The sequence below is a fragment of the Kitasatospora sp. NPDC093550 genome (genome assembly GCF_044764985.1).
Taxonomy (GTDB): domain Bacteria; phylum Actinomycetota; class Actinomycetes; order Streptomycetales; family Streptomycetaceae; genus Kitasatospora.
The window spans coordinates 171,182-398,242 of record NZ_JBIWJF010000004.1 but is presented as its reverse complement, the minus strand read 5'-3'; the positions used below and the strand labels follow the sequence as shown (position 1 = coordinate 398,242).

Genomic DNA, 227,061 nt, shown 5'->3' with positions numbered 1-227,061 from the left:
CGACGCGGGCACGCTGACCCGGGAGCAGCCGTTGCACGAGGAGGGCTGGCGGCTGCTGGCCCTGGCCCTGTGGGCCCGGGACCGCCAGGGGGAGGCCCTGGCCGCCCTGCGCCGGGCCCGCCACGTCCTCGATGAGGAACTCGGCGTCGAACCCGGGCCCGCGCTGCTGGAACTGGAACAGGCCCTGCTGCACCAGCGCCTGGACGTGCTCCACCGGGCGACCGGGGCACCCGCCCCGGCGCGGACGACCGAAGCGCCCGCCGAGCCGGTGCGCGGTCCGGCGGTGACGGTCGACCCCCGGACGCCCACGGTGCTCACGCCCGGTCGGCTCCTGGGCCGCGACGAGGAGCTGTCCCGGCTCGCCGCCGCGGCGGACCGGTCCCGGGGCGGCCGGGCCCAGGTGGTCCTCGTCACCGGCGAGGCCGGCATCGGCAAGTCGAGCCTCCTGGAGGCCGCCGTCCGCCAACTGCCCCACCAGGGCTGGCTGGTCGGCACCGGGAACTGCCCGGAGACCGACGGTGCCCCGCCCGGCCGGGCCTGGTTCGACATGCTGCCGACCCTGGCGCAGGCCTCGCCACCCGGCCCGTACGCCGACGAGCTCGCCCCGCTGCTGGCGCCGGGCACCACGAGCGACGCCGAGGAGCCGGACGGCAGCCCCGCCCGGCGCTTCCGCCTGCACCGGGCGCTGCTGGGCTGGCTCCGTGAGACGGCCGGGCGGCGGCCCCTGGCGATCGTGCTGGACGACCTGCACCGGGGCGACCAGGAGAGCATCGAGCTGTTCCTGCTCTGCGCCGAGCAGCTGCGGGACGTCCCGCTGCTCCTGGTGGGCTCGTACCGCACCGGCGAGGGGGACCTGACCGGGGCGCTGGCCCGCCTGGCCGCCTGCTCGCCCGTCCGGCTGGCCGTGGGCGGACTGTCGGACGCCCAGGCGAAGGAGCTGCTGCGGCGCGGCGCGGCCGGCATGAGCGAGCACGCCGCGGCGGCGCTGGCCGAACGGGCCGGGGGCAACCCCTTCTACCTGCACGAGAGTTCGCTGCTGATGGCCGGTGAGGGCGAGCAGCAGGCGCTGGCCCGCGTGCCGCAGGGGGTCCAGGACGTCCTTCGGCGGCGGCTGGCTCTGCTCGCGCCGACCGTCACGGCCGGGTTGCGGCTGGCGGCCGTGGCCGGACGCGAGGCCGCGGTGGCCCTCCTGGTCCATGCCGCCGACTGCAGTGCGGAGCAGCTCCTCGACGCCCTGGACGCGGGTGTCACCGCCGGACTGCTCACCGAGCCCCGTCCGGGCACGGTCCGCTTCACCCACGCCCTCGTGCGGGACGCCCTGGAGGACGACCTCACCCGGCTGCGGCTGGCCCGGATGCATTCCCGGCTGGGCCGGAGCCTGATCGCGCTCGGCTCGGACGACGTCGCCGCCACGGCCCACCACCTCCTGCAGGCGGCTGCGGTGGTGACCGCCGACGCCGGGCCCGCGGTCCACCACGCCCGGCTGGCGTGCGAGCAGGCGGTGCGCCGCTACGCCCCCCGCAACGCCGAGGCCCTGCTGACAGCGGCCCTCGGCCTCCTCACCGACCATCCGGCCGCCTTCGCCGACCAGGACGCCGCCCTGCTGCGGGTGTCGCTGCTGGGGCAGCTGGTGGACTGTCAGGTCCGGATGGGGGCGGTCGTGCCGGCCCGCGAGGCACAGCAGCAGGCCGTCCGGGTGGCCCGTGCCGAGGGCCGGGACGACCTGCTGGTCGCCGCCTACACGACGTGGACCGAACCGACGCCCTGGCGCGTGCGCGCGTACGCGAGCTTCGACACCGAGGCGGTCGAGGAGCTCGGGACGCTGCTGGAGGGCCCGGCCGTGTCCGACCGGCAGCGGTGCCTGCTCCTCGACCAGCTGGCCGACGCGCTCGACGACATCGACTCCGGCGCCGTGACCGTCTCCCGCCAGGCCGTGGAACTCGCCCGCGAGGTGGGCGACCCCCGGCTGCGGGGCCTGACGCTCACCTCGCTGCTGCGCCGGGTCGACGGCGAACTCGAACCCGCCGCCTACGCGGAGCTCCACCGGGAACTGGCCGAGGTCGCCGCCTCCCAGGACAGCCCCGAGTACGCCTGGATGACGTCCTACATCGCCGCCCGGATCGCCGCCGCCCGCAACGACCCGGCCGAGATGGAGCGGTGCCTGGTCCAGGCGGACGGGATCGCCCGCACCTACGAGCTCCAGGGCGCGTTCGCGGTGGCGAGGCTGCGCGAGCCCATGCTCGCCATGGCCCGGGGTCGTTTCGAGGAGGCCGAGCAGGCGTTGGGGGCGGGGGTGGCGGAGCTGCGCGCCCGGGGAGCGGTGGACCTCGACGGGCTGGCGGCGCTGGCCGTCGGGTGCATCCGGCTGCAGCAGGGCCGGCTGGCCGAGGTGCTGCCGATGCTGCTCGCGGTGTGGGAGCAGTACCAGCCGGTCAACGAGTCCCTCACCGCTCTCGCCCTGCTGGCCGCCGGCCGGCCCGACGAGGCCCGGGAGGTGTTCGGCCGGCGCGCCCCGCTCCGGCGTGACTTCGCCTTCTCCATCCTGACCGGGCTGCGCGGCGTGGCCGCCCTCGCCCTGGGCGACCGGGCGGCGGCCGCCGAGGTCTACCGGGACCTGCTTCCCCTGGAGGCCTTCGCGGGCGGGGCGAGCAGCCTCAGCATCGTCTTCCGGCCCGTCGCGCAGACCCTGGGCGACCTCGCCCGGTTCCTGGACCGCCCCGACCGGGCCCGGTCCCACTACCTGGAGGCCGCGCGGGTGGCGGCCGCCTGGGACTCCCCGCTGTGGGCGGGCGCCGCACGGACGGCCCTGGACGGGCTGCCGCCGGCACCCGCGTAGCGGCAACCGTCACGGTCCGGTCAGTTCGGCCATGAAGGCTGCGGCCAGGTCGAGGAACTCCTCGGGCGAATCGGTCGTCAGCTGCAGGTCCACCAGCACCTCGTCGGTCGCCGACCCGCACATCACCCTGAGGTGGTCACAGATCTGGCGCACCGTCCCACGCTGGTGGATCTCCGAGGGATCCGCCTCCACCGCGGTGACGTCGGGGTTCACCCGGAACACCCGGCGCAGGCCCGCCGGGTCCCGCCCCGCCCGCTCGGCGGCCTCGGCGGCGACCGCCCAGAGACCGTCCAGGTAGGGCACCGGCATCGAGGCCCCGAGCCAGCCGTCCGCCCGCCTGCCGACCCGCGCCAGGGCCGGCGGGGTGAAGCCGCCCAGCAGGACCGGCGGCCTCGGGCCCTGGTGGGGCTTGGGGAGCACGGTGGACTCCGGGATCGTCCACAGCCGGCCGGTGTGGACGACCGGATCACCGGACCACACGGCGTCCAGGACGTCGAGGGTCTCCTCCAGCCGGGCGCCGCGGCCCTGCCAGGGCACCCCGGTGGCCTGGTACTCCTCCCGCATCCAGCCCAGCCCGATGCCCACGTCCAGCCGCCCCCGGCTGATCAGGTCGAGCGTCGTCAGCGCCCGGGCGAGCACCAGGGGCGGCTGCCACAGGGCGTTGAGCGTGCTGCTGCCCAGCCGCACCCGCTCCGTGACCGAGGCCGCCAGGCCCAGGGCGAGCAGCGGGTCGAGGTGGGTGCCGTACCGGACGGGCATCGGCCCCCCGCTCGCGTAGCCGTCGGGGGGTGTGAGCGGCGACAGGAGCCGGTCGCCCACCCAGAGGCTGTGGCAGCCCAGTGCTTCCAGCGCCGTGCACATCGCGGCGCTGCGGTCGGGGTCGGCGAACGGGCCGAACTGGGGCACGGAGAATCCGATGCGCATCGGTGGGAGTTCCTCGGTCGGGACGGCGGGGGTGGAACGGGCGGGGGTGGGACGGGAAGGGGCGGGACGGGAAGGGGCCGTACGGGGACGGCCCATCAGGCGGTCGTGCGCCGACCGCGGATCCGGTCGGTCTCGCGGCGGTACTGCCGCTGCCCGAAGAGCCGCCACAGCACCCGGGCCGGCAGGGGCAGTCGGGTGAGGAACTCCCGGCGCTGCTCGGGCGAGCTGTCCTCCAGGATGGCGCCCAGGGCGATCATCAGCCGGTTCTTGGGCGTCTCGGCGAGGCCCCGCTCGCCGACCGCCTGCCACTGCTTCTCGTTCACGTGGAGCGCGACCAGCGGCATGACCTCCCGCTCCTCCTCGTCGAGATGGGCGCACAACTGCCGGTGGTGCCGGTGCAGGGCCGCGGCGAGCTCGTCACGGTCCTCCGTCAGGGCACGTGCCTCCCACCGCTCCACGAGCCCCTGGACCTCAGCGATCCCGTCGCTGAGCCCGTGGTGCTGTGCCTCCATCGCCAGGACCTGCTCGGCGTCGAGGTCCAGGTGGGGCAGCAACACCGGCCAGAGCACCTCGTCCTCACCGGTGTGGTGGGCGTGCAGGCCGACGGCGTACTGCCGCCAGTGCTCGGCGAGGATCCGGGAACGCTCGGTGTCGCCGGGGCGCACCTCCTGGACGAGTTCGGCCAGCAGGCGTGACTCGCGGCGGAACACCTGGTGGATCATCGCCATTTCGCGGGTGTAGTGGTGGACGGTGGCATCGGGGGAGTTGCTCGAAGTCATGACACCCAGTCTTCGGAGCCCGGTTGCAGGGCACTTGCGCCCGACTTGCCGCGCTGCGGTGGTCGCCCCCGGAGGGCTTTCCCGCCGCGCTCGCCCCGCCGTGACGCCGAGCGCGACGGGAGCGTTCCGTAGGGCACCTCCCGAGGAGGACAGAGCGGATGATTCCGGCAGGTACGGAGGCGAGCGTCGTCCACGTTCCGCTGAAAATCAGCCAGATGACCTGGAGGAGGACGTCATCGCCCGCCCGGGTGGTACGTTCGCACGACTCGTGGCCTCGCATCTGCGACCGTGCCGTGCCCGCCACCGGGTGTGTCGACGCCCCCGGGGGAACTCCTCGGGGGTCCGTCCGGGCCGAGGCCCCAAGAGGGATTCCGACGGGACGGGTGAGGGCGAGCAGGGATGAACATCTCCAGCACCATCGGCGACGCGCTCGCCGGCGCACTGCGCCGGGCCGGGGTCGAGGTGGACGTCTCGGCGCGTCGTCGGGCGGAGTACTCCACCGACGCGTCGCTGTACCGGGTGGTGCCGACGGCGGTCGCGTTTCCGCGCGGGGTGGACGACGTGCTGGCGACGCTGGAGGTCTGCCGGTCGCTCGGCGTCCCGCTGACCGCCCGCGGCGCCGGTACGTCGATCGCCGGAAACGCGGTCGGACCCGGTGTGGTGCTGGACTTCTCCCGCCGGCTGGACCGGGTGCACGAGATCGACCCGGCCGCCCGCACGGCGGTGGTCGACCCCGGAGTCGTCCTCGACGACCTGCAGCGGGCCGCCGCGCCGCACGGGCTGCGCTTCGGCCCCGACCCCTCGACCCACAGCCGCTGCACGATCGGCGGCATGATCGGGAACAACGCCTGCGGGTCCCGCGCGCTCGGCTACGGGCGCACCGCGGACAACGTCGTCGAACTGGACCTCCTGACCGGGACCGGCGAACGGATCACGGCCCGCAAGGGCGCCGACACCGGAGCGTCGCCGACCCTCGCCGCCCTCCACGAGGTGGTGGGGCGGCGGCTGTCCGTGATCCGCACCGAACTCGGGCGCTTCGGCCGCCAGGTGTCCGGCTATTCCCTGGAACACCTGCTGCCCGAGCGGGGGTTCGACGTCGCCGCGGCCCTGGTCGGCACCGAGGGGACCCTGGGCGTGCTGCTGGGTGCCACCGTGCGCCTGGTGCCGGCCCCCGCCGCGACGGCGCTCGCCGTCCTCGGCTATCCGGACATGGCCGCGGCCGCCGACGCGGTACCCGCCCTGCTGCCCGACGCGCCGATCGCCGTCGAGGGCCTGGACGCGCGGATCGTGGACGTGGTGCGCGGCATGCGCGGGTCCGCGGCGGTGCCCGCCCTGCCCCGCGGGGGCGGGTGGCTGTTCGTCGAGGTCGGCGGCGACAGCACGGCGGAGGCCGGGGCGAAGGCGGCCCGGGCCGTGGCGGCGGCCGGGGCGCTGGACGCCCGGGTGGTGACCGATCCGGCGCAGGCCGCGGCCCTGTGGCGGATCCGGGAGGACGGGGCGGGGCTGGCCACCCGCGCCCACCCCGCGCACGCGGGCTGGGAGGACGCCGCCGTACCGCCGGAGCGACTCGGTGCCTACCTGCGCGAGTTCGAGGCGCTGCTGACCGGGCACGGGCTGCGCGGGATACCGTACGGCCACTTCGGCGACGGCTGCGTGCACATCCGCATCGACTTCCCGCTGGAGCGGCCCGGCGGCCCGGCCGTGTTCCGGGGCTTCCTCGAGGACGCGGCGGACCTGGTCGCCCGGCACGGCGGCTCGATGTCGGGGGAGCACGGCGACGGACGGGCCCGCGGCGAGCTGCTCCCGCGGATGTACTCTCCGGCCGCGCTGGAGGCGTTCGCCGCCGTCAAGACCGTGTTCGACCCCGATGACCTGCTCAATCCCGGGGTGATCGTGCGGCCCCGCCCGGTCGACGCGGACCTGCGGCTGCCCGCCGCGCGGCCCGTCCGCGCCGGCCTGGCGTTCTCCTACCACGGTGATCAGGGCGACTTCGGCCGGGCGGTGCACCGCTGCACCGGTGTCGGCAAATGCCGGGCCACCGCGCCCTCCGACACGGTGATGTGCCCGTCCTACCGGGCCACCCGGGACGAGAAGGACTCGACCCGCGGCCGGGCGCGGGTGCTCCAGGAGATGGCCAACGGATCGCTGGTGCACGGCTGGCGGTCCGAGGAGGTGCGCGAGGCGCTGGACCTGTGCCTGGGGTGCAAGGGGTGTTCGTCCGACTGCCCCAGCGGGGTCGACATGGCCACCTACAAGGCCGAGGCGCTCCACCAGCGGTACCGGGGCCGGCTGCGGCCGGCCTCGCACTACTCGCTCGGCCGGCTCCCGCAGTGGGCGCGGCTGGCGTCCTGGGCGCCCGGGCTGGTCAACGGCGCGATGGCCGGGCCGCTCGGCCGCGCGGCGAAGCGGCTGGCCGGCGTGGACCACCGGCGGGAGCTGCCCGCGTTCGCCCCGCGCACCTTCCGGCAGTGGTTCGCCGGCCGCCGGCCCGGCCCGGGAACCCCGGTGCTGCTCTGGGTGGACACGTTCACCGACCACTTCACCCCGCAGGTCGGCATCGCGGCCGTCCGGGTGCTGGAGGACGCCGGCTTCTCGGTGCGGATCCCCGAACGGAAGCTGTGCTGCGGTCTGACCTGGATCTCCACCGGCCAGCTGGACACCGCGCGGCGCGTCCTGCGGCGCAGCGTCGCCGCCCTGGCGCCGCACGTCGCGGCCGGCACGCCCGTCGTGGGCCTGGAGCCCTCGTGCACCGCGGTGTTCCGGGGGGACGCCGCCGAACTGCTGGGCCCGTCCGGTGCGGTGGCGTCGGTGGCCGGGGCCACCCGGACCCTGGCCGAACTCCTGGACGGCGTCGCCGACTGGCAGCCGCCGTCACTCACCGGCACGGAGGTCGTCGCGCAGCCGCACTGCCACCACCACGCCGTGATGGGCTGGTCCGCGGACCGCGCGCTGCTCGAACGGGCGGGGGCCGAGGTCCGGACGGTCGGCGGATGCTGCGGCCTGGCGGGGAACTTCGGCGCCGAACGCGGCCACTACGACACCAGCGTGGCGGTCGCCGAGACCGCGCTGCTGCCCGCGGTGCGGGAGTCCGGAACGGACGCCGTGCTGCTCACCGACGGCTTCTCCTGCCGCACCCAACTCGCCCAGCTCGCCCGCCGGGACGGTGTCCACCTCGCCGAACTGCTCGCGCGGGCGGGCGGGTCGACCCGGATGAGCCGGACGGACCGGAAGGACCGGAAGGACCGGAAGGACCGGACGGAAGCCGAGGGGTGACCGGGACGACGCCCGGACACGCGTGGGGGCGGGGACGTCGCGACGTCCCCGCCCCCACCGCTCGCCACGGTGCCGCTCGCCACGGCGCCCGCCGGCTCAGCCGAGCAGCAGCCCGGCGGCGTACAGCGGCGACAGCCGGCAGCCCCGGCGCCGCTTGGCGTCCCAGGAGCCGGGACCGTAGGCGATGGTCCTGATGCCGTGGGCCGAGGCCAGCGCGGCGGGCTGGTAGTAGAGGTTGGCGAAGTAGGTGAACTCCGACTCCTCCGTACGGTAGTTGGTCCCGGCGATGGCGGCGGTCCACTCCTCGCCGTCGCGGACCATCAGTCCGAAGCCCAGCATGGTGCCGTTCTTGCTCGCGGTGAACACCGTCAGGTCCTCGGGCGCGACGTGCTCGCGCAGCCCGTTCAGGATCCGCTTCTCCCGCTCGATGTCCGAGACCCCGTCGTACTTCTCGGCGAGTTGGCAGCGCAGGTCGAGGATCTCCGGCTCGTCCGCCGCGAGCGGACGGGCGTCGAGTTCGATGCCCCGCTCCTCCAGCATCCGGAGCTCACGGCGGACCTCGACCCGGCGCTTGCTGGGCAGGTGGGTGATGTAGCCGTCCAGGTCCGTCCAGGTGACCTGGAGGTCGCAGGTCTCGGTGAGCTGGAGGAGTTCGAAGCCGGCCGCCCGCAGCTCCTCGATGAACGGGTCCGCGCTCGCCCGGAGGAACAGCAGGCTGACCGAGCGGAGCCCCTGCGCGCGTGCCCAGTCGGTGATCCGGGCGACGAACTCCTTGAGGACGGCCCGGTCCTGGCAGGCCGGGCCCACCGGGAAGCCGGCGTAGTTGGGGTACATCAGCAGCAACGACGGGAACACCTCGGCGTGTTCGACGCCCTCCCACGGGTACGGCCCCTCGGTCGCCAGGCCGATCGCGGCGGTGCCGCCGGACAGCACCTGGTGCGCGTTGAGCCGCAGCCGCGCCCCGGGATCCTCGACGATCGCGGCGCCTATCGCGGTCAGGCACGTGCCGTCCTCGTCCCGCAGGGCGAGGGTGCGCGGACTGCCGGGCAGCCAGTCGTGGCCGAGTCCGATCCACCGCCTGGTCGCGGGAGCCGCCGCGTGCTGTGTGACGAGCTCCCAGTCGTCCGGGAGTTCCTCGGTGACGGCGAGGCGGAACGCCATCGGTCACGACCTTTCGTCAGGACCCAAGTACGCGGCCAGCGGCTTCTGGGCCATGCCGAAACGCATCTTGAAGTCGTCGTTGCGCCGCCCGCCCTCCAGGACCGGCAGACCCAGTTCGAACGCGTAGCGTACCGCCGAGGCGTGCAACAGGTAGTAGGGGCTGAACGGGAGTTCACGCTCGCGGTCGTACCCGGCGGCCCAGGTGTGCAGCTTGCGGTCCTCGGCGAAGAGGATGCCGATCGCCAGCAGCTCGCCGTCGAGCCGGATCTCGTTGATCCGCGCGGCCTTCTGCATCATGCCGAGGAAGTCCACGATCCGCTGCGCGTCGTAGTAGCCGGCCGATCCGAAGCGGGCGGCGCTGATCTCCAGCAGCCGGAAGCGTTCGGCCTCCTCGTGCGCGGTGGCCGTTCGCATCGACATCTCGGCCCCGGCCTCGGCGGCCCGGCGCAGCTGCCGCCGGTACTCGTGGCGGGTGCTGCCGCTGAGGGTGGCGAGGTAGTCGTCCTCGGTGCTGAAGGAGCTCAGGTCCAGGGCGTAGCGCTTGTCGATCGGCGTGCCGGCCAGGCCGGCGGCCTCCAGCGCGGCCGCACTGGGCGAGCCCACCTCGACGTTGACGAACCCGTAGCGCGTCAGGCCGGCCTCGGCCGCGCACCGGCCCATCGCCGCCAGCAGTGCGGCGGCCACCTCCGGGCGGCGCTGCACGGCCACCAGGTGGCTGTCCGGGCAGTGCCACAGGTTGGAGACCAGCGCCGTCTCGCCCGGGGCCAGGCCGAGCGCTCCCAGGGGGTCGGCCTGGACGTGGCACGGGGCGAAGCCGAGCAGTTCGTCCTCGGCGTCGTACACCTCCAGGTAGTACCGGTCCGCGACCGCCTGGACGGGGTAGTGCTCGTAGGCGGCGAGGAACTCCCGGCCGAAGTAGAACGGCGCCCCGGACGCCGACACCAGGGCGTCCAGCCCCGGGCTGAGCTCCTCGGCCGAACGGACGACCCGGACCCGCAGCGCACCTGGCATTGTCTCTCTTCCCCCTCGTTCCTTGCTCACCGTTCCGGCCCCACCGGGCCTCGCCCCGCACCAACGTCCTTCCGCACCCGCGGAGTTCCCCCGCCGGGTCAGCCGAGCAGCGCGGTCCGCAGCCGGTCGACACCGGTCAGCAGGTCGCCCTCGGGCAGCGCGAAGGACAGCCGGACGTGCCCGGGGGCGCCGAACGCCTTCCCGTCCACGACGGCGACCCGGTGCTCGTCCCGCAGCCAGCCGGTCAGGTCCGCACGGGCCCCGGGCGGGGCGTGCTCGGTGAGCCAGCCGCGCAGGTCGGGGAAGACGAAGATGCCGCCGTCCGGCCGGGGGCAGGACACCCCGGGGATCCCGGACAGCCGCTCCAACACCGCCTTCAGGTTGCCCTGCAGGGCCGAGCCCAGGTGCGCCCGCCGGTCGTCGCGGCCGGGCTCGCCGAGGACGGTGAGGGCGATCTGCTGGGCGGCCGAGCCGGTGCCGCCGATGACGTGCGAGGCGTGCGCGGTGGCGGCGTCCAGGACGGGCCCGGCGGCGATCGCCCAGCCGATCCGCAGGCCGGCCAGCGCGTGGCTCTTGGTGAGCCCGTCCACCACGACGCAGTGCTCGGGCAGTTCGGGGCCGAACCCGAGGACGGAGGGGGCGGGACCGTCTCCGACCGGGACTCCCCGGTACACCTGGTCGAAGAGCAGCAGCAGCCCCTGGGCCCGGGCCCAGTCGGAGAGTTCCCGCAGCCGCTCCGCCGGGATCACCGAACCGTCGGGGTTGCGCGGCGAGTTGAGGACCAGCGCGCCGGTGCGTTCGGTCAGCGCGGCCTCCAGCGCCGCCAACGAGGGCGCGCCGACGCCGACTTCACCGGGTACGAGCACCGCCGTGCCGCCCGCGGCCTTGATCAGGGTGGGGTAGCTCGCCCAGTACGGGCCGGGGACGAGGACTTCGCGCCGCTCGCCGAGCGCCCCGGCCAGCACCGAGAGGATGGCGGCCCGGGCGCCGGGCGCCACCAGGACCTGCTCGGGACGGACGGTCGCGGTGCCGCTCGCCGAGGCGTACGCGGCGACGGCCGCGCGCAGGTCCTCCCGCCCCGCCGGGGGCGGGTACGGCTGGTCGCCCCGCGCGGGCAGGGCCGCTGCCGCCGGGTACACCGGGACGCGGACGTCCCCGGTGGACAGCACGGCGACCCCGGCCCCGATCCCGGCGGCGGAGGTGGGGGAGAGGGTGGTCATCGCTCAGTTCCCTTCCGGCAGCACCCGGCCGACCAGCTTGGTCCGGCCCGCCAGCACGTCCCGGACCAGCTCGGCGACCCGGCGGCGGCTGCTGGCCTCGGCGTCGCTGGACAGGAAGGCCCGGTGGCTGCTGACCACCACGCCCGGGTGCTTGAGCACCGGCGCCCAGGCCGCGTCGTCGTGCGGGTTCTCCGGCGAGAACACGTCGAGCCCCGCGCCGCCGATCCAGCCGCCCTCCAGCGCCTCGGTGAGCGCCACCGGGTCGATCAGCCGGCCGCGGGCGGCGTTGATCAGGTAGGCGCCCTCGCGCATGCCGCGCAGCGCGGCGCGGTCGATGATCCGGTCGGTCTCCGGGTTCAGCGGGCAGTGCAGCGTCACCAGGTCGGACTCCGCCAGGAGTTCGGCGAGGGTGTCCACCGCGTGCGCGCCGTAGCCCTCGGCCAGGTCCCGGCCGATGTAGGGGTCGAAGACCAGGGTCCGGCCGTAGTGGACGCCCAGCTTCCGGGCCACCGCGCGGCCGATCCGGCCGAAGCCGACGATGCCCAGGGTCCGGCTGCTGGTGCGGCGCGGCACGCCGCCCGCGTAGATGTCGAAGCGGCCCTCGGAGAGGGTCCGGTGCTGCGGCACGACCGCGCGCTCCAGTGCGAGGGCGAGCGCGGTGGTGTGCGAGGAGACCTCGTCCACGCAGTAGTCCGGCACGTTGAAGCCGAGCAGGCCGCGCTCCTGCAGCAGTTCGGCGTTGAGGTTGTCGACGCCGACGCCCTGCCGGACGACGGCCTTGAGGCCCGGCCCGGCGGCGTCCAGCAGCTCCGGGGTGACCTGGCAGCGGTAGACCACCAGGACCTCGGCACCGGCCACCCGGGCGGCCAGCTCGGGGCCGTCCAACTGGTAGCGCCCGTCGGCGAAGGGGCCGAACAGCAGCTCGGCGGTGTCGCCCAGGACCTCCTTCTCCACCGTGGCGAGCGCCGGGTCGATGGTGTCGCCCGTGCGCAGCCACGCGGGGTCGGTGTAGATCACGCGGGGTGTGGTCATGGCTCGAGCTCCTACTCTTCCAGTGCTTTGCGTACGTCGTCCGGCGTCACCGCGCGCGGATTGTTGCCACCCCGGACGGTGCCGAGCGCCTGCTGCCAGTCCGCCGTCCAGTCCTCGGCGCGCAGTCCCAGGCCGGCCAGCCGGTCCGGGACGCCGCCGCGCTCCAGGAGCCGGCCCAGCAGGGCCTCCAGCGAGTCGCCGGTGCTCCTCGCGCACTCCGCCTGCAGGTCGTCGACCAGGCTGCGGAGCACGGCCGGCCCGTCCGGGTGCAGGCAGTCGCCCTCCGCGGCCGCCGTGTTGTGCCCGATCAGCCAGCGCATGTGCAGGGCGACGGCCAGCCCGTGCGGAATGCCGGCGCGGGCCGTCAGCCCGTACGAGAGCGCGTGGCCGGCGGTGGTCCTGGTGAGGTTGATCGCGGCTCCCGAGAGCGCCGCGCCCAGGGCCAGCCCGTCGTACACCTCCCGGTCGTACGGCGGGGTGCCGCCGACCAGCCGGTCCAGCGCGGGCACCAACGACTCGACGGCCTGCCGGGCGTAGCGGCGGGACTCGGGCGTGGCGCTGACGGCCCAGGAGGACTCGACCGCCTGGCAGAGCGCGTCGGCCCCGGCCGAGGCGCCCACCGGCAGCGGGACGCTCTCGGTGAGCCGCGGATCGACCAGGACGGCGTCGGCCCGGGAGCGGTCCGAGTCCAGCGAGTGCTTGCGGCCGTCGACGTAGATCGTCGCGAACCGGGTGAGTTCGCTGCCGGAGCCGCTGGTGGTCGGCAGCAGCACCAGGCCGAGCCGGTCGCGCTCCAGCAGCGCCGGGTCGCGCAGGTAGTCGAGCGGGCGGCGCGGCTGGGGGGCGAGCACGGCGATCGCCTTGGCCAGGTCCATGCTGCTGCCGCCGCCCACGCCGATCACCAGGTCGGGGCCGAACTCCCGCGCGACGGCCAGTCCTTCCTCGACCGTCGGCAGGGTCGGGTTCGGCCCCGACCCGATGAAGCAGCGGATCCGGTGGTCCCGTTCCAGGGAGCGCACCAGGTCCGCGGCGCCGGACCGTTCGAAGGAGCCCGGGCCGCCGACGACCAGCACCCGGGAAGCCCCCAGGGCCTCCAGGGTCTCCGGCAGCCGGTCGGCCGCGCCCCGGCCGAAGTGTGCGGACGGGTGGCCCGGCAGCCGTACCAGTTCAGACAGCATGGGAGTCCCCGGCCGTCCGCCCGCCGTCGACGAGTCCGTCGACGAGTCCGTCGACGAGCCCGTCGGCGAAGCGGTCGGCGATCTCGTCCGGCGAGACCTTCTCCGAGGCCCGTCCGCCCGCCGCCGCTCCGGGCACGCCGCGCACCGCCAGCAGCGCGGGGCCGGGGGCGTCCAGCAGCCGGCGCAGCGCCGGGCGCAGCTCGGCGACCGAGTCGACCGTCTCCGCCGTGCGGTAGCCGCAGGCCAGGGCGGTGGCCGCGAAGTCTGCGCGGCCCGCCGCCGTGAGCTGGGTGCCGGTCGACTCGTAGCTGCCGTTGTCGAAGACGACGTGCCGCAGGTTCTCGGGCCGGTAGTGGCCGGTGGTGGCCATGGAGCCCAGGTGCATCAGCGCCGCGCCGTCGCCGTCCAGCACCACGAACCGGCGCTCGGGCCTGGCCATCGCCGCGCCCAGCGCGACACTGCCGACGTGGCCCATCGAGCCCTGCATGTAGAAGTTGCCCGGCCGGTCGCCCTGGTTGAACAGCTCGCGGGACAGGAAGCCCGTGGTGGCCAGCAGGTGCTCGTCCGTCACCTCGGCCAGCACCGCGGAGACCAGGTCGGCGCGGTCCGGCCCTTCGGCACGACCGTGCTCGGTCACGCCCGGGACTCCGCCGATGGCGCCCTTGGGGACCAGCAGGAAGGCCGGGCGGCGCGCCTTGAGCGCGTCGGCGGCCTCGGAGAGCACCTGGTCGAAGGGCACCTGCCCGTCCAGCGTCCAGTGCGGGATCTCCAGGGAGTCCAGCCACGGGTGGGACACCCGCCCCATCCAGTGGTGCTGCTGCTCGCCGGCCCCCGCAGCCGGCCAGCCGCGCAGGCTCATCATCACCAGCACCGGGATCCGGTACGGCAGCACCAGGGAGGTGAGGGGGTTGATCAGGTTGCCGAACCCGGAGTTCTGGCTGAGCACCACGGCCGGATCGCCGCCGAGCCGGGCGCCGGCGGCGATCGCCAGGGCCGCGCCCTCGTTCACCGCCGGGACGTAGCGCAGCCCCTCGGCCCCTTCCTCCAGCAGCCGGATCGGGCCGCCGAAGAAGGAGCACGGGACGCCGGTGACCAGCTTGGTGTCGAGGGTCCTGAGCCCGTCGAGCAGCGCGGTGGCGGAGACGTACTCGCTCATACGGTGCTCTCGAACTTCGCGGTCATGCCCTGGAGTTCGAAGACCTCGCCCATCGGCACGATCTGCTCCTCGACGGCCTGGCCGCGCCCGCCGGCGGCGAGCTCGGCGAGGGTGGCCTTGATCCCCTTGATCGCGCCGCGCAGGCCCTGGTTCGCGTAGATCACCACGCTGAACCCGGCCGCGCGCAGCTCGGACTCGTGGACGGTGTTGTACGTGGTCGGCACGCACACCAGCGGGATGTCGAGGTCCCACTGCGAGGCGAACTCCAGGATCTCCCGGGGCTGGCGGCTCTTGCTGTGGATCAGGACAGCGTCGGCGCCGGCCTTGGCGTAGGTGCGGGCCCGGTCCAGCGCCTCGTCCATGTCCGCGCCCGCGACCAGCGCCTCGGTGCGCGCGATCAGGACGAAGTCCTCGGAGACCTGGGCGCTCTTCCCGGCCTCGATCTTCTCGGCGAAGTCCACGGCCGGGATGAGGTCCTGGGACGCCGCCGCGAAGCTGTTGATCTTCGGGAAGATCTTGTCCTCGATGCAGATGCCGGCGATCCCGCGCCGCTCGTAGTTGGCCACCGCGTGGGCGACGTTGAGCGGGCCGCCGAAGCCGGTGTCGCAGTCGGCGATGACCGGGATGGTGGTGGCCGCGTCCATCGCCTCGGCGGCGTCGAGGAACTGGGTCATGCTCAGCAGGCTCTGGTCGGGCAGCGCGTAGCTCGCGGAGATCTCCAGGCCGGAGGCCCAGATCGCCTCGAAGCCGGCGCGCTCGGCCAGCCGTGCGGTGAGCCCGTTGTGCGCGCCCATGGCCCGGATGAGGCCGTCCTCGGCGAGCAGGGCTCGCAGCCGACGGGACTTGCTCGATCGCTCAGTGCTCACGTGCGGACTCCAGATCTGTTGCGTCGGACTCTTGCGCGTCGGGGTGTGCTGTGCCGGGCTGTGCTGCGTCTGGGTGTGCTGCGCCGGGCTGTGCCGCGTCGGACTTGAACCAGAGCCGGTCCTCGTCGAGGTACCGCTCGATGCCGTCGCCCGGGATGGTGGCGAGCGCGAACCGCACGTCCGTGGTGGTGGCGCCGCCCACGCGCAGCAGCAGCACCCGGGCGGCGGCGCCGTCGGCGTCGCCCGCGGTGTTCGGGTCGGCGGTGAGGGCGGCGAAGGCGATCCGCGTCCCCGGCAGGACGTAGGCGGAGTCGCCGGGCTCCAGCCGCTCGCGGCGCCGCTCGCCCCGGTGCTCCCAGTGGAGCTCCACCGGCTCCTCGCCGAGCACGTAGGCGTACTGGTGCTGGTAGGTGCTCAGCCAGCCGGCCGAGGCGTCGGCGGCCGGAAGGACGTCGACCTCCAGCGCGGTCGTGTGCGGGTGCGCCGGGTCGCCGGCCAGCTGGGTCACCCGGTACGCCGCCCGGCCCTGCTCCGGCAGCTCCCAGGAGCGCGACTCGGCGCGGTACGCGAGGTGCACCCCCGCCTCGGTGCCGATCCGGGTGGGCAGGAGTTCGCGGACGGCCACGCCGAGCGCGTCCGCCAGGGCGGCGGTCTCGTCCCCGGTCGCCGCGGCCTCGCCCGCGCACAGCTGCGCCACGTACGGTGCGGGCAGCTTCGCCCGGCGGGCCAGCTCCTCGGTGGAGAGCAGCCGCGCCTCGGCGAACGACCGCAGCAGCGCGGCCTGTTCGGCGGGCAGGGCCAGCGCCCTGGCCTTCCGGGGGCCGAGCACCGACAGCTCCCGCTGGGCATCGCCCAGCAGGTCGCCGCCGTAGGTGAGGGCCAGGATGTAGGCGGGCTCGGTGGCGGAGCGCGAGGTGAAGGAGTGCGGTGCGAAGGGCAGGCCCCAGACCGAGTCCCCGGTGTTCATCTCGACGCAGTGGGAGACGCCCTCCCAGCGGTAGTAGTAGTTCACCGGCCCGACGAAGTAGGTGAACTGGTACAGCAGGTGGCCCCGGTTCCACTCGACCGCCGGGTTGTCCGGGTCGCTGTCCTCGACCACCCGGAGCATGCTGATCCACTCCGGCCGGTAGGAGGCCACCCGGGACATGGCGGTGTCGCGGTACTCGTAGTACGGGCTGCCGCCCCGGTTGATGGTCCGTCCGCTGGCGACGGAGTCGGCCAGGCGGTGGACCCGCACGCCGTCGGGGCAGTCGTCGTGGATCGGCAGCAGATCGCGTTCGTTGAGCGGCCAGACGGCGGCCGCCTTGCCGATCAGGTCCCAGTCGACCGGACGGCGCCCCGAGGTGAGGTCGGCGAAGGCGCCGGGCGGCAGCCCGAGGTCCTGCTCGGCCGAGGCGTCGTCCCGTTTCAGATCGTTGGCCGCGGACCGCAACAGCCGTGCGGACCGCAGTGAATAGTCACTCTCCGGTAGAGAGCTGTCCAAGGCTTCCCCCTGAGGTGGATCGTCTAGCGCGTGGCCATGAACCGGCCCAACCGCTGCGGTTGCAGGCCGTAACGCCGCTTGAACTCGTCATTGCGCCGGCCGAACTCCACGACCGGCTTCCCGCTGGCCATGCCGTACTCCAGCTCGGCGCCGAACAGCACGTACTGCGGGCTCCAGTTGAGCTCCTCCGGGTACAGGCAGCCGCCCGCCCAGAAGTGCGCCCGCTGCTCGTCCAGCAGGCAGATCGACACCGCCTGCAGCACCCCGTCCAGCTCGATCCGCAGGATCCGGCAGTCCGGACCCAGGGCGCGGATCAGCGCGGACAGTTCCCCGGGCGGGTAGTAGCCCGGGGCGTGCTTGTCGGCGGTCGCCGTGCAGAGCGCCAGCGCCGCGTCGTCGAGGACGTCGGAGCCCTGCTCGAAGGTGATCCGCGCACCGGCCCGCTCCGCCCGGCGCATGTACTGCCGCAGGGAGCGGCGCGAGGCCCGGCCGATGGTGGCGAGGTGGTCGTCGAGGGTCAAACCCCCCGCCGGCATCGGCAGCCGGTAGCGCGGCGTCGTCTCCTGGCCCGGCAGGCCCGCCTCGGCCAGCAGCCCGGCGAGCTCTCCCTGCCACTCGATGTTCACCAAACCGTAGGTGGCGACGTCGAGTTCGTCGGCTAGCGTACCCATGGACGCACACAGGTCGGCAAGCGTTTTCGCGTCGAGGGTGCCGGCCGAGGGCACCATCGTGTCGTAGCAGTGCCAGATGTGCCCGACCAGCATCCGGGTGATCCCGGCGTCGGGGTCGGTCGCGAAGGGGTCGACGGTCTCCTGGAGGGAGAGCACCAGTGCGGCGGACGGTGCACCCGACGCGTCCCTGGCCAGCAGGTAGTACGGGTCGGCCGGCCGGGTCAGCGGGTCGCGCTCGATGGAGCACAGGAAGTCGTAGCCGAAGAAGACGTTGCCCGCGACTCCCAGCCGCTCCCAGTCGGCCCGGCCGATGCCCTGCACGGACCGGAGCACCTCGACGCCCGAACTCGCCTGTGGCAAGCGGTCGGTGGGGTGCAACACGTGGCTCGTGGACGGGCTCATTTGCCGCCCGCCAGCTCGGTGAACGACCCCGTGACGAAGGACGCCTGGTCGGACAGCAGCCACAGGACCGCCTCGGCCACCTCCTCCGGATCGCCGCCGCGCTGCATGGGCAGGTTGCCCTGCAGCCGGTCGACCCGGCCCGGGTCGCCGGCGGTGGCGTGGAAGTCGGTGCGGATGAAGCCGGGGCGCACCGAGTTGACCCGGATCCCCTCGGCCGCGACCTCCAGCGACAGGCCGGTGGTCAGCGTGTCCATCGCGCCCTTGGAGGCGGCGTAGTCCACGTACTCGTTCGCCGAGCCGAGGCGGGCGGCGGCCGAGGAGACGTTGACGATCGCCCCGCCCCGGCCCCCGTGCCGGGTGGACATCCGGCGGACCGCGTGCTTGGCGCAGAGGAAGGCGCTCACCACGTTGGTGGTCAGCACGCGGTGCAGCCGCTCCTCGTCCAGGTCCTCGATCCGGGACTTCTTCTCGGCCACGCCCACGTTGTTCACCAGCCCGGTGAGCGGCCCGAGTTCGGCGTCGACGGTGGCGAACAGCCGCTCCACCTCGGCCTCGCGGGAGACGTCCGCCCGGACGGCGAGGGCCGTGCCGCCGGCCTGGACGATGTCGCGGACCACCTCCTCGGCGGCCGTCCCGTTGTGCAGGTAGTTCACGCAGACGCGGTAGCCGCGCTGCCCGGCGAGGCGCGCCGTCGCTGCGCCGATGCCCCGGCCGGCGCCGGTGATGAGGAGGGCTCCGGGCATCAGTAGTCCCCGTTCGAGAGCTGGATCATCTTGCTGGACGCCTTGCGCTTGGAGCGCAGGAACCACCGGTTGACGCTGTCGGCCAGCGGTCCCAGCGGGCGGCGGAAGTCCACGATGATGACGACCCGGGGCTCGTCGGCCTCGTTGCGCACCTCGTGCTCGAAGGTGTCGTCGAGGACGATGCTCTCGCCCGCCTTCCAGGTGTAGTACTCCTGGTCCACCCGGATCCGCGGCGGGTTCTCCGCCGGGGTGCTGATGCACAGGTGGTAGCGGAGGATCCCGGCGTACGGTCCGGCGTGCGGGTCGAGGTTGACGCCCGGTTCGAGCACCGAGACCATCGCGCTCACCACGCCCGGGGTCTTCTCCGCGAACTCCAGGAGGGTCGGAGTGTCCTTCCGGGCGGCCTCGTTGGGCACGCCCAGCACGTAGGCGTAGTAGAGCCGCCAGTCCTTGGAGATCTGGGCGGCGCGCACGGGGTCGATGTCCTCGTACCGTCCGAGTTCCCGCTGGCGCAGCAACTCCTCGACCTCGGCGCGGAGTTGGGGGAGCTTGGCCTCCAGGTCGCGGACGGCCGGGAACAGCGGGTACGGCGAGGCGAACCGCGGGCGGCGGTCGCCACCGTAGGACCGCAGGAACATCTTGTTGGCGGCTTTTCTGACGAGGGCGTGATCGGTACTGATCGACTTGGCCATAGTGCTGTCTCCAACAGCGCGCTGCCGTCTTCGGAACGCGCGATAGGCGAAGAGAGAGGCGAAGGGATGAGGACTCCGCGTTGAGTCCTGCATGACGTCCTGCGTGAAGTCCTGCGGGGGAGGAGACTGCGGGGCAGGCCCGTGGGGCAGGCCTGCGTCGAGCGGCCGGCCTCAGGAGCCGGCGGTCTTGGCCGGAGCCCGGCGGAGCCCGACCGACAACAGCGCGCCGACCAGCAGGGCGAGGACGGGCACCAGGAAGGTGGTCCGCACCGCACCGGAGAAGTCGCCCCGGGTCAGGCCGACTTGGAGGAGCGCACCGGTCAGCGCGGTACACAGCAGGCTGCCGCACAGCCGGGTGGTGTTGAACACCCCGGACGCGACACCCGCCAGCTCCGGCGGGACGTCCTGCATGGCGACCGCGACCGACGGTGCGAAACACACTCCCATACCGACACCCATGACGGCCAGGCCCGGCAGCAGCAGGAGCCACGAGGAGTGTGCCGACAGCGCCGGCACCTGTGCGCCCACGCCCGCGGCGAACAGCACCAGGCCGACGATCAGCACGGTCTTCCCGCCGATCGCGTCCACCAGCCGCCCGGACCGCCGCGCCACCACCACCGAGATCAACGGCGGTACGGCGAGCACCAGCCCGGCGCCGAACGGCGACCAGTGGTGCACCGTCTGCAGGTGCAGCGGAACGAGCAGCAGCACCGCGGCCACCGCGCCGGGGATGGCGCCGATCACCACCGACAACAGGGCGAAGTTCCGGTTGCGGACCAGCGCGAACGGGATCAGCGGATCCCGCCCCTGCCGTCTGCGCTGCACCAGCGCGAAGGCCCCGAGCACCACCAGGCCCGCCACCAGGCAGCCGGGCACCGTGACCGGTCCCCACAGCGTGCCCCAGTGGTGCCGCTCGCCCTCGACCAGCGGGTAGACCAGCAGGAAGATCGCGGCGGCCAGCACGACGGACCCCAACAGGTCCAGCCGGGCCCGGCCTTCGCCCCGCAGCGGCGGAACGCTCAGCATCACCAGGACGAAGCCGACGACGCCGACCGGGACGTTGATGACGAAGATGGCCCGCCAGCCGAGCGTGCCGGCCAGCAACCCGCCCACCGTCGGCCCGACGGCGGTCGCGAGGCCCGCGAAGGCACCCCACGTCCCCATCGCCCGGCCCCGTTGCTCGGCCGGGAACACCCGGGTGATCACGGCCATCGCCTGCGCGGCGAGCAGTGCCGCGCCGACACCCTGGAGACCCCGGCCCAGGATGAGCTGGGTGGGCGTCTGCGCCAGTCCGCAGGCCGCCGACGTGACGGTGAAGACGACCAGGCCGATCAGGAGCACGCGTCGCGTTCCGAACAGATCGCCCAGGCGGCCACCGAGGACCAACAGCACCGCGTAGGTGAGCAGGTAACTGTTCGTCACCCAGAGGATCTGGTCGAGCGAGGCCTGTAGGCCCTGCTCGATGGTGTGGAAGGCGATGTTGACGACGGTCGTGTCCAGCAGGACGAGCGCCTGGGTGAAGCAGATCGCCAGCAGGGCGAAGCCCGGGGAGCGCATCTTCTCCCGCCACCCCGGTGAACCGTCCAACGGCGTACGGGCGGCGGCCTGGGTGGCCTCCATGAAGCGGTTTACTCCCCGCTTCCGGTCTCGCCGGCGCGGCGGGCCCGGCCGTAGAAGAAGCCCGGGGCGACCTCCTCGATCGTGCAGTCCCAGCCGAGCGCGGTCAGACGGCGCTCCAGCTCGGCGGGCTCGAAGAAGATCTTCACGATGCGGAACTCACGGCCGTCGGCGAGCGAACGGACGACGGCGTGCTCCGGGTCCACCTGGTCCTCGACCTCGCCGATCCGCTCCAGCGGGGTCACGTCGACGAATTCGACGACACCGCCGGGCTTGAGCGCCTTGGCGACGCGCGCCCAGAAGTCGTCGAAGTACTCGAGCGGAACGTGGGCGAGCCAGTGCGCGAAGAACACTCCGTCGAACTGACGGTGCGGCTGCCAGGTGAAGAGGTCCGCCTGGATGAACTCGACGTCGCCCAGTCCCTTGGCGCGCGCGACCTCGATCATGCTCGCCGAGCCGTCGACCGCGGTGAGGGTGGCGCTGCGCTTCACGAGGTGACGCGTCCAGTAGCCGGTGCCGGGGGCGAGTTCCAGCACGTCACCGCCCAACTCGCCGCTGGCGAGCCGCTCCAGGAGCGCGGGAGAGGCGGCTTCCTGGTAGGGGACGAAGGTGTCGTCGTACTCGACGGCACGCTCGTCGTAGTACTCCTGCTGGATGGCGACAAGATTCTCGATGTTCATGTGCTGACAGCCTCCCCGTTGATCTTGTCATGCAACCTGAGAAACGTAACTTGCTACCGATCGGTAGCATAGGGTGATCCAAATCACATCCGGAACTTCCGGTTCTCCCTCTTTTATCCGTTTGCCCGGGCCGGTCTCCGTCACCAACGGATCTGCTGGCCAATGTTCCTGACGATCCGTGACCGACGGGCGTGGGGATCCCGTGCGGCCGCATGACCGTGCCCCGGCCGACGGGGGTCGGCCGGGGCACGGGGCTGGTGTGCGGCGCGGCGGGGCGACGCGGTCAGGTGGTGTGGTAAGGCGGCGTGCTCAGGCGGGGCAGGGGATGTAGGCCAGGCCGTGGGCGCCGGGTTCGGCGCGCTTGGCGACGGTCAGGCGGGAGACCGGGGTGAAGGTGTCGAGGTCGATGACGTCGACGGTGGAGGAGACGACGGAGGCGACGTAGGCGAGGCGCCCGTCGGGGGAGGAGGTGATGCTCAGGGGGAACAGGCCGATCTCGACGGAGCCCAGGAGCCGGTGGTCGTCCGTGGAGAACACCGAGAGCACGCCCGGGAGTTGGCGGCCGAGCTTGGACTCCGGGTCGGGGGTGGAGCGGATCTCGCCGGCCAGCAGCCTGCCGGTGGAGGTCAGGTGGACCGGCAGCGCGGCGTGCTCGGTCGGCAGGGTGGCGACCACCGAGGCCGACGCGGCGTCGATGACCCGGATGCCGGGGGCGGCGTCGGGCTTCCCGGCGAAGCCGAGGTAGGGCGCGGCGACGTAGGCCCGGGTGTTGTCGGGGGAGGCGGCGAGGCCCTCGCTGCCGGGGACCTCGACCTTGGCGGTCATCGTGCCCCGGCCGAGGTCCACGATCGAGACGAACGGGGCCTCCTTGTTGGTGGCGAAGCCGGTGCGCCCGTCCGGGGAGATGGCGAACCAGTGCGGGCCGGGGGCGTCGGTGTCGATCCGGCCGAGCGAACGGCGGGACACGGTGTCGATGACCACGATGCCGCCGGGGCGGTCCGGGCCGCCCTCCACGCTGACGTAGAGGCGGTTGCGCCCGGCGTCCAACGCCAGCCCGTGCGGGCCGTGTTCGGGGGCGAGGTCGATCACCTCGACGATGCGGCGGGTGTCGGCGTCGATGACGGTCAGCTCGGTGCGCCGGCCGGTGTGGGCGTGGTAGTAGCCCGAGTGGTAGGCGGAGGTGCACCAGAGCAGGCGCTGGGTCGGGTCGAAGCACAACTCGTGCGGCTCGGCGAGGACTTCGACGGTGTCGAGGAGCCGGTCGGTGGCGGCGTCGAAGAAGGAGACGGTCGGGCCGCTCTGGCTGACGACGGCGAGGACGTCACCGGCGAGGCCGGAACGGTCGGTACGGGCGGTGGACACAGGTGCTCCTTGCGAGGGGTTCCGTGCGGACTGCTCCAGTCTCGGCGGCCCGGGGCGGAGAACACCATGCAAGGATTGGCAGGGGATAGTTGACTGATGCGCAAAAGTGCAGTTCAGGAGCCATGGATGGACCTCAACCTGCTGCGGGCCCTGGATGCCCTGCTCCAGGAGAACAGCGTGACCCGGGCCGCTGAGCGGCTCGGCACCTCGCCGGCGGCGGCGAGCCGGATGCTGGCCCGGCTGCGCCGCGCGGTGGGCGACCCGCTGCTGGTGCGGGCCGGGCAGGGGATGGTGCCGACCCCGCGGGCGCTCGAACTCCGCGAGGAGGTGGGCGCGTTGCTGCGCGGCTGCGAGAACGTGCTGCGGCCAGGCGCGGGATTCGCGCCGGTGCACCTGGAACGGACCTTCACCGTGCAGACCAGCGACGTGGTGCTGGTGCGGGTGGCCGGCCCGCTGACCGAGCGGATCCGGGCGGAGGCCCCCGAGGTCGACGTGCTGTTCCTGCCGGAGTCCCTGGAGGGCGGGCCGGCGCTGCGCCAGGGACTGGTGGACGTCGAGGTGGGCGTGCTCGGTCAGCTGGACCCGGAGATCCGTACCCGGCCGCTGCTCCGGGCGCCGCTGGTGGGCGTGGCGCGCAGCGGACACCCGCTGTTCGAGGGGCGGATCACCGCCCGGCGGTTCGCCGCCGTCGACCACATCGGCGTCTCGCGGCGGGGCAAGCGGCTCGGGCCGATCGACGCGGTGCTGGCCGAGCGCGGGCTGCGGCGCCGGGTGGCGGTGGTGGTGCCGAGCCACACGAGTGCGATGCTGCTGGCCCGGGACAGCGACCTGGTCGCGCTCGGGCTGGAGGACTGGCTGCCGGAGACGGTCGCCGCGCTCGGCCTGCGCACCTTCCGGATCCCGCTCGAACTCGACCCGCTGGAGATGGGGATGGCCTGGCACCCGCGCAACTCGGCGGATCCGGGCCACCGTTGGTTCCGCGAGCACCTGGCGGCCGCCGTCCGGCAGGCGCGGGAGGACTGAGCCGGGCGGCGGTGCGGGCCCCGCGTTCCGCACCGCCGCCCGGCCGTCGGGCCCCCGGAGGGGCCGGCGGTCAGCGGCGGAGCGGCCCCTCGCAGGTGTAGTCGGCGGTGCCGGCCTTGCCGTCGGTCCAGATGTCGACCTTGCCGAAGCTGCAGTTCATGTCGTTGAGGTTGTTCGCCCCCGCGACGTCCTTGGTGCGGGTGAGGATGAAGTAGTCCACGGTGTCGGACATGTCCTTGAACACCTTGTCGGGGTTCTTCGCGTCGGAGAGGTTGGCGGTGATCCGGCCGGTGCAGACGAAGCGCATCGGCTTGTTGGCCCAGTCGCCGTTGTTCCCGCAGCTGGGCGTGGCGCCGGTGGCGTCGGCGAACTCGTCCTGGACGTCGGAGGCGTCGGAGAGGTCGAGGGCCGGGTCGGCTATGAAGGAGGTCGACGGGACGTACAGGGCGTCGACGTTCTTGATCTGCGCGTCCAGGAAGGCCGAGTACTCGCCCTGCAGGGCGGCGTCGGCGCCGACGCGGTCGCGCCAGGCGTCGAAGCCGGCCGGGTCGTCGGCGCGTTCGTAGCCGTACATCTCGCGCAGCAGCGACGGGTGCTTCTGCCAGAGGAACTCGAAGAAGGTGCCGGCGTAGTTGTAGAAGTGGAAGGCCGGGGTGTCGGTGTAACGGGCGTGCAGGAGTTGGGCGACGGTCATCCGGGGGATGCCGGCGGCCTCGTCGGCGGCGAGCTTGCGGACCAGCGACTTGCGCACCAGGATGCCCCGGTCGCGGGTGGAGCCGTCGAAGAACTCGGCCGTGCCCTCGTCCATCGCGGTGGTCTTGTCGTCGGCGTACCAGCGCGGGTCGCCGAAGTAACCCGGCACCGCCCAGCGGCCGTTGAGGTAGTGCGTGTACTCGTGGCGGAAGAGCTCCTCGAGGGTGAGCATCGAGTCCTGCGGGACGCGCCGCTGGTAGGTGTAGAAGGTGGCGCCCCGCTCGATGTACATGCCGCCGTTGCTGGTGCTGTAGCCGGTGAGGACCGGCTGGTAGACCTCGTAGTCGGCGCGCGAGGCGTACAGGTGGATGTGCAGGGTGGAGTTGACGTCCCCGGCGAGCGGCTGATCGGTGCCGAGGACCCGGAAGAACTGGGTCTTGACCTGCTTGCTCGCGTAGTACATCTGGTCGACGGTGGCCTTGTCGAGGGCGGTGCGGACCTCGATGGCGCCGTTGTCGTAGCGGTAGGTGAAGGGGAAGAGCTTGGCCTCCAGGTCGGACACGCAGACGCCGTACTGGTGGCAGACGCCGTAGGTGGCGGCCCAGCCGATGGCCTTGACCCACGGGTCGGACCACTCGCCGAAGGCGGCCTTGGTGGTGGTGATCAGCGCGCCGAGGTCGGCGACGGTGGCGTCGTGCAGGGCCGGGATCTGGCCGAAGCGCCCGGCCTCGGCGACGGCGTCGCGGGCGGTCCAGGCGTTCTTGGTGCCCTTGAGGTGGCCCCACGAGGCGTACGCGCGGAAGGCGGCGCGGTAGTCGGCGTCGGCGGCGACGGCGGCGAGGAAGGCCGGGTCCTGGTTGTAGATGCCCAGGTAGTTGAGGTTGAGCGCCTGGAGGACGGCCTTGCCCCAGGCGGGGCTGTCGGCGAGGGTCGTTCCGGGAGCGAGCACGCCGAGGATGCGCCGGGCGAGGCCGAGGTTGTTCTGGCGCAGGCCGTCGGCGCCGGCGGTGATGGCCGCCTCCCGCAGGGTGTTGGCGGCGAGGTCGGTGCGGTCGAAGGCGTGCGCGCTGCCCGCGTACGCCGTGATCGCCTGCTGGACGGCGTGGAGGGTGGCCGGGTCCGCGAGGTTCAGCTCGTGGTGGCTGAAGGCGTGGTAGGCGGTGGCGTGCAGGTACGTCCAGAGCTCGTAGAGGTGCGAGGCGCCGGTGCCGTCGTCGGTGGCGGACAGTTGGGTGATCCGCTGGGCCACCGCCTGGACGTGGGCGTTGTCCATGGTGGTGGTGAACCGGGCGTCCCAGGTCCAGAGGACGGTGTTCAGGCAGCCGTCGGCGGTGACCGCCCGGTCGGTGAGGAAGGCGACCAGCTGGTCGGCGCCGAGGCCGGTGAGTCCGTCGACGGTACAGGGCACGCCCGCGCTGGTGGTGGGCGCGGCGGCGGCGTTGGCGGCGGCCGCGGCGGCGAGCCGGTCGGCGGTGGGCGCGGGCGCGCCGACGTGGTCGGGCAGCAGGCCGGGGATGGGCGTGGTGCCGAGCGAGCCGCCGCCCGGGGCCGGGGCGGGGGCACCGGGCTTGGCGGCGTCGGCGCCGAGGTGGTCGACGTCGTCGTAGGCGGTGCGCTGATCGGGGGTGTCGGTGGGCGTCGGGGCGGTGGTGGGCTTGGCAGCGGAGGTGGTGGCGGCGGGCGTCGTGGCCCTCGGGGCCGTGGGGGTGAGGGCCTGGGCGGTCTGCAGGGTGGGCAGCGTGAGCGTGACGGCCATGGCGGAGGCGAGCAGGACTCGCCTGGCAACGCGGGAAGTTGACACCGGATCTCCTGGAGGGGGAAGTGGCAGGGCGGTGCGAGGCGGCAGTGCCGTGGGGGTGGTCCGGCCCGGGACTGCCGGGGGGAGAGAGGGGGGCGGGCGGTGCGGGGTCGGGGCCGCCCCCGAGTGAGCCGTAACATAGCAATGTGAAATTGCACCTGCCAAGAGGGTGAACGGGGTTGACCCCGGCTCGGCCCGCCGCCGCAGTTCGGGATACCCTGCCGGGGTACGGGAGGGCGGAGCGGATCGGGAGGCGGAGGATGGCGCAGCAGCGGCCGTTCGGCCCGCCGGTGCCGTGGACGCTGCGTCTGCTGCTCCTCGCCGCGCTGCTGTTCGGCGTCCTGACGATGCACACGCTCGGCCATCCGGTCGGCGGGCACGGCGGGCACGGGGATCCGGGGCCGTCCGTGGTCGCCGCCCCGCACGTACCGGAACACCCCGCGATGGCCGCCGAGCCCGTCGGCGTCGCGCCCGTCCCGGCCGAGCCCGCCGTGGCCGAGCCCGCCCTGGCCGCGCCGGTGGCGGTCGAGGCCGTCCGCGCCGCGGCCGCCGACCCGGCCTCCGCCGGCGGGATGGACCCGATGGCGGTCTGCCTCGCCGTCCTCGCCGGCTGGACCCTGGTGCTCCTCGTCGTCGGGCCGCTGCTGCGCCGCAGCGGTGACGCCGCCGCCGGGGTGCGGGCCCGGCTGCTGCGGGCCGTCCGCGCGCTGCCCCCGCCCGGGGGCGGGCGGATACTCCTCACCCGGCTTTCGGTGCTGCGTCAGTAGGCGCGCGCCAGCCGTCCCGTGCCCGCGCGCTGCGAAGCGCCCGCGCCCGCGCTCACGCGCCCGCGTTCAACGCGCCCGCGCTCAGCGCACCCGCACACGGAACGGCCGACGCGACGTCCCGTACGCCCACACCACACCGCACGAGGTGCACTCCGTCATGCGCACACCCACCCGTCGTACCGTCCTCGGCGCCGCACTCGCCGCCGCCGGAACCGGCCTGCTCACCGCCTGCTCGTCCGACGCGATGAAGGGCATGGACCACTCGTCCATGAACCACGGCGCCACCGGTGCCACCGGCGCCGCGGGCGGCCCGGCCGCCGCCCCCGCCCCCTCCGGTCCCCCCGGCTTCCTCGCCCCGAACGGTCCCGAGGTCGCCGCCGCCGAGGCCGCGCGCAGGCCCGGTCCGGAGCGGAAGGTCACGCTCACCGCCACCGAGACCACCCTCGACCTCGGCGGACGCACCGTCCGCAGCTGGGCGTACGGCGACCGGCTGCCCGGCCGGGAGGTCCGCGCCACCGTCGGCGACACGCTCGCCCTCACCCTCGCCAACCACCTCCCGCAGCCCACCTCGCTGCACTGGCACGGCCTTTCGCTGCGCAACGACATGGACGGCGTGCCGGGCCTGACCCAGGCCGCCGTCCGGGCCGGCGCGTCCTTCGACTACCGCTTCGCGCTCGGCCACCCGGGCACCTACTGGTTCCACCCGCACTCCGGCGTCCAGCAGGAGCGCGGGCTGTACGCGCCGCTGATCGTGGAGGACCCGAAGGAACCGCTGCGCTACGACAAGGAGTGGGTCGTCGTCCTGGGCGACTGGCTGGACGGGGTCGACGGCAGCACCCCGGACGCCGTCCTCGCCGAACTCGCCCAGGGCATGGGCGGGGCGGGTTCCATGGACCACTCCGGCCACGACATGGCGGGCATGCCCGGGAGGTCCGCGTCGGGCGGCGCGGCCGGCGGTCCGTCGCGGATGCTGATGGGCGCCACCAGCCCGCTGCTGGGCGGCGACGCCGGGGATGTCGCCCACCCGTTCCACCTGGTCAACGGCCGCCTCGCCACCGCCCCCGAGACCTTCACCGCCAAGCCCGGCGACCGGATCCGGATCCGGCTGATCAACGCGGGCGGCGACACCGCCTACCGGGTCGCGCTCGGCGGCCACGAGCTGACCGTCACCCACACCGACGGCTTCCCGGTCGAGCAGGCCGCCACCCAGGCGCTGCTGCTCGGCATGGGCGAGCGCTACGACGTGCTGGTCACCGCCGAGGACGGCGTCTTCCCGCTGACCGCGCTGGCCGAGGGCAAGAACGCCACCGCGCTGGCCCTGCTGCGCACCGGCGGCGGGGCCGCGCCCGACGCCTCGGTGCGCCCGGCCGAGCTGGACGGCAAGCTGGTCACCGCCGGGCAGCTCAAGGCCGCCCCGAGCGTCCGACTGCCCGCCAAGTCCCCCGACCGCACCGTGCGGTTGGAGCTCACCGGCGGCATGGCCGAGGCCGACTGGGCGTTCAACGGCCGCCCGTACGACCCGGCGCAGCGCTACCCGGTGGCGGCGGGCGAGCGGGTGCGGCTGGAGTTCCGCAACAGCACGAGCATGTGGCACCCCGTCCACCTGCACGGCCACAGCTTCGCGCTGCCGGGCGACGGCCCGCGCAAGGACACCGCGGTCGTGCTGCCGGGCACGACCCTGGCCGTCGACTTCGACGCCGACAACCCGGGGCTGTGGATGGTGCACTGCCACAACGTCTACCACGCGGAGACGGGCATGATGACCGTCCTCGGCTACCGGGCGTAACCCCCGTCCACGCCTCGAGACGCCGGGGCGGGGAGCGTCCTCCCCGCCCCGGCACCCCGTGATCGTCCGCCACGGCACCCGCGCCGACCTGCGGCGTCATGACGTTTTCTTAACGCGGGCCGATGACATCTTCTTAACGCCCGTCGCATAGCCTGTCGCACTGCCGTCGCCCGACGGCGCTTTTACGGGGTCTTTAAACAAGAGGTGCAAGGTGGTTTCGTCGGGTTCGACGGAGACGACGACGGCGGAACCGTCGTCGGCGCGAATACGGCTCCGCAGCTGGCTCCTGGAGGACATGTCCGCGGACAAGTCCGCCGCGAAGGCCGGTGCCGAGGGGGTCGGTGCCGCGGAGGCCGGTGCCGAGGGGGCGCAGCAGGACGGCGCGGCGGCGGGGGACACCGCCGCGCACGGTGCGCACACCGGCCAGCGCTGGTGGCGGGTGATGTGCCTGACCGGCCTGGACTACTTCTCGACGCTCGGCTACCAGCCGGGCATCGCCGCGCTCGCCGCGGGCGTGCTGTCGCCGATCGCCACCATCGTGCTGGTGATCGTCACCCTGCTGGGCGCGCTGCCGGTCTACCGGCGGGTGGCCCAGGAGAGCCCGCGCGGTGAGGGCTCGATCGCGATGCTCGAGCGGCTGCTCTCGTTCTGGAAGGGCAAGCTGTTCGTCCTCGCGCTGCTCGGCTTCGCGGCGACGGACTTCCTGATCACCATCACGCTGTCCGCCGCCGACGCGAGCGCGCACCTGGTGGAGAACCCGCACCTGACCAGCGTGCTCGGCGGCAAGCAGGTGCTGATCACGCTGATCCTCGTGGCGCTGCTCGGCGCGGTCTTCCTCAAGGGCTTCAGCGAGGCGATCGGCCTGGCCGTGGCCCTGGTCGGGGTCTACCTCGCGCTGAACGTGGTCGTCGTGGCCGTCGGCCTGTGGAAGATCATCGAGGCGCCGCACGTCGTCACGGACTGGTCGGACGCGCTGACCGCCCAGCACGGGAACCCGATCATCATGGTCGGCGTGGCCCTGGTGACCTTCCCGAAGCTGGCGCTCGGCCTCTCCGGCTTCGAGACCGGTGTCGCCGTGATGCCGCACATCGAGGGCGACGCCGACGACACCGACGCCAACCCGGCCGGCCGGATCCGCGGCGCCCGCAAGCTGCTCACCACCTCCGCCGTGATCATGAGCTGCTTCCTGATCGCCACCAGCTTCATCACCACGCTGCTCATCCCGGCGGACCAGTTCAAGCCCGGCGGCGACGCCAACGGCCGCGCCCTGGCCTACCTGGCGCACCAGTACCTGGGCGGCGCCTTCGGCAGCGTCTACGACCTCTCCACCATCGCGATCCTCTGGTTCGCCGGCGCCTCCGCGATGGCGGGCATGCTCAACCTGCTGCCCCGCTACCTCCCGCGCTACGGCATGGCCCCGCACTGGGCGCGCGCGGTGCGTCCGATGGTGATGGTGCTGACCCTGATCGGCTTCCTGGTCACCTGGATCTTCGACGCCGACGTCGACGCCCAGGGCGGCGCGTACGCGACCGGTGTGCTGGTGCTGATCAGCTCGGCGGCCATCGCGGTGACCATCGCCGCGTACAAGAAGCGCGAGCGGGGCTGGACCATCGGCTTCGCGGCGATCTCGGCGATCTTCCTCTACACCACGGTGCTGAACTGCATGGAGCGGCCGGACGGTCTGAAGATCGGCGCCTGCTTCATCGCCGGGATCATCCTGGTCTCGCTGCTCTCCCGGCTGCGCCGCGCCTTCGAGCTCCGCGTCACCAACGTCGTCCTGGACGACGTGGCGGAACGCTTCATCAGGGACTACGCGCACCGCCCGCTGCGACTGATCGCCAACGAGCCGAGCCGCCGCGACAACGCCGAGTACCGCGACAAGATCCGCCAGATCCGTGCCGACAACGACATCCCCGGCGAGGACGACCTGGTCTTCGTCGAGGTGACCGTCCGCGACGCCTCCGACTTCGAGGCCGAGCTGACCGTCCGCGGCGAGGTCCTGCACGGGCGCTACCGCGTCCTGACGCTGGAGAGCTCCAGCATCCCCAACGCCATCGCCGCCCTGGCCCTCACCGTCCGGGACCGCACCGGGCAGCGGCCGCACCTGTACTTCGAGTGGACCGAGGGCAACCCCTTCGCCCAGTTCCTGCGGTTCTTCCTGTTCGGACAGGGCGAGGTCGCACCGGTCACCCGCGAGGTGCTGCGCGAGGCCGAGCCCGACCGCTCGCGCCGCCCGCGCGTGCACGTCGGCTGACCCACCGGCCCCGCCCGCCCGACAGGCCCCGACCCCGGCGCCCGCCCCACGGCCCGCCCGCTCCCGGAGAGCGGGCGGGCCGTCGGCGTCCCCGGAGGCTGCGAACCCCCGCCCGCGGGGCGACGCTCCCCTGGCCTCGGGCCGGGAGGCGCGCTCAGCCTCCGCTGGGCGATGCGCGCACCACGGCGCCGCCCACGCCCGGGAGGGGGAGGGCGTGGGCGGCGGGTCGGTGGGGCCGTGGGGCGGGGTCAGGCGGGCAGGTCGAGGACGGTGCCCGGGTGGATGAGGTCCGGGTCCGCGCCGATGGCGGCGCGGTTGAGGGCGTAGAGGGCGGGCCAGCCGCCGGGGACGCGGAGGTTGTCGGCGAGGTCGGCGAGGGTGTCGTCCTCGCGGACGGTCCACCGGCCACCCGCCGTGGACGCCGCCGTGGACGCCGCCGTGGACGCCGCCGCGGGGGCGGGCGGCGGCAGCACGGCGTCGCGTTCGTGGTCGCGGGTGGGCCCGTGGCCGCTGACCGCGCGGGCGCCGCAGACCGGCCAGGGGGAGAGGCCGCGGTGGCCGGCGAGGTGCTCGGCGACGGCGATCTGCTGGTCGCGGGTGGCGAGGTCGGCGCGCGGCGCGTAGCGCAGGCCGCCGTTCTCGCGCCAGGTGGGCTGGTCGAACTGGAGGCCGCCGAAGTAGCCGTTGCCGGTGTTGGTGCGCCAGTCGCCGCTGCTCTCGCAGGCCGCCACTCCGTCCCAGTCGTACCGGTGGCCGTCCGGCCGGCCGGGGTCGGACCCGGTGCCGTGGCCCGGCGGAGCGGCGTGGGCCGCGGGGGCGGAGAGCGTCACGGCGAGGGCGCAGAGCGCGGTGGGGACGAGGCGGCGGAGACGAGCGGTGGGAGGCATCGGCGGCTCTCAGGTTCGGGGACAGGACACGCGCCGTCCGGAGGCGGCGCCCTCCCACCGACGCACGACCGGTGGGGCACGCCGCCGCCGACACGTCCGGCAAGTCACCCGCACGGCCGTCCCGGACCACCCCGCCGGCCCGCGGCCATCCGGCCGTAGGGTCCTCCAGCCACCGCTCTACAGTGGCGGGCGGGACGTTCCGATGAGGAAGGGTACGAACGATGGCGATCGATCAGGGCACCGTACGGGCCGAGTTGGGCGTGATCGGCGGTTCCGGGCTGTACGCGCTGCTGGACGAGGTGACCGAGGTGCGGGTGGACACGCCGTACGGGGAACCGAGCGACGCGCTGTTCGTGGGGGAGGTGGCGGGGCGCCGGGTGGCGTTCCTGCCGCGGCACGGGCGCGGCCACCGCCTGCCGCCGCACCGGATCAACTACCGGGCCAACCTGTGGGCGCTGCACTCGCTGGGCGTGCGGCAGGTGCTCGGGCCGTGCGCGGTGGGCGGGCTGCGGCCGGAGTACGGGCCGGGCACGCTGCTGGTGCCGGACCAGTTCGTCGACCGGACCTCGGGGCGGGTGCAGACCTTCTACGACGGGCTGCCGCTGCCGGACGGCTCCGTCCCCGAGGTGGTGCACGTGTCGATGGCCGACCCGTACTGCCCGGCCGGGCGGCGGGCGGCCCTGGACGCGGCCCGCGACGCCGCCTGGGACCCGGTGGACGGCGGCACCCTGGTGGTGATCGAGGGCCCGCGCTTCTCCACCCGCGCCGAGTCCCGCTGGTTCACCGCCAACGGCTGGTCGGTGGTCGGCATGACCGGGCACCCGGAAGCCGTGCTCGCCCGCGAACTCGGCCTCTGCTACACCTCGTTCGCCCTGGTCACCGACCTCGACGCGGGAGTGGAGACCGGCGACGGCGTCACCCACGCCGAGGTGCTGAAGGTCTTCGCGGGCAACGTCGACCGGCTGCGCACCGTCCTGTTCAAGGCCCTGGAGACCCTCCCCACCGACCGCGACTGCCCCTGCTCGCAAGCCCTCGACGGCCTCCCCACCGGCCTCCCGGGCGTGGCCGCCGGCGGCTGAGGCGGAGGGCCGGAAGGCGGACGGTCGGTCAGGGCTGGTCCGTGCACTGAGGTTCGCCGGTCAGCCGGTGTTCAACTGCCGTTCCCCGCAGGCACGGTCGGGCGTGGCCCGGTCGTGCGGTTCGACTGGGAGCCTCCTGGGCGTTTCCCGGAGCCCAGGAGGCGGCAGTGGCGGCACACCTTCCGACAGACCCTTCGACCCAGCCCTCGTCCCAACCCTCGACGTACTCCTCAGCGCAGCCCTCGGCGCAGCCCTCGCGCAGAACGGTCCTCCGGACGGGGGCGGCGGCCGGCGCGCTCGCCGCGCTGCCCGCGTCCACCCTGCTGTGGACCCGGCCGGCGGTCGCCGGCACGCCCGGCCCGGAGCAGATCCACCTCCAGTGGGGCGACGAGCCGTCCCGGGAGATGACGGTCTCCTGGGCGACGGCGGCGACCGTCAGCCGTCCCCGGGTGCGGATCGGCACCCCGCGCGAGGGCGCCGGCCGCACGGTCGGCGCGCGCAGCCGCAGCTACGTCGACGGGCTCAACAAGGTGGAGACCTTCACCCACCACGCCCGGCTGACCGGCCTGAGGCCCGACACCACGTACGTCTACGAGGTGCTGCACGACGGCGCCGAGCCGGTGCGCGGCACCTTCCGTACGGCGCCCGCGCGCGGCCGGGCCGCATTCCGCTTCAGCAGCTTCGGTGACCTGGGCACCGGCGACAACGTGTTCAAGAAGTCCTCGATCCACGGCGCCGCGGCCGTGCGCCAGGTGGAGCGGTTCGCCCCGCTGTTCCACCTGCTGAACGGGGACCTCGCGTACGCCAACAACAACCCGCAACTCCAGCCGCAGGCCTGGAACGCGTTCATGAACAACCTGTCGAAGTCCGCCGCGAACCGCCCGTGGATGCCCGCCCCCGGCAACCACGAGGTCGAGGCCGGCGGCGGCGACCTCGGCTACGCCTCCTACCTGACCCGCTTCGAGCTGCCCGACAACGGCAGCCGCGACCACTGCGGCAACTGGTACAGCTTCCAGGTCGGTTCGGTGCTGTTCGTCAGCCTGGACGGCAACGACATCGTGGTCGAGGACGACGCCAGCCTCGACCCGGCCACCGGGCAGTCCATCTACATCAGCGACTACAGCGAGGGCGCCCAACTGCGGTGGCTGGAGCGGGTGCTGTCACGTGCCCGGCGCGGCCGCTCGGTGGACTGGATCGTCGCCACCATGCACCAGTTCGCGATGTCCTCCTCCTCCGCCAGCCACGGCGGCGACATGGGCATCCGCGAGAAGCTGCTGCCGCTGCTGGACCGCTACTCCGTCGACCTCGTGCTGGCCGGGCACGACCACGACTACGAGCGGACCCACCCGGTGCGCGGCACCGCGCCGGGCGGCCTGCTCACCCCCGCCGTCGCCGACGACGACCTGCGGCAGATCGACACCTCCCGGGGCACCGTCCACCTGATCCTCGGTGGCGGCGGCACCGCCGGCCACGACGACGTCTACCTGCCCGCCGACGGCGAGGGTGTGCGCGAGGCCTTCGTCCGCACCCAGCGGCTCACCTTCAAGGCCGACCCGGACGCCAAGGAGAAGGCCCACTGGTCGGCCGTCACCGACCCGGACACCACGTACCCCTACGGCGTCGCGGTCTTCGACGTCGACCCGGGCCTGGTGCCCGGCGGCCGCACCACCATCACCGTCAGCTACTACCACTCGGTGCCCGCCACCGCCGCCAACCTCTGCCCGACGCCGGTCCTGTACGACCGCTTCACCCTCTACCGCGACCGCAGCGACGGCTGGGACCGGGACGACGACCAGGGCGAGGACGAGCACGACGAGCGCCGGGAGACCGCCGCCCGCCAGTGACCCCCACCTCCCCGGGGCCCGCCGCGCCCGAAGCACGGCGGGCCCCTTCACGCACCGGTGGCTCGGACGAGAAGGCGGGGAGGGCGGGTAGGTGGCGAGGGTGTCCCGGGGGTCGTCAGCGGAGTGAAGGTCGGTGACGGCCTGGTGCGGGGGTGACCGGGCCGCCGGGGCGGGGGCCGGGCCGTCGGGGACTGGGCTGTTGGTGTGACGCCCGGACGGCCCGGCGCGCGGCCGTCCGGCCGGACGGTTAGCGTCGGCCGCAACACGTCTCCAGCAGCGGGAGGTTCGCAGTGCAACGGTGGATCATCCTGACGGTCGCCAGTGCGGCCGTCACCGGTATCGCCGCGGCCGTCACCGGCATCGCCGCGCCCGGCCCGGCCGCCGACCCGGCCCCGGAGGCCGCCACCACCGTCACCCTCGGTGACGCCACGATCGATCCGAAACTCCCCGGGCGCGTCCGGGTCGACGTCGGCTACCTCTGCTCGGTCGCCACCGAGGCCCGCTCGCTCACCGTCTCCGTCGAGCAGAAGGACCCGCAGGACTCCTCCTCGATCGCGTTCGGCTCCAGCCGCACGGCCGAGGCCGACGTCACCTGCGACGGGACACCGCAGCGGCGCCAGATCGTCGTCCAGTCCAAGACCTTCAACTGGATCCCCGGCGTGGACGCCGTCCTCACCGCCACCGTGGCCAACATCGGCGCCACCCCGCCGGCCGCGGCCGACGCCAAGCGCGCCGCCCTCGCCGCCCCGGCCGCCCCCACTACCCCGGCCGCCCCCAGCGCGACCGCCGGCCCCGCGACCCCCAGCGCGACCGCCGACCCCGCGACCCCCAGCGCGACCGCCGACCTGAGCGCGACCTCCGCCCCCAGCGCCACGTCCTGAGCCGGGGAGCGCCCTACGCCTCGCCACCGGCGAGGCCTTGGCGTCGGTGCCGCCGGCGGGCCCCTGGTAGCCGGGATCCCGCTGGTGAACGGGGCTGCTACGATGCGCTCCCTTGTTCTACATTGCTGTAGAACAGATCCACCGGCGAACGGGGACGCGAGATGACCAAGCCGCTTCGGCTGCCGCAGCAGGATCGGGCGGACTTCGAGACGGAGCTCGGGCGCGCGCTCGGCGCTCCGCAGGTGCGGGCGGCGTTGCGGGACGGCGAGGGCGCGGCGCAGGGGGTGGAGCGGTTGCGGCGGGCGGCGCGGGAGGACGCGGAGTTCGTGCTGGCCGCGGCGGCGCCGGAGTACGAGCGGTACGTGGCGCTGCGGGCGGACGCGGACGCGGCGGCGCGGCTTCCGGTGGACGCGCCGGCGCGGGAGCGGGCTTCGGGGTGGTGGGGGGTGCTGGGGGTGGTGGTGCCGATCACCGCCGGGGTGGCCGCGGCGGTCTTCCTGTCGATGGGCTGGCTGCTGGACCTGGTCGAGGACATGGACGTGTTGGCCGACGCGTTGCTCACGGCCGGGTGGGTGGCCGGGGTGGTGGCGGCGGTGAGCCTGCTGGTCGGTGGGCTGGGGCTGTTGGGTGCGGCGGCCCGGTCGACGGCGGAGCCGGTCGCGCAGGCGGACGGTCCTGGCGAGTTGCCGCGGGCCCGGGAGGCCTGGCGGGCGGCGCTGGCCGAGCGCGGGCTGGTGCCGTACCTGGTGGCGCAGGCGAACACCGGGTCGGCTCAGTGGGGTTGATCGAGCGCCGCTGAGCGGGCGGCGTTCACCAGGAGGTGGGCGGCGTCGAGGGGGATGTCCAGGCGGCGGGCGATCCAGGTGGCGGGCCGGCCGGACTTGGCGAGCATCCAGGCGGAGTACAACTGGCCGAGTTGGGGCGCGTCTTCGGCGAGCAGGAGCGGCCGGACGGCCTCCATCGGGAAGCCTTCGAGGGCGCGGGCGCTGTACTCGCGGCCGTTGGGGCCCATCGGGGGCAGCGGGAGCGGGCGGCGGGCGTCCAGCCACCGGCTGAGCAGTACGGCGCCGACGACGAGGAGGCCGGCGCCGGAGGCGCCGATCAGGATGCCGCCGATGACGGGGCGGTCGTCGTCCTCGGCCAGGCCGAGCGCGATCTCTTCGAGGATGAGCAGGCCGAGCACGGTGAGCAGTACGGCGGCTTCGCCGGGGCGCGGGTGGAGCCGGGACGTCGTCATGCGGAACCTCTTCCTCGGCAGGGTGACCGGGGCGTTCGGGCGGGCGCGGCGATTCACCTTCCGTACAACGGCGGCGGGCGGCCCTGGGCACGCCGTGGCGGGCGTGGCGGTGAACGGCGGGATCGAAGTTGACGTTCCGTCAAAAAGCTTGCGGCTGGCGCGGATTGGTCGGCACTCGGGGCCACTTCGGGTCAGCATAGCCTGAGCATGCCAACTTCGACAGCGTTGTCGAAGGAGCGGGCCCGGTCGCCCCGCCCGGGGCGGTCGGGTGGCCCCGGAGTGACCCGGCGGGGGCGGGGGAGCGAGCCGCCCGCCCCCGCCGGTGGTCCGGGGGTCCGCCGGTCCGGGCTCCGCCGGTCCGGGCTCCGCCGGTGCGCGGCGCTCAGCGGGCGAGGAGTGGCAGCGGCGCGCCCGTGCGGGCGGGGAGTTCGAGGCGGCTGAGGAGTGCGGAGGGGGAGACCTCGACGACGCGGCAGGCGGCGCGGTGGCGGCAGTGGCGGGCGACCGAGCCGTGGCGCAGGCGGTCGAAGCGGCGGCGGCCGGCGGCGCCGAGGACGAGCAGGTCCTCCGGGCCGGTGACGGCGCCGACCAGGGCGGGGCCGGGGTCGGCGTTGACCACCAGCGGGTGGATGACCAGGCCCGACGGGTAACCGCCGTAGGCCTGTTCGAAGGCGACGTCGAGGCGGCGGCGGGCGGCGTGTTCCGGTTCGGGGCGCGGGCGCAGCCCCTCCCGCTCGGCGGTGGTCCAGGCGGCGACGGGCACCAGCACGGCCTGGTGCCGGGCCGCCTCGCCGACGGCGTGGTAGAGGGCGGCCAGACTGCTCAGTGATCCGCTCAGGCCGACGATCACTCGGGTGGTCCCGGTCATGGCCGTTCGCCTCCGTCTCTCCGGATTCGCTCCGGGTCCGCATTCGCTCCGGGGCCGCGTTCGCTCCGGGTCCGCTCCGGTTCTGCCGGCTTCGCTCCGGTCGCGTTCCGGCGGGGTTCTCCGGTTCGGTCCGGGTCCTCCGCCGGCAGGGCTCTCCGGTTCGGTGGGGTCCTCCGGTTCGGTGGGGTCCTCCGGTTCGGTGCTCCTTGCTTCGGATGACTCCAGTGAACCCCGGAACCACCCCGTCCGTACCGCCGCTGACACCACCATGACGCGGGTCACGTCCATCTTGACGGTCCGCTGACGGGCACCGCCCCGAAGGGGTCAGCCCAGCCCCGGGACGAACTGGACCAGCAGGTCGATCGCCTTGATGCCGAGGAACGGCAGGACCAGGCCGCCCAGCCCGTACACCCGCAGGTTGCGCCGCAGCAGATCGGTGGCGGAGGCGGGCTGGTAGCGGACGCCGCGCAGGGCGAGCGGGATCAGCGCGACGATGATCAGCGCGTTGAAGATGATCGCGGAGGCGATGGCCGAGGTGGGGCTGTGCAGGCCCATGATGTTGAGGTGGTGCAGCCCGGGGTAGGCGTTCGCGAACATCGCGGGGATGATCGCGAAGAACTTGGCCACGTCGTTGGTGATCGAGAAGGTGGTCAACGCTCCCCGGGTGATGAGGAGTTGCTTGCCGACCCGGATGATGTCGATCAGCTTGGCCGGGTTGGAGTCGAGGTCGACCATGTTGCCGGCCTCCTTGGCGGCCGGGGTGCCGGAGTTCATCGCCACGCCGACGTCGGCCTGGGCGAGCGCGGGGGCGTCGTTGGTGCCGTCGCCGGTCATCGCGACCATGTTCCCGGCGGCCTGCTCGCGCCGCAGGTGGGCGAGCTTGTCCTCGGGGGTGGCCTCGGCGAGGAAGTCGTCCACCCCCGCCTCCGCGGCGATGGCCCTGGCGGTCAGCGGGTTGTCGCCGGTCACCATCACCGTGCGGATGCCCATCCGCCGCAGCTCGGCGAAGCGTTCGGCGATGCCCTCCTTCACCACGTCCTTGAGCTCGACGACGCCGAGCGCGCGGGCACCGTGCCGGTCGTGGACGGCGACCAGCAGCGGGGTGCCGCCGGCCTCGGCGATCCGGCCCACCAGCGGCTCGGCCTCCGTCGGCAGCCGCCCGCCGGAGTCCACCACCCAGCGGGCGACGGCGCTCGCCGCGCCCTTGCGGATCAGGCAGGCGCTGCCGTCGGGCCAGGTGAGGTCGACGCCGCTCATCCGGCTGTGCGCGGTGAACGGGACGGGCTGCTGCTCGCCGAGTTCACCGGGGGAGCGCGGCGGCACCCAGTACTGACGGCCCGTCAGTTCGACGAGTGACCGGCCCTCCGGGGTCTCGTCCGCGACGGAGGCCAACTGGGCGGCCTCGGCCAGCTGTTCGGTGGTCGCGCCGGGCAGCGGGTGCAGGGCGACGGCCCGGCGGTTGCCGTGGGTGATGGTGCCGGTCTTGTCGAGCAGCAGCACGTCGACGTCCCCGGCGGCCTCCACCGCACGGCCGGAGAGGGCGACCACGTTGCGCTGCACCAGGCGGTCCATCCCGGCGATGCCGATCGCCGAGAGCAGGGCGCCGATCGTGGTCGGGATCAGCGCGACCATCAACGCGACCAGCACGATGGTGGTCTGGGGCGCGTTCGCGTAGATGGCCATCGGCTGGAGCGAGACCACGGACAGCAGGAAGACGATGGTGAGCGAGGCGAGCAGGATGGTGAGCGCGATCTCGTTCGGGGTCTTCTGCCGGTTCGCGCCCTCGACCAGGGAGATCATCCGGTCGACGAAGCTCTGCCCGGGCCGGGAGGTGACCCGGACCACGAGGTGGTCCGAGAGCACCTTCGTGCCGCCGGTGACGCCGGTGCGGTCGCCGCCGGACTCCCGGATGACGGGTGCGGACTCCCCGGTGATCGCCGACTCGTCGACGGTGGCGACCCCCTCGACCACCTCGCCGTCCTGCGGGATCACCTCGCCGGCCGCCACCAGCACGATGTCGTGCAGCAGCAACTGCTCGGCGGGGATGACCTCGTGGCGGTGGTCGCGGGTGCCGACCCGCCAGTGCAGCAGCCGCCGCGCGGTGGTGCCCGCCTGGGCGCGGCGCAGCGAGTCGGCCTGCGCCTTGCCGCGGCTCTCGGCGACGGCCTCGGCGAGGTTGGCGAAGAGCACGGTCAGCCAGAGCCAGAAGGAGATGACCCAGGCGAAGACACCGGGGTGGACGACCGCGCTGACGGTGGTGAGCGCCGAGCCGGTCTCGACCACCAGCATCACCGGGTTGCGCATCATGACCCGCGGGTGGAGCTTGCGGACGGCGGCGGGAAGGGCCTCGGCCAGCTGCCGACGGGTGATGAGCCGGCGGCGGCCGGTGCCGGGGCCGGTCGGGCGGTGGCTCGGACGGTGGCCGGGGCCCTGGCCGGGGCCCTGGTGCGGGCCGTGGGTCGGGCGGTGCTGCGGGGCCTGCCCGACGGGGTGCTCGGGGCCGCGCTCCGGGCGGCGGAACCAGTCGGTTCGGGTGGCGGTGGTGGAGTCCGGTGTGGTGCGGGCCGAACGGCGCATCGTCTCGGGGGACCTTCCGGGCCGCCCGGTCGGGTGGGGCGGCGGTTCGGGAACGGCGGGGACGGCGGACAGCCCACCACCGGATTCCCGGTCGCCATGCCGGTCTTGACGCAGGATTGGCGTCGGACAGACGGTCCTTGACGCTTCCCTGACACGGCGGCCGGGCCGGGCCGCCCCGGCCTCCTCCTGGCGGTTCCGGGCCCCGTTCCCCGGCCGGGTCCGGGCTTCCTGCCGGTACGAACGGGCGTTCGCGGGGCGCGCATCGGCGGAACGGCCCCGTGGATGTCAGGAAGTCGTCAAGGTGCGCCCCCGATGCGTAGGCCGGGCGTCAAGGCCGGGTGCCAACGGCCCGCGGAGGGTCTCCACTGGATGCGGGGCCGCGCCCGGCGGCCCGCCCGAGGACCCGAGGAGCCCGCCGTGACCACCGCCACCGCCGTCATCGACGTCGACCAGCCGCTGGAGCGCACCGTCCGCCTGCTGCCCGTGGCCGGGCGTCGGGACCGCCCCGAGCCGCCGGAACCGGTCGGGCCGGCCGGCCCGGCGGCCGAGGACGACCGCGACCGCCTCCGCACCCGGCCCGCGCACTGCCGCTTCGCGATGCACTACGAGGACTGACCTCGACGACCGGACCCGAGGCCCCGAGGCGACGACCCGGGGACTGACCCCCGGGGCCCGCCCCGAGGCGACGACCCGGGGACTGACCCCCGGGGCCCGCCCCGAGGCGACGACCCACCCCGCACCACCCATCCGTAGGAGCAGCCGCCATGACCCAGCTCACCGCCCCGTCCGTCCCCTCCCCGGCGGTCGTCCCCTCCTCGGTGACCGCCCCCGCCGGGCGCGTCGGCACCGCCCCCGCCGACGCGCTCGGCGCCCCCTGGCCGGCCTCGGCGCGGTCCGGCCGGGGGGCCGAGGTGCTGGTCGGCGGTGTCGGGCTGGCCGAGGCCGCCGAGCGGTTCGGCACACCGCTGTACGTGCTGGACGAGGGCGAGGTGCGGGCCAGGGCGCGGGCGTACCGGCGGGCGCTGCCGCACGCCGAGGTGCTGTACGCGGCCAAGGCCTTCCTGTGCAGCGCGATGGCGGACTGGGTGGCGGACGAGGGTCTGGGCCTGGACGTCTGCTCGGCCGGGGAGTTGTGGCTGGCGGTGGCGGCCGGCTTCCCGGCGCAGCGGATCCTGCTGCACGGCAACGCGAAGTCCCCGGAGGAGCTGCGGCTGGCCCGGCGGCTGCGGGTCGGGCGGATCGTGATCGACGGTCCGGCGGAGATCGCGCGGCTGGCGGCGCTGGTGGCGGCCGACGCGCCGCAGAAGGTGCTGGTCCGGGTCGTCCCGGGGATCGCGGCCGGCCACCACGCGGCGGTCCGGACCGGGGTCGGCGGGCAGAAGTTCGGCTTCCCGATCGAGGGCGGCGAGGCGGCCGACGCGATCGCCCGGGTGCTCGACCAGCCGGGGCTGGAACTCGCCGGTCTGCACTGCCACCTGGGCTCGCAGATCACCGAGGTCGAGCCGTTCCTGCGGGAGGTGGACGCGCTGGTGAGGCTGCTCGCGGAGGTACGGGAGCGGCATGGCGTCGACCTGCCCGAGCTGGACCTCGGCGGCGGCCACGGCATCCGCTACCTGCCGGGGGACGCCGAGCTGGACCTCGCCGAGTTCGCCGTCCGGGTGACCGACCGGCTGGCGGTGCGCTGCGCGGAGGCCGGCCTGGAGGTACCGCGGCTGCTGGTCGAGCCCGGCCGGGCGATCGCCGGGCCGGCGGCGGTGGCGGTGTACCGGGTGCTGTCGGTGAAGCACGCCGCGGACGGCCGCTGCTTCGCCGCGGTGGACGGCGGCATGGGCGACAACCCGCGCCCGGCGCTGTACGGATCGCCGTACGGCGTGCGGCTTGTGGGCCGTCGCTCGGAGGCGGGCGAGGCGCGGACGGACGTGGTCGGCCGCCACTGCGAGGCCGGCGACGTGCTGGTGCGCGACGCCGCCCTGCCCGCCGACCTGCGCCCGGGCGACGTGCTGGCGATGCCCGCGGCCGGCGCGTACCAGCTGTCGATGGCCTCCGGCTACAACCTGGTCGGCCGCCCGGCGGTGGCCGCGGTGCGGGACGGCCGGGCGCGGCTGCTGATCCGGCGGGAGACGGTGGAGGACTTCCGTGCGCGCGAGGTCGGCCGCTGACGGGTCGACAGCGGGCATCGACCGAGGAGCCGACCGAGGAGCCGGCCGAGGCATCGACAAGGACGTCGGCAGAAGAGTCGACAGGGGCGTCGGCAGAAGAGTCGACAGGGGCGTGGATAACGGAACGGTTGCGGAGCCCGTCCTTCCCGCGCGCAGGTCTTGACGGCGCGGGGAGGGCGGGCGTTTGCTGTGTCCCGCTCGTTGGAACCTGTTCGGTTCTGGTTTGTTGTGTGTGTTTGAACGTTCAAAACACCGCGCAAACACCAAGCCGAGCGTCGAACCCTCCGCCCTCCCGCCGTCCCGCGCCGCTCCATCGAGAGGAATGCAATGTCACACCTTTCCCGTCGCGACCTGTTCCGCGCCTCCGGAGCCGGGTTGCTGACCCTCACCGCCGGCGGCGCCCTCGCGGCCTGCGGGGGCTCCGGCTCGGGGAGCGCCCCGGGCGGGGACGCCGACAGCGGCATCGTCACCGTCTGGTCCTGGGCCACCGCCGCCGACGCCCTGCGCGGCGTCGTCCCGGCCTTCGAGAAGGACAACCCCGGCATCAAGGTCGACGTCCAGGACATCGGCGAACCCGCCATCTGGGACAAGATCACCGTCGGCCTGGCGGCCGGCGGGCAGGGCCTCGGCGACGTCCTGCACATCGGCTGCGACTACCTGCCCGGGTACCTGGAGAAGTTCCCCGGCGGCCTCGCCGACCTCTCCGGCTTCGGCGCCGACGCGCACAAGGACGCGTTCGCCAAGGGCCTGTGGCCGGTCGTCACCGGGAAGGACGGCCACGCCTACGCGCTGCCCTGGGAGGTCAACCCGCTCGGGTTCTTCTACCGCAAGGACTACTTCGACAAGGCCGGCATCGACGTCGACTCCCTCACCACCTGGGACGACCTGATCGCCACCGCCGACCGCTTCAAGGCCGCCAACCCCGGCATCGCCCTGATCGGCCTCAACAAGGCCGCCAACCCCACCCCCGACCTGGACTTCGCGCAGTCCCTGATGCAGCTCCAGGGCGCCTTCTACTTCGACCTGCGGGGGAGGATCACCGTCGGCTCGGAGCCGGCCGTGCGCGCCCTGACCGTCGTCAAGCGGCTGGAGGAGGCCGGGCTGATCGGCGACACCCCCGGGGTGCAGAGCTGGCCGCCCGTGATGAAGGCCGGAAAGCTCGCGGTGGCCGCGATGCCCGTCTGGGTCGCGCACTACCTGGAGAAGAAGTTCCCCGACCAGAGCGGCGACTGGCGCCTCGCCAAGCCCCTGGCGGTCACCCCCGGCGGCAAGCGCACCGCCCTGGTCAACTCCACCCACCTGGCCGTCTCCGCCTCCAGCCCGCGCCGCCGCGCCGCCTGGAGGTTCGTCGAGTACGCGCTCACCCGCCCCGCCTCGGTGAACGCCATGTTCAACGCCGGCGGCGTCTTCCCCGCCCTCACCGCGGCCTACAGCGACCCGCTGTACTCCGCGCCGAGCGCCTTCTACGGTGGTCAGCCCGTGCTCAGGACCTTCGCCGACCTCGCCACCGAGGGCGGCGACCCCACCAACTACTCCGGCGACTACGCCCGCGCCCTCAAGCTCGTCAGCGACGCCCAGACCAAGGTCCTGCTCAAGGCCGCCGACCCGGCCGCCGTCCTCCAGGACGCCGCCAAGCAGCTCGCCCAGCAGACCGGGCGCGGCCTCGCATGACCGCCGCCACCCCGCCCGTCCCCCTCGCCGCGGGAACCGCGCGGTCGCGCCGCGCCCCCCGGTGGCGCCGCACCGCCGTGCCGTACCTGCTGCTCGCGCCCGCCCTGCTCACCTTCGGCGTGTTCAAGGCCTACCCGGTCGTCGACTCCCTGCTGCTCTCCTTCACCACCGGCTCCGGTGCCGCCACCCACGGCGCCGGGCTCGCCAACTACCGCCGCCTGCTGGACGATCCACTGTTCTGGACGGCGCTGCGCAACACCGCCGAGATCCTGGTCGTCCAGGTCCCGCTGATGCTCACGCTGGCCGTGCTGACGGCCGTCGGGATCAACTCCGCGCTGGTGCGGTGGCGTTCGGTGTGGCGGCTGGGCGTCTTCATGCCCTCGGTCACCGGACTGGTCGCCACCGGCGTGATCTTCGCCTTCCTGCTCAGGGCCGACGACGGCGCGGTCAACCGGCTGCTGGACGCCGTCGGCCTGCCCACCGCCGACTGGCTGGGGCAGCCGTTCTGGGCCCGGATGGCCGTCGTCCTGGTGCTCACCTGGCACTACACCGGCTACAACGCCGTGATCTACCTCGCCGGACTGCAGTCCATCCCCCGGGAGTTGTACGAGGCGGCGATGGTCGACGGGGCCGGACCGCTGCGCCGCTTCACCGCGATCACGCTGCCCGGCCTGCGCCCGGTGCTGCTCTTCACGCTCGTCCTGTCCACCATCGGCACGCTCCAACTCTTCGACGAGCCGTACGTGTTGACCGGCGGAGGCCCGGACAACGCGACCCTCACCGTCTCCATGTACCTGTACCAGAACGGCTTCCGGTACTTCGACTTCGGCTACGCCTCCGCCATCGCGTACGCGCTCACCCTGCTGGTGTCGGTGCTCGGCGCGGTCCAGATGCGCCTGATGGGAGAGCGGGAGACATGACCCCCACGCGTGTGGACCCCGGGCGCGCGGGGACCGGGCGCCCGGCCCTCCGGAAGCTGCGTGGCTGGCCGCTGACCCTGCTGCTGGCCGGCGTCACCGGGCTGTCCGTCGGCCCCTTCTCCTGGCTGGTGATCGCCGCCACCCGCAAGGACACCGAGATCTTCGACTGGCCGCCCGCGCTGCTGCCCGGCGGGAGCCTCGGCGAGAACCTCGGCCACCTCCAGCACAAGATCGGCCTGCTCCGGGTGGTCGGCAACTCCCTGCTGGTGGCCGGGGTCCAGACCCTCGGCGCTCTGGTGGTGGCACTGCTGGCCGGCTACGCCTTCGCCAAGTTCCGCTTCCGCGGCCGCACCCTGCTGTTCGCGCTGCTGCTGTCCACCCTGGTGGTGCCCGAACAGGTCATGCTGGTGCCGCTGTTCACGATGATGACGGACTTCGGCCTGCTGGACACCTACCAGGCGCTGATCCTGCCGGGGCTGTGCGTGCCCTTCGCCGTCTTCCTGATGCGGCAGTCGCTGAGCAGCCTGCCGGACGAGCTCCTGGACGCCGCCCGGGTCGACGGCGCGGGCGAACTCCGGGTGCTGTTCGGCGTGGTGGTGCCGGTCATGCGACCGGTGCTGGCGGCCCTGTCGATCTTCCTCTTCCTGGGCTCCTGGAACCAGTTCGTCTGGCCGCTGATCGCCCTGCGCAGCCCCGAGATGCACACCCTGCCGGTCGCCCTGGCCACCCTGCAGGGCAACAAGTCCAACACCGACTACGGCGCGATCCTCTCCGGCACCGCGCTGTCCACCCTGCCGATGATGGTCCTCTTCCTGGTCCTGCAGCGGCAGTTCATCTCCGGCCTGCTGGCCGGCGCGACGAAGGGCTAGGCATGACGGAGAGCACGTTCGACATCTGGGAGCCGCACGCCCCCACCCCCGCCGGTGGCCTGCGCCCGCTGCACGCCCAGGGGCTGGACCTGCGGGTGAGCGGCGCCGCCACCGCCCGGGAGCTCGCCGACGGCGTGGTGGAGGTGAGCGCCGAGGGCGCCGGACCGGTCCGGATCGAGTGGCGGGTGCCGTGCGTCGACGCCACCGCCTTCTGGACGCCCGAGCCGCGCGGCACCGCCCGGCTGCCGGCCGCCTGGAGCGCCCCGTGCCGTACCGGCCTGGCCGAGGGCGCGCCGATCGCCGCCCTGGTCGGCACCGGGGACGTCACGCTCTGCGCCTTCGCCGCCGGGCGTCCGGACGTGCTGGCCGGGGCCGGCGTGGTCGAGGAGAGCGGGCAGTTCCGGTTCTGGGCCCAGGCGACCGACCGGCTCACGGTACGGATCGACACCTCGCGCCGGCACTACGCCCGCAGCCTGGCCGACCTGGCCGCCTGGTGGGGCGAGGGCCGCACCGTGCACATCCCCGAGGCGGCCCGCCGTCCCGCCTACTCCACCTGGTACGCGATGCACCAGGACGTCTCGCCCGAGGGCGTCGAGACCCAGGCCGCCCTCGGCAAGGAGCTCGGCCTGGACGTGATCATCGTGGACGACGGCTGGATGACCGCCGACCGCACCCGCGGCTACGCCCACTGCGGCGACTGGGAGCCGGTCTCGCTGCCCGACACCGCCGCCCACGTGCGGCGCGTCCACGACCTCGGGGTGCGCTACCTGCTCTGGTACGCGCTGCCGTTCATCGGCAAGGACAGCGCCGCCCACGAGCGGATCGGCCGCTACGCGCTCGCCGACGCGGCCCACCTGGGCGCGGTCGTGGCCGACCCCCGCTACCCCGCCGTCCGGGAGTTCCTCACCGACCGGCTGGCCCGCGCCGTCGAGGAGTGGGGCATGGACGGCCTCAAGATCGACTTCGTCGACCGGTTCGCCCGGGCCGACGCGCCGCACCCCTCACCCGAGGCGGACTGCGCGAGCGTGGACGAGGGCGTGGAGCGGCTGCTCGCCGCGATCCGCGCGCGGATCACCGCCGCGAACCCGGAGGCGATGGTCGAGCACCGCCAGCCGTACGTGAGCCCGGGCCTGTGGCCGTACGTCACCATGATCCGCGCCACCGACTGCCCGCTCAGCCCGCAGGAGAACCGGCAACGGACCATCGACGTGCGGCTCGCCGCCGGGCCCGTCCCGGTGCACGCCGACATGCTGATGTGGCACCCGGCCGAGCCGCCCGAGCAGGTCGCCTGCCACCTGATCAACGCGCTGTTCTCCGTCCCGCAGGTCTCCGTCGACCTCACCGCGCTGACCGACGGGCAGCGCGAGGCGCTCGCCTTCTGGCTCGGCGTCGTCCGCGAGCACACCGCGACCCTGCAGCTCGGCGAACTGCTGCCGGCCCGCCCCGACCTCGGCTACCCGCTGGTCACCGCGCGCGGTGCCGACACCGTCGCCGTCGCCCGCTACGCGGCCCTGCCGGTGGACGCCTCCGGCGCGGGCTGGCGCACCCTCCTGGTGGCCAACGCCGACGCCGACCCCGGGGTCCGGCTCACCGGCGGCAGCGGGACGGCCGCGCTGACCGTGCAGGACGCCCGAGGGCGTATCGTCCGGCAGGGCGAGGTCGAGCTGGACCGGGCGGACGCGATCCCCGTGCCGCGCGGCGGCCTGCTGACCCTGCGCCGCTGACCGCGCCCCTCGGCCTGACCGCCCAGGGCCGTCGGGGCCCGAGCACGCTTGGAGGACCGGATGACCGAGGGACCGCAGCGAGCCCGCCGCGGCGCCACCACGATCGAGGAAGTCGCCCGCGCGGCCGGAGTCTCCCGGCAGACCGTCTCCAACGCGCTCAACGCCGCGCACCGGGTCCGTCCGGAGACGCTGGAGCGGGTGCGTGCGGCGATCCGCGAACTCGGCTACCAGCCCGACCAGTCGGCCCGCTCACTGCGCAGCGGCGCCCGGCGCACCCTCGGCTACCTCGTCCCGGTGGACGACCCGCTCGACCCCAACCCGCTGATGGCCGGCTTCCTGGAAGCCCTGGTCGACGCGGCCGGGGCCGAGGGGCAGCGGGTGCTGCTGTTCCGGCCCGGGCCGGGCAGCACCGACCCGGTGGCCGCGATCGACGAACTGGTGGCGGCCCGTCAGGTGGACGGACTGGTGCTGGCGGACGTGCTGCGCGAGGACGCCCGGATCGCCCACGTGGCCGGGCTCGGCGTGCCCTTCGTCAGCTTCGGCCGCACCGGCCCGGGCGAGCCGCAGCACTGGGTGGACATCGCCAACGAGGCGGCGATGGCCGAGGTGGTGCGGCACCTCGCGGCGCTCGGCCACCGACGGATCGGCTACCTCGGGGCCGCCGAGGAGCTGCCCTGGATGGCCGCGCGGCGGGCGGGCTTCCTCGCCGAGGCCGGCCGGCTGGGGCTGGCCGCGTCCGCGGTGGCGGTGCCCGGAACGGGGACGGGAACGGGGACGGTCGGGGTGGAGGGGACGGCGCGACCGGCTTCGGCGGTCGGCACCGGGCGGGCCGTGACCGATCCCGAGGTGCCCGCGCCCCCGTCGGCGGTCACCGCCGTACGGGCGCTGCTGCGCGGGCCCGACCGTCCCACCGCCGTCGCCGCGGGCAGCGACCTGCTGGCCCTGGACGCGTACGAGGCGGTGCGGGCGGAGGGGCTGGTGGTCGGGCCGGGCGGCGTGGCCGTCACCGGCTTCCACGACACGCCGCTCTGCCGCCACCTGTACCCGGCCCTGACCTCCGTCCGGCTGCCGCTGCGGGAGATCGCCGCCGCGCTGGTCGGCCGGCTGTTGGGCCAGGTGCGCGGGGAGGGGGCGCCGGACGCGGGCTGGGAGCTGCCGACCGAGCTGGTGGTGCGGGGGAGCAGCGGGTAGCGGTGCGGGGGACCGGTCGGTGCCGGTTGCCGGTTGCCGGTTGCCGGGTGTGCGGTGCCGGGTGCCGGGCGCCCGCCACCGGCCGGTCAGTCCTCCGCCACCGGTACGACGATCAGCTCGCCGACCAGCCGGGCGGCCGCCGCCCGCCGTTCGACGGGCAGGGCGTCGTCGGTGACCAGGACGTCCAGCTGCTCCAGGGCGGCGAAGGAGGCCAGGCCGACCGCGTCCCACTTGGTGTGATCGGCCACCACGACGACCCGACGGGCGGACCGCAGGAAGGCCCGGTTGGTCTCCGCCTCGGCCAGGTTCGGGGTGGTCAGCCCGGCCTCGGGGGAGAGTCCGTGGCAGCCCAGGACCAGCAGGTTGACGTGCAGCGAGCGGATCGCCCGGTCGGCCACCGGCCCGACCAGCGCGTCGGAGGGGGTCCGGACGCCGCCGGTGCGGATCACCGTCGCGCTGGCGGGGCTGCCGTCCTCGCCGGGCTGTTCGAGGAGGTCGGCGGTCCGCAGCGAGTTGGTCACCACGGTGAGGCCCTCGACCGCGCGCAGGTGTCGGGCGACCGCGAAGGCGGTCGTCCCGCCGGCCAGGGCGACGGCCGAGCCGGGCGGCACCAGCGCGGCGGCCGCCCGGGCGATCGCCTCCTTGGCGGGCAGCTCCCAGCGCGCCTTGGTCTCGAACCCGGGCTCGCCGGTGGCCGGCGCCTCGATCCGGACCGCGCCGCCGTGCACCTTGTGCACCAGGCCGCGGCGGGCCAGCGCGTCCAGGTCCCGGCGGACGGTCATGTCGGACACCCCGAGGTCCCGGACCAGCTCGGCCACCCGGACGCCGCCGCGGGCCCGGACCTGCTCCAGGATCAGCACCCGGCGCTGCCCGGCGAGCGGGTGGGCGCGGTCAGCCACCGTCGACCCCCTTCGACCATTTTCCCTGCGCGGTTCTGGTGGATAATGTTTGAGATTGTAGCTTTCTGTTGATTCCAATGGCTCCACTCGGAGGAAGGCCATGCCCGGGACGACCCTGGCCCAGCCCGCCGTCAGGACTGTGACCACCCTCGCGGACGGTCGGCAGCTGATCTACTACGACCGCGGCGCCGCCGCGCCCCGCAACGCCGTCGACCGGCGCCCGCTGGACCCGCAAGCCCCCGGCTCCGAGGTCCGGCTCGACCCGGCCACCGGCGACTGGGTCACCATCGCCGCCCACCGCCAGGCCCGCACCTACCAGCCCCCCGCCGAGGAGTGCCCGCTCTGCCCGTCCCGGGACGGACGGCTCAGCGAGATCCCGGCCGAGGACTACCAGGTGGCGGTCTTCGAGAACCGCTTCCCCTCGCTGGCCGGGCCGCCCGCCGACCCCGCCCGGGAAGCCGACGGCCTGTGGACCACGGGCCCCGGCGCCGGCCGCTGCGAGGTGGTCTGCTTCACCGCCGACCACGACGCCTCCTTCGCCGACCTCACCCCCGAGCGGGCCCGCCTGGTGCTGGACGCCTGGACCGACCGCACCGCCGAACTCGCCGCCCTGCCGGGGGTCCAGCAGGTCTACTGCTTCGAGAACCGGGGCGCCGAGATCGGCGTCACCCTCGCCCACCCGCACGGCCAGGTCTACGCCTTCCCCTTCACCACCCCGCGCACCGCCCGGGCGGCCGCCCGGGCCGCCGAACACCGCGCCGCCACCGGCCGCAACCTCTTCGACGACCTCCTGGCCGCCGAACGCGCCCACGGGGACAGGGTGGTGCTCGCCGGAGCGCACTGGACGGCCTTCGTCCCCTTCGCCGCCCGCTGGCCGTACGAGGTGCACCTCTACCCGCACCGGCGGGTGCCCGACCTGACCGCCCTGGACGAACCGCAGCGCGCCGAGTTCCCGCACCTCTACCTGGAGTTGCTGCGCCGCTTCGACCGGCTCTTCGGCACCGGCCGCACCCCGTACATCTCCGCCTGGCACCAGGCGCCCACCGGGCAGCGGGAAGAACTCGCCCTGCACCTGGAGCTGTTCACCATCCGGCGCACCGCCGACAAGCTCAAGTACCTGGCGGGCGTGGAGTCCGGCATGGACGCCTTCGTCAACGACGTCACCCCCGAGGACGCGGCCCGCCGGCTGCGGGAGGTCGCCCCGTGAACCCGAGTCCCGTGAACCCGAGTCCCGTGAACCCGCTTCCGAGGAACCCCGCCCCCGCCCCCGACTTCGCCGAGCTGTACGGCCGCGCCCCCGAAGGGGAGTGGGCGGCCCCCGGCCGGGTCAACCTGATCGGCGAACACACCGACTACAACCTGGGGTTCGTGCTGCCGATCGCCCTCCCGCAGACCGTCCGGGTCGAGGCGGCCCGTCGGGACGACGGGCTGCTGCGGGTCTGGTCGGCCCAGGGCCGGGGACCGGTCGCCGAGCTGCGCGTCGCCGACCTCGTCCCCGGCTCGGTGCCCGACTGGACCGCCTACCCGGCCGGCGTCGTGTGGGCCCTGCGCGAGGCCGGGCACGAGGTCGGCGGCGCCGACCTCCGGCTGGACAGCGACGTCCCGAGCGGCGCCGGGCTGTCCTCCTCCGCCGCCCTGGAGTGCGCCGTCGCCACCGCCTACGCGGACCTGCACGGGCTGGGCCTCGCCGCGTCCGACCTCGCCCTGCTCGCCCAGCGGGCCGAGAACGCCTTCGTCGGCGTGCCCTGCGGGATCATGGACCAGATGGCCTCGATGTGCTGCCGCCCCGGCGCCGCGCTCTTCCTGGACAGCCGGGACCTGTCGACGCGTCAGGTGCCGGTCGACCTCGCGGGCGCGGGACTCGCCCTGCTGGTCCTGGACACCCGGGTCAAGCACGACCTCGGGGACGGCGCGTACGCCGCCCTGCGGGCCGGCTGCGAACGGGCGGCGGAGCTGCTCGGGCTGCCCGCGCTGCGCTCGCTGCAGCCCGTCGGGCTCGCCGCCGCGCTGGCCGGACTCCCGGCGGAACTGGCCCCGTTGGTGCGCCACGTGGTCACCGAGAACGCGCGGGTGGAGGCGGCCGTCGCCCACCTGGACGCCGGCCGCCTCGCCGCCCTCGGCCCGATCCTCACCGCCGGCCACGCCTCGCTGCGCGACGACTTCCGGATCTCCTGCCCGGAGACCGACCTCGCCGTCGACGCCGCCGTCGCCGCGGGCGCCCTCGGCGCGCGGATGACCGGCGGCGGCTTCGGCGGCTCGGTCATCGCGCTGGTGGACGCGGCCGAGGCCGAGCGCATCGCCGCCGAGGTCACCGCGGCCTTCCGGTCCGCCGGGTACGCCGAGCCGCGCACCCTCACCGCCGTCCCGGCCGAGGGGGCGCGCCGGCTCCGCTGATCAGGGCGTGCTCAGGGGGCGCTCAGGCCCGGTGCGCCGCCGGGCGCTCGGGGGACGCCTCCGCGAGCGCCCGGGTCACCGCCGCCACCCCGGCGCGCAGCCCGTACACCGGGGTGGCCGGCTGCTGGCGCCAGGACTCGTCGAGGCCGCCCGCGTCCACCGTGTCGAAGCCCAGCTCGTCGACCAGGGCCCGGACGACCCGCTTGGCCGCCTCGTCGTCCCCCGCGACCGGCACGGCGAGCCGCTCCGGGTCGCCCGCCGGGCGCGGGCGGTCCAGCAGGTCCTGCGCGTAGGTGCCGTTGAACACCTTCACGACCGGGTGCTTCAGGTGCTGCTCCGTCCACCGGCTCTCGGTGAGCCCGCCGTCCTCGATCGCGTCGATCCGGCCGTCGCGCTCCTTCGGGTAGTAGTTGCCGGTGTCGATCACGGCCACGCCCTCGGCGGCCTCGTCGAACAGCCCGGCGGGCAGGTCCGGCACGTTCTTCAGCGGGACGGTCACCACCACGACCTGCGCGCCGCGCGCCGCCTCGGCGACCGGTACCGCCTTGGCGCCGGTCTCCTCGACCAGCTCCTTCAGGGTCTCCGGCCCGCGCGAGTTGGCGACCGAGACGTCGTGCCCGAGCGCGGTCAGCCGCCGGGTCAGGTTGCCGCCGATGTTGCCCGCGCCGATGATGCCGATCTTCATGGGAAGCCCCTCGTCTGCGAGTCCTGCGAGTGCTGCGGATGCTGCGAGTCCTGCGAATGCCGCAGTCCGGTGGATTCCGCGGATGCTGCGAACTCCGCGGGGTCCGTAACGGGTCGTCGGGCCCGTCGCCTCGGACCAACCACGCGGTGCCCGCCGCGATTCCCGGCTCCAGGGTGGTTCTCCGGGACCAGGGGTGACGGCGGGCCTGGCTCCGTCGTGAAGCGCGCCGCGAGGGTGGGTGCCATGACCACGAACCACACCCCGTCCTCCTCCCCCGGTTCCTCCACCGACCCCTCCTCCGGCTCCCGCGACACCACCGTCCTCGTCACCGGCGGCACCAGCGGCATGGGCCTCGCCACCGCCCGCCGGCTCCTCGACGACGGCACCCGGGTCGTCATCACCGGCCGTGACGACGCCCGACTCGCCCGCGCCGCCCGGCAGCTCGCCGGCGGCGACCGGCTGCTCACCGTGCGCGCCGACGCCTCCGTCCCGGCGGACCTCGCGCGGCTGGCCGCCACCGTCCGCGAGCGGTACGGCAAGCTCGACGGCGTCTTCGCGAACGCGGGCGTCGGCGTGTTCCGGCCGTTGGAGGACGTCACCGAGGCCGACGTCGACCGGCTCGTGGGCACCAACCTCAAGGGCGTCCTCTTCACCGTCCAGCACGCCCTGCCGCTGCTGGAGGCGGCCGGCGGCGGCTCGGTCGTCCTCAACGCCTCCTGGACCCCGCACCGCGGCCTGCCCACCGCGGCCGTCTACGCGGCCACCAAGGCGGCCGTCCTCAGCCTCGCCCGCACCCTCGGCAGCGAACTCGCGGGGCGCCGGATCCGGGTCAACTCCGTCAGCCCCGGCTACATCGTCACCGAGATGTTCCACGCGGCGATCCCGGACCCGGCCGACCACGGGCCGATCCGCGCCCGGGTCCCGCTCGGCCGGCTCGGGACCGCCGAGGACGTCGCGGAGACCGTGGCCTTCCTGCTCTCCGACCGCTCCTCCTACATCACCGGGCAGGACATCGTGGTCGACGGCGGCCTCGTCCCCGCCTTCCCGTCCCTGACCGGCTGACGCCGGTGCCGTGTCGTCGCTGCTCGTCCCCGCTCGTGCCTGGTCCTGCCAGGACCAGGCACGAGCGGGAACAGCCGGGCGAGAATCACCCCGTGAACCAGAGCAGCGCCCTGAGCGAATTCCTCCGTACCCGCCGCGCCCGGCTGCAGCCCGAGGACGTCGACCTCCCCGACTACGGCGGCCGCCGCCGCGTCGCCGGACTGCGCCGCGAGGAACTCGCCCACCTCGCCGGCGTCAGCGTCGACTACTACACCCGCCTCGAACAGGGCCGCGTCGGCAACCCGTCCGAGGCCGTCCTCGACGCCGTCGCCCGCGCCCTGCGCCTGGCCCCCGCCGAGTCCGGCCACCTGCACCGCCTCGCCCGCCCCGCCGCCCGCCCGCGCCGCCCCGCGGTCCGCCAGCAGCCCCGCCCGTCCCTGCTGCACCTGCTCGACCGACTCGACCACACCCCGGCCCTGGTGATGGGCCACCGGATGGACATCCTCGCCTGGAACCGCGCCGCCACCGCCCTCTTCGGCGACTACGCCGCCCTCCCCGCCGAGGAGCGCAACATCGCCCGGATCACCTTCCTCGACCCCGCCTCCCGCGAGCTCTACGCCGACTGGGCCACCTGCGCCCGGGAGAACGTCGCCTTCCTCCACCTGGAAGCCGGCCGCCGTCCCGACGACCGCCTCCTCGCCGAACTCGTCGGCCGGCTCTGCCTCTCCAGCGAGGAGTTCAACGCCTTCTGGGCCGAACACCCGGTCGCCGACAAGACCTCCGGCCGCAAGGTCTTCCACCACCCCGTCGCCGGCACCCTCGACCTCGCCTACGACACCCTGCGCCCCGCCGACGACCCCGGCCAGGCCCTCGTCACCTACACCGCCGACCCGGGCACCCCGTCGGACGACGCCCTGCGGCTGCTGCTGTCCTGGGCGGCCTCCCGCTGAGCCCGGCGGCGGACCGGGCGGAGCGGGTGTGTTGAACGGCCGCCATGACCGGACTGCGGAACCTCATCACCGGGCTGCCCGACGCCTTCGCCGCCGCGCCCCGGCCCGCCCGCGTCGAGGGCTGCCCGTGCTGCACCTCGCCGGCCGGACCGGACGCCCTGCTCCGTACGCCCCGGGAGCGGCTCGGGCCGGAGGAGCTGGCGCACTACGCCGGCGCGGTACTGGACACCGTCGGCTCCCCGGCGGACCTGCGCTACTTCGCGCCCCGCATCCTGCAACTGCTGCTCACCGGCGAACTCGCCTGCCCCGAGCTGGAATCGTTCTGCCTCAAGCTCGCCCGGGCGAGCTGGCAGGACTGGCCCGAGGCCCCGTACCTCCGCCGACTGTTCCACGCGCTCTGGCAGGACGTCCTCGGCGACGGCGAGGAGTGGTGGGACGCCGAGGCCGTCCTCTGCGCCGTCGCCGCCGCCGACCCGGCGACCGTGGAGCCCGCTCTAGCAGAATGGGCTCGCCTCGCGACGCCGACCGCCGTCGAGCGCCTGCACGAGTTCCTCCTCCACAGCGGCACCGAGCCCCGGAACGCGTTCTGGGACCGCCGTGCGCCGGGTTATCGCGCCTTCACCGACTGGCTGTGCGACCCCGTCCTCCTGGCCGCCGTCGAGGAGGCCGTCCACCGCACCGAAAACCCCGCTCATCTCGAACAACTCTTCACCGTCCATGCCGTCTTGGAGACTCAGCGGCACCGTCCGGCGAGGTGACCCCCGCCCGGGCGTCCGTGCCCGTCCGATCCTCCTCCCGACGACCCTCGGCGGGCGAGTCCCCTGAGCGCGCTTTCCCGGGCCGGGGCCGTCCCCCCGGCGGCCGGAGGGCCGGGGGGACGGCGGTGCGCCCGGCCGGTCACTCGAAGCGGCTCGGGTCCCCGGCACCCCGGCGGACGATCTCCGGCCCGCCGCCCGAGAAGTCGACGACCGTCGTCGGCTCGGTGCCGCAGTCGCCCGAATCCACCACCGCGTCCAGCACGTGGTCGAGGCGCTCCTTGATCTCCCATCCCTGGGTCATCGGCTCGTCCTCGCCGGGCAGGACCAGGGTGCTGGAGACCAGCGGCTCACCGAGCTCGGCGAGCAGGGCCCGGGTGACGGCGTGGTCGGGGATCCGCACCCCCACCGTCTTCTTCTTCGGGTGCAGCAGGCGGCGGGGCACCTCCTTGGTCGCCGGGAGGATGAAGGTGTAGCTGCCCGGCGTCGCGGCCTTGACCGCGCGGAACACGTTGTTGTCGAGCTGCACGAACTGCCCCAGCTGCGCGAAGTCCTCGCACATCAGGGTGAAGTGGTGGCGCTCGTCGAGACGCCGGATCGACCGGATCCGGTCGAGGCCCTCCCGGTTGTCGAGCCGACAGCCCAGCGCGAAGCAGGAGTCGGTCGGGTACGCGATGAGGGCCCCGGACCGGAGGCTCTCGGCCACGGTGCCGATGGTGCGCGGCTGCGGGGACTCTGGGTGCACGTCGAAGTACTTCGCCATTGGCCGACCCTAAGGGATTCCGGCGACCGATCGGCGCAGCCGCGACGTCCCGCGCTCTGGCAGGCCGTCGCGGCCCGGGCGTACGGTCGGTCGGTATGGGCTTCGATCAGGCGGCGGTGAACCGGGTCTTCCTCCCCGGGACGTACGCCGGGGGTGTGCCGTACGAGCTGTTCCGCGAGCTGCGGGCCGAGGCGCCGGTGTGGTGGGTGGAGGAGCCGGGCGTCGGCGGCTGGCCGGCCGGGCCGGGCTACTGGGCGGTGCTGCGCCACGCGGACGTGAAGCACGTGCTGCGCAGCCCGCAGGACTTCTCCTCGCACCTGGGCGCCACCCAGATCCGTGACCCCGACCGGCCGGCGGACCTGGCCTTCGCCCGGACGATGATGCTCAACCAGGACCCGCCCGACCACTCCCGGCTGCGCCGGATCGTGGCGGCGGCGTTCACCCCGCGGGCGCTGGCCGAGCTCGCGGGCGCCGTCGACGACCGGGCGCGCGACCTGGTGGCGGCGGTACGGCCGGAGGGCGGCGCGGACTTCGTCCGGCTCGCTGCCGACCTGCCGGTGTGGACGCTGGCCCGGGTCATGGGAGTGCCCGAGCAGGACCGGCAGTTGCTGCTGGACTGGGCGAACCGGGTGATCGGCTACCAGGACGCCGACTACGCCGACGCCACCACGGCCGACCCCGCCACCCTCACCGACCTGGGGCGCGCCGCCCTCGCCCGCCGCCCCACCGCCCGCACCACCCCGGACGGCCGCCCGGTCAACCCCCGCTCCCGGGCCGCACTGGCCGACATGTTCGCCTACGCCCACGGCCTCGCCCGCCAGGCCGAGCCGGCCGGCCTGCTCGCCCGGACGCTGACGGCCGGTCTGACGGCGGAGGAGTTCGAGACCATGTTCTTCCTCTTCGCCGTCGCCGGGAACGAGACCGTCCGCAACGGCCTGCCCGGCGGTCTGCTCACCCTGCTCGACCACCCGGAGCAGTACCGACTCCTGCGCTCCAGGCCGGAGTTGCTGCCCACGGCGGTGGAGGAGATGCTGCGCTACTGGCCGCCGGTGATGGACTTCCGCCGTACCGCCGCCCGGGACGTGGAGTTGGCCGGGCGGACGATCCGCCGGGGCGACAAGGTGGTGGTCTACCACGCCTCCGCCAACCGCGACGAGACGGTCTTCCCCGACCCGGACCGCTTCGACGTCACCCGCAGCCCGAACGACCACCTGAGCTTCGGCGACGGCCCGCACTTCTGCCTCGGCGCCCGACTCGCCCGTCTGCAGATGTCGGCCCTGCTCCACCACGTCGTCACCGAGCTCCCCGACCTGGAACGCGCCCCGGGCCCGCCGCCCGCCCGGCTGGTCTCCAACTTCCAGAACGGGCTGAAGGACCTGCGGATCCGGTGGCGACCGGCGGGCCGGCCGTAGGCGGGTGGGACCGCCGGCTCCGACTCGACGGTCCGCCGCGTTCGGAAGGTGAACACGGGACTGCCTCTTGACGCCGATTCAGCCCGAGAAGAGACTCCCCTCGGTCAGACCTGCGCGTCCGCAGGGCCGATCCGGCCTTCACTTCGCGAACACTGACGAGAGGAAACCCCCGTATGCCTCTGCCTCGCACGGTCCTTCCGAGCCGCGGGCCGTCCCACCCCGGGCGGAGGCGACGCGCGGTGGCGCTGCTCGCCGCTTCCGTCCTCGCGCTCGCCGGGGTGTCCGGACTCACGTCCGCGTCCGGGACCGCGTCCGCCGCGTCCGTCACGTTCGGGGCCGCGTCCGTCGCGGCCGGCGACTACGCGCAGAGCGCCTCCCCGCTCGGCGCCTCACAGGTGCAGATCAGGTTCACACCGACGACGGCGGCCCGCTACGTCGACCTCCACTACCTGGTCAACGGCGCCGGCCAGCAGAACTTCCGGATGACGCTCGACTCCGGCACCTGGACCCGGACCGTCGGTCCGCTCACCGCCGGCACCCTGATCGAGTACTGGTTCACCTACGAGAAGAACGGGCCGCAGTACGACACCCCGCACTTCACCTACACGCAGGGCGGCGGGGGCGGCCCGACGACCGGGTGCCCGGCCCAGTCCGACACCCCGGACCTGGGACCGAACGTGCACGTCTTCGATCCCGGCATGTCCGGCGCCGCCATCCAGGCGGAACTCGACGCCCAGTTCGCCCGGATGAAGGACACCGGCACCGCGCAGTTCTCCGAGGACCGGGTGGCCGACCTGTTCAAGCCCGGCGTGTACAACGTGGAGGACAACGTCGGCTTCTACACCTCGGTCGCGGGTCTGGGGCAGAACCCGGACGACGTGACCATCAACGGTCACGTCACGGTGGACGCCTTCAACGCCTCGGACGCGGGCAACGCCACCCAGAACTTCTGGCGTTCGGCGGAGAACCTGGCCGTCAACCCGTCCGGCGGCAACCGCTGGGCCGTGGCACAGGCGGCACCGCTGCGGCGCGTCGACGTCCACGGCGACCTGCAGCTCTACCCGGCGAGCCACGGCTGGGCGAGCGGCGGCTACGTCGCCGACACCAGGGTGACGGGCCAGGCGTCCTCGTCCTCGCAACAGCAGTGGTACACGCGGGACAGCAGCCTGGGCAGTTGGAACGGCGGTGTGTGGAACATGGTCTTCTCCGGCACCGGCGGCGCGCCGGCGAACACCTTCCCGAACCCCCCGGAGACCACGCTGGCCACCACTCCCGTCTCGCGTGACGTGCCCTACCTCTACGTCGACGGCACCGGCAAGTACCGGGTGTTCCTGCCCTCGCTGCGCACCGACGCCGCGGGCCCCAGTTGGGCGGGCGGGAGCACTCCGGGCAGTTCGCTGGCGATGAACCGGTTCTACGTCGTCAAGGCCGGTGACACCGCCTCGACCATCAACGCGGCGCTCGCCCAGGGGTGCAACCTGTTCGTCACCCCGGGGGTCTACCACCTCGACCGGACGCTCGACGTCACCCGGGCCGACACGGTGGTCCTGGGCATCGGCTACCCGACGTTCGTGCCGGACAAGGGCGTCAACGCGATGCAGGTGGCGGACGTCGACGGCGTCCGGCTCAAGGGCCTGCTGTTCGATGCCGGTACCACCGAGTCGGCCGCGCTGCTGACCGTCGGGGCCTCCCGGACGGGCGCGCGGCACCGGGCCGACCCGACGACGATCCAGGACGTGTTCTTCCGGATCGGCGGCGAGATCGCGGGCCGGGCGACCACGAGCCTGGTCGTCAACAGCAACGACGCGATCATCGACGACATCTGGGCCTGGCGTGCCGACCACGGCAACGCGGGCACGGTCGGCTGGGGCGTCAACACGGCCGACAACGGCCTGATCGTCAACGGAGACGACGTCGAGGCGACGGGCCTGTTCGTCGAGCACTACCAGAAGGTCAACGTCACCTGGAACGGCCAGAACGGCAGGACGGTCTTCTTCCAGAACGAGATGCCGTACGACGTGCCGAACCAGGCCGCCTGGATGAGCCCGACGGGGGTGAACGGCTACGCCGCCTACAAGGTCGGCGACAACGTCACCTCGCACGAGGCCTGGGGCCTGGGCAGCTACTGCTACTTCAACGTCAACCCGTCGGTGAACGGCCACCACGCGTTCGAGGCGCCGGCCACCCCCGGCGTGAGGTTCCACGACGCGTTGACCGTGTCGCTCGGCGGCAAGGGCACGATCACCCATGTCATCAACGACACGGGAGCGGTCACGCCCACGGGCAGCACCGTGCCCAGCAACGTGGTCTCCTACCCCTGACCCGGGGCGCCGGCCGGCCCCCCGCCGGACCGGCCGGCCTTCCGGAACGAGCCGGGGAGCCCGTCGCCCGCCGCCGTGCGCGGGGTCGGCCCTGGGGGCGGGGCGGTCAGCCCGCGCAGTTCGGGCAGAGTCCCCGGTAGGTGACCTCGGCCTGCGCGACGGTGAACCCGAAGCACTGCTCGGCCGGCAGGTCGGCCAGGGGGTCGCCGAGCGGGTGGACGTCGCGGATGGTGCCGCAGCCGGTGCAGATCAGGTGCTGGTGCGGGCGGTGCGCGTTGGGGTCGTAGCGCTTGGCGCGCCCGTCGGTGGAGACCTCGATGACCTCGCCGAGGGTGACCAGCTCGCCGAGGGTGTTGTAGACCGTCGCCCGGGAGATCTCCGGGAGGCGTTCCGCGGCGCGGGCGTGCACCTCGTCCGCGGTCAGGTGCACGTGCTCGCCGTCCAGGACCTCGGCCACGACACGCCGCTGGGAGGTGAGACGCCAGCCGCGCCCGCGCAGCCGCTCCAGCAGGTCACTCATATCGGTTCACCTATTCAGGTCAAGGGGAAGACCGGAGTTTACCAATACACATCCTGGGTCATCCGGATCCCGATCGGATATGGGTTTGGTGTCATTCTTGACTTGGATTCCGTCCATCGTAGGATCGGCTCCGGCGCTAGCCTAGGTAGCAGCACTAGATGCCGTAGGTAGCACAGAAGACACCGTGATCCGCCTTGTGAGGGAAGGGTTCCCATGTCTGACATCCACGATGCAGCCGGCACGGATGCGAATGCGGAGGGCTGCCCGGTGAACCACGGGCGCGCGCCGCACCCCACCCAGGGTGGGGGAAACCGTCAGTGGTGGCCGGAACGGCTCAACCTGAAGATCCTCGCCAAGAACCCCGCGGTGGCCAACCCCCTCGGCGGGGACTTCGACTACGCGGCGGCCTTCAACACCCTCGACCTCCCGGCCGTCAAGCGGGACATCCAGGAGGTGCTCACCACCTCCAAGGACTGGTGGCCGGCCGACTACGGCAACTACGGCCCGTTCATGATCCGGATGGCCTGGCACAGCGCCGGCACCTACCGGATCAGCGACGGCCGCGGCGGCGCCGGCGGCGGCCAGCAGCGCTTCGCCCCGCTGAACAGCTGGCCGGACAACGCCAGCCTGGACAAGGCCCGCCGGCTGCTCTGGCCGGTGAAGAAGAAGTACGGCCGCGCGCTCTCCTGGGCCGACCTGATGATCCTGGCCGGCAACGTCGCACTGGAGGGCATGGGCTTCCGGACCTTCGGCTTCGGCGGCGGCCGGGTGGACGAGTGGGAGCCGGACGAGGACGTCTACTGGGGCCCGGAGACCACCTGGCTGGGCGACGAGCGCTACACCGGCGACCGCGAGCTGGAGAACCCGCTGGCCGCCGTCCAGATGGGCCTGATCTACGTCAACCCCGAGGGCCCCAACGGCAACCCGGACCCGATCGCCGCCGCCCGCGACATCCGCGAGACCTTCTACCGGATGGCGATGAACGACGAGGAGACCGTCGCGCTGATCGCCGGCGGCCACACCTTCGGCAAGACACACGGCGCCGGCCCGGCCGACCACGTCGGCCCGGACCCGGAGGCCGCCCCGATCGAGCAGCAGGGCCTCGGCTGGAAGAGCGGCTTCGGCACCGGCGTGGGCGGCGACGCGATCACCAGCGGCCTGGAGGGCGCCTGGACGCCCACCCCGGTCACCTGGGACAACAGCTTCTTCGAGACGCTGTTCGGCTACGAGTGGGAGCTCACCAAGAGCCCGGCCGGCGCCCACCAGTGGAAGCCGAAGGACGGCGCCGGCGAGGGCACCGTCCCGGACGCGCACGACCCGAGCAAGCGGCACGTGCCGATCATGCTCACCACCGACCTGTCGCTGCGCTTCGACCCGGTGTACGAGCCGATCTCCCGGCGCTTCCTGGAGCACCCGGAGCAGTTCGCCGACGCCTTCGCCCGCGCCTGGTACAAGCTCACCCACCGCGACATGGGCCCGGTCGTCCGCTACCTCGGCCCCGAGGTCCCGTCCGAGAAGCTGCTCTGGCAGGACCCGCTGCCGGAGGTCTCCTACCGGACGATCGAGCCGGCCGACGTGGCCGACCTCAAGCGGCGGATCAACGCGACCGGCCTGTCGGTGGCCGAGCTGGTCTCCACCGCCTGGGCGGCGGCCTCCTCCTTCCGCTCCAGCGACAAGCGCGGCGGCGCCAACGGCGGCCGGATCCGGCTGCAGCCGCAGATCGGCTGGGAGGTCAACGAGCCGGACAAGCTGGCCTCGGTGCTGCGCACCCTGGAGGGCGTGCAGCAGGAGTTCAACGCGCAGGCCGGTGACAAGCAGGTCTCGCTGGCCGACCTGGTGGTGCTGGCCGGCGGCGTCGGCGTCGAGCAGGCGGCCAAGGCGGCCGGCCTCGCCGTCGAGGTGCCGTTCGCGCCCGGCCGGGTGGACGCGCCGCAGGAGCTGACCGACACCGAGTCCTTCGCCGCGCTGGAGCCCAAGGCCGACGGGTTCCGGAACTGGGTCGGCAAGGGCAACCGGCTGCCGGCCGAGTACCTGCTGCTCGACAAGGCGAACCTGCTGGGCCTGAGCGCCCCCGAGCTGACCGTGCTGGTCGGCGGCCTGCGCGTGCTGGGCGCCAACCACGGCCAGTCCGCGCACGGCGTGCTCACCGGGACCCCGGGCGTGCTGACGAACGACTTCTTCGTCAACCTGCTCGACCTGGACACCCGGTGGTCCGCGACCTCGGAGGACTCGCACACCTTCGAGGGCCGGGACGCCTCGGGCAAGGTCCGGTGGACCGGCACCCGGGCCGACCTGGTCTTCGGCTCCAACGCCGAACTCCGGGCCATCGCCGAGGTGTACGCGAGCGACGACGCCAAGGAGACCTTCGTGACGGACTTCGTCGCGGCCTGGGTCAAGGTCATGAACGCGGACCGCTTCGACCTGGTCTGATCCCAGGACCGCGAAGAGCGGCTCGGCGAGCGCGGGAGCCCGGGGGCCTCGACCCCCGGGCTCCCGCCCGCCGTCACGGCAGCTGCGGGGTGGACCCCACGCGGCGCAGGGCCCCGCGTCGCCGCGGGGCCCTGCTGCCTGCCGGCGGGCCGGTCAGTTGTAGGTCGTGGTGACGGTGACGCCGCCGAAGCCCTGCTGGCCGTACAGGCTGAAGTACACCCAGCCGGACGGCGGGTTGGCGATGGTGAGGGTCTCGCCGTTGCCGCCGTTGGCGGACTTGGCCTGGTACGAGCCGGTGGTGGCCCAGCTGCCGCCGTTGTAGTACAGGTCGGCGTTGCCGGTGCCGCCGCCGGTGGTGATGGTCAGCTGCTGCACGCCGGCCGGGAGGTACAGGAAGCTGTAGCTGTAGTTCCCGGTGGTGGCGGCCACGCCGTCGCGGCGGCAGTTCTTGTCGAACTGCCGGGTGTCGGCGGCGGTGCACAGCGGGGCCTGGTTGGCGGGCAGGGAGCCGCAGTTGTCGGCGGCGCACTGCTTGAGCCAGGCGGCGAAGTCGGCGTCGTAGGCGGTGCCGATGGTGTTCTTGAGCAGGGTGCGGGCGCCGTTCCAGTCACCGACGCGGTACTTGGCGAGCAGCGCGTCGACGTCCCGCGGGTGCGACTGGAACATGTAACGGACGGCCAGGTAGCCCCAGTTGTAGATCCGGGTGGAGTCCGCGTTGGCGTAGGTGCTGTCGAAGAGGGTGCTCAGCGCGTAGGTGCCCTTGCCTGCCTGGGCGACCGCGTCGTCGTAGTGGACGCCCCGGTAGCTGTAGGAGACGTACTCGGCGAGGCCCTCGACCCACCAGACGGTCGGGGTGGTCATCCCGGCCTCGAAGTCGCCGTAGAAGTCGTAGCGGCCGTCGAGGTAGTGGGTGTACTCGTGGTTGAGGTTCCAGATCTGGAACTGGGGGCGCAGCCAGGAGGCCTCGTGGGCGATGAAGCGGGCCTGGTTGCCGGCCTTGGCCGGGTCGCCCTCCTCGTACATCCCGCCGTTGTCGACCTCGATCTTGTACATCTCCCAGGCGTAGAGGCTGTAGTTGTAGTAGTCGTCGAAGACGACGACCTCCAGGCTGGTGTTGTTGTCGTTGGCGACCGGCCCGCTGTCCTTGACCAGCTTGTGGAAGAAGGCGTCCTCGTTGACCAGGCTGGTGCAGGTGTCGGCGAGCTGCTGCGCGGTCATGTCCTGCGCACGGATGCGCAGGTTGGCGTTGCAGGTGTGGTCGACGGTGAGCACGAGCGGGACGAGCTTGGCGGGGACGTCGCAGGTGCCGTAGTAGGAGCAGTTGCCGGCGTCCTTCTTCTCCGCGAACCAGAGCAGGTTCATGGTGAGCGGACCGGTCTTGCCGACCAGCGGGTAGCGGTTGACGAGGTCCTTGACGATCGGTCGGCCCTGGGCGCGCAGCGTGTCGTCGGCCACCAGCTTGCCGATCTGGATGCCGATCCGGGTGACCGGGTCGCCGCCGTCGATCCCGGCGCTGTTGCGGGTGACGAAGGACGCCATGGTGGTGGCGAAGGCGGGGTCGGCCTGCAGGGCGGCGACGAAGTCCGGCCGGTCGAAGCCCTGCGAGATGACGGTCTCGGTGTTGGCGACGGCGGTGGCCATCGAGCCGGTCCAGGCGGTGGAGTAGCCGTCGAGCAGGCGCTTGACGACGCCGGTGTAGCGGCCGTTCTCCTGGGCGCTGTCGATCAGGGTGACGGCCTCGGCGAGGGTCTGGCCGTTGGCCTCGGTGACGTCCTTGCTGTGCGGGGCGGCGAAGAAGGCGTCGAGGGCGCCGCGGATCGCGGTCCGCAGGGCGGTGCCGTACGGGCCGACGACGTCCGAGTGGTTCCACTGGACGTAGTAGCCGGCGCGCAGGAAGAGCACCAACTGCCCGACCGAGGTGGAGTCGTCGCCGGGGTAGGCGGCGGAGGCGTCGCGCAGGGCGTTGGCGACGGTCGCCATCTGGGCCTCGTTGAAGGCGCCCCGGGCGTCGGTGCCGGTGAGGGTGAACAGCGAGTTGACGCAGTCGAGTCCGGCGGACTTGACCTGCTGGACCAGCGCGGCACCGGAGTTGCCGGTGAAGGAGGAGACGTCGCAGGCGTTGGCCGCGGCGGAGAGCCGCTTCGCCGTGTTCGGCGCCCCGACGGTGCCGCCCCCCGTCGGGGCGGCGGTCTTGGCCCCGGCGTCCGCGGCGAGCGGGCGGGCGTCCTTGGGGGTGTCGGGGGACTTGGGGACGGGAATCGCGTGCGGCGCGGCCGGCCTGGCCTGGGGAGCCGACGGCGTGTCGGCGGCGTGGGCCTGGGGTGCGAAGAGTCCGAGGGCGAGGAAGAAGGCGGCGCCGAGCGCAGGGAGTCTGCGCGCGTTCGCCTTCGCTATCCGGAAGGGACGCATGGGGTGGGGGCCTCCGGGCCGTGGGGGGGCTCGTGCGGTGTGGGGCGCACGGCTTCCTGATGTGTGACATGTAAAATGGCACACCGCTCGACGCGGAGGGAAGCCCCGGGAGCGGAATTTCGACCGGCTTGACCGAACCGTTGCCGTGCCCCGCCCCGGCCCCACGCCGGATGTGACGAATCAGCAGGAGCCCATGCTTCTCTCCTGCAAGTCATACGCAATAGTGTTGTCCCGGCACGATCAGCTACGTTCAACCCGCCGAAAGGGGCCGTGTCCTGATGGGCACCTACACGCTTCCCGACCTCCCGTACGACTACTCCGCGCTGGAGCGGGCCATGTCGGCCGAGATCCTGGAGCTGCACCACTCCAAGCACCATGCCGCCTACGTCAAGGGCGCCAACGACACCCTGGAGCAGCTCGCCGAGGCGCGCGACAAGGAGCAGTTCGGCGGCCTGGTCGGCCTGCAGAAGACCTTCGCCTTCCACCTGTCCGGCCACGTGCTGCACTCGCTGTTCTGGCAGAACCTCTCGCCGGAGGGCGGCGACCGCCCCGAGGGCGAGCTGGCCGACGCGATCACCGAGCACTTCGGCAGCTTCGAGGCCTTCAAGAAGCAGCTCACCAACGCCACCACCGGCGTCCAGGGCTCCGGTTGGGGCATCCTCTCCTGGGAGCCGCTCGGCCGGCGCCTGATCGTCGAGCAGGTCTACGACCACCACGGCAACGTGGGCCAGAACACCACCCCGCTGCTGGCCTTCGACGCCTGGGAGCACGCCTACTACCTGCAGTACCGCAACGTCCGCCCGGACTACGTCACCCGCCTGTGGGACGTCGTCAACTGGCAGGACGTGTCGGCCCGCTTCGCGGCCGTCCAGGGCGCCTGATCGCGGTCGGGTGAGGGGCGGGCTCCGGACCGGTCGGGCGGTCCGGAGCCCGCCCCCGCTCCGACGCGTGGTCAGGACCGACCGCCGTGAGCGCAACCCGAGCGCGGGGGTTCGCGTCATGAACCTCGGAGGCTGCCCGAGGGGCGGCGGAGCCGACGCAGACAGGCGGGGGAGCGGTCAGTCGATGGACCTCAAAGTGCGCATGCAGGACCTGGCCGGCAGCCGGGTGGCCCTGGCGGTGGCGGCCGTCGCCCTGGCGGCGGGCGCCTGGGGAGTCGCGGCCCTCGCCGGACCGGGCGGCGTCCCCCGGCAGGACATCGCCCAGGGGCAGGGCTCCTCCCCGGACGGCAGCGACGGCAGCAGCGGGGACGGCGCCAAGGGCGGCGACGGCGGCACCCAGCAGGGCGGCATACCCGACGGCATCGCCCACGCCTCCGAGAGCGGCGGCAACGCCGTCAACATCACCATCGACGACGGCCCCGACCCCACCTGGACCCCGAAGGTCCTCGACGTCCTCAAGCGGCACGGCGTGACGGCGACGTTCTGCATGATCGGTCCGCAGGCCAAGGCCCACCCCGACCTGGTCAAGCAGGTCGTCGCGGCCGGCCACCGGCTCTGCGACCACACCGTGGACCACGACACCACCATGGACAAGAAGCCCGTCGCCTACCAGGAGAAGCAGATCCTGGACGCGAAGAAGATGATCGAGGACGCCGCGGGCGGCGCCAAGGTCCTGTACTACCGGGCTCCCGGCGGCTCCTTCACCCCCGACAGCCGGCGCATCGCCGCCGCGAACGGCATGCGGCCGCTCGGCTGGAACGTCGACTCCAAGGACTTCAACAAGCCCGGCACCGCCGCCATCGTCGCCACGGTCAAGAAGGAACTCCACCTCGGCCCGACCATCCTCTTCCACGACGGCGGCGGCGACCGCCAGCAGACCGTCGAAGCCCTCGACCAGGTCCTCACCTGGCTGAAGGCCCAGGGCCGCCCCACCGGCTTCCCCGTCCAGACCACCCCGTGACCCCGCCCCGGAACGGTTCGGGCGCCGTGCCCCACGCATCGGCGGGGCACGGCGCCCGACCTCCGTGTCGCCGGTCAGTCGAAGAAGGCGTCCAGGATCTGCTGGGCGGCCAGGCCCGGGGGGAGGGTGCCGGCGCGGACCAGGGTCTCCAACTCGGGGGCGAGGCGCTGGACCTCGGGGTTCTCGTGCAGGCGGGCGTAGAGCTGGTCGTGGACCATGGCCCAGGTCCACTCCACCTGCTGGTCGCGGCGCTTCGCGGCGAGGGCGCCCGTCGCGTCGAGGACCTTGCGGTGCTGCTGGAGGCGCTCCCAGAGCACGTCGAGGCCGGTGTTCTCGCGGCCGCTGCAGGTCAGCACGGGCGGGGTCCAGGCCGCGTCGGGGGACTGCAACAGCCGCAGGGCGCCCGCGAGTTCGCGGGCGGCCGCGCGGGCGTCGGTCTCGTGCGGGCCGTCGGCCTTGTTGATCGCGATGACGTCGGCGAGTTCCAGGACGCCCTTCTTGATGCCCTGCAGCTGGTCGCCGGTGCGGGCGAGGCTGAGGAGCAGGAAGGTGTCCACCATCCCGGCCACCGCCGTCTCGGACTGGCCGACGCCGACCGTCTCGATGAGCACCACGTCGTACCCGGCGGCCTCCATCACCACCATGGACTCGCGGGTGGCCTTGGCGACCCCGCCCAGCGTTCCGGAGGTGGGGGAGGGGCGGACGAAGGCGTGCGGGTCGACGGCGAGGCGTTCCATCCGGGTCTTGTCGCCCAGGATGGACCCGCCGGTGCGGCTGGAGGTCGGGTCGACGGCGAGCACCGCGACCTTGTGGCCGAGCCCGGTCAGCATGGTGCCGAAGGCGTCGATGAAGGTCGACTTGCCGACCCCGGGCACGCCGGTGATGCCCACCCGGACCGCGCCGCCCGCGTGCGGCAGCAGCCGCTGGAGCAGCTGCTGGGCGAGCACGCGGTGGTCGGGCCGGGTGGACTCGACGAGGGTGACGGCCCGCGCGATCCAGGCGCGTGAGCCGTCCAGGACACCCGTCGCGTAGCTGTCGAGGTCGATCGTCCGCGGAGGCATGACGCTCAGCGGCTCACAGCTCGTGGCCGAGCTCGGCCGCCAACGTCGTCAGCAGGTCGTGCGCGGCGTCCGGGATGACCGTGCCCGGGCCGAACACCGCCGCCGCGCCCGCCGCGTAGAGCGCCTCGAAGTCCTGCGGGGGGATGACCCCGCCGACCACGATGGTGATGTCCTCGCGGCCCGCCGCGGCGAGTTCGGCGCGCAGCGCGGGCACCAGGGTGAGGTGGCCGGCGGCCAGCGAGGAGACGCCGACGATGTGCACGTCCGCCTCGACGGCCTGGCGGGCGACCTCGGCCGGGGTCTGGAAGAGCGGGCCGACGTCCACGGTGAAGCCGAGGTCGGCGAAGGCGGTGGCGATCACCTTCTGGCCGCGGTCGTGGCCGTCCTGGCCCATCTTGGCGACCAGGATGCGCGGGCGGCGGCCCTCGGCGAGCTCGAACCGCTCGACCAGGTCGCGGGTGCGCTGGAGGGAGGCCGACGGGCCCGCTTCGTCTCGGTACACACCGGAGATGGTACGGATCTGGCCGGAGTGGCGGCCGTACACCTTCTCCAGGGCGTCCGAGATCTCGCCGACGGTGGCCTTGGCCCGGGCCGCGTTGACGGCCAGGTGCAGCAGGTTGCCGTCCAGCGAGCCGCCGCGCTGCGGACCGGCCTCGGCGGCCCGGGTGAGCGCGTTCAGCGCGTCCTGGGTGACGGCCTCGTCGCGCTCCTCGCGCAGCCGGCGCAGCTTCTCGATCTGCCGGGCCCGCACCGCGGAGTTGTCGACCTTGAGCACGTCGATCTGCTCGTCGCTCTCCACCCGGTACTTGTTGACGCCGATCACCGGCTGGCGGCCGGAGTCGATGCGCGCCTGGGTGCGGGCGGCGGCCTCCTCGACGCGCATCTTGGGGATGCCGGCGTCGATCGCCTTGGCCATGCCGCCGGCCGCCTCGACCTCCTGGATGTGCTGCCAGGCCCGGGCGGCGAGGTCGTTGGTGAGCTTCTCGACGTACGCCGAGCCGCCCCACGGGTCGATGACCCGGCAGGTGCCCGACTCCTGCTGCAGCAGCAGCTGGGTGTTGCGGGCGATGCGCGCGGAGAAGTCGGTGGGCAGGGCGAGCGCCTCGTCGAGGGCGTTGGTGTGCAGCGACTGGGTGTGGCCCTGGGTGGCGGCCATCGCCTCGACGCAGGTGCGGGTGACGTTGTTGAACACGTCCTGCGCGGTGAGCGACCAGCCGGAGGTCTGCGAATGGGTGCGCAGCGACAGTGACTTGGGGTTCTTCGGGTCGAACTGCTTGACCAGCTTGGCCCAGAGCAGCCGGGCTGCGCGCAGCTTGGCGACCTCCATGAAGAAGTTCATACCGATCGCCCAGAAGAACGACAGCCGGGGCGCGAAGGCGTCCACGTCCAGTCCCACGTCCAGGCCCGCGCGCAGGTACTCCACCCCGTCGGCCAGGGTGTAGGCCAGCTCCAGGTCGGCCGTCGCACCGGCCTCCTGGATGTGGTAGCCGGAGATGGAGATCGAGTTGTACCGGGGCATCTTCTGCGAGGTGTACGCGAAGATGTCCGAGATGATCCGCATCGACGGCTGCGGCGGGTAGATGTACGTGTTGCGGACCATGAACTCCTTGAGGATGTCGTTCTGGATGGTCCCGGCCAGCTTCTCCGGCGGTACGCCCTGCTCCTCGGCGGCGACGATGTACAGCGCCAGCACGGGGAGCACGGCGCCGTTCATGGTCATCGACACCGACATCCGGTCCAGCGGGATGCCGTCGAACAGCTGGCGCATGTCGTAGATCGAGTCGATGGCGACGCCCGCCATGCCGACGTCGCCGGTGACGCGCGGGTGGTCGCTGTCGTAGCCGCGGTGGGTGGGCAGGTCGAAGGCGACCGAGAGGCCCTTCTGGCCGGCCGCGAGGTTGCGGCGGTAGAAGGCGTTGGACTCCTCGGCGGTGGAGAAGCCCGCGTACTGGCGGACGGTCCACGGCTGGTTGACGTACATGGTCGGGTACGGCCCGCGCAGGTACGGGGCGATGCCGGGGTAGGTCTCCAGGAAGTCCAGCCCGGCGAGGTCGGCCGCGGTGTACAGCGGCTTGACGCCGATGCCCTCGGGGGTGTCCCAGACCAGCTCGTCGACGTCCTTGCCGGTGGACTGCCGCCAGGCGGCTCGCCACCGGTCGTCGGTGGCGTCCGGGGCGGAGTCGCCGTCCAGCCCGATTCCGGTGAAGTCGGGGATCATCGGGCCGCCTCGCTCTCGTCGGCGCCGCTCGCGCCGGTGATCAGGTCCAGCAGGGAGGTGAGGACGGCGACCGCGTCCCCGCCCGCGTGGATGAACGCGTCCACTCCGTCGGGCAGTTCGCCGAGCCGTCCGGCCAGCAGCACCCGCCGGGCGCCGGCCGCCTTCAGGGCCTCGGCGACGGGCGCGGCGTGCTCGCCGTACAGGGCGTCGCTGGAGCAGAGGCAGGCGACGGTGGCGCCGGAGGCCCGGAAGGCCTCGGCGAACGCGGCCGGGTCGACGGACTCCAGGGCGGTGGTGGCGATGCCGCCCGCCTGGAACAGGTTGGCCGCGAAGGTGGTGCGCGCGGTGTGCGCGGCGGCGGTGCCGATCGAGGCGAGGAACAGCTTCGGCCGCTCGCCGGTCGCGGCGAGCAGGGCGTCCGAGCGGTCCCGCAGCGCCTCGTACGCCTCGGCGCGGCGCACCCGCGGCAGGCCGCCGGCGAGCGCGGCGGGGGCGGGCTCGCGGACCAGCGGCTGCTCGTCCAGGTGCGGGAACTCGCTGACGCCGGTGACCGGTTCGCGCCGCTTGGCGAGCCTGACGGAGCGCTCGGCCCAGGTCGCGGCGATCCGCTCCCCGACCAGGCCCGAGCCGAGCGCGGTCTGCTGGCCGCCGGCCCGCTCGATCTCCTGGAACCAGGCCCAGGCGGCCCGGGCCAGCTCCTCGCCGAGCTGCTCGACGTACCAGGAGCCGCCGGCCGGGTCGATGACCCGGGCCAGGTGCGACTCCTCCAGCAGGATCGACTGGGTGTTGCGGGCGATCCGGCGGGCGAAGGCGTCCGGCAGGCCGAGTGCGCTGTCGAAGGGCAGCACGGTGACGGCGTCGGCGCCGCCCACCCCGGCGGCCAGGCAGGCCACGGTGGTGCGCAGCATGTTCACCCACGGGTCGCGGGCGGTCATCATCACCCGGGAGGTGACGGCGTGCTGACGCTGCGCCGAGGCCTCCGGGGCCGCCCCGGACGCCTGCGCGACGCGGGCCCAGAGCCGGCGCGCGGCACGGAACTTGGCGATGGTCAGGAACTGGTCGGCGTCCGCGGCGTAGCGGAACTCCAGCTGGCCGAGAGCGGCGTCCACCGACAGCCCGGCCGCGGTGAGCGCGCGCAGGTAGGCCACGCCGGTGGCGAGCGAGCAGGCCAGCTCCTGGGCGGGGGAGGCGCCGGCCTCGTGGTAGGGCAGGGCGTCCACCGTCAGCGCCCGGACGTTCGGGTAGCCGTCGGCGCAGCGGGCGGCCAGCGCGGTGGCCTCGGCGAGCAGCCCGTCGGTGCGGGCGGTGTCGCCGGTGCGGGCCTGCAGGCCCAGCGGGTCGGCGCCGAGGTTGCCGGAGGCGGCGGCGGGGGAGACCTCGCGCTGCGCGTAGAGCTCGAACAACTGCTCGGCGGCGGCGGTGAATTCGGGTCCGGCGTCGAGCGCCACGGCGGCCAGGTCGAGGTACACGCCGGTCAGCGCCTCGGGCAGGGCGTCCACCGGGAGGGCCTCGCCGCCCAGTTCCAGCCAGAGCGAGCCGACACCGTTCTCCAGGTCGGCCAGGACGGCCTCGTTGGCGCGCCGGCGGTCCGGGTCGGCGTGCCGCTGCCGGACGTCCCACCCGGCGACGGCCGAGCCCTGCGGCCGTCCACCGCGGACGAAGGGCGGGAAGCCCGGGTAGCCGGGGTCGACGGCCGTGTCCTCGGCCGTGTACAGCGGGCGTGCGCTGAGCCCGTCCTGGAGCTTGCTGGTGAGTGCCTGCTCGGCCGCGGCGCCGTCCTCGGGCTGGGCACCGGACTTGCGCAGCACGCCCTGGACGAGCTGCTGCCACTGCTCACGGTGCGCGGCCGGGAACTCGGCGGCGAGGGGGAGCCCTTCGGGCGGGACCTTCATGTCCGCAGGTTAGCGCCCGTTCGCATAGCCGCAGGAGGGGAGATCCGTGTGACCTTTCCCTCGATTTGGCGTGTTCTCAGCACTCCGTGCGGCGGGGAGTGCCGCGAGCCGCGGCCACGGCGCCGGCGGCGGTTGAACCCCGGACCGCGCGGCGTCCGTAGTCAACACCGATGGCACGGAACGCGGTCGATGTCCCGTCATGGCCCTGAAACGTCATGATCAGGGGGATTGCGGAACCCCTGCCCTCATCTATTAAGTTACTTCGAAGAAGGCGGGCGGGGCGGCATCCCCCCGTTGCTCGTCCTGCCCGTCTTCGCCGTGCCCCGGCCGACCGAGCCGTCCCCCGGCCCGACCGAGCCGTCCCCCGAGCCCCTCCCAGATCCCCCTCCCCAGATTCCCCCGAAGGAGAGCCGCCGCGATGGGAAAACGCCGCAAGCCCAGCCCCCCGAGCCGGGCCCGCATGGCGGTCCTCACCACGGCCGTGGCGGCCGGCGGCGCGGTCCTCGCCTCCGGCACCGCGCACGCCGAGCCGACGCCCACCCTCGCCTCCGTCAAGGAGCAGGTGGACCAGCTCAACGAGCAGGCCGAGCAGGCCATCGAGCGCTACAACGGCTTCCAGGACAAGCAGCAGAAGCTGCAGGGCGAGGCCAACCGGATCCAGGAGAAGGTCGTCCGCGGCCAGGAGGCGATGAACGAGCTGCGCACCCGGCTCGGCGCGGTCGCCGCCGACCAGTACCGCTCCAACGGCATCGACGCCTCGGTCCAGCTGATGCTCGACTCCGACCCGGCCGGCTACCTGGAGCGGGCGGCGGTGCAGAACCAGGTCTCCGACTCCCAGGCGAACCTGCTCAAGCAGGCCCAGGACGAGCAGCGCAGGCTCGACCAGGACCGCGCCGAGGCCACGGCGACGCTCGCCCAGCTCGACTCGGTCGGCAAGCAGCTGGTGGAGCAGAAGAACGACATCCAGACCAAGCTGGCGCAGGCGCAGGAGATGCTCAACAAACTCAGCGCCGAGGACCGCGCCAGGATCAACGCCCAGCAGTCCGCCGAGAAGGCCAAGGCCGAGGCCAAGCAGGCCGCCGCCGGCGCGGCCGACCGGGCCTCCCGCTCCGCCGACCGCCCCGACCTGAACGCCCCGGTGCCGGCCGCCAGTGGGCGGGCCGCGGCCATCATCGCCTTCGCCCAGGCCCAGCTCGGCAAGCCGTACGGCTGGGGCAAGAACGGCCCCGCCACCTTCGACTGCTCCGGCCTCACCAGCCAGGCGTACCGCGCGGCGGGCGTCACGATCCCGCGGATGTCGCAGGACCAGTGGAACTACGGCCCGCACGTCGACCGCGCCAACCTCCAGCCGGGCGACCTGGTGTTCTTCTACAACGACCTGCACCACGTCGGCCTGTACATCGGCGACGGCAAGATGATCCACGCGCCGCGCACCGGGAAGAACATCGAGGTGCTGCCGATCTCCGCGATGCCGTACATGGGCGCCGTCCGCCCGGCCTGACCGGCACCCGCCCCCGGCGTACGGCCGCTCCGGCGACCCCCGGCCCCGCCCGCTTCCGCCCCGGCCCGCTTCCGCTCCGGCCCGTGTGCGCCCCGGCCCGCTTCCGCTTCGGCGGGGGCGGGCCTTCGCCGTCCGTGCGGGCCGCGTGCCGCGGCTGCCCGCCCGAGGGGCGCCCGCGCTACGGATGCGGGGCGCAGGCCAGCAGGTACGGCAGTAGCGGCAGCGCCAAGGACCCCAGCCCGCAGGCGAGTCGGCACCGCCGCCCACCGCCCGGGCGGGCCAGTCGGCGGACCCGGGCCAGCACCCCGGTGACGGCCACCCCGAGTGTCCCGCCCTCCGGAGCCGCCGCGCCGTTCGGAGCCGCCCCGCCGTCCGGATCCGCCGCGCCGCCTGGAGCCGCCCCGCCGGCGGTCGCCAACGCGTAGAGCGCCGAGGCCAGTTCACCCCGCGACACCCGCGCCAGCGCCGCGTCGTCCGCCGCCATCTCCAGCAGCAGCGCCACCTCCGCACGCCCGGCGCGGGCCAGTGGCAGCGGTCCGAGCAGCAGGGCGAAGGTGTCGGCGGGCAGCCGGAGCAGGTGGTGGCGGCCGCGGATGTGCCCGTGCTCGTGGGCGACGGCCGCGGCGAGCTGCCGGTCGTCCAGCAGCCGCAGCGCCCCGCGCGACAGCACGACCCGGGAGCGGCGCCCGGGCAGGCAGTAGACGGTCGGGTGCGCGTGCTCCAGCACCAGCGCGTCCCAGCGCCCGTCCCGTACGGCGACCACGTCCAGCAGCGACCGGTGCCGGCGCCGGGCCCGTCCGGTGCGCACGCCGACGGCGGTCACCAGGGCGGCGAGCGCCGCACCGGCGGCGGCCAGCAGCCACCAGTCGTGGGTGTGCGGGAGCGCGCCGCCGGCCGGTTCGGTGTGCGGGAGCAGGCCGAGCAGCCCGGCCGGCTCATGGGCGAAGGGCTCCACGGCGTGGTGCGCCGCGAGCAGCAGGGCCACCGTGAACGAGGCCATCAGCGCCAGCCAGAGGGCCGCGCCGGCCGCCGGACGGTTCTGCAGCCGGGTGGCGCCGGCCAGTCGGCGGGGCAGCGCGATGCCGGTCACGGCCAGGTAGAGGCCGAGCAGCGCGAGGGTCACTCCTCGCCCCGGGCCGTGACCTGTTCGAGCGCCGCGAGCAGGGCGGAGGCCTCGTCCCCGGTCATCCGGTCGACGAAGTGGAGCAGCGCGCCGGCCCGGTCGGGGGTGGTCTCCAGCGCCTGGTGCATCAGCCGCGCGGTGTACTCCTCGCGGGTGCAGCTCGGCCGGTACACCCAGGCGCGGCCGACCTTGTCGCGGCGCAGCCAGCCCTTGGTGTGCAGGATGTCGGCGACCGTGGTGACGGTGGTGTAGGCGACGGCCCGCTGCCGCTGCAGGTCGTCCACGACCTCGCGCACCGTGGCCGGCCGGTCCCAGGACCACAGCCGGTCCATGATCTCGGCCTCCAGGTCTCCGAGCCCCCGTAGCACCGTCCTGTCTCCCTCGCCGAACCCGCCGCCGGCGCCCTTCGCCCGCCGGAACGCGGCCCATGGTACGGCGAGTGCCGGGCGCCCGCCCGCGGGTGGCGGAGGCGGGCGCCCGGCGGCTGCGGAGCGGTGCCCGGGTGGTGTCCGAGCGGTGTCATCCGGTGTTCAGGCGGTGAGTGGAGCGTGTGCACACGCTGATCGAAGCGGATCGCCCACCGCCGCGGTCACCGGGGGCGGCGCGCGGCGCCCCAGCCCTCAGGACAGCCGCCGCCCGAGCGGGATCCGGGTCCTGGTGAACAGCGCCGCGAGCAGCCCCGCCAGCACCGGCAGGGCCAGCACCACCAGCAGCAGCTCGCCCCACGGCGCGGTGATCAGGGCGGGCTTGGCCCCGAACCCGCTCGCCCGGGACTTCAGCAGCCCCACCGCCGGCACGAACCCGTTGGCCGCCCCGAGCAGCGCGCCCAGCAGGGCGATCAGCGCGCACTGCAGGCCCGCCATGGTCCGCCGGATCCGCGGCGGCGCGCCGACGGCGGCCAGGGTGGCCTGGTCCTGTCGGGAGTCGGCGGCCGCGAGGCCGGTGGCGATGCCGGCCGCGCCGAGCACGACCAGCCCGGCGAAGCCGCTGAGCGCCAGGGTGAGCGCGTCGCTCTTCGGCTGGTACCCGCGCTCGACCTCCAGCCGGGCGGCCCGGTCCAGCCGGATCGCGGCGGCCTCGGCGCGCTGCTGCGCCTTGCGGTCGGGCGGTGTGGCGGGCAGCCAGACCGAGCCGGTGGCCTGCTCGGAGAGCCCGAGGCGCGGCAGGGCGGAGGGCAGCACCATGCCCTGGGCGAAGTTCGCGGCGGTCGGGTCGTCGACCAGCAGCGCGTCGACCGGGACCTCCTGGACGTCGGGCTTGGGGATCTCGCCCGGCTGGACGGTGCCGCTGCCGCCGCGCAGCACCATGACGGCCTTCCCGTCCGCCCCGACCAGGGCGCGGTCGAAGACCAGCAGCTTCCCGGCGGCCAGCGCCTGCTCGACGGCGGGGTCGTGGATGCCGAACAGGTGGTGCAGCACGGTGGCGTCCCCGGTGGCCAGGTGCGGCGGGGCGCCGAGGCCGCGCGGGTTCACCGGTCCGGTGAGCGGCTTGAGCTGGACGGCGCTGGAGCAGTTGGCGCAGAACCGGTACAGCACCTCGCCGAGGTCGCCGCGCGGGCCAAGCCCGGTGAGCTCCTTCTCCAGGTCGGTGCGCAGCCGGTCGAGTCGGGGGCCTTCGCCGTGGCTGATCAGCTGTACGGCGCCGTACGGGGCCTGCGGCCGGTAGTCGCGCCGGTTCTCGGCGTCGGTGCTGGTGCTGTACACCCCGACGGCGACGGCGCCGGCCACCGCGGCCATCACCGCGGCGACCGCCGGGGCGGTGCGGGAGCGGTGCCGGGCGGAGTCGCGGAGGGCGAGCCGGGGCCCCAGCGGCAGCCGCCCGGCGGCCCGGCCGACGGCGGCGATCAGCATCGGGGTGCAGAGCAGCAGCCCGAGTTCGGCGGTCACCGAGCCGCCGAGCACGGTCAGCGTCCGGGTGTCGAAGCCGCCGACGCCCGGCTGGTCACGCTCGACGGCTCCGGCACCGTACATCGCGACCGCGCCGCCGAGGGCGACCAGCAGCAGGCCGAGCACGCTGACCGGGCGGCTGGGCCCGCGGACGGTGTCCCGGCCGGTGAGCCCGGCGGTGACGCTGCGGCGGGCGGCCTGCAGCGCGGGCAGCGCGGCCGCGAGCAGGGCGGTGACCAGGCCGATCCCGGCGATCGCGAGCAGGTCCAGCGGGGGCAGCGCGAAGTGTCCGAAGCGCGCCCCGCCGACGTGTTCGATCTGCGACCGGAGCAGGGCGACCAGCCCGGTGCCGAGCACCACGCCGACCAGCGCCCCGACCGCGCCGAGGACCAGGCCGCCGCCGAGCACCACCGCGCCGACGTGGGCGCGGCTTCCGCCGGCCGCGCCGAGCAGGGCGAGCTGGCGGCGCGAGCGGCGGGCGCCGACGGCGAAGGCGGGCCCGGCGAGCAGGGCGACCTCCAGCAGTGCCATGCCCGTGACGGTGGCCACCACGGCCCTGGTGCCGGTGCCGGCCGCCTGGTCGCCGAGGCGGTAGGCGTCGCGGTAGTAGGGGACGGCGGCGCGCGGCGGCGGGGCGAGCGCGACCGAGCGCGCGGTGAGCGTGAAGCCGTACGCGTTGAACTCCCGGACCTTGGCCCAGTCGAGTACGGCCCCCGCGGGGAGCCGGACCAGCCAGGCGGCGCGCTGGGTGGACGTCCGTTCGGCGGCGGGCCGGCCGGGCTCCGCGGCGGCCGCCATCGGGTCGAGCAACTCGCCCGGCCGGGCGACGAGTTCGACCCGTCCGAGCTCGTCCGGGTGCTCCACCACGCCGGTGACGGTGAAGGTGGTCCGCTCCAGGCCCTGCACGGTGGTGGTGCCGCCGAGCGCGAGGCCGGCGTGCTCCAGGAAGGCCCGGGTGGCGGCGATCTCGTGCGGGGCCGCCGGGGCGCGGCCCTCGACCAGGTCGATCCGGCCGCGCCAGATCGGGTCGCCGAGGTCGGCCTCGGTGGTGAGGGTGCGGACCACGCCCTCGGGCGAGGTCGCGCCGGTCTCCGGTCCGGGCCGGGCCGGGGTGAGCACGCTGCCGGGCGGCAGCAGGGAGCCGACCAGCGTCACCGGGTCGGTGCTCGCGGCCTTCTGCTGCTCGGCGGTCGGCTGCTGGTCCGGCCGGGAGTCGAGGGCGAAGGCGCCGTCCTCGGCGACCGGGGCCTGCTCGACGGTGCGGCCCGGGTTGAGCGCGGTGACCAGGGCGTCCGCGCCGCCGACCACCCGCTCCACCCGCTCGGCCGGGCTGAGCTGCCCGCTGCGGTGGACCACGTCGGCGCCGGTGACGCCGAGGACGGGCAGCGCGACCATGGCGGCGATCAGGGCGCTGCGGCCCTTGGCGCGCAGGGCGTCACGGCGGGCGATGCGCAGGGCGACCCGCCAGGCTCCGAGTTTCACCGCGTCACCTGCCCCGTCACGCCGGACCGGTGGACGGCCGCCGGGCAGCCGGCGGCGCGGCGGCCGGTGCTCTCCGCGGCGATCGCGCCGTCCCGCAGATGGACGATCCGGTCCGCCCAGGCGGCGTGCGAGGCCTCGTGGGTGACCATCATCGCGGCGGCCCCGGCGTCGCAGCGGGCGCGCAGCACTCCCAGCACGGCCTCGCCGGTGGCGGAGTCGAGCGCGCCGGTCGGCTCGTCGGCGAGCACCAGTCGCCGCTCGCCGATCAGCGCGCGGGCGATGGCGACGCGCTGCTGCTGCCCGCCGGACATGTCGTCGGGGAAGCGGTCGGCGAGTTCGCCGATGCCCAGTTCCTCCAGCGCGGCCAGCGCCTCGCGGCGGGCCCGGCGCCCCGGGACGCCGTCGAGTTCGCGCGGCAGGGCGATGTTCTCGGCGGCGGTCAGCGCCGGGATCAGGTTGTAGTCCTGGAAGACGTAGCCGACGGAGCGCCGCCGCAGGTCGGCGAGCTTGCCGCGGCCGAGGCCGCCGAGCGCGACCCCCTCCACCAGCACCTCGCCGTCGCTGGGCCGGTCCAGCCCGCCGGCCAGGGTCAGCAGGGTGGACTTCCCGGAGCCGGACGGTCCCATGACGGCGACGAACTCGCCCGGGTGGACGTCCAGGTCGATGCCGCGCAGGGCGTGCACCTCGGCGGCGCCGCGCCCGTGCACCCGGGTGACGGCGGCCAGGCGCAGGACGGGCGCGGGTCGGGCCGGATCGGTGTGGGACACACTTCCCCCTCGTGAGCTGCTCAACTGCATATGTCGGTGAACTATATATGCCGGGAGCGGATGATCAAGGCGGGTCGGTCGGGGGCGTGACGGATCGGTCGGCGAGGGGGGCGCCCGCGTCAAAGTTCTACAAAGCTGTCGAAGAAGAGCCGGAAACGTGCCCTGGGCCGTTCGAGTGGGGTCTATGCTTGGGGAGGTTCACGGCTCGGAGCCGTGAACGGAGGCACCTCGTTCGGTGAGGCGTCTTCACGGACACAGGCCACTGACCCGACGACGTCGAGAGACGCCCAGGTTCAGGACAGGTCTTCCCGGCTTAAGGGTTGACCCCAAGTGGCTTCCGGCCGACCGGTCGGACACGCCGTGGAGTGCCAAAGCTCTGACGAGTTGGGGTGTACCGGTCCCGTGCGGGCCGGTGTGCTCCGTGCCGTGTCGAGAAGCGGCGCACCGTCGGTGCGCCCCGGCCGGGAGGAGGCGAGAACCGTGGACTGCAGTAGTCCGGGCCACAGTTGCCCCTGCCCCCGCCTGCTCTCGATCACCTCCGGCACGCGGTAGAACCTCCCCTGCGATTCCACCAGGCGCTCCGTCCCGGCCCGACCGTGCCCGGACGCGAGTGATCTGACGCACCGTCATGCCCGTACGGCCGCCGTCGCCTGGCGCCGCCGTACGGTCCGGTGCCGTGCGCCCGCAGGGGGGTGCCGCCGCGTGCCCCCTGACGCCCCCTCAAGGAAGGGGGCAGGGAGGCCACGCCATGACCGACGTGACGCTGGACCCGAAGGTCCCCTCGATCCCCGCCGCCCGCAACGCCGTTCTCGACGACGCCCACGTGGGCGACATCAAGGGCGCGCTCGGCACCATCCGCCTCGACGACACCACCCCGCGCCACGGCCTCTCGGCCCGGCTGAAGACCCTGCTCGCGATCATCGGCCCCGGGCTGATCGTGATGGTCGGCGACAACGACGCCGGCGCGTTCTCGACGTACGGGCAGGCCGGGCAGAACTACGGCACCCACCTGCTCTGGACGCTGCTGATGCTGGTTCCGGTGCTGTACGTCAACCAGGAGATGGTGCTGCGCCTGGGCGCCGTCACCGGGGTCGGGCACGCGCGGCTGATCCTGGAGCGGTTCGGCAGGTTCTGGGGCGCCTTCAGCGTGATCGACCTGTTCCTGCTGAACGCGCTCACACTGGTGACGGAGTTCATCGGCGTCACCCTCGCGGCCGGCTACCTCGGGCTGCCCAAGGCGGCCGCAGTGGTGCTCGCGGCGGCGATCATCATCGCCTCCGCCTTCACCGGCTCGTTCCGGCGCTTCGAGCGGGTCGCGATCACGCTGTGCGCGGGCTCGCTGCTGCTGGTGCCGGTCTACCTCCTGGTCCACCCGAGGACCTCGCAGCTGGCCCACGACTTCGTGACCCCCACCATGCCCGGCGGCGCCGGGCAGCTCGCCGCCGTGATGCTGGTGATCATCTCCATCGTCGGCACCACCGTCGCCCCCTGGCAGCTGTTCTTCCAGCAGTCGTACGTCATCGACAAGCGGATCACCCCGCGCTTCCTGCGGTACGAGAAGGTCGACCTGTGGATCGGCATCGTCGTGGTCATCCTCGGCGCCGCGGCACTGATCGGCCTCACCGCGGCGGCCTTCGCGGGCACCGACGCCGCCGGAGGGTTCTCCGACGCCGGCGCGGTCGCCCGGGGCATCGAGGCCAAGGCCGGGCACCTCGCGGGCGTGCTCTTCGCGATCGCGCTGCTGGACGCCTCCGTCATCGGCGCGTTCGCCGTCTCGCTGTCCACCGCGTACGCGATCGGCGACGTCTTCGGCATCAAGCACTCGCTGCACCGGGGCGTGAAGGGCGCCAAGGGCTTCTACGCGGTCTACGCCGGCCTGGTGGTCGTGGCCGCCGCGATCACCCTGCTGTCCACCGACTCCACGCAGGGCCTGATGACCCAGTTCGTGCAGGTGCTGGCCGGGGTGCTGCTGCCCTCCGCGACGGTCTTCCTGCTGCTGCTGTGCAACGACCGGGCGGTGCTCGGCCCCTGGGTCAACGGGCCCAGGACCAACGCCTTCACCTCCGCGGTGGTGGGCGTCCTGGTGATGCTCTCGATGATCCTCACCGCGGCCGTCGTCTGGCCGGACATCAGCTCCGGGGCGATCCTGTGGATCATGACCGGTTGCGGCGTCGCGGCCGTCCTGGTCGCCGGGTACTCCTTCACCAGCGGCCGCACCGCCACCAAGGAGGACCCGGTCGACCGCACCGGCCGCGAGAACTGGCGGATGCCCCCGCTGGAGACCCTCGACAAGCCGGTGACGTCCACCACCCGCAAGATCGGCATGGGCGCCCTGCGCGCCTACCTGCTGGTCGCGATGACGATGGTCATCATCAAGGTCGTCCAGACCGCCCTGGGCCACTGACCCGCCGGTGCCCGCCGGTCCGCGCCGGTCCGCCCCAGGGCCCCGCGGCCCCGGGTCATCCGCATCCCCGTGAATCCGTGTCCTCCGTGAAGGAGGTGCCGTCGTGCACACCCTGACCACCGTCGAGTTCCTGGTCCGGCTCGCCACCGGCGTCGCCTGCGGCGCGCTGATCGGCGTCGAACGCCAGTGGCGGGCCCGCATGGCCGGCCTGCGCACCAACGCCCTGGTCGCCGCCGGCGCCACCCTGTTCGTCCTCTACAGCGAGGCGGTCGGCGACGCCGGCAGCCCCACCCGGGTCGCCTCCTACGTGGTCTCCGGCATCGGCTTCCTCGGCGGTGGCGTGATCCTCCGCGACGGCGCCGGCATCCGTGGCCTCAACACCGCCGCCACCCTGTGGTGTTCGGCCGCCGTCGGCGTGCTCGCCGCCTCCGGCAAGCTGGAGTTCGCCGTCCTCGGCACGCTCATGGTGCTCGGCGTCCACCTGGTGCTGCGCCCGGCCGGCCGGCTGCTCGACCGGGCCCCGCAGTCCGGCAGCGACCCGGACTCCACCAGCCGCGCCACCGTCCACCTGGAGTGCGACCGCACGTCCGAGACCCACATCCGGGCGCTGCTGCTCCAGGCCCTGGCCGGCTCCGGCCTCGCCCCCACCGGCCTGCGCGCCCGCCGCACCGAGCAGGGCGACGCCACCAGCCTGCGGGCCACCGTCGCGATCACCGGGCGGGTCGCCCCGGCCCTCGAACAGGTCGTCACCCGGCTGTCCCTGGAGCCGGGTGTCCGCGACCTGCACTGGCACCTCGACGACGAATCGGACGACCCGGGCAGCCCGGCGCTGGCCTGAGGACAGGGGGCCGGGGAGCCGACGTCGGGGAATGGACCGGGGAGTGGACCCCGGGAAGGAGAACGGATGAACCGTCACACCGACAGCCCGGGAGGCCCGATGCCGACGCCCGACCCCGAACACGGACCGCTGGTGCTGATGCTGCTGGTGCTGACCGTGGTCACCGGAGTGGTGGACGCGGTCAGCTACCTCGAACTCGGCCACGTGTTCGTCGCCAACATGACCGGCAACGTGGTGTTCCTCGGCTTCGCCCTGGGCGGCGCGGCCGACCTGTCCGCCACCGCCTCGCTCTCCGCCCTCGGCGCCTTCCTCCTGGGCGCCCTGGCAGGCGGCCACCTCGCCCGCCGCCTGCCCGGGCACCGGGGCCGGCTGCTCACCACCGCCGTCGGCGTCGAGGCGGTGCTCGTCGCGGGGGCCACCCTCCTGTCCGCGGTCGCCGGTCCCAGCTCCGACCCGGTTCGCCCCACCCTGATCGGAGTGCTGGGCTTCGCCATGGGCGGCCAGAACGCGGTGGTCCGCGCGCTGAAAGTGCCCGACCTCACCACCACCGTGCTCACCATGACGATCACCGCCCTCGCCGCCGACCGCACCGGCCACCGCCGTCTCGCGTCCGCGGTCTGGATGTTCGTCGGCGCCCTCCTCGGCGCGGTCCTGGTCCTGCACGCCGACGTCCCCACCGCCCTGGCGCTGGCCCTGGTCCTGCTCCTCGCCGTCGCCGCCCTCACCCACCACGCCGCCAAGGCCACCCCGGCCCCCTCCTGGACCCGCCCGCGCTGACCGGCACACCGGCACGGGCCGGCCCGCCGGTGCGTCAGGCGTCGCTCAGTCCTCGTGGCGGTGCCCGGCGCGGCCGCTCCAGAGCGGTTCGAGGCGGGCCCAGCTGTCGGTCCAGGTGGTCTCGGCGCGGCGGTCGAGCGCGTGGAGGCGCAGCCGGAGCGCGAGGGCCAGGAGGGCGAGCAGGGTGAGGAGGACGCCGAGGCCGGTGCAGGCCGCGGAGACGGCGAGGGCGCCGCGGTCGAGCGGGGGAGGGAAGGCGTTGCCGTCCCGGTCGGTCCAGACCGGGACGCTGCTGCCGGTGACGGTCCCGCGCAGGGCCTGGACGATGCCGGAGCGCGGGGTGCCGTCGGGGGCGGTCCAGGCGGCCGCGACGTCGATCCGGGTGCTGTAGCCGCCGGCGGAGCGGCTGCCGGTGGCGTCGGTGCGGTGCGGGCTGTCGAGGACCACGGCGTCGACCCGGTGCAGCCGTGCCCGGTCCCCGGACACCTGCGGCGCGGTGTGGCGGTAGAGGAGGTACGTGCCGCCCACCGAGAGGGCGACGGCGAGCGCCGCGCCGAGCGCGGCGAGCAGCCAGGCCCGGGCGCGGGCGCGGTCGAGGGGGCGGGCGAGCGGTTCGTGCCGGGCACCGAGGGCCCGCCGCAGCTGACGGCCGGTTCGCCGCGGGAGCGACGCGGGCCTGGCCGGGCGGGGTGTGCTGGACACGTGAGGGCTCCTCAGGGGTGTGGGGACACACGGCGATCGAGCCACCCCATTTCAACCCGCCGGCCACGCCCGCACAAGAGTGGTGCGCCCTCGTAGGACCGCCACGGCCGCCGGCCCTGGCCCCACGGCGTCCCGGCCCACCGCCAGGGCCGCTCGGTCCCGCGGTCGGGACGTTCGGCCCTCGGCAGCCGTGTCCCCACCGGGCAGGATGGGAATCGGCGGCGCCCCCCGTGCCTGGGCGCGGCCGTGGCCCGGTTCGACCGTGGGGGTGCCGGGCCGAGGTACGGGCAGGGGGCGGCCGTGGGGCCGCCCCCTGCTTTGCCGTGCGTCCGTGCTTTGCCGTGCGTCCGTGCTTTCGTGCGTCCGTGCTTTCCCGCGCGTCCGCCGTGCTCGCGCGTCCGTCGCCGGCCCTCAGCGGGTGACGGAGTACCCGTGCGTCCCGGTCCGCCGAACGTCGTCCAGCCCGGGCAGCCAGCTGCCGAGGACCAGGGCGGACGGGTAGAACATCGGCTCCGGCAGCTCGTGCACCGCGAAGCGCTCCCAACCGGCGCAGGCGTGCGGCTCGGTGACCACCGCCTCGGCCACGCTGGGCGGGGCGAGCACGGCGGCGGTCAGCCGCGGCCGGCCGAGTTCGTGGTCGAGGTGGACGGCGAGCACCCGCATCCCGGCGGCCGGCAGCACGATGCCGGTCTCCTCGGCGAGTTCGCGGGCCGCGGTCTGCTCGAAGGACTCGCCGAGGTCCACCTTGCCGCCGGGCAGGCTCCAGGTCGGCGGCTCGCCGGCCGTGGTGCGCCGGCCGATCAGCACCCGGCCGTCCCCGGTGGGCACGATGATCCCGGCGCCGAGCAGCGGTGCGGTCGTCACTTCGCCGTCATCTCCTTCACGGAGCTCACCAGTTGGCGCGCTCGTAGTCCTTGAGGAAGCAGCCGTACAGGTCCTCGCCCCGCTCGCCGCGCACGATCGGGTCGTACACCCGGGCCGCGCCGTCGACCAGGTCGAGCGGGGCGTGGAAGCCCTCGTCGGCCAGGCGCATCTTGTCCGGGTGCGGCCGCTCGTCGGTGATCCAGCCGGTGTCGACGGCGGTCATCAGGATGCCGTCGGTCTGGAACATCTCCTGCGCGCTGGTGCGGGTGAGCATGTTGAGCGCGGCCTTGGCCATGTTGGTGTGCGGGTGGCCGGCGCCCTTGTAGCCGCGGGAGAACACGCCCTCCATCGCGGAGACGTTGACCACGTACTTGCGGCGGGAGGAGGAGGCGGCCATCGCCGGGCGCAGCCGGCTGATCAGGATGAACGGCGCGGTGGAGTTGCAGAGCTGCACCTCCAGCAGCTCCATCGGGCCGACCTCCGAGACGGTCTGCACCCAGCTGTTGGTGTCGGCGAGGTCGGGCACCAGGCCGCCGGCGTCGATCGCGGTGCCGGCCGCGATCCGGGCGGGCGTGGCGGAGCCGGTGACCAGGGCGAGCGAGGTGACGTCCTCGGCGGCCAGCCGCTGCTCCTCGCCGCCCGTCGCCTGGTGGGGGAGGGCGGGGAGGTCGACGCTGCCGCTGCCGAAGCGGCCGATGGTGGTGGCCTGCGGCAGTTCGCCGGCCGGCAGCGGGGCGGACTCGGCGTTGACCAGCTCGCGGTAGGACTCGGCCGGCCGGCGCACGGTCTGCGCGGCGTTGTTGATCAGGATGTCCAGCGGGCCGTCGGCGGCGACCTCGTCGGCGAGGGCCATGACCTGGGCCGGGTCGCGCAGGTCGATGCCGATGATCTTGAGGCGGTGGATCCACTCGGCGCTGTCCGGCATCGCCTTGAAGCGGCGGATCGCGTCGTTGGGGAAGCGGGTGGTGATGGTGGTGTGGGCGCCGTCGCGCAGCAGCATCAGCGCGATGTACATCCCGATCTTGGCCCGGCCGCCGGTGAGCAGCGCGCGCTTGCCGGTGAGGTCGGCGCGGGCGTCCCGGCGGGCGCGGTTCTTGACGGCGCAGTCCTGGCAGAGGTTGTGGTAGAAGGCGTCGACCTCGACGTACCGCTGCTTGCAGGTGTAGCAGGAGCGCGGGCGCTCCAGGATCCCGGCGATCTCGGTGGTGGTGACGGTGGTCAGGCCGAAGGCGCCGGCCGTCTCGTCGTCGATCCGGGTGGGCGCGCCGGTGGCGGTGCGGGCGGTGACCGCGCGGTCGTTGGCGGTCTTGCGGGCCCGGGTCTCCTGGCGGCGGCGCTGCTTGAGCGTGCGGAATATGCCGCCGACGGCCTGCCGGACGGTGATCGCGTCCGGGTGGTCGACGTGCAGCCCGTCGAGCTCGGCGAGCACGTCCAGACAGAGCTTCAGCCGCTCGGGGTCGAGGCCGGGACCGTAGTCGATCTCCTCCTCGCCGCCGTCGACCTGCTCCTGCCGGATGTCCGTCTGCCCGATGCCCACGCCTGCTGCCGCTTCCGTTCGCCACGCCGATTACCGCGTGAATGCTACGGGAGTGGTCCCTACCGGGGCGAAAAGCGGACGTCAGAGAGGTCCTTTGGATGATCCTCCATGTCTACGCGCGGAGTTTTGATCACCGTTTGTGCACAGCCCCAGCAATGCTCCCCGAACTGGCTTTTGCCCCCGTCCTCACGGAGAATCGAACGTTGGGTGCCGGGCGCCCGAGTGCGCCCCGGCGGCATCGCCGCACCGCACCCGAGGTGTAATTTCTCCCAGCCAGAGAGCCCCCCTTCATGCGCTTCCTGAACGACCTCAAGCCCTCGTACGACCTCACGTACGACGACGTCTTCATGGTCCCCAGCCGTTCCGCCGTGGGCTCCCGGCAGGGCGTGGACCTCTCCTCGAACGACGGCACCGGCACCACCATCCCGCTGGTCGTGGCCAACATGACCGCCATCGCCGGCCGCCGGATGGCCGAGACCGTCGCCCGCCGCGGCGGCCTGGTCGCCATCCCGCAGGACATCCCCACCGAGGTCATCGCCGAGGTCATCTCCTGGGTCAAGCGGCGCCACCTGGTCTTCGACACCCCGATCACCCTCGCCCCGGGCGCCACCGTCGCCGAGGCGCTCTCGCTGCTGCCCAAGCGCGCGCACGGCGCCCTCGTGGTCGTGGAGGACGGCAGGCCGGTCGGCGTGGTCAGCGACTCCGACTGCCAGGGCGTGGACCGCTTCACCAGCCTCGCCGACATCATGTCCCGCGACCTGCTGCTGCTGGACGAGGACGTCGAGCCCCGCGACGCCTTCGACAAGCTGGCCGGCGCGCACCGCAAGCTCGCCCCGGTGGTCGACGGCGAGGGCCGCCTGGTCGGCATCCTCACCCGCAAGGCCGCGCTGCGCGCCACCCTGTACACCCCCGCCGTGGACGCGAACGGCAAGCTGCGGATCGCCGCCACGGTCGGCATCAACGGCGACGTCGCGGGCAAGGCCAAGGCCCTGATCGAGGCCGGCGCCGACGTGCTCGTGGTGGACACCGCGCACGGCCACCAGGAGTCCATGATCAGCGCGCTGCGCGCGGTGCGCGGCCTGGACCCGCAGATCCCGATCGTGGCCGGCAACGTGGTCTCCGCCGCCGGTGTCCGCGACCTGGTCGAGGCGGGCGCCGACATCCTCAAGGTCGGTGTCGGCCCGGGCGCCATGTGCACCACCCGGATGATGACCGGCGTCGGCCGGCCGCAGTTCTCCGCCGTCCTGGAGTGCGCCGCCGAGGCGCGCCGGCTCGGCAAGCACGTGTGGGCCGACGGCGGCGTGCGGCACCCGCGCGACGTGGCGATGGCGCTGGCCGCCGGCGCCTCCAACGTCATGATCGGCTCCTGGTTCGCCGGGACCTACGAGTCCCCGGGCGACCTGCAGACCGCCGCCGACGGCCGCCAGTACAAGGAGAGCTTCGGCATGGCCTCCGCCCGTGCCGTCAGCAACCGCACCGCCCAGGACTCCACCTACGACCGGGCCCGCAAGGCGCTGTTCGAGGAGGGCATCTCGCACTCCCGGATGTTCCTCGACCCGGCCCGCCCGGGCGTCGAGGACCTGATCGACTCGATCATCGCGGGCGTGCGCAGCTCCTGCACCTACGCGGGTGCCAGCAGCCTGGAGGAGTTCCACGAGAAGGCGATCGTGGGCATCCAGAGCGCGGCCGGCTACGCCGAGGGCAAGCCGCTGCACTCCAGCTGGGCCTGATCGTCCCTGCCCGCCCCGTCGGGCGTCCCGGCGGATCCACCGGCCGGCCGGTTCCTCGCCTCGGGGAGCCGGCCGGCCGGCGCCGTACCGGGGCCCGGGCTGCCGCCCGCACCGTCGCACGGTTCGCCGCTCGGCCCGTCGTCAGGCTCGCCGAGCGGTCCGACCGGTTGGAGCGTTCCGGCCGGTTCGAGCGGGAGCAGCAGCGCGCGGCCGAGCAGGCCGACCGAACCGTCCAGTACGGCGGCGAAGGCCCGGGCGGCGTTCGGCAGGTGCCGCAGCTCCCAGAGCGCCCCGACGGCGCTCCACGCCTCCTCGCGGGCGGCGCCGACCGACCAGGCGCCGACCAGGTGGGTGAGCGGCTCGGCGTGCTCCAGCAGGTCGGGCCCGGGCATCAACCGCTCCCGGACGGCCCGCTCCACCCCGGCCAGCAGCCCGTTGACCCGGTGGTAGTCCCGCTCGACGTCGGCGGGCTCGCAGCCCCGGCGGCGGCAGGTGTCCACGACGGCCAGCGGCAGGTCGTGCTGGATGTGGGCGTTCATCCCGGCCAGGGCGAACTGCAGCGGGTGCACGCCCGGGTGGGCGCGCAGCGCGAACAGCGGCCGCCAGCAGGCGGGCGGCTCCTGCCCGGCCGCATCGGCGGCGACGGCCCGCAGGTACCGCCCGGCGAACACCACGTCCAGCTCGGCCATGGCCCGTGGGTCGGCGAAGTACCCGACGCCGAGCCGGTCGCGGACCGCCTCGGTGACGTCGAGGTAGAGCCGGTTGAAGACCGCCACCCCGTCGGCCGGGGGCAGCCCCGCCCCGATCTCCCGCAGCCGGACGACCACCTCCTCGACCGTGATCGGGGCCGGGACCGCCGTCGTCGTACGATCCACCGCTGTGCCGGGCATGCGCCACCCTCCGATGTCGATCGTGCACTGATCGCATCATCGTGACAGTGCTACCGAGCCCGCGGCGGGTGCGGCGCGCGGCGAGGTGGGGCGGGCGCGGCGAGGCGGGGTGGCGCTCGGTGATGTGCGCAGGCGCCGGCCGTCAGCCCAGCTCGTACTCCAGGACGAAGGTGTGGGCGCCGGACTCGTCCACGGTCAGGTGGAACTCCCCGGTGATCCCGGCCAGCTCGCCCGCCCCCGTGCCCGGCACCACGCGTATCGTCGTACCGGTGGTGTCCCAGGCCGCGTGCTGCAGCACGAACGAGCCCTTCCGGCCGTCCAGTTCACCCGTGACGTGCTCCACCGCGACGTACGAGGCCGGGGCGCCGGACGGGCCGCCGACGGAGAGCATCCGCACCTCGCTGGTCCCGCTGAGCGCGCCGGTGAAGGTCTTGGCGATCCGGATCCGCCCGAAGGCCGCGCCCTCCCGCTCCTCCGTCTCCACCGGCTCGAACGCCGCCAGCTCGAACGATCCCTCGGCCTTGAACCCCATGGCGCTGTCCCCTCGTCGATCGTCGGTCGCCGGGCACGCGTCGGTCGTGCCCGGTCGTGTCCCGGTCGTGGTCCGGCGGTGGGCTCCCCGTCCACCGTGCACCGAGCCTGGCACACGGCACTGACAATCGAGCCCGAGCCGCCCGAGCCGCCCGAGTCCGCATCGGAGCCCCCGCCCGACAGCCGCCGCAGCCCCGCGGGCCGGGCCCGTCACGGCTCCCAGCGCACCGCCAGCACCGCCGCGTCGTCCGCCAACCCGGCGTCCCCGACCCAGCCGTCGGTGTCCGCCAGCAGCGCGTCCAGCAGGTCCGCCGGGCTCCCGCCGTGCAGGGCGGGCAGCCGCTCCGCCAGCGGGTAGAACCGGCCCTCGCCGTCCCGGGCCTCCGAGACGCCGTCGGTGTGCAGGAGCAGCAGATCGCCGGGTTCCGGGTCGAAGCACCGCGCCCGGTACTCGTCGCCGGTGAGCCCCCGCAGCCCCAGCGGCGGCGCCGGGAACGGCGGCTCCAGCTCGCTCACCCGGCCCGCCCGGCGCAGCAGCGGCGGCGGGTGGCCGCAGTTCACGACCTTCACCGGCCCCCGGTCCGGCGCGACGTCCAGCAGGACGGCGGTGGCGAAGCGGTCCGCGTCCGGCCGGGCGGTGAGCGCCGCGTCCAGTCGCTCGGCCAGCCGCCCGGGATCGGGCTCGGTCCGCGCCGCCTCGCGGAACACCCCGAGGACGTCGGCCGCCGTCTCCACCGCCGGGAGCCCGTGCCCCTGGACGTCCGCCAGCAGGATCCGCACCCCGAACCGGGTCTCCATCACGGCGTAGAGGTCCCCGCCGATCCGGGCCTCGGCCGCCGCCGCGACGTAGCGCACCGCCACCCGCAGCGGCCCGATCCGCTCGGGCGGCGGCCGCAGCAGGGCGCGCTGCGCCGCCTCGGCCACCGTCCGGACCTGGAACAGTTCCCGTTCGCGGGCGGCCACCAGGACCACGCTCGCCGCGCTGGCCAGGGTCGAGGCCAGCACGGTGACCGGCACGCTGATCCGGACGGAGAGCGGCAGCTGCGCGTTGGTCGACTCCAGCAGCCCGACCGCGAGCAGCGCCGCCGCGCCGACCAGCAGCGGCACCCGGGCCTGCCGGGTGGTCGCCCCGGCGAGGACGGGGGCCACCGCGAGCAGCGGCGACAGGGTGGTCCCGGGGCCGAGGGCCAGGGCGGCCACCACGGCGGCGACCAGCAGCAGGAGCGAGCCGTACAGCAGGGTCCGGGTCCGTCGGGGCAGGTGCAGCGGTGGCACCCCGTCCGGGCCGTGGGCGGTCACGCGTCCTCCAGTGGTGCGTCGGCTGGGTCCGACCGGGCCCGGGACGGGGTGCCGCCGGACGGTCGGCGGCCCCCGGCTGAGCGAGGGCCACCGGTCCACTCTCCCCGCACTGCCCCCGGTCAGCACCTCGGCCGGGTCCCGGGCGCCCGCCCCGGCGGGTTCCGGCCCGCGGCCGGAGCCGCCCTCGCGGCCGCCGGCGGGGCCCGCCGTCCCGGCGTCCGGCCCGGGGCCGGCGCGCACTACGCTGGGGCGGGAGATGAGACGCAAGAGCCGCCGCCCGACCTCCCCCCTCCCGCAGCGCCACGGCGTGGCCCCGGTGCACCTCCGGCTGCCGCCGGAGGGCCCCTGGCCGACCGTGCGGGACCACCTGGTCGACCGGCTGCCCGCCGTCCCGGCCGAGCGGATCGACGCGGCGCTGCGCGACGGCGAGATCGTCGGCGAGCACGGCCCGCTCGCCCCGGACGAACCGTTCCGCCCCGGCGCCCACCTGTGGTTCCACCGCGACCTCCCGGCGGAGGTGCCGGTCCCGTTCGAGCTGGTCGTGCTGCACCGCGACGAGCACCTGGTGGTCGTCGACAAGCCGCACTTCCTCGCCACCACCCCGCGCGGCAAGCACGTCACGGAGACCGCGCTCTCCCGGCTGCGGCACACCCTCGACCTGCCCGCGCTCAGCCCCGCGCACCGCCTGGACCGGCTCACCGCGGGCCTGGCCATGTTCGTCGTCCGCCCGGAGGACCGCGGCGCCTACCAGACGCTGTTCCGCGACCGCCTGGTGCGCAAGGAGTACCAGGCGGTCGCCGTGTACGACCCCGAGCTGGACCTGCCGCGCACCGTGCGCAGCCACATCGTCAAGGAGCGCGGGGTGATCGCCGCCCAGGAGATCGACGCGCCGCCGAACAGCGAGAGCCGGATCGACCTGCTGGAGCGCCGCGACGGTCTCGGCCGCTACCGGCTGCGCCCGCTGAGCGGACGCACCCACCAGCTGCGGCTGCACATGAGCGGCCTCGGACTGCCGATCCTCGGCGACCCGGTGTACCCGGTCGTGCTGCCCGAGCCGGCCCCGGACGACTTCCGCCGCCCGCTGCAACTGCTCGCCTCGACGGTCGAGTTCACCGACCCGCTGACCGGCCGCGAACGCCGCTTCGAGAGCCGCCGCACGCTGGCCGCCTGGACCGACCCGCAGGCCTGGTCCGAGGGCCGCCCGGAGGACGCCCGCGCCGGGTCCCAGCCGGATCCCGGCCAGGTCCCAGCCGGGTCCTAGGACGGCCCTCGGACCTAGAGCGAACGTCCCACCCGGTCCCGGTCCCGGCGACCGATCCGCCGCCCGCCCCGGCGGCGCGATGGTTGCGGCATGAACGCAGCACAGCGCACCGCCGCACCCCAGGCCGCACCGCAGTCCGCCGCGCCGAACGCCGACCAGCCGTACACCGCTCCCGTGGCCCTGGTCACCGGCGCCTCCCGGGGCCTCGGTCTGGCCCTGGCCCACGCCCTCGCCGCCGACGGCTGGCAGCTGGTGATCACCGCCCGGGGCGCGGCCGAACTCGCCGCCGCCGAGGCGGACCTGGCCGCCGTCACCAAGGTCGTCGCGCTGCCCGGGAGCATCGTCGACGACGACCACCGCGCCCGCCTGGCCGAGGCCGCCGCGCAGCTCGGCGGCGCGAGCCTGCTGGTCAACAACGCCGGCACGCTCAACGGCGCGCCCGCCCCCGGAGCCGAGCCGCTGCCCCGGCTGGCCGACTACCCGCTGCCGGACCTGCTGGAGACCTTCGAGGTCAACGCGCTCGCCCCGATCGCCCTGACCCAGCTCGTCCTGCCCCAGCTGCGCGGCCACGCCGGCGCGATCCTCAACATCAGCTCCGACGCCGCCGTCGAGGCCTACGTCGGCTGGGGCGGCTACGGCGCCAGCAAGGCCGCGCTCGACCTGGCCACCGCCGTACTCGCCCGGGAGGAACCCGAGTTGCGGGTCTGGGCGGTCGACCCGGGCAGCATGCGCACCCGGATGCTCCAGGAGGCCAGCCCGGGTGAGGACATCTCCGGCGAGCCGCTGCCGGAGGACGTCGCGCCGGTCCTGCTCGGCCTGCTCCGCGGCCACCACGGCGACGGTGACAGTGACGGCGACGGTGACGGCCTCCGCGCCCCGTCCGGCCGCTACCGGGCCGAGGACCTGCCCGCCCCGGTCCCCACCACCCCCGCCGCCGAGCGGGGCGGGCGATGACCACACCGACCGACCTCGGCCTCGACCTCACCGTGCCGGCCGAACTCTCCGCCCGCGCACCGGCGGAGGCGCGCGGCACCGCCCGCGACGGGGTCCGGATGCTGGTCGGCCGGCGCGCCACCGGCGAGGTCGCGCACCACCGTTTCACCGACCTGCCCGGGGTGCTGCGCCCGGGGGACCTGCTGGTGGTCAACAACTCGGCCACCCTCCCCGCCGCGCTGCCCGGTCGGCTGCCCGACGGCACACCCGTCGCACTGCACCTCTCCTCCGCCCAGCCCGACCGGCACGGCACCCACCTGATCGAGCTGCGCCGGGTGGTGCCCGGACAGGCGGCGGCGTACTACCCGCCGCAGGAGTCCCCGGCCCGCCCGGGCCTGCCGGTCGCCCTGCCCGCCGACGGCACGGCGGTGCTGACCCGGGCCTTCACCGCCCGCCTCTGGTACGCCGAACTCGACCTGCCCACGGCGCTGTTGCCCTACCTTGAGCGGCACGGCCGGGCGATCCGGTACGGCTACGTGGACCGCGAGTGGCCCGTCGAGGCCTACCAGACGGTCTTCGCGACCGTTCCCGGCAGCAGTGAAATGCCCAGTGCCGCCCGGCCGTTCAGCGCCGATGTACTGGCCCGGCTGGCCGGCCGGGGCGTGCTCGTCGCCCCGGTCACCCTGCACACCGGGGTGGCCTCCCCGGAGGCGCACGAGGCCCCGTACGCCGAACGCTTCCACGTCCCCGCCGCCACCGCCCGGCTGGCCGGGCACGTCCGGGCCGGCGGCGGCCGGGTGATCGCCGTCGGCACCACCGTGGTCCGCGCCCTGGAGTCCGCCGCCGCGCCGGACGGCACCCTCCAGGAGGCCGACGGCTGGACGGAGTTGGTGATCACCCCCGGGCGCGGCGTTCGTGCCGTCGACGGCCTGCTCACCGGCTGGCACGAGCCCCGCGCCTCCCACCTGCTGATGCTCGCCGCCGTCGCCGGCCGCCCGCTGCTCACCTCCTGCTACCGTGCCGCCGTCGAACACCGTTACCTCTGGCACGAGTTCGGCGACGTCAACCTCCTGCTGCCGGACTGAGCGCCGACCCCGGCCGGTGCTCAGGCCAGCAGGGTGCGGGCGACGTGGTCGGTGTCGAGGTACTCCCGGACGGCGGTGATGAGCCCGTTCTCGACGGTGAAGACGCCCAGGCAGTGGTTCTCGTACGGTCGGCCGTTGGCGGCCGTGCCGACGGTGGTCCACTCGGCGACCGCCTGGGGGCCGTCGGCGAGCACGTGGGTGAGGGTGATGGCGGGCAGGCCGTCGGCGGCGAACAGGGTGCCGACCTGGCCGAGGAAGTCGCCGAAGATCTCCTGCTTGCCGCGCCAGGTGCGGGAGAGGGCGAGCGTGCCGGGGTAGGTCCAGGTGGCGTCCTCCGCGAACAGGGCGATCGCGGCGTCGCGTTCGCCCGCCGCGAGGAGGTTGACGTAGTCGGTGACCACGGTGCGGGCGTCGGGCTGCGGCATGGTGGGGCTCCTCTGGTCCGTCCGGTCGGGGCTGTCCCGCCGTGGCACCAGGTAACCGCCGGGGCGGGCCGCCGGGCCAACAACCGGGCCGGCGGACCGACAACCACGGGTTGTTCACACAGGCGGGGAGGCCCCCGGCGGCAGCTCCAGCTCGAACCAGACCACCTTGCCGTCCGCGGTCCGCCGGCTGCCCCAGCGGTGCGCGAGCTCGTTGACCAGGTGGATGCCCCGGCCGCCCTCGTCCTCGGTCCTGGCACGGCGGATCCGGGGCGCCTGGGCCTCCTGGTCGGCGACCTCGACGGTGAGCACCCGGTTGCAGAACAGCCGTAGCTGGGTCGGGGACCCGGCGTGCACCAGGGCGTTGGTGATCAGCTCGCTGGTGAGCAGTTCGGCCCAGTCGGCCAGCGCGCCGAGCCCCCAGGAGCCCAGCGTCTCGCGGGTGAAGCGACGCGAGTGGGCGACCATCGCGTGGTCGCCGGTGAGCGGCAGGGTGGCGATCCGGTCGGCGCCGTGCGGGCGGACCTGCGCCATGATGACGGCGATGTCGTCCTCGCTGGTGCGGCCGGTGAGGCGGGCCAGGACGGCGTCGCAGGTCTGCTCCAGCGACTGGTGCCGGTCGGCGATCGTGCGGCACAGCAGGTGCAGTCCCTCGTCCAGGTCGCGGCCCCGGCGCTCGACCAGCCCGTCGGTGTAGAGGGTCAGGATGCCCTCCTCGGGGAGGGTGAACTCGGTGCTCTCGAACGGGACTCCGCCGACGCCGAGCGGGGCGCCGGTCGGCAGCTCCACCAGGTGCGCCCGCCCCTCGGTGTCGGCGACCACGGGCGGCAGGTGTCCGGCGCTGGCCGCGGTGCAGCGGCGGTCCACCGGGTCGTACACCACGCAGACGCAGGTGGCGAACTGGCCCTCGCCGACGGCGGTGGTGGCCTCGTCCAGCCGGTACAGCACCCGCGCCGGGTCCAGGTCCAGGGTGATCAACGTGCGGGCCGCCGTCCGGAGTTGTCCCATCGTGGCTGCGGCCCGGATGCCGTGGCCCATCACGTCGCCTACGATCAGGGCGACCCTCCCCGAGGACAGCGGGACCACGTCGAACCAGTCGCCGCCGACCTCGCTGACCACGCTGCTGGGCAGGTAGCGGTAGGCGATCTCCAGGCCGAGGGTGCGGTGCACCTCCTGCGGCAGCAGGCTGCGCTGCAGCATCAGCGCGGTGTCCCGCTCGCGGCGGTAGAGCCGCCCGTTGTCGATCGCGAGCGCGGTGCGGGCGGCCAGCTCCTCGGCGAGCGAGCGGTCCGCCGGGCCGAACGGCAGCGGGTTGCGGGTGCGGACGAACTCCGCGCCGCCCAGCACGTGTCCGCGCGCCACCAGCGGCACCATCAGGTAGGAGTGCACCCCGGCCTCCAGCCCCGGCTGCACCCGGTCGGGGGAGGCGACGATCCGGCGCAGCTCCTCCTCGGTCACGTGCGACACCAGGATGGAGCGCCGGGTGCGCAGGCTCTGCGCGTACAGCTGGGCGGACTGCGCGGTCTCGCCGACCTGGTCGGCGGCGTTGGTCAGGCTGTCGTCCGAGGCGGTGTCACCGACCGCCACCGCCCGCATCAGCACCCGGCCCTCGGGCGGGACGGGCCCGGGCTCCTCGCCACTGAGCACGGCGTCGCGCAGGTCCACGGTGACGAAGTCGGCGAAGCGGGGGAGCACCACGTCCACCAACTCCTGGGCGGTGCGGTGCAGATCGAGCGTGGTGCCGATCCGGTTGCTGGCCTCGTTCAGCAGCGACAGCCGCTGCTGGGCGGCCCAGGCCTCGTCCAGCGCCCGCTGCCGGGCGGCGGCCGCGTCGCGCTCCCGGGTGAACAGCAGCGCGTTGTCGATCGAGACGGCGGCCCGCACCGCCAACTCCCCGGCCAGCGCGACGTCCTCGTCCTCGTACGGGCGCTCGACGAGCGTCCGGTAGAAGCCCGCGACGCCGACCGGGGTGCCGCGCGCGATCAGCGGGACCACCATGAACGAGCGCACGTTCTGCGCCCGGACGGCGGCGGTGCGCACCGGGTCGTCGGCGAACCAGGACATGCCCTGCTCGTCCATCCGCGGCACCAGCACCGGTTTGCGGTGCGCCAGGCTCCACGCGTACGGCGAACCCGGCTGGAAGCGGTGCACGTTGCCGGTGCGGGCGATCGGCTCCATGGTCGAGCCGTGCACCGAGTGGAAGGCCATCCGGCGCAGCAGGGCCGAGCCGTCGGCCGGCGCCCGTACCTCGCGCTCGCCGCGGACCAGCTCCTCCAGCACCTCCACCACCACCGTGTCGGCCAGTCTGGGTGTCGCCACCTCGGCCAACTCCTGGGCGGTCTGGGCGAGATCGAGCGTGGTGCCGATCCTGGTGGAGGCCACGTTGACCAGGGCCAGGCGCTCCTGCGCCGCCTTGGCCTCGCGCAGAGCCTGCTGGCGGGCCAGCACCGTCTGGTGCTGGCGCAGGTACAGCCGGGCGTTGTCGATGGCGACGGCGGCGCGCGAGGCCAGCTCGTCGCCCAGCGTGATGTCGGCCTCGGCGAAGGACTCGCGCTCGCCGCGCCGCGAGTACACCACCATGCCGAGCGTGGTGCCGCGCGCCACCAGCGGGGTGATCCGCACCGAACGCGGCCGGTCGCCGAGGTAGGCCTGGCGGCGGCTCTCGTTGAGCCCCTCGCTCAGCATCGGCAGCTCCCAGGACGGGGTGACCACCGTCCGCCCGGTGCTCAGCGCGCGGGCGTACGGGGAGTCCGGCGGCAGCTCGTACACGGCGTCCACCGGCAGCGCTTCGGACGGGTAGAGCGGGTCGGCGGTGACCAGCGCCAGGCGGCGCACCAGTTGTGCTTCGTCCGGCGCGGGCGGCTCGACGTTCCGGCCGGCCACCAGGGCCTCCAGCGCGAACACCCCGCTGATGTCGGCGACCCGGGGCACCATCGCGTCGGCCAGTTCCCGGGCGGTCTGCCGCAGGTCGAGCGTGGTGCCGATGGAGGCGGTCGCGTCGACCAGCAGGGAGAGCCGTTCCTGGGCGCGGGCCGCCCGGGCGTCGGCCCGGAACCGCTCGGTGATGTCGATGACGGTCGAACTCACCCCGAGCACCCGCCCGCCCGGGTCCTCCAGCCGGAAGTACGAGGCGGACCAGGCGTGGTCGTGCTGCGGGTCGCTCGGGGTGCGGCCGTGCGAGCGGGTGTCCACCACCGGCTCGCCGCTCTCCAGCACCCGGCGCATCACCGCCTCGGCCTCGGCGCCGTTGATCCCGGGCAGCACCTCGGTGAGCCGGTGGCCCAGGTGCTGGTCGGCGGTCAGGCCGTTGACCCGGGCCAACGCCTCGTTCAGCCGGACGAAGCGCAGCTCGGTGTCGTACACCGCCATGCCGACCGGTGACTGGGTGAAGAACCCGTCCAGGACGGCCAGGTCCGCCTGGATCCGGCGCAGCGTGGTCACCTCGGAGGCCACGGCCAGCACCAGCGGTTCACCGCCGGGCCCACGGATCGGGTGGGTGCGGAACTCCAGGTTCACCAGGTGCCCGTCGCGGTGGCGCACCGGGAACACGCCCGTCCAGGACCGGCCCGCGAGGATCCGCTGGAACAGCTGCAGCACCTCGGGGCGCTGCTGGTCGCTGGCCAGCAGCTTGGCCGCCTTCGCTCCGACCGCCTCTTCCACCGGGTGACCGAGCAGTGCCTCCGCGTCACTGCTCCAGTGCAGGATCCGCCCGTCGGCCGCGATCAGCGCCGTCGCGATCGGCACCATCAGCAGGGCGTCCTGCTGCGGCTCCCCCTCGCGCTGTTCGTCGTGGTTCACCATGGCCAGAGAACCGTCCCAGAACCGTCCGGAGATCGTTCCCACCAGCCCTGCCATCTTCGCACGCGGCCCCGGGAGGCCGCTCACCGTGGCAGCGGGCGCCCGGCGGTCGTCGATCCGGCTGCCGGGCGGCCAGGACGGGCGCGTGCACCGTGACCACCGGCGCCCCGCCGGACCTTTCCGTCAGGAGGCCCGGGCCGCGGCCCGGAGCTCCTCCAGGAAGTCCGCCGCGGCGCGGGCGTTGGGCACCGGGAGGGTGAGCGGCAGGCCGGCCGAGCGCGTCCGGATCTCCAGCTCCCCGAGGCCGGACGGACGGGCCGACACCACCTCCGCCCACCGGTAGGCCTCCGTCGCCGCGAGCGGGTGCGCGGGCCGGTGCACCAGCCCGCCGGCCGTCACCGTCAGCCGGCCGCGGGCGAACCGGACGCTGCCCTCGGCGCGCAGCGCCTGGTGGAGGGCGGCCCGGAACCCGGGGGAGAGACGCTCCTCCAGCTCCCGGAACAGCCCGCCCAGCCCGCGCAGCTGCGCCAGCACCACCGGCTCGTCCACGCCGGCCAGCCATATTCGCCCCTGCTCGGACGCTCCGCACCGCCCGCCGGGGGAGTACGCGGTGGCCTCCACCGAGGCCCACGGCAGCAGGCACTCGCCGCCGTCCGCCCCGACCAGCACCAGCCCGCCCTGGTGGACCCGTACGGCCCTCGGCCCGGAGGCCGGCCCGCGCAGCCACCCGAACCCGCTGGCCGCCACCACCGCGACGGCGCCCACCACGGGTGCGGGCCACCACTGGCCGAGCGCCAGGCAGGCCGCCAGGGCGACGACGGCCGCGCAGGCGTCCACCCACGCCAGCACCCACCGGGGCACCGGCCGGAACCGCCGGTGCACCCGTACCACCGGCCCGAGCCGCTCGGCAGGGCCGGCCTGGCAGCCCTGGCCCGTCCGGCCCGTCTGGCCGACTTGGCCGGCCGGACCGGCCGGCCGGGCCCGCGTCGGCGACCACACCACCGCCACGTCGGCCCCCTTTCACTCGGCGATCCCTCGTCGGAACAGCAGCTGCCGGATTCCCAGCATCGACCGTCGGCCGCACCCGGCAACAGTGTCGATCGGCACCTTTTGGCCCGAAACGACCCCGCCATCATCACCCCCCGCCCGAGGCCCACCGCGACCGGGGGTGCCGATGGGCAGGGCTGCGGCCCTCTGGCCGGGGCGAGCACCCGCGCCCCCGCCCCGCGCCCCCGCCCTCGCGCCCCGTCCCGCGCCTCCCACCCCCGCGCCCCGTCCCGTCCTCCCGCCCTGCCTCCCCGCCCCCGGCCGTCGCGAGGCCCCGCCGTCACCCCGCCGAAGCGAAGTCCCGCTGCAGCGTCCGCAGCAGCGCCGTGCCCGCCGGGTCGGCCGAGCGGCGGGTGTTGGCCAGCACCACCACCCCCACCTGCTTGTCCGGGTCGAAGGCCACGAAGGACCGGAACCCGCCCGTGCCCCCGTTGTGCCAGATCTGCAGGTGGCCGCCCTGCTGGGTGTGCAGCCGGTGGCCGAGCCAGCCCAGGTGCATCCAGGCGAACGGATTGACCCGGTGCCTGGTCTCCCGGGTGAGGGTGATCGCGGGCGCCAGCGGTGCGTCCGGCGCGCGGCCGGCGGCCAGCTGGGCCCGCAGGAATATCACGAGGTCGGCGGCGGTCGACCGGAGCCCGCCCATGCCCGGCAGGTCCGCCAGGTCCCAGTACGGCACCGGCCGTCCGCCCGCCGTGTGCCCCTGCGCGAGCCGCTCGGCCTGTCCCGCCCCGGGCCGCACGAGAGTGTCCGCGAGTCCCAGCGGGCCGCAGACCTCGCGCGCCACCAACTCCTCGTACCCCGTGCCGGCCCGGTGCGCGAGGGCCAGGCCGAGCAGCCCCGCTCCGAGGTTGGAGTAGCGGAAGCTGCGCCCGGGCGCGGCCCGCAGCCGCGTCCGGGCGAGCCCGCCCAGCACGTGCTCGGCGGTGCAATGGGCGTACGGGTCCGGGTCGTTGGGCTTGACCAGCGCCTTCGCGACCATCCCGCGGGGCAGCCGGGGGAGCCCCGCGGTGTGGGTGGCCAGGTGCCGCAGCGTGATCGGCTGCCCGCCCCTGCTCGGGACGACGGCCGGACCGCCGCCCGGCGCCCCGGCGAGCACCCCGGCGAGCGGCTCGTCCAGCCGCACCGTGCCGTCGAGCGCCAGCCTGGCGAGCACGAGGGAGGTGAACACCTTGGTGACGGAACCGATTTCGAACACGGTGTCAGGCCCGGGCGGGCCGCCGCCCGCGCGCGTCCTCCCGACACCGCGGATCTCCGTGTCGCCTCCGGCCAGCCCGGCGACCACCGCCCCGACGTGCCGGCCCGCCAGCTGGTCGGCCGTCTGCTGCACGACGCGCGCGAGTTCGTTCATGGCAGCGAGCCTAGGCGCGCCGACCGGCCCGATCCGTCCGCCTCGGAAACGATTCCGCCCGCTCCCGATGCTCCTCCAGGCGTACGCCCGGCTGCGCCCCGCACGGTACGGTCCCGACCCGCGGACCCCCTGCGGCGCGACCGCCCCTACACGGAACCGGGATCACCCCGCCAGCGCTGCCCGCAGCCTGGCCGCGACCTCCGCCGCCCCCGCCTCGTCCGGGTACTTCCCCCGGGGCCAGAAGAACCCGCGCAGCCCGTCCTTCGGATTGCGCGGCACCACGTGGACGTGCAGGTGCGGCACCGACTGGCTGATCCGGTTGTTGGCCGCCACGAAGCTGCCCGCCGCGCCCAGTCCGTGCTCGACGGCCGCGGCCACCCGCTGCACCCGCAGGAAGAACGGCCCCACCTGCTCGGCCGGGAGGTCCCCGAGGGTGCGGTGGTGGGTGCGGGGCACGACCAGGACGTGTCCGGGGAAGAGCGGCCTGCGGTCCAGGAAGGCCACCGCCACCTCGTCGTCCAGCACCCGGTGCGCGGGCTCCTCGCCCGCCACCACCGCACAGAAGACGCAGTCCATCCGTCCATTCAAGCCACCGCCGTCCGCCGCGGCACCCCGGCAAACCGCCCCGGGGCCCGCTTCACCCGACCGGCCGCCGACCGGGTGCGGCCACCCCGCCGCCGGGCGCACGGTGCCGCGGGGGGGCCGACCGGCGGGCGCACCGAGCGCCCCGCCCCGCCGGCGCGCACCGCGCGCCCCACGAGGAGGTGGCCCGGATGTCGGGCACCTTCGAGGACCACGAGGACTCCGGCGGCACGTACCGGTACGGCTCACTCGTACCGGTACAGCAAGGACTCCCGCTCGTTCTGCTCGATCATCTCGATGGTCAGCGACTCGTCCCGCAGGTGCGAGAGCGTGACCTCCGCCGAGGTCGGCTGCTCGTCCTTGGCGAGCCAGTTCTCCGGCTTCCACGCCGAGGAGCGCAGCAGGGCCTTCGGGCAGTGCGCGTACACCTCCTCCACCTCGACCACGATCGCGCTGCGCGGCGGCTTGCCGACGGCGGTCAGCTGCCGCAGCAGCTCCGGGTCGGTGGAGACGCAGGCCCGGCCGTTGACCCGCAGCGTGGTGTCCCGGCCCGGGACGACGAAGAGCAGCCCGACCCGGCCGTTCTCCAGGATGTTGTGGAGGGTGTCCAGCCGCTTGTTGCCGGTGGCGTCCGGTATGGCCAGGGTGTACTCGTCCAGCACCGAGACCAGCCCGGCCGGCCCGCCGCGCGGGGAGACGTCGCAGCGGCCGGCGGCGTCGGAGCTGGCCACGAAGACCAGCGAGGAGCACGCGATCAGCCGCTGCGCGACCTCGTGCAGGCGGTCGACCTGCTTGCGGCGCGCATGGTCGCCGGGCTGCTCGTAGACCTCGCGCAGCTGGTCGGGATCGCTGAGGGCTCCGGCGCCGAGCGCCTCGAACAGGCTGTTCGGCCGGGCCGGACTGGTGCTTGACGGAACGACAGCTTCCGGTGTGGTGGTCATACCGGGAATCTAGCCGAGGCCCCTCGGCGCCCCCGTCGGCCGACCACCCCGGGCCCCCGGCAGAAGACCGGCCGGACCCCTCGCCACCAGCGGTTTTCCGCTCATAATGGGGCCAGGGGCTCCAGCCGTCCGGAGGTGGTGGTCGTGATCGTCAGAATCTGGGCCGGGCAGGTGCTGGCCGGTCGCATCGAGGAATTCTGTGCCCACCTCACCGCCCAGGTGCTCCCCGAGCTGGGGCGGACGGACGGCTGCCTCGGCGGTGAGCTGCTGCGCTCGGTGTCGGACGAGAACGGGCACCGGGTGCTGGTGGTGAGCCGCTGGCGCGACGAGGAGGCCCTGCGCGGGTACGCCGGGCCGATGTGGCGGATCAGGCCGGTGTGGGCGGAGGGCGAGCTGCGCTACCTGGCCCACCCTCCGGAGGTCACCCACTTCCTGCAGATCGGCGCACCCGCCACGCTCTGAGCACCGCGGCCCTCACAGCGGGAGCACACACCGCAGCCCCATACCGGCCGAGCGGCCTCACACCGACAGCGGCACCGGGTGGATCTCGTCCGCCGGGTGCCCGGTCCGGCTGTGGACCCGCTGCACCGCTTCCTTGGACGGTGCGTCGGAGAGGCAGTACACCGTGCCCGACTCCGGGTCCGCCCAGGCGCGCTCGAACTGGACGCCCTCCTCGCCCTGGACCGCCAGGTCCGCCGCGTGGGCCTCCTTGAGCTGCTCGACCGTGATCCCGGCCATCCCGTGGTGGACGTCCATGAACTTCGCCATCGCGCTCGCCTCCGTCGCTTCGCCGCGTCGCCGGCAGGACCCCACCTACCAGCCTCTCCCCGGCCGTCGGCCTCCGCCACCGCGTACCACCCCGCCGCGCATTCCCCGCAAGTCCGTGAAACAGACCACAGCGGATGCCACTCCCTGCGCTTGCGTCGACCGTGGCAGAATGACGGCATCAGCAGTGACGTTCAGCGCACTCCGGGGTCGGTGAAAATCCGAACCGGCGGTTACAGTCCGCGACCCGTCCGCAGCCAGCGGCCGGTTGACCAGGTGAAATTCCTGGACCGACGGTTAAAGTCCGGATGGGAGGCGTGCGCGGGCGGACGAAGAGCAGTACCCGTGGTCCACCGTCATCGGACCGGACCGCGGTGAGGTGAACGCCGGGGGAGCAGTCTCTCCCGGGCCGGGCGAGCGATCTCCCGGCGGCTCGGGCAACCCCGCAGACGGGTGGTGCCGCGGGCCCGCGCACCGGTGCCCGTCCGTGTCATCTCCCCCTGCCGCCCCGGAGTCCGCGCCCCAAGCGCGAGGAGAACCCGGGTGTTCACCGGCATCATCGAAGAGCTCGGCGAGGTCGTGTCGATCGAGGAGATCGGCGACTCCTCGCGAATCCGCCTGCGCGGCCCGGTGGTCTGTGCGGACGCCGGTCACGGTGACTCCATCGCGGTCAACGGCGTCTGCCTGACCGTCGTCGACAGCCCGGAGGAACTGGCCCAGGGCACCGGTGAGTTCAGCGCGGACGTGATGGCCGAGACGCTGCACCGCTCCAGCCTGGGCGAGCTGAAGCCCGGTTCCCGGGTCAACCTGGAGCGCGCCATGGCGCTCGGCGCCCGCCTCGGCGGCCACCTCGTCCAGGGCCACGTCGACGCCACCGGGCGGCTGTTGAGCCGTGAGCCCGGCGAGCGCGACGCCGCCGGCGAACTGCGCTGGGAGGTCCTGCGGTTCTCGCTGCCCGGAACCATCTCCCGCTACCTGGTGGAGAAGGGCTCGATCACGGTCGACGGCGTCAGCCTCACCGTGGTGGAGGCCGCCGCTGACAGCTTCACCGTCAGCCTCATCCCGGCCACCCTCGCGCTGACCACGCTGGGCGCCAAGACCGTCGGCGAGAGCGTCAACCTGGAGGTGGACGTGCTCGCCAAGTACGTGGAGCGCCTCCTGGAGTCCCGCACCCTCCCGAACCTTCCCGGCCTCCCGGGCCTCCCGGGCCTGCCGACCGACGCAGCCGCGGAGGAGTCCAAGTGAGCTGGCTCAGCGGAGAAGCGTTCACCGTCCTCGGTGAACACGTGAAGTGGGCCGACATGATCGGCAACCTGCTCGGTTTCGGCGGCCTCGCGCTCGGCTGGCGCCGCTCGGTGTGGAGCTGGCCGGTCCAGCTGCTGTCCGGAGCGGTGCTGATCACCGCCTACCTCGGGGGCCACGTCCCCGGCCTGATCGGCAAGCAGCTGATCGTGATCGCCACCGCCGCCTGGGGCTGGGCGCAGTGGCGGCGTGGCCGCCGGGACACCGGCACCATCGCCGTACGGTTCGCCCGCTGGCCCGAGCGGCTGGCGCTGGTGGCCGGCACCGCGGCGGGCACGGTCGCGCTCGCCCTGCTGTTCACGTCCTACCCCAGCCTCTCCTGGAGCCCCTGGTCGGACGCCTACATCTTCGTCGGCACGCTGGCCGCGATGGTCGCCCAGGCACGCGGCTGGCTGGAGTTCTGGTTCGCCTGGATCGCCGTGGACGTCGTCGGCGTCCCGCTCGCCTTCAACAGCGGTTACACCTTCTCCGGCCTCACCTACTCCGTCTACTTCGTCCTGGTGCTGCTCGGCCTGCGCTCGTGGTGGCTGAGCACCCGTGAACCGCGCGCCACGTCCGCCACCGTCCCGCAGGGAGCCACGGCATGACCGAGAACCAGTCCGACAAGGGCACCACCGAGGCCGAGCTCGTCCTCGACCCGGTCGAGCGGGCGATCGCCGACATCGCCCTCGGCCGCGCGGTGATCGTGGTCGACGACGAGGACCGCGAGAACGAGGGCGACATCGTCTTCGCCGCCTCCGCCGCCACCCCCGAGCTGATGGCCTTCACCATCCGCTACAGCTCCGGCGTGATCTGCGCCCCGATGACCGGCGAGGAGCTGGACCGGCTCAAGCTCCCGCCGATGACCCAGGTCAACGAGGACCGCAAGGGCACCGCGTACACCGTCTCGGTGGACGCCCGCGAGGGGGTCGACACCGGGATCTCCGCGGCCGACCGCGCCCGCACCGTCCGGCTGCTCTCCTCGCCCGGCACCGAGCCCGGCGACCTCACCCGCCCGGGGCACGTCTTCCCGCTGCGCGCCGTCGAGGGCGGCGTGCTGGTCCGGCCCGGCCACACCGAGGCCGCCGTCGACCTGGCCCGGCTCGCCGGGCTGCCGCCGGCCGGCGCGATCGCCGAGGTGGTCAACGACGACGGCAGCATGGCCCGACTGCCCGAGCTGGTGGTCTTCGCCCGCGAGCACGGCCTCGCGATCATCTCCATCGAGGACCTGATCGCCTACCGCCGCCGCACCGAGCTGCACGTCGACCGGGCCGCCGTGACGGCCCTGCCCACCGTGCACGGCGAGTTCACCGCCGTCGGCTACCAGGGCACCATCGACGGCGTCGAGCACATCGCCCTGGTGGCGGGGGGCCTGGACGCGGACGGACGGCTGCCGGAGGGCGAGGACGTCCTGGTGCGGGTCCACTCCGAATGCCTGACCGGCGACGTCCTCGGCTCGCTGCGCTGCGACTGCGGCCCGCAGCTGGAGGCCTCGCTGCAGCGGGTCGCCGCGGCCGGCCGCGGCGTGGTGCTCTACCTGCGCGGGCACGAGGGCCGGGGGATCGGCCTGGCCCACAAGCTGCGCGCGTACGAGCTGCAGGAGCAGGGGCGCGACACCGTCGACGCCAACCTGGACCTCGGCCTGCCCGCCGACGCCCGGGACTACAGCATCGCCGCGCAGATGCTGGTGGACCTCGGCGTCCGCTCGCTCACCCTGCTCACCAACAACCCGCAGAAGCTGACCGCGCTCACCGAGCACGGCCTCAAGGTCAAGGGGCGTGAAGCGGTCGAGATCGCGCCCGGCGAGCACAACCTGCGCTACCTGCGGACCAAGCGCGACCGGATGGGCCACGACCTGCCCGGTCTCGGCTCCTGACCCCACCCCACCCGTACGAGCGAACGCACGAGAGAACGGACGAAGAACATGAGCGGCCACGGAGCCCCCGAGCTGACCATCGACGGCGCCGCCGACCTCAAGGTCGCCGTCATCGCCGCCCAGTGGCACGACCAGGTGATGAACGGCCTGCTGGACGGCGCCCACCGCGCGCTCAAGGAGCTGGGCATCGCCGAGCCGACCGTGCTGCGCGTCCCCGGCACCTTCGAACTCCCGGTGGCCGCCAAGCGCCTGGCCGAGCGCGGCTACGACGCCGTGGTGGCCCTCGGCGTGGTGATCCGCGGCGGCACCCCGCACTTCGACTACGTCTGCCAGGCCGCCACCGTCGGTCTGACCCAGGTCAGCGTCGACACCGGCGTCCCGGTCGGCTTCGGCGTGCTGACCTGCGACAACGAGGAGCAGGCGCTCGACCGCGCCGGGCTGCCGGGCTCCGCCGAGGACAAGGGCCACGAGGCCGTCACGGCCGCCGTCGCCACCGCCGCGGTGCTGCGCGCCGCGCTCTGACCCCCGGCCCGTACGGTCGCCGCCGCAGTGCCCCAGCGGTCCCGGACCGTGGACGTCCACCGGACTGTCCACGGTCCGGGACCGTTTACCGTCCGTCCGCCCGCACGCCGTAAGGTGGCCCCATCATGGCTTCGAAGACATTCGAGGAGCTCTTCGCCGAGCTCCAGCAGAAGGCCGCCACCGGCGACCCCTCGTCCTCCCGCACCGCGCAGCTCGTCCAGCAGGGCGTCCATGCGATCGGCAAGAAGGTCGTCGAGGAGGCCGCCGAGGTCTGGATGGCCGCCGAGTTCCAGTCGGACGAGCAGACGGCGGAGGAGATCTCGCAGCTCCTCTACCACCTTCAGGTGATGATGGTCGCCCGCGGGCTGACGCTCGACGACGTCTACAAGTACCTCTAAGCCGCTCCCCCCAGCACCCCGCTCCCAACAGGTAAGGAAGCAACCTCCCATGCTGCGCATCGCCGTCCCCAACAAGGGTTCTCTCTCGGGTCCCGCGGCGGAGATGCTCCATGAGGCCGGCTACCGGCAGCGGAAGGATCCCAAGGAGCTCGTCCTCGTCGACCCGGACAACCAGGTCGAGTTCTTCTTCCTCCGCCCGCGCGACATCGCCGTCTACGTCGGCTCCGGCCGCCTGGACGTCGGCATCACCGGCCGCGACCTGCTGCTGGACTCGCACTCCAACGCCGAGGAGGTGCTCGCCCTCGGCTTCGCCGGGTCGACCTTCCGCTTCGCGCGCCCCGAGGGCGTCGAGGTCGAGGACGTCAAGGGCCTGGAGGGCCTGCGGATCGCGACCTCCTACACCGGCCTGGTCGAGCAGCACCTGGCCGACCACGGCGTGAAGGCGACGGTCACCAAGCTGGACGGCGCGGTCGAGACCGCGGTGCAGCTGGGCGTCGCCGACGTGATCGCCGACGTGGTGGAGACCGGCACCAGCCTGCGCAACGCCGGCCTGGAGGTGTTCGGCGAGCCGATCTTGATCTCGGACGCCGTGGTGATCCGCCCCAAGGGCGCCGGCGACGACCCGCAGGTGGAGCAGTTCCTGCGCCGTCTCCAGGGCGTGCTGGTGGCCCGCCGCTACGTGCTGATGGACTACGACATCCGCGCGGAGAACGTCAGCGCCGCCGTGGGCCTCACCCCTGGCCTGGAGTCGCCGACCGTCTCGCCGCTGCACACCGAGGGCTGGGTCGCCGTCCGCGCGATGGTGCTCCGCAAGGAGGCGCAGCGGATCATGGACGACCTGTGGGGCATCGGCGCCCGGGCGATCCTGGTCACCAACATCCACGCCTGCCGCCTCTGACCTGCTCGCACGTCCGCGAGTAAAGGACGGTTCAATGGGGCGGGGACGCCGGCCGGCGTCCCCGCCCCGTCGCGCTTCCTCCGCCGGAACCGGCCGCCGCCACCAGAACCACCCGGAGACCCCACGTGTCCACGCCGTCCGTCGAGTTCCCCGTCACCTGGGCGCCGCGCCGCACCCGCATCGTGCTGCTGCCGGTCTGCGTCCTGCTGGTGGTGCTGTTCGCCGTGCTGGCGGTGCTGCTCCCGGAGAACTGGCAGCTCAACGACCGGATCATGATGGTCGTCAGCGGTGTCGCGTTCGCCGGCGTCGGCCTGATGCTGGCCCGCCCCCGGGTGACCGCCGACGCGGACGGCGTGACGGTGGTGAACTTCGTGCGCAGCCGCCGGCTGGCCTGGGCGGAGATCGTCCGGGTCAACTTCCGCCAGGGCGACCCGTGGGCCACCCTGGACCTCGCCGACGGCACCTCGCTGGCCGCGGTCGGCATCCAGTCCGGGGTCGGCAAGGCCCAGGCCATCGCGGCCGCCCGCACGCTGCGCGACCTCGTCGAGCACCACGCCCACGCCTGACGCACCACGCCCGCGCCTGACGCACCAGGCCCACGCGTGACGCACCACGCCCGGGTCCGACGTCCCCGCCCCGGCGTTGCCGCACCGGCCCGGCGTCCCCGCCGGGCCCCCGAACACTCCTCCGACGCCCGTCCGGGTATGGTCTACGCTGGTAAAAGCAGGGCAAAGGCCGCCCTGCCCCGGAGCGCGCGCCGAGAGCGCCGCCGAAGCGACCGCCCGCACCGACCTGAGGAGTGACACTCCCCCTCGATGGACGATCCGTCCGGTAGTACCTGCGCCGCCTCACTTCCGGCCCCCGGAAGGCAGGCGGCACTGTGATCACCGCCTGGCTGCTGTTGTTCGCAGCCGTTCTCCTGATCCTGGCCAACGGCCTGTTCGTGGCCGCCGAGTTCTCCTTCGTGACCGTCGAGCGCGGGGCGGTGGAACGTTCCGCCGAGGCGGGCGACGCCCAGTCCGGCCGGGTCGCCAGGGCCCTGCGGCACCTCTCCTTCGAGCTCTCCGGGGCCCAGCTCGGCATCACCGTCACCTCGCTGGTGGTCGGCATGCTCGCCGAGCCGGCCCTGTCGACGCTGCTCGCCCCCGTGATGTCCGGCCTCGGCGTGCCCGACGCGGCCGCCCGCGGCGTCGCCGTGATCGTCGGCATGGTGCTGGCCACCGTCGTGCAGATGGTGATCGGCGAGCTGGTGCCGAAGAACTGGGCGATCTCCCGCCCGCTCCAGGTGGCCCGTGCGGTCGCCGCTCCGCACATGGCCTTCTCCTTCGCCTGCCGTCCGCTGATCAGCTTCCTCAACGGCGCCGCCGACCGTACGGTCCGGGCCTTCGGCGTCGAGCCGCAGGAGGAGCTGGGCCACGCCCGGACCCCGGCCGAGCTGGTCTCGCTGGCCCGGCACTCGGCCAGGGCCGGCGCGATAGACGAGGAGTCGGCGACGCTGTTCGTCCGCACCCTGGGCCTGAGCGAGCTGACCGCCGAGTCCGTGATGACCCCGCGCGTCGACGTGGTCGCGCTGCAGCGCGACGCCACCGCCTCCGACGTCCTCAACCTGACCCGGGCCACCGGACTGTCCCGCTTCCCGGTCTACTCCGACAGCCTGGACGAGGTCACCGGCACCGTGACCCTCAAGGACGCCCTCGCCGTCCCGGCCGCCCGCCGCGGCCTGGTGCGGGTCGCCGAGCTGTCCTCGCCGCCGCTGCTGGTGCCCGAGACCCTGTCCGCCGAGGTGCTGCTCGACCGGCTGCGCCGGCTCCAGCCGATGGCGATCGTGGTCGACGAGTACGGCGGAACCGCCGGCGTCGTCACCGTCGAGGACATCGTCGAGGAGATCGTCGGTGAGGTGCAGGACGAGCACGACCCGGAGGACCACCCCGAACTGCTCCCGCTGCCGCCCGTCGACGGCCTGCCGGTCTGGGAGGCCGACGGCCGCGCCCGGATCGACCAGCTGGAGGAGATCGGCCTGAACGCCCCCGACGGCCCGTACGAGACGCTGGCCGGCCTGGTCGCCGATCTGCTCGGCAAGCTCCCCGCGGTGGGCGAGCAGGCGGAGCTGCCCGGCTGGCGGTTCACCGTGACCGGTGTCGACCGCCACCGCACCAGCCAGGTCCGGGTGGAGCGCACCACCGCGCCCGCCTCGTTCCACGAGGACGGGGAGGACGTCCGATGACCGCGCTCCAACTGGCCGTCGCGGTCCTGCTGCTGCTCGGCAACGCCTTCTTCGTCGGCGCCGAGTTCGCCGTCGTGTCCGTGCGCCGCAGCCAGATCGAGCCGCTCGCGGAGGCCGGGCACAAGCGTGCCCGCACCGTGCTGCACGCGCTGTCCAACGTCTCCGCGATGCTGGCCGCCGCCCAGCTCGGCATCACCGTCTGCTCGCTGGGCCTCGGTGCCCTCGCCGAGCCGACCATCGCCTCCCTGCTGGAGGGGCCGTTCCACGCGATCGGCGTCCCGTCCGGCCTGATGCACCCGCTCTCGTACGGGATCTCGCTCGCCGTCGTGGTCTTCCTGCACATGGTGATGGGCGAGATGGTGCCGAAGAACATGGCCATGGCCGGCCCGGAGAAGGCCGCGCTCTGGCTCGGCCCGCCGCTGGACCGGCTGGCCCGCTGGCTCGCCCCGGTGATCCGGCTGCTGAACGCCCTCGCCAACGGCGTGCTGAAGCTGTTCCGGGTCGACGCCAAGGACGAGGTCGAGTCGGTCTTCACCACCGAGCAGCTGATGTACCTGCTGGCCGACTCGCGGGACGCCGGCCTGCTGGACGAGGACCGCCAGGAGCGCCTGGAGGACGCCCTGGAGCTGGGCCGCCGCCCGGTCACCGAGGTGCTGCTCGAGCCCGAGCAGCTGGTCACGGTGGACACCAAGGCGACCGCCGCCGACGTCGAGGAGCTCGCCCTGCGCACCGGCTTCTCGCGCTTCCCGGTCACCGACGGCGACCCGGCCGGCCAGGGTTACCTCGGCTACGTGCACCTCAAGGACATCCTCGACGTGGAGGACCCGTCCGCCCCGATCCCGGCCCGGCTGTGGCGGCCGATCACGGTGCTGCGCGGCGGCCTCCCGCTGGACGACGCCCTCGGCGCGATGCGCCGCGCGGCCTGCCACCTGGCCGCCGTGCTGGACCAGGACGGGCGCACGCTCGGCGTGGTCATGCTGGAGGACGTCCTGGAGGAGCTGATCGGCGAGACCCACGACCCGGACCACCGGGCCACCGCCTAGCGACCCACCGCCTGGCGCCCCGACCGCCTGGCGACCCGACCGTCCGGTCACCCGCCCGTCCGGCAACCGGGGTGATCGCCCCGGCTTTCCCGCTGTCCGGCGTTCCCGCTTCCGCCGACGGCGTGTTCGCCCGGGGCGATTCTGCCCACAGCAGGCAGCCGTTCCCCGCCGGCCGCCCCCGGGGGAGAGTGGTGGGCATGAGACTTCTCCTGCTGGGTGGAACCGGGTTCGTCGGGCGGGTCGTCGCCGAGGAGGCGCTGGCCCGGGGCTGGGACGTGACGGCGCTCAACCGCGGTACGCAGCCCGCCCCCGAGGGCGTCCGGGTGCTGAAGGGCGACCGGACGGCCGAGGACGGGCTCGCGGCGCTCGGGGCGGGGGAGTGGGACGCGGTGGTGGACACCTGGTCCTGGGCCCCGGCGGCGGTGCGCGACAGCGCCCGGGCGCTCCACGGCCGGGTCGGCCACTACGCGTACGTCTCCAGCCGGTCGGTGTACGACTACCCGTCGGTGGGCGGCCCGGGCGAGTCGGCGAACGTGGTCGACTCCTCCCCGGACCTCACCGGCGAGGTGCCCTACGCCGAGGCCAAGCGCGGTGCCGAACTGGCCCTGGAGGCGGAGTTCGGCGGACGGGCCCTGCTGGTCCGCGCCGGGCTGATCCTCGGCCCGCACGAGGACATCGGCCGGCTGCCCTGGTGGCTGAACCGGATCGCCCGGGGCGGCCCGGTGCTCGCCCCCGGGCCGCGCGAGCTGGCGCTGCAGTACATCGACGTCCGCGACCTCGCGGCCTGGACGCTGGACGCGGCGGTGGCCCGCCTCGCCGGCCCGTACAACGTGGTCAGCCCGTCCGGGCACGCCACCATGGGGGAGCTGCTGGAGGCCTGCGTGCGGGCCACCGGCTCGGACGCCGAACTGCGCTGGACGGACCCGGAGCGGATCCTGGCGGCGGGCGTCGAGCCGTGGACCGAGCTGCCGGTCTGGCTGGCACCCGGTGAGCTGTACGCGTTCCTCCACACCGGCTCGGTGGAGCGCGCGATCGGCGCCGGGCTGCACTGCCGTCCGGTCGCCGAGACGGTCGAGGACACCTGGGCCTGGCTGCGGTCGATCGGCGGCGACGCCCCACAGCGCGGCGACCGGATCAGGGCCGGGCTCGACCCCGAGCGGGAGGCCGCGCTGCTCGGGGGCTGAGACCGCGCTGCCGCACGGAAGAGCCGGGGAGCCGGTCAACCGGCCGGGGTCAGCCCCGGCCGTCGATCAGCTCGCCGTACGCCTGGACGAGGTCCGGCAGGCGCAGCGTGGCCAGGTCCTCCCGGCCCGGCGGCTCGCGCAGCAGCGACAGCCGCAGGTCCCGGTAGGCGCAGGACTTCTCGTACAGGGTGCGGATGAACCGCCCGTTGCCCAGTTCGTCGATCCAGCCCTCGCGGACCACGTGGGTGCAGATGCTGGCCAGCTCCTCGGCGGCGTCCTCGTCCCAGCCGTCGCCGTCCCGGCCGGCCAGCGCGGCGCCGATCGCGGTCAGCTCGCCCGGCCGGTAGCTGGGGAAGTCGACCCGGGTGGTGAAGCGGGAGTTGAGGCCGGGGTTCGTGGCGAGCAGCCGGTTCATGCCCTCCGGGTAGCCGGCCAGGATCACCACCAGCCGGTCCCGGTTGTCCTCGGCGCGCTTGAGCAGCACCTGCAGCGCCTCGTCGCCGTAGGCGTCGCCCTTGGTGTAGCCGGAGTTGGAGAGGCTGTACGCCTCGTCGATGAACAGCACGCCGTCCAGTGCGGAGTCGATCAGTTCGTTCGCCTTGACGGCGGTCTGGCCGAGGAACTCGCCCACCAGGTCGGCCCGTTGGGCCTCCACCAGGTGGTCGCCGGAGAGCAGGCCGAGGGCGTGGAAGACCCGGCCGAGGATGCGGGCCACGGTGGTCTTGCCAGTGCCGGAGGGGCCGGAGAAGACGAAGTGGCGTTTGGGCGGCTGGACCGGCAGGCCCTGCGCGGCCCGCAGCCGCGACATTCTCAACTGGGCTGACAAAGCCCGCACTTGGCGCTTGACCGGCTCCATGCCGACCATCAGCGAGAGTTCCGCCAGGGCGGCGTCCAGCCCGCGCTCGTCACCGCCGGCCCGGGGCGCGGGCCCGACGGCGGCCCGGGACTGCGGCTGGCCGCGGACGGGCAGCGGCGGCGCGGCGGGCCCGGTCGGTGCGGTCGGTGCTCCCGAGCCGGAGCGCTCCCCGGCGGCCTGGGGAGCGCCGTCGAACAGGGCACCGTCGAGCAGCGCGCCGTCGGGCAGCGCCTCGGCCGGCCCTCCGTCCACCAGACTGGCGTCCACCGACGGCCCGCCGCCCGCCACTCCGCCGCCCGCCACCCCGCCGCCGGGCACTCCGCCGCCGGGTACTCCGCTGCCGGGCACCCCGGCGTTCGACGCCCCGCCGTTCAGCACCCCGTCGCCGGAGACGGTCGCGCCGTCCCTCCCGTCCCCGTCGCCGAAGTCCTCGCCGCACCCCGGGTCGGCCGGGTACCCCGCGTCGTCCAGGAACCCCGCCTCGACGCCCGGCCCGCCGTCCTCGGCCGTGCCCGAGCGTCCGTCGGCCGGCAGCCCGTCGGCCATCAGCCCGTCCGCCACCAACCCGTCCGCGAGCCCGTCCTCGGCCGAGATGGCGGCCAGCCGGGTGGCGGTGTCCATGAACGCCGGGTCCGCCCGGTGCACCGCCCGGTAGAGCGGCAGCGCCGCCGCGCTGCGCCCGGCTCCCTCGTACGCCCGCGCCAGCCAGTAGCGCAGCTCCTTGCGCTGCGGCTGCTCGGAGCGGCAGCGGGCCAGCGAGGCGGCCAGCGGCGCCTGCGCCTGCGCGCACATGTCGAGCCGCACCCGCGCCATGCCGGCGAACAGCCCGGCCTCGATGCCCAGCAGCGGGTCGTCCAGCAGCCGGTCGGTGTCCCGGATCAGCTGCTCCCAGTCCTTGAGCAGGTAGGAGCGGCAGGCGTACAGAAAGCGGGCGGACGGGTCCTCGCTCGGGGCCGGGCACTGCTCCAGGGCCCGGTCCAGCTCGGCCAGGTGGCGGCCGTCCAGCCAGTGCGAAGCGTGCGCGAGGGCGAGGTCGCGGGCGTCCTCCAGGACGGGCTGCACCCACCAGCCCAGCCAGTACCAGGAGCTGAGCGGCCGTCGGTGCAGCCGCCGTTGCTCGCCGAACCGCTTCTGGTTGCGGTACATCGCGAGCAGTGCCGCCGAGGTGTCGCTGCGCAGCGCGTGCAGGCCGAGCCAGGCGTCGGCCATACCGGGGTCCAGCCGGACGGCCGCCCGGAACTCCTCCTCGGCCCGGGCGTAGGCGCCGGCCGTGTAGGCGTCCATGGCGCGCAGCCAGGCCCGGTCGGCGAGTCGGTCCGGGCCGCCCGCCGTGCTGTCGGAACTGTCCACCGTCGTCACTCACGCCCCCCGCGGTGTGGCCCGGGGCTCGGCCGACGAGTCGCCTTCGCAGGCCTGGCCGGTGGTCGTCGAGCCCCTGCGGCGCATATGCGCCTGCCAGGAATCGTACCGGGGCGGGGCTGATCCGGAAGGGTGCCGCACAGGGTCAAATGCGATCGTGCGAGCGGCCGTTGAGCCCCCGGGGGCCGAAACGGGCGGCGGGGGAACGAGATTCGGAAGGGGACCGGACGGCGCCCCCGGCTCACGGGGGAACAAGCCGGGGACGCCGGGTCCGAGCGGCCGGAAGCTTTCGTTCCGGCAGCTGAGGAGAACCTAGGTCCTGGTGATGTCGCAGGTCAAGGCGGTTGTTGAAGGTTCACCGACGGTGCCCGGTGCGATCCGGCCGGTCACCCCGTCGACCCGCGTCGCGGCGTACGGGCGGCTCGGGTCGGCGGCGAAATGCGCCGATTCGGCCCGGGCCCAGCCCGCCCAGAACTCGGCCAGATCCGGCCCGTCCCGCTCCTCGCCGCGCCGCCGGGCCGCGTCGGCGTCCAGCTCCATCCAGATCACCCGGGCCAGCCAGGGCCGCACCGCCCGGCGCCCCGCGCCGACGCCCTCGACCAGCACCACCGGCGCGGCCGGCACCTCGGTCGTGCCCGCGAAGCGGCGCAGCGTCCAGTCGTACACCCGGTACGCGGCGTCCCGCCCGGCCGCCAGCGGCTCCAGCACCTGCTCGCGCAGCCGCCCGGTCCACCCGAAGAGCTCCTCGTGGGTGGCCAGGTCGTCGAGGTGCACCACCGGAGCCCCGCCGAGCTCCGCCGCCAGCCGCCCGGCGAAGGTGGTCTTGCCGGAGCCCGCGTGCCCGTCCACCGCGACCAGCCGCACCGGCCCGCAGGACGGCGGGAGTGCGCGCAGCTCCGCCGCGAGGGCGCCCAGCCCGTCACGGGGAGTGGGCGGAGCATGGGTGGGGAGGGTTCCGGAAGCAGCCACATCGTCAACCCTACGGTGCCGTATCCCACCACTGCGGACAGTTGATCCGTGCAGGTCGTGACGGCGGGAGCGGATTCGGGCATACTCGCATCGCCACGCATGTGAACGGCCGTTCACCGCAACCCGGTGCCGGTCGGGCGACCTGCCACACCACGCCCCGGACCGAGCCACACCCCCGGTCCGGCGCCCCGAACGAGGAGGCGACCGCCGCCATGACCCCCTCCCCTCTGAAAGCCGTGGAGCGCCAGCTGCCCAGCGAGGAGGCCCGCGAGCTGCTGAGCCTCACCCGGGACCTGGTCCAGCGCGAGCTGCAGCCGCGCGCGGCGGAGGACGAGGCCGCCGGCCGCTTCCCGCGGGAGGTCTTCCGCACCCTCGGGGAGGCGGGCCTGCTCTCCCTCCCGTACGACGAGCGGTACGGCGGCGGCGAGCAGCCCTACGAGGTGTACCTGCAGGTGCTGGAGGAGCTCGCGGCCGGCTGGCTGGCCGTGGGCCTCGGCGTCAGCGTGCACACCCTCTCCTGCCACGCGCTGGCCACCTTCGGCACCGACGAGCAGCGCGACAAGTGGCTGCCCGGCATGCTCTCCGGCGAGCAGCTCGGCGCCTACTGCCTCTCCGAGCCGCAGTCCGGCTCGGACGCGGCCGCCCTGCGCACCCGCGCCGACCTCGACGGCGAGGCCTACGTGGTGAACGGCACCAAGGCCTGGATCACCCACGGCGGGCAGGCCGACTTCTACAGCGCCCTGGTGCGTACCGGCGGCGAGGGCGCCAGGGGCGTCAGCTGCCTGCTGGTCCCGGGCACCCAGCAGGGCCTGTCGGCGGCCCAGCCGGAGCACAAGATGGGCATGCGCTCCTCGCCGACCGCCCAGCTGCACTTCGACGGTGCCCGGGTGCCCCGCGAGCGGCTGATCGGCGAGGAGGGCCAGGGCTTCCAGATCGCGCTCGCCGCGCTGGACTCCGGCCGCCTCGGCATCGCCGCCTGCGCGATCGGCGTCGCCCAGGCCGCGCTCGACCTCGCGGTCGACTACGCCCGCACCCGGCGCCAGTTCGGCCGCCCGATCGCCGAGTTCCAGGGCCTGTCCTTCATGCTCGCCGACATGGCCACCCAGATCGAGGCCGGCCGCGCGCTCTACCTGTCCGCGGCGCGTCTGAAGGACGCGGGCCGGCCGTTCTCCAAGGAGGCGGCGATGGCCAAGCTTTTCTGCACCGACACGGTGATGCGGGTGACCACCGACGCCGTCCAGGTGCTCGGCGGCTACGGCTACACCCAGGACTTCCCGGCGGAGCGCTTCATGCGCGAGGCCAAGGTGCTGCAGATCGTCGAGGGCACCAACCAGATCCAGCGCCTGGTGATCGGCCGCCACCTCACCAAGGGCTGACGCCCGACGGAGGGCCGGTGCCCGCGAGGGCCCGGCGCCTCCCCCCGCAACGGCCTCCGGCCGTCACTCCAGGGTGCGGAGTGACGGCCGGAGGCGTTCCTGTCGGAGCGTCAACTCGCCCGTGCGGAGCGGGCGGTCAGCGAGGTCCGGGCGATCCGGCGGCGCTGCTCCGGGATCGACCGCAGCGCGGCCACCGTCGGGACGACCGGGACGGCGGGGACCGTCGAGTCGATCGCGGCGACCCGCACCGGGCGGTGCGCCACCGCGTGCGAGAACGGCTGGGTGCGCCAGTCCAGCCCGGTCGGGAGCTTGACCAGCGTGCCGAACCCGGCCGGTTCGGCGTCCTCCGGAGCCTCCACCTCCGCCAGGTCGTCCGTGGGCGTGCCCGAACCGGGGCAGATCGCGGGGGCGAAGGGGTTCCAGGCGGTCGGCAGGAGGGCGTGCTGCGGCAGCCGCTCCTCGTCCGCCACCAGGGCGATCGGGCGGCTGCACTCGGGGCAGTTGACCCGGAAGATGTCCCAGGTCTCGGCCTCGCCGGGGTCGGTGCCCGGCGAGTGGTCGACCGCGAGGTCGTCGCGGCCGGTCATATCGTCGGTCTCGTCGGCAGCGAGCGCGCGCTCGTCAGTAGCAGGCATGTGGATCCCCCTAGGATCGGGCCCGGCGTGGTCATCCAGGGCCACAACCAGCACTTCCCTGCGATCCGGACTCATAACCCTGCGGTGGTGTGCACCGTGATGCACCGGGTGTGTCCTTGGCCACACCCGGTGCCACATTCACCCGGCACGTGCCCGTACGGCACCTGCGATCGCTCCCCGTGCCACCTCGTGCGCCCCCCGTGCTCCCGACCGGGTAGGTTTGCCGACTGTGGAGGATCTCGACCAACGCATCGTCCAGCTGCTCCTGGAGGACGGCCGGATGAGCTATACGGACCTGGGCAAGGCGACCGGCCTGTCCACCTCGGCGGTGCACCAGCGCGTGCGCCGCCTCGAACAGCGCGGGGTGATCCGCGGCTACACCGCGATCATCGACCCGGACGCCGTCGACCTGGCACTGACCGCGTTCATCTCGGTCAAGCCGTTCGACCCCAGCGCCCCGGACGACACCCCCGAACGCCTGGCCGGCCTGCCCGAGATCGAGGCCTGCCACAGCGTCGCCGGGGACGAGAACTACATCCTCAAGGTCCGCGTCGGCGCCCCCGGCGACCTGGAGGACCTGCTCGCCCGCATCCGCAGCGCCGCCGGCGTCTCCACCCGCACCACCGTCGTGCTCTCCACGCCGTACGAGGCGCGACCCCCGAAGCTCTGAGGCCGAAGCACCGGGGTGCAGACTTGGCCGCATGACCGAACGCACCCCACGGACCGTCCTGCTGCGCGGCGGCGCCGTCTACAGCCCCGCCGACCCCTTCGCCACCGCGATGCTCGTGGAGGGCGAGCACATCGCCTGGGTCGGCAGCGACGGCGCCGCCGAGGCGTACGCCGCGACGGCCGACGAGATCGTCGAGCTGGACGGCGCCCTGGTCACCCCCGCCTTCGTGGACGCCCACGTGCACGCCACCGCCACCGGCCTGGCGCTCACCGGCCTCGACCTCACCGGCAGCCCCTCGCTGGCCGCCGCCCTGGCGGCCGTCACCGCGTTCGTCGACGCCCGCACCGAGCCGGGCGGGGTACTGATCGGCCACGGCTGGGACGAGACCGGCTGGCCCGAGGGCCGCCCGCCCACGCTCGCCGAACTCGACGCCGCCGCCCGGGGCGCCGCGCTCTACCTCTCCCGCACCGACGTGCACTCCGCGCTCGCCACCACCGCCCTGCGCACCCTGACCGAGGGCCTCGCCGAGCGGCCCGGGTACGACGCCGGGGGCCCGCTCACCAAGGACGCCCACCACGCCGTCCGCCGGACCGCCCTCGCCCACCTGACGCCCGAGCAGCGCCGCCGCGCCCAGCGCGCCGCCCTGGCCCGCGCCGCCGAACTCGGCATCGGCGCCCTGCACGAGTGCGCCGGCCCGGAGATCTCCTCCGAGCAGGACCTGGCCGCCCTGCTGGAGCTCGCCGCCGAAGGCGAGGGCCCCGAGGTCTTCGGCTACTGGGGCGAGCTGGGCGGCGTCGAGACCGCCCGCCGGCTCGGCGCGGTCGGCGCCGGCGGCGACCTCTTCGTCGACGGCGCGCTCGGCTCGCACACCGCCTGTCTGCACACCCCGTACGCCGACGCCGCGCACACCGGCGCCGCCTACCTGACCGCCGAGCAGGTCGCCGACCACGTCGCCGCCTGCACCGAGGCCGGTCTGCAGGCCGGCTTCCACGCCATCGGCGACGCCGCCGTGACGGCCGTGATCGAGGGCGTCCGGGCGGCCGGCGAGCGGGTCGGCGCCGGCCGGGTCAAGGCCCTGCGCCACCGCGTCGAGCACGCCGAGGCCCTGGACGACAAGTCCATCGCGGCCTTCGCCGAGCTCGGCCTCACCGCGTCCGTCCAGCCCGCCTTCGACGCCGCCTGGGGCGGCCCGGAGGGCATGTACGTCCAGCGGTTGGGCGCCGAGCGGGCGGCCGCCCTCAACCCCTTCGCCGCACTGCTGCGGGCGGGTGTCCCGCTGGCCTTCGGCTCGGACGCCCCGGTCACCCCGCTCGACCCCTGGGGCACCGTCCGGGCCGCGGCCTTCCACCGGACCCTGGACCACCGGATCTCGGTCCGGGCGGCCTTCACCGCGCACACCCGCGGCGGCTGGCGGGCGATCGGCCGCGACCAGGACGGCGTGCTGGTGCCCGGTGCGGTCGCCAGCTACGCGATCTGGGCGGCGGCCGAGCTGGTCGTCCAGGCCCCCGACTCCCGGGTGGCCGGCTGGTCCACCGACCCGCGCTCCGGCACCCCCGGCCTGCCCGACCTCACCCCGGGCCACCCCCTGCCGACCTGCCTGCGCACCGTGGTCCGCGGCCGCACCGTGCACCGGCGCTGACCACCCCCCAACCAGCGCGAAAACCGGATGAACCGGCGCCGCACCGGCCCGTAGGTTGATCACCATGACGACCGAACCCCTGGTGCCCGCCGACTTCACCGTCCCGCGCGAGCTGCTCGCCCCGGAATTCCGCCTGGAGCCCCTGGGCGAGCAGCACAACGCCTCCGACCACGCCGCCTGGACCGGCAGCATCGCGCACATCCGGGCCACCCCCGGCTTCGTCGGCCGCGACTGGCCCCCGGTCGACGGCATGTCGCCGGAGCTGAACCTCGCCGATCTGCGCCGCCACGCCGCCGACTTCGCCGCCCGCACCGGCTTCACCTACACCGTCCTGGAGCCGGACCGGGACGAGGTGATCGGCTGCGTGTACATCTACCCGGACCGCCAGGACCCGTCCGTGGTCTCGGTCAGTTCCTGGGTCCGCGCCGACCGCGCCGAGCTGGACGCCCCGCTCCACCGCACCGTCTCCGCCTGGCTCGCCGAGCACTGGCCGCTGGGCCCGGTCCGCTACGCCGAGCGGGCCTGACGAGCGGGCCTGACGAGGCCTGACGAGCGGGTCCGACGAGCGCGGGCCCGCCGGGGCGGCCGAGGGGGTAGCACCCTCACCTCACGCCCCTCCGACGTTCCGGGGTACCTTCTTCGCACAGCGTCCGAACAGCACGACCCAGGAAGATGGTGCGCCGGTGGCCATTCCCGTCACCCAGGAGCGGCCCGGGGCCGCCTCCGAGCCGCAGGAGCCGTCGCCCCGGCCGGGTCGCGGCGCCCGTGCCGTCGCCAAGGTCCGCGCCGGTCTGCCCCGGACCGGCCTGGCGGCGCTGGCCGGTCTGCTGCTCGCCCTCGCCTTCCCCCCGTACGACCTCTGGCCGCTGTCGCTGCTCGGCGTCGCCGCCCTCTCGCTGCTCACCCGGGGCCGCACCTTCCGCCAGGGCCTGTGGACGGGCTTCGCCCTCGGGCTGCCGTTCTTCCTGATGCTGCTCAGCTGGCTGCGAGTGGTCGGCTGGGACGCCACCGTCGGCCTGTCCGTCGTCGAGGCGCTGTTCCTGGCCCTGCTCGGCGGCGGACTGGCCGTCACCTCCCGGCTCCCCGGCTGGCCGCTCTGGGCGGCCTGCCTGTGGATCACCCAGGAGTGGGCCCGCGACCGGCTGCCGCTCGGCGGCTTCCCCTGGGGCCGGCTCGCCTTCGCCAACACCGCCACCCCGTACACCCCGCTGGCCGCGCTCGGCGGCGCGCCGCTGGTGACCTTCGCGGTCGCGCTCTCCGGCACCCTGCTCGCCTGGGCCGCGCTGCGCCTGCGCGGGCCGCGCAAGGCCCCCCGGGCCGCCGCGCTGGCGGCGCTCGGCGCGGTGGCCGCGCTGCTGGCCGGCTACCTCGTCCCGGTGCCCACGGCCGCGGCCGACACCGTGAAGGTCGCCATCGTCCAGGGCAACGTGCCCAACCCGGGCATGGACTTCCTGGGCCGCCCGATGATGGTCCTCAACAACCACGCCTCGGCCACCGAGCGCCTCGCCGCCGACATCGACGCGGGCAAGGTCGAGCGCCCCGACGTGGTGATCTGGCCGGAGAACTCCTCCGACCTCGACCCGTTCAGCGACCCGCTGGCCCGCCGGCGCATCGACGAGGCCGTGCGGGCCATCGGCGTGCCGACCCTGGTCGGCACCCTGGTGGACGGCCCGGACGCGCAGCACGTCCAGAACGAGGGCATCGTCTGGGACCCGCAGACCGGCCCCGGCGCCTCCTACACCAAGCAGCACCCCGTCCCGTTCGGCGAGTACGTGCCCTTCCGCGCCCAGCTGATGAAGGTGATCACCCGCCTCCAGCGGGTCGCCCGGGACTTCTACCCCGGTGACCACAACGGCGTGATGCAGCTCGGCCCGGCCCGGATCGGCGACGTCATCTGCTTCGAGGTGGCGTACGACGAGATCGTCCGCGACACCGTGGACAGCGGCGCCCGCGTCCTGGTCGTCCAGACCAACAACGCGACCTACGCCAAGACCGGCCAGCCCGAGCAGCAGCTCGCGATGAGCCGGCTGCGGGCCGTCGAGCACGGCCGGGCGGTGCTGATCGCCGCCACCAGCGGCATCAGCGCGGTGATCGCCCCGGACGGCACCGTCCAGCAGCGCACCCAGGAGCTGACCGCGGCCGAGCTCTCGGCGACCGTCCCGCTGCGCGACGGCACCACGGTGGCCGACCGGGTCGGCGCCGCCCCGGAGTGGACCCTGGCCATCGGCGGGCTGCTGGCCTGCGGCGTCGCGGTGCTGGTCGGACGCCGTCGGAAGCCCGACGCCGGAACACCTGCCGAGCGGGAACCGTTGGACCAGGTGGTGCCGTAGCCGGCCCGGACCTCCCGTGCGGCGCGCAGAGCACCGCTTGGAGTGGATCCGTACCGTGACGCAGCAAGCTACCCCCACCCGTCCGGCCCCGCGCGGCAGGCTCCGCCGGGTGCTGCCGCTGCTGATCACCGCCTGGCTGGTGCTGGAGATCTGGCTGCTGGTCCTGGTCGGCTCGTGGCTGGGCGGCCTGACCGTCCTGCTGCTGCTGATCGCGGGCGCGCTGATCGGCGGCTCGCTGATCAAGCGGGCCGGGCTGAAGGCGCTGTCGGCGGCGATCGAGCAGAGCAAGAACCCGCAGTCCCAGCAGCCGCAGACCGGCACCAGCATGACGGTGCTGGCGGGCGTCCTGCTGATCGTCCCCGGCTTCCTGTCGGACCTGCTGGCCCTGACCCTGCTGTTCCCGCCCACCCGGGCGCTGTGGCGGGCGGGCGGACGCCGGCTGGCCGACAAGGCGCTGCGCAGCACCGCCGGCGTCGGCGCCGACCCGTTCGCGGACGCCGTGCGGCTGCAGGAGCAGCTGCGCATCCACCGTCCGGACGGCAAGGTGATCCAGGGCGAGGTCGTCGAGCCGGAGGCCGGCCCGCGCGGCCCGCAGGGCCCGGACACCACCTACCGTCCGCCGATCACCGGCTGACCCGGTCGCCGGCCGGTTCCCCGGTCGACAGTCCCCCGGACGGCCGCGAGCCGTCCGGGGAGCCGCAGGCGGCGAACCGGCCCCGCCGAGGCGAACCGACCCGCCGGGAGCCGCCCCCGGACAGCGCCACCCCGGACACCGAGACCCCGGACACCGCGACAACGCGAAAGGGACCCTGGAAACCAGGGTCCCTTTTCGCGTCCTCCCGCTCGGGGCGGGAGCGATGTCAGGCGCTCTTACGGGTGTCCCGCGGGTGCACCGCGAGGTTCATCCCACCGGAGCGGAGCACGGCCAGCCGTTCGGCCAGCACCTCCTCCAGCTCCTCGCGCGTCCGGCGCTCCATCAGCATGTCCCAATGGGTGCGCGTCGGCTTGACCTTCTTCTCCTCCGGCTCGTCGCCGTCGAGAAGCGCTGCCTCCTGGCCACAGAAGCGGCATTCCCAGGTCGCGGGGATCTCCGCCTCGACCGAGAAAGGAACCTCGAATCGGTGTCCGTTCTGACATGCGTACTCGACGGTCTGGCGGGGAGCCAGATCGATACCACGGTCGGTCTCGTAGCTAGTGGCCCCGAGTCGCGTGCCGCGGAGAGCTCGCTCGCTCATGAATCGTGCCTCCCGGGCTTATGGCCCACAGGACTAGTGGTCGCTGTTCTTCGTCGTTCGGTCAACGCTCGGCTTCCGACGAAGATTCCCGTCCCGGGACATGCGTCGTCTGTCGTGCCGCCCCTGTTTGTACCCACCTGCGCCCGATTTGTCACATCTGGCCGGTGATATCACTCCAGGTGTCACCTATTTCACATCGGGCGATCGTGCGGCCTTTCCGTGTCGAGCGTACCGGGACGGGTTCCGACTGCCTCCGGCGGCCCCGGTCCGGGGCCGCCGGGCCGGTCAGGAGATGGGGCGTGAGCGGATCATCGGCTGGTCCTTGGCCAGGTCGACCGGGCGGGCCCGCGGGGCCGGGTCGACCGGCGCGACCACCGGCGGGCGCTCCGGGCGGGGCGGCACGCCGGCGGCCGCCTCGGTGCGGGTGTCGCGGTGCGGCAGCAGGGCGATCACCGCGTCCCGCAGCTGGGCGGGCGCCTCGTCGTCCAGCGGGTCGACGGTGGCGGGCACCTGCAGCCGGAGCGGGGTGCCGTTGCCGATCCGGGCGTAGCCGCGGCCGACCGGGGCGTGCGCGGCGGGCACGATGTCGAGCGGGGCGCCGAGTGCGGCGCGGCCCTCGTCCGGCCCCGCCGGGCCGAGCACGACGCGGGCCCGGGCGGTGGCGCGGACGGTCGGGGTGAGCCGGTCCCGGGCCTCGATGTCGTCGGCGATCACCACGGTGACCCGGGCTGCCCGGCCGTGCCGCAGCGGGAGCTCCAGCAGGTCCTGCGGGTCGGGGCGGCCCTCGGCCTGGGCGAGCTCGCTCAGCTCGGTCGGGTGGTCCAGCAGCAGCCAGAGCGGCCGGGTGACGTCCTCCGGCGGGGCGGAGCCGGCCTGCCGGGCGGCGTTGAGCGCGGTGAGCCGGCGCTCGGTCTCCTGGGCGGCCCACTCCAGTGCGGCCAGCGCGCCGTGCAGGCTGGTCTCCACCGTGTGCACGCCGGGCCGGTTCACCAGGCAGGCGTGCTCCCCGGTGCCCGCGCCGTCGACGACCACCAGGTCGGCGTACGGGAGGGCCTGCAGCGCGATCGAGCGGAGCAGGCTGGAGGTGCCGTAGCCGGTGACGCCGAGGGCCAGCAGGTGGGGTTCGGAGGAGCGCGGGCCGGTGCGCCAGACCACCGGCGGCTGCTGGACGACGGTGCCGCCCTGGGTGACCGGGATGGTCCGGGCGGTGCCGTCCTCGTCGGTGAAGCCCAGCACGATCTCGCCGGGGGCGGCCACGAAGCGCTGGGCGACCACGTCGGTGGGCAGCGGGGCGAGCGCGGCGATCCGCAGCCGGTTGGACTCCTCGTCCCAGTCGAAGCGGTACTCCCGGGCCCGCCCGGCCTTGCCCTGGACGACCTGCTCGATCCGGGCCCGGGCGGCGGGCTCGGTGTCGGTGAAGTACGCGGGGTAGCTCAGCTCCAGCCGGGAGAGCCGGCCCTCGCCGTCGAACTCCCAGGAGCCGAAGGCGTTCTTGTAACCGCCCTCGAAGTGGTACAGCGGGTTGGCGTCGTCGGGGCCGCACAGGTAGGGGGTGAGCGCGGCGTAGAGGGCGCTCAGCTTCACGTCGGCGACGTCCGGGGCGGGCGGGGCGGGCGGCGCCTTGGGGGCCCGGCCGGCCCAGGCGGCGCTGGCCATCAGGGCGATCAGGGCGAACAGCAGGCCGTGCGGCAGCAGGTAGACGCCGACCAGCATCGCGGCGGACAGGAACAGCGTCGGACCGCGGCGTTCCTTCGGGGTGGCGTTCCAGCGGGACTTGGCCCAGCCGACGTGGTGGCGCAGGCCCCGGCCGATGACGGAGAGCGGGGCGAACATGTCGGAGGCGTGGTCCCCGGCGGTCCGGGCGATCTCGCGGCCCTTGCTGAGGTGGCGTTGGAGCGGCATTCCTTGTCTCCCCGGGCGAGTGGGACGGGATGGGACGGAAGGGGTGCGGCGGAGGGGTACGACGGGGCCCGGGGCGGTGGGATCCGCGCCCGGGCCGGTACGGGGGAGTGGCGGCGGCTAGAACCTGATGCCGCTGAGCAGGCTCGCGAGGCTGGCGCCGCCCGCGTTGATGCTCGGGGCGATCGACGAACCGGCGATGTAGAAGCCGAGAAGGGCGCAGACCAGGGCGTGGGAGACCTTTAGTCCGTCCCTGCGGAAGTAGAGAAAGGCGATGGTGCCGAACAGGACGATGCCGGAAATCGAGAGGATCACGTTCCGCTCCTCGGGAGGGGGGACAAGCGAGGGGGTGTTACAGAAAGTGCACTAATCGTGACAAAAAGTAATAGATGATGGAACGGGGCAAATGGGTGGTTCTGCCGTTCCATGCCGTTCCGGTAGCCGGACGGCGGTATGCGAACCGGCCGGGGTGGGGGCGGTCGCCGTGGGGAATCGGTGCGCCGAGGCATTCCCTGACGGCGGGCGGGAAGTTTCCGGGGGGTCCGCGAAGTTCGCTCGGATGGCCGCGCAACCCGCGCGGCCGCGTGTCGTGGCGCGCCCGGGCCGTCATCCGGATCTCGGACACCGGCTGGCCCGCTCCCGCACCGGCCGCTACCGTGCCCTGGGCGCAGCCCGTGACCGCCCGACGACCCGACCGGAAAGGCCGCCCGCCATGACCGACGCCGCCAGCCAGCAGCCCGCCGACGCCCCCGACGCCGAGGTGATCGCGCTCGCCGGGAAGCTCTTCGACGCCGCCCGCGCCGGGGACACCGACACCCTGGCCGCCTACCTGGACGCCGGCGCCCCGGCCGACCTCACCAACGACCGCGGCGACACCCTCGTCATGCTCGCCGCGTACCACGGCCACGCCGCCACCGTGGAGGCGCTGCTGCGGCACGGCGCCGACCCGAACCTCGCCAACGACCGCGGCCAGACCCCGCTGGCCGGCGCCGTCTTCAAGGGCGCCGACGACGTGCTCGCCGCCCTGCTGGCCGGCGGTGCCGACCCGAACGCCGGGACCCCGAGCGCCGTCGACACCGCCCGGATGTTCGGCAAGGACGAGCTGGTCGCCCGGTTCGAGGCCCGCTGAGCGGAGCTCGTAGGCTTTTCGACCATGGAGACCACCGCCACCCGGGACACCGGGACCGTCGAGTTCCGCATCACCGGCTACGCCCACCCCGACGCCCAGGCCCTCTCGGCGGAGGTGCAGCAGGAGTACGTCCGCCGCTACGGCGACCCCGACTTCACCGAGATGTCCGCCGATGACTTCGAGGCGCCGGCCGGGCTGTTCCTGATCGCCTACCTGGACGGCCGCCCGGTCGCCTGCGGCGGCTGGCGGGCCAAGGAGGCCGGAGGCCCGGACGAGCTGCGTGAGGGCGACGCCGAGCTGAAGCGGATGTTCGTGGTTCCGGACGCCCGCGGCCGGGGCCTGGCCCGGGCGGTGCTGCGCCGCCTGGAGCTGACCGCGGTCGAGGCCGGGCACACCCGGTTCATCCTGGAGACCGGCAGCAAGCAGCCCGAGGCCGTCGCGCTGTACGAGTCCGAGGGCTACGCGCCGATCCGCAAGTTCGGCTACTACCGGGACCACCCGTTGGCCATCTGCCTCGGCAAGGAACTCGCCGCGGTCTGAGCGGCCGCGCGGCCGGGTAGGCTCCCGTCGCCCTGACGACGCGCCACGCCCCGGGGGGACGGCATGAGCCACCGAGCACCCGGAGCCGACCGGCTCCCCGCCCTGGCCGCGCCGGGCGGGGAGCTGGACCGGCTGGTCGGCGCGGGTGTCCGCACCGTCGGGGCCGGCGCGGTGTGGGCCGTCGGCGACGCCGGGGGCGGGCTCGGCGGCGGCGGTCACGGCGTGCTCGGGCGGGGCCCGTACGCGCGGCTCGTGCCCGGGCCGGACACCCTCTACGACCTCGCCAGCCTCACCAAGGTCGTCGCGCTCTGGCCCTGTGCCGGGGTGCTGTGGGAATCCGGCCGGCTGCCACTGGACGAACCGCTCGGCCGGTGGTGGCCGCCGGCGTCCGGGCGCGCCGCCGGCGCCGTCACCGTCCGGCAGCTCCTCGCGCACACCGCCGGGATGCTCCCGTACACCCGCTTCGAGCAGCTCTACGGGCGCGACCCGGCGGCGATCCGGGCCGGGGTGCTGGCCGCGCCGTTGCACCGCGCGCCCGGCACGGCCGTCGAGTACACCGACCGCGCCGCGGTGCTGCTCGGCCACCTGGTCGAGGAGCTCGGCGGCGCGCCGCTGGACGTGCTCGCCGCCCGCTGGGCCTGGCACCCGCTGGGCATGGCCGACACCCGGTACGGGCCGCTCGACGCCGCGCTCCTCGACCGGACCGCGCCCACCGAGTACGACGAATCGACCGGCGGCCACCTGCGCGGCGTCGTCCACGACCCGTCCGCCCGGCTGCTCGGCGGGGTCTCCGGGAACGCCGGCGCCTTCTCCACCGCCCGCGACCTCGGCCGCTTCCTCACCGCGCTGCTCGCCCCGCCGCCCGCCCTGCCCTGGGGCGGGGCGTGGATCGAGGAGTCGCTGCGCGAGCAGACCGGCGGGCTGCGGCCGGCCCGCGGCCTGTCCTGGCTGTACGCCCCCGGCACCGAGCCGGCCGAGGGCACCTTCGTCCACTACGGCTTCACCGGCACGGGCTTCTGGGTCTCCCGGCGGCTCGGGCGGTGGGCGCTGCTGCTCACCAACAAGGTGCACCACGACCGGGTCACCCAGCCGTTGACCGATCTGCGCAACGCCTTCCGGCGGTCGGTCTTCGGCTGAGGAGGGGAGGGCACTCGTTCGGGTGATCGAGTGCGAACCACCGTTTGCGGGGCGGCGATCGCGGCAGATTGACCTCGAATGACGGCACCCGGCGGAGGAGGCGCGATGACGGACACCTGGGCACTCTCGGAGGAGGAGTGGCTCGCCCGGATGGTGCGCGCCTACGTCGGCTGCAGCGTGCTGCTCACCGACGCGGAGGGCAAGGTCCTGCTGCTGAAGGCCAGTTACCGGGACCAGTGGCAGTTCCCGGGCGGCGGGATGGACCCGGGGGAGGGGCCCGCCGAGTGCGCGGCCCGCGAGCTGTTCGAGGAAACCGGCCTGGCCGCGCGGGAGTTGAGGCTGCTCGTGGTGGAGTGGCGGGACGTCATCCCCGACCAGGGCGAACACGCCCACCCCGCGGTGCAGTTCATGTTCGACGGCGGGACGGTCGAGGAGGGCGCGGTGGTCCGGCTGCAGGTCGAGGAGATCGCCGACTACGGCTGGTTCGCCCCCGCGCGGGCGGCCGCCCTGCTGCACCCCTGCGCGGCGCGCCGGCTCACCGGGGCTCTGGAGGCCCGGCGGACCGGCGCCGCCGCGCTGCTGCACTCGGCGGGGTACCTGGGGTGACGGACGGTCCGATCAGAGGAGGGTGCTCCAGTAGGACCAGAACCGGTTGAGCACCAGCAGCGCGATCACCGCCGCCCACAGCACCGGCAGCGCCCAGTGGTAGCGGGCCGCCTCCCGGACCACGACCCGCAGCCGCGGGCCGACCGGGATCACCCCCGTGCGCAGGTTGTGCAGCGTGGTGTACCAGAACAGCAGCACCACCGTCGCCCACACCACCATGCAGTACGGGCACAGCGCGCCGATGTCGTACAGCGCCTGGTCGACCAGCCAGTGCACGAACACCACGCCCAGCGCGGTGCCCGCGTGCAGGCCCAGCCAGAACCAGCGCCGGTACGCGGCACCGGCGAGCAGCCCGGCCCCGATCGCGGCCAGGGCGCCGAACGCGGCCAGGCCCAGCAGCGGGTTCGGGAAGCCGAACACCTCCGCCTGCTCGGTGCGCATCACCGAACCGCAGCTGATCACCGGGTTGATGTTGCAGCTGGGGACGTAGGACGGGTTCTCCAGGATGCGGAGCTTGTCGAAGGTCAGGACGGCCGAGGCGGCCAGCCCGACCAGGGCGCCGAGGAACAGCAGGAGCGCGAAGGCCCGGCCCGCCCCGACCGGGGCCCGGTCGGCGGCGTCGGGAACGGGGCGGGAGAGGTGCACGGTGGAAGCGGCGGACATGGCAGCACACTCCGGTGGCTGGCTGGGAGGGGCCGGCCCGGCCGGGAGTTCGGCCGGGCCGGTGGTGCCGTGCTGGGGGTGGTCGGGCCGGGGGTTACTGCAGGCCGGCGGCCTGCTTGACCTGGGCCGTGAACTGCTCGGGCGAGGCCGCCGCGTTGCCGCTGAACAGCGTGATCGGCTTGCCGTCCACCTTCACCGTCGGGGTACCGGTCACCCCGCTGTCGTTGAACGCGTCCGCCACCTTCGCCGCCCACGGCGCGTAGGTCCGGTCGGTGACGGCCTTCACGAAGGCGTCCGTCTTCAGCCCGGGCACCTGGCCGGCCAGGTCCAGGAGGTGGTTGACGTCGCCGAAGCCGTCCTCGCGCTCGTCCGGCTGGTTGGCGTACAGCACGTCGTGGAACTGCTTGAACTTGTCCACGCCCTCGTTCAGCGCGGCACCGGCCGCGGCCAGCGCGGTGCGCGAGCCCTTGCCGCCGAGGTTCTTGTCCAGGAAGGCCGCCAGGTGGAACTCCACCTTGATCTGCCCGTCCTCGGTGAGCTTCTTGACCGTCTCGCCGTTCGCCGCCTCGAAGTGCTTGCAGACCGGGCAGCGGAAGTCCTCGTAGACCTCCATGGTGTGCGGGGCGTCGGCCTTGCCGTAGGTGATCACCGTGCCGTTCGGGCCGCCGGCGTTCGCCGGGACGACCAGCGGCGCCGAGGTGGCGGCCGCGGCGGCCGCGTCACTCTTCTTCGACGCCGAGTTGATCGCGACGGCGGTACCGCCGGCGAGGGCCAGCACCGCCACGGCGGTGACCGTCACGACGATCCGCTGACGGCGCTTGGCGGCCTGCTGCTCCAGGCGCTGCGCCTCCTGGATCCGCTCACGGGCACTGATGCGCTTGGCCTGCTGCTTGCTGGGGGCCTGAGCCATGGGAAGTCAACTCCTGTACGCGGCGCGCGGGTGCGCGCGGGAAACCGCACCGGGTGCGGCGGGATCGGGGAACGCGGGAGTCGTGCGCACTGCCTGCGGGCGTCCGGGGGCCGGGGGCCCGACCCCAGGGACGGAAGGGACCGCCGCCCGGGGAATCCGAGGAGCCCGGGGAATCCGGGGCGAACCGGTGCGGAAGCGGTCAGCAGGCAGGCGCGAAGGCGGGCGGGCCGCGGCGGGGCGCCGGGCTCAGCACCACGTCCTCACGGCGCGGCCGCGCGCGGTCCGACACCGGCAGCGGCACCCGCAGCACCGGCCGCGCCGGGGCCGGGGCCAGCAGGACGACCAGGGCGCGCAGCGGCCGGGCCAGCGACTCCCGCAGCGCGCGCAGCGCGCGGGCCAGACCCGACAGGGCCGAGTCGCCCAGCCGCAGCCAGGCGGCGGCGGCCAGCGCGATCACCAGGTGCACCAGCAGGAGCAGCAGCTGGGTCAGCGCGGGCGCCAACTGCCCGGCGTGGCCGAGCGGCCCCGAGAGCAGCGACCCGTCCATCGAACCGCCGCCACAGACCAGCAGGTTCACCCCGCGAGCGGGGACCTGACCGGAGAACACCGGCCCACAGCCGGTCTGGCCCAGGTTGAAGGTCGTGTTGAGCAGCAGCTCGACCGGCACCATCACGGCGGAGATGTGCAGCATCCGCCGCTCCCCACCGGCCAGGACGGCCGCGACCAGGAACACGACGGCACACGCCGAGGCCACCAGCGACAGCGGCAGCGGGCGGCCGGTGATGACCACCTGGCCCAACGCGGCCATCGGCACGGCGAGCGCGGTGAACACCGCGGCCCGCAGGGCCCTGGTCGCATGGGTGGAGGTCGTCACGCCCCGGAGTATGCCATGACGCTCACACCCGGCACGAGGGCGCGTGGACCCTTGCGCTTCTCCTGACCACCCCTCAACCGGGCGCGGGGTCGACAGCCCTCGCTGCCCGACTAGCCTGGAAGCGATCCCGGTGCCCCGACTGAGGGGATGGCGCGCATGGCGAAACCCGAGACCACGGTGGGGCAGGTGGTGCTGGCCCGCGTCGAGGAGCAGGCGGCGGTGCTGGCCGGCCTGGACGAGGCCGTCCGGGCGGACGAACCGGACGCGGTGCACCGGATGCGGGTCGCCTGCCGACGGCTGCGCAGCGCCCTGCGTACCTTCCGTCGGTTGTTCGCCCCCGGCGCGACGGACGAGCTGGTCGCGGAGCTGCGCTGGCTGGGCGGCGCCCTCGGCGGCGCGCGCGACCGCGAGGTGCTGGCCGAACGGCTGGCCGCCCAGGCCCGCGAGCTGCCCGCCGGGTGCGGGCCGGAGCGGGTCGCTGCGGCGCTCGAACGGTGGGGCGAGACCGAGTACCGCCGGGTCTGGCCCGAGGTGGTCGCCGCCCTCGACAGCCCCCGCCGCCGCGACCTCGGCGACGCCCTCGCCGCCCTCCTCGCCGACCCTCCGCTGCGCCGCCGCGCCGACCGCCCCGCGGTCGCCGAGCTGTCCCGGATCGCCGCCCGCGAGCAGCGCCGTACCGCCGACCGCGTCCGGACCGCCCTCGCGGCCGGTCCCGGGGAACGCGACGGCGCCCTGCACGCGGCCCGCAAGGCCGCCAAGCGCGCCCGCTACGCCGGGGAGACCGCCGCCCCGGCGGCCGGCCGCCGGGCCGAGCGCTACACGGAGCGGATGAAGGCCGTCCAGGAGGTCCTGGGCGAGCACCAGGACGCCGTGGTCGCCGCGGCCGCCCTCGCCGCCCAGGCCTCGGCCGGTGGCGAGCCCTTCGGCTACGGCGTCCTGTACGGCCGCCAGCTGGCCGCGGAGCAGGCGGCGCGCGAGCGGCTGCCGGGCGTGTGGAAGCGGGCCGGGAAGCCGAAGCTCGCGCGGTTCGGCTAGGGCCCGTCTTCACACCCCCGTCGGCCCGCAGGCGGGGGTTTGAAGACGGGCCCCAGGACGCGGTGGGCCGGTTCGGGGACTACCGGGGGTCGAGGCCTGCCGAGCGGGCCGCGTCGCGGAGGAGGTCCCGGAGCATCGCGGTGGTCAGACGGCCGGTGTTCGTGTTGCGCGGGCTCACGTGGTAGCAGCCGTAGAGCCGTAGCGGTGGGCCGCCGTCCCGGGCCGGGAGGGTGACCCGGGCGGCGTGGCCGAAGGCGGGCCGGGGCCGGGGGACCTGCCAGCCGGCGTCCGCGATCACCGGGAGCAGGGCCTGCCAGGCGAAGCCGCCCAGGGCGACCACGGTCCGTACGGTCGGGCGCAGCAGCTGCAGTTCGCGGGTGATCCAGGGGCGGCAGGTGTCGCGCTCGGCGGTGCTGGGCCTGTTGTCGGGCGGGGCGCAGCGGACCGGGTCGGTGATCCGCACGCCGTACAGCTCCAGGCCGTCGCCGTGGCGGACGGATGCGGCGCGGTTGGCGAGTCCGAGCTCGTGGAGGGCCGCGTAGAGCAGGTCGCCGGAGGGGTCGCCGGTGAAGATCCGGCCGGTGCGGTTGGCGCCGTGGGCGGCGGGGGCGAGGCCGACCAGGACGAGCGGGGCGTCGGGCGGGCCGAAGCCCGGGATGGGGCGGGCCCAGTAGTCCCAGCCCTGGTAGGCGCGGCGCTTGGTGCGGGCGGTCTCCTCGCGCCACTCGACCAGGCGGGGGCAGGCCCGGCAGCCGGTGACCACGCGGTCGAGGCTGGGGAGCCCGTCGGCGCGGGCGGAGGCCTCGGCGGGGTGTCGCGGGTCGCCGGGGTCGTCGGCGGGGGACGGCGGGGTGGCCAGGCTCGGCATGTCCCGATCCTAGGGCGAGCCCGGAAGCCTCGGGGTGCTCCCGGAAGGCCGGGTCATTGATCCCGGTTCGTCCTGGTCCGGATGGGTTCGATCCGGCCGTGGCGGGCAGACGTAGCGTGGAAGCAGTTGCTCCGATGACGCCTGCCCGGGCCGGGTGGGTGGCGGTCGGAGACGCCGGTGGGCGCGGGCCGCGAGGAGGCCGCGATGATCGTCGATGCGGTGCTGGGGGCCCTCGGGGGGCTGGTGGGGCTGGGGGCGATCTGGGCGGGCCTGAGCATCAGGGTGGTGCAGCAGTTCCAGAAGGGCGTGGTGTTCCGCTTCGGCCGGGTGCGCGACGAGGTGCGCGAACCCGGGCTGGTGGCGCTGATGCCGGTCGCCGACCGGCTGCGCCGGGTGAACGTGCAGATCGTGACGATGCCGATCCCGGCGCAGGAGGGCATCACCCGGGACAACGTGACCGTGCGGGTGGACGCGGTGGTGTACTTCCGCGTGGTGGACCCGGTGAAGGCGACGGTCAACGTGCAGGACTACCACTTCGCGATCTCCCAGGTCGCGCAGACCTCGCTGCGTTCGATCATCGGCAAGAGCGAGCTGGACGACCTGCTGGCCAACCGCGAACCGATCAACCAGGGGCTGGAGTTGATGATCGACAGTCCGGCGCTCGGGTGGGGCATCGAGATCGACCGGGTGGAGATCAAGGACGTCGCTCTGCCGGAGTCGATGAAGCGCTCGATCGCCCGGCAGGCCGAGGCCGAGCGGGAACGGCGCGCGCGGATCATCACCGCGGACGGCGAGTACCAGGCCTCGGAGCGGCTGTCGGAGGCCGCCGCGGTGATGAGCGCGACCCCGTCCGCGCTGCAACTGCGGCTGCTGCAGACCGTGGTGGAGGTCGCGGCGGAGAAGAACTCGACGCTGGTGCTGCCCTTCCCGGTGGAGCTGCTGCGGTTCCTGGAGAGCGCGACCGAGGCCCAGCAGCGGAACCTGCTGACGGCGGCCGCGGCGGCGGCCGGCGCGAAGGCGGCGGAGGAGGCGGTGGAGAGCGGGGAGGTCTCCGAGGGGGAAGTGGAGAAGGAGCCGCCCCGCCACGAACTGCCGCCCTTGGAGGAACTGTTGGAGCGCTCGCCGCTGGAGGGCGCGGGCTCGTCGCCGGACGGGCGGGCCGAGCACGGCGCCGGCACCCAGGCGGACGCGGAGCCCTGAGCGGTGCCCGGTGGCGTCGGCCACCCGGCCGCAGCAGGATGGACGGGGGAAGGCAGCCAGGTCAGGAGGCGGACCATGACCACAGCCGGCGACATCATGCACCCGGGCGCGGAGTGCATCCGCGAGCACGAGACGCTCGCGGCCGCCGCCCGGATCATGCGGGAACGACACGTGGGCGCACTGCCCATCTGCGGGGAGAACGACAGGTTGCTCGGCATCGTGACCGACCGTGACATCGTGCTGCGCTGCGTGGCCGAGGGCCGTGACCCGGCGTCCGTGACCGCGGGCGAGCTGGCGCAGGGCCGGCCGATGACGGTGGAGGCCGACGAGGACGCCGAGCAGGTGCTGCGGGTGATGGAGCAGTACCAGGTGCGGCGGCTGCCGGTGATCAACCACCCGGAGCACAAGCTGGTCGGCATGATCAGCGAGGCGGACATCGCGCGCGGTCTGCCGCAGGCGCGGCTGGCCGAGTTCGTGTCGGCGGTCTGCTCGGAGGAGGCCCCCAGTAAGGCCGCCCTGGGCTGACCCCGTCGTCCGTGCGCGCGGTCCGCGGTCCCCACCCCGGCGAGGGTGGGGACCGCGGCCGTGTCGGAACGGTCAGGCCGCCGGGGCGGAGCCGCCGTGGGCCTGCGGGGAGCGCTCCTCCCGGTCGCCCCAGGGCGTGAGCCGACCGGTGTGGGCCTGCCCCATCACCGGGAGACGCACGCGGGCTACCCCAAGGCGTAGACCGCGGTGGCGTGGGCGGCGGGGTCCTCGGCGTCCTCGGGGGTGAGGGTGACGTCGAGGAAGGCGATCCGGCGGCCGAGTTTGGTGATCCGGGCGCGCACCAGGACGTCCCGGTCGAGGACGGCGCGCTGGAAGCTGGTCGACTGCTGGACCGTGGTCATCGGGCCGAAGCCGCCGCGGGCCGCGGAGAGCGCGATCACACAGGCCGTGTCGGCGGCGGCCATCAGCGCCTGGCCGGACAGCCCGCCGCCCTCCCGCGCGAGCTGGCCGGACCAGGGCAGGCGCAGGACGGCGTACTGCTCGCCGGTCTCGACGGTCGACAGGCCGAGGGCCTGCACCCAGGGGGCGAAGTGGTCGGCCAGGAGCTTGTCAGCCTCGGCGGTGGTGAGGGTCATCGCGCCATTGTGGCGGTGGCGTCGGCGCGCTGTCAGGGGTTCGGCGCGGCCAGGGTGTCGAGGTGGCGCCGGAGGTCACGGGCGTCGGCGGGGCGCGTCGTCGTCACTCCGCGGTGCGCAGGGCCCGGGCGATCAGTTCGGCCAGGTGCAGGGCCTGGCGGCCGTCGGCGAGGTGGGCGATCTGGGTGCGGCAGCTGAAGCCGTCGGCGAGGATCACGGTGTCCGGACCGGCGGCGCGGAGCTCGGGCAGCAGGACGCGCTCGGCGATCGCCGCGGACACGTCGAAGTGGCCCTTCTCGAAGCCGAAGCTGCCCGCGAGGCCGCAGCAGCCGGAGTCCAGCACCCGGTTGTCGAGGCCGAGTCGGGCCTCCACCCGGCGGTCGGCGGCGCTGCCGAGCACGGCGTGCTGGTGGCAGTGGGTCTGGGTGACGGCGTCCAGCGGGACGCGGGGGAGCGGGGCGTCGGGGGCGTACCGGTCGAGGAACTCGGCGAAGGTGCGGGTGCGTTCGGCGAGCGGGCGGCCGTCGGCGCCGAGCAGCCGGGGGAGGTCCTCGCGCAGGGTCGCGGTGCAGCTCGGGTCCAGGCCGACCACCGGGGTGTCGGCCGGCAGGCCGGCGGCGGCCAGTGTTCGCAGGCTGCGCCGCAACACCCTTCGTGCCGTGCCGAGTTGTCCGGTGGCGTACCAGGTCAGGCCGCAGCAGACCGGGCCCGGGGGCAGCCGGACGTCGAAGCCCAGGTGCTCCAGCACCTCGACGGCCGCGCGCGGCACGTTCGGCTGGAGGTGCTCGGAGAAGGTGTCCGGCCACAGCAGGACCGGTGGCGCGCCGGCCGGGGCCGGGTGCGCCGCACGGTGCCGCCGGTACCAGGTGGTGAAGGTCTCCGGCGGGAAGACCGGCAGCACCCTGCGGGGGTCGATCCCGCCCAGCCGCTTGAGCAGCCCGCCGAGCGGAGAGCGGGCCAGCGTGTTGGCCGCGGCCGGCGCGAGTGCGACGGCCCGCAGCCAGAGCGGCAGCCAGCCCATCGAGTAGTGCGGGAGCGGGCGCGGGCGGTGCCGGTAGTGCTGGTGCAGGAACTCGGCCTTGTAGGTCGCCAGGTCGACGTGGACCGGGCACTCGCCGGCGCAGCCCTTGCAGCCCAGGCAGAGGTCGAGCGCCTCCCGGACCTCCTCGGACCGCCAGCCGTCGGTGATCGCGGCCCCGGCCGGGGCGCCGGGTGGGGCCGCCATCCCGCGCAGCATCTCGGCGAGCAGCCGCGCCCGCCCCCGGGTGGAGTGCCGTTCCTCGCCGGTGGCCATGTAGCTCGGGCACATCACCCCGGTGGTCGGGTCCACGCACTTGGCGACGCCCACGCAGCGGTGCACCGCCCTGGCCAGACTGCCGCCGTCCTGATCGAACGGGAGAGCCAGCGGCAGCGGCCGGTGCGGCGGGGGGACGAAGCGCAGGTCGGCGTCGAGCGGGCGGGGGTCGACCAGGGCGCCCGGGTTGAGGAGGTTCTCCGGGTCCCAGATCCGCTTGAACGCGCCGAACAGGTCGATGACGTCGGGCGGGTACATGCGCGACAGCAGCTCGGCCCTGGCCTGCCCGTCACCGTGCTCGCCGGAGAGCGAGCCGCCGTACGAGACCGCCAGGTCGGCCGCCTGCTCCAGGAACTCCCGGAAGACCAGCACTCCGTGGGGCCGGTCCAGCGGGAAGTCGATCCGCAGGTGCACGCAGCCCTCGCCGAAGTGCCCGTACGGGACGCCGCGCAGGCTGTGCCGGCGCAGCAGGGCGCGCAGCTCCCGCAGGTAGTCGCCGAGCCGCTCGGGCGGGACGGCGGAGTCCTCCCAGCCGGGCCAGGCCTCCCCGCCGCCGGGCAGCCGGGTGACGATCCCGGCGCCGGCCTCCCGGACGGCCCACAGCCCGCGCTGCTCGACGGGATCGGTGACCAGCGCGACGGTGGCCGCGTGCTCGCGGCGCACCGCGTCGGCGAGTTCGCGCGCGGCCTGGTAGGCGGCCAGCGGGGTGGCGCCGGCGGTCTCCAGGAACAGCCAGCACTCGCCGGCGGGCAGCCGGTCCAGCGCGGGCGGGCGGGGGCCGGCCGCGAGCAGGGCGGCGATCAGGTCGGCCGCCAGGCCCTCGGCCGTCAGCGGCCGGAACGGCAGCAGTGCGGGGATCGCGTCGGCGGCGGCGCCCTCGTCGGGGTAGCCGGCCACCACCAGGGCGCGGGCGGGCGGCTCCTCGACCAGGCGGACGGTGGCGCCGAGCAGCAGCGCGCAGGTTCCCCCGGTGCCGGTGAGCGCCCGGGCGAGGTCGTGGCCGTGCTCGGGCAGCAGCGCGTCCAGCGGGTATCCGGAGGCGCGGCGCGGAAGCCGCGGCATGCCCTGACGGATGGTGGTGAGGTTGTGGTCGGTGAACTCCTGGAGCTGCCGGTGGAGTTCGCCGGTCCGACCGGGCCGCGCGGTGAGCGCGGCGCGCTCAGCGGGGCCGAGCCGGCCGCCGACGGTCAGCTCGGTGCCGTCCGCGAGCAGCAGCTCCAGCCGCTCGACGTTGTCGGAGGTGCGGCCCCAGGCGAGCGAGTGCGAGCCGCAGGAGTCGTTGCCGATCATGCCGCCGACGGTGCAGCGGCTGTGGGTGGACGGGTCCGGGCCGAAGCGCAGTCCGTACGGCCGGGCGGCGCGCTGCAGGTCGTCCAGGACGGTGCCGGGCCGCACCCGCGCGGTGCGGGCCTGCGGGTCGACCTCCAGTACCTCGCCGAGGTGGCGGCGGAAGTCCAGCACCACCGCGCCGGGGCCGATCGCCTGCCCGGCGATGCTGGTACCGGCCCCGCGGGCCACCACCGGCACCCGGTACGCGCGGCAGAGCGCCAGCGCGGTGCGCACGTCGTCGAGGTCGGCGGGCCTGACCACGCCGAGCGGCAGCTGCCGGTAGTTGGACGCGTCATGGCCGTAGACGGTCCGCTCGGCGGCGCCGAAGCGGACCTCCCCGCGCAGCACGGCGCCCAGCTCACGGGCCAGTTCGGCCCCGGGTACGGCGGACGGACGGCTCACGGGGACCTCCCGGGCGGTACGGCGGCGACACGGCTCCGCCGATGATCGCAGCCGGGGCGCCGTCCGGGCGCCGGGCACGCGGGGAGCCGGTCACTTGCGCCCGGTGAGCGTGCCCTTCGCGATGTGGGACAGCTTGGCGACCTCGAACGCCGGGTAGGCGCCGCCGGCGAGCAGCGAGAACTTGATCCCCTCGCGGCCGCCCGGCCGGCGGTGGCCGGGCGGCTGGAAACGGCGGTGGTGCTCGGCGGCGCGGTGGAAGAACTGCGGGCGCTCGGCGCGGGCGACGCAGCCGGCCAGGTCGAAGACGAACAGGTAGTGCCGGATCATCCGGACGAACAGGGCGTCCCGCACCGCGTAGAGGTGCGGCTGCTCCTCCAGCAGGGCGAAGCTGCGCTCGTACTGCTCGAAGAGGTCGAAGACGCTGCTGCCCGGACCACCCGACGGGTGGACGGTCTCCCGGCGGCGCAGCTGGACGCACTCGCGCGCCAGCACGGCGGCCTTGCGCGCGCCGAGCAGGGCGGCGTGCACCACCGGGACCTCCTCGTAGCGGCCGTCGGGGAAGGCGAGCCCCAGCTCCTCCCAGTGGCCGCGGCGGATCAGCCGGTCCCAGACCAGCGGCGGCGCGCCGAACAGCGCGGGCCGGTCGAAGGGCGCGAACACCTCGGGGCCGGCCTCGGCGAGGAGCGCCTCGGCCCCGCCCGGCCAGTCCCGGTCCTTGTGCCGGCGGGAGTGGCCGAACAGCAGGACGTCCACCGGGCCGGTCTGCTTGAGCCGGTCGGCGAGGGTCTGCAGCGCGTCCCTGGGCAGCAGGTGGTCGGCGTCGAGGAACAGCAGGTACTCGCCGGTCGCCCGCGCCGCCCCCGCGTTCCGGCTCACCCCGACCCCGACCGCCGCGTTCAGGTGCAGCACGCTCACCTGCGGGTGGCGTGCCGCGTACGCGTCGGCGAGCCCGCCCGCGGTCTCGGGGGAGCGGTCGGCGACCACGATCACCTCGACGTCGGCCAGGGACTGCGCGAGCAGCGAGTCCAGGCAGGAGGCGAGTTGTTCGTGCCGGTCGTAGGCGGGGAGCACGACGCTGATCAGGGGTGAGGGCATGACGCCGGAGCGTAAGAGGGTCCGCGAACGGTGGCAAAGCCCTGACGGCCCGTAATTCCTGCCAATTGGCGGCAAATCGTACGACCGTGCGCCATATCTTCACGCGGCCTTCCGGACGCGTCCACGACAGACGTGAACCGGCCGCGCCGCCCCCGCGTACCGGCCGGTACGGCGCGGGATCGGAACCGGGACCGGAACGCGCGGGGCCCGCGACGCGTGCGCTGCGCCGCGGGCCCGGGGGTGCCGAGGGGCGGGTCGGCCCGGTGGGGCGGCCCAGGGGGGTCGGCCTAGTACCAGTGGTGCGCCTGCCAGAACGACCAGGCGGCGCAGGGGCTGCCGTACCGGGTGTTCATGTAGTTCAGGCCCCACTTGATCTGGGTGGCCGGGTTGGTGCGCCAGTCGGCGCCGGCGGAGGCCATCTTGGAGCCCGGCAGGGCCTGCACCAGGCCGTAGGCGCCGGAGGAGGCGTTGACGGCCAGCGGGTTCCAGCTGCTCTCGCGGAACACGATGTTGCTGAAGCACTGCAGCTGGCCGGCCGGGACGATCTGCGCGGCGATCTGCTGCGGGGTACCGGAGTAGGTGGTCGCGGCGAGGTTCTGGCGCTCCTGGGAGCGCGAGGCGGCCGCCTCGGCGTCGGCCTTGGCCTTGGCGTCCGCCTGGGCCTTCGCCTCGGCCTCGGCCTGCGCCTGGGCGGCGGCCTGGGCGGCGGCGTCCGCCTCGGCCTTGGCCTGGGCGGCCTGGGCCTCCTGGGCGGCCTGCTGGGCGGCGGCGGCAGCGGCAGCGGTGTCGGCCTGGGCCTGGTCGGCGACCGGCTTGCCGTCCACCGAGACGGCGGCCGCGGGGGCGGCGGCCTCGACGGTGTTCCCGGCCTGCGGGATGGCGAGGGCGGCGGTGGCGGCGCTCGCGACCACGAGGGTGGCGACGCCGGTGATCAGGGAGTTGCGGCGGGCATGGCTGAGCTGCATGAAGCGGCGTTCCTTCTCCGTCGGGGGCCGCGCCGGTCTGCCGGGCACGGGGCATCGCGCGGGCTCCGGGTGAGCGAGGCCCGCGCGGCCGTCCGGGACGGCCGAGGCGCCCCGGCGGAAGCGGCGGGGCGGGCGGGCTGCGCGGCGGATCCGGGTCGGACGGGCCGCGCTGCCTGGCGACGGACCATTCTTGGCAGGGCCCGCGACGGGTCGCAAAGCCGCGTGCTACGACGCGGAGTAGTGGCCGTGGCGAGGTCACGCCGAGGTCGAGTGGTGGATTTGATGTGTTTTGTCCGGATCGCTCTTCCGGGGGTCACGCGCCGGTGACATCGGAGGAACGCAAGGGCGACACTCGCGGTGGCCAGCGTTCTTCAGGTCGGACGCCGCCAGGGTCGGCGCCGGGGTCGCCGGGTGCCGGAGCCGGACCGGAGCCCGCAGGGCGCCGGTCCACTATCGGGGGTCGTAGACGCCGATCCCCCTGTGGGCGGCCTCACACGTCTGCCGGTGCGAGGTCGGCGCAGGGTGACCGGAGGGTCACGCGCCGGGAGGCGTGTACCGGTTTCCGGGGGTGGACTTCGCCGCCGGCGGAACCCGGTGCGCGTCGTGCTCCGCCTCCTGCGCGGCGTCCTCCGTCGAGCCCTCCCCCGACGGGGTCGGGACGAGGTCGCGGGCCAGCAGGGTGGCGCCGGCGACGGCCCCTGGCATGGCGAGCACCGTCACCAGCGGCACCAGGAAGGCCAGCACCAGCGGCGTTCCGAAGCCCAGCGCCAGCCCGAGCCGGGCGCGCAGCAGCCGGATCCGCTCGGGCTGCGGCACCCGGCGGCGCTGCAGGGCGACGGCCGTCAGCTCGACGGTCAGGAAGAAGCCGGACACCAGGAAGCCCAGCGCCGGGACCACCGTCTGACCGACCACCGGGATGAACCCGCCGGCGAACAGCAGCACGCCGAACCCGGCCACCCGCACCAGTACGGCGAGGCTGTCGCGCACCGCGATCAGCAGTTCGCGCCAGAGCGGGGTGTCGGGCGGGGTGGGCGCGCCGCCCTCGGTCTCGTCCACCGTGGCGCTGAGCGCCTCGTAGAAGGGCTGTCCGACCAGCAGGGTGACGGCGGTGAAGGTGAGCAGGGAGAACAGCAGGCCGCCGCCGAAGACGATCGCCGCGAGCGCGTCGCGCAGCAGGCTCCGCCAGGGCGAGCCCCAGTGGTCGGCGAACGGGGTGGCCCAGGCCGCGAGGTCCACGGACCAGGCGCCGAGGAAGGCGAGCGCGACGACGTAGCCGACCAGGGCGATCAGCGCGGGCAGCATTCCGAAGCCCCACCGGCGGCCGTGCCGGCCGACCCACTTCTGGCCCTCGATCAGGTACTTCATCCCCGCCACAAGATCCCGCATGGGCGATCACCCTAGGGCTTCCGGGCCCGGAACCCCACATTGCCGTGTTCCTGCCAGATTGGATCGGCAAGGCCGAGGCCCTCCTGCCGCGCCGCCCCTCGGGCCACTCTCGGTGTTCCCCCACCTGTCAAGGAGGAGCCCGATGAAGCGTCAACTCGGCAGAGTCGTAGGCCTGCTGGCCGCCCTGGTGCTCGGCGGCAGCGCGCTGGTGCTGCCCGCCGCCGCCTCGCCCGCGCCGTCCCCCACCGTGGTCGGCGGCACCCGGGCGGCGCAGGGCGAGTTCCCGTTCATGGTGCGGCTCTCGATGGGCTGCGGCGGCGCGCTCTACACCTCGCAGATCGTGCTCACCGCCGCCCACTGCGTCGACGGCACCGGCGCCGACAGCGGCATCACCGCCACCGTCGGCGCGGTCGACCTGCGCAGCGGCAGCGCGGTCAAGGTCCGCTCCACCTACGTCTACCAGTCGCCGGCCTTCACCGGCGCGGAGAACGGCGACGACTGGGCGCTGATCAAGCTGGCCTCGCCGGTCAGCGGCGGCCAGGTCAGCACCCTGCCGATCGCCACCTCCAGCGCCTACGACAAGGGCACCTTCACCATCATGGGCTGGGGTGCCGCGCGTGAGGGCGGCGCCCAGCAGCGGTACCTGCTCAAGGCCACCGTGCCCTTCGTCGACGACGCGACCTGCTCCAGCGCCTACCCGGGCCTGAACACGGCCGGCTCGCTGTGCGCGGGCTACGTCGACCAGGGCGGCGTCGACACCTGCCAGGGCGACTCCGGCGGCCCGATGGTCAACCGGGACGCGGCGGGCCGCTGGGTCCAGGTCGGCATCGTCAGCTGGGGCAACGGCTGCGCCCGCGCCGGTTACCCGGGCGTCTACACCCAGGTGAGCACCTACGCGGCGGACATCGCCGCGGCGGCGGCCGGCCTCTGAGCGGCCGACCCGACCCGGCGGGGCCGGTCACCACACCCGCAGGTGGTGGCCGGTCCCGCCGCGTTGAACCGGGAGCCGAACCGCGAGCCCGACCGGGGGCCGGACCGCGGCCGTGGCGCCCGGGCCGGGTCCGCCCCGCCCGGGCCTTCACCCGCGCAGCCACTCCTCGGCCCGGCGCCGCTCGTGGGCGATGCGGCCGGTGGGGTTCGGGGGCAGGCGGGCGAGCAGGGCGGCGGCGGCGTCGGGCCGGCCGGCGAGGGCGTGGGCGCCGGCGAGGCGCGCGGTGACCAGGGCGTGGTCGCGCGGGTGGGCGGCCGGATCGAGCAGCGGCAGGGCGGCCTCCAGCCGGGCCGTCGCGGTGCGGGCGTGGGCGGTGCGGGCGCGGGTGGTGCGGTCGGCGCGGACGGCGAGGTCCCGTCGGCAGGTGCCGTGGGCGACGGTCAGGACCAGCTCGGCGCGCGCCGTCCAGGGAGTCGGATCGCCGGCGCGCAGCGCGGCGTCGGCGAGCCTCCGGGCCTCGGCCAGCGCCCGGCGCACCTGGGGCGCCTCGCCGGCCAGCGCGTGGGCGTGGGCCCGGGCGACGGCGGCCCAGGCGCGCAGCCCCGGCAGGGCGGGGGCGGTGGTGCGGGCGGCTTCGGCCAGGGCCAGTGCGGCGGACGGGTCGCCGCACCACCACTGCAGGGTGCTCTGCCGGGTGAGCAGGGCGGCCGCGGTGGCCTGGTCCCCGGTGGCGCGGGCCCACTCCAGTCCGGTGGCGTACCAGCCGAGCGCGCGGGTGCGGCGGTCGCCCTCGAAGTGGGCCCAGCCGGCGAGTTCGGCGTACTGGGCGGCGAGCGAGCGGACGGCGGCGAGGCGCTCGGGCGGGGCGGTGTGCTGCCGGCCGCCCAGGGTGCGGGCGTGGTGCTCCAGGACGGCGGCCAGTTCCTCGCCGCCGATCCGCCCGGCGGCGGCGCGGTAGACGGCGAGCAGGTGGGCGAGCACCTCGACGGTGGCGGCGTCCGGTGGGGCGGTGTCGGCGGTGAGCGGCGGCCGGGTGGCGGCGGCGAGTTCGCCGAGGCGTTCGCGTTCCTGCCGGACGGTCTGCCAGAGGTCCGCCAACTCACCGCCGGCGAGCAGGAGTTCCTCGGCCCGGGCGGGCATTCCCGGTGGTGGCCAGCGGCGGGCGTTCTCCACCCGGCTGATCAGGGAGTTGTGGTAGCCGAGCAGGCGGCCGAGCTCCGCCTGACTGAGGCCGCGGGCCTCGCGCCAGTGGCGCAGCCGGCGGCCGAAGCGCAGCCGGGCGGACTCGGGTTCCGCGCGGTGCGGGGCAGGCGGAGGTGACGTGGGGGCGGGTCGGGGCGGCACGGGGTCTCCCGGTGGGGGTGGGGGAGCGCTCGTGGGGGAGCGCCATGCCCAGGTATCCCCCTTGACGTGCCTTGGTCAAACTGTTCCGGAGGGTCGCACCGGGCCCGGGCGGCCGGGCGGGGTCCACGATCCCGGGCCGCCCCTGAAACGGAAACCGATTCCAGGCCGCCCCGGAAACGGAAACCGGGCCCGGGAGCCTCCGCAACGGCTCCCGGGCCCGGCGTTCCCGCACGGGGCGGGCGGGTTCAGGACCCCGCCGCCACCGCGGCCCGCCGCCGGCGGCCCACCACGGCCGAGGCCGCGAGCACGATCGCCGCGGCGACCAGCGACAGGTACATCTGCTTGCGCCCGTCCTCGTCGGTGAACATGTACGCCATGACGAACCCGATCATGCCCATCGCGGTCCAGGTCAGGTACGGGTACAGCCACATCTTGACGGTGTGCCGCTCCGGCATCTCCCGCTCGATGATCTTGCGCATCCGCAGCTGGGTGGCGCAGATCACCAGCCAGACGAAGAGCGCGACCGCACCGGAGGAGTTGAGCAGGAAGGCGAACACGGTGTCCGGCGAGGTGTAGTTGAAGAACACCGCGACGAAGCCGAAGACCACCGAGGACAGGATGGCGACCCGCGGCACGCCGCGCTCGGTCACCTTCGCGAAGGCCTTCGGGGCGTCGCCGCGCTGGCCGAGCGAGAAGGCCATCCGGGAGGCCGTGTACATCCCGGAGTTGAGGCAGGAGAGGACGGCCGTCAGCACGATCACGTCCATCACCTGGCCGGCGCCCGGGATGCCGATGTGGTCCAGCACCGCCACGTACGGGCTGGCCTTGACCTCGGCCGAGTCCCAGGGCAGCAGGGTGACCACGAGCAGGATCGAGCCCAGGTAGAAGATGCCGATGCGCCAGATCACGCTGTTGGTGGCCTTGGTGACCGCCTTCTGCGGGTCCTCCGACTCGCCGGCGGCCAGGGTGACGATCTCGCTGCCCATGAAGGCGAAGACCACGGTCAGCATGCCGGTGAACACCGCGCCCACCCCGTGCGGCAGGAAGCCGCCGTGGCCGGTCAGGTTGGTGGCGCCGACGGCGTGGGTGCCGGGCAGCAGGCCGAAGGCGGCCAGCGTGCCGATCACCAGGAAGGCGGCGATCGCGACGACCTTGATCCCGGCGAACCAGAACTCGAACTCGCCGTACGAGGCGACCGAGAAGAGGTTGGTGGAGGTCAGCACCGCCATCACGATGAGCGCCCAGCCCCACTGGGGCACGCCGGGCACCCACTGGTTGAGGATCTTCGCGCCGGCCGTCGCCTCGACCGCGAGCACCACGACCCAGAAGAACCAGTACAGCCAGCCGATGGTGAATCCGGCCCAGCGGCCCAGCGCGCGGTCCGCGTACGCCGAGAAGGAGCCGCTCTGCGGGTCGGCCGCGGCCATCTCGCCGAGCATCCGCATCACCAGCACGACCAGCGCGCCGGCCAGTGCGTAGGAGAGCAGGATGCCGGGGCCGGTCGACGCGATGCCCGCGCCCGAGCCGACGAACAGGCCGGCGCCGATCACGCCGCCGATGGCGATCATCGACAGGTGGCGGTTCTTGAGCCCGGCCTTCAGGTGGCCGTCGCCGCCGTGTCCGTGCGGCCCCGCCTGGTCGGGGGCCGTGGCGGTCGCCGCCGGCTTGGTGGTGTTCGCACTCATCTAGGGGTGCCCTGTGCCTTTCCCGCGCGGCGACCCTCGGCTCGTTCGTGCCACAGGGTGGGGGGACAGACCCGCGCATTGCGGTGCAACCTAACTTCTACGCCCGAGTATCGGAACAATGCTTTGATAACTGTTCGCTCACCGGACGCAAAAGACCAGGTCAGGGTGGGTATGGAGGGGGTCCGGAAAGCTCAGATCTGACCCATCGTCAGGTCGGGCGAGGCCGGTCGAGGTCAGATCTCCCTCAAATCCAGCACCACGACCTCGGGCGGACGGGCCGAGCGGCGGCCCCCGGGCCGCGCGGCGAGCCGGGCGGCGAGGATCCGCGGGATGTCGTCCTCCCGCGAGTACCCGGGCACCACGGTGACCTCGTCCCGGCGCACCTCGCCGGACACGGCGTAGGTCACCCGGTACGTCGTACGGTCCGGTGGCGGCGCGGGGCCGGGCCGGCCTGTCGCGGTCATCCGCATCGACCTCCTCGGCCCATTGTCGGCGCGGTGTGGCCGATCAGGGCAAACCCGGGCACAGTGGAAACCTCGGGGCATGCGCCGGAGCACCGCCCGAGCGTGCTCGGCGCCCGCCGGTTCCCGGCGCCGGACAGGAGCGACCCCATGCAGACCACCTGGAAGGGGACGATCAGCTTCGGGCTGGTCAGCATCCCCGTCCACCTGTACTCCGCGACCCAGGAGCACGACGTCCCGCTGCACCAGGTGCACGCCAAGGACGGCGGCCGGGTGCGGATGAAGCGGTACTGCGAGCGTGAGGAGAAGGAGGTCCCGTACGCGGAGATCGCCAAGGGCTACGAGTCCCCCGACGGGCGGACCGTCACGCTCAGCGACGAGGACCTGGCCGACCTGCCCCTGCCCAGCAAGAAGGTCATCGACGTGCTGGCCTTCGTCGACGAGGGCGAGATCGACCCGCTGATGTTCTCCAAGGCCTACTACGTGGGCGTGGCCGACAAGGCCGCCGCCAAGCCGTACGCGCTGCTGCGGGACGCGCTCACCGAGTCCGGGCAGATCGCCGTCACCAAGATCGCGCTGCGCACCCGGGAGTCGCCCGCGGTGCTGCGGGTGCACGACAACACGCTGGTGCTGCAGACCTGCATCTGGCCCGACGAGGTGCGTCCGGTGGCCGGGATCGCGCCCGAGGAGGACGTCACCGTCCGGCCGCAGGAGCTCAAGATGGCGCGGTCGCTGATGGACACCCTCTCCGAGGACTTCGACCTGTCCCAGCTGCACGACGACTACCAGCAGGCGCTGCAGCAGGTGATCACCGCGCGGCTGGAGGGCGTCGAGATCCCGCACGAGGAGGAGGCCGGCGAGGCGCCGGACAACGTGATCGACCTGATGGAGGCGCTGCGCAGCAGCCTCAAGCAGGCCAAGGGCGGGCACGGGCCGGCCGGCGGGTCCGGAGCGGGAGCGGGTGCGGAGCCGGCCGAGGAGAAGCCCGCTCCGCGCAAGCGCGCCCCCGCGAAGAAGAGCGCGCCGGCCGCCGGGAAGACCACCACGAAGGCCACGACGGCCACCGGAGCCACCACGGCGAAGAAGACCGCCGCGACGAAGAAGACCGCGGCGGCCAAGAAGACCACGAGTCGGAAGACCGCCGCTCCGCGCAAGGCCTCCTGACCCCTCGGGCCAGGCTCTCCCTCCCGTCCAGCATTGGAGGCAATCCACGATGGACCTGCTGACCTACAAGGAACTCGAAGCCGGCCCCGACGCCCCGAAGGACCAGGGCTTCGCGCAACGCGGGTGGCACTGGCTGCTCTCCCTCAGCCCGACCGTGGTCACGTTCATGATCGCCTTCTCGGTCGGCCTCGGCATGGTCGCCACCCAGGTGAGCCTGCTGCCGGTGCTGGTGCCGATGGCGATCTTCTGGGGTCTGACGGTCGTCGCCATGATCGGCGTGCTCGCCCGCTGGATGACGCCCGGCCCGGGCAGGCACCGGATGGCAGCCTGACCCGGCCGGGGGTGAGCGGGGGTCCGGGAGGCCTCAGCCGATCCACACCGTGGTGACGTTGCAGAACTCCCGGATCCCGTGCCCGGACAGCTCCCGGCCGAAGCCGGAGCGCTTGACGCCGCCGAACGGCAGCGCCGGGTGGGAGGCCGTCATCCCGTTGAAGAACACCCCGCCGGCCTGGATGTCGCGGACGAAGCGCTCCTGCTCGGCCGCGTCCGTGGTCCAGACGTTGGAGCTGAGGCCGAACGGGGTGTCGTTGGCGACCGCGACCGCCTCGTCCAGGTCGGCCACCCGGTAGACGGTGGCGACCGGGCCGAAGGTCTCCTCCAGGTGGATCCGCATCGCCGGGGTGATGCCGGTCAGTACCGTCGGCTCGTAGAACCAGCCGGTGTCCCAGCCCTCCGGCCGTCCGCCGCCGCACTCCACCCGGGCGCCGTGGGCCCGGGCGTCCTCGACCAGCTCCTCCAGGTCGTCCCGGCCCTGGCGGCTGGCCAGCGGGCCGACGTCGGTGGACTCGTCCATCGGGTCGCCGACCTTCAGCGCCCGCATCGCCTCGGTGAAGGCGGCGGTGAAGCGGTCGTAGACGTCGGTGTGCACGATGAAGCGCTTGGCGGCGATGCAGGACTGGCCGTTGTTCTGCACCCGGGCCCGGACGGCGGTGGCCACCGCGGCGTCCACGTCGGCGCTCGGCAGGACGACGAACGGGTCGCTGCCGCCCAGCTCCAGCACGGCCTTCTTGACCTCGTCCGCCGCGGTGGCGGCGACGGCGCGCCCGGCCGGCTCGCTCCCGGTGAGGGTGACCGCGGCGACCCGGCGGTCCCGGATCACTCCCTCGACCGCACCCGAGCCGATCAGCAGGGTCTGGAAGCAGCCCTCCGGGAACCCGGCCCGGCGGAACAGCTCCTCGATCGCCACCGCCGTGCGCGGCACGTTGGACGCGTGCTTGAGCAGGCCGACGTTGCCCGCCATCAGGGCCGGCGCGGCGAACCGGATCACCTGCCAGAACGGGAAGTTCCACGGCATCACGGCCAGCACCGGGCCGATCGGGCGGTAGCGGACATAGGCGCGGGCGGCGCCCGAGTCGCTGACGTCGGCCGGGGCCGGCTGCTCGTCGGCGAGCAGCGCCTCGGCGTTCTCGGCGTACCAGCGCATCGCCTTCGCGCACTTCGCGGCCTCGGCCCGGGCCGCGGCGAGCGGCTTGCCCATCTCCAGGGTCATGGTGCGGGCGACCGCCTCCAGGTCCTCCTCCAGCAGGTCGGCGGCGCGCAGCAGCAGCCCGGCGCGGGCCGGGAACGGGGTGTGGCGGTAGCTCTGGTACGCGGCCTCGGCGCGGGCCAGCCGCTGTTCGATCCCGGCCGCGTCGAGCGGTTCGAAGGTCTCCAGGGTCTCGCCGGTCGCGGGGTTGACGCTGGCGATGGGCATGCGGGGCTCCCGAGGGGGGTCTGGGTCCGGTGCGTCTGCCCTCACACCCTCCCCGACGGCCGGGCTCCGGGCACGCCACGGCGCGCCCGGCGTGTCCCGCCGGGCAGCCCTTCCCGGTCCGTCACTCCGGCAGCGACTCCACCCGGGCCGCCGCCTCCCGGGCGCGGGCGCCGGCCCTGGTCCGTCCGGCGGTCACCTGCCGGTTGGGGAAGCGGTGCAGGTACTCGGCCTCCAGCTGTCCGGTGCGCAGCGTGTGCCGCTTCAGCGCCTCCTCCGAGCCGTACAGGAAGGTCTCGTGGCGCGTGCGGTGCAGCTGCTCCAGCTCGTGCAGGAGCGTGTCGTTGCCCAGAGCGTGCGGGGAGATGCCCTCGGGCCGGATGTGCGTGGCGTCGGCGTGCCGCATCTCGGTACCTCCTCGACGGAAGCCCCCTCCTACGGGGTGCCCGGTGGCCGTCGGCGGTACACCCGTTCGACCGGAGCGTCGGGCGCCGGTCGCCGCCGCCCTCGTACAAGGCGACTTGTAAAAGGTGTGTCGTACAAGAGCTCTTGTCGATACTCTCCGGGTATGACCGACACGACCGACACGACGGACGAACCGCGCGGCGCCCGGGAGATCTCCGACTCCCGGGTGCTCGCCGCCCTCACCCATCCGCTGCGCCGCCGCCTGCTCGACGTCCTCAAGGTGGACGGCCCGGCCACGGTCGGGAAGCTGGCCGAACGCACCGAGCAGGCGGTCGGCAACGTCAGCCACCACCTGAAGGTGCTCGCCGAGAGCGGGCTGATCGAGGAGGCGCCGGAACTCGCCCGGAACCGGCGCGAGCGCTGGTGGCGGCTCGCCGACCGGGAACTCAGCTGGACCAGGGCCGACTTCGACGGCGATCCGGTCACCGAGGCGGTCGCCGACGCGGCCGGCTCGATCCTCCTGGAGCGCCAGGTCGAACTGGTCCGCGAATGGGCGGTGCGGCGCGGCGGTTACCCGCCCGACTGGCGGGACGGCTGCTCGGTGGCCACCCAGACCTGGCTGCGGCTCACCCCGCAGGAGGCCCGGGAGCTGGCCGCCGACCTGCACGCGGTGATCCAGCGCTGGGCCCACCGCCCGGTGCCCGAGGACGGGCGGGAGCGGGAGACCGTGCTGGCCTTCGCCCACAGCGTCCCGGCCAAGCCGTGAGCGCCGTCGCCACCCCCGCCCCGCCCGGCTCCCCCGAAGTCCGCTCCCGCTGGGGGTTGTTCGCCGAACGCGACTTCCGGCTGCTCTGGGTGGGCGAGACCGTCAGCCAGCTGGGCAACAACATCACCTCCGTCGCACTGCCGCTGGTCGCGGTGCTGGTGCTGGACGCCGGGCCGCTCGCGGCGGGCGTGCTGACCGCCGCCGTCTGGCTGCCCTGGCTGGTGCTCGGCCTGCCCGCCGGGGTCTGGGTCGGCCGGGTGCCCCGGCGGGCCGTGATGATCGCCTGCAACCTGGGTTCCGCCGCGCTGTTCGCGAGCGTCCCGGTGGCCGGCTGGTTCGGGGTGCTCACCCTGGCGCAGCTGCTGGTGGTCGCCCTGCTCGCCGGAGTCTCCTCGGTGTTCTTCGAGGCGGCCTTCGAGGCCTACCTGCCCGAGCTGGTGGCGCCCGAGCACCTGATCGAGGGCAACGCGAAGCTGCAGGGCAGCGCCTCGGCCGCCGCCGTCGCCGGACGCGGCCTGGCCGGGCTGACCGTCCAGCTGCTCGGGGCGACGGCTGGGCTGCTCGCCGACGCCGTCAGCTTCCTGGTCGCGACCGTGACCCTGCTGCGGATCCGGACCGGGCCCCGCCCGGTCGCGGCCGAAGCCGCACCGGACGGGCTGCTGCGGCAGGCCCGGGAGGGCCTCGCCTTCCTGCTGCGCGACCCCTACCTGCGCTCCTTCACGCTGTACGGCGCCACCGCCAACTTCGCGCTCACCGGCTACCAGTCGATCACCGCGCTGTTCCTGATCCGGTCGGCCGGGATCGCCCCGGGCTGGGTCGGCGGGCTCGCCTCGGCCGGCGCGGTCGGCGGGGTGTTCGGCGCCCTGGCCGTCCGGCCGCTGTGCCGGCGCCTCGGCACCGCCCGGGCGGTGCGGATCGTGCTGCTCGCGCTGTCGCCCTTCGGCATGCTGATGGCCCTGGCCGGGCCCGGCCCCGGCACGGTGCTCTACCTGGTCGGGGCACTCCTGGTGGTCGCGGGGGTGGTGTTCTGCAACGTCGTGCTCAACAGCTTCCGGCAGTCCTACCTGCCGCCCGAGCTGCTCAGCCGGGTGGCCGCCACCTCGATGTGTGCCAACCACGCCACCATCCCGCTGGGCGCCCTGACCGGCGGCGCCCTGGGCGCGGCGATCGGGCTGCGCGCCACCATGGGGGTGATGACCGGCCTGCTGGCGCTGTGCGCGGTGCTGCCGCTGCTGTCGCCGCTGCGCACCGTCCGGGACCTGCCGACACGGGAGCTGCCGACACGGGAGCTGCCGACAGGGGAGGGCGCCGTGCGGGCGGCGGAACCGCGTCCTTGATCCACGGGATCGTAGGATGAATCCTTCCGTACCTTCGGGTTCCCCCACCACGACTCGGACAGATCGCTGATGCCGCTTCCCAAGGCCGAACTCCACCTGCACATCGAAGGCACCCTGGAGCCCGAACTCGCCTTCGAGCTCGCCGACCGCAACGGGGTGCGGCTGCCCTACGCCGACACCGAGGAGCTGCGGAAGGCCTACTCCTTCAGCGACCTGCAGTCCTTCCTGGACCTCTACTACGCGCTGATGGCCGTGCTGCGCACCGAGGACGACTTCGAGGACCTCGCCGACGCCTACCTGGCGCGGGCCGCCGAACAGGGCGTGCGGCACGCGGAGATCTTCTTCGACCCGCAGGCCCACACCGCGCGCGGCGTGCCGCTGGGCACGGTGGTCGACGGGCTGAGCCGGGCGCTGTCGCGCAGCGAGGAGCGGTACGGGATCAGCACCCAGCTGATCATGTGCTTCCTGCGGGACGAGTCCGCCGAGTCCGCGCTGGAGACCTTCGAGGCCGCCCGACCGTACTTCGACCTGATCGCGGGCATCGGCCTGGACTCGGCGGAGGTCGGCAACCCGTCGGCGAAGTTCCGCGAGGTGTACCGCCGGGCCGCCGAGGCCGGGCTGCGGCGCGTCGCCCACGCGGGCGAGGAGGGCCCGGCCTCGTACATCACCGAGGCGCTGGACGTCCTCGGCGTCGAGCGGATCGACCACGGGCTGCGCTGCCTGGAGGACGGCGAACTGGTCGCCCGCCTGGTCCGCGAGCAGATCCCGCTGACCCTCTGCCCGCTCTCCAACGTCCGGCTGCGCTGCATCGACACGATCGCCGACCACCCGCTGCGCGAGATGCTGGAGGCCGGCCTGCTGGTCACCGTCAACTCCGACGACCCGGCCTACTTCGGCGGCTACGTCGAGGACAACTTCCGCGCCGTCCGCGAGGCCCTCGGCCTGGACCAGGAGACCCTGCGGCGGCTGGCGGCCAACTCCTTCCGCGCCTCCTTCATCGACGAGCGACGGCGTGCCGAACTCCTGGCGGAGGTCGAGGAGTTCGTCTTCTGACCGGCGGCGGGCGCCTGGCCGGCGGCGGGCCGACGGGGCTCGCGGCGGGCGGACGGGTGGATCGGGGAAAGCACCCACCCGGGCGGGCCTGGCTGGCTAGCCTGTCCGGGTGACCACCCCGCCGCCGGAGCCCCCGGCCCAACTGGGTCTGCTCGACCTCTCGGTCGACCTCTCCGTCCCGCAGGTGTACTCCGGCACGGACTTCACGGTCTACCTGCACATCAAGAACCCGTTCTCGGTGCCGGTGTGGATCGACAAGGTGGACATGAGCCTGCCGACCCAGCTGTTCTGGCGGAAACCCGAGCAGCCCGAGCCACCGGCGGCACCGGTCCTCCCCGAGGCCGAGGCCGCACGGCTGATGGCGGCCGTCACGGAGCGGGAGGCCGGGATCCGGCGGTTGACGGAGGAGGCGGCCGAGATCCCGGAGGAGCGCGTCGAGGAGACGTGGGGGATCAACGAGGAGATCGACCGTCTGCGGGAGGCGAACGCCAGGGACCAGGCCCGGCTGGACGGCGCCGACGACCGGCTCGACGTGCACGTCTCCGGCGGGTCGACGTTCAACCTGCACGGACGGGCCGGTCGGACCAACGTCCATGTGAGCGGGGGGTCGACCGTCACCGTGTTGGCCGACGGTCCGGCCGAGCGGGAGCGCGTGCCACTGATCGGGTCGCTGCCCCGGGGGGTCGCGCTGGAGCCGGGGTCGACCGACGTCTGGACCATCCGCCTCGGCACCCCGCGCAACCCGTTCTTCGTCCCCGCGAGCTACCGTCTGCAGCTCAACGTGGTGTACGCGCTCGCGCCGGAGCAGATCGGCGGTCCGCTCCCCGGGACGCCGGGGGCCGAGCGCCGACGGGTCTTCGCCAACACCACCGCGCTGACCGTCCCGCTCAAGGCGGCGCTGTGGAACGTGATGACCGGCGGGGTGGCGGGCGGTCTGGTCGGCAGTCTCGGCCGGTCGCTCCAGGAGGCGCAGAGCCTCAGCGCGCTCGCCCACCAGCCGCTGGGGACCACGCTCGGCTCGCTGGTGCTGGCGGTCATCCTGAGCGGGGCGGCGATCGTCTTCGCCGCGCGCAAGTCGGAGGCGCCGTCGTTCGTCACCGTCGAGGACTTCTGGGGCGGTGTGCTGGTGGGCTTCCTGATCGGCTACTCGGGCACCGCGGCCTTCACCGAGCTGACGGGGCTGCGGGCGTAGCCCCGCGGTCCCGGACGTAGTGGAGCAGGGTGACGCCGTTGGTGAAGCGGTGGGTCTCGGTGAGGGTGAGCGGGAGGGGGTGGTCGGCCGGGCGGAAGAAGAGGGTGCCGCGGCCGAGGACGACGGGGTGGACGTAGAGGCGGAACTCGTCGATCAGGTCCTGGGCGAGGAAGGACTCGGCCAGGTTCGCGCCGCTGAGGGAGAGGTCGCCGCCGGGGCCGGCGGTGAGGGCCGCGACCGACTCGGGGGTGACCTCGCGGACGATCGTGGTGTTCCAGTCGGCGTGGTCGAGGGTGCGGGAGAAGACGACCTTCGGCATCGCGCGCCAGATGCCCGCGAACTCGATCATCGGGGCGTCGGCCTCCGGGTCCTGGTCGGCGGTCGGCCAGACCGAGGCCATCAGTTCGTGCGTCACCCGACCGGAGATGAAACCACCCATCCGGGCGAGTTCACGGTTGAAGTGGGTGTGTACTTCGTCGTCGACGAGGTTCCAGGAGAGGTCGTGGTCCGGGCCCTCGAAGTAGCCGTCCACCGAGAGGGAGACGAAGAGGACGATCTTGCGTCGCATGACACCTCGACCGGGGAGGGCCCGCCGCCCGCCCGGGGGACGGGAGGGCGGTCGGGCGGGGTTGGTGGCGGGGGATCAGATCAGGGTGCTCCAGTAGTACCAGAACCGGTTGAGGATCAGCAGCGCGATCACCGCGTACCACAGCGCCGGGACGACCCAGTGGTAGCGGGCCGCCTCCCGGACCACCACCCGCAGCCGCGGGCCCACCGGGATCACGCCCGTGCGCAGGTTGTGCAGCGTGGTGTACCAGAACAGCGGGATCACCGCGGCCCACACCACCATGCAGTACGGGCAGAGCGCGCCGATCCGGTAGAGCGCCTGGTACATCAGCCAGGTCACGAAGCCGACACCGAAGACCGTCCCGGCCTGCAGGCCGAGCCAGAACCAGCGCCGGTACGCGGCACCGGCGAGCAGCCCGGCGCCGACCGCGACCACGACGCCGAAGGCGACCAGCCCGATCAGCGAGTTGGGGAAGCCGAAGGCCTCGGCCTGCTCGCTGCGCATGATCGAGCCGCAGCTGATGATCGGATTGATGTTGCAGGTGGGGACGTACGACGGGTCCTTCAGCAGCCGGATCTTGTCCAGGGTGAGGACCGCCGAGGCGACCAGGCCGACCGCGCCGCCGATCAGCAGCAGCCAGGCGAAGGGGCGGCTCGCGCCGTAGGCCGTCCGGGGGGTGGGGGTGGGGGTGATGGGGGTGGTCGCCGTGGTCGCCGTGGTTGCCGTGGGGGCGTCGTCGGTGGGGGAGGCGGCCGTCATCCGGTCACCTGCTTGACCAGGGCGGTGAACTGCTCCGGAGTGGCGGCCTTGCCGTTGGTGAGGACGTCCAGCTTCTTGCCGTCCAGCTTGACGGTGGGGGTGCCGGTGACGTCGCTCTTGTCGAACTCCTCGTTGACCTTGGCCGCCCACGGCGCGTAGGTGCCGTCCTGGACGGCCTTCACGAAGGCGTCCGTCTTCAGCCCGGGCACCTGGCCGGCCAGGTCGAGGAGGTGGTTGACGTCGCCGAAGGCATCGCTGCGCTCGTCCGGCTGGTTGGCGTAGAGCACGTCGTGGAACTGCTTGAACTTGTCCACGCCCTCGTTCAGCGCGGCGCCGGCCGCGGCCAGCGCGGTGCGGGAGCCCTTGCCGCCGAGGTTCTTGTCCAGGAACGTCGCCAGGTGGTACTCGATCTTGTACGTGCCGGCGTCGGCGAGCTGCTGGATCGTCGTGCCGGTGGTGGTCTCCAGCTGCTCGCAGAACGGGCAGCGGAAGTCCTCGTAGACCTGCAGGGTGTGCGGGGCGTCGGCCTTGCCGTAGGTGATCACGGTGCCGCCGTCGCCGGTGGCGTTGGCCGGGACGACCAGCGGGCCGTTCGCGGTGGCGTCCGAGCCGGAGCCGGAGGAGCCGCCGACGGCGAAGGCCACGCCCGCCGCGAGGGCGAGCACCGCGGCCGAGGCGGCGCCGACCACCACCCGGCGGCGGATCCGGTCGGAGCGCTCGGCCTGGGCGCGGGCGGCGCGCATGCGGTCGGTGGCGGAGGTCTTCTGGGCGGTCTTGCGGGTGTTGCTCATGGGGTGTCGTCCTGTGCTCTCGGGCGGGGCGCGGCCGGGTTCGGGCCTGCGGGGGCGCGGGCCGGGTTCGGTCCTGCGCGGGCGTGGGCCGGGTTGGGTCCTGCGCGGGCGCGGGCGCGGGCGCGGGCCGGTCAGGGCCTGGGGAAGGGGAGAGTGAGACGGCCGGGTGGGCGGGCGTGGGTGACGCGGGCTCAGGCGGCCGGGACGAACGCCGGCGGACCGCGCCGGACGGCCGGGCGGACGACGACGTCCTCGGCGGGCACCAGCGCGCGGCTGGCCGGGGGGAACGGCACCCGGGCCACCGGGCGGGCCGGGACGGGCGCGGACAGCAGCAGCAGCCAGCGGGCCGCGGCCGGGAGGTGCCGGTGCAGGAACTCGCCGAGCATCCGGACGGTCCGGGCGAGGCCGGCCAGTGCGGCGTCGGCGCGGCGCAGCCAGTACGCACCGGCCAGGGCGATCAGCGTGTGCAGCAGCAGGAGCAGCATGACGCCGGTCCGCTCGGAGACGCCGTGCCCGAGCAGGAAGCCGCCCAGCGAACCGCCGCCGCACAGCAGCGGCTCCAGGCCGCGAGCGGCGCCGGCGCCGGGCGGGAGGGAGGGGCAGGTGGTCTGGGCGAGATCGAACAGCGCGCCGGCGCCCAGCTGCAGCGGCAGGAACACCGCGGCGATCGCCGGGTAGCCGCGTTCGCGGCCGGCGAGTGCGAAGGCCACCGCGAAGACCGCGAGTGCGGCCAGGGCCATCGGGCCGAGCGGCAGCGTGCGGCCGGTGACCAGCACCTGGCCGAGCCCGGCGAGCAGCACGACCAGCGCGGCGAAGACCGCCGCGCGGAGCGTCCTGGTGACCGGGCCGATGTCCATGGCATTCGAGTCTGCCACAGGTTGAAAGGGGAACGGTCGGGTTGGCGGGGGGCTGTGAAGAGCCTCACCAACCCTGCTGAGCTGGGCTTATGTGCTTCTTATGGGGCCGGGTTACGGGTTCGGGTCATGGATTCGGGTCATGGATTCGGGTTATGGGCCCGAGTCCGAGGGCTGGTGGTCGGCGGGGGGCATCCGGGCCTCGACCAGCTCCCGGAAGTGCTGCAGGTCCTCGCGGACCGTCCGCTCGATCGCCCCGGCCTGGGCGAAGCCGCGGGGGCCGCCGAACGCCTGGTGCACGGCCTCCGGGTCGTACTCCACCCGGATCTGCAGCCGGGTGTGCCGGGCGTCGAGCGGCAGCAGAGCGAAGGCGCCGCTGAGCCGGAGGGAGTCCAGCGTCCGCCAGGCCATCACCCGGCCCCGGCCGCGATCGGTGATCTCGGTGTCCACCGAGCGCTCGCCGCCGCCGACCGCCACGCCGAGGTGTGCGAGGTTCCGCCCGTGCGGGTGGGCGCTGCGGACGCCGTCGACGAACCGCGGGTAGTCGTGCACCCGGTGCAGTTGCTCCCAGGCGGCGAGGACGGGGGCGGCGATGTCGATCTGTTCCTCAAGGGTGCTCATGGGTGGGGCCTCCTCCGGACCCAGCCTGCGCTTTTGGGGGGAGGGAGGCAAAGGGGGGCCGCTGCGCGGGGGCTGTTGTGGTCGGGGGGCTCTCGGGAGGGTGGGTGCGGGGCGGTTCCGGGGGTGGCCGCTCCGAGGGGCTGGATGATTTTCAGACTGCCGGGTTTGTGGGGTGGGGGTTGAGACCGTTGGCAGTCTGAAAATCACCCGCAACGCCCCTCTCCGGGCCACCCCCTGCACCGCCCCTCCCGCAGCGCGTCCCTCTCGCTGGGGCGGGGGAGGGGGTGGAGGGGGTGGGTGGGAGGGAGGGGCGGGTGCGGGGGTGGGGTGGGAGGGTGCGGGTGGGGGCGGGTGCGGGTGGGGTGGGGGTGGGGGAGACTGGGCGCATGCCGGAGTTGCCTGAGGTCGAGGCGTTGAGTGGGTTCCTGTCCGAGCGGTTGACCGGGCGGGTGATCGCCCGGGTGCTGCCGGTGGCGATCAGTGCGTTGAAGACGTACGACCCGCCGGTGACGGCGTTGGAGGGGCGGACGGTCGGGGCGGTGGGTCGGCGGGGGAAGTTCCTGGACGTCGAGGCGGGTGGGCTGCACCTGGTGATCCATCTCGCCCGGGCGGGGTGGTTGCGGTGGAAGGACGAGTTGCCCGCCGAGCCGCCGCGGCCGAGTCCGAGGAATCCGTTGGCGCTGCGGGTGCGGCTGGAGGGCGGGGGTGGCTTCGACCTGACGGAGGCGGGGACGAAGAAGGGGCTGGCGGTGTACGTGGTGCACGATCCGGCGGAGGTGCCGGGGGTGGCGAGGTTGGGGCCGGATCCGTTGGACGAGGGGTTCTCGGTGGAGGCCTTCGCCGCGTTGGTGCGGGGGGAGCGGCGGCGGATCAAGGGTGTGCTGCGGGACCAGAGCGTGCTGGCGGGGGTCGGCAACGCCTACTCGGACGAGGTGCTGCACGCCGCCCGGATGTCGCCGTACAAGATCGCCTCGACGCTGACCGAGGGGGAGACGGCGCGGCTGTACGAGGCGCTCGGCAGCACGCTGCGGGACGCGGTGGAGCGCTCGCGCGGGTTGGCGGCGGGGGAGCTGAAGGCGGAGAAGAAGGTCGGGCTGCGCGTGCACGGCCGGACCGGGCAGCCGTGCCCGGTGTGCGGGGACACCGTGCGGGAGGTGTCGTTCGCCGACTCGTCGTTGCAGTACTGCCCGACCTGTCAGACCGGGGGCAAGCCGTTGGCGGACCGGCGGATGTCGCGGCTGCTGAAGTGAGGCGGGGCACGGGCGGCCCCGCCTCGGGTGGGTCAGCGCTTGGTGGCGACGCCGCCCCAGTAGTAGGCGGCCTTGGGGTCGGCCGGCGGCTCGCCGTCCGGGCGCCAGGCCAGCACCGGGGACAGGCCGGGCTCGACCAGGTCCCAGCCGTCGAAGAAGCGGAGCACGTCGTCGTAGCCGCGCGGGACGAGGGTCATGCCGCCGGCCCGGGCGGCTTCGGCGACCTTGCCGACCGCTTCCGGGGCGAAGTCCGCGGTGGGGGTGGTGAGGGCGAGACAGCTGCCCGGGGGGAGGGCGTCGCGCAGCGCGGCGACCCGGCCCCAGGGGTCGTCCTCGTCGGCGATCAGCATCAGGACGGCGATCATCAGCAGGCCGACCGGCTGGGTGAGGTCGAGGGTGGAGGTGAGCGCCGGGTCGGCGAACAGCTCCTCGGGCTTGCGCAGGTCGGCGTGGATGTAGGTGGTGCGGCTGGCCGGGCTGGAGACCATCAGTGCCCGGGCGTGGGCGAGCACGATCGGGTCGTTGTCGACGTAGACCACCCGGGTGCCGGGGCTGACCGCCTCGGCGATCTCGTGGGTGTTGGGCGAGGTGGGGATGCCGGTGCCGAGGTCGAGGAACTGGCGGATGCCGTGCTCCTGGGCCAGGTGGCGGACGGCCCGGCCCTGGAAGGCGCGGTTGGCCTTGGCCATCTGCTTGACGCTCGGCACCGCCTCCTCGATGGCCTGCCCCATGGCGCGGTCCGGCGGGAAGTTGGTCTTCCCGCCCAGCCAGTAGTCGTACACGCGTGCGGAGTGCGGAGTGGTGGTGTCGACACCGAAACGTTCCCACTGGCTCAGCTCGGCGGCGTCGTCCTGCGGGCCCTGCTGGGGGAAGTCCTGACTTGTCGTCATGGCCACGTCCTCTGATGGCAGATCATCACACTGGGGAAGGCACAGCGTAGCGGCCCGTATGGGCGTGTTGGGCCGTCGGAGTGGTGATCGGGGCTGCGAGGGGTGACGGCCGGGAGCGGTGGCGGCGGCCGGGGGAAGCATTCGGAATGCTGTCAGATCGTCAGATTACTTCGCGAAGATTGTTGCTGGTTGCCGCCGGGATGTCCCTGTTGGGGGCCGCGGCCGGGTGTCGGAGCCCCTGGAACGCTGGGGACGGGGAAGGCGAGGCCGAGGTCGGGACCGAGGTCGGGGTCGCCGAGAGTGCCCTTCCGGTGCAGCCGGCCGGGGGTGAGGGTGCGCCGGGTGCGGTGCCGGCCGCGCCGTCGGCCGCTGCGCCGAGCGTGGTGCCGGTGCGCAAGGCGCTCACCGAGGCGGAGAGCAAACCGGTGTACGAGCTGGACGCGGCCCGGAAGGTCGTCGCGCTCACCATCGACGACGGGCCCGACCCCCGGCACACGCCGACGGTGCTGGCGCTGCTCCAGCAGTACGGGATCCGGGCGACCTTCTTCCTGATCGGGGAGAACGCCGTCCAGTACCCGGCGCTGGTGCGCGAGATCGCGGACCGCGGGCACCACATCGCCAATCACACGTGGACGCATCCGGACCTGCGGAGCCTGTCGGACACCAAGGTGCGGGACGAGCTGGTCCGCACCTCCGACCTGCTGCAGAAGACCACCGGGCGGCTGCCGACCTGGTTCCGCGCGCCGGGCGGCGACTGGTCGCAGGCCTCGCTGAAGGTGGCGGCCGACCTGGGGATGCGGAACATGGCCTGGTCGGTGGACCCGCGGGACTGGGCCCGGCCGGGGACCTCGGCGATCACCGAACGGGTGTTGAAGGACGTCCGGCCGGGCTCGATCGTGCTCAACCACGACGGTGGCGGGGACCGCTCGCAGACGGTGGCGGCGCTGAAGGCATATCTGCCGGTGCTGATCGACTCGGGGTACTTCTTCACGGCTCCGCCGAGTTGAGCGGAGGGCTGGGGGTCGCGGGTTTGGTGCGTAAACCACTCGAAAGGGTGTGTTTGAAGAAGCGTTTCTGCGGATTTTGTGCCTCTAGGGTGATCTCGCACCAATTGAGCAGGTACCGACGCGTACCACCTGAAAGGCCCTCATCCATGCGACTCCGCAACGCCGTTCTCGCCGCCGTCAGCGCCGCCGCCCTCGTCCTCGCCGTCCCCACCTCGGCCAACGCCGCCGTCGGGGACTTCCTCTACAAGGTCGGCCCGGGTGTCCCGGCCGGGATCGCCGACCCGGAGAGCCGCAAGTGCATCAACCTCTTCGGTGCCACAGAGAACGACCCGGCCTTCGCGCCGGAGAACCTCACCACCTCCACCGCCACGGTGTTCCTGGACTTCGACTGCGGCGGGGACGTCTACTACGTGATGAACCCGGGCAAGATCCTCGGCAACCGGCTGAAGCTGCGCTCCGTGATCTTCTCCTGAGCCGCCTCCGGGGCCCCGCGCCGCCCGGTGGGGCGGTGCGGGGCCCCGGCGTAGCGTGACCAGGGGAGGGTTTCGCTGGTCCCGGCGACGGAGGAGGAACGATGTCGGTACGGGAACTGGACGCGCAGAAGCAGGAGGCCTTCGCCGGGCGGATGGTGCAGGTGCTGAACGACGCCTGCCTGGGATTCCTCACCAGCCTCGGCCACCAGACCGGGCTGTTCGACCTGATGGCCGGGCTCCCGCCCTCCGGCAGCGAGGAGATCGCGCGGGCTGCCGGGCTGAACGAGCGCTACGTCCGCGAGTGGCTGGGCGGCATGGTCGTCGGCGGGGTCGTCGAGTACGACCCGGAGCGCCGCAGCTACGCGCTGCCGCCGGAGCACGCGGCGTCGCTGACCCGGGCCGCCGGGCCGGACAACCTGGGCGCCATGATGCAGTTCCTGTCGATGATCGGCGAGGTCGAGCAGGACCTGCTGGGCCACTTCCGCACCGGCGGCGGGCTGCCGTACTCGGCCTTCCCGCGCTTCCAGCGGTTGCAGGCCGAGGAGACCGCCCGGGTGTACGACCTGGCGCTGGTGGACGCGATCGTGCCGCTGGTGGACGGGCTGACCGAGCGGCTGCGGGCCGGGATCGACGCGGTGGACGTGGGCTGCGGGCAGGGCCACGCCGTGACCGTGCTGGCCAAGGCGTTCCCGGAGAGCCGCTTCACCGGCATCGACATCTCCGCCGAGGGGATCGCCGCGGCCCGGGAATCGGCGGCCGGACTGGGCCTGCACAACGCCTGGTTCGAGGTCGCCGACTCCGCCGAACTGAGCGGGAAGTACGACCTGGTCACCGCCTTCGACGTGATCCACGACCTGGCCCGGCCGACCCGGACGCTGGCCGCCGTCGCGGGTGCGCTGCGGCCCGACGGCGTCTTCCTGATGGGCGACATCGCCGCCAGCAGCAAGCTGGAGGAGAACATCGAGCACCCGCTCGCCCCCGCGCTCTACACCTTCTCGACCTTCTACTGCATGACGGTCTCGCTCGGTGAGGGCGGCGAGGGGCTCGGGACGGTCTGGGGTGAGCAGACCGCCCGGCGGATGCTGGCCGAGGCCGGGTTCCGGTCCGTGGAGGCCAAGCGGGTCGAGGGCGACATCCTGAACCTGTACTACGTGGCGCGGCCGGCTTCCGGGGCCTGAGGCGGACGGTCCGCGGGCGGGGTGGCCCGGGGGCTGCCGGAGACGTACGTTCGAAGTGTCCGGCCCGTTCGCGGTGCGCCGGCGCGTGCGCGCCCGGGGGCCCGGTCCGTACCGCCCTGGCCGAGTGAAGGAGGGCACGGGATGACCGGCAACGGCTACGCACACCCCGAGGCGCTGGTCGACACCGAGTGGCTGGCCCGCCACCTGGACGACGGGACGATCCGGGTCGTCGAGGTGGACGAGGACACCACCGCGTACGACCGGGACCACATCCCCGGCGCGGTCGGCTGGAACTGGACCACCGACCTGCACAGCCGGGTCGGCCGCGACTACGCCGACCGCGACGGCGTCCAGCACCTGCTGCGGGCGGCCGGGGTCGAGGACGACACCACCGTGGTGCTGTACGGCGGCAACAACAACTGGTTCGCCACGTACGCCTACTGGCTGCTGCGGCTGCGGGGCTTCGGGCCGGTGCGGCTGCTCGACGGCGGGCGCAAGAAGTGGGAGCTGGAGGGCCGGGAGCTCACCCCGGAGGTGATGGACTACCAGCACACCGGGTACCGGCTGACCGGGGCCGAGCGGCCGGAGCTGCGGGCGTTGCGGGACGAGGTGCTGGCCAAGGCCGAGGTGTTCGCCAAGCCCGGGGCGGACGCGGTGCTGGTGGACGTGCGCTCGCCGGCCGAGTTCCGGGGGGAGCTGATCGCGCCGCCGCACCTGCCGCAGGAGCAGGCGCAGGTGCCCGGGCACATCCCCGGCGCGGTCAACATCCCCTGGTCCCAGGCGGCCAACGACGACGGGTCGTTCCGGTCGGTGGAGGAGCTGCGGGCGCTGTACGCGGGCAAGGGGGTGGAGGCGGAGCGCGAGGTGATCGCCTACTGCCGGATCGGCGAGCGGTCGGCGCACACCTGGTTCGCGCTCACCGAGCTGCTCGGGTACCCGCACGTGAAGAACTACGACGGCTCCTGGACGGAGTACGGCTCATTGGTGCGGGCGCCGGTGACGCTCGGGGCCTGAGTGGCGGGTGGGGGTGACGTGACACCGTCGCGGCGCTGCTGCGACGGTGTCATTTCGGCGCGTTTCTTTTCATGAACATCTCACAATCAGGGAGTGGGGCGGGGGTCGCGGGGACAAGGATCGATCCAACCCATCGTTCCGGTGATCCCTGGAGGACCACGTGCGCAAGAGGCTGATCGTCTCCGCTGCCAGTGCCCTGAGCCTGTTCCTGGCCGTCCCCGCCTCGGCATCCGATTTCCGACCCGGCGCGGCCGGGTCGGGCGACTCCTACTACCCGACCTACGGCAACGGCGGATACGACGTCTCGCACTACGACATCCGGCTGAAGTACCAGCCCGCCACCGATGAACTCGAAGGCACCACCACCATCCTGGCCACCGCCACCCAGGACCTCTCCCGGTTCAACCTCGACTTCGCGCTGAACGTGTCCGAGGTCCTGGTCAACGGGCGGGCGGCCAAGTTCGCCACCAGCGGGGAGCAGGAGCTGGAGGTCACCCCCGCCCGGCCGCTCGCCAAGGGCAGCCAGGCCACCGTGGTGGTCCGCTACAAGGGAGTGCCGTCCACCGTGAAGAAGTACGGCTTCACCGCCTGGCTGCGCACGCCGGACGGCGCGGTGGCGGCCGGCGAGCCCGAGTCGGCGTGGTGGTGGTTCCCGAGCAACGACCACCCGAGCGACAAGGCCACGTTCGACGTCTCGGTGCTGGTGCCGGACGGCAACCAGGTGATCAGCAACGGCATCCTCACCGGCAGCTCCTCCCAGGCCGGCTGGACCCGCTACAGCTGGCGCGAGAACAAGCCCCAGGCGACATATCTGGCCACGCTCGCCGTCGGCAAGTTCGACGTCACCACGGACACCACGCCGAGCGGGCTGCCCGTCTACAACGCGTACAGCAAGGACCTCGGCGACAACGCGGACGCGGCCAGGGCGAGCGTCGAGCGCACCGGCGAGCTGGTCGACTGGCTGAGCGGCTACTTCGGCGACTACCCCTTCAGCTCCGTCGGCGGCTACGTCCCCAACGTGAAGACCGGCTACGCGCTGGAGACCCAGACCCGGGTCTTCTACAGCCCCCGGCAGTTCGCCAAGGGCGCCAACACCTCGGTGGTCGTCCACGAGCTCGCCCACCAGTGGTACGGGGACAGCGTCTCGCTGTCGCGCTGGAGTGACATCTGGTTGAACGAGGGCTTCGCCCGGTACTCCCAGTTGCTCTGGTCCGAGCACGAGAACGAGGGCACCGCGCAGGAACTGGCCGACTACATCTACGCCTCGCACCCGGCCGAGGACCCGTTCTGGAGCGTCAAGCCCGGTGACCCGGGCCCGGACGACCAGTTCTCCGGCGCCGTGTACGACCGGGGCGCGGTGGCCATCCAGGCGCTGCGCAACGCCGTCGGGGACGACGCGTTCTTCCGGATCCTCAAGGGCTGGCCCACCGAGCGCCGCTACGGCAACGCCACCATCCCGGAGTTCCAGGCCTACGCGGAGAAGGTCTCCGGCAAGAAGCTCGGCGAGCTGTTCCAGACCTGGCTGTTCACCGCCGCCAAGCCGGCCGTCGGGCCGCTGCCGGCGGGTGCGGCGGTGAGTGCTTCGTTGGCGCCGGGGGCGGGGCAGGGCGAGCAGCAGCAGCTGCCGGTCGAGCCGAAGTCGTGGAAGAAGATCCAGGAGAGCAACTCCCTGCACGACGCCCGGCACTGACCCCCGGCGGATCGGTCGGGCGGGTCGGTCGGGTGGATCGGTCGAGGCGCTGAGGTCGGGCTCCCGTTGCGGGGGCCCGATCGGCCTCGACGGGTTCTGGGCGGCTCCGGGGCCGTCCGCCGCCGGGAGTTCGGTGAGGCGGCGGACGGCGAAGGGGGAGGAGGCCGCGGACCGTGGTCAGCCGGCAGTGCGCGTCACCGACCGGTCAGGTCCTCGCGGGTGCGCGGCGACCGGGGCCCGGGGTCACGGCCGGTCGGTGAGCCTCGGGTAGTCGGTGAGGCCGGTCGCCGTCTGGCCGTAGAGGTGGGTCGGGTCGACGGGGGTGAGCGGGGCGTGGGCGGCGAACCGTTCCGGCAGGTCGGGGTTGGCGATGAAGGCACGGCCGTAGGAGACCAGGTCGGCCAGTCCGGCGGCCAGCACCGCCTCGCCGCGCTCGCGGTCGGTGGCGGCGCGGTTCTCGCCGACGTTGGCGATCAGCGGGCCGGACCAGCGGGGGCGCAGGTCGGCCAGGGCCGGGTAGGCGTCGTTGTCGGTGAGGTGGAGGTAGGCCAGGCCGAGGCCGTCCAGCTCGGCGAGCAGGGCCCGGTAGACCGGCGCCGGGTCGGCCTCGGCCATGCCGAACTGCGGGTTGCCGGGGGACAGCCGCAGGCCCAGGCGCCCGGGCCCGATCGCCTCGGCGACGGCGGTGACCAGCTCGATCGGGAAGCGCAGCCGGTCGGCGAGGGTGCGGGGGCCGTACTCGTCGGTGCGCAGGTTGGTGTTGTCGGCCAGGAACTGGTGGATCAAGTAGGAGTTGGCGCCGTGCAGTTCGACGGCGTCGAAGCCGGCCGCGAGCGCGTTGCGGGCGGCGTCGACGTGGTCGGTGACCGCCTGGCGGATCTCCTCGCGGGTCATCTCGCGCGGGGTGACGGCCTCGGCCTTGCCGCCGTCCTTGACGTGCACCGGGCCCGGCGCGGGGACGGCGGACGGGCCCGCCGGCCGGTCGCCGAGCAGCCGGTTGAGCGGGTGGCCCTGGCGGCCGCCGTGCATCAGCTGGGCGACGATCCGCCCGCCGGCCGTGTGCACGGCCTCGGTGACCGCGCGCCAGCCGGCCACGTGCGCGGGCGTCTCGAGGCCCGGCAGGAACCACTCGGACTGGCCGCGGCTGCTGGGCCAGATGCCCTCGGTGACGATCAGACCGGCGCTCGCGCGCTGGGCGTAGTACTCGGCGACGACGGGCAGCGGCGTACCGTCCTCGGCCGCCCGGTACCGCGTCATCGGGGCCATGACGAGGCGGTTGGGGAGGTCGAGCGAACCGAGGCGGTACGGGCTGAGCAGGGATTCCGTGGTGGTGGTCATGCCGGTACGGTAGAATCTGACATCGGTGTCAGGTTCAATCCTCGGCGGCCGCTCCGGCGATCGGCGTCCGAGGGCCGGCCGTGCTCGCCGCGAGGGCTTCGGTGAGGATCAACTCTTCCATGCCGTACAGGAATCGCTCCATCGCGGGGCGCGGGAGCACGGTGGGGTCCGCCGTCATGGCGAGGCTGAGCGCCTCGGGGGACTGCAGGGCGTCCAGGGCGTAGGTCAGGCCGGGGCGCGGCTCGAACTCCACCGGCCAGCTGAGGGTGGTGCGGTCGTCGCCGGGCGCGGAGGCGGCCGGCAGCAGCTCCCGGGTGTCGTTGAACACGCAGGACCGGTCCGCGAGCCGCACGCCCTCGGCGGTCAGTCGCTCGACCTCCGCGGCCAGGGCGAGCTTGTCGAAGTAGGCGTGCCGGTAGGTGCCGATCGCGGCGGCGTGGGTGCGGCGCACCACCTCGCCGAACGCGCCGGTGGCGTCCGGGAGGTGGAACAGTCCGTCGCCCGCGACCACGCTGACCGCGTTGGTCAGCTCCGGCAGGAAGCGGTTGTTGACCACGACGTTCAGTACGGCCTCGGTCCTCCCGGCGAGCCGCGCGGTCATCGCGGCTGCCGCGGCGAGCAGCACGGAGGAGGTGCTCACCCGGTGGGCGGCGGCCACCTCCTCGACGGCCCGGGGGAGGGCGGGGGAGCGGAGCACCGCGTTCGGGAAGGGGGGCGGGCTTTCGGGGGTCGGGCTTTGGGAGGACGGGCTCTGGGAGGGCCCGCCGGACGTGCTGGGTGACGGGAAGAGGCGGGCCGGGCCCAGGCGCAGCTTGCGGAGGACCTGCTTGCGGGCGCTCGCGTCCCGGCGGGCGCCGCGTTCCGAGGCCTGGAACTCGGCTTCCTCCAGCGGCTGTCGGGCCGGCTCGCGCAGCTCGGCCAGCTCCTCCGGGGAGGTGCCGAGGCTGAGCGCGGTCAGGTCCGCGACCAGCCGGCTCATCCCGGAGCCGTCGAGCGCGGTGTGGGAGAGCACCAGGCTGATGTGCCGGACCAAGCCGTCCACCGTGACCACGCCGACCCGGATCGGCCACTGCGCGGTGGTGTCGAAGGGGCGGGCCGCCAGCTCCTCGTGCAGTCGGGCGCCGAGCCCGGCCGGGTCGTCTGCCAGGTCGTCCGTCGGGTCGTCCGTCGGGGCGGGTGTCACCATCTCGACGGTCAACACCCCTTCGGGGTCGAGGACTTGGTGCAGTCCGCCGTCCTCGGTCGGGAGCAGCCGGGTGTGCAGGGAGTCGTGCAGGTGCAGCAGCCGCTCCAGGGCGGCCAGGACGGCGGGCAGTGGCAGCCCGGGATCCAGTGGCGCCGCGGTGGTGATGTTGTAGCGCGGCGCGTCGGCCGGCGGCAGCCGGCGTACGGCGTCCCAGATGGCGCGTTGGCCCCAGGTGGCGGGTCCGGATCCGGCCCGTCCGGACGAGAAGGCGATGTCCAGCAGTTGACGAGTGCTCACCGTGTGCTCTCCGTCGTGCGGTGGTCATGGCGTCGTGCCGGTGCGTTGGGAGCGCGGGTGCTGCTGGGGAGAGTGTGGCGCACCGCTCGCCGGGCGTCGAGGCCCCGGCGGGCGCGAAGGGCGGGCGGGGCGTTCCGGGCGGGTGCCCGGGAGGGGGTTCCGAGACTATCTCGATATGAAGTATCTTGACGTCGAGATTTACGACGATCGCACGACGGGGGCCTGCCATGCGGGAGAACGGACTGATGGCGCAGCTGCGGAAACCGCCGGGCGGGCGGGACGCGCGGATCATGCTGCTCGCGCAGTGCGTCGACCGGACCGGCAGCGGGGTGTGGGCGGCGGCCTCGGTGCTGTACTTCACCTACGTCTGCGGGATGGACGCCCGGCAGCTCGGCCTGCTGCTGGGCGTCGGCGCGGTGGCCGGGATCGCCGGATCACCGCTGGCCGGGCGGGCCGCCGAGCGGGTGCCGGTGCGGTGGCTGCTGATCGGCTGCCACCTGCTGCGGCTCGGGACGATGGGCCTGCTGCTGGTGGTCGACGACTTCGCCGCGCTCCTCCCGGCGGTCGCGCTGACCTGCCTGGCCGAGCGGGCCGCCAAGACCCTGGAGATGCTGTTCGCCACCAGGGTCGCGGGCGAGCGGCGCGGCACCTACCAGGCGCTGTTCCGCAGCGTGGCCAACGCCGGGTGCGCGCTCGGTGCGGGTGTCGCGGCGATCGGCCTGGCGGTGGGGACCACGGCCGCCTACCGCGCCCTGATCCTGGCCAACGGCCTCTCCTTCGTCCTGGCCGCCGTCCTGGTCTGGCGCACCCGGGAACCGGCCGGGCGCGGACTGGTCGCGGCGGCCCGCGGAGAGCAGGCTGCGGGCCCGTCCACGGCCCCGAGCCCCTGGCGCGACCGCGGGTACCTGCTGTTCGTCCTGCGGGACATGCCGCTGACCCTGGACGACTCGATCCTCGGCGTCGGCCTGCCGCTCTGGCTCGTCCACCACACCGGCGCGCCGCACGCCGTCGTCCCGGTCTTCCTGGTCCTCAACACGGTGCTCGTGGTGCTGCTGCAACTGCGCGTCTCGGCCCTGGCCGAGGGCCCGCACGGCGCGGCCCGGGCGGCGGGCTGGTACGGGGTGGCGCTGCTCGCCGGGTGCCTGCTGATCGCGCTGGCCACCGGCCGCGGCCCGTGGACCGCCTCGATCGCGCTGCTGGCCGCGGCGATGCTGGTCACCCTGGCGGAGCTGCTGCGGTCGGTGAGCTCCTGGGAGCTGGCGGTCAGCCTCGCGCCGCCGGGCGCCCGGGCCTCCTACCTGGGGGTGGCCGGGACGTCCCAGTCGGTGCAGAAGTCGGTGGGCCCGCTGCTGCTGACCGGTGTGGTGATGGCGGCCGGTCCGGCGGGCTGGCTGGCCCTCGGCGCGGCGACCGCCGGCCTCGGCGCGCTGCAGCGCCGGGCCAGCCTGCGGCGGCTGGAGACCGTCGGGGCGGCCGGGGCCGTCGGGGCCGTCGGGGGCGTCGGGGGCGTCGGGGCCGTCGGGGTTGTCGGGGGCGCCGCGGCGACCGTCGCCGAGCCGGTGGAGCGGGCGGGCGCGACCGTCGCCTGAGCCGGTCGCCGTCCGGCCTCGGTGCGCGGCGGCCGTGACCGCGCAAGCAGCTGCGAGGGCGTTCGGCGCTCTGCCCTGGCAGCTGCCCGGCGCCACGCCGACGGCTGTGACCTGGCGTTTCGCCTGACTACGGTGGAGGCGCGCGACCGGATCCGTTGAACGGCACGACGACCCGAGATCGAGGTACCCGTCATGAGTCTGAGCATCCGCAACCAACTGTCCGGCACGGTCACGTCGGTGGCCGAGGGTGAGGTCATGGCCACCGTCAAGCTCCGGCTGGACGGCGGGCGCGACCTCACCGCGGCGGTCACCCGGGACGCGGTCGAGGACCTCGGCCTGCACGAGGGCAGCCGGGTGCGGGCCCTGGTGAAGTCCACCGAGGTCGCCCTGGCCACCGGTCCCGTCGAGGGCCTGAGCATCCGTAACCAGCTCCCCGGCACCGTCTCCGCCGTCACCAGCGGTGCCGCGATGGCCGGCGTCAAGGTCGCCGTGGACGGCGGCGAGCTGACCGCGGCCATCACCGCCGACGCCTGCGCCGACCTCGACCTGGCGGAGGGCCGCGCCGTCGTGGCCCTGATCAAGTCGACCGAGGTCTCGCTCGCCGCCGTCTGATCCCGGGCGGTCGGGAGCGATCCCGAGCGATCCCCAGCGTGCCGCGGCCCGTCCTCGCGGGGGGACGGGCCGCGGTGCGCGCTGCCGTTCGCGGTCGATGCCCTGGCGTTCCCGGGTCGGTTCCCGGTCGGTTCGCGGTCGGTTCGCGGGGCGGGTCAGGAGCGGGTGGCGGTGATGAGGTGGTAGTCGAGGAGGCCGTCGTGCCAGGCGGCGAGGAAGTTGCGCGTCCAGTGGGAGGTGGGGACGGTGTCGGTGAGGTAGCGGTCGAGGCCTGGCCAGACGTCGGCGCCGATGGATTCGGTGTGGAGGCCGGTGAGGCCGGCCTCGGCGAGGTCGGCGGTGAAGCCGGCCAGGGTGTGCGGGACGTCCAGGCCGTCGGCGAAGCTGGCGAGGAGGATCCTCAGGCGTTCGGCGACCTCGGAGCCGGGGGCGGCGAAGAAGGTGGTGACGGCGAAGTGGCCGCCGGGGCGCAGGACTCGGGCGGCTTCGTGGGCGAAGCCGGTGAGTTCGCGGAAGTGCTGGGCGGCCTCGACGGAGTAGAGGCCGTCGAGCGAGCCGTCGGCGAAGGGCAGTCGGTCGGCGGCGCCGATGGCGTAGGCGAGCCGGTCGGGGTAGGTGGCCATGGCCTTGGCATTGACGGCGCGGGCGCGTTCGACCTGGTCGGGGTGGATGTCCACGCCGGTGACGGCGGCGAAGCGGAACTCGCGCAGCGCGAGGGCGGCGCCGAGGCCGCGGCCGCTGCCGACCTCGGCGAGGCGTAGCTGTTCGCGTGGTTCGGGGAACGTGCGTAGGACGCGCCGGTAGAGCTGTTCCTGGCTGTGGACCCGGTCCTCGGGGGTCGGGGCGGTGAGGTCGATGCCGTGCCAGTCCCCGAAGTTGATGAAACCGCCCGCGAAGCTGGCTGCCTTGGACAGGTCGCCGGCGCCGTAGGTCTGGCGCACCGTCGGGGGGATGTGGTTGTGGTCCATGGGCCGCTCGGTCTCCTGCTCGGTGGGCGCCCGGCGGTCGGGCGCGCCGAGGTACGTACCCAAACCGGTGGTCGTCCGAACACGGTACGTGATGGACCCGTGGGCTCGGTGGGAAAAGGGCGCGGCGGTGTTCCGAGGGGGCTCGGACCACCGCCGCGCGACCGGGGGCGGCTACCGGGTGAGGGCGGCCGTGGCGACGGTAGGTGCGGTGGGTGGCGCGACGGTCGGTTCGGCCGTCATGCCCGCGGCGCTCCGGTGGCGGGGCGGCCCGCGAGCGGGATCTCGCAGGAGTCGGAGAAGCCCTGCGAGGAGACGCCGTTGGCGATGTTGGCCCGGGCGGCCATGTTGACGAAGGCGACGTAGGCGGTGAGTTCGACCATCGCCCCCGGGCCGAGGACGTCGAGCAGATCCCCGTACTGCTCGTCGGTGACGGTCGGCGGCGTGACGGACATCGCCTCGGCGTACGCCATCACGTCCCGCTCCAGCGGTGTGAAGAGCTCGGAGGCCCGCCAGACCGGCACCTGGCTGGCCTTGGCGAGGTCCAACCCCTGGTTCCGGGCCTGGAAGTAGTTGACGTCCAGGCACCAGCTGCAGCCGATCAGCGCGGCCACGGCCATGTGGGCGAAGGACTTGAGGCTCTCGTCGAGCGCGTCCCACCCGGCCACCCTCCCCGCGAGCTCCTGGTTGGCGGCGGCGACCCCGGGGTTGTGCCAGAGCACCTCGGTGGGTTCGAAGACGGCGCCGAACGCCTTGATCATGGTCTCGCTCATTTCGGCGGGCAGTGCGGCCTTCGGCAGGCGGAGCGCCATGGTGTGTCCTTCCTGGGTGTGTCTCGGTCGGGCATGAAGACACCGCGGGGCGGGCGGATGTGACAGGCGCGGGGAAAATACCCGCCGGGTGGGGCGGGCGGTTCGCTACAGTCCGCGAGGGCTTCCGAGACCCCGACCGCGAACCCTGAGGAGAGCGACCCCGTGAACGTGCCCGACGAACGCCCCGTACCGCCGCTGACCGGTGGCGAGCGCGAGATGCTGCGCGCCTTCCTGGACTTCCACCGGGCGACCCTCGCCATGAAGTGCGAGGGCCTGAGCGACGACCAGCTGCGGCAGCGCTCCAGCCCGCCGTCCACCCTGAGCCTGCTCGGACTCGTCCGGCACATGGCCGAGGTGGAACGCACCTGGTTCCGGCGGGTGATCAACGCCGAGGACGTTCCGCTGGTCTGGTCCGAGGACGGTGACTACCAGGCCGCGTACGACGCCGGCGGCGCCACCCGTGCCGAGGCCTTCGCCGCCTGGCAGGCCGAGGTCGAGCACTCCCGCCGGATCGAACGGGCCGCCGAGACCCTCGACGTCACCGGCTACCAGGCCCGCTGGGACGCCGAGGTGTCCCTGCGGCTGGTGATGCTGCACCTGATCCACGAGTACGCCCGGCACAACGGCCACGCGGACTTCCTGCGGGAGGCGATCGACGGGGTGGTGGGGGCGTAACAGGGCCGGGGGCCCGACAGGTCCGGGGCTCACCGGGGCGAGGGCCCGCCGGGGCCGGGGCTCAGCAGCGCGGAGGCCCATCGGGGCCGGGGGTCACCAGCCGAGGAGGTGGGTGCGGCGGGTGAGGGCGCTGAGGACGGACTTGGCGGCCGTCTCGGGGGTGAGGCCGGTGGTGTCCAGGATGTGTGCGGGGTCGACCGCCGGGGCCGGACCGCTGTGCAGGACGACGTAGTGGAGCGCGGCGCCGGTGGCACGGCTCTCGCGGCGGAAGGTCTCCGACGCGGTCAGGGCGGCCGGGCTCTCCACGACGACCTGGTAGCCGCGGGTGGCGTAGGCGAAGGCGGCCTGGGCGGCGGCGGCCAGCGCGGTGGCGTTCTGGTGGCCGGCCTCGGGCAGGTGGGCCGGGAGGCGGCCGCTGCGGATGACCCGCTGGAAGTCGTCCGTCCGCAGGTGGACGCTCGGGTTCAGCTCCTGGGTGAGCAGCTCCGCGACCGGGCTGTTCCCGGCCCCGGACGGGTCGACGAGGACGAGGACGCCCCCGGCGCCCCGGCCGCCCCCGAGCTCCGGCCCACCTACGGTCGTACGGTTCACAGCTGCGGATCCCTTCGCGGGCCGGGGACGGTCGGGTAGCCGGGGCGAGGCGGTCGGAGCGCGAAGGGCATGGTCGGCCCGTATCCGGACAGCAGACCGCCTCGTCCCTACGACTGATGGGTTTCGAGGATCAACCTAGTCCAAACGGGTGCCCCGAGTCGTCCCCCACCCGGTGCGCGGGCGGGTCGGCGCGGCCGCGCGGTGACCGGCCGGTAACCGGTCGGTGGCCCGGCCGTGTGCGTCCGGTGCGCCCGGCCGGTGCGCCCGGCCGTGCGCCCGGGTCAGTGCTCCTCGCTGCGCAGGACGATCGGGTTGGTCAGTGCGGCCATCGGGCCCCAGGGCAGGTCCGGGCCCATCGCGTTGCCCTTGCCCGGGGTGCCGTCCGCCTTCGGGTGGCGCACCTCGGCGCGGACGTACGCGGCGAGCGAGGCCGTGGTGCGCCACACCACCGTGCCGGAGCCGTCGGCGGGCAGCGACTCCTGGTGCATCTGCCCCTCGTCGGTGATCAGCCGGACGGTGCCGCCGGGCACGCCGGAGACGGCGAGGCGGACGTCCAGCGGTGCGTCCGCCGGGACGGTCAGCTCCTCGCCGATGCCGGCCCGGCGGCCGTGCCCGGTGACGGTGAACTCCAGCTGGACGGCCTCGGACTCGGCGAGCCAGCTGCGCCCGGCGCGCAGCCCGTCGAGGACCGCGTCCCGGGTGAGGTCCTCGGCCAGCACCACGGTGTGCGGGGAGCCGATCACCTGAGGCTCGCTGTGCGCGTCGCTGTTGCCCAGCGCGGGGAGCCAGGAGCGGCCCTCGCGCAGGGCGACGGCGAGCCGGCCGTCCCAGGTGTCCACCGCGGACTCGTCGTCGTACGTCCAGGGGCCGTTCCACACCTCGACGGCGTCGGCCTGCTCGTAGCCGAACTTCCACTGGCAGGCGACGTACGGGCAGTACGGGTGCGCGGGCACCACCAGGCCGCCGGAGCGGTGGACCTGGCGGACGAAGCGCGGGAACTCCTCGTCGCGCGAGCGGTAGCGCCAGTCGACGAACTGGCCGCCCTCCAGGCCGAGGGCCAGCCAGTGGCCGTTGCGGGTGGTGATCTCCTCGCCCGGGAGGATCAGCAGGTCGGGGCCGGCCAGCGGGCCCCAGACGGCGTGCGAGGAGCTGGTGTTGTGGTCGGTGGAGACGATGAAGTCCAGCCCGGCCGCGCGCGCCCCGGCCGCGACCTCCTCGGGGAGCCGCCGCCCGTCGGAGTGGACGGTGTGCAGGTGGCAGTCGCCCCGGTACCAGGCCCGGCCGCGGCCGCGGGCCCGCTCGGCCGGGTAGTGCGGGGTGAACCGCGGCCCCGGCGCGCCGAACCGGAGGGTGACCTGGACGTGGTAGTCCAGGCCCTGCGGGGCGACCTGGTACGGGCCCAGGACGATGTGCCAGGTGCCGGGGTTGACCGGGCCGGGCAGGTAGCCCGGGGTCGCGGCGGAGCGGGAGAGGCTGAACTCGGTGCGGAAGCCGCCGGACCAGCCGCGGAAACCGGGGCCGCCGAGGTCGGTGCCGCGCTCGTCGAAGATGCCGATGTCGCAGGAGTTGCCGGGAGTGCCGGCCGGGACCGGGGGCTTGTCGTAACCGTAGGAGACGGCGATCTCGCGGACGCCCTCGGGGACTTCGACCGGGAGGTAGACGAAGTCGGGGGCGCCGGTGGGGAGATGGCCGGTGAGGGTGAGGGTGCGGTCGGGTGTCGCGCCGGGGGCTGCGGCGGGGTCGGCCGAGGCCGTGCCGGTGGTCGCGGCGAGGCCGAGGGCGGTCGCGGCGCCGGTCGCCAGGCCGGTGCGGAGGAGGTCGCGGCGGGCGGGGTGCGGGGTGCTGGGCTCGGTCGGCATCGAGGTCTCCGGGCTGGGGTGGGCGGGTCCGCCCGGCTGCCTACCCGTGGCGGTGAACCGGGGGTGAGGCGGGGGCCACCGCCGTGGGGCGGGTCGGTGAAGTCGGTCGCGTCGACGAGGTGACCGATGCGGCAGAGGCCGGTGTGCGGAGCGCGGGAGGCGGAGGGGGCGAGTTGCGGGGAGTGACGAATGGTCGGTTCATAGTCATGTAATCGGTTGATATCGGGATGGAATGGACCGGGAGGCTGGCGTGGCGGTGAGTCGGCGGACGCTGCTCGTGGTAATGGCCGGAGGCGTGCTGACGGGGTGCCGGGCCACCTCGGCATCGACCTCGCTCGCCGGGGCGGCCCCGTCCTCGGTCTCCGCTCCGGAGACGGCGGACGCCACGGCGGCGGGCGGTATATCCGGGGAGGCCGCTGCCGCACCGACCTCCGGACCGACCGTCGCTCCCACCCCCGTACCGACCCCCGCTCCGGCGAAGGAGCCGACCCGGGCGGAGGTGGTCGAGCGGTACGGCGCGGCGGCCCCGACCGACTGGGGGCTGGAGGTCGCCGGGGTGATCACCGAGCTGCCCGAGGGCGAGCGCGCGACGGCGCTCACCTTCGACGCCTGCGGCGGCCCCGGCGGCAACGGCTACGACGCCGCGCTGATCGACTTCCTGCGCGCGCACGCCGTCCCGGCCACGCTCTTCCTGAACGCCCGCTGGATCGACGCCAACCCCGACGAGTTCGAGCAGCTCGCCGCCGACCCGCTGTTCGAGATCGGCAACCACGGCACCGTCCACCGCCCGCTCTCGGTCACCGGCCGCTCCGCCTACGGGATCGCCGGCACCGATGACGTCGGCGAGGTGTACGACGAGGTGGCGGGCAACGCGCAGAAGCTGGCCGGTCTGCTCGGGCACCCGCCGCGCTTCTTCCGCTCCGGCACCGCGCACTATGACGACGTCGCCACCCGGGTGGTCGCCGACCTGGGCGAACGCGTGGCCGGCTTCACCGTGAACGGGGACGGCGGTGCGACGCTCAGTGCCGCCCAGGTGCGTCAGGAGGTGGGGTCGGCCCCGCCCGGCGCGATCGTGATCGGCCACATGAACCACCCCGGCGGCGGCACGGCCCCGGGGGTGGCGGCGGCGGTGCCGGGGATGCTGGCGGCGGGCCGGCGGTTCGTCCGGCTCTCGGACGTGCTGTAGCGGCCCGCGTCGGGCGGCTTCGAGGGGCGCGGTCTTGCGGGCGCCGTCGCGGGGCGGGCGGGTCAGGTGAGGCGGAGGCCGCCGGGGTGCTCCTCCTCGATGATCCGCACCAGCCAGTCGAAGACCGTCGGCCCCCGGCCCGCCCGGGCGGCGGCCAGCTCGGCGGCGACGTGCTCCCGGTTGGCGGGGTGGCAGCGGTCCAGGCGCAGCTCCAGCTGGCGGACCGTCTCCGGGTAGCCGAGGTTGTGGCGGGACACCTCGTGCCGGCGCCACTCGATCACCCAGTCCCCGTCGTCGGGCGTGCCGTAGCCGCCGCGCAGGCAGTCGGCGAAGGCGTCGAGGTTGCGGCCGAAGTAGCCGTCGACGCCGATCTCCTGCCCGACGACGTCCCAGAAGTCCTCCAGGGCGCCGATCCTGCTGCCGTCGATCACGTAAGTCACCGTCACGGGGTCGAGGATATGCCCGGGCGGAGCACGGGGTGGCGACGGAGGGTCACGGTTCCGGGGCCGGCCGGGGCGTCCTGGTGGGCAGGGGCTCGGCGGTCGGTCACGGCGCGACGGCGATGGTGGTGGCGAGCAGGCCGTCCCGGACGGCCCAGCGGCCGTCGAAACCGTCGATCCGGCGCCCGCCGACCACCGGGCCGGGGACCAGCAGGCGGGCGGTGAAGGTGCCGTCGGGGGAGAGCTCCAGCTCGGCCTCGCTGAACTCCAGGAAGAGCCCGGTCAGCGGGAACCACGCCTTGTACACCGACTCCTTGGCGCTGAACAGGAGGCGGTCCCACGGGGTGTCCGGGTACGCGGCGGTCAGCTCGGCCAGCAGCTTCTGCTCGGCGGGCAGCGCGACGACGTCCAGGACGCCCTCCGGTAGCGGGAGCGCGGGCTCGGCGTCGATGCCCACGGAGGCGAGCGCCCCGGCCCGGGCCACGGCCGCCGCGCGGAAGCCGTCGCAGTGGGTGAGGCTGCCGACCACGCCGTCCGGCCAGCTCGGCGCGCCGCGCAGGCCCGGGACGAGCGGGCGGTAGGGGACGCCGAGCCGGGCGAGGGCGGCCCGGGCGCAGTGCCGGACGGTGGTGAACTCGCGGCGCCGCTTGTCGACGGCCCGGGTCAGGACCGCCTCCTCCGCCGGCTCCAGCCGGGCCTCCGGGGGGTCGTCGTACGCCACCTCGGTCGCCACGACGTCCGGCAGCAGGTCCCCGATCACCCGTTCCCCCCTCGGTCCGTTCGCGCGGGGTCGTCGCCGCGCGGGACGAGGGTAACCCGGGTGGGGGATCGCGGGAGGCGGAACGGGGATCGCGAACGGGGCCGGCGCCGGGGGCTGCTGCCCTCGCGGGCGGGGTCGGCGCCGGGGGCTGCTGCCCTCGCGGGCGGGGGCGCCGCCGGGGCTACTGCCCGAGCAGCCGGGCGAAGTCCAGGCCGAGGCTGCCGAGGACGGGCAGCGCGCCGAGGTCGGTGATCCCGCCGACCGGGATGCTGTAGCCCTGGTTCACCGCGCGGGTCGGGCCGGCGGCGGTGGCGGGTGCGGCGGTCGCGGGTGCGGCCGCGAGCGGGACCAGGACGGCGCCGAGGAGCAGGGCGGCGAGGGCGGTGCGCATGTGACGGGGCCTCCGGGACGTACGGGCGGGTGACGCCCGGTCAACACCCTCCGTGGCGGTGCGGTCACGTATCTTCGCCCTTTCGGCCGCATTCGTAAAGATCCTTGCCTTGTGTTCATGCCAACATCATGGAGGTCTGGACCACACCAAGGAAGAGCGCATACGTTCCCTTCTCGGGGGTGGGCATCGAGTCGCCGAACTGCCGTACGGCTTTGGCGACTTCTCGCTGTCATGCCCATGCCCGTCAGTCCGTGCGATTCACCAGCACTGCAACCGGAGGGAACGAACCATGCGCGCCATCGGCAAGAACCTCAGGATCCTCGCGGGCGCCCCGCTCGCCGCAGCCGCTCTCATCGCCTTCACGGCCGGCACCGCCAGCGCCGCCATCCCGATCAACAAGCCCATGACCGGCAAGGCCACCTACTACAACGACGCGGGCTTCGGCGCCTGCGGCACCCAGATCAACGCCTCCACGCAGATGCTGGTCGCCGTCTCGCACACCTGGTGGACCACCGCGAACCCGAACAACGACCCGGTCTGCAAGGGGATTTCGGTCAAGGTGACGTACCAGGGCAAGACCATCACCGTCCCGGTGAAGGACCAGTGTCCCTCCTGCGACTCCACCCACATCGACCTCAGCCAGCCGGCCTTCGCCAAGCTGGCCCCGCTCGACAAGGGCGTCATCAGCGGCCTCACCTGGCAGTTCGTGAAGACCGGGCTGAAGGGCGAGACCGTCGAGCTGTCCGCCCCGATCGCCGGCTCCACCCTCGGCTGAGCCGCCGGACCGGCCCGACACGGCCGTGCCCGCCCCCTACGGCAGGACGGGGGCGGGCACCGCGTGCGTCGAGTGTGCGGCGGGTGCGGGTGCGGGTGCGGGTGCGGAGGCGGGTACGGGTCAGAACCAGTGCAGGCAGTGCGGCGGGCGCTCGGCGCGGAAGAGGGCGTCCGCGAGGGCGGCCGCGTCGGGGCGGTGGGCGCGGATGTGGCCGGCGCGCACGAGCGTGGTCGGGGAGGTGCCGCCGAGGTAGATCGCGCCCAGGTCGCGCACGTCCAGGGACAGGTCGGGCTCGCGGTCCGTCGGCACGCAGTCGGGCTTGCCGTCCCGGACGGTCAACAGGTGGCGGCCGCGCTCCTTGAGGAACGGGTCGTCGACGTCGAGGACGAGCTCCCCGTCGCCGAGCCAGCCGCGCGAGGTGAGCGCGCGGGGGACGTCCAGGATCCGCACCCAGAGCCAGTCCGTGCTCTTGCCCAGCTGCCCGGCGTTGAAGTCCACGAGCTGCCAGCGCAGCGGGTGCTCCGGCGGGGAGTGCTTGAACACGACCTCCGAGACCAGGTCGTGGCCGAGCAGGCACGCGGCGAGGGCCGAGTGGACCGCGTCGTCGGCGGCGATCACCTCGTCGACGGTCAGGGTGTCGGGCTCGTCGAGCCAGTAACTGGCGTACCCGTCCGGAACGCCGTCCGCGTCGCGGTGCACGGCGACGTACCGCGGCGCCCGGGCTACCGGGGGCTGTCCGGCGCCCAGTGCCCACCAGCGGTGCGGCCGGGACAGCGCGCCGGGCTGCGCGCGGCGGTACCGGTCGTAGACCTCCTCCAGGAGCCCGCCGCACTCGGCGCGCTTCAGCACCTCGATCGAGCCGGTGCCGGTTCCGCCGGCCCGGGGAGCGGTGAGGGCCGCCCGGTGGCGGGGGACCGTCAGCCGCTGGGTGTACGTCGCCGGGCCGTAGCCGAACCGGCCGTAGATCGAGGCCTCGGAGGCCAGCAGGACGGACAGGAACTCCCCGCGCTCCCGAAGCTCCGCGAGCTGATGCCGCATCATCGCCGTGAGCACGCCCCGCCGCCGGTGGGTGGGCACGACACCGACGGCGCTGATCCCGGGTGCGGGGACGACGGCCCCGCCGGGCAGGGTGAGCTCGAACGAGTACGCGGCGGCGGTGCCGATCGGCCGCCCGTCCGGATCGAGGGCGAGCAGGCCACGGTCGAGTTCGAGCGCCGACCACCACAGGCCGCCGCCGTCCTCGGCCGGTGTCTCCGGGAAGCGGGCGAACGCGGCATGGAGCGTGTCGACGAAGATCCCGCGGTCCTGCTCGGTCGTGGAACGGATCTCCATGGCTGCCGCTGCCTCCCCGGCTGTCGGCACCACGGAGTGCGGTGCCACGCCACAGTGCAGCGCCGTGGCGTGGCGGGGTCAAACGATTTACCGGACGGCGAGGTTCAGACCCGCCGCTCGATGGCTTCGAAGATGTCGGCGTCGGTCTCCCGCTGCCACTCGGGCAGCTCGTCCCAGTCGGCGACGTAGCCGGGCTCGGGGTCCGCGATGTGCTTGTGGATCCGGGCGATCCAGCAGGTCGCGACGAAGCGGCCCTTCTGCTCCCGGGTGAGCTTGGCGGTCGTGCCGGCGCTGACCGCCACGAAGCCGCGGACCTGCTCGAACACCGCTGCGGCGGAAGCCCGTTCCCAGGCAGGGGTGTCCTCCCAGGGGACGACGTAGCCGGGCTGCGGCTCGCCCGGGAAGTGCTTGCGCACCCCGGCGATCCACGCCTCACGGAAGATCCGGCCGTCCTCGGTCATGGGGAGTCCTTTCTTTACGCGGAATGCTGGAGCTCTGCGATGTGGTGGTGCAGCTCGGTGATCCGGTCGTCGTTCATCAGGGGTGCAAGACGAGGCATCAACGCGTCGAGCTTCTTGGCGATGTCACCGGATCCCGTCTCACTGGCGAGTGCCATCGACGCCCGGCTGAAGTGGACGATCTGGTCGATGTCGCCGGTGTGGGCGCTGAGTGCTGCGAGTTCGGCGAGCACTGCGCCCCGACGCCGGGGCGAGAGGCTGGCCGATGCGGTCAAGACGGGGTGTCTGACGAGGATGGCCGTCACCGTCCGGCGGGTCACCGAGCGGAGGGTGCGGGTGGCGGTGCGGGACGGGGCGCGGGTGATGCCGGTGTTGATGGTGGCGGGGGCGGAGGAGGAGGGGCATCGGGGGTTGGCGCTCGTTCACGACCTGACGGAGGGGCGTTGGGGTGCGGCGGCGGAGCCGTTTGGGAAGGTGGTGCATGCGGAGCTGGTGGTGCGGTGACGGTGTGAGGGGATGCCGGTGTTGTACGTGGTGGTGTGTGCGGCGGGGGTCGCGGGTGGGGTGGGGGAGTTGATCTCGGCGGCGCAGCGGCGGGGGTGGGAGGTGGGGGTGGTGGCGACTCCGCAGGCGATGGGGTTCATCGACGTCGGCGCGGTCACCGCACAGACGGGGTACCCGATCCGGTCCGCCTGGCGGAAGCCGGGGGAGCCCCGGCCGTTGCCGGACCCGGACGCGATCGTGGTCTCCCCGGCGACGTTCAACACGATCAACAAGTGGGCGCTGGGGATCTCGGACACCCTGGCGCTCGGGATCCTCTGCGAGTCGTACGGGTGGGGGATCCCGGTGGCCGTGCAGCCGTGCCTCAATGCGGCGCAGGCGGCGCATCCGGCCTACGGGGAGAGCCTCGCGAAGCTGCGGCGGATGGGGGTGCGGGTCGCGGACTTCGTGCCGGGGTCGTACAGCTGGACGCGGGCGCTGGACCTGGTGGGGGACTGACAGGGTGGCTGGTCGGGGCGCTGGATCCTGGCAGTGTGGGGGGTGGTCCGCGCCGACCGGGCCCGGGTAGCGTCCGGGCAGGTCGGCGAGGGTGTGGGAGGTTCCGGTGGCGGCGGTCAACGGCGAGGTGTCGTTCTGGTACGCGGCGGACGGGGTGCCGGAGGCGGGGCCCGCGCTGCCGGGGGACCGGGACGTGGACGTCTGCGTCGTCGGCGGCGGGTACACCGGCCTGTGGACCGCCTACTACCTGAAGAAGGCCGAACCCTCGCTGCGGATCGCCCTGTTGGAACAGCGGTTCTGCGGCTACGGCGCTTCCGGACGCAACGGTGGCTGGCTGTACAACGGCTTCGCGGGGCGCGGCGCCTTCGCCAAGCGGTACGGGCGGCAGCGCGCTGCGGCGATGCAGCGGGTGATGGACGCGGCCGTCGGGGAGGTGGTGGAGGTCGCCGCCGCCGAGCGGATCGAGGCGGACATCGTCCGCGGCGGTGTGCTCGAAGTCGCCCGCAGCAAGCCGCAGTTGGAGCGCCTGAGGGCCTTCGTCGAGGCCGAGCGCGGGTACGGGGAGGGCCGGGTCGAGCTGCTGGGCGCCAAGGAGGCGGGCGACCGCGTCAACGTCGCGGGCACCCTCGGCGGCTCGTGGTCCCCGTACGGCGCCCGCATCCAGCCCGCGAAGCTGGTGCGCGGCCTGGCCCGGACCGTGCGCGAGCTCGGGGTGGAGGTGTACGAGGGCACGGCGGTGAGCGCGATCCTGCCCGGCGACGCCCACCGCGGGCCGCGGGCCGTCACGCCGTACGGCACCGTCACCGCCGAGCACGTGCTGCGCGCCACCGAGGGGTTCACCGCCGGGCTGCGCGGCGAGAAGCGCACCTGGCTGCCGATGAACTCCGCGATGGTCGCCACCGAGCCGCTGCCGGCCGGGTTCTGGGCGGAGACGGGCTGGCAGGGCCGTGAGGTGCTGGGCGACTTCGCGCACGCCTACATGTACGCGCAGCGCACCGCGGACGACCGGATCGCGCTCGGCGGGCGCGGGGTGCCGTACCGGTTCGGCTCGCGGACGGACTCGGACGGCTCCACCCAGGTGGAGACGGTGCGGCAGTTGCGCGCGATCCTGGACCGCTTCTTCCCGGCCGCCGCCGGGGCCCGGATCGACCACGCCTGGGCGGGAGTGCTGGGCGTGCCCCGGGACTGGTGCGCCACGGTGGAGCTGGACCGGGTGACCGGGCTCGGCTGGGCGGGCGGCTACGTCGGCAGCGGGGTGACCACCACCAACCTGGCCGGGCGGACGCTGCGCGACCTGGTGCTGAGGCGCGACACCGAGCTGACCCGGATGCCCTGGGTGGGTCACACCGTGCGGCGCTGGGAGCCGGAGCCGCTGCGCTGGCTGGGGGTGCACGCGATGTACGCCGCGTACCACGCCGCCGACCGGCAGGAGGCGGCCGGGCGGGCCACCACCTCGCCGATCGCCAGGGCCGCGGACCTGGTGTCCGGGCGGTAGCGCGGCCCGCGGGGGCTGCCGACGACGGGTCCTGCCCCGCCGGGCGGACGGCCCGGGGCCCCGGATCGCACCTCGGCCGGGCGAGGTGGTGGGGCGGCTGGGGAGGCTATTAGCAGATCAGCGACGCCGAGTAGTGGATCTTGGACCTCGAGTCGGCGATGCCACTCGAATTGCGGACAGCGTTCGGCTGATGGGGCATATTGTGTGCCCCCGCAAACTACTCCGATGGAAGTCAGTTTCCCGTCGTGGTCCGAAAACGATCTGCCGACCCCCGCCGACTGGGATAGCGTCGAAGGCGTCGGGGGGCCGACACCGATCCGGTGTATTCGAACGCTGGTTACCGGGCCGTCAAGGCCGATTGAGTCCTGGAGAAAAACATGCGGAATTTCCCTTCGGAAAGCCGACCGGAAACGCTCGACGATCTGCAGCTCGCCGTGGATTCGCTGGCCGCGTTTCCGTCCCGGAACGCGGCGGGCGGCTCGGACGTGACCGAGCGGCTCGCGGCGGTCGCCGAACTGTGCCGCTCGGTCGACGCGGTACTCGACAGCCTGGTCGTCCAGGCGGCCGCGGAGGCCGCCGAGGAGGGCTGGACCGCGGCCCGGATGGCCGCCGAACACGCCGCCTACTTCGCCAGGTTGCAGCGGGCGCTGCTGCCCGCCGGCGCCGGGCTGACGCAGCAGTGAGCGCGGTGCACCTGGGCGCGCACGTGCTGGCCTGCCCGACGCGGTGGAGCGACGTCGACGAGAACGGGCACATCAACAACGCCCGGCTGGTCGGCTACATCCAGGAGGGGATTTACGACCTGTTCTGCCACCACGCGACCGCCGTCCGGGAATCGCTGTTCCCGTCCGGGTTCATTATCGCGCGGCACGAGATCGATTATCTGGAGCAGTTGCACCACGGCCCCGAGCCATTGTCGGTGCGGCTCACCGTGGAACGCATCGGGCGGAGTTCCGCGCACGTCGAGGTGAATGTCTGCCGGGAGCCGCTGACCTTTATGCGGGCGCGGACCGTGGTGGTCGCCCGGGATCGCGAATCCGGCCGCTCGCGCACGCTGAGCCCGAACGAGCGACGCTTTCTGTCCGCGTTTATGCCGGACACGGCGCGTGCCGAGGGCACCCGGGCCACCGCGACGGCGACGACGCCGACGCAGCGGGTGGCGTCCGGCCCGGCGGACCGGGCCTGGTCCTCGCGCCGACCCCGCAGACGGTGCCGCACTTCGGCGGGCTGACGGTGGACTGACGGCGGGCGGACCCGCTCCCCGGGGCGCGGTCCCCGGGCCGGCGGCGTGATCGACAACGGCGTCGATCCGCCGAGGCCGGATCCCCGGCGCCCGGCCGGACCCGATCGCCTCGGGCCGGTTCCCGGGGCGCCGGGCCGAGTTACGCTGAGCAGCACGGGCACCGGTACGTCCCACGGCGGTCACGGGCCGCGATGTCACCCTCCCCGGCCCGGGGCGCGCACCGCCGTCGGTCCCACCGGTCCCGCCGACCGGAAGGAGGACGCGATGACCATCTCCTGGGAGGACTTCCTCGCCCGCGTCGTGGAGCGCGGCGAGTACCGGGGCGAGGCGGAGGCGGACCACGCAGCCCGGGTCGTGCTCGCCCTGCTCGGCGAGCACCTGGTGGGCTCGGAGCGGACCGAACTCGCCGAGGCGCTGCCCGGGACGTACGCCTCGCTGCTGCGCGACGCCGAGCCCGCGTCCGAGCCGCTGAGCGCCGAACGCTTCGTCCAGGGCGTGGTCGGGTGGATCGACGGGGCGACCACCGCGACGGCGCAGTGGGACATCGGAGCGGTGCTCAGCACGGTGGCCGACCTGGTTCCCGAGGAGCTGATCGACCGGGTGGTCGAGCAACTGCCGGAGGGCTACGACCTGCTGTTCGGGCATCCCACCCCCGCGTGAGCCGTTCGGGCGGGCCCGGGTGGGCCCGCCGCGCGGCACGGTGAGCGCTCAGCGGCAGAGCGCGGCCGCCCCGATCAGCCCGGCGTCGGTGCCGAGTTCGGCGCGGCGTACGTCGAGGCCGCGGACGTACGAGAGGGTGGCGTAGCGGTCCAGGTGGTGGGCGAGCGGGGTGAACAGCACGTCCCCGGCGGTGGCCACGCCGCCGCCGATGACGACGCGGTTCAGGTCCACCAGGGCGGCCGTGGCGGCGATGCCGGCGGCCAGGGCCTGGGCGGCGCGGTCGAAGGAGGCGCGGGCGACCGGGTCGCCCGCGGTGGCGGAGGCGGCGACGGCGCGGGCCGAGCGGTCCTCGCCCGCGGGCCGCCAGCCCTCGGCGAGCGCCCGGCGGGCGATGGCGGTGCCGCTGGCCAGGCCCTCCAGGCAGCCGCGGGCGCCGCACGGGCAGGGCTCGCCGTCCAGGTCGACGGTGATGTGGCCGAGGTGCCCGGCGTTGCCGCTGGGGCCGGGCCGGACCGCGCCGTCGAGCACGAGTCCGGCGCCGACGCCGGTGGACACCACCAGGCAGAGCGCGTTGTCCGCGCCCCGGGCGGCGCCCTGCCAGTGCTCGGCGGCGGCCATCGCGACGCCGTCCCCGGCGAGGTGGACGGGCAGGGTGCGCGCGGCCACCGCCGGGTGCGCGGCGACCTCGGCGACCAGCGGGAAGCCGCGCCAGCCGGGGATGTTGACCGGGCTGACGGTGCCCTCGGCGAGGTCGACCGGGCCGGCGCTGCCGATCCCGAGGGCCGTCACGGCGGCCCAGTCGTCGGTGCCGGCGAGCTGGTCCAGCACCTTGTGCACCACGGCGAGCACGGCCGGGCCGGGCTCGGTGGCCGGGGTGGGCAGCTGGAGCCGGTGCCGCAGCCGTCCCCCGCCGTCGACCAGGGCGCCGGCGATCTTGGTGCCGCCGATGTCGACGGCGGCGAACAGCGGGGTGAGCGGCACGGCGGTCTCCAGGGGGTAGCGGGGGCGGCGCCCCGGCCGCGAGGGGCGGGGCGCCGCACAGCGTAGAGCAGGCCGGCAAGGATCCGGGAGACAGGCCCTATCCCGCCGCCCGCAGACGCAGCGTGACCAGTTCGAACGGGCGCAGCGCGAGCCGCACCGCGCCGTCCTCGACCGCCACGTCGCCGCGGGTGCCGTCCCAGGGGCGCTCCAGCAGGTCGCAGGGGACGGCGTCGGCGAGCGGGAAGGAGGTGGTCAGCCGGCCCCGGGTGCGGCCGCCGGACGCCTCGTAGACCCGCACGATCAGGTCCCCGCTGCGGTCGTCGGCGAGCTTGACGGCGCTCACCACCAGCGCGTCGTGGTCCGGCTCCACCAGCGGCGCGACCCGCTCGGCCGTGCCGGTGACCCGCCGCTCGGGCAGGCCGATCCGGTAGCCCTCGCGGACGGCGTCGCCGATCGCCGCGCCGGGGACGAGGGCGTGCCGGAAGCGGTGCAGGCCCTGGTCGGTCTTCGGGTCGGGGAAGCGCGGGGCGCGCAGCAGCGAGCAGCGGACCGTGGTGGTGGTGCCCCCGTCGGTGTCGCGCACGGTGCGGGTGACGTCGTGGCCGTAGGTGGAGGCGGTGACCAGGGCGACGCCCCAGCCGGGCTCCTCGAGGTGGACGAAGCGGTGGTTGCAGGCCTCGAACTTGGCGGCGTCCCAGCTGGTGTTGGTGTGGGTGGGGCGGTGGAGGTGGCCGAACTGGGTCTCGGCGGCGTAGCGCTCGGTGTGGATGTCCAGCGGGAACGCGAGCTTGAGGAACTTCTCGGTCTCGTGCCAGTCGACCTCGGTGTCGACGTCCAGGCGCTGCTCGCCCGCGTGCAGGGTGAGGGTCTGGACGACGGTGGAGGAGCCGAAGGAGCGCTCGATCCGGACGCTCGCCCGCCCGCCGTCGGCCGCGGCGGTGAGCGCGTCCACGCCGGTCAGGTCGGTGACGGTGTTGCGGTAGAACCGGTCGACGTCCCAGGCGTCCCACATGTTGGGGAAGTCCGGGTGCAGCTGGAGCAGGTTGGCGCGGCTGCCGGGGGAGACGGTCTCCCGGCCGCTCGCGAGCTCGACCACCGAGGCCACCAGGCCGTCCGCGTCCACCACGACCTCCAGCAGGCCGTTGCGCAGCAGGTAGCCGCCCTCGGGCCGTTCGGCCACCGTGCAGCCCTCCGCGGGGGCAGCCACCACGGCGGCCCCGCCGGCCGGGACCGTCGAGCGCGGGTGCGGCGCCGCGTTGAACACCAGCTCGCGCCCGCCTCCGGCGTCCCCGGCGAGCGCCCGCTGGGCCGCGCCGATCAGGCCCTCCAGCTCGCCGGCCAGCGCCGCGTAGGTCGCCTCGGCCTCGCGGTGCACCCAGGCGATCGAGGAGCCGGGCAGGATGTCGTGGAACTGGTGCAGCAGCACCGTCTTCCAGATCCGGTCCAGCTGCTCGTACGGGTACGCGGCCCCGGTGCGCAACGCGGCGGTGGCGCACCAGAGTTCGGCCTCGCGCAGCAGGTTCTCGCTGCGCCGGTTGCCCTGCTTGGTCTTCGCCTGGCTGGTCAGGGTGGCCCGGTGCAGCTCCAGGTAGAGCTCGCCGACCCAGACCGGCGGGTCCTGGTACTCGGCCTCGGCCCTGGCGAAGAACTCGGCTGGCTTCTCCCAGCGGACGGTGGCCGAGCCCTCCAGGTCCCGCAGCCGGGCCGCCTTGGCGACCATCTCCCGGGTCGTGCCCCCGCCGCCGTCCCCCCAGCCGGTCGGGGCGAGCGAGTGCCCGGCCACCCCCTTGTCCTTGAAGTTCCGTGCCGCGTGGGCGATTTCGCTGCCCTTCATGGAGCAGTTGTAGGTGTCCACGGGCGGGAAGTGGGTGAAGATCCGGGTGCCGTCGATGCCCTCCCAGAGGAAGGTGTGGTGCGGGAAGGTGTTCACCTGGCTCCACGAGATCTTCTGGGTGAGCAGCCACTTGGAGCCCGCGTTGCGGATGATCTGCGGCAGGCCGCCGGTGAAGCCGAAGGTGTCCGGCAGCCAGGCCTCGTGGTTCTCCACCCCGAACTCGTCCAGGAAGAACCGCTTGCCGTACACGAACTGCCGTGCCATCGCCTCCGAGCTCGGCATGTTGGTGTCGGACTCGACCCACATCCCGCCGGCCGGGACGAAACGGCCCTCGGCCACCGCCTTGCGCACCCGCGCGTACACCTCGGGGCGGTGCTCCTTGATCCAGGCGAACTGCTGGGCCTGGGACATGGTGTAGAGGAAGTCCGGCTCGTCCTCCAGCAGCGCGGTCATGTTGGCGGTGGTGCGGGCCACCTTGCGGACGGTCTCGCGCAGCGGCCACAGCCAGGCCGAGTCGATGTGCGCGTGGCCGATCGCGCTGATCCGGTGCGCGGACGGCACGGCGGGTGCGGCCAGCACCGCGGTGAGCTCCGAACGGGCCGCGGCCGCCGTGCCGTTGACGTCCTGCAGGTCGACGGCGTCGAGCGCCCGCTCGATCGCGCGCAGCAGCTCCCAGCGGCGGGCGCCGTCCACCGGCAGTTCGGCCATCAGCTCGCCGAGCACCTCCAGGTCCAGCACCAGCTGCCAGACCGTCTCGTCGAAGACGGCGAGGTCCATCCGGGCCAGCCGGTACTGCGGCCGGTCGCCGGCCGTCTCCTTGTCGCCCAACTCGGTGGGCAGGAAGGGGCGGTAGTCCATGATGACCGGGTTGGAGGCCGCCTCGACGTGCAGCAGCACCGGCTCCCCGCCGACCGCAGGGGCGGCGATCCGCACCCACTGGTTCTGCGGGTTGAGGCCCTTCACCGGGGTGCCGTCCGGGCGGTAGACCAGGCCCTCGCACTGGAAGCCGGGCATGTTGGCGTCGAAGCCGAGGTCGATCAGCGCCTCGACCGTGCGGCCCGCCCAGGCCTGCGGCACCGTACCGGTCACGGTGATCCAGCTGGTGCCCCAGGGCGCGCCCCAGGCGTCGCCGACCGCGATCGGGCTGCGCGGCGCCGCCAGGCCCTCGGCGACCGGGACGGGCTCACCGGGCGCCGTCCAGACGCCGACCTCCAGCGGGACGGACTCGGGGTAGACGGCCGGGCGGATGCGCTCGGCCAGGACGCGCTTGAGACGGGACTCGACGAGGGTGCGGTCATCGTGCATGTCAGCGGCTCCGTTGGGGCTGAGGGATCACGGACGAGGCCTGTCCGGCGGAGCTCCGCGGACCCGGGAGGATCCGCCGGACGGGGCCTACAGCGAACGTACGTCGTCGGGGTGGAGCACTTCGGTGATGCCGCGCGCGGCGAGGTGCGCCCGGTCGCCGACGCGTTCGGCGAGGACGGCGGTCGGGCGGGCGCCCGCCTCGGCGAGGCGCATGAACGCCTCGTACACCGAGCCGCCCGGGCCGCAGACCGAGCGCTTCGGGGAGGTGACCTCGTCGCCGGTGGCGACCACCACGGCGATGTCGCGCGGCTTCGGCGGCTGCCAGGCGCGGCGGGCCTCGGCGGCCGCCTCGGCGAGCCGGGCGCCGGCCGGCTTGACCCTCCGGTCGGTGGTCAACAGGCCCAGGCTGTATTCGAGTTCGGGGAAGTCGGCGAGCGAGCGGTCCACGTCGTGGGAGCACCACCAGGTGACGCCCCACAGGCCCGGGCAGTCCAGGACGGCCGCCACGGTGGCGCCGGTGAAGCGCGCCGCGTCCTCGGGACCGATGTGCGGGGCGGGCGCGCCGACCTCCTGCAGCCACACCGGGCGGGCCGGATCGTCCGCCCAGGCCTTGGACAGTTCGACCAGGTAGGCGGCGTGCTGTGCGGTGGCGGTGGAGTGGGCGCCGTGGCGCTGCGCGGTGCCGTTGAACACCCAGGAGTGCACGGCGGTGGCGGCACCGAGCCGGGCCGAGTGCCAGGGGGTGAACGGGTGCTCGTCCAGGTACCAGGCGGCGTCGTAGGAGGCGTGCAGGTGCAGCCGGCCCGGGGCGGCGGACTCGCAGGCGTCGAGCATCCGGCGCAGCCAGGCCTCGGCCTCGGCGGGGGTGACCCGGTCCGGGTCGGGGTGCGGGGCGCCGGAGAACTGGTTGATCTCGTTGCCGACCGTCATCCCGAGGAAGTTGGGCCGCTCGCGCAGCGCCCCGGCGAGGGTGCGCAGGTAGGCGGCCTGGCCGTCGAGGACCTCGGGGTCGGTGAAGAGGTTGCGCCGGTGCCAGGTCCGGGTCCAGGCGGGGAGGAAGTCGAAGCTGGACAGGTGGCCCTGCAGGCCGTCCACCGCGACGTCCAGCCCGCGCTCGCCGGCCGCGTCCACCAGCGCCGTCAGCTGCTCGACGGCGCGCGGTCGGATCAGCGTGCGGTTGGGCTGGAACAGCGGCCAGAGCGGGAAGACCCGGACGTGGTCCAGGCCGAGGGCGGCGACGGAGTCGAAGTCGGCGCGCACGGCGTCGAGGTCGAAGTCCAGCCAGTGGTGGAACCAGCCGGCGCTGGGGGTGTAGTTGACGCCGAAGCGGGGGGCGGTGGTCATCGGAGAGCTTCCTCGACTGGGTTGGGGCGTACGGACGGTGGACCGCCTCCGCCGGGTTTCGTGCTCCGCCGGGTCTTGTCCTCCGTCGGGTTTCGTGCTCCGTCGGGTTTCGTGTTCCGGCGGGTTCAGCCCTTGACGGCCCCCTCCTCGACGCCCCGGAAGAAGAAGCGCTGGCAGAGGCCGAACACCACGACGACCGGCAGGAAGGCGATCATGGTGCCGGCCGCGATCAGCCGGGGGTTGGCGGAGAAGGTGCCGTCGAGGTACTGCAGCCCGACGGTGAGGGTGTACTTCTGCGGGTCGTTGAGCACGATCAGCGGCCAGAGGAAGTCGTCCCAGGCACCGATGAAGGTGAAGATGACGATCACGCTGAGCATGCCGCGCACGTTCGGCAGCCCGATGTGCCACAGCCGCTGCCGGACGCTCGCGCCGTCCACCAGCGCGGCCTGGTCGAGTTCGACCGGGACGGCGGCGAAGGCGGTGCGCATCAGCAGCACGTTGAGCATCGCGATCGACCCGGGCAGCGCGACCCCGGCCAGGGTGTCGGCCAGGCCGAGGCCGCGCACCAGCACGTACTGGGAGACGATGGTGACCTCGCCGGGCAGGACCAGTGTGGCGAGGAAGAGGCCGAGGAGGAGCCGGGCGCCGCGGAAGCGCAGCCGGGCCAGCGCGTAGCCGGCCAGGGTGCAGCCCACCACGTTGCCGGTGATGCAGATCGCGGCGACGACCACCGAGTTGAGCGCGTAGGTCCACACCGGGATGGTGTCGGCGACCTTGCCGTAGTTGCCGAGGGTGGGCTGGTCGGGCAGGAAGGCCGGGGTGCTGGTGTAGACGTCCTCGGCCGGGCCCTTGAGGGAGGTGGACAGCTGCCAGAGGAAGGGGCCGATGACCAGGAGCAGGACGAGCAGCAGGAGCAGGTAGCGGACGGCGGTCCCGGCGGGGGAGGGGGTGTTGAAGCCCCGCGACCCCCTGCGCGGCTTGTCGGTGGGGCGAGTGGTGCGGGTGGCGCGGGTGGTGGCGCTGTCGGGGGTGGACCCGGCGGTCGTCGGCGGGCTGGTGGTCACGGGGTCAGGCCGCCTTCCGGTTCAGGCGCATCAGGAACAGCATCGGTCCGAGGGTGACGAGGAACAGCAGCAGGCTGAGCGCGGAGGCGTAGCCGAGGTGGCCGTTGAAGCCGCGGCTGTACATCTGGATCAGCATCACCACCGACATGTCCCGCCCGCCCGGGCCGCCCTGGCCGTTGGAGAGCACGTACAGCTCGGAGAAGACGCGCAGCGCACTCACCGAGACCAGCGCGGAGACCAGGATCATGGTCGGCCGCACACCGGGCAGCGTGACGTGCCGGAACCGGCTCAGCGGCCCGGCGCCGTCCACGGCCGCCGACTCGTGCAGCTCGCGCGGGACGTTGGCCAGGGCGGACAGGTAGATGACCATGTAGTAGCCGAGGCCCTTCCAGACGGTCAGGGCGATCGCGCTGAACAGCAGCAGCCAGCGGTCGGTCAGGAAGGAGACCGGGGAGCCGGCCAGCCCGGACTGCCGGAGCAGGCCGTTGACCAGCCCGCGGTCGTCCAGCACCCAGCCCCAGATGATCGCCACCACGACGGCGGAGGCGATCACCGGGGTGTAGAAGGCGGTGCGGAAGAAGGTGATGCCGGGGATCTTCCGCTGGACGAGCAGTGCGAGCAGCAGCGGCAGCACGGTCAGCAGGGGCACGCAGACCAGCATGAAGACGACGCTGTTGAGCAGGGCGTCGGCGAGCTGGTCGTCGTCCAGCAGCCGGCCGTAGTTCTCCAGGCCGGTGAACCGGCCGCCGCCCAGGGGCTTGGCGTTGGTGAAGGACAGGATCACCGTGTTGACGGCCGGCCAGAGGTTGAACACGGCCAGCCAGACGATCGCCGGCCCGGCGAGCAGCCAGGGGGTGAACCAACGCCGGTGGGTCATGCGCCTGCCTTCCTGGGGCCTGGGGGTGGTGCGGGTGTTTCCCGGGGAGCGGCGGAGGCGGTGGCCGCAGCGAGCGCGGGGGCGCGGTGGCTGCCGCGGGCGCGTCGGCCGCGGCCGGGATCAGCCCTTGAGCAGCTTGTCGCACTGCTCCACGGCGGTGTCCAGCGCCTGCCGGGAGCTCGCCTCGCCGCTGATGGCCAGGGCGATCTGCTGGTTGATGACGGTGCTCATCGCGTCGTCGACCTGGACGGGCTGGATCAGCTTGGCCTTGGCCAGCGAGTCGAAGGCGATCACCTTGGCGTCGCCCGCGTTGGTGCCGTCGCTCTTGCTGAAGAACGGGTCGTTCGCCGAGGCCTTGGTGGACGGGAAGATGCTGGTCAGGTGGGCGAAGGCGGCCTGGTTCTCGGCGTTGGTGACCCAGCGGGCGAGGGCGACCGCGGCGGCCGGGTTCTTGGTGCTCTTCGGGATGGACATGCCCTGGACGTACAGCGGCGGGGTGGCCAGGGCGGGGGAGGGGACGACCTTCGGGGCGAGGGTCGGGTTGTCGACGGTGAGGCTGGTGATGTGGTTGGCGCCGGCGGTGGTCCAGGCGGCGGTGCCCGCGTTGAACAGCTTGGAGTTGCCGGCGTAGGTGTTGGTCAGGACGTCCTGGGGGAGCAGGCCCTCCTTGAAGGCGTCCCGGTACTTGTCGAGCAGCGCGGCGGCCTCGGGGGTGTTGAAGGTGAAGCTCTTGCCGTCGTCGGACATGATCTTCACACCGGCGTTGTAGAGGTCGCCGATCCCCGGCTTGCGGCTCATCAGGTAGGTCCGGCCGCTGGACCTCTCCTTCATCACCCGGGCCTGGGCGATGAGTTCGTCCAGGCTGGTCGGGAGCTTCTTCGGGTCCAGTCCGTTCTTCGTCAGGAGTTCCGAATTCCAGTAGTTCACATCGGTGTTGAGGTACCAGGGGTAGCCGAAGGTGCCCGGGTGGCCGGCGAAGCGGTAGGCGTCCACACCGCCGGCGACGTACTCGTCGGCGAGCTTCGGGTCGGCCTTGGCGACGTCCAGCAGCAGGTCCTTGCGCGCCAGCGGGAGGGCGAAGTCGGGCGGGAGGTTCACCACGTCGGGCAGGGTGCCGGCGGCGGCCTGGCTGAGCACCTTGTCGGAGTAGCCCTCGCCGGGCTGGTCGAGCCACTCGACCTCGACGCCGGGGTACTTCTTCCTGAAGCCGTCGAGCACGCCCTGCACGTAGTCGGTGAACTTCGGCTTGAGCGCCCAGGTCTGCAGCGAGACCTTGCCCTTGACCTCGCCGGTGGCGGCCGCACTCGCCACGCTGTCGCTGCTCTTGGTGTCGCCGGAGCCGAGTCCGCAGCCGGTGAGTGCCGCCGCGGTGAAGGCCGTTGTCGTCAGTGCCGCCCAGATTCTTCGCATGAGGGTCTCCCGGTCCTGGGGTGGGTGGGGGATCGTGCCGAGCTCGGGGTTCCGGAGCCTGGCGTGCGAACTAAACCGGTCTAGCTATGGCAGGGACTATGCTCCCGCCTAAACTTGGCTGTCAAGAGAGGAGTCGGGTGCTGTGGGCAGACCGACGATCGCCGACATCGCCCGCCGGGCCGGTGTCTCCAAGGGCGCGGTGTCCTTCGCGCTCAACGGCCGCCCCGGCGTGAGCGAGGCGACCAGGGCCCGGATCCTGCGGGTCGCCGAGGAGATGAACTGGCGCCCGCACAGCGCCGCGCGCGCCCTCGGCGGCGCCCGCGCCGACGCCGTCGGCCTGGTGATCGCCCGCCCGGCCCGCACCATCGGCGTCGAGCCGTTCTTCGGCCAGCTCCTCTCCGGACTCCAGGCGGTGCTCTCGGCCAGCGCCGTCGCGCTGCACCTGATGGTGGTCGAGGACACGGCCGCCGAGATCGAGGTCTACCGCCGCTGGGCCTCCGAGCACCGGGTCGACGGCTTCATCCTGGTCGACCTGCAGGTCAAGGACCCGCGGCTGCCGGTGCTGGACGGACTCGGGCTGCCCGCCGTCGTGCTCGGCGGGCCCGGCAAGGGCGGCAACCAGCTGCGGATCTGGGCCGACGACCGGGAGGCGATGCTCTCGATCGTCGACTACCTGGCCGCCATCGGGCACCGCCGGATCGCCCATCTGGCCGGGCTGCCGCACTTCCAGCACACCCAGCGGCGGATCCGCGCCCTACGGGACGCCTCGCGCCGGCTGGGCCTGGAGGAGACCCTCTCGGTGCCCACCGACTTCAGCGACGCCGAGGGTGCCGCCGCCACCCGCACGCTGCTCTCCCGGCCCCGGCGGCCCACCGCGATCGTCTACGACAGCGACGTGATGGCCGTCGCCGGGCTCGGCGTGGCGGGGGAGATGGGCGTCGCGGTGCCCGGCGAGCTCTCCATCGTCTCCTTCGACGACTCGGTGCTCGCCCGGATCGTCCACCCGCCGCTGACCGCGCTCAGCCGGGACACGTTCGCGCTCGGCGAGCAGGTCGCCCGCAGTCTGCTGGAGGCGCTGGACGAGGCCGGGCCCCGGCGGGACCTGCGGATGGCCACGCCGCGGCTGACCGTCCGGGAGTCCACCTCGCCGCCGGCGGCCGGGTCGGCCGCGACCTCGCTCCCCGGGGTGGTTGCTGCGCGAGTCGTTGACAGCGGTTCTGAACCGGTTTAGCCTCGCTGCGCCGAAGGGGTCCGGTCCGGCGCACCGCCCGTTTGTCATGTTCGTTGCATTCCCCTCGCGCGTCGGATTCCCGCTCCCGTCGACATCGCCCTTGTCGACATCACCCGTCGGTCGACTTCTCCCGACCGCCGACTTCCCTCGGTGAGCACCGCCACGCCCGCATGCACCGGGGCCTGCCGCTGCCGGTGGGCCCGCCCCCACCCACTCCGCTCGATCGGAGCCCCGCATGTCAAGACGTCTCCCCCCGCTGCTCGGCGCCGCGCTCGCGACGGCCACCTTCGCGACGGCCGTGCTCGGTGTCGGGCCCGCCGCCCAGGCTGCGCCCGGTCCCGGTCCCGCTTCCGGCCCCGCTTCCGCCCCGCCGGTGGCCGCTGCCGGTCAGGGCAGCCAGCCCTTCGCCTCGTACTGGTACCCCAGCTCGATCCTCGGCTGGGACCCGGCCACCGACCCGGACGCCCGCTTCAACCGCTCGCGCGTCCCGCTGCAGCCGCGCACCGGCGACCCGGCGCTCAGGGCGAACCCCAACGCCCGTGCCGGCGAAGGCCGGATCGCCTCGCTGGTCTCCTTCGGCCCCACCTCCAACAACCCCTCGCAGGGCTCCGCCGACCCGAACTACTACGCCTTCGGCTACTGGCAGTACGTCGACAAGCTGGTCTTCTGGGGCGGCTCGGCCGGCGAGGGGCTGATCCTCGCGCCCAACCCGACCGTCATCGACGCCGCGCACCGCAACGGCGTCAAGGTCTACGGCACCGTCTTCTTCCCGCCCGGTGCGTACGGCGGCCGGATCCAGTGGGTGCGCGACTTCGTCCAGAAGTCCGGCAGCCGCTACCCCGTCGCGGACAAGCTCGTCCAGGCCGCGCAGTACTACGGCTTCGACGGCTGGTTCATCAACCAGGAGACCGGCGGCGGGGATTCGGCCCTGGCCGGCGAGCTGCGCAACCTGATGCAGTACACCAAAGCGCAGAGCGGCACCGAGTTCATGTGGTACGACGCGATGACCACCTCCGGCGCGGTGGACTGGCAGAACGCGCTGACCGCCGCCAACTCGCCGTTCCTGCAGGACGGTTCGAAGCGCGTCGCGGACTCGATGTTCCTGAACTTCGGCTGGTCGGCGAGCGGCCTGGACTCCTCCCGCGCGCTGGCCCGGCAGCTCGGCCGCAGCGAGTACGAGCTCTACTCCGGCATCGACACCGAGGCCAACGGCTACAACACCGGCGTGGACTGGAACACCCTCTTCCCGTCCGGCGGCCCGCACACCACCTCGCTGGGCCTCTACCGCCCGGAGTGGACCTGGAAGTCCGCCACCGACCGCGCCGACTTCTACGCCAGGGACGCCCGCTACTGGGTCGGCGCGAACAACGACCCGTCCCGGATCGACCTCTCGGCGAGCTGGCCCGGCCTGGCCGGCTACGTCGCCGAGTCCTCGCCGATCACCGCCAAGCCCTTCGTCACCACCTTCGACACCGGGCAGGGCGACTTCTACAACGCGGGCGGCACGCGGGTCGCCACCGGCGGCTGGAACAACCTCTCGCTCCAGGACGTCCCGCCGACCTACCGCTGGGTCGTCGACTCGGCCGGCAGCAGGCTGAGCCCGTCCGTCGACTTCACCGACGCCTACCAGGGCGGTTCCTCGCTGCGGCTGAGCGGCACCCTGGACGCCCCCAACACCGTGCGGCTGTACCAGACCGCGCTGCCGGTCGCCGCGAGCACCAAGCTGGACCTGGTGGTCAAGACCCCGGCGGCCGGGCCGACCAGGCTCAAGGCCGCCGTCGCCTTCACCGACGCGCCGAACAGCTTCACCACGATCGCCGTCGGCTCGAACTCCGGGACGGGGTGGGAGCGCCACACCCTCGACCTCTCCCCGTACGCGGGCCGCACCATCGCCCAGATCGCACTGCGGGCCGAGGGCTCCGACCCCGCGTACGACCTGCGGGTCGGCCAGATCGCCGTCTACGACGGGTCGGTGGAGACCCCGGCGGCGCCGAGCGGCCTCACCGTCCTGGGCGCGAGCGACGTGACGCCAGGCTCCCGCCAGTCGGTGCGGCTGTCCTGGACGGCGGCGCCCGGCGGCAACGTCCGCCACTACGAGGTGTACCGGCGCAACGCGGACGGCAGCCGGACCTTCCTCGGCGCGACACCCAACGACGCCTACTTCGTCGGGCGGCTCGACCGGGCGGGGAGCGAGGCCACCACCACCCTGGACGTCGAGGCGGTGTCCACCACCTGGGGGCGCTCCAACGTCACCTCCACGACAGTGAACTGGAACAGTGCGCCGCCGACCGCCGGCAACCTGGCGCTGAACCGCCCGGCCACCGGCTCCGGCCAGTGCAACGCGGACGAGGGACCGGCCAAGGCCGTCAACGGCAGCGTCGGCGGCGGCACCGGCGACAAGTGGTGCACCCTGACCTCCGCCAAATGGCTGCAGGTGGACCTCGGTTCGGCGAAGCAGCTGTCGAAGTTCGTGGTCAAGCACGCCTCGGCCGGCGGCGAGAGCAGTGCGTACAACACCCGCGACTTCTCCATCCAGGTCCGGTCGAGCACCGGTGATCCCTGGACGACGGTCGCCACCGTCACCGGCAACACGGCCGGTACGACGACGCACCCGGTGAGCACCACCGCCCGCTACGTCCGGCTGGTGGTCACCAAGCCCACCCAGACCACCGACCCGGCCGCCCGCGTCTACGAGTTCGAGGCCTGGGGCGGGTAGGCCCGCCGGCCCCCGCTCGCTCCTTCGGACCTCCGGAAAAGCACCACCCCGGGCCGGTCACCTCTCACCGCCGTCGAGCAGTCCCCTCGGGGCCGCCGCCCGACCGGCCACCACCGCCGCGGAACCCGCCGGCCGGGGAGCCGGGAGAAAACGGCGTGCGGTGGGCGGGGTGGCGCGGCTAGCTTCCCGGATGTCCGACAGCGGCCGCACGGGGAGACGTGATGGTGATCCGATCCGAGACCTTCGAGCAACCACCCCTCGGGTACGAGGAGTTCGTCGCCCGCGCCGCACTCGACGAGGAGGTGGTGGGGATCGTCCTCAAGGGGTCGCGGACGCACGACGGCATGACCACCGCACATTCCGACCACGACGTGTACCTCGTCCTCGCGGACGGTGCCACGACCGGTCTGGCCGGTCTGCACGGCCACCGCTCGGCCGCACTCGACGTGGTGGTGACCACGCTGGACGGCCTGCGGGCGTGCGGCGGCCTGGAGCGCTACGCTCTCGCCCGGGCCCGGGTCGTGCTCGACCGCACCGACGGCGCGCTCGCCGCGATCCTCGCGGCGAAGGGCCGGCTCGGTGTCGAGGAGGCGCATGCCGTCGCCGCCGCCCGGCTGGACGCCTATGTCAACTGGCTGTACCGCTCGGTGAAGAACGCCCGTGACGGCCTCGCTCTGGCCTCCCACCTCGACGCCGCGGAGAGCGTCGGCCACCTGCTGGAACTGCTGTTCGCGCTGGACCGCCGACCCCGCCCCTACAACAAGTACCTGGCCTGGGAACTGGAGCGGCACCCGTTGCCGGGCTGGGACGGCCGGGCGCTGCTCGACACGGTCGCGCGGATCCAGCGGACGGGTGAGGTGTCCGCCCAACGGGGGCTGTTCGGGCGGGTGGAGGAGGTGGCGCGGGCGGCGGGCCACGCGGCGACGCTGGACGCCTGGGGCGAGGACCTGGCGCTGCTGCGACCGGCCGGGGAGGCTACCGCCGCGCCGGGTGTGGTCGTCGCCCCGGCCGGCGCGGCCGTTGCCCCGTCCGGTGCGGCCGTTGCCCCGTCCGCTGTGGCCGTTGCCCCGCCCCGCACCGCCGTCGCCCTGTCCGTCACCGTGCGGGACCTGCGGCACGAGGACCTGCCGGACTGCGCCTGGTCCGGCTCGGCCACTCATCTGCGCAGTGTGGGACGCGAGCTGGTGCGCGCGGCGGCGGGCGAGGTGGACTACCTCGCGGTCTGCACACCCACCGGCCGGCCGGTGGCGATCGGCGGCATCGACTACCGGGCCTCCGACGGCGCCGGCACCGTGTGGCAGCTCGCCGTGCACCCGGCGCTCCAGTCCTGCGGCCTGGGGACCCTGCTGATCCGCTCAGCCGAGCAGCGCATCAGGGAGAGGGGACTGACCCGGAGCGAACTGGCCGTCGAGGAGGACAACCCCCGCGCCCGCGCCCTGTACGAGCGCCTGGGGTACTCCGCGTACGGCCGCGAACCCGACGCCTGGGACGAGGAGGCGCCGGACGGCTCGATCCGCCGGTACGAGACGATGTGCGTCCTCATGCGCCGGGAGCTGTGATGCCGCCGAGTACGTGAACGGCCGGAGGATCGGGAGGGGCCGGCCCTGCCCGCCGGGCCCTCCTGCCCGCCGTGAGCTGCCCGCCTGCCCCTCCCGCCGGTCCCTCCCGCCTGTCCTATGCGCCGGTCGGCCCGATGGCGATCGTGCGGAGCCGCTTGGTGGCCCGGGTCAGGGCGACGTACAGGTCGCGTTCGCCGGCGGGGCGGGCCGCGACGATGCCGTCCGGGTCGACCACGACGGCCTCGTCGAACTCCAGGCCGCGCGCCTCGGAGGCCGGGACCAGCCGGGCGTACCGCTCGACGCCCGCGGCGCTCAGCTCCTCGACCCGGTCGTCCGCGCAGACCACCCCGAGCAACTCGCCCGGATGCGCCGCGCTTCGGGCCCGCAGTTCGCGGAGGAGGCCGGTGGTGAGCCCGGCCGGCGGCAGGGTGACGGTGCAGGGCTCCTCGCCGTGCCGGATGGAGCTGATCGGCGGCTGCTCGGGCGCGATCCTCCGGAGCAACTCCGCGGTGGTGGCCAGGATTTCCTGCGTGGTCCGGTAGCTGACGGTCAGCGTCCGCAGGTCGAAGCGCCGGCCGAGATGCGGATCGAGGGCCTCGTCCCAGCCGCGGGCGGCGGTGGCCGGGCCCGCCTGGGCGAAGTCGCCGACGAGGGTCATCGACCGGCCCGGGCACCGGCGCAGGACCATCCGCCACCGCATGGCGGTCAACTCCTGCGCCTCGTCGACCACGACGTGCCCGAAGTCCTGCTCGGGCGGGCCGTCGACCAGGCTCGCCGCCTCGTCGAGGAGCGGGACGTCCGCGTCGGTCCAGGGTGCGCCGGGCGTGCGCAGCACCAGGGCCCATTCGGCGTCGGTGAGTCGGGGCAGGTGGGTGCCGAGGGCGACGGGGTCCGACAGCAGGGTGTCGACGAGTTCGGCGGGTTCGAGGCGTGGCCAGAGCTCCTCGACGGCCCGGTCGAGGTGGGGATCGTCGAGGAGGGCGGCGCGGACGGCGTCGGCGTCGAACTCCTCCGCGCCCGAGGAGGGTGTGTCGTCGAAGCCCATGGCGTGCAGGTCCCGTGCCGCCATCCGGTCGAGGTCGATCCCGGTTTGCCGCTCGACCTCGGCGTCGATCCGTGCCAGCGCCTCGACGGTGCCCCGGGCCAGTGCGCTGGTGAGGGCGTCGACCAGGTGCTCCCGGAACCGCTCGCGGGCCCGGTTGTGGGCCAGGCCGCTCGTCTGCGCCGCCTGGCGCGCGGCGGCCACCTCCCCCTCCGCCAGCCGGATCCACTCCTTCCCGACCCGGACGGTGAAGTCACCGCGCGGAGCCTGCCACGAACGGACGAACTCGGCCAGGGCACCCGCGAATTCGGCCCTCCCCTTCAGGCGCGCGGCCTCGGACCCGGCCACGGCACCGGGAACGACACCGGCCAGCTCCTCGCAGGTCGCCAGGACGACGTCGTTCTCGCCGAGCGAGGGCAGGACCTGGGAGATGTAGTCGAGGAACCGCGCGTTCGGACCGAGCACCAGCACACCGCGCTCGGCCGCCTTCGGGAACGCGTACAGCACGTACGCGGCACGGTGCAGCGCCACCACCGTCTTCCCGGTGCCCGGACCGCCCTGCACCACCGTCACCCCGCGGTGCGGCGAACGGACGATCGCGTCCTGCTCGGTCTGGAGCGTCGCCACCGCCGACCCCATCCGGCCGGTGCGCCGCTGCTGGAGCGCCGCCGACAGCGGGCCGTCGCCGACGACGTCCTCGGCGGTGGGCGCGGAGCCGTCCAGCAGCTCGTCGCTCACCCCGACCACCGTGCGGCCGGTCAGGCTCAGATGGCGACGGCGCCGCAGCCCCATGGGGTGGACCGGCGTCGCCTCGTAGAACGGCCGCGCCGCCTCGGCCCGCCAGTCCACCAGCACCGGCAGCTCGTCCCCCTCCCGCTGCAGGCCCAGCCGCCCGACCCGCAGCGCCGTCCCGTCCGCCCGGTCGATCCGGCCGAAGACCAACCCGCCCTCGGCGCCCTCCAGCCGGCGCACCTCACCCGCCAGCCGCCCGGCCGCCACCTCCCGCTCGTACACCTCGCCCGCACTGCCCGCCCGCGACGCGAGCACCCGCGCCAACTGCGCCCGCGCCCCGGCGAGCCGCTCGTCGAACACCTCGCCTATGACGGACACCTGCGCCCGCTCCAGCTCCACCTGGAGTGCGGCGCTGCCATGGATCTGCGACAAGGAAAAGCCCCTCTCGGTTCGACCCGACACTATGCAGAGGGAATCCGGGGAAGTAAATATTGACGTGTGCGGACCGGCTGTGTCCCTCGGCCCGACAAGCGCGATCGGACGGTCACGGGGCCGACCCGAAAGCGGACGGTGCAGGGGAATTCCTCATGGCTCCGCACCCCGTGACAGGGAATTCCGGTGGAATTCCGAGCGTATTCGCGGCCCCCCGGGCGGACCGGGGTGTCCTTGAGGTGAGGAGTACGGATGCAGGTAGCGGTGGTCACCTTCGACGGGTTCAACGAACTCGACAGTTTCATTGCCTCCGCCTTGATCAACCGCTGCCGTGCGGACGGCTTGGAGGCCTTCATCACGACCCCGACCCCGGAATGAACGGAGTCGAGGTGACGGGGCAGCGTCCGATGGAGTTCGTGGCCGACGCCGACGTCGTGCTGATCGGCAGCGGGGTGAAGACCCGGGACGTGGTCGCCGACGACGGGCTGGTCTCCCGTCTGGTGCTCGACCCCGCGCGGCAGCTGATCGGCGCCCAGTGCTCCGGCGCCCTGGTGCTGGCCCGGCTCGGGCTGCTGACGGGCAGGCCGGCCTGCACGGACCGCACGACCCGGCCCTACGTCGAGGCCTGCGGCGTCACCGTGCTGGACGCGCCGTTCCACAGCGAGGGGAACATCGCCACGGCGGGCGGGTGCCTCGCCTCCCAGTACCTCGCGACCTGGGTGATCACCCGCACGCTCGGGGAGGCCGCCGCGCGCGACGTCCTCGACTACGTCGCTCCGGTCGGCGAGAACCGGGCGACCGTCGAGCGCGCCCTGCGGGCCGTGCACCCGGGGGGCGCCGTGGCCCCGCCCACGGTCGCCTCGCCGGCGGTCGCGCGGTCGGTGGTCGCCCTGCCCTGACGGACCCCTGCCCTGACGGACCCCTGCCCTGACGGACCCCTGCCCTGACGGTCCGGGCCGTGGTCGGTGACGGTCCGTCGGGATGTCCACCGTTCGATCGTCCGTGGTTCCACCGTTCCGTCGTCGAACGGTGGAACCGCACGGCACGTGGTGCACCGGCGTCGGACTTCCACGCATCCTTGGCGCCCTGACCGGACGGCGCGGCGGGATCGGGGAGCTCGCTGACGATCCGTGGAGGGCCTCCTTCGGTAGCGTCGCCGTCGTGGACTTCTCGACCTGGCCCCGCCTGTTCGTCGTCGACACCGAGGGCAACGGTGCGACGCCTCCGGACCTCGTCGAACTCGCCGCCGTCCCGGTCGTGCGCGGCCGCGTCCACGTCCCCGGCATCAGATCGAGCCTCGTCCGGCCGCCCACCCCGATCAGCCCGATGGCGACCAGGGTCCACCGGCTCACCGACCGTGACGTCGCTGCGGCGCCCGGCTGGCCGCAGATCGCCGCGCGGGTACGGAGCGACCTCGACGGGAGGTGGATCGCGGCGCACAACGCCGGGGTCGACCACCGCATCCTGGCCCGGCACCTGCCCGGCTGGGCACCCGCCGGGGTGGTCGACACCCTCCGTCTCGCCCGCGCCTGCCGCCCGGACCTGCCCCGGCACACCCTCGACGCGCTCCTCGCCGCCGTGCCCGTCGACCCCGCCCGGATCCCGGGCAGCCGCCATCGTGCCGTCTACGACGCCCACGCCACCGCGCTGGTCCTCCTGCACCTCGCCGAGGGCTACGCCACCTGGGACGACCTGGCCCGCGTCGCCGTCCCGCCCCGGCTCCCGGGCACCCCGGGGGAGGACGGGCGGACACCCTGTGGTGACCGCCGACAGCGCCTCCTCGGCGCGGGCGGCGGGCAGGGCCGGGGGCCGGCTGACCTCAGGTGGTGACCGGTGGGGCGGGCCTGTTCGGGGGTGGCGGATGGTCAGGGGGTGGCGGCCGGGGAGCGGAAGGCGCGGCGGTAGTCGGTGGGGGTGACGCCGACGCGGGCGGTGAAGTGGCGGCGGAGGTTGGTGGCGCTGCCGAGGCCGCTGCGCTCGCCGATCTGTTCCACGGGCAGGTCGGTGGCTTCGAGGAGGGACTGGGCGCGGGCGAGGCGTTGGTTGAGGAGCCACTGCAGCGGGGTGGTTCCGGTGGCGGCCTGGAGGCGGCGGAAGAAGGTCCGCGGGCTCATCCTGGCGCGGTGGGCCAACTCGGTCGTGGTGATCGGGCGTTCGAGGTTCTCGGTGGCCCAGGAGAGGACCGGCGCGAGGCTCTCGTCGTCGGCCACCGGCACGGCGAGGTCGACGAACTGGGCCTGCCCGCCCGGGCGGTGGGCGGGCACCACCAGTTTGCGCGCCAGCTGGTTGGCCACGTGCGCGCCGAGGTCCCGCCGGACGAGGTGCAGGCAGAGGTCGAGGCCGGCGGCGACGCCGGCGCTGGTGAGCACGTCGCCGTCGTCGACGTAGAGCACGCCGTCGTCCACGGTGACGGCCGGGTACTGGCGGGCCAGGTCGGCGGTGTGCGACCAGTGCGCGGTGGCCCGGCGGCCGTCCAGCAGGCCGGCGGCGGCGAGCGCGAAGGCGCCGGTGCACAGGGACACCATCCGCGCCCCGGCCGCGGCGGCGCGCCGGAGTTCGGCCACGAGTGCCGGGGGCACCTCGCGTTCGCCGTTCACGCAGGCGTCCGGGACGGAGGTGACGATCACGGTGTCGGCCCCGGCGAGGGCCTCCCAGCCGTACTCGGCGCGCAGGGAGAAGCCGAAGCCGCCGGGCGCCCGGGGTGGGGCCGGGGCATCGGGGGTCTCGGCGCACAGGCGCAGGTCGTACCAGTGCTCGGCGAGTTCGGGTTGCGGGATCCCGAAGACCGCGCAGGCCATGCCGAGTTCGTAGAGGTCCCAGAGCGGGAGCTCGGCGTGGTCGATGACGGCGACGGCCACGGTGCCGGGCCGGGCGGCTGAACGCGTGCCGGGACGGGTGCCGGGACCGGCGGTGGTGCCGGTGGTGGTGCCGGTGGCGGTGGTGCCGGTGGTGGTGCCGAGGGCGGGATCGGGCATGACGGAGACCTTCCTGGCAGGAACCGTGTGGAGAAGGGCAATCCTGCCACTGTCGGGGACGTGCGGGCACTGCGAACGTAGGTGAGGTCGATCAAGCGCCGGCCGGGGAGCGATCCGGGCCGGTGGGACCGCACGAACAGGAGAACTCCATGTCGACTGTGCTGCCGAAGAACTCGCCGAACGAGCCGCCGCGCGACTCCGTCACCGTGCTCGGCCTCGGTGCGATGGGCACCGCACTGGCGGGCGCCTTCCTCGCCGCCGGACATCCGACCACCGTCTGGAACCGTACGGCGGCCAAGGCCGAGCCGCTGGTCGCTCGCGGAGCCGTCGCCGCCGCCTCGGCCGGGGAGGCGGTCACGGCCAATCAGCTGATCGTCGCCTGCCTGCTCGACTACGGTGCGCTGAAGGCCGTGCTGGTCGGTCAGGAGGCGGCACTCGCCGGCCGGACCCTGGTGAACCTCACCTCCGGCTCGCCGGAGCAGGCCCGCGAGTTGGCCGACTGGGCGGCCGGGCTCGGCCTGTCCTACCTGGACGGTGCCATCATGATCACTCCGCCCGGCATCGGGGGCCCGGAGGCCACGGTGCTGTACAGCGGCGCACCGGACGCCCTGACCCGGTACCGCCCGACGCTCGCCGCCCTCGGCGAGCCGGTGGACCTGGGCCCGGACGCCGGGGTCGCCGGACTGTACGACACGGCCATGCTCGGCCTGATGTGGTCGGCGTTGAGCGGCTGGCTGCACGGGGCCGCGCTGGTCCGTGCGGACGGCGTCCGGGCGGCCGATTTCACGCCGGTGGTCACCCGCTGGCTCTCCGGCGCCGTGGCCGGGTTCATCGGCCGGTACGCGGCGCAGGTCGATGCCCGCAGCTACCCCGGCGACGACGCCAGCCTGGACGTCCACCTGGCCGCGATGGAGCACCTGTTGCACGCGAGCCGGGCGCGCGGCGTGGACACCACGCTGCCCGAGGTGCTCGCCGCCCAGGTCAGCCGGGCCATCACCGCCGGCCACGGGGCCGACAGCTACGCACGCGTGATCGAGGTGATCGAGAAGTGAATGCTCCTTCCACTGCTCCGATGTCCACGGGTGTGCCGATGTCCACAACTGCTCCGCTGTCCACGGGTGTGCCGGTCTCCACGTCAGCCACGGCGACCATGGCGCCCGCCGCCTCCTTTCCCTCCGATGTCGACTGGCCCGCGCTCGTGGTCGGGGCCGCCGAGGTGACCACCGGGATCCTCGAACGGGCGGCCGGCGCCGATTGGTCCCGCCGCCCCACCGGAAGCGACTGGACCGCCCGGGCCACGCTGGACCACCTCGCGCTCGCCGTCCTGGGCTACGCGGGCCTGCTGACGGCCCGCCCTGCCGACCGCTACATCACCCTGTTCGGTTCGCTGGACCCGGCCGCCCCGATTCCGCACTGCCTGGAGGGCCTGCGCATCGCGGGCAGCCTGCTCGCCGCCACCGTGCGCGACACCCGGCGGGACGCCCGGGCCTGGCACCCCTGGGGGGAGTCGGACGGCCCCGGGTTCGCGGCCATGGGGGTGGTCGAACTCCTGGTCCACGGCTGGGACCTGGCCCACGCCTTCGGGCTCGGCTGGCAGCCGCCCGAGCACCTCGCGGGCCCGGCCCTGGCCCGGCTGTTCCCGGAGGCGCCGACCGGCCACGGCCACGCCGACACGCTGCTGTGGTGCACCGGCCGTACCGCCCTCCCCGGCCACCCGCGCCGCCCGGCCGGCGAGTGGGCCTGGGACGGCCGGGTGCGCTGAGCCTGGCACCGGGCGGGCGAGGACGCGGCGGTGGGTGCGGTGGCGGGTGCGGCGGTGGCCCCGGTTCCGGGCATGACGGTCATGAGCGGACCTCCTTCCGGGCCACCCGGTGGCGACCCTCGATGTCCTGCAGCCTTCCACCCCACCGCGGCCTCCGGCACCTGCCGATCGGCACATTTCCGGAGCTCATCGGCCCTCGGGAGCTGCCGATCGGCAGGGTGGTACCGGGCACGACCCGGCCCCGGCCGCCCTGCGGGGGTGCGGACGACCGGGGTCGGGGGTTCGGGGGGAGTGGGGCGACGCGTCGGCGTCGCCGGCCTCGCCGTCGGCGTCGGCCTGGGTCAGTGCTGCAGGACCTCGGCCAGGTAGCCGCCGCAGCTGTTGGTGGTGAACATCGAGGAGACCCACCACCCGGCCGGGACCGTCGAGTTGGCGCACACGTTGATGCCGTTGAAGAGCTGGTCGGTGATGTTGCCGCCGAGGTGGCCGCCGCAGCTGTTGGTCTGGTACTCGGCGGTGATCACCCAGCCCGCCGGGATCGGCGAGTCCATGCAGATGCCGATGCCGTTGAAGAGCTGGTTGGTGATGTTGCCGCCGAGGTGGCCGCCGCAGCTGTTGGTCTGCTGCTCGGACGTGACCACGTACCCCGGCGGGATGGGCGAGTCCATGCAGATGCCGATCCCCGGGGTGGCGATGTTGATGACGGCGACCAGGTGCCCGCCGCAGTCGCGGCCGGTGTACTCCGAGGTGATCACGTAGCCGGCCGGGATCGGCGAGTCCCCGCAGACGTTGACGCCGTTGAAGGGCGGCTGGACGGTCAGCTCCAGGTAGCCGCCACAGCTGTTGCTGGGGCGCTCGGAGACGATGACCTGGCCCGGCGGGACGGGCGAGTTGCCGCAGACCGTGGCGGCCGACGCGGGAGCGGCGAAGGCCACGAGGCCGCCCGCGAGGACGGCGAGCACGGCGACGACGCGTCCGAGCCAGTGTGCGAGGGGTTTCATGCGGTCTCCCGGAGGGGGTGGACGGTTCCCGGACGGGACCGGTGGGGCGCCTGCGCATCCGGCGGTCCCGGTGCGCCCACCACAGTGGAGGGCCGGTCGGTCGGGGCCAACACCATCGGGACTCGGACAAACAATTACGGAAAACGATCAACCCCTGGTCACCAGCCGAGCCGGTGCGGACAATCTCGTGCGGACAATCAATCGACATGAGGTCGACGCGCATCCGGTGCGATGCGGACGCGTCGCAGCAGCACGGGGAGGGTGCGGGTGGGCCGCAGACAACGGAGCCTGGACCCGGAGGCGGGGCCGGCGGCCGAGTTCGCCCTCCGGCTGCGCGCCCTGCGCGAACGGGCCGGAACCCCGACCTTCGCCGCGATGAGCCGACGGGTGCACCGCTCGACGACGGTCCTCTCGGAGGCCGCGGGCGGCGTCGACCTGCCCACCTGGGCGACGGTCGAGGCCTTCCTGGAGGCCTGCGGCGAGACCGACCCCGGACCGTGGCGCGAACACTGGGAGCGGGCCCGCGACGCCCTCGGGGAGCCGGCGGCCCCGCCCGACGACCCGGCCTCCACGGCACCGCCGTACGACGTCGCGGGGCCCGGCTCGGCAACGGCCACCGCACCGCTCGCCGCCGTACGGTCGAAAGCCGCTCGGCGCGCCACCGCACCGCTCGCCACCACACCACGCGCCACCCACCGCTGGTGGTCGTCCCGCCCCGCCACCGCGGCCATCGCGCTCCTCGTCGGCCTGACCGCCGGCCTGCTGACCGGCCTCCAGCTCCCGCGCGGTGAGGCCGGATCCGCGACCGGCCCGCAGCCCACGCCGTCCCGGGCGATGCCGACCGTCGTGGTCGTCCCGGCGCCCGTCCCCCCGCCCTGGCCGGCCGCCGGCTCCGGCTGCGACGCCCGCACGCACTGGGTCTACCAGTACGACCACGCCTACCAGGGCCAGGTCTACGCGCTGCTCGCCCGCCCGGACGGCAAGCCCGCCGACACCGCCGTCACCCTCACCTGGGGCGCCTGGCGCTGGCAGCACCCGGTGACGGTCCAGCCGGGCACCCCGGCCCAGACCACCGGCGGCACCCTGCTCCTCTACACCAAACTCGACACCAGCCTCCGCGACCCGCTGGTCACCGTCGACACCGCCGACCCGGTCTGCGCCGCCTTCGGCACCGCCGGCCCCACCTCCGTCGCCCCGCTCAGCACCGTCGACGCCAACCAGGGCTGGACCGGCGCCGAACCCACGGCGGACACCCCGGACGATCCGTCGACCACCGCCCCGTAGCGGCGCGGTACGGACGACCGCCCCTCCGGCGGCGGGCGCGTGGACAGCGATCGGGCGGCGGGCGCGTGGACAGCGATCGGGCGGGCGGCAGGAGTGCGTCCCGGGGCCGTGCCCGGCACCGTGCCCGGGACGTCGCCCGCTATGCCCGCTCTCGGGGACGCACGTCAGCGGCGTCCCCGAGAGCCACACCGGCGGCCGACCCGGCCGATGACGCCCACGAGTCAGCGGCCCTTGAGCAGCGGGAGGTAGTGCTCCAGGTACGGCGGTGTCGCCAGTCCCGCGAGCTCGGCGAGGGGGACCAGGCGCACGGCCCGGCCCCCGCCGGGAACCAGGCCGGACTCCGGCCCCGCGTACGTCCCGTGGAGGGCCACGGTGGACTCGTGGACGCCCGGGTGGCGGGGCCCGGGAATGGCGCGCAGGCCGTCGACCCGGACGCCGGCCGCCTCCCGCACCTCGCGGGCACCGGTCTCGTACGCGTTCTCCCGGCCCTCGCGCAGGCCGCCGATCGGGGTCCAGCGCCCGGGGCGGGAGGAGCCGGGCCCGTCGTCGCGCAGGTGCATCAGCAGACGCTCGCCGTCCGGGGTGGTGACGAAGGCCACGACGCCCTCGAAGTCCCGTGCGACGCCGTGCCGGTCGACGGCGTCCGTGCCCGGCCGCTCGCCGTAGAGGGTGAGGCCGGCGCGGCGGGCGCGGTCGACCAGCAGCAGCCGGCGGTAGTCGGCGGGGCGCATCACGGAGCGCCAGTCGTGCAGGCTCCGGACGGCCCACTCGGTGTGCTCGTGGGAGAGGCGGATCCGGCGCAGCTGCTCGTCGGTGAGCCGGCCACCCCAGAAGATGTGGCCGACCTGGTGCAGCGGCCAGTACGCGCCGGGGGTGAAGTGCACGACGGCGAGCAGCTGTTGGCGGGCGACGACCTCGGGGTTCTCGACCGCGAGGTCCAGGCCGAGCTCCTCCCGGGCCTCGCGCAGCGCGGTGTCCCACGGGGACTCGCCGGGGTCGGTGTCGCCGCCCGCGAACTGCCAGCGGCCGGGGTCGAAGGCGTTGCGCAGGCACAGGCCGCGCCCGGCCGCGTCGGTGAAGTAGAACGCCCCGTAGAGGTTGGACAGGGCGATGTCCCGTACGTACCGGCTGATCGGCCGCCAGCCCGGCACCGACCGGCGCCGGCGCAGGAAGTCGAGCACCTCGCGGTAGCCGTCGCTGGTCGGCGGCGGGTCGGCGAGGTCCGCCCACAGGGACCGGTCGTGCTCGCTGAGCGTCACCGGGGTGCCGTCGGGCACGGTGGCGGTGAAGACGAACTGGCGGAACCTGCGGCCCCCGGCGTCGACGAAGTCCAGCGCCCGGAGGTACTCGACCTCCTCGGGGGCGAGGGTGAGGCCGGTCTCCTCGAACAGCTCGCGGAGTGCTCCCGCCCGTACGCCCTCCCCGGGTTCCAGCCCGCCGGCCGGGTAGTCCCAGAGCCCGGGCAGTGCGTCGTCCTCGCGGCGGCGCAGCATCAGCACCCGGCCGGAGGCGTCGAGGACGAGCACACCGGCGCCCAGCCGCTCGAAGCCCTGGGCGAGCGCGTTCCGGGCCAGGAGGTCGTAGTCGATCACGAGGTGCCGCCTTCCGCGGGGGAGGGGATGGACGGGGCGGGCCGGCTCGGATCCGGTCCAGCCCGTGCCCTACCCAGCCCGGCTCCGGACGCAACGGACCGGCACCGGCGACCCGTCAGGCTCCGTCCGTCCGCCCAGCACCGGCAGGCACTTCCAGGAACCTCCAGGAACCTCCAGGCACCGATCAGTGCCACCAGAACGACCAGCAGAGCTCCAAGAGGACCTCCTCCGCGTAGTCGGTCAGGCTCTCGAGGCCCCGGAAGACGGTGTCGGGGCAGAACGCCACGTGCTCGGCGGCGATCGGCAGGGCCTCGGCCCGGTCGTCCAGCCGCACCGTGGTGCTCAACCGCATTCCGCTCGGGCTGACTTCGACGACCCGGGCGCCGAACCGCTGCTCCCAGCTCCGGACCACGGCGGCGAGCTCGCCGGTGTCGCGGTCGCCCGCCGCCCTCCAGCCGCAGACGGCCAGGGCCTCGGCGCCGCTGCCCGCCCGGACGAGTCCGATCCGGTGCCCGGCGTCGTGGTGCAGCAGCCAGCGTGCCACCTCGGCGGCGGCCGAGTCCGGATCCTCGTCCTCCTCCGACGGGCGCGGGGAGGGGGCCAGGCCGGGCCATTCGGCACCGTACGGCTCCAGCATCACGAGGCGCTCCTCCGTCCTCCCCGGGGCGTCCGGACGGGCCACGGCCGGTGACTCCCACCAGCCGCGCAGCAGGGCGGACGGGTCGTGGGAGTCGGGCGGGGACGCCAGGGCCGGGTGGAGCTCACCGGTGGCCCAGGGCCGGAACTCCCGCTCCCCGGCCGGCTGCTCCAGCAGCAGCGGCCACAGGCCCGATCGCGGGTGCTCCCGCTGCAGCTGCTCCCAGAGCCCGGCGGGCGCCGGCCCGTCGCTCAGCCACATCACCGGGGTGCCGCCGTCCCCGTCCCGGCCTCCGTGCCCCTCCCCGTCCCCGGCCGGGACGATCAGCCGGCCCGGCGGCAGGGGGACGGACAGCGTGGACTGCCCGGCGGCCCCGTCGGGGAACAAGGCGTGGAGTTCGGCCGGAAGTGGAGCACGATCGATCATGCGCCCACGGTAGCGGCGGGGTCGGACACCGCCCGCACGGAGGTTGACCGGGACCGGCGAGCCCGCGGAACACCGGCTGCCCGATGATCCGGTGTTCCGGGCGGCCGCCCACGACCTGGCGACCGTCTGGTCGCGTGCTACGACCGGCCCGGCGGATCCGCCGGGCCCGGCTTCCTCGACGGCGCCGCCGGCGTGCTGCTGGCCCTGCTGGCCGCGACGACGCCCGTGCCGCCCGGGTGGGACCGGGCCCTGCTGCTCTCCTGACCGCAGGAGACGCAGCGGGGCCGGCCCGTCAGAGCCGCTCGGGCACCGGGTTGCCGACCGCCTCGATGGCGCGGCGGACCGGGACCTTCACGAGCACCGCGAAGCCGATCACGAAGAACACCAGCAGCGAGATGATCGCCGAGCGGTAGCTGCCGGTGATCTGGTAGGCGAGGCCGAACACCAGCGGGCCCATCCAACTGGTGCCGCGGTCGCTGACCTTGTAGACGCTGAAGTACTCGGCCTCCCGGCCGGCCGGGATGAGGTGGGAGAACAGCGAGCGGGAGAGCGCCTGGCTGCCGCCGAGCACCAGGCCGATCATGCAGGCCAGGGCGTAGAACCAGATCGGCTGGTGGGCGGGCATGAAGTAGCCGAGGGCGAGGGTGACCACCCAGCCGACCAGGGAGCCGAGGATGGTCCGCTTGGCGCCGTACCGCCGGGCGATCCGGCCGAGCAGCAGCGCGCCGCCGATCGCCACCACCTGGACCAGGAGCACGGCGGTGACCAGCGAGGTCTGCTCCATGCCGAGCTCCTCGCTGCCGTAGAGCGAGGCCTGGGAGACGACGGTCTGGATGCCGTCGTTGTAGCAGAGGAAGGCCGCCAGGTAGAGCAGCGTGAGCGGGTGCTTGCGCATGCCCTTGAGGGTCCGGCCGAGTTCGCGCAGGCTGCCGGCGGCGGGCCGGTCGGCCTCGGCGGCGGCCCGCGCGGGGGCGATCCCGGCCCGGGAGGGCAGTCGCAGCAGCGGGACGAGGGTGAACAGCGCCCACCACAGCCCGGCCGAGGCCAGGCAGATCCGGACGGCCGTCCCGGAGGACAGGCCGAGCGCGTCGTGGCCTTCGAACAGCGCCAGGTTGGCGATCAGCAGCAGTCCGCCGCCGGCGTAGCCGTACGCCCAGCCCTTGGAGGAGACCGCGTCGCGTTCGTCGGGGGCGGCCAGGCCGGGGAGGTAGGCGTAGGACAGTGCGACCGACACCGCGTACGCGATGTTGGCGACCACCAGCAGGGCGCCGCCGAGCAGGTAGCGGTCGCCGTCGAGGAAGAACATCCCCATCGTGGCGAGCGCGCCGACGTACGCGAAGCCGCACATCAGCTCCTTGTGCCGCCCGGTGCGGTCCGCGACGGTGCCGGTCAGCAGCATCACCGCGACCGAGAGCAGCACGGAGAAGGAGACGGTGTAGGGGAAGAACGACCCGGCGCGGATCGACAGGCCGAGCGGGTGCACGTCGCCGGACGCGTCGGCGGCGTTCTTGGCCACCGTGGTCAGGTAGGGGCCGAGGAAGACCGTCAGGACGGTGGCCGAGAAGGCGGCGTTGGCCCAGTCGTTGACGTACCAGCCGAACTGCATCCGGCGCAGGGCCAGGCGGTCGGCGGCGGCCGGGTCGGTCGCCGTTGCGGCCGCCGGGTCGGCCGGCGGATCGTCCGGCCGCTGCGTCGCGGAGTTCGTGGTGCTCATGGGGTCCCCATCACCGTGCTGGAGCCGGTACTGCCGTCCGTCCAGCAGCCGCGCTCGCCGAGGACGTCCCGCAGGACGTCGATGCGATCGGCCATGATGCCATCCACACCGAGGTCGAGGAGAGCCCTGATCCGTGTGGGATCGTCCACAGTCCAGACGTGGACCTGCAGGCCGAGGCGGTGGGCGGCCCGGACGAAGGCCCGGTCGACCACCCGCACGCCCCGGTGCCGCTCCGGCACCTGCGCGCACACTCCGGCGTACGGCGCCCCGCGCCCCGGCAGCAGCGGTCCGGCCAGCGAGCGCAGCCGCAGCCGGGCGACCTCGCGCGGGCCGAGCGAGGTGGCCAGCCGCGGACCGGCGGCGGCCCGGACGGCGGCCAGCCGGCCGTCGGAGAAGCCGCCGACGCAGACCCGGTCCCAGGCGTCGGTCCGGCGGATCGCCTCGACCAGCGGGCCGACGGCCGGCGCGGCCTTGACGTCGATGTTGAAGCGGGCCCCCGGGAACGCGCCGAGCAGGTCCTCCAGCAGGGGCACCGGCTCGGTGCCCCCGATCCGGGCCCGCCTGACGGTCTCCCAGGGCAGCTCGGCGACGGCGCCGGTGCGGTCGGTGACCCGGTCGAGCCGCGTGTCGTGGAAGGCCACCAGCACGCCGTCCGCGGTGGCGTGCACGTCCGTCTCCAGGTAGCGGTACCCGAGGGCGACGGCGGCCTCGAAGGCCGCCAGCGAGTTCTCGGGGTGCCCGAGGTCGCCGCCGCGGTGCGCGAAGGCCAGCGGCCCCGGGTGGTCGAGGAAGACGTGCATCTGGTGCTCCGAGCTGCTGGGAGGGGAGGCGGCGCCGCCCGCCCCGCCGCCGTCCGGGACCGCGCCCGGGCCGCGTCCGGAGGGCGTCCGGGCCACGCGCGTTACAGTATTACGCACTGTGTCAAGCAGTAATGATGCCCCCGCCGCGGCCGGTCGTCCGGCCGTCCGAACGCGACCGCCGTGCCCTTTCCCGGGTGGGCCGGAAATCACGGGCCTGCGTGATCGCCCCCTTTCCCCGGCGTCACGGTGGGTCAATTTTCCGGCGAATTGTCACTCCTTGTCAGATATCTCCGCGGGGAGACATCAACCCGTCAACGACAGTGGTGCTCCGATTGCGAACGGTTTTGGGCGCTGGGAAACTGGAGCTGAAAATCAGTCACCGGGGATGAATTCCCGTAGGAGATTCGCCATCGAACGGGAGGCGGCCATGCCCAACGACACCGATCCGATCCCTCCGGTCAACAGCGGCGACATCGCGTCGTTCGCCGACCGGCTGGCGGACTGGAGCGACAACCTTCCCCCGGCCGAACGGTCGCTGGCCAGGCTGCTGGCGCAGCAGGCGCGGGACCTGGAACCGGAGGACGTGCGGCGGAGCCAACTGGTCTCCGACCTCGCCGACGCGACGCATTCGGTCGTCGACAACGTCAAGAGGCGCTGGGGCGCGCTGGCCGAGACCTGGGTCGAGATCGGGCCCATCTGGCAGAAGGCCAACCCCACCGCGCAGTCCAGGGACCAGATGGAGATCATCCAGTGGATCTACACCCGGCCCCAGAAGTACACGCCGCCCGCGCCCGAGTGAGTGGCCGCACCGTGGAAACCGACCCGACCGGTCCCCGCGGAACGTCCGTGTCCGGCCCGCCCGCCACGGGTGCGCCGGGCCCGGAGGTGCTCCCGGCGCCCGCCGTCAGCGCCGCCGAGCTCGCGGCCGCCGTCGACGCCTTCGCCACCGAACTCGCCGCGTTCGCGGCCACCCTGCCGGACACCGACCGGGCCATCCTCGGTACGGCGCTCGGCACCGCGATGGGGCCGTGGGAGCGGATGGCCCGCCGGCCCGCGACCGACCTCCTGACCCCGGTGGAGGCCGAACTGGTCGACCGCCTGGAGAAGCGGTTCCGCCAGGAGGGACTGAAGAGCGGGGTCAGCCAGGAGCATCCGCGGCGGACGGGACAGGCGGAGCGGACGGAGCGGGCGGAGCGGACAGGACGGCGGGACCGTCCGGCCCGCCCGGAGGAGGAGCCGTGAGCCGCTACCTGGGCCTGATCGTCAAGGCGACCCGGCTGTGCAACCTGCGCTGCAGCTACTGCCACGACTGGCGCAGCGGACCGAACCAGACCATGGGCTTCCCCGTCCTGGCGCACCTCACCGCCCGGGCCCTCGGCGACCCCGAGCACGGCGCCGTCGAGTTCATCTGGCACGGGGGCGAACCCGCCGTGCTGCCGCGCGCGTTCTACGAGCGCGCCGTCTACCTGCAGGCCCGGCTGCGCCGCCCCGGCCAGCTGATCCGCAACTCGCTGCAGACCAACGGCACCCGGATCGACGCCGAGTGGGCCCGGTTCTTCCGGGACTTCGACTTCCGGGTCAGCGTCAGTCTGGACGGGCCGCCCGCGGTGCACGACCGCTACCGCCGGTACGCCAACGGCCGGCCGTCCTTCGACGACGTGCGCCGCGGCATCGACACGCTGCGCGCGAACGAGGTGCCGGTCAGCGTCCTGATGGTGATCGACGAGGGGGCGATCGAGCTGGGGCCGGACCCGATCTTCGACTTCTTCCTCTCCGAGGGCATCACCAACTACGGCCTGCTCGCCGCCAAGCCGACCAACCGGCCGGACGCCGCGCCGGGCACCCCCACCGAGCACTACGTCACCGTCGCGCAGATGACCCGTTTCCTGACCGCCTACTTCGACCGGTGGCTGGCCCACGGCGATCCGGAGATCCACGTCCGGGAGTTCGACGGCCTGCTCAGCCGGCTCGCGAGCCGGCCGTCCACGGTCTGCACCCTCGCCGGTCACTGCCTGGGCCGCTACTACCTGGTCGAGCCCACCGGCGAGGTCGCGCACTGCGACCTGTTCATCGGTGACCCGGCCTACACCGTGGGGAACGTGCTGAGCGGGTCCTTCGCGTCCTTCCGCGACGGGCCGGCCCTCACCGCGCTGCGGTCGGCCGAGGACCGCGCGCAGGTGGGGATGAGCGGTTGCCCCGAGTACGTCACCTGCAACGGCTGGTGCCCGCACGAGCGGTACACCGCCTTCCGCCACGACCCGGCGTTCACCGGCGAGTGCTGCGGACTGCGCGACCTGATCGCCCATATGCGGCGGCGCCTCGCCGAAACCGGGGCCGCGGAGTCCGGGGCCGGGCTGCCGGCGGGGCCTGCGCCGAGGGGCCAGTTCGTGGACATGACATCGATCTGAGGGGGATTGATTCCGCCTCTTCGGGTCGAAAGTCGTGCAGGAATCAACATTTCGGGAGTATTTCCGGCAGCCGATCGATCGGGCACCTCTTATCTGTGACCTTTGCCACAGCTCGACGTGCGGTTTTAGCTCCGCACTGCTCATGTTCATGGCCGAAACAATTCACAGTGGCCTGATGTCACCTGATTATTCGTCAGATGTTCGGATGTGATGGCAGGGTGTGTGTCGTAGCCGTACCACCTTCTGGCCTGCTGCACACCGATCGTGCACACGATGACGAATGGCTGAACTGTGCGCATGACCCGTTCGGATCGCAACGAAGCGACCACGCGGCCCCGCCTCGCCGGCGAAAAGCTCTCCACCCGCGAGTTCTCCCGGCTGGCCGGCAGCGTCGGCGGATACCCGTACGTGAAAATCGTGCTCGACCGTGCCGAGTCGGTGCTCCACTTCATCGACAGCGCGGACGGCATCCTGCACGTCCGTTACATCGCGGGCGAGATCCTCGGCATGTCGATCGACGAACTCGCCCGCGGGCTCGATGCGTTCAATGACGACGTCTACCGGAATCCCGATCGCCGTTTCCTTCTCGGCACCCTCGCCCTGCACACCCGCGGCGATACCGGCGGCGCCTTCCTGTCGCTGGAGACCGTCGACGTCGACACCATGTCCCGGGACATGCTGCGCGCCTTCTACCACCGGGTGCGCGCGCACGTCGACCCCGCGCTGCCGCTGCTCCTCAAACCGGCCAACCACCGTCAGGAGGAGTACGTCGCGGCGATCCCGGAGAGCGAGATCCCGCGCGTCCTGTCCCACGAGCTCTACTCCACGGCCGCGTTCGTGCCGCTGAACCCCGGCGAGGCCCACGGCCGGCTGCGGGTGTTCCGCTCGGAGGAGGAGTACCGGGCCGCCCCCGAACCGCTGGAGTGGCACGACATCGTGGTGATGCCCCGGGTGCCGGAGGACGTGCCCCGGGTGTCCGGCATCATCCACACCGAGCACACCACCCCGCTCTCCCACATCAACGTGATGGCCGCCGGCTGGCGGATCCCCAACGCCGTCGGCATCGGAGCCGTCGAGCGGATCGAACGGGACGGCCTGGCCGGGCGGTGGGTCCGCTACCGGGTCGACACCGACGGCACCGAGCTCCACCTGGAAGCCGCGCCGCCGCTGACCGCCGACGCCCGGCCGACGGCGCCCCCGCCGGCCGAACGCGTCACCGTGGACCGGCCCGACCTCACCCCCACCCCCGTCACCCCGCTGACCGAACTGCGCGCCGGCGACCACGTCCGGTTCGGCACCAAGGCCGCCAACCTCGGCGAGCTCACCCACCTGCTGCAGCACGGCTCGCCGCGCTGGCTCGGCTTCTACCGCGTCCCGCGGCCGCCCCGGGAGAACCTGCTGCGCTACCTCGCCCGGCAGCTCGGCCTCCCCGAGGACGCGGACGACACCGAACTCACCGGCGCCGCGCAGCGCCTGGTGAAGGAGCACGCCCGGGTGCCGCGCGGGATCGTCCTGCCGTTCTCCCTCCAGCAGCGCTTCCTGGACTCCTCGGCCGAGCTCCGCGCGGCCGTCGACCGGCTCGACTCCGCGCTGCGGGACGGGAATCCGGACGTCGACGGACTGTGCCGCGCGGCGCAGCGGCTGATCCGCACCACGCCGGTGCCCGAGCCGATCCGCACCGAACTCGACCGGGCGCTCGACCGCCACCTGTACGGCGCGCCCGTGCTGGTCGTCCGCAGCTCCTCCAACGCCGAGGACCTGTCCGGCTTCTCCGCCGCCGGGCTCTACGAGTCGGTGGCGCACGTCAGCGGCACGCAGGCCGTCCTGGACGCGGTCCGGGAGGTCTGGGCCTCGCTGCTGTCGCCGCGCGCCGTACGGCTGCGGCACCAGGCGGGCATCCCGCTGGACCACTGCCGGATGGGCGTGGTGGTCCAGGAGCAGGTCGGCTCGGCCGTCGGCGGCGTCCTGGTCACCTGCAACCCGCTGAGCCCGCAGGACTTCCGTGACGTCTACCTCAACATCTCGCCGCGCTCGGTGACCGAGGTGGTCACCGGTGAGGGCGCCCCGCTGCAGTACCTGTGCAACACCATGGAGGGCGGCAGCCGCACCGTCTCGCTGGGCACCGCCACCGCCGACCTGGACACCGCGACCAAGGACCTCGTCGGCCGGCTGGCGCTGATCAGCCGACTGCTGCAGTCGCACTTCTCACCCGACGAGAGCTACGCGGCCCCGGTCGACGTCGAGTGGGCGATCGAGGGCGACCGGATCGACCTGCTGCAGCTGCGGCCCTTCCGCACCGCCGGCTGACCCCGGCCCGGCCGCCGCGCCCGCGTCCAGCGGCACCACGTCCAGCGGCACCATGCCGCGCCCGGGTCGGCCGCCGCGCCCGGCCGGCCCGCCGTGCCCCGGAGTCGGACACCGGTTCCGGGGCCGAACGCCGCCCCGGAGCCGAACGCCGGCCCCGGCCCCGTGAACTTCCCTCAGGAGAAAGCACCGTGAAACGGATCCTGTACGTCTACGTCAAGGGCGGAGCCCCGCTGGAGTACGCCTTCCCGCGGATCGCCGCCTGCGGGGAGCTGCACGTCCTGGCACTGGCCCCGCTGCCCACCACCGCCGAGGAGCAGTGGCGGCCCAGCTGCACCACCATCGAGCTGGTCCCCGAGGCGCCGCGCGGTGACGAGCTGGTCGATCTGATCGTGCGGTACGCCGAGAGCATCGGGGCCGACGCGGTGCTCACGCTCTCCGAGTTCGCGGTGCTGGCCGTCGCGCACGCCGCGCGCCGGCTCGGCCTGGCCGGACCCGGCGAGGGGATCGTCCGGGCCCGCGACAAGCGGCTGATGCGCGAGGCGTGGGCCGCCGCCGGGGTGCCGATCCCCGGCTTCCGCCGGGTCGACAGCCTCGCGGACCTCGACGCCGCGCTCGCCGAGTTCACGCCCCCGCTGCTGCTCAAGCCGGCCTGGGGCGCCGGCTCGGTCGCCCAGATCGTGCTGCACTCCGCCGACGACGCGGCCCCGGCCTGGCGCGAGATCGAGCGCGGGCTCCAGGCCGGCAGCAAGGTCGGCATGAACGAGCTCTACGCCCCGGACACCGACCGGGACCGGCTGGTCGAGGAGATCGCCCAGGGCTCCACCGAGGGCTGGTACCAGCAGCCCGACTACGGCGACTACGTGAGCGTGGAGGGGATCGTCGCCGACGGCGTCTACCGTCCACTGGCCATCACCGCCAAACTGCCGACCGTACCGTCCTTCGTCGAGGTGGCCAGCACCTCGCCCTCGGTCATGGCGGTGCCGCTGCAGCGCCGGATCGAGGAGGTCTCCCGCCAGGCCGTCGACGCGCTCGGGCTGGAGAACTGCGGTACCCACACCGAGCTCAAGCTGATGAAGGACGGCGAGCTGGTGGTCATCGAGACCGCGGCCCGCTTCGGCGGCCTGCTGACCACCCGGCAGGTCCACGAGGTGTTCGGGCTCGACCCGATCGGCATGCTGGTGCGGCAGCTGCTCGGCGAGCAGGTCGACTACCCCGAGGCCATGCTCACCGAAGGGGCCCGGGCCGCCGCCTCGGTGGCCGTCGTCCCGACCGACGCCTTCGGCGTGCCCTGGCGCACCCGCCCGGTCTGGAACCCGCAGGACGTGGACTGGCAGAGCCTGCTCTCCCCGGGCAGCAGCATCGAGGCCGTCCCGGCCTTCGCCATGCCCACCGGCCGCCCGGTCCCCGCCTTCGACCCGAACGCGGGCTCGCGCAACTGGCTCGGGGTCTACCTGCTGAGCGCCGTCGACGCCGACACCCTGCAGCGCGACTGCAACGCGGTGCTGAACGGCCTCGAAGACGCCCTGCACCAGGCCGCCGAACGCGCGGCCGAGTGCGCTGCCGAACGCGCGGCCGGCTGATCGCACGGCGCCGCCTCCCGCTCGGCGCCGCTCGCCGCCGCTCGCCGCCGCCAACCGCTCGACCACCGACCACTCACCGAGGTTCCCCCATGCGCGTACTGTTCGCCGGCGTCCCCGGCGCCGGCCACCTCTTCCCATTGGTCCCGCTGGCCAGGGCGATGCGCTCGCTGGGCCACGAGGTCGCGTTCGCCTCGATGGACGGCGGTGAGCCGGTCGCCGCGTCCGGGCTGCCGTACCTCCCGATCGCCCCGGGGGTGGACTGGAGCAAGGAGATCCGGGCGCTCGGCCGCACCCTGCGGCCCGAGCTGCTGCAGCAGGTCGTCGAGACCAACTCGGCCGACCGCGAGGCGTTCGTCCCGCTGGCCGCCCTCGTCAACACCCTGGTGGCCGACGCGGCCGTCGAACTCGCCGAGCGGTGGCGGCCGGACCTGGTGGTCTACGACTACCAGTTCCCGGTGGCCCTGCTCGCCGCGACCAGCCTGGGCGTGCCCGCCGTCCAGCACGACCTCGGCTTCGTCCGCACCCCCGGGCTGCGCGCGCTGATGCTCGCGGAGATGGCCGAGGCCTTCGCCCGGCACGGGGCCGACCGGCTGCCCGAACCGGCCGCGACCATCGACATCGCCCCGCCGAGCATGGCCGGCGCCGAGCCGTACGGCTGGTCGCTGCGGCCCGTCGCCTACAACGGGGAGGGCGACGGCGCCCTCCCGGACCCCCTGGCCGCACCCGCCCACCGCCCGCGCGTGGCGGTGACGCTGGGCACCGTACCGCCCAAGACCGACGGCCTGACCAGGATCGAGCGGGTGATCGCGGCCGCCGCCGAGACCGACGCCGAGTTCGTCCTGGCGACCGGGGACCTCGACCTCGGCACGCTCGGCACCCTGCCCGACAACGTCCGCGCGTACGGCTGGGTCCCGTGGCGCGCCCTGCTGGACACCTGCGCCGCCGCGATCCACCACGGCGGCAGCGGCACCGCGCTCGCCGCCCTGGACGCGGGCGTCCCGCAACTCGTCCTGCCCGACGGCTCCGACCGCTTCATCAACGCCGACGCGGTCCGCGACCGGGGCGCCGGCCTCAGCGCGACCGCCGAGCAGATCGGCCCGGCCCTGCTGGACCGGCTGCTCACCGACCCCGCGCTGACCGCCGCGGCCCGCGAGGTCAGCGCCGAGATCGCGGCGATGCCCAGCCCGACCGAGGTGGCGGAACGGCTCACGCGCCTCGCGGGCTGAGGCCGAGAACGGCGGACGCGCTTCCGGCGGGGGCGTCGCCGTGCCAGGCTGCCCGGGCAGGAGTCCGCCCGCGGTGCGGGGGAGGAAGCGGACCGGACCGAGCGTGACCCGGAGCAGCCGGGCTTCCGAACCGTCAACCGGACTCGGCCCGGACCTCGGCCGCCAGGTCGGAGTGGTGCAGGACGACCAGCAGCTCGACCAGGCGCACCCGGACGCACCGCCGCAGCCGGAGGATGACCGGGCGCGGGCAAGCTCGTTGGGCAGGGCATGACGCGCACGAAGCGAACCCTCACCGCTCTGGCCGGCACCCTGGCCGCCCTGGGCCTGACCCCCGTCCTGCCGGCCCAGGCCGCGGGCGGATACGACCGCTGCCCCGCCGGCTTCTACTGCTTGTTCTCCGGCCTCGACGGCACCGGGGACATGATCAAGCTGACCCGCAGCACGCCCGACCTCGCCCCGCTCGGCATGGACGACCGGGCGAAGTCGGACTGGAACCGGACGTCCTCGACCATCCACCTCTGGTCCGAGGCCGCCTACGGCGGCTGCACGACCGTCACCTCCGCCGGGCCGACCGGCAAGGGCGACTTCTTCCCGGCCTACCGGGACTTCTTCAGCTCGGTCCAGTTCGACGGCCCGGGCGGCCCGAGCTGCGGCACCCCGCCGGGCGAGCGGCACTGACCGGGGCCGGCCCGGACCGGCCTCAGGCCACCAGGTGGGCGGCCGGGGCCTCGCCGAGCTCGCGGTCCTCCCCGGGCCCGCGGTCCTCCCCGGGCTCGCCGTCCTCCCGGGGCCAGCGGTCCTCCCGCGGCTCGCGGTCCTCCCGGGGCCGGTGCGGGGCCCCTTCCGGCAGCTCCCGGCCGAGTGGCAACAGGGCCTCCAGCGGGACCCCGTACGTCAGGACGCGGTCGGCGTCCCGGCTGTGCTGGACCGCCGGGTCCAGCACACCCGGGAACCGGGTCCGGGTGCAGGTGCGCCACTGGACGGCGGCGACCCAGCCCAGCGCCATTCCGATGCCCGCGTAGGCGCGGGCGCGCCCGTCGGGCCAGGTCGGGTCGAGGGCGCGGCCCTCCTCGTCGGCGCACCAGGCGTGGTGGGACACCGTGCCGTCCGCCTCGATCACGTACCCCTCCACGTACGTCAGGGCGGCCGATCTCCGGGCGATCCGCCAGGCGTTGGGGAAGCCGGCACCGCCGTTGCCGCGGCGGGGCAGGCCGGTCGGCCAGGCGGACGGCGTCTGGAGGCGTCCCTGGGCGAGGACCACGGCTTCGGCGGTCAGGGCGCCGCGCGCGGCCCGCGCCCGCAGCGCGCCCACAAGGACCCGCTCGTGGCGGGAGGTTCCGGCATTCGAGGTGGAGGACACGCTGGCCAGTCTTCTCAACGCCCAAGGGCTGCGCGAGAAGTACTACGCCATCCGATGCCGCGAGCGCGCCACCACCGTGTGCCACCACTGCGCAGAAACCGCGCCGACACCGCGCCGACACCGTGTCGCGACCGCGCCGCCGCCGCGTCGGGGCAGCGCTACACCGTGCCGAGGAAGCCGGGGTCCGGCAGCCCGAACCGCCCCGCGAACTCGGCCGCGACCCCGAGGACTTCGCGCATCGGCACGGCCCGCCGGGTCGTGCCGCCCGGATCCTCCCGCGCCTCCTCGGACCACAGGAACGGGTACACCGTGATGCCCTGCGCCGGGGCCAGCGCCTCGGCCTCCGCCCGCCAGCCGGGCCAGCGCAGCCCGTCGTAGAAGGTCTCCAGGCGGCCCGAGAACAGCCAGGAGACCCACGCGGAGTGGCCCATCGCCAGCTCCTCCCACTCCAGCGTGTCCGGCGCGAAGTAGGTCATCTGCCCCGGCACCCCCGGGCGGCCCGCGGCGGCCGGGTCATGGCCGTTGAGCGCGAACACCCCGCCCACGGCGTCATGACCGACCACCAGCCCGGCGGCCGGATGCCAGCCGGGGTCGAAGGAGGCGGGGAAGGCGTTCACCCGCCCCAGGCTCGGCAGCCCGTCCGCCGCGGCCGAGCCGCCGCCGAACACCCGGACCCAGCCGTGGTCCAGCAGCAGCCCGCCGGTGTTCAGCACCACCGCGCCGAGCACCGACCGTGCCGTGACCTGCAACTGCAGCAGACAGCGGCGCCCCTCGGTCCGGTCCGCGGCGAGCACCCGGGCGTCCACCGGGCTCCCCGCCAGCGCCCCCGCCACCTCCGGCCACGCCGGATCGTCCACCCCGGCCAGTTCGTCGATCGCGCGCACCCGAGGATGATCGCAGTCCCTACGGCCGCCCCGGCACGCGGGTCACCCCCCCCGGCACACGGGTCACGCCCGGCACGCCTCCGGCGGAGGGCGGGCGGGCCGCCGACCGCGGGCCGGTGCGCCGTCGGTGGCGCGTGGGCGGCCTGTCGGCGGTGTCAGCGGTCTGTTCGTGTGCTGTGGGCGGCCGGGCGCAGTGTGGGGCACGACGACATCACCGACCCACGGGAGGCACACCGTGTCGACTATCAACACCGCGCCGGGCACGGCCCGTTCACCGCGCAGCGGGCGGCCGGTCTCGGTCCTGGTCTCCGGCGCGGGGATCGCCGGCACCGCCCTCGCGTACTGGCTGGAGCGCTACGGCTTCGAGGTCACCGTCGTCGAGCGCGCCCCGGCGCTGCGCGGCGGCGGCCAGGCGGTGGACATCCGCGGCAACGCCCTGGACGTCATCGAGCGGATGGGGCTGCTGGCGGAGGTCCGGGCCCGCAGGACCGGCCTGCGGGGGATGTCCCTGGTGGACGGGGACGGCCGCGAGCTGGGCCGCACCACCGAGTGGACGGCGAGCGGCGGGCCCGTCGACGGCCCCGACGTGGAGATCCTGCGCGACGAACTCGCGGAGCTGATCGCCGGAGCGTCCGGGCCCGGCATCGCGTACCGCTTCGACGACTCGGTCGAGACCCTGGTCCAGCACGCCGAGGGCGTCCAGGTCCGGTTCCGCGACGGCACCGAGCGCTCCTTCGACCTGGTCGTGGGCGCCGACGGCCTGCACTCCAACACCCGCCGCCTGGTCTTCGGCCCCGAGGCCGACTACCTGCACCCCGTCGGCACCTACATCGCCGGCTGGAGCGTCCCCAACCACCTCGGCCTGGACCGCTGGGAGGTCCTCCACCAGGACGGCGACGGCAACGGCTGGGACTGCCTGGCGATGACCGTCCGCGACAACACCGAACTGCGCGTCTTCGTCGGTTTCCGGAGCGACGAACCGCTCGACCGCATGCTGCCCCGGGACCCGGCCCGCCAGCGCGCCCTGATCGCCGAACGCTGCGCCCACCTGCGCTGGGAACTGCCGCGCTTCCTCCGGGCGATGTGGGAGACGGACGCCTTCCACTACGACGTCGTCGCCCAGATCCGGATGGACCGCTGGTCCCACGACCGCGTCGCCCTGCTCGGCGACGCCGGCTACTGCTGCTCCCCGCTCACCGGCCAGGGCACCAGCGTGGCCCTCACCGCCGCCTACGTCCTCGCCGGCGAACTGCACGCGGCGGCCGGCGACCACCGCACCGCCTACCCCGCCTACGAGCGCCGCCTGCGCGCCCATGTGGCGGCCAACCAGGCCATCCTCGAGCTGAGCGCCGCCCGCTTCGGCGGCGACACCGAACCACCCGCCGCCGCGAAGGGCGGCGGGGCCGCGGGGGACGGCCTGCCGGGCTTCGACGGCCCCGGCCCCGAGCTGGAGGCCGCCTTCCACGCCGCCACCGTCTTCGACCTGCCGGACTACTGACAGCCGCCCGAAGAGCGCCCGCTCAGCCCTCGTACGGGTCCTCCAGCACCGGGACGCTACGCCGACCCGAAAACGGGTGGCCGCCCGGCCGCCGCCCGGCTTCGATGTCCCGTAGCCCCGCCACGGCCCCGACCCGCCCAGGAGGCAGGACCGATGACCGATCCGACCCGGACTCCCGCGCCGAAGCGGCTGGTCCACCTCGACCCGGACGGCTGCGGCGGGGGCTGGGTGTTCGTGATCGTGGCGGCACTCACCGGGGTGGTCTACCAGGCCCAGTGCGGGGGTCACTCCTGCGCCCAGGAAGAGCAGGAGGGCTATCTGCTCCCGCTCTACGGGACGGACCTGGACGCCGAGCTCAACGAGCTCTTCGTCGGCGAACTGCGGGGCTGGGGCCACCGCGGCCGGGTGTGGCCGCCGGAGTCGCTGGCCCGACTGCGGTGCGCCGTCGGCGAGTTGGGCGTGTACCCATCCGGTCGGCACGACGAGCCCTGTCCGACCTGGCTCGTCCTGGACGAGTCCAGGCTCGCGGACCTGGCCGAGGCCTGGGTGCCGGTGCTGACCCCACACGGCCCGGGCGTCCTGGTCTGGGAGAACTCCGACTGACGCGCCGGCCCGGCAGGATCCACCAGGGAGGTCTAGCTGTGCATCTCCTTCGGCGTGGCCCTGGTCAGCGGCAGGAGGCGGGAGCCGAGCCCGGCGGCGGGGATGACGGCTCGGCGGATCGTCCTGGGGGCCATGTGCCCTCTCTCGTCTCGACGGTGGCGCGGTGCGTCGTGCCCAGCGCGGTCGTGACGTCACGCTACCAAGGGTTGTGGTGTGACTAATCGCTTGGCCGGGTGGGGAGTTGGCGCCGCCGACCGGCTCCTAACGGGTCGTCCGCACCCGGACCTCGACGGCGTCATCGGACTCCGGTGCCGCGGCCGCCGGCGCCCCCGGGCGCAGGGCCAGGACGAGGACCGCCGTCCCGGCGAAGAGGACGGCCGCGACGAGCCCGGTGGTGTGCAGCCCGGCGGTGAAGGCCTCGCGGGCGTCGTGCAGCAGGGCGGCGCCCCGGTCCGCCGGCAGCCGGCTCGCGGTGGCGAGGGCGGCGGGCAACGAGTCCGGGCCCCCGTGGGCGTGGTCGCGGTAGACGGTGGCGGCGAGGGTGCCGAGGAGGGCGAAGCCGAGCGAGCCGCCGAGGTAGTTGCCGGTCTCGGACATCGCGGCGGCCGAGCCGGCCCGCTCGGGCGGGACGCTGCCGAGCACCAGCCCGGTGCCGAGCGCGAACAGCGGGCCGGTGCCCAGGGCCAGCACGGTGATGCCGGTGACCACCACGGGCAGCCCTCCCGCGCCGTCCGTTCCGTCCGCGAGAGCGGTCAGCAGCGCGCCCAGCCCGGAGACCGCCAGGCCGCCCGCGATCGCGGTGGCGGGCTTCAGCCGGCCGGCCAGGGCGGGCGCGGTCATGGTGCCGAGCGCGACGCCCAGGCCCATCGGGGCGAACAGCACCGCCGAGGCGAACGGCGAGTGCCCGAGCACGCCCTGCAGGTACTGGGTCACCTCCAGGCCGGTGCCCGCCATGGCGACCCCGGCCAGCACCAGCGCGACGAGCACGGCCGCGAACGGGCGGTTGCCGGCCCGGCGCAGGTCCAGCAGCCGCAGGTCCAGCAGGGGGGCGTCCTGTCGCAGCTGCCGCCGTACGAAGAGCACGCCGAGCGCGGCACCGGCCGCCAGGAGCACCACGGGGACGGCGGACGGGCCCCCGACGGCGAGCCGCTTGACGCCGTGGACCAGCGGCAGCACCGCGCCCAGCGACAGCGCGACGCCGACC

Annotated in this window: 199 protein-coding genes, 3 pseudogenes and 2 riboswitches (2 of these 204 only partly in view); of the genes and pseudogenes, 101 read left to right on the top strand and 101 right to left on the bottom strand. The window is 74.0% G+C overall.

Going from position 1 to position 227,061, the window contains the following annotated elements; translation table 11 throughout:
- On the top strand, positions 1–2,836 hold the 3' portion of the coding sequence (locus ACIRD3_RS08950) for a BTAD domain-containing putative transcriptional regulator (protein WP_402213410.1). 548 nt of this gene lie to the left of the window's left edge; the window shows 2,836 of its 3,384 coding nt (coding positions 549–3,384); its start codon lies off the left edge, out of view; the stop codon is at positions 2,834–2,836.
- Positions 2,837–2,845: 9 nt separating this feature from the next.
- On the opposite strand, the gene ACIRD3_RS08945 is transcribed toward ACIRD3_RS08950, so the two are convergent.
- Both ACIRD3_RS08945 and ACIRD3_RS08940 read right to left on the bottom strand, forming a co-directional pair.
- On the bottom strand, positions 2,846–3,760 hold the full coding sequence (locus ACIRD3_RS08945) for a TIGR03619 family F420-dependent LLM class oxidoreductase (RefSeq protein WP_402213408.1): 915 nt from the start codon (positions 3,758–3,760) through the stop codon (positions 2,846–2,848).
- A gap of 95 nt (positions 3,761–3,855) precedes the next feature.
- The gene (locus ACIRD3_RS08940; protein WP_402213407.1) at positions 3,856–4,539 is read right to left on the bottom strand and encodes a hemerythrin domain-containing protein; all 684 of its coding nucleotides are present in this window, start codon (positions 4,537–4,539) and stop codon (positions 3,856–3,858) included.
- A 399-nt stretch (positions 4,540–4,938) separates the two neighbouring features.
- On the opposite strand from ACIRD3_RS08940, the gene ACIRD3_RS08935 reads away from it, so the two are divergent.
- On the top strand, positions 4,939–7,812 hold the full coding sequence (locus ACIRD3_RS08935) for an FAD-binding and (Fe-S)-binding domain-containing protein (RefSeq protein WP_402213405.1): 2,874 nt from the start codon (positions 4,939–4,941) through the stop codon (positions 7,810–7,812).
- Positions 7,813–7,908: 96 nt separating this feature from the next.
- Here the strand turns inward: ACIRD3_RS08935 and ACIRD3_RS08930 are convergent, their stop codons facing one another.
- The 14 genes from ACIRD3_RS08930 to ACIRD3_RS08865 all read right to left on the bottom strand — a co-directional run bounded on the left by ACIRD3_RS08930 (position 7,909) and on the right by ACIRD3_RS08865 (position 23,086).
- Positions 7,909–8,973, bottom strand: coding sequence for a GNAT family N-acetyltransferase (locus ACIRD3_RS08930; RefSeq protein WP_402213404.1), 1,065 nt, complete (start codon positions 8,971–8,973; stop codon positions 7,909–7,911).
- A gap of 3 nt (positions 8,974–8,976) precedes the next feature.
- Entirely contained in the window at positions 8,977–9,984 is a 1,008-nt protein-coding gene (locus tag ACIRD3_RS08925) for a GNAT family N-acetyltransferase (RefSeq protein ID WP_402213402.1), read from the bottom strand.
- A gap of 98 nt (positions 9,985–10,082) precedes the next feature.
- Positions 10,083–11,204, bottom strand: coding sequence for a pyridoxal phosphate-dependent aminotransferase (locus ACIRD3_RS08920; protein WP_402213400.1), 1,122 nt, complete (start codon positions 11,202–11,204; stop codon positions 10,083–10,085).
- Positions 11,205–11,207: 3 nt separating this feature from the next.
- Positions 11,208–12,236, bottom strand: coding sequence for a C-terminal binding protein (locus ACIRD3_RS08915; RefSeq protein ID WP_402213399.1), 1,029 nt, complete (start codon positions 12,234–12,236; stop codon positions 11,208–11,210).
- Positions 12,237–12,247: 11 nt separating this feature from the next.
- Entirely contained in the window at positions 12,248–13,414 is a 1,167-nt protein-coding gene (locus ACIRD3_RS08910) for a phosphonoacetaldehyde reductase (protein ID WP_402213397.1), read from the bottom strand.
- Positions 13,404–14,570 (bottom strand): phosphonopyruvate decarboxylase, encoded by a 1,167-nt coding sequence (aepY, locus tag ACIRD3_RS08905; RefSeq protein WP_402213395.1) that lies wholly within the window; start codon positions 14,568–14,570, stop codon positions 13,404–13,406. Before aepY ends, ACIRD3_RS08910 begins: the two co-directional genes overlap by 11 nt.
- Positions 14,567–15,436 carry an isocitrate lyase/phosphoenolpyruvate mutase family protein gene (locus ACIRD3_RS08900; protein WP_402213394.1) on the bottom strand — a complete coding sequence of 290 codons (870 nt, stop codon included), beginning with the start codon at positions 15,434–15,436 and terminating at the stop codon, positions 14,567–14,569. Before ACIRD3_RS08900 ends, aepY begins: the two co-directional genes overlap by 4 nt.
- Positions 15,426–16,868, bottom strand: coding sequence for a hypothetical protein (locus ACIRD3_RS08895; RefSeq protein WP_402213392.1), 1,443 nt, complete (start codon positions 16,866–16,868; stop codon positions 15,426–15,428). The genes ACIRD3_RS08900 and ACIRD3_RS08895 overlap by 11 nt, the downstream gene beginning before the upstream one ends.
- 74 nt (positions 16,869–16,942) lie before the next feature.
- Positions 16,943–17,992 (bottom strand): GNAT family N-acetyltransferase, encoded by a 1,050-nt coding sequence (locus ACIRD3_RS08890; protein WP_402213391.1) that lies wholly within the window; start codon positions 17,990–17,992, stop codon positions 16,943–16,945.
- Positions 17,989–18,735, bottom strand: coding sequence for an SDR family oxidoreductase (locus tag ACIRD3_RS08885; RefSeq protein WP_402213389.1), 747 nt, complete (start codon positions 18,733–18,735; stop codon positions 17,989–17,991). Before ACIRD3_RS08885 ends, ACIRD3_RS08890 begins: the two co-directional genes overlap by 4 nt.
- Positions 18,735–19,427: an aspartyl/asparaginyl beta-hydroxylase domain-containing protein gene (locus tag ACIRD3_RS08880; RefSeq protein WP_402213387.1), complete on the bottom strand. Its 693-nt coding sequence runs from the start codon at positions 19,425–19,427 to the stop codon at positions 18,735–18,737. The genes ACIRD3_RS08885 and ACIRD3_RS08880 overlap by 1 nt, the downstream gene beginning before the upstream one ends.
- Before the next feature lie 171 nt (positions 19,428–19,598).
- Positions 19,599–21,047, bottom strand: coding sequence for an MFS transporter (locus ACIRD3_RS08875; protein WP_402213385.1), 1,449 nt, complete (start codon positions 21,045–21,047; stop codon positions 19,599–19,601).
- A gap of 8 nt (positions 21,048–21,055) precedes the next feature.
- On the bottom strand, positions 21,056–21,724 hold the full coding sequence (locus ACIRD3_RS08870) for a class I SAM-dependent methyltransferase (protein WP_402213383.1): 669 nt from the start codon (positions 21,722–21,724) through the stop codon (positions 21,056–21,058).
- 309 nt (positions 21,725–22,033) lie between these two features.
- The gene (locus tag ACIRD3_RS08865; RefSeq protein WP_402213381.1) at positions 22,034–23,086 is read right to left on the bottom strand and encodes a YncE family protein; all 1,053 of its coding nucleotides are present in this window, start codon (positions 23,084–23,086) and stop codon (positions 22,034–22,036) included.
- Between the two features lie 126 nt (positions 23,087–23,212).
- On the opposite strand from ACIRD3_RS08865, the gene ACIRD3_RS08860 reads away from it, so the two are divergent.
- Positions 23,213–24,109 (top strand): LysR family transcriptional regulator, encoded by an 897-nt coding sequence (locus ACIRD3_RS08860; RefSeq protein ID WP_402213379.1) that lies wholly within the window; start codon positions 23,213–23,215, stop codon positions 24,107–24,109.
- A 70-nt stretch (positions 24,110–24,179) separates the two neighbouring features.
- Here ACIRD3_RS08860 and ACIRD3_RS08855 read toward each other — a convergent pair whose 3' ends face one another.
- Positions 24,180–26,603, bottom strand: a complete 2,424-nt coding sequence (locus ACIRD3_RS08855; RefSeq protein ID WP_402213377.1) for a collagenase — start codon at positions 26,601–26,603, stop codon at positions 24,180–24,182.
- Between the two features lie 257 nt (positions 26,604–26,860).
- Between ACIRD3_RS08855 and ACIRD3_RS08850 the strand changes: the two genes are divergently transcribed.
- From ACIRD3_RS08850 to ACIRD3_RS08840, 3 genes are all read left to right on the top strand, one after another.
- Positions 26,861–27,367 carry a hypothetical protein gene (locus ACIRD3_RS08850; RefSeq protein WP_402213375.1) on the top strand — a complete coding sequence of 169 codons (507 nt, stop codon included), beginning with the start codon at positions 26,861–26,863 and terminating at the stop codon, positions 27,365–27,367.
- 157 nt (positions 27,368–27,524) lie between these two features.
- On the top strand, positions 27,525–29,153 hold the full coding sequence (locus tag ACIRD3_RS08845) for a multicopper oxidase family protein (protein ID WP_402213373.1): 1,629 nt from the start codon (positions 27,525–27,527) through the stop codon (positions 29,151–29,153).
- Positions 29,154–29,448: 295 nt separating this feature from the next.
- Positions 29,449–31,407: an amino acid transporter gene (locus ACIRD3_RS08840; RefSeq protein WP_402213372.1), complete on the top strand. Its 1,959-nt coding sequence runs from the start codon at positions 29,449–29,451 to the stop codon at positions 31,405–31,407.
- Positions 31,408–31,655: 248 nt separating this feature from the next.
- Here the strand turns inward: ACIRD3_RS08840 and ACIRD3_RS08835 are convergent, their stop codons facing one another.
- The gene (locus ACIRD3_RS08835; protein ID WP_402213370.1) at positions 31,656–32,294 is read right to left on the bottom strand and encodes a transglycosylase family protein; all 639 of its coding nucleotides are present in this window, start codon (positions 32,292–32,294) and stop codon (positions 31,656–31,658) included.
- A gap of 221 nt (positions 32,295–32,515) precedes the next feature.
- Here ACIRD3_RS08835 and ACIRD3_RS08830 point away from each other — a divergent pair, with 221 nt between their 5' ends.
- From ACIRD3_RS08830 to ACIRD3_RS08815, 4 genes are all read left to right on the top strand, one after another.
- Positions 32,516–33,373: an S-methyl-5'-thioadenosine phosphorylase gene (locus ACIRD3_RS08830; protein ID WP_402213368.1), complete on the top strand. Its 858-nt coding sequence runs from the start codon at positions 32,516–32,518 to the stop codon at positions 33,371–33,373.
- 167 nt (positions 33,374–33,540) lie between these two features.
- A complete protein-coding gene (locus ACIRD3_RS08825) occupies positions 33,541–35,217 on the top strand; it encodes a purple acid phosphatase family protein (protein ID WP_402213367.1) in 1,677 nt (558 codons plus the stop codon).
- A 290-nt stretch (positions 35,218–35,507) separates the two neighbouring features.
- Positions 35,508–36,098, top strand: a complete 591-nt coding sequence (locus ACIRD3_RS08820; protein ID WP_402213365.1) for a hypothetical protein — start codon at positions 35,508–35,510, stop codon at positions 36,096–36,098.
- Between the two features lie 161 nt (positions 36,099–36,259).
- Positions 36,260–36,883, top strand: a complete 624-nt coding sequence (locus ACIRD3_RS08815; RefSeq protein ID WP_402213363.1) for a hypothetical protein — start codon at positions 36,260–36,262, stop codon at positions 36,881–36,883.
- Here the strand turns inward: ACIRD3_RS08815 and ACIRD3_RS08810 are convergent.
- From ACIRD3_RS08810 to kdpB, 3 genes are all read right to left on the bottom strand, one after another.
- Positions 36,871–37,335 (bottom strand): hypothetical protein, encoded by a 465-nt coding sequence (locus tag ACIRD3_RS08810; protein ID WP_402213362.1) that lies wholly within the window; start codon positions 37,333–37,335, stop codon positions 36,871–36,873. The genes ACIRD3_RS08815 and ACIRD3_RS08810 overlap by 13 nt on opposite strands.
- Before the next feature lie 382 nt (positions 37,336–37,717).
- The gene (locus tag ACIRD3_RS08805; RefSeq protein ID WP_402213360.1) at positions 37,718–38,203 is read right to left on the bottom strand and encodes a universal stress protein; all 486 of its coding nucleotides are present in this window, start codon (positions 38,201–38,203) and stop codon (positions 37,718–37,720) included.
- A gap of 324 nt (positions 38,204–38,527) precedes the next feature.
- Positions 38,528–40,780 (bottom strand): potassium-transporting ATPase subunit KdpB, encoded by a 2,253-nt coding sequence (gene kdpB, locus ACIRD3_RS08800; RefSeq protein WP_402213358.1) that lies wholly within the window; start codon positions 40,778–40,780, stop codon positions 38,528–38,530.
- Positions 40,781–41,197: 417 nt separating this feature from the next.
- Here kdpB and ACIRD3_RS08795 point away from each other — a divergent pair, with 417 nt between their 5' ends.
- From ACIRD3_RS08795 to ACIRD3_RS08765, 7 genes are all read left to right on the top strand, one after another.
- A complete protein-coding gene (locus tag ACIRD3_RS08795; protein ID WP_402213356.1) occupies positions 41,198–41,395 on the top strand; it encodes a hypothetical protein in 198 nt (65 codons plus the stop codon).
- Positions 41,396–41,544: 149 nt separating this feature from the next.
- Positions 41,545–42,939 carry a diaminopimelate decarboxylase gene (gene lysA / locus ACIRD3_RS08790; protein WP_402213355.1) on the top strand — a complete coding sequence of 465 codons (1,395 nt, stop codon included), beginning with the start codon at positions 41,545–41,547 and terminating at the stop codon, positions 42,937–42,939.
- Positions 42,940–43,266: 327 nt separating this feature from the next.
- Positions 43,267–44,610, top strand: coding sequence for an extracellular solute-binding protein (locus tag ACIRD3_RS08785; RefSeq protein ID WP_402213353.1), 1,344 nt, complete (start codon positions 43,267–43,269; stop codon positions 44,608–44,610).
- Positions 44,607–45,530: a carbohydrate ABC transporter permease gene (locus tag ACIRD3_RS08780; protein WP_402213351.1), complete on the top strand. Its 924-nt coding sequence runs from the start codon at positions 44,607–44,609 to the stop codon at positions 45,528–45,530. Before ACIRD3_RS08785 ends, ACIRD3_RS08780 begins: the two co-directional genes overlap by 4 nt.
- Positions 45,527–46,399 carry a carbohydrate ABC transporter permease gene (locus tag ACIRD3_RS08775; protein ID WP_402213350.1) on the top strand — a complete coding sequence of 291 codons (873 nt, stop codon included), beginning with the start codon at positions 45,527–45,529 and terminating at the stop codon, positions 46,397–46,399. Before ACIRD3_RS08780 ends, ACIRD3_RS08775 begins: the two co-directional genes overlap by 4 nt.
- A 2-nt stretch (positions 46,400–46,401) precedes the next feature.
- Entirely contained in the window at positions 46,402–48,123 is a 1,722-nt protein-coding gene (locus tag ACIRD3_RS08770) for a glycoside hydrolase family 36 protein (protein ID WP_402213348.1), read from the top strand.
- A 60-nt stretch (positions 48,124–48,183) separates the two neighbouring features.
- Entirely contained in the window at positions 48,184–49,314 is a 1,131-nt protein-coding gene (locus tag ACIRD3_RS08765; protein ID WP_402213346.1) for a LacI family DNA-binding transcriptional regulator, read from the top strand.
- 86 nt (positions 49,315–49,400) lie between these two features.
- Here ACIRD3_RS08765 and ACIRD3_RS08760 read toward each other — a convergent pair whose 3' ends face one another.
- On the bottom strand, positions 49,401–50,213 hold the full coding sequence (locus ACIRD3_RS08760; RefSeq protein WP_402213344.1) for a DeoR/GlpR family DNA-binding transcription regulator: 813 nt from the start codon (positions 50,211–50,213) through the stop codon (positions 49,401–49,403).
- Between the two features lie 100 nt (positions 50,214–50,313).
- On the opposite strand from ACIRD3_RS08760, the gene galT reads away from it, so the two are divergent.
- Both galT and galK read left to right on the top strand, forming a co-directional pair.
- On the top strand, positions 50,314–51,420 hold the full coding sequence (gene galT / locus ACIRD3_RS08755; RefSeq protein ID WP_402213342.1) for a galactose-1-phosphate uridylyltransferase: 1,107 nt from the start codon (positions 50,314–50,316) through the stop codon (positions 51,418–51,420).
- A gap of 26 nt (positions 51,421–51,446) precedes the next feature.
- Positions 51,447–52,607, top strand: a complete 1,161-nt coding sequence (galK, locus tag ACIRD3_RS08750) for a galactokinase (protein ID WP_402213340.1) — start codon at positions 51,447–51,449, stop codon at positions 52,605–52,607.
- Between the two features lie 22 nt (positions 52,608–52,629).
- On the opposite strand, the gene ACIRD3_RS08745 is transcribed toward galK, so the two are convergent.
- Positions 52,630–53,292: an NADPH-dependent F420 reductase gene (locus ACIRD3_RS08745; protein ID WP_402213338.1), complete on the bottom strand. Its 663-nt coding sequence runs from the start codon at positions 53,290–53,292 to the stop codon at positions 52,630–52,632.
- Between the two features lie 243 nt (positions 53,293–53,535).
- Here ACIRD3_RS08745 and ACIRD3_RS08740 point away from each other — a divergent pair, with 243 nt between their 5' ends.
- The 3 genes from ACIRD3_RS08740 to ACIRD3_RS08730 all read left to right on the top strand — a co-directional run bounded on the left by ACIRD3_RS08740 (position 53,536) and on the right by ACIRD3_RS08730 (position 56,041).
- A complete protein-coding gene (locus tag ACIRD3_RS08740) occupies positions 53,536–54,354 on the top strand; it encodes an SDR family NAD(P)-dependent oxidoreductase (protein WP_402213336.1) in 819 nt (272 codons plus the stop codon).
- Positions 54,355–54,446: 92 nt separating this feature from the next.
- Positions 54,447–55,283, top strand: coding sequence for a helix-turn-helix transcriptional regulator (locus ACIRD3_RS08735; RefSeq protein ID WP_402213334.1), 837 nt, complete (start codon positions 54,447–54,449; stop codon positions 55,281–55,283).
- A gap of 44 nt (positions 55,284–55,327) precedes the next feature.
- Complete coding sequence (locus ACIRD3_RS08730; protein WP_402213332.1) at positions 55,328–56,041, top strand: hypothetical protein; 714 nt, start codon at positions 55,328–55,330, stop codon at positions 56,039–56,041.
- A 139-nt stretch (positions 56,042–56,180) separates the two neighbouring features.
- Here ACIRD3_RS08730 and ACIRD3_RS08725 read toward each other — a convergent pair whose 3' ends face one another.
- Complete coding sequence (locus tag ACIRD3_RS08725; protein ID WP_402213331.1) at positions 56,181–56,801, bottom strand: L-threonylcarbamoyladenylate synthase; 621 nt, start codon at positions 56,799–56,801, stop codon at positions 56,181–56,183.
- Positions 56,802–56,896: 95 nt separating this feature from the next.
- On the opposite strand from ACIRD3_RS08725, the gene ACIRD3_RS08720 reads away from it, so the two are divergent.
- Together ACIRD3_RS08720 and ACIRD3_RS08715 are read left to right on the top strand one after the other, a co-directional pair.
- Complete coding sequence (locus ACIRD3_RS08720; RefSeq protein WP_402213329.1) at positions 56,897–58,213, top strand: cytochrome P450; 1,317 nt, start codon at positions 56,897–56,899, stop codon at positions 58,211–58,213.
- Between the two features lie 173 nt (positions 58,214–58,386).
- Positions 58,387–60,534, top strand: a complete 2,148-nt coding sequence (locus tag ACIRD3_RS08715; protein WP_402213327.1) for a hypothetical protein — start codon at positions 58,387–58,389, stop codon at positions 60,532–60,534.
- A gap of 106 nt (positions 60,535–60,640) precedes the next feature.
- On the opposite strand, the gene ACIRD3_RS08710 is transcribed toward ACIRD3_RS08715, so the two are convergent.
- Entirely contained in the window at positions 60,641–61,054 is a 414-nt protein-coding gene (locus ACIRD3_RS08710; RefSeq protein ID WP_402213325.1) for a Fur family transcriptional regulator, read from the bottom strand.
- Positions 61,055–61,267: 213 nt separating this feature from the next.
- On the opposite strand from ACIRD3_RS08710, the gene katG reads away from it, so the two are divergent.
- On the top strand, positions 61,268–63,484 hold the full coding sequence (gene katG / locus ACIRD3_RS08705) for a catalase/peroxidase HPI (RefSeq protein ID WP_402213323.1): 2,217 nt from the start codon (positions 61,268–61,270) through the stop codon (positions 63,482–63,484).
- A 153-nt stretch (positions 63,485–63,637) separates the two neighbouring features.
- Here the strand turns inward: katG and ACIRD3_RS08700 are convergent, their stop codons facing one another.
- On the bottom strand, positions 63,638–65,893 hold the full coding sequence (locus ACIRD3_RS08700; protein ID WP_402213321.1) for a M9 family metallopeptidase: 2,256 nt from the start codon (positions 65,891–65,893) through the stop codon (positions 63,638–63,640).
- 278 nt (positions 65,894–66,171) lie between these two features.
- On the opposite strand from ACIRD3_RS08700, the gene ACIRD3_RS08695 reads away from it, so the two are divergent.
- Together ACIRD3_RS08695 and ACIRD3_RS08690 are read left to right on the top strand one after the other, a co-directional pair.
- Positions 66,172–66,774, top strand: coding sequence for a superoxide dismutase (locus tag ACIRD3_RS08695; RefSeq protein ID WP_402213320.1), 603 nt, complete (start codon positions 66,172–66,174; stop codon positions 66,772–66,774).
- A gap of 184 nt (positions 66,775–66,958) precedes the next feature.
- Positions 66,959–67,795 (top strand): polysaccharide deacetylase family protein, encoded by an 837-nt coding sequence (locus ACIRD3_RS08690; protein ID WP_402213318.1) that lies wholly within the window; start codon positions 66,959–66,961, stop codon positions 67,793–67,795.
- 74 nt (positions 67,796–67,869) lie between these two features.
- Here the strand turns inward: ACIRD3_RS08690 and meaB are convergent, their stop codons facing one another.
- Genes meaB through ACIRD3_RS08675 form a run of 3 tightly spaced genes read right to left on the bottom strand, consistent with a single transcriptional unit; the run spans position 67,870 to position 72,966 of the window.
- A complete protein-coding gene (gene meaB, locus ACIRD3_RS08685) occupies positions 67,870–68,856 on the bottom strand; it encodes a methylmalonyl Co-A mutase-associated GTPase MeaB (RefSeq protein ID WP_402213316.1) in 987 nt (328 codons plus the stop codon).
- A 13-nt stretch (positions 68,857–68,869) separates the two neighbouring features.
- On the bottom strand, positions 68,870–71,074 hold the full coding sequence (gene scpA / locus ACIRD3_RS08680; RefSeq protein ID WP_402213314.1) for a methylmalonyl-CoA mutase: 2,205 nt from the start codon (positions 71,072–71,074) through the stop codon (positions 68,870–68,872).
- Positions 71,071–72,966 carry a methylmalonyl-CoA mutase family protein gene (locus tag ACIRD3_RS08675; RefSeq protein ID WP_402213312.1) on the bottom strand — a complete coding sequence of 632 codons (1,896 nt, stop codon included), beginning with the start codon at positions 72,964–72,966 and terminating at the stop codon, positions 71,071–71,073. Before ACIRD3_RS08675 ends, scpA begins: the two co-directional genes overlap by 4 nt.
- Positions 72,967–73,384: 418 nt before the next feature.
- Here ACIRD3_RS08675 and ACIRD3_RS08670 point away from each other — a divergent pair, with 418 nt between their 5' ends.
- The gene (locus ACIRD3_RS08670; RefSeq protein WP_402213310.1) at positions 73,385–74,467 is read left to right on the top strand and encodes an NlpC/P60 family protein; all 1,083 of its coding nucleotides are present in this window, start codon (positions 73,385–73,387) and stop codon (positions 74,465–74,467) included.
- Between the two features lie 178 nt (positions 74,468–74,645).
- Here ACIRD3_RS08670 and ACIRD3_RS08665 read toward each other — a convergent pair whose 3' ends face one another.
- The 4 genes from ACIRD3_RS08665 to ACIRD3_RS08650 form a co-directional block, all read right to left on the bottom strand.
- Positions 74,646–75,590, bottom strand: a complete 945-nt coding sequence (locus tag ACIRD3_RS08665) for a M56 family metallopeptidase (protein WP_402213308.1) — start codon at positions 75,588–75,590, stop codon at positions 74,646–74,648.
- The gene (locus tag ACIRD3_RS08660; protein ID WP_402213306.1) at positions 75,587–75,958 is read right to left on the bottom strand and encodes a BlaI/MecI/CopY family transcriptional regulator; all 372 of its coding nucleotides are present in this window, start codon (positions 75,956–75,958) and stop codon (positions 75,587–75,589) included. The genes ACIRD3_RS08665 and ACIRD3_RS08660 overlap by 4 nt, the downstream gene beginning before the upstream one ends.
- 252 nt (positions 75,959–76,210) lie before the next feature.
- Positions 76,211–78,958: an FtsX-like permease family protein gene (locus ACIRD3_RS08655; RefSeq protein WP_402213304.1), complete on the bottom strand. Its 2,748-nt coding sequence runs from the start codon at positions 78,956–78,958 to the stop codon at positions 76,211–76,213.
- Entirely contained in the window at positions 78,955–79,755 is an 801-nt protein-coding gene (locus ACIRD3_RS08650) for an ABC transporter ATP-binding protein (RefSeq protein WP_402213303.1), read from the bottom strand. Before ACIRD3_RS08650 ends, ACIRD3_RS08655 begins: the two co-directional genes overlap by 4 nt.
- A 190-nt stretch (positions 79,756–79,945) precedes the next feature.
- Positions 79,946–80,121, top strand: a riboswitch (M-box (ykoK) riboswitch).
- Between the two features lie 352 nt (positions 80,122–80,473).
- On the opposite strand from ACIRD3_RS08650, the gene ACIRD3_RS08645 reads away from it, so the two are divergent.
- From ACIRD3_RS08645 to ACIRD3_RS08635, 3 genes are all read left to right on the top strand, one after another.
- Positions 80,474–82,129, top strand: coding sequence for an NRAMP family divalent metal transporter (locus tag ACIRD3_RS08645; protein WP_402213301.1), 1,656 nt, complete (start codon positions 80,474–80,476; stop codon positions 82,127–82,129).
- Between the two features lie 103 nt (positions 82,130–82,232).
- On the top strand, positions 82,233–82,967 hold the full coding sequence (locus tag ACIRD3_RS08640; protein ID WP_402213299.1) for an MgtC/SapB family protein: 735 nt from the start codon (positions 82,233–82,235) through the stop codon (positions 82,965–82,967).
- Positions 82,968–83,033: 66 nt separating this feature from the next.
- Positions 83,034–83,744 carry a YoaK family protein gene (locus ACIRD3_RS08635; protein ID WP_402213297.1) on the top strand — a complete coding sequence of 237 codons (711 nt, stop codon included), beginning with the start codon at positions 83,034–83,036 and terminating at the stop codon, positions 83,742–83,744.
- Between the two features lie 45 nt (positions 83,745–83,789).
- On the opposite strand, the gene ACIRD3_RS08630 is transcribed toward ACIRD3_RS08635, so the two are convergent.
- From ACIRD3_RS08630 to ACIRD3_RS08620, 3 genes are all read right to left on the bottom strand, one after another.
- The gene (locus ACIRD3_RS08630) at positions 83,790–84,446 is read right to left on the bottom strand and encodes a hypothetical protein (RefSeq protein ID WP_402213295.1); all 657 of its coding nucleotides are present in this window, start codon (positions 84,444–84,446) and stop codon (positions 83,790–83,792) included.
- Positions 84,447–84,857: 411 nt separating this feature from the next.
- On the bottom strand, positions 84,858–85,310 hold the full coding sequence (locus tag ACIRD3_RS08625) for an NUDIX hydrolase (RefSeq protein WP_402213293.1): 453 nt from the start codon (positions 85,308–85,310) through the stop codon (positions 84,858–84,860).
- Between the two features lie 25 nt (positions 85,311–85,335).
- Complete coding sequence (locus ACIRD3_RS08620) at positions 85,336–86,826, bottom strand: SDR family NAD(P)-dependent oxidoreductase (RefSeq protein ID WP_402213486.1); 1,491 nt, start codon at positions 86,824–86,826, stop codon at positions 85,336–85,338.
- 311 nt (positions 86,827–87,137) lie between these two features.
- On the opposite strand from ACIRD3_RS08620, the gene ACIRD3_RS08615 reads away from it, so the two are divergent.
- Positions 87,138–88,577: a GuaB1 family IMP dehydrogenase-related protein gene (locus ACIRD3_RS08615; RefSeq protein WP_402213291.1), complete on the top strand. Its 1,440-nt coding sequence runs from the start codon at positions 87,138–87,140 to the stop codon at positions 88,575–88,577.
- Here the strand turns inward: ACIRD3_RS08615 and ACIRD3_RS08610 are convergent.
- From ACIRD3_RS08610 to ACIRD3_RS08600, 3 genes are all read right to left on the bottom strand, one after another.
- On the bottom strand, positions 88,538–89,467 hold the full coding sequence (locus ACIRD3_RS08610) for a DUF5995 family protein (protein ID WP_402213289.1): 930 nt from the start codon (positions 89,465–89,467) through the stop codon (positions 88,538–88,540). The two genes, ACIRD3_RS08615 and ACIRD3_RS08610, sit on opposite strands and share 40 nt — an antisense overlap.
- Positions 89,468–89,609: 142 nt before the next feature.
- Positions 89,610–89,999: a DUF3224 domain-containing protein gene (locus tag ACIRD3_RS08605; RefSeq protein WP_402213287.1), complete on the bottom strand. Its 390-nt coding sequence runs from the start codon at positions 89,997–89,999 to the stop codon at positions 89,610–89,612.
- Between the two features lie 209 nt (positions 90,000–90,208).
- A complete protein-coding gene (locus ACIRD3_RS08600; RefSeq protein WP_402213285.1) occupies positions 90,209–91,297 on the bottom strand; it encodes a PP2C family protein-serine/threonine phosphatase in 1,089 nt (362 codons plus the stop codon).
- A gap of 256 nt (positions 91,298–91,553) precedes the next feature.
- Between ACIRD3_RS08600 and ACIRD3_RS08595 the strand changes: the two genes are divergently transcribed.
- From ACIRD3_RS08595 to ACIRD3_RS08585, 3 genes are all read left to right on the top strand, one after another.
- Positions 91,554–92,558 (top strand): pseudouridine synthase, encoded by a 1,005-nt coding sequence (locus tag ACIRD3_RS08595; RefSeq protein WP_402213283.1) that lies wholly within the window; start codon positions 91,554–91,556, stop codon positions 92,556–92,558.
- A 90-nt stretch (positions 92,559–92,648) separates the two neighbouring features.
- A complete protein-coding gene (locus ACIRD3_RS08590; RefSeq protein WP_402213281.1) occupies positions 92,649–93,512 on the top strand; it encodes an SDR family oxidoreductase in 864 nt (287 codons plus the stop codon).
- On the top strand, positions 93,509–94,576 hold the full coding sequence (locus ACIRD3_RS08585; RefSeq protein ID WP_402213279.1) for an S-adenosylmethionine:tRNA ribosyltransferase-isomerase: 1,068 nt from the start codon (positions 93,509–93,511) through the stop codon (positions 94,574–94,576). Before ACIRD3_RS08590 ends, ACIRD3_RS08585 begins: the two co-directional genes overlap by 4 nt.
- A 20-nt stretch (positions 94,577–94,596) precedes the next feature.
- Here the strand turns inward: ACIRD3_RS08585 and ACIRD3_RS08580 are convergent, their stop codons facing one another.
- From ACIRD3_RS08580 to ACIRD3_RS08555, 6 genes are all read right to left on the bottom strand, one after another.
- On the bottom strand, positions 94,597–95,001 hold the full coding sequence (locus ACIRD3_RS08580) for a nuclear transport factor 2 family protein (RefSeq protein ID WP_402213277.1): 405 nt from the start codon (positions 94,999–95,001) through the stop codon (positions 94,597–94,599).
- Between the two features lie 114 nt (positions 95,002–95,115).
- Positions 95,116–98,841, bottom strand: coding sequence for a SpoIIE family protein phosphatase (locus ACIRD3_RS08575; protein ID WP_402213275.1), 3,726 nt, complete (start codon positions 98,839–98,841; stop codon positions 95,116–95,118).
- A 138-nt stretch (positions 98,842–98,979) separates the two neighbouring features.
- Positions 98,980–99,804 carry a hypothetical protein gene (locus tag ACIRD3_RS08570; RefSeq protein WP_402213273.1) on the bottom strand — a complete coding sequence of 275 codons (825 nt, stop codon included), beginning with the start codon at positions 99,802–99,804 and terminating at the stop codon, positions 98,980–98,982.
- A gap of 319 nt (positions 99,805–100,123) precedes the next feature.
- Complete coding sequence (locus ACIRD3_RS08565; protein WP_402213271.1) at positions 100,124–101,191, bottom strand: serine hydrolase domain-containing protein; 1,068 nt, start codon at positions 101,189–101,191, stop codon at positions 100,124–100,126.
- 162 nt (positions 101,192–101,353) lie between these two features.
- Positions 101,354–101,767: an HIT family protein gene (locus ACIRD3_RS08560; RefSeq protein WP_402213269.1), complete on the bottom strand. Its 414-nt coding sequence runs from the start codon at positions 101,765–101,767 to the stop codon at positions 101,354–101,356.
- A gap of 251 nt (positions 101,768–102,018) precedes the next feature.
- A complete protein-coding gene (locus tag ACIRD3_RS08555) occupies positions 102,019–102,714 on the bottom strand; it encodes an MSMEG_1061 family FMN-dependent PPOX-type flavoprotein (RefSeq protein ID WP_402213267.1) in 696 nt (231 codons plus the stop codon).
- Positions 102,715–102,858: 144 nt separating this feature from the next.
- Here ACIRD3_RS08555 and ACIRD3_RS08550 point away from each other — a divergent pair, with 144 nt between their 5' ends.
- The gene (locus ACIRD3_RS08550) at positions 102,859–103,176 is read left to right on the top strand and encodes an antibiotic biosynthesis monooxygenase family protein (protein ID WP_402213265.1); all 318 of its coding nucleotides are present in this window, start codon (positions 102,859–102,861) and stop codon (positions 103,174–103,176) included.
- A 57-nt stretch (positions 103,177–103,233) separates the two neighbouring features.
- On the opposite strand, the gene ACIRD3_RS08545 is transcribed toward ACIRD3_RS08550, so the two are convergent.
- Entirely contained in the window at positions 103,234–103,482 is a 249-nt protein-coding gene (locus ACIRD3_RS08545) for an SCO4226 family nickel-binding protein (protein WP_402213263.1), read from the bottom strand.
- A 193-nt stretch (positions 103,483–103,675) separates the two neighbouring features.
- Positions 103,676–103,803: riboswitch (FMN riboswitch) on the top strand.
- A 219-nt stretch (positions 103,804–104,022) separates the two neighbouring features.
- Between ACIRD3_RS08545 and ACIRD3_RS08540 the strand changes: the two genes are divergently transcribed.
- The 10 genes from ACIRD3_RS08540 (at position 104,023) to ACIRD3_RS08495 (ending at position 112,905) form a co-directional block, all read left to right on the top strand.
- The gene (locus tag ACIRD3_RS08540; RefSeq protein WP_402213261.1) at positions 104,023–104,724 is read left to right on the top strand and encodes a riboflavin synthase; all 702 of its coding nucleotides are present in this window, start codon (positions 104,023–104,025) and stop codon (positions 104,722–104,724) included.
- Entirely contained in the window at positions 104,721–105,368 is a 648-nt protein-coding gene (locus tag ACIRD3_RS08535) for a nicotinamide riboside transporter PnuC (protein WP_402213259.1), read from the top strand. The genes ACIRD3_RS08540 and ACIRD3_RS08535 overlap by 4 nt, the downstream gene beginning before the upstream one ends.
- Positions 105,365–106,636, top strand: coding sequence for a bifunctional 3,4-dihydroxy-2-butanone-4-phosphate synthase/GTP cyclohydrolase II (locus tag ACIRD3_RS08530; RefSeq protein ID WP_402213257.1), 1,272 nt, complete (start codon positions 105,365–105,367; stop codon positions 106,634–106,636). The genes ACIRD3_RS08535 and ACIRD3_RS08530 overlap by 4 nt, the downstream gene beginning before the upstream one ends.
- 48 nt (positions 106,637–106,684) lie before the next feature.
- Positions 106,685–107,158, top strand: coding sequence for a 6,7-dimethyl-8-ribityllumazine synthase (gene ribH / locus ACIRD3_RS08525; RefSeq protein WP_391550144.1), 474 nt, complete (start codon positions 106,685–106,687; stop codon positions 107,156–107,158).
- A gap of 125 nt (positions 107,159–107,283) precedes the next feature.
- Positions 107,284–107,556, top strand: coding sequence for a phosphoribosyl-ATP diphosphatase (locus tag ACIRD3_RS08520; protein WP_218200151.1), 273 nt, complete (start codon positions 107,284–107,286; stop codon positions 107,554–107,556).
- Positions 107,557–107,605: 49 nt separating this feature from the next.
- Positions 107,606–108,454, top strand: coding sequence for an ATP phosphoribosyltransferase (gene hisG / locus ACIRD3_RS08515; protein ID WP_402213255.1), 849 nt, complete (start codon positions 107,606–107,608; stop codon positions 108,452–108,454).
- A 125-nt stretch (positions 108,455–108,579) separates the two neighbouring features.
- On the top strand, positions 108,580–109,020 hold the full coding sequence (locus ACIRD3_RS08510; RefSeq protein WP_402213253.1) for a PH domain-containing protein: 441 nt from the start codon (positions 108,580–108,582) through the stop codon (positions 109,018–109,020).
- 314 nt (positions 109,021–109,334) lie between these two features.
- A complete protein-coding gene (locus ACIRD3_RS08505) occupies positions 109,335–110,678 on the top strand; it encodes a hemolysin family protein (protein ID WP_402213251.1) in 1,344 nt (447 codons plus the stop codon).
- The gene (locus tag ACIRD3_RS08500; RefSeq protein ID WP_402213249.1) at positions 110,675–111,721 is read left to right on the top strand and encodes a hemolysin family protein; all 1,047 of its coding nucleotides are present in this window, start codon (positions 110,675–110,677) and stop codon (positions 111,719–111,721) included. The genes ACIRD3_RS08505 and ACIRD3_RS08500 overlap by 4 nt, the downstream gene beginning before the upstream one ends.
- A 197-nt stretch (positions 111,722–111,918) precedes the next feature.
- Positions 111,919–112,905 carry an NAD-dependent epimerase/dehydratase family protein gene (locus ACIRD3_RS08495; protein WP_402213247.1) on the top strand — a complete coding sequence of 329 codons (987 nt, stop codon included), beginning with the start codon at positions 111,919–111,921 and terminating at the stop codon, positions 112,903–112,905.
- Between the two features lie 49 nt (positions 112,906–112,954).
- Here ACIRD3_RS08495 and ACIRD3_RS08490 read toward each other — a convergent pair whose 3' ends face one another.
- Both ACIRD3_RS08490 and ACIRD3_RS08485 read right to left on the bottom strand, forming a co-directional pair.
- Positions 112,955–115,045, bottom strand: a complete 2,091-nt coding sequence (locus ACIRD3_RS08490; protein ID WP_402213484.1) for an AAA family ATPase — start codon at positions 115,043–115,045, stop codon at positions 112,955–112,957.
- 387 nt (positions 115,046–115,432) lie between these two features.
- Complete coding sequence (locus ACIRD3_RS08485) at positions 115,433–116,089, bottom strand: uridine kinase (RefSeq protein WP_402213245.1); 657 nt, start codon at positions 116,087–116,089, stop codon at positions 115,433–115,435.
- Positions 116,090–116,301: 212 nt separating this feature from the next.
- On the opposite strand from ACIRD3_RS08485, the gene ACIRD3_RS08480 reads away from it, so the two are divergent.
- Positions 116,302–117,465, top strand: coding sequence for an acyl-CoA dehydrogenase family protein (locus ACIRD3_RS08480; protein ID WP_402213243.1), 1,164 nt, complete (start codon positions 116,302–116,304; stop codon positions 117,463–117,465).
- A 110-nt stretch (positions 117,466–117,575) separates the two neighbouring features.
- Here ACIRD3_RS08480 and ACIRD3_RS08475 read toward each other — a convergent pair whose 3' ends face one another.
- A complete protein-coding gene (locus tag ACIRD3_RS08475; RefSeq protein ID WP_402213241.1) occupies positions 117,576–118,100 on the bottom strand; it encodes a hypothetical protein in 525 nt (174 codons plus the stop codon).
- Positions 118,101–118,329: 229 nt separating this feature from the next.
- Between ACIRD3_RS08475 and ACIRD3_RS08470 the strand changes: the two genes are divergently transcribed.
- From ACIRD3_RS08470 to fxsA, 5 genes are all read left to right on the top strand, one after another.
- Positions 118,330–118,770, top strand: a complete 441-nt coding sequence (locus ACIRD3_RS08470; RefSeq protein WP_045694655.1) for an Lrp/AsnC family transcriptional regulator — start codon at positions 118,330–118,332, stop codon at positions 118,768–118,770.
- A 31-nt stretch (positions 118,771–118,801) separates the two neighbouring features.
- Positions 118,802–120,409 carry an amidohydrolase gene (locus ACIRD3_RS08465; RefSeq protein WP_402213239.1) on the top strand — a complete coding sequence of 536 codons (1,608 nt, stop codon included), beginning with the start codon at positions 118,802–118,804 and terminating at the stop codon, positions 120,407–120,409.
- Between the two features lie 64 nt (positions 120,410–120,473).
- A complete protein-coding gene (locus ACIRD3_RS08460) occupies positions 120,474–120,935 on the top strand; it encodes an N-acetyltransferase (protein WP_402213237.1) in 462 nt (153 codons plus the stop codon).
- Positions 120,936–121,098: 163 nt separating this feature from the next.
- Positions 121,099–122,739 (top strand): apolipoprotein N-acyltransferase, encoded by a 1,641-nt coding sequence (gene lnt / locus ACIRD3_RS08455; protein ID WP_402213483.1) that lies wholly within the window; start codon positions 121,099–121,101, stop codon positions 122,737–122,739.
- 55 nt (positions 122,740–122,794) lie between these two features.
- Positions 122,795–123,373 (top strand): FxsA family membrane protein, encoded by a 579-nt coding sequence (fxsA, locus tag ACIRD3_RS08450; protein ID WP_402213235.1) that lies wholly within the window; start codon positions 122,795–122,797, stop codon positions 123,371–123,373.
- 226 nt (positions 123,374–123,599) lie between these two features.
- Here fxsA and ACIRD3_RS08445 read toward each other — a convergent pair whose 3' ends face one another.
- The 3 genes from ACIRD3_RS08445 to ACIRD3_RS08435 form a co-directional block, all read right to left on the bottom strand.
- Entirely contained in the window at positions 123,600–123,974 is a 375-nt protein-coding gene (locus ACIRD3_RS08445; protein WP_355365562.1) for an RNA polymerase-binding protein RbpA, read from the bottom strand.
- Between the two features lie 285 nt (positions 123,975–124,259).
- A complete protein-coding gene (locus ACIRD3_RS08440; RefSeq protein ID WP_402213233.1) occupies positions 124,260–125,876 on the bottom strand; it encodes a hypothetical protein in 1,617 nt (538 codons plus the stop codon).
- 117 nt (positions 125,877–125,993) lie between these two features.
- Positions 125,994–126,188 carry a hypothetical protein gene (locus ACIRD3_RS08435; RefSeq protein WP_402213231.1) on the bottom strand — a complete coding sequence of 65 codons (195 nt, stop codon included), beginning with the start codon at positions 126,186–126,188 and terminating at the stop codon, positions 125,994–125,996.
- 397 nt (positions 126,189–126,585) lie between these two features.
- On the opposite strand from ACIRD3_RS08435, the gene ACIRD3_RS08430 reads away from it, so the two are divergent.
- From ACIRD3_RS08430 to ACIRD3_RS08415, 4 genes are all read left to right on the top strand, one after another.
- Complete coding sequence (locus ACIRD3_RS08430; protein ID WP_402213229.1) at positions 126,586–127,002, top strand: ankyrin repeat domain-containing protein; 417 nt, start codon at positions 126,586–126,588, stop codon at positions 127,000–127,002.
- Between the two features lie 24 nt (positions 127,003–127,026).
- Positions 127,027–127,542: a GNAT family N-acetyltransferase gene (locus ACIRD3_RS08425; protein ID WP_402213227.1), complete on the top strand. Its 516-nt coding sequence runs from the start codon at positions 127,027–127,029 to the stop codon at positions 127,540–127,542.
- 63 nt (positions 127,543–127,605) lie between these two features.
- Positions 127,606–128,679 carry a serine hydrolase domain-containing protein gene (locus tag ACIRD3_RS08420; protein WP_402213226.1) on the top strand — a complete coding sequence of 358 codons (1,074 nt, stop codon included), beginning with the start codon at positions 127,606–127,608 and terminating at the stop codon, positions 128,677–128,679.
- 105 nt (positions 128,680–128,784) lie between these two features.
- Positions 128,785–129,285 carry an NUDIX domain-containing protein gene (locus ACIRD3_RS08415; protein ID WP_402213224.1) on the top strand — a complete coding sequence of 167 codons (501 nt, stop codon included), beginning with the start codon at positions 128,785–128,787 and terminating at the stop codon, positions 129,283–129,285.
- A gap of 12 nt (positions 129,286–129,297) precedes the next feature.
- Here the strand turns inward: ACIRD3_RS08415 and ACIRD3_RS08410 are convergent, their stop codons facing one another.
- From ACIRD3_RS08410 to ACIRD3_RS08400, 3 genes are all read right to left on the bottom strand, one after another.
- Entirely contained in the window at positions 129,298–129,948 is a 651-nt protein-coding gene (locus tag ACIRD3_RS08410) for a vitamin K epoxide reductase family protein (protein ID WP_402213223.1), read from the bottom strand.
- 94 nt (positions 129,949–130,042) lie between these two features.
- Positions 130,043–130,858, bottom strand: a complete 816-nt coding sequence (locus ACIRD3_RS08405; RefSeq protein WP_402213221.1) for a DsbA family protein — start codon at positions 130,856–130,858, stop codon at positions 130,043–130,045.
- Between the two features lie 199 nt (positions 130,859–131,057).
- Positions 131,058–131,732, bottom strand: coding sequence for a hypothetical protein (locus tag ACIRD3_RS08400; RefSeq protein ID WP_402213219.1), 675 nt, complete (start codon positions 131,730–131,732; stop codon positions 131,058–131,060).
- 156 nt (positions 131,733–131,888) lie between these two features.
- Between ACIRD3_RS08400 and ACIRD3_RS08395 the strand changes: the two genes are divergently transcribed.
- Positions 131,889–132,767, top strand: coding sequence for a CHAD domain-containing protein (locus tag ACIRD3_RS08395; protein ID WP_402213217.1), 879 nt, complete (start codon positions 131,889–131,891; stop codon positions 132,765–132,767).
- A 79-nt stretch (positions 132,768–132,846) separates the two neighbouring features.
- Here the strand turns inward: ACIRD3_RS08395 and ACIRD3_RS08390 are convergent, their stop codons facing one another.
- A complete protein-coding gene (locus ACIRD3_RS08390; protein WP_402213215.1) occupies positions 132,847–133,635 on the bottom strand; it encodes a uracil-DNA glycosylase in 789 nt (262 codons plus the stop codon).
- A gap of 204 nt (positions 133,636–133,839) precedes the next feature.
- Here ACIRD3_RS08390 and ACIRD3_RS08385 point away from each other — a divergent pair, with 204 nt between their 5' ends.
- A complete protein-coding gene (locus ACIRD3_RS08385; RefSeq protein WP_402213214.1) occupies positions 133,840–134,835 on the top strand; it encodes a slipin family protein in 996 nt (331 codons plus the stop codon).
- 75 nt (positions 134,836–134,910) lie between these two features.
- On the top strand, positions 134,911–135,360 hold the full coding sequence (locus tag ACIRD3_RS08380; RefSeq protein ID WP_402213212.1) for a CBS domain-containing protein: 450 nt from the start codon (positions 134,911–134,913) through the stop codon (positions 135,358–135,360).
- A 185-nt stretch (positions 135,361–135,545) separates the two neighbouring features.
- Here the strand turns inward: ACIRD3_RS08380 and ACIRD3_RS08375 are convergent, their stop codons facing one another.
- The 5 genes from ACIRD3_RS08375 to ACIRD3_RS08355 all read right to left on the bottom strand — a co-directional run bounded on the left by ACIRD3_RS08375 (position 135,546) and on the right by ACIRD3_RS08355 (position 142,427).
- Complete coding sequence (locus ACIRD3_RS08375) at positions 135,546–135,956, bottom strand: PaaI family thioesterase (RefSeq protein ID WP_402213211.1); 411 nt, start codon at positions 135,954–135,956, stop codon at positions 135,546–135,548.
- Between the two features lie 103 nt (positions 135,957–136,059).
- Positions 136,060–138,981: an FAD-binding and (Fe-S)-binding domain-containing protein gene (locus tag ACIRD3_RS08370; RefSeq protein ID WP_402213209.1), complete on the bottom strand. Its 2,922-nt coding sequence runs from the start codon at positions 138,979–138,981 to the stop codon at positions 136,060–136,062.
- Positions 138,982–139,071: 90 nt separating this feature from the next.
- Entirely contained in the window at positions 139,072–140,076 is a 1,005-nt protein-coding gene (locus ACIRD3_RS08365) for a glycosyltransferase family 2 protein (protein ID WP_402213207.1), read from the bottom strand.
- Between the two features lie 287 nt (positions 140,077–140,363).
- Positions 140,364–141,041, bottom strand: coding sequence for a transglycosylase SLT domain-containing protein (locus ACIRD3_RS08360; protein ID WP_402213205.1), 678 nt, complete (start codon positions 141,039–141,041; stop codon positions 140,364–140,366).
- A 534-nt stretch (positions 141,042–141,575) separates the two neighbouring features.
- A complete protein-coding gene (locus tag ACIRD3_RS08355; protein WP_402213203.1) occupies positions 141,576–142,427 on the bottom strand; it encodes an EI24 domain-containing protein in 852 nt (283 codons plus the stop codon).
- A gap of 142 nt (positions 142,428–142,569) precedes the next feature.
- Here ACIRD3_RS08355 and ACIRD3_RS08350 point away from each other — a divergent pair, with 142 nt between their 5' ends.
- Complete coding sequence (locus ACIRD3_RS08350) at positions 142,570–143,358, top strand: S1 family peptidase (RefSeq protein ID WP_402213201.1); 789 nt, start codon at positions 142,570–142,572, stop codon at positions 143,356–143,358.
- A gap of 147 nt (positions 143,359–143,505) precedes the next feature.
- Here ACIRD3_RS08350 and ACIRD3_RS08345 read toward each other — a convergent pair whose 3' ends face one another.
- The 3 genes from ACIRD3_RS08345 to ACIRD3_RS08335 all read right to left on the bottom strand — a co-directional run bounded on the left by ACIRD3_RS08345 (position 143,506) and on the right by ACIRD3_RS08335 (position 146,851).
- Complete coding sequence (locus ACIRD3_RS08345) at positions 143,506–144,702, bottom strand: helix-turn-helix domain-containing protein (protein ID WP_402213199.1); 1,197 nt, start codon at positions 144,700–144,702, stop codon at positions 143,506–143,508.
- A gap of 245 nt (positions 144,703–144,947) precedes the next feature.
- Positions 144,948–146,387, bottom strand: a complete 1,440-nt coding sequence (locus tag ACIRD3_RS08340; protein WP_402213197.1) for an amino acid permease — start codon at positions 146,385–146,387, stop codon at positions 144,948–144,950.
- Positions 146,388–146,620: 233 nt separating this feature from the next.
- Positions 146,621–146,851, bottom strand: coding sequence for a hypothetical protein (locus ACIRD3_RS08335; RefSeq protein WP_402213195.1), 231 nt, complete (start codon positions 146,849–146,851; stop codon positions 146,621–146,623).
- Positions 146,852–146,998: 147 nt separating this feature from the next.
- Here ACIRD3_RS08335 and ACIRD3_RS08330 point away from each other — a divergent pair, with 147 nt between their 5' ends.
- Both ACIRD3_RS08330 and ACIRD3_RS08325 read left to right on the top strand, forming a co-directional pair.
- Positions 146,999–148,012, top strand: a complete 1,014-nt coding sequence (locus ACIRD3_RS08330) for a Ku protein (RefSeq protein WP_402213194.1) — start codon at positions 146,999–147,001, stop codon at positions 148,010–148,012.
- A gap of 49 nt (positions 148,013–148,061) precedes the next feature.
- Positions 148,062–148,343 carry a hypothetical protein gene (locus ACIRD3_RS08325; RefSeq protein WP_402213192.1) on the top strand — a complete coding sequence of 94 codons (282 nt, stop codon included), beginning with the start codon at positions 148,062–148,064 and terminating at the stop codon, positions 148,341–148,343.
- Positions 148,344–148,376: 33 nt separating this feature from the next.
- On the opposite strand, the gene ACIRD3_RS08320 is transcribed toward ACIRD3_RS08325, so the two are convergent.
- Both ACIRD3_RS08320 and ACIRD3_RS08315 read right to left on the bottom strand, forming a co-directional pair.
- Complete coding sequence (locus tag ACIRD3_RS08320) at positions 148,377–149,765, bottom strand: NADP-dependent succinic semialdehyde dehydrogenase (RefSeq protein WP_402213190.1); 1,389 nt, start codon at positions 149,763–149,765, stop codon at positions 148,377–148,379.
- A 121-nt stretch (positions 149,766–149,886) separates the two neighbouring features.
- Entirely contained in the window at positions 149,887–150,168 is a 282-nt protein-coding gene (locus ACIRD3_RS08315; RefSeq protein WP_402213188.1) for a DUF6158 family protein, read from the bottom strand.
- Between the two features lie 162 nt (positions 150,169–150,330).
- Between ACIRD3_RS08315 and ACIRD3_RS08310 the strand changes: the two genes are divergently transcribed.
- The 4 genes from ACIRD3_RS08310 (at position 150,331) to ACIRD3_RS08295 (ending at position 154,515) form a co-directional block, all read left to right on the top strand.
- Positions 150,331–150,933, top strand: coding sequence for an ArsR/SmtB family transcription factor (locus ACIRD3_RS08310; protein WP_402213186.1), 603 nt, complete (start codon positions 150,331–150,333; stop codon positions 150,931–150,933).
- Positions 150,930–152,270: an MFS transporter gene (locus tag ACIRD3_RS08305; protein WP_402213184.1), complete on the top strand. Its 1,341-nt coding sequence runs from the start codon at positions 150,930–150,932 to the stop codon at positions 152,268–152,270. Before ACIRD3_RS08310 ends, ACIRD3_RS08305 begins: the two co-directional genes overlap by 4 nt.
- A 69-nt stretch (positions 152,271–152,339) precedes the next feature.
- Positions 152,340–153,323 (top strand): adenosine deaminase, encoded by a 984-nt coding sequence (locus ACIRD3_RS08300; RefSeq protein ID WP_402213183.1) that lies wholly within the window; start codon positions 152,340–152,342, stop codon positions 153,321–153,323.
- A 109-nt stretch (positions 153,324–153,432) separates the two neighbouring features.
- A complete protein-coding gene (locus tag ACIRD3_RS08295) occupies positions 153,433–154,515 on the top strand; it encodes a hypothetical protein (protein WP_402213181.1) in 1,083 nt (360 codons plus the stop codon).
- Here the strand turns inward: ACIRD3_RS08295 and ACIRD3_RS08290 are convergent.
- The 5 genes from ACIRD3_RS08290 to ACIRD3_RS08270 form a co-directional block, all read right to left on the bottom strand.
- Positions 154,487–155,083 (bottom strand): dihydrofolate reductase family protein, encoded by a 597-nt coding sequence (locus tag ACIRD3_RS08290; RefSeq protein WP_402213179.1) that lies wholly within the window; start codon positions 155,081–155,083, stop codon positions 154,487–154,489. The genes ACIRD3_RS08295 and ACIRD3_RS08290 overlap by 29 nt on opposite strands.
- A 75-nt stretch (positions 155,084–155,158) precedes the next feature.
- Positions 155,159–155,842 (bottom strand): vitamin K epoxide reductase family protein, encoded by a 684-nt coding sequence (locus ACIRD3_RS08285; RefSeq protein ID WP_402213177.1) that lies wholly within the window; start codon positions 155,840–155,842, stop codon positions 155,159–155,161.
- Positions 155,839–156,633, bottom strand: a complete 795-nt coding sequence (locus ACIRD3_RS08280; protein ID WP_402213175.1) for a DsbA family protein — start codon at positions 156,631–156,633, stop codon at positions 155,839–155,841. The genes ACIRD3_RS08285 and ACIRD3_RS08280 overlap by 4 nt, the downstream gene beginning before the upstream one ends.
- A gap of 191 nt (positions 156,634–156,824) precedes the next feature.
- Positions 156,825–157,490 (bottom strand): hypothetical protein, encoded by a 666-nt coding sequence (locus tag ACIRD3_RS08275; RefSeq protein ID WP_402213173.1) that lies wholly within the window; start codon positions 157,488–157,490, stop codon positions 156,825–156,827.
- A gap of 150 nt (positions 157,491–157,640) precedes the next feature.
- The gene (locus ACIRD3_RS08270) at positions 157,641–158,108 is read right to left on the bottom strand and encodes an SRPBCC family protein (RefSeq protein WP_402213172.1); all 468 of its coding nucleotides are present in this window, start codon (positions 158,106–158,108) and stop codon (positions 157,641–157,643) included.
- Between the two features lie 386 nt (positions 158,109–158,494).
- Here ACIRD3_RS08270 and ACIRD3_RS08265 point away from each other — a divergent pair, with 386 nt between their 5' ends.
- Entirely contained in the window at positions 158,495–159,358 is an 864-nt protein-coding gene (locus tag ACIRD3_RS08265; RefSeq protein WP_402213170.1) for an Fpg/Nei family DNA glycosylase, read from the top strand.
- Positions 159,359–159,390: 32 nt separating this feature from the next.
- Here ACIRD3_RS08265 and ACIRD3_RS08260 read toward each other — a convergent pair whose 3' ends face one another.
- Complete coding sequence (locus tag ACIRD3_RS08260; RefSeq protein ID WP_402213168.1) at positions 159,391–160,248, bottom strand: SAM-dependent methyltransferase; 858 nt, start codon at positions 160,246–160,248, stop codon at positions 159,391–159,393.
- A 389-nt stretch (positions 160,249–160,637) separates the two neighbouring features.
- Between ACIRD3_RS08260 and ACIRD3_RS08255 the strand changes: the two genes are divergently transcribed.
- The 5 genes from ACIRD3_RS08255 (at position 160,638) to ACIRD3_RS08235 (ending at position 165,610) form a co-directional block, all read left to right on the top strand.
- On the top strand, positions 160,638–161,255 hold the full coding sequence (locus ACIRD3_RS08255; protein ID WP_402213166.1) for a polysaccharide deacetylase family protein: 618 nt from the start codon (positions 160,638–160,640) through the stop codon (positions 161,253–161,255).
- Positions 161,256–161,401: 146 nt separating this feature from the next.
- The gene (locus ACIRD3_RS08250) at positions 161,402–161,728 is read left to right on the top strand and encodes a hypothetical protein (protein WP_402213164.1); all 327 of its coding nucleotides are present in this window, start codon (positions 161,402–161,404) and stop codon (positions 161,726–161,728) included.
- A gap of 101 nt (positions 161,729–161,829) precedes the next feature.
- Positions 161,830–162,906 carry a class I SAM-dependent methyltransferase gene (locus ACIRD3_RS08245; RefSeq protein WP_402213162.1) on the top strand — a complete coding sequence of 359 codons (1,077 nt, stop codon included), beginning with the start codon at positions 161,830–161,832 and terminating at the stop codon, positions 162,904–162,906.
- Between the two features lie 141 nt (positions 162,907–163,047).
- A complete protein-coding gene (locus ACIRD3_RS08240; RefSeq protein WP_402213160.1) occupies positions 163,048–163,920 on the top strand; it encodes a sulfurtransferase in 873 nt (290 codons plus the stop codon).
- Between the two features lie 160 nt (positions 163,921–164,080).
- On the top strand, positions 164,081–165,610 hold the full coding sequence (locus ACIRD3_RS08235) for a M1 family metallopeptidase (protein ID WP_402213158.1): 1,530 nt from the start codon (positions 164,081–164,083) through the stop codon (positions 165,608–165,610).
- Positions 165,611–165,853: 243 nt separating this feature from the next.
- On the opposite strand, the gene ACIRD3_RS08230 is transcribed toward ACIRD3_RS08235, so the two are convergent.
- Positions 165,854–166,948 (bottom strand): alkene reductase, encoded by a 1,095-nt coding sequence (locus ACIRD3_RS08230; RefSeq protein ID WP_402213156.1) that lies wholly within the window; start codon positions 166,946–166,948, stop codon positions 165,854–165,856.
- Between the two features lie 34 nt (positions 166,949–166,982).
- On the bottom strand, positions 166,983–168,431 hold the full coding sequence (locus ACIRD3_RS08225; protein WP_402213154.1) for a non-ribosomal peptide synthetase condensation domain protein: 1,449 nt from the start codon (positions 168,429–168,431) through the stop codon (positions 166,983–166,985).
- Positions 168,432–168,658: 227 nt separating this feature from the next.
- On the opposite strand from ACIRD3_RS08225, the gene ACIRD3_RS08220 reads away from it, so the two are divergent.
- Together ACIRD3_RS08220 and ACIRD3_RS08215 are read left to right on the top strand one after the other, a co-directional pair.
- The gene (locus ACIRD3_RS08220; RefSeq protein WP_402213152.1) at positions 168,659–170,020 is read left to right on the top strand and encodes an MFS transporter; all 1,362 of its coding nucleotides are present in this window, start codon (positions 168,659–168,661) and stop codon (positions 170,018–170,020) included.
- Positions 170,021–170,212: 192 nt separating this feature from the next.
- Positions 170,213–170,632 carry a molybdopterin-binding protein gene (locus ACIRD3_RS08215; protein ID WP_402213151.1) on the top strand — a complete coding sequence of 140 codons (420 nt, stop codon included), beginning with the start codon at positions 170,213–170,215 and terminating at the stop codon, positions 170,630–170,632.
- Positions 170,633–170,787: 155 nt separating this feature from the next.
- Here ACIRD3_RS08215 and ACIRD3_RS08210 read toward each other — a convergent pair whose 3' ends face one another.
- Positions 170,788–171,663 carry a class I SAM-dependent methyltransferase gene (locus ACIRD3_RS08210; RefSeq protein WP_402213149.1) on the bottom strand — a complete coding sequence of 292 codons (876 nt, stop codon included), beginning with the start codon at positions 171,661–171,663 and terminating at the stop codon, positions 170,788–170,790.
- Between the two features lie 173 nt (positions 171,664–171,836).
- Positions 171,837–172,409, bottom strand: coding sequence for a carboxymuconolactone decarboxylase family protein (locus ACIRD3_RS08205; protein WP_402213147.1), 573 nt, complete (start codon positions 172,407–172,409; stop codon positions 171,837–171,839).
- A 168-nt stretch (positions 172,410–172,577) separates the two neighbouring features.
- Here ACIRD3_RS08205 and ACIRD3_RS08200 point away from each other — a divergent pair, with 168 nt between their 5' ends.
- Complete coding sequence (locus tag ACIRD3_RS08200; protein WP_402213481.1) at positions 172,578–173,084, top strand: DinB family protein; 507 nt, start codon at positions 172,578–172,580, stop codon at positions 173,082–173,084.
- A gap of 93 nt (positions 173,085–173,177) precedes the next feature.
- Here the strand turns inward: ACIRD3_RS08200 and ACIRD3_RS08195 are convergent, their stop codons facing one another.
- A complete protein-coding gene (locus tag ACIRD3_RS08195) occupies positions 173,178–173,675 on the bottom strand; it encodes a hypothetical protein (protein WP_402213145.1) in 498 nt (165 codons plus the stop codon).
- 281 nt (positions 173,676–173,956) lie between these two features.
- Positions 173,957–175,534, bottom strand: coding sequence for a CehA/McbA family metallohydrolase (locus ACIRD3_RS08190; protein WP_402213143.1), 1,578 nt, complete (start codon positions 175,532–175,534; stop codon positions 173,957–173,959).
- Positions 175,535–175,817: 283 nt separating this feature from the next.
- Here ACIRD3_RS08190 and ACIRD3_RS08185 point away from each other — a divergent pair, with 283 nt between their 5' ends.
- Positions 175,818–176,720, top strand: coding sequence for a polysaccharide deacetylase family protein (locus ACIRD3_RS08185; RefSeq protein WP_402213141.1), 903 nt, complete (start codon positions 175,818–175,820; stop codon positions 176,718–176,720).
- Between the two features lie 62 nt (positions 176,721–176,782).
- Here the strand turns inward: ACIRD3_RS08185 and ACIRD3_RS08180 are convergent, their stop codons facing one another.
- From ACIRD3_RS08180 to ACIRD3_RS08170, 3 genes are all read right to left on the bottom strand, one after another.
- A complete protein-coding gene (locus ACIRD3_RS08180) occupies positions 176,783–177,166 on the bottom strand; it encodes a barstar family protein (RefSeq protein WP_402213139.1) in 384 nt (127 codons plus the stop codon).
- 100 nt (positions 177,167–177,266) lie between these two features.
- Positions 177,267–177,920 (bottom strand): 4'-phosphopantetheinyl transferase, encoded by a 654-nt coding sequence (locus tag ACIRD3_RS08175; protein ID WP_402213137.1) that lies wholly within the window; start codon positions 177,918–177,920, stop codon positions 177,267–177,269.
- 181 nt (positions 177,921–178,101) lie between these two features.
- On the bottom strand, positions 178,102–178,311 hold the full coding sequence (locus ACIRD3_RS08170) for a hypothetical protein (RefSeq protein ID WP_402213135.1): 210 nt from the start codon (positions 178,309–178,311) through the stop codon (positions 178,102–178,104).
- Between the two features lie 289 nt (positions 178,312–178,600).
- On the opposite strand from ACIRD3_RS08170, the gene ACIRD3_RS08165 reads away from it, so the two are divergent.
- A complete protein-coding gene (locus ACIRD3_RS08165) occupies positions 178,601–179,086 on the top strand; it encodes a cysteine/serine endopeptidase inhibitor (protein ID WP_402213133.1) in 486 nt (161 codons plus the stop codon).
- 120 nt (positions 179,087–179,206) lie between these two features.
- Here ACIRD3_RS08165 and ACIRD3_RS08160 read toward each other — a convergent pair whose 3' ends face one another.
- The 3 genes from ACIRD3_RS08160 to ACIRD3_RS08150 all read right to left on the bottom strand — a co-directional run bounded on the left by ACIRD3_RS08160 (position 179,207) and on the right by ACIRD3_RS08150 (position 181,151).
- Positions 179,207–180,418 carry a GNAT family N-acetyltransferase gene (locus ACIRD3_RS08160; protein ID WP_402213131.1) on the bottom strand — a complete coding sequence of 404 codons (1,212 nt, stop codon included), beginning with the start codon at positions 180,416–180,418 and terminating at the stop codon, positions 179,207–179,209.
- 104 nt (positions 180,419–180,522) lie between these two features.
- Positions 180,523–180,879, bottom strand: a complete 357-nt coding sequence (locus ACIRD3_RS08155) for a hypothetical protein (RefSeq protein ID WP_402213129.1) — start codon at positions 180,877–180,879, stop codon at positions 180,523–180,525.
- A 14-nt stretch (positions 180,880–180,893) separates the two neighbouring features.
- Complete coding sequence (locus ACIRD3_RS08150; protein ID WP_402213128.1) at positions 180,894–181,151, bottom strand: hypothetical protein; 258 nt, start codon at positions 181,149–181,151, stop codon at positions 180,894–180,896.
- A gap of 19 nt (positions 181,152–181,170) precedes the next feature.
- Between ACIRD3_RS08150 and ACIRD3_RS08145 the strand changes: the two genes are divergently transcribed.
- The 6 genes from ACIRD3_RS08145 to ACIRD3_RS08120 all read left to right on the top strand — a co-directional run bounded on the left by ACIRD3_RS08145 (position 181,171) and on the right by ACIRD3_RS08120 (position 185,273).
- Positions 181,171–181,380, top strand: coding sequence for an ATP-binding protein (locus ACIRD3_RS08145; RefSeq protein ID WP_402213127.1), 210 nt, complete (start codon positions 181,171–181,173; stop codon positions 181,378–181,380).
- Positions 181,381–181,392: 12 nt separating this feature from the next.
- Positions 181,393–181,875: a flavoprotein gene (locus ACIRD3_RS08140; protein WP_402213125.1), complete on the top strand. Its 483-nt coding sequence runs from the start codon at positions 181,393–181,395 to the stop codon at positions 181,873–181,875.
- Between the two features lie 106 nt (positions 181,876–181,981).
- Positions 181,982–183,370 carry an NAD(P)/FAD-dependent oxidoreductase gene (locus ACIRD3_RS08135; protein WP_402213123.1) on the top strand — a complete coding sequence of 463 codons (1,389 nt, stop codon included), beginning with the start codon at positions 181,982–181,984 and terminating at the stop codon, positions 183,368–183,370.
- A 377-nt stretch (positions 183,371–183,747) separates the two neighbouring features.
- Entirely contained in the window at positions 183,748–184,053 is a 306-nt protein-coding gene (locus tag ACIRD3_RS08130) for a hypothetical protein (protein WP_402213121.1), read from the top strand.
- A complete protein-coding gene (locus ACIRD3_RS08125; protein WP_402213119.1) occupies positions 184,050–184,601 on the top strand; it encodes an acyl-CoA thioesterase in 552 nt (183 codons plus the stop codon). The genes ACIRD3_RS08130 and ACIRD3_RS08125 overlap by 4 nt, the downstream gene beginning before the upstream one ends.
- A 276-nt stretch (positions 184,602–184,877) precedes the next feature.
- Positions 184,878–185,273 carry a DUF2267 domain-containing protein gene (locus tag ACIRD3_RS08120; protein ID WP_402213117.1) on the top strand — a complete coding sequence of 132 codons (396 nt, stop codon included), beginning with the start codon at positions 184,878–184,880 and terminating at the stop codon, positions 185,271–185,273.
- A 48-nt stretch (positions 185,274–185,321) separates the two neighbouring features.
- On the opposite strand, the gene ACIRD3_RS08115 is transcribed toward ACIRD3_RS08120, so the two are convergent.
- The 6 genes from ACIRD3_RS08115 to ACIRD3_RS08090 form a co-directional block, all read right to left on the bottom strand.
- A complete protein-coding gene (locus tag ACIRD3_RS08115; protein ID WP_402213115.1) occupies positions 185,322–186,254 on the bottom strand; it encodes an ROK family protein in 933 nt (310 codons plus the stop codon).
- 97 nt (positions 186,255–186,351) lie between these two features.
- Complete coding sequence (locus tag ACIRD3_RS08110) at positions 186,352–189,393, bottom strand: alpha-mannosidase (RefSeq protein WP_402213113.1); 3,042 nt, start codon at positions 189,391–189,393, stop codon at positions 186,352–186,354.
- Between the two features lie 87 nt (positions 189,394–189,480).
- A complete protein-coding gene (locus tag ACIRD3_RS08105; RefSeq protein WP_402213112.1) occupies positions 189,481–190,737 on the bottom strand; it encodes a glycosyl hydrolase in 1,257 nt (418 codons plus the stop codon).
- 125 nt (positions 190,738–190,862) lie between these two features.
- Complete coding sequence (locus tag ACIRD3_RS08100) at positions 190,863–191,801, bottom strand: carbohydrate ABC transporter permease (protein ID WP_402213111.1); 939 nt, start codon at positions 191,799–191,801, stop codon at positions 190,863–190,865.
- 4 nt (positions 191,802–191,805) lie between these two features.
- Entirely contained in the window at positions 191,806–192,678 is an 873-nt protein-coding gene (locus ACIRD3_RS08095) for a carbohydrate ABC transporter permease (protein ID WP_402213110.1), read from the bottom strand.
- Positions 192,679–192,798: 120 nt separating this feature from the next.
- The gene (locus ACIRD3_RS08090; RefSeq protein ID WP_402213109.1) at positions 192,799–194,088 is read right to left on the bottom strand and encodes an ABC transporter substrate-binding protein; all 1,290 of its coding nucleotides are present in this window, start codon (positions 194,086–194,088) and stop codon (positions 192,799–192,801) included.
- A gap of 142 nt (positions 194,089–194,230) precedes the next feature.
- Here ACIRD3_RS08090 and ACIRD3_RS08085 point away from each other — a divergent pair, with 142 nt between their 5' ends.
- From ACIRD3_RS08085 to ACIRD3_RS08070, 4 genes and pseudogenes are all read left to right on the top strand, one after another.
- The gene (locus ACIRD3_RS08085; RefSeq protein WP_402213108.1) at positions 194,231–195,319 is read left to right on the top strand and encodes a LacI family DNA-binding transcriptional regulator; all 1,089 of its coding nucleotides are present in this window, start codon (positions 194,231–194,233) and stop codon (positions 195,317–195,319) included.
- 235 nt (positions 195,320–195,554) lie between these two features.
- Positions 195,555–198,035, top strand: coding sequence for a discoidin domain-containing protein (locus ACIRD3_RS08080; protein ID WP_402213107.1), 2,481 nt, complete (start codon positions 195,555–195,557; stop codon positions 198,033–198,035).
- A gap of 221 nt (positions 198,036–198,256) precedes the next feature.
- Positions 198,257–199,000, top strand: a pseudogene (locus tag ACIRD3_RS08075) (hypothetical protein); the annotation flags it as partial.
- A 90-nt stretch (positions 199,001–199,090) separates the two neighbouring features.
- Positions 199,091–199,594 (top strand): GNAT family N-acetyltransferase, encoded by a 504-nt coding sequence (locus ACIRD3_RS08070; protein ID WP_402213479.1) that lies wholly within the window; start codon positions 199,091–199,093, stop codon positions 199,592–199,594.
- 115 nt (positions 199,595–199,709) lie between these two features.
- On the opposite strand, the gene ACIRD3_RS08065 is transcribed toward ACIRD3_RS08070, so the two are convergent.
- The gene (locus tag ACIRD3_RS08065; RefSeq protein WP_402213106.1) at positions 199,710–201,800 is read right to left on the bottom strand and encodes a HelD family protein; all 2,091 of its coding nucleotides are present in this window, start codon (positions 201,798–201,800) and stop codon (positions 199,710–199,712) included.
- Positions 201,801–202,052: 252 nt separating this feature from the next.
- On the opposite strand from ACIRD3_RS08065, the pseudogene ACIRD3_RS08060 reads away from it, so the two are divergent.
- A pseudogene (locus ACIRD3_RS08060) lies at positions 202,053–202,699 on the top strand (DJ-1/PfpI family protein).
- 262 nt (positions 202,700–202,961) lie between these two features.
- On the top strand, positions 202,962–203,630 hold the full coding sequence (locus ACIRD3_RS08055; protein WP_402213105.1) for an exonuclease domain-containing protein: 669 nt from the start codon (positions 202,962–202,964) through the stop codon (positions 203,628–203,630).
- Positions 203,631–203,665: 35 nt separating this feature from the next.
- Here ACIRD3_RS08055 and ACIRD3_RS08050 read toward each other — a convergent pair whose 3' ends face one another.
- Entirely contained in the window at positions 203,666–204,598 is a 933-nt protein-coding gene (locus ACIRD3_RS08050) for a GlxA family transcriptional regulator (protein ID WP_402213477.1), read from the bottom strand.
- Between the two features lie 326 nt (positions 204,599–204,924).
- Here ACIRD3_RS08050 and ACIRD3_RS08045 point away from each other — a divergent pair, with 326 nt between their 5' ends.
- Both ACIRD3_RS08045 and ACIRD3_RS08040 read left to right on the top strand, forming a co-directional pair.
- Entirely contained in the window at positions 204,925–205,827 is a 903-nt protein-coding gene (locus tag ACIRD3_RS08045) for an NAD(P)-dependent oxidoreductase (protein WP_402213104.1), read from the top strand.
- A gap of 38 nt (positions 205,828–205,865) precedes the next feature.
- Entirely contained in the window at positions 205,866–206,537 is a 672-nt protein-coding gene (locus ACIRD3_RS08040; protein ID WP_402213103.1) for a maleylpyruvate isomerase N-terminal domain-containing protein, read from the top strand.
- Positions 206,538–206,878: 341 nt separating this feature from the next.
- Here ACIRD3_RS08040 and ACIRD3_RS08035 read toward each other — a convergent pair whose 3' ends face one another.
- Positions 206,879–207,538: a hypothetical protein gene (locus ACIRD3_RS08035; RefSeq protein ID WP_402213102.1), complete on the bottom strand. Its 660-nt coding sequence runs from the start codon at positions 207,536–207,538 to the stop codon at positions 206,879–206,881.
- Positions 207,539–207,805: 267 nt separating this feature from the next.
- On the opposite strand from ACIRD3_RS08035, the gene ACIRD3_RS08030 reads away from it, so the two are divergent.
- Entirely contained in the window at positions 207,806–208,822 is a 1,017-nt protein-coding gene (locus ACIRD3_RS08030) for a helix-turn-helix domain-containing protein (RefSeq protein ID WP_402213101.1), read from the top strand.
- A gap of 221 nt (positions 208,823–209,043) precedes the next feature.
- Here the strand turns inward: ACIRD3_RS08030 and ACIRD3_RS08025 are convergent, their stop codons facing one another.
- The 4 genes from ACIRD3_RS08025 to ACIRD3_RS08010 all read right to left on the bottom strand — a co-directional run bounded on the left by ACIRD3_RS08025 (position 209,044) and on the right by ACIRD3_RS08010 (position 213,991).
- The gene (locus ACIRD3_RS08025) at positions 209,044–210,414 is read right to left on the bottom strand and encodes an NUDIX domain-containing protein (RefSeq protein ID WP_402213100.1); all 1,371 of its coding nucleotides are present in this window, start codon (positions 210,412–210,414) and stop codon (positions 209,044–209,046) included.
- Between the two features lie 184 nt (positions 210,415–210,598).
- Positions 210,599–211,477 (bottom strand): DUF4253 domain-containing protein, encoded by an 879-nt coding sequence (locus ACIRD3_RS08020; protein WP_402213099.1) that lies wholly within the window; start codon positions 211,475–211,477, stop codon positions 210,599–210,601.
- 292 nt (positions 211,478–211,769) lie between these two features.
- Entirely contained in the window at positions 211,770–213,191 is a 1,422-nt protein-coding gene (locus ACIRD3_RS08015; RefSeq protein WP_402213095.1) for an MFS transporter, read from the bottom strand.
- On the bottom strand, positions 213,188–213,991 hold the full coding sequence (locus tag ACIRD3_RS08010; RefSeq protein WP_402213475.1) for a glycerophosphodiester phosphodiesterase: 804 nt from the start codon (positions 213,989–213,991) through the stop codon (positions 213,188–213,190). Before ACIRD3_RS08010 ends, ACIRD3_RS08015 begins: the two co-directional genes overlap by 4 nt.
- A gap of 427 nt (positions 213,992–214,418) precedes the next feature.
- Between ACIRD3_RS08010 and ACIRD3_RS08005 the strand changes: the two genes are divergently transcribed.
- The 7 genes from ACIRD3_RS08005 to ACIRD3_RS07975 all read left to right on the top strand — a co-directional run bounded on the left by ACIRD3_RS08005 (position 214,419) and on the right by ACIRD3_RS07975 (position 222,190).
- On the top strand, positions 214,419–214,790 hold the full coding sequence (locus ACIRD3_RS08005) for a hypothetical protein (protein WP_402213093.1): 372 nt from the start codon (positions 214,419–214,421) through the stop codon (positions 214,788–214,790).
- A 47-nt stretch (positions 214,791–214,837) separates the two neighbouring features.
- Positions 214,838–215,233, top strand: coding sequence for a hypothetical protein (locus ACIRD3_RS08000; RefSeq protein ID WP_402213091.1), 396 nt, complete (start codon positions 214,838–214,840; stop codon positions 215,231–215,233).
- Positions 215,230–216,399, top strand: a complete 1,170-nt coding sequence (locus ACIRD3_RS07995; protein WP_402213090.1) for a radical SAM protein — start codon at positions 215,230–215,232, stop codon at positions 216,397–216,399. The genes ACIRD3_RS08000 and ACIRD3_RS07995 overlap by 4 nt, the downstream gene beginning before the upstream one ends.
- 297 nt (positions 216,400–216,696) lie before the next feature.
- Entirely contained in the window at positions 216,697–218,706 is a 2,010-nt protein-coding gene (locus ACIRD3_RS07990; RefSeq protein ID WP_402213088.1) for a PEP/pyruvate-binding domain-containing protein, read from the top strand.
- A gap of 188 nt (positions 218,707–218,894) precedes the next feature.
- Positions 218,895–220,286: an acetyl-CoA carboxylase biotin carboxylase subunit family protein gene (locus tag ACIRD3_RS07985; RefSeq protein ID WP_402213086.1), complete on the top strand. Its 1,392-nt coding sequence runs from the start codon at positions 218,895–218,897 to the stop codon at positions 220,284–220,286.
- Between the two features lie 89 nt (positions 220,287–220,375).
- Positions 220,376–221,512, top strand: coding sequence for a nucleotide disphospho-sugar-binding domain-containing protein (locus tag ACIRD3_RS07980; RefSeq protein ID WP_402213085.1), 1,137 nt, complete (start codon positions 220,376–220,378; stop codon positions 221,510–221,512).
- 267 nt (positions 221,513–221,779) lie between these two features.
- Positions 221,780–222,190 carry a peptidase inhibitor family I36 protein gene (locus tag ACIRD3_RS07975; protein ID WP_402213083.1) on the top strand — a complete coding sequence of 137 codons (411 nt, stop codon included), beginning with the start codon at positions 221,780–221,782 and terminating at the stop codon, positions 222,188–222,190.
- Between the two features lie 22 nt (positions 222,191–222,212).
- On the opposite strand, the gene ACIRD3_RS07970 is transcribed toward ACIRD3_RS07975, so the two are convergent.
- Both ACIRD3_RS07970 and ACIRD3_RS07965 read right to left on the bottom strand, forming a co-directional pair.
- Positions 222,213–222,872: a hypothetical protein gene (locus ACIRD3_RS07970; protein ID WP_402213081.1), complete on the bottom strand. Its 660-nt coding sequence runs from the start codon at positions 222,870–222,872 to the stop codon at positions 222,213–222,215.
- Between the two features lie 158 nt (positions 222,873–223,030).
- A complete protein-coding gene (locus ACIRD3_RS07965; RefSeq protein WP_402213079.1) occupies positions 223,031–223,756 on the bottom strand; it encodes a DUF2625 family protein in 726 nt (241 codons plus the stop codon).
- A 235-nt stretch (positions 223,757–223,991) separates the two neighbouring features.
- On the opposite strand from ACIRD3_RS07965, the gene ACIRD3_RS07960 reads away from it, so the two are divergent.
- Positions 223,992–225,254 carry an FAD-dependent monooxygenase gene (locus ACIRD3_RS07960; RefSeq protein ID WP_402213078.1) on the top strand — a complete coding sequence of 421 codons (1,263 nt, stop codon included), beginning with the start codon at positions 223,992–223,994 and terminating at the stop codon, positions 225,252–225,254.
- A gap of 153 nt (positions 225,255–225,407) precedes the next feature.
- Complete coding sequence (locus ACIRD3_RS07955) at positions 225,408–225,857, top strand: DUF6210 family protein (protein ID WP_402213076.1); 450 nt, start codon at positions 225,408–225,410, stop codon at positions 225,855–225,857.
- Positions 225,858–225,898: 41 nt separating this feature from the next.
- Here ACIRD3_RS07955 and ACIRD3_RS07950 read toward each other — a convergent pair.
- Both ACIRD3_RS07950 and ACIRD3_RS07945 read right to left on the bottom strand, forming a co-directional pair.
- Positions 225,899–225,991 (bottom strand): annotated as a pseudogene (locus ACIRD3_RS07950) (UTP--glucose-1-phosphate uridylyltransferase); the annotation flags it as partial.
- A gap of 127 nt (positions 225,992–226,118) precedes the next feature.
- Positions 226,119–227,061, bottom strand: the 3' portion of a protein-coding gene (locus ACIRD3_RS07945) for an MFS transporter (protein WP_402213074.1). Its footprint extends 590 nt past the window's final position; the window shows 943 of its 1,533 coding nt (coding positions 591–1,533); its start codon lies off the right edge, out of view; it ends in the stop codon at positions 226,119–226,121.

Bases quoted from the DNA above. Each gene is read 5' to 3' on its own strand.
- ACIRD3_RS08545 (WP_402213263.1), bottom strand. From the start codon at position 103,482: ATGGCGAAGTTCATGGACGTCCACCACGGGATGGCCGGGATCACGGTC.
- ACIRD3_RS08590 (WP_402213281.1), top strand. From the start codon at position 92,649: ATGAACGCAGCACAGCGCACCGCCGCACCCCAGGCCGCACCGCAGTCC.
- ACIRD3_RS08240 (WP_402213160.1), top strand. From the start codon at position 163,048: ATGACCGGCAACGGCTACGCACACCCCGAGGCGCTGGTCGACACCGAG.
- ACIRD3_RS08915 (WP_402213399.1), bottom strand. From the start codon at position 12,236: ATGACCACACCCCGCGTGATCTACACCGACCCCGCGTGGCTGCGCACG.
- ACIRD3_RS08395 (WP_402213217.1), top strand. From the start codon at position 131,889: ATGGCGAAACCCGAGACCACGGTGGGGCAGGTGGTGCTGGCCCGCGTC.
- ACIRD3_RS08690 (WP_402213318.1), top strand. From the start codon at position 66,959: ATGGACCTCAAAGTGCGCATGCAGGACCTGGCCGGCAGCCGGGTGGCC.
- ACIRD3_RS07980 (WP_402213085.1), top strand. From the start codon at position 220,376: ATGCGCGTACTGTTCGCCGGCGTCCCCGGCGCCGGCCACCTCTTCCCA.
- ACIRD3_RS08330 (WP_402213194.1), top strand. From the start codon at position 146,999: ATGCAGACCACCTGGAAGGGGACGATCAGCTTCGGGCTGGTCAGCATC.
- ACIRD3_RS08500 (WP_402213249.1), top strand. From the start codon at position 110,675: ATGACCGCGCTCCAACTGGCCGTCGCGGTCCTGCTGCTGCTCGGCAAC.
- ACIRD3_RS08105 (WP_402213112.1), bottom strand. From the start codon at position 190,737: ATGACCACCGCCCCCCGCTTCGGCGTCAACTACACCCCCAGCGCCGGC.
- ACIRD3_RS08770 (WP_402213348.1), top strand. From the start codon at position 46,402: ATGACGGAGAGCACGTTCGACATCTGGGAGCCGCACGCCCCCACCCCC.
- ACIRD3_RS08605 (WP_402213287.1), bottom strand. From the start codon at position 89,999: ATGGGGTTCAAGGCCGAGGGATCGTTCGAGCTGGCGGCGTTCGAGCCG.
- ACIRD3_RS08720 (WP_402213329.1), top strand. From the start codon at position 56,897: ATGGGCTTCGATCAGGCGGCGGTGAACCGGGTCTTCCTCCCCGGGACG.
- ACIRD3_RS08170 (WP_402213135.1), bottom strand. From the start codon at position 178,311: ATGCGCACCGCCCTCGCCGCCCTGCTCCTCGGCGCCGTCCTGGTCCCG.
- ACIRD3_RS08445 (WP_355365562.1), bottom strand. From the start codon at position 123,974: ATGAGCGAGCGAGCTCTCCGCGGCACGCGACTCGGGGCCACTAGCTAC.
- lysA (WP_402213355.1), top strand. From the start codon at position 41,545: ATGACCCAGCTCACCGCCCCGTCCGTCCCCTCCCCGGCGGTCGTCCCC.
- ACIRD3_RS08390 (WP_402213215.1), bottom strand. From the start codon at position 133,635: ATGCCGAGCCTGGCCACCCCGCCGTCCCCCGCCGACGACCCCGGCGAC.
- ACIRD3_RS08475 (WP_402213241.1), bottom strand. From the start codon at position 118,100: ATGCCTGCTACTGACGAGCGCGCGCTCGCTGCCGACGAGACCGACGAT.
- ACIRD3_RS08275 (WP_402213173.1), bottom strand. From the start codon at position 157,490: ATGGACATCGGCCCGGTCACCAGGACGCTCCGCGCGGCGGTCTTCGCC.
- ACIRD3_RS08380 (WP_402213212.1), top strand. From the start codon at position 134,911: ATGACCACAGCCGGCGACATCATGCACCCGGGCGCGGAGTGCATCCGC.
- ACIRD3_RS08270 (WP_402213172.1), bottom strand. From the start codon at position 158,108: ATGAGCACCCTTGAGGAACAGATCGACATCGCCGCCCCCGTCCTCGCC.
- ACIRD3_RS08555 (WP_402213267.1), bottom strand. From the start codon at position 102,714: ATGACCACCACACCGGAAGCTGTCGTTCCGTCAAGCACCAGTCCGGCC.
- ACIRD3_RS08560 (WP_402213269.1), bottom strand. From the start codon at position 101,767: ATGGACTGCGTCTTCTGTGCGGTGGTGGCGGGCGAGGAGCCCGCGCAC.
- scpA (WP_402213314.1), bottom strand. From the start codon at position 71,074: ATGATCCCCGACTTCACCGGAATCGGGCTGGACGGCGACTCCGCCCCG.
- hisG (WP_402213255.1), top strand. From the start codon at position 107,606: ATGCTGCGCATCGCCGTCCCCAACAAGGGTTCTCTCTCGGGTCCCGCG.
- ACIRD3_RS08045 (WP_402213104.1), top strand. From the start codon at position 204,925: ATGTCGACTGTGCTGCCGAAGAACTCGCCGAACGAGCCGCCGCGCGAC.
- ACIRD3_RS08785 (WP_402213353.1), top strand. From the start codon at position 43,267: ATGTCACACCTTTCCCGTCGCGACCTGTTCCGCGCCTCCGGAGCCGGG.
- ACIRD3_RS08835 (WP_402213370.1), bottom strand. From the start codon at position 32,294: ATGCCTCCCACCGCTCGTCTCCGCCGCCTCGTCCCCACCGCGCTCTGC.
- ACIRD3_RS08415 (WP_402213224.1), top strand. From the start codon at position 128,785: ATGACGGACACCTGGGCACTCTCGGAGGAGGAGTGGCTCGCCCGGATG.
- meaB (WP_402213316.1), bottom strand. From the start codon at position 68,856: ATGCCTCCGCGGACGATCGACCTCGACAGCTACGCGACGGGTGTCCTG.
- kdpB (WP_402213358.1), bottom strand. From the start codon at position 40,780: ATGCGCCGTTCGGCCCGCACCACACCGGACTCCACCACCGCCACCCGA.
- ACIRD3_RS08925 (WP_402213402.1), bottom strand. From the start codon at position 9,984: ATGCCAGGTGCGCTGCGGGTCCGGGTCGTCCGTTCGGCCGAGGAGCTC.
- ACIRD3_RS08715 (WP_402213327.1), top strand. From the start codon at position 58,387: ATGCCTCTGCCTCGCACGGTCCTTCCGAGCCGCGGGCCGTCCCACCCC.
- ACIRD3_RS08040 (WP_402213103.1), top strand. From the start codon at position 205,866: ATGTCCACAACTGCTCCGCTGTCCACGGGTGTGCCGGTCTCCACGTCA.
- ACIRD3_RS08530 (WP_402213257.1), top strand. From the start codon at position 105,365: ATGACCGAGAACCAGTCCGACAAGGGCACCACCGAGGCCGAGCTCGTC.
- ACIRD3_RS08010 (WP_402213475.1), bottom strand. From the start codon at position 213,991: ATGCACGTCTTCCTCGACCACCCGGGGCCGCTGGCCTTCGCGCACCGC.
- ACIRD3_RS08495 (WP_402213247.1), top strand. From the start codon at position 111,919: ATGAGACTTCTCCTGCTGGGTGGAACCGGGTTCGTCGGGCGGGTCGTC.
- ACIRD3_RS08650 (WP_402213303.1), bottom strand. From the start codon at position 79,755: ATGCAGTTGAGCAGCTCACGAGGGGGAAGTGTGTCCCACACCGATCCG.
- ACIRD3_RS08385 (WP_402213214.1), top strand. From the start codon at position 133,840: ATGATCGTCGATGCGGTGCTGGGGGCCCTCGGGGGGCTGGTGGGGCTG.
- ACIRD3_RS08015 (WP_402213095.1), bottom strand. From the start codon at position 213,191: ATGAGCACCACGAACTCCGCGACGCAGCGGCCGGACGATCCGCCGGCC.
- ACIRD3_RS08460 (WP_402213237.1), top strand. From the start codon at position 120,474: ATGACGACCGAACCCCTGGTGCCCGCCGACTTCACCGTCCCGCGCGAG.
- ACIRD3_RS08740 (WP_402213336.1), top strand. From the start codon at position 53,536: ATGACCACGAACCACACCCCGTCCTCCTCCCCCGGTTCCTCCACCGAC.
- ACIRD3_RS08190 (WP_402213143.1), bottom strand. From the start codon at position 175,534: ATGCCGACCGAGCCCAGCACCCCGCACCCCGCCCGCCGCGACCTCCTC.
- ACIRD3_RS08410 (WP_402213223.1), bottom strand. From the start codon at position 129,948: ATGTCCGCCGCTTCCACCGTGCACCTCTCCCGCCCCGTTCCCGACGCC.
- ACIRD3_RS08020 (WP_402213099.1), bottom strand. From the start codon at position 211,477: ATGATCGATCGTGCTCCACTTCCGGCCGAACTCCACGCCTTGTTCCCC.
- ACIRD3_RS08220 (WP_402213152.1), top strand. From the start codon at position 168,659: ATGCGGGAGAACGGACTGATGGCGCAGCTGCGGAAACCGCCGGGCGGG.
- ACIRD3_RS08160 (WP_402213131.1), bottom strand. From the start codon at position 180,418: ATGGAGATCCGTTCCACGACCGAGCAGGACCGCGGGATCTTCGTCGAC.
- ACIRD3_RS08265 (WP_402213170.1), top strand. From the start codon at position 158,495: ATGCCGGAGTTGCCTGAGGTCGAGGCGTTGAGTGGGTTCCTGTCCGAG.
- ACIRD3_RS08310 (WP_402213186.1), top strand. From the start codon at position 150,331: ATGACCGACACGACCGACACGACGGACGAACCGCGCGGCGCCCGGGAG.
- ACIRD3_RS08765 (WP_402213346.1), top strand. From the start codon at position 48,184: ATGACCGAGGGACCGCAGCGAGCCCGCCGCGGCGCCACCACGATCGAG.
- ACIRD3_RS08490 (WP_402213484.1), bottom strand. From the start codon at position 115,045: ATGGACGCCTACACGGCCGGCGCCTACGCCCGGGCCGAGGAGGAGTTC.
- ACIRD3_RS08245 (WP_402213162.1), top strand. From the start codon at position 161,830: ATGTCGGTACGGGAACTGGACGCGCAGAAGCAGGAGGCCTTCGCCGGG.
- ACIRD3_RS08810 (WP_402213362.1), bottom strand. From the start codon at position 37,335: ATGACGACGTCCCGGCTCCACCCGCGCCCCGGCGAAGCCGCCGTACTG.
- ACIRD3_RS08230 (WP_402213156.1), bottom strand. From the start codon at position 166,948: ATGACCACCACCACGGAATCCCTGCTCAGCCCGTACCGCCTCGGTTCG.
- ACIRD3_RS08480 (WP_402213243.1), top strand. From the start codon at position 116,302: ATGACCCCCTCCCCTCTGAAAGCCGTGGAGCGCCAGCTGCCCAGCGAG.
- ACIRD3_RS08885 (WP_402213389.1), bottom strand. From the start codon at position 18,735: ATGCCCGGAGCCCTCCTCATCACCGGCGCCGGCCGGGGCATCGGCGCA.
- ACIRD3_RS08425 (WP_402213227.1), top strand. From the start codon at position 127,027: ATGGAGACCACCGCCACCCGGGACACCGGGACCGTCGAGTTCCGCATC.
- ACIRD3_RS08675 (WP_402213312.1), bottom strand. From the start codon at position 72,966: ATGAAGGTCCCGCCCGAAGGGCTCCCCCTCGCCGCCGAGTTCCCGGCC.
- aepY (WP_402213395.1), bottom strand. From the start codon at position 14,570: ATGAGCGAGTACGTCTCCGCCACCGCGCTGCTCGACGGGCTCAGGACC.
- ACIRD3_RS08140 (WP_402213125.1), top strand. From the start codon at position 181,393: ATGCCGGTGTTGTACGTGGTGGTGTGTGCGGCGGGGGTCGCGGGTGGG.
- ACIRD3_RS08830 (WP_402213368.1), top strand. From the start codon at position 32,516: ATGGCGATCGATCAGGGCACCGTACGGGCCGAGTTGGGCGTGATCGGC.
- ACIRD3_RS08595 (WP_402213283.1), top strand. From the start codon at position 91,554: ATGAGACGCAAGAGCCGCCGCCCGACCTCCCCCCTCCCGCAGCGCCAC.
- ACIRD3_RS08465 (WP_402213239.1), top strand. From the start codon at position 118,802: ATGACCGAACGCACCCCACGGACCGTCCTGCTGCGCGGCGGCGCCGTC.
- ACIRD3_RS08920 (WP_402213400.1), bottom strand. From the start codon at position 11,204: ATGACCACCCTCTCCCCCACCTCCGCCGCCGGGATCGGGGCCGGGGTC.
- ACIRD3_RS08840 (WP_402213372.1), top strand. From the start codon at position 29,449: ATGTCCGCGGACAAGTCCGCCGCGAAGGCCGGTGCCGAGGGGGTCGGT.
- ACIRD3_RS08375 (WP_402213211.1), bottom strand. From the start codon at position 135,956: ATGACCCTCACCACCGCCGAGGCTGACAAGCTCCTGGCCGACCACTTC.
- ACIRD3_RS08360 (WP_402213205.1), bottom strand. From the start codon at position 141,041: ATGCAGCTCAGCCATGCCCGCCGCAACTCCCTGATCACCGGCGTCGCC.
- ACIRD3_RS08635 (WP_402213297.1), top strand. From the start codon at position 83,034: ATGAACCGTCACACCGACAGCCCGGGAGGCCCGATGCCGACGCCCGAC.
- galT (WP_402213342.1), top strand. From the start codon at position 50,314: ATGCCCGGGACGACCCTGGCCCAGCCCGCCGTCAGGACTGTGACCACC.
- ACIRD3_RS08050 (WP_402213477.1), bottom strand. From the start codon at position 204,598: ATGGCCTGCGCGGTCTTCGGGATCCCGCAACCCGAACTCGCCGAGCAC.
- ACIRD3_RS08035 (WP_402213102.1), bottom strand. From the start codon at position 207,538: ATGAAACCCCTCGCACACTGGCTCGGACGCGTCGTCGCCGTGCTCGCC.
- ribH (WP_391550144.1), top strand. From the start codon at position 106,685: ATGAGCGGCCACGGAGCCCCCGAGCTGACCATCGACGGCGCCGCCGAC.
- ACIRD3_RS07990 (WP_402213088.1), top strand. From the start codon at position 216,697: ATGACCCGTTCGGATCGCAACGAAGCGACCACGCGGCCCCGCCTCGCC.
- ACIRD3_RS08420 (WP_402213226.1), top strand. From the start codon at position 127,606: ATGAGCCACCGAGCACCCGGAGCCGACCGGCTCCCCGCCCTGGCCGCG.
- ACIRD3_RS08185 (WP_402213141.1), top strand. From the start codon at position 175,818: ATGGCCGGAGGCGTGCTGACGGGGTGCCGGGCCACCTCGGCATCGACC.
- ACIRD3_RS08910 (WP_402213397.1), bottom strand. From the start codon at position 13,414: ATGCTGTCTGAACTGGTACGGCTGCCGGGCCACCCGTCCGCACACTTC.
- ACIRD3_RS08845 (WP_402213373.1), top strand. From the start codon at position 27,525: ATGCGCACACCCACCCGTCGTACCGTCCTCGGCGCCGCACTCGCCGCC.
- ACIRD3_RS08670 (WP_402213310.1), top strand. From the start codon at position 73,385: ATGGGAAAACGCCGCAAGCCCAGCCCCCCGAGCCGGGCCCGCATGGCG.
- ACIRD3_RS08775 (WP_402213350.1), top strand. From the start codon at position 45,527: ATGACCCCCACGCGTGTGGACCCCGGGCGCGCGGGGACCGGGCGCCCG.
- ACIRD3_RS08325 (WP_402213192.1), top strand. From the start codon at position 148,062: ATGGACCTGCTGACCTACAAGGAACTCGAAGCCGGCCCCGACGCCCCG.
- ACIRD3_RS08695 (WP_402213320.1), top strand. From the start codon at position 66,172: ATGGGCACCTACACGCTTCCCGACCTCCCGTACGACTACTCCGCGCTG.
- ACIRD3_RS08340 (WP_402213197.1), bottom strand. From the start codon at position 146,387: ATGAGTGCGAACACCACCAAGCCGGCGGCGACCGCCACGGCCCCCGAC.
- ACIRD3_RS08520 (WP_218200151.1), top strand. From the start codon at position 107,284: ATGGCTTCGAAGACATTCGAGGAGCTCTTCGCCGAGCTCCAGCAGAAG.
- ACIRD3_RS08120 (WP_402213117.1), top strand. From the start codon at position 184,878: ATGACCATCTCCTGGGAGGACTTCCTCGCCCGCGTCGTGGAGCGCGGC.
- ACIRD3_RS08610 (WP_402213289.1), bottom strand. From the start codon at position 89,467: ATGCCCGGCACAGCGGTGGATCGTACGACGACGGCGGTCCCGGCCCCG.
- ACIRD3_RS08365 (WP_402213207.1), bottom strand. From the start codon at position 140,076: ATGCCCTCACCCCTGATCAGCGTCGTGCTCCCCGCCTACGACCGGCAC.
- ACIRD3_RS08300 (WP_402213183.1), top strand. From the start codon at position 152,340: ATGCCGCTTCCCAAGGCCGAACTCCACCTGCACATCGAAGGCACCCTG.
- ACIRD3_RS08700 (WP_402213321.1), bottom strand. From the start codon at position 65,893: ATGCGTCCCTTCCGGATAGCGAAGGCGAACGCGCGCAGACTCCCTGCG.
- ACIRD3_RS08930 (WP_402213404.1), bottom strand. From the start codon at position 8,973: ATGGCGTTCCGCCTCGCCGTCACCGAGGAACTCCCGGACGACTGGGAG.
- ACIRD3_RS07955 (WP_402213076.1), top strand. From the start codon at position 225,408: ATGACCGATCCGACCCGGACTCCCGCGCCGAAGCGGCTGGTCCACCTC.
- ACIRD3_RS08430 (WP_402213229.1), top strand. From the start codon at position 126,586: ATGACCGACGCCGCCAGCCAGCAGCCCGCCGACGCCCCCGACGCCGAG.
- ACIRD3_RS08290 (WP_402213179.1), bottom strand. From the start codon at position 155,083: ATGCGACGCAAGATCGTCCTCTTCGTCTCCCTCTCGGTGGACGGCTAC.
- ACIRD3_RS08090 (WP_402213109.1), bottom strand. From the start codon at position 194,088: ATGCGAAGAATCTGGGCGGCACTGACGACAACGGCCTTCACCGCGGCG.
- ACIRD3_RS08110 (WP_402213113.1), bottom strand. From the start codon at position 189,393: ATGCACGATGACCGCACCCTCGTCGAGTCCCGTCTCAAGCGCGTCCTG.
- ACIRD3_RS08725 (WP_402213331.1), bottom strand. From the start codon at position 56,801: ATGGCGAAGTACTTCGACGTGCACCCAGAGTCCCCGCAGCCGCGCACC.
- ACIRD3_RS08280 (WP_402213175.1), bottom strand. From the start codon at position 156,633: ATGAGCAACACCCGCAAGACCGCCCAGAAGACCTCCGCCACCGACCGC.
- ACIRD3_RS08875 (WP_402213385.1), bottom strand. From the start codon at position 21,047: ATGGAGGCCACCCAGGCCGCCGCCCGTACGCCGTTGGACGGTTCACCG.
- ACIRD3_RS08940 (WP_402213407.1), bottom strand. From the start codon at position 4,539: ATGACTTCGAGCAACTCCCCCGATGCCACCGTCCACCACTACACCCGC.
- ACIRD3_RS08860 (WP_402213379.1), top strand. From the start codon at position 23,213: ATGGACCTCAACCTGCTGCGGGCCCTGGATGCCCTGCTCCAGGAGAAC.
- ACIRD3_RS08130 (WP_402213121.1), top strand. From the start codon at position 183,748: ATGCGGAATTTCCCTTCGGAAAGCCGACCGGAAACGCTCGACGATCTG.
- ACIRD3_RS08935 (WP_402213405.1), top strand. From the start codon at position 4,939: ATGAACATCTCCAGCACCATCGGCGACGCGCTCGCCGGCGCACTGCGC.
- ACIRD3_RS08205 (WP_402213147.1), bottom strand. From the start codon at position 172,409: ATGGCGCTCCGCCTGCCGAAGGCCGCACTGCCCGCCGAAATGAGCGAG.
- ACIRD3_RS08315 (WP_402213188.1), bottom strand. From the start codon at position 150,168: ATGCGGCACGCCGACGCCACGCACATCCGGCCCGAGGGCATCTCCCCG.
- ACIRD3_RS08260 (WP_402213168.1), bottom strand. From the start codon at position 160,248: ATGACGACAAGTCAGGACTTCCCCCAGCAGGGCCCGCAGGACGACGCC.
- ACIRD3_RS08945 (WP_402213408.1), bottom strand. From the start codon at position 3,760: ATGCGCATCGGATTCTCCGTGCCCCAGTTCGGCCCGTTCGCCGACCCC.
- ACIRD3_RS08145 (WP_402213127.1), top strand. From the start codon at position 181,171: ATGGCCGTCACCGTCCGGCGGGTCACCGAGCGGAGGGTGCGGGTGGCG.
- ACIRD3_RS08405 (WP_402213221.1), bottom strand. From the start codon at position 130,858: ATGGCTCAGGCCCCCAGCAAGCAGCAGGCCAAGCGCATCAGTGCCCGT.
- ACIRD3_RS08780 (WP_402213351.1), top strand. From the start codon at position 44,607: ATGACCGCCGCCACCCCGCCCGTCCCCCTCGCCGCGGGAACCGCGCGG.
- ACIRD3_RS08565 (WP_402213271.1), bottom strand. From the start codon at position 101,191: ATGAACGAACTCGCGCGCGTCGTGCAGCAGACGGCCGACCAGCTGGCG.
- ACIRD3_RS07975 (WP_402213083.1), top strand. From the start codon at position 221,780: ATGACGCGCACGAAGCGAACCCTCACCGCTCTGGCCGGCACCCTGGCC.
- ACIRD3_RS08880 (WP_402213387.1), bottom strand. From the start codon at position 19,427: ATGGCCAAGTCGATCAGTACCGATCACGCCCTCGTCAGAAAAGCCGCC.
- ACIRD3_RS08350 (WP_402213201.1), top strand. From the start codon at position 142,570: ATGAAGCGTCAACTCGGCAGAGTCGTAGGCCTGCTGGCCGCCCTGGTG.
- ACIRD3_RS08095 (WP_402213110.1), bottom strand. From the start codon at position 192,678: ATGACCCACCGGCGTTGGTTCACCCCCTGGCTGCTCGCCGGGCCGGCG.
- ACIRD3_RS08815 (WP_402213363.1), top strand. From the start codon at position 36,260: ATGACCAAGCCGCTTCGGCTGCCGCAGCAGGATCGGGCGGACTTCGAG.
- ACIRD3_RS08355 (WP_402213203.1), bottom strand. From the start codon at position 142,427: ATGCGGGATCTTGTGGCGGGGATGAAGTACCTGATCGAGGGCCAGAAG.
- ACIRD3_RS08615 (WP_402213291.1), top strand. From the start codon at position 87,138: ATGCGCTTCCTGAACGACCTCAAGCCCTCGTACGACCTCACGTACGAC.
- ACIRD3_RS08440 (WP_402213233.1), bottom strand. From the start codon at position 125,876: ATGCCGCTCCAACGCCACCTCAGCAAGGGCCGCGAGATCGCCCGGACC.
- ACIRD3_RS08890 (WP_402213391.1), bottom strand. From the start codon at position 17,992: ATGAGCCCGTCCACGAGCCACGTGTTGCACCCCACCGACCGCTTGCCA.
- ACIRD3_RS08745 (WP_402213338.1), bottom strand. From the start codon at position 53,292: ATGAAGATCGGCATCATCGGCGCGGGCAACATCGGCGGCAACCTGACC.
- ACIRD3_RS08585 (WP_402213279.1), top strand. From the start codon at position 93,509: ATGACCACACCGACCGACCTCGGCCTCGACCTCACCGTGCCGGCCGAA.
- ACIRD3_RS08710 (WP_402213325.1), bottom strand. From the start codon at position 61,054: ATGAGTGACCTGCTGGAGCGGCTGCGCGGGCGCGGCTGGCGTCTCACC.
- ACIRD3_RS08320 (WP_402213190.1), bottom strand. From the start codon at position 149,765: ATGCCCATCGCCAGCGTCAACCCCGCGACCGGCGAGACCCTGGAGACC.
- ACIRD3_RS08080 (WP_402213107.1), top strand. From the start codon at position 195,555: ATGTCAAGACGTCTCCCCCCGCTGCTCGGCGCCGCGCTCGCGACGGCC.
- ACIRD3_RS08215 (WP_402213151.1), top strand. From the start codon at position 170,213: ATGAGTCTGAGCATCCGCAACCAACTGTCCGGCACGGTCACGTCGGTG.
- ACIRD3_RS08250 (WP_402213164.1), top strand. From the start codon at position 161,402: ATGCGACTCCGCAACGCCGTTCTCGCCGCCGTCAGCGCCGCCGCCCTC.
- ACIRD3_RS08850 (WP_402213375.1), top strand. From the start codon at position 26,861: ATGGCGCAGCAGCGGCCGTTCGGCCCGCCGGTGCCGTGGACGCTGCGT.
- ACIRD3_RS08645 (WP_402213301.1), top strand. From the start codon at position 80,474: ATGACCGACGTGACGCTGGACCCGAAGGTCCCCTCGATCCCCGCCGCC.
- ACIRD3_RS08580 (WP_402213277.1), bottom strand. From the start codon at position 95,001: ATGCCGCAGCCCGACGCCCGCACCGTGGTCACCGACTACGTCAACCTC.
- katG (WP_402213323.1), top strand. From the start codon at position 61,268: ATGTCTGACATCCACGATGCAGCCGGCACGGATGCGAATGCGGAGGGC.
- ACIRD3_RS08155 (WP_402213129.1), bottom strand. From the start codon at position 180,879: ATGACCGAGGACGGCCGGATCTTCCGTGAGGCGTGGATCGCCGGGGTG.
- ACIRD3_RS08165 (WP_402213133.1), top strand. From the start codon at position 178,601: ATGCGCGCCATCGGCAAGAACCTCAGGATCCTCGCGGGCGCCCCGCTC.
- ACIRD3_RS08335 (WP_402213195.1), bottom strand. From the start codon at position 146,851: ATGACCGCGACAGGCCGGCCCGGCCCCGCGCCGCCACCGGACCGTACG.
- ACIRD3_RS08005 (WP_402213093.1), top strand. From the start codon at position 214,419: ATGCCCAACGACACCGATCCGATCCCTCCGGTCAACAGCGGCGACATC.
- ACIRD3_RS08870 (WP_402213383.1), bottom strand. From the start codon at position 21,724: ATGAACATCGAGAATCTTGTCGCCATCCAGCAGGAGTACTACGACGAG.
- ACIRD3_RS08730 (WP_402213332.1), top strand. From the start codon at position 55,328: ATGACCGGACTGCGGAACCTCATCACCGGGCTGCCCGACGCCTTCGCC.
- ACIRD3_RS08805 (WP_402213360.1), bottom strand. From the start codon at position 38,203: ATGACCGGGACCACCCGAGTGATCGTCGGCCTGAGCGGATCACTGAGC.
- ACIRD3_RS08285 (WP_402213177.1), bottom strand. From the start codon at position 155,842: ATGACGGCCGCCTCCCCCACCGACGACGCCCCCACGGCAACCACGGCG.